221 protein-coding genes, 5 tRNA genes, 1 other RNA gene and 2 riboswitches (2 of these 229 running past the window's edge) are annotated in these 224,540 nt (G+C 69.9%); of the genes, 136 read left to right on the top strand and 91 right to left on the bottom strand.

Translation table 11 applies throughout. The annotated features are described in order from the left end of the window. Positions 1–713: the beginning of an MSCRAMM family protein gene (locus OG984_RS12970; RefSeq protein WP_328531968.1), read on the bottom strand. Its footprint begins 1,387 nt before the window's first position; 713 of the gene's 2,100 nt are visible here — the first part of the coding sequence; the start codon lies at positions 711–713; its stop codon lies beyond the left edge, outside the window. Positions 714–771: 58 nt separating this feature from the next. Then, a complete protein-coding gene (locus OG984_RS12965) occupies positions 772–2,070 on the bottom strand; it encodes an MFS transporter (protein WP_328531967.1) in 1,299 nt (432 codons plus the stop codon). Between the two features lie 82 nt (positions 2,071–2,152). Here OG984_RS12965 and OG984_RS12960 point away from each other — a divergent pair, with 82 nt between their 5' ends. From OG984_RS12960 to OG984_RS12950, 3 genes are all read left to right on the top strand, one after another. Then, positions 2,153–2,728, top strand: coding sequence for an ArsR/SmtB family transcription factor (locus OG984_RS12960; protein ID WP_328531966.1), 576 nt, complete (start codon positions 2,153–2,155; stop codon positions 2,726–2,728). A 129-nt stretch (positions 2,729–2,857) separates the two neighbouring features. Beyond that, positions 2,858–3,766 (top strand): HpcH/HpaI aldolase/citrate lyase family protein, encoded by a 909-nt coding sequence (locus OG984_RS12955; RefSeq protein WP_328531965.1) that lies wholly within the window; start codon positions 2,858–2,860, stop codon positions 3,764–3,766. A gap of 209 nt (positions 3,767–3,975) precedes the next feature. After that, positions 3,976–4,896, top strand: a complete 921-nt coding sequence (locus tag OG984_RS12950; protein WP_328531964.1) for a methylenetetrahydrofolate reductase — start codon at positions 3,976–3,978, stop codon at positions 4,894–4,896. Positions 4,897–4,998: 102 nt separating this feature from the next. Here OG984_RS12950 and kynA read toward each other — a convergent pair whose 3' ends face one another. From kynA to ku, 7 genes are all read right to left on the bottom strand, one after another. Next, positions 4,999–5,799, bottom strand: a complete 801-nt coding sequence (kynA, locus tag OG984_RS12945; RefSeq protein ID WP_328531963.1) for a tryptophan 2,3-dioxygenase — start codon at positions 5,797–5,799, stop codon at positions 4,999–5,001. Beyond that, a complete protein-coding gene (kynU, locus tag OG984_RS12940; RefSeq protein ID WP_328531962.1) occupies positions 5,796–7,052 on the bottom strand; it encodes a kynureninase in 1,257 nt (418 codons plus the stop codon). Before kynU ends, kynA begins: the two co-directional genes overlap by 4 nt. Next, complete coding sequence (gene kynB / locus OG984_RS12935) at positions 7,049–7,687, bottom strand: arylformamidase (RefSeq protein WP_328531961.1); 639 nt, start codon at positions 7,685–7,687, stop codon at positions 7,049–7,051. Before kynB ends, kynU begins: the two co-directional genes overlap by 4 nt. A gap of 159 nt (positions 7,688–7,846) precedes the next feature. Continuing rightward, positions 7,847–8,674 (bottom strand): alpha/beta fold hydrolase, encoded by an 828-nt coding sequence (locus OG984_RS12930; RefSeq protein WP_328531960.1) that lies wholly within the window; start codon positions 8,672–8,674, stop codon positions 7,847–7,849. An 8-nt stretch (positions 8,675–8,682) separates the two neighbouring features. Then, positions 8,683–9,999, bottom strand: coding sequence for an RNA polymerase sigma factor (locus OG984_RS12925; RefSeq protein WP_328531959.1), 1,317 nt, complete (start codon positions 9,997–9,999; stop codon positions 8,683–8,685). Next, positions 9,996–10,355 carry a YciI family protein gene (locus tag OG984_RS12920; RefSeq protein WP_328531958.1) on the bottom strand — a complete coding sequence of 120 codons (360 nt, stop codon included), beginning with the start codon at positions 10,353–10,355 and terminating at the stop codon, positions 9,996–9,998. Before OG984_RS12920 ends, OG984_RS12925 begins: the two co-directional genes overlap by 4 nt. 111 nt (positions 10,356–10,466) lie before the next feature. Beyond that, positions 10,467–11,309, bottom strand: a complete 843-nt coding sequence (gene ku, locus OG984_RS12915; protein WP_328531957.1) for a non-homologous end joining protein Ku — start codon at positions 11,307–11,309, stop codon at positions 10,467–10,469. 121 nt (positions 11,310–11,430) lie between these two features. On the opposite strand from ku, the gene OG984_RS12910 reads away from it, so the two are divergent. The 6 genes from OG984_RS12910 to OG984_RS12885 all read left to right on the top strand — a co-directional run bounded on the left by OG984_RS12910 (position 11,431) and on the right by OG984_RS12885 (position 17,229). Beyond that, a complete protein-coding gene (locus OG984_RS12910) occupies positions 11,431–12,411 on the top strand; it encodes an ATP-dependent DNA ligase (protein WP_328531956.1) in 981 nt (326 codons plus the stop codon). After that, positions 12,411–13,328 carry a non-homologous end-joining DNA ligase gene (gene ligD / locus OG984_RS12905; RefSeq protein WP_328531955.1) on the top strand — a complete coding sequence of 306 codons (918 nt, stop codon included), beginning with the start codon at positions 12,411–12,413 and terminating at the stop codon, positions 13,326–13,328. The genes OG984_RS12910 and ligD overlap by 1 nt, the downstream gene beginning before the upstream one ends. 14 nt (positions 13,329–13,342) lie before the next feature. Next, entirely contained in the window at positions 13,343–14,023 is a 681-nt protein-coding gene (locus OG984_RS12900) for a response regulator transcription factor (RefSeq protein WP_040755281.1), read from the top strand. A 253-nt stretch (positions 14,024–14,276) separates the two neighbouring features. Further along, positions 14,277–14,437: riboswitch (cyclic di-AMP (ydaO/yuaA leader) on the top strand. Positions 14,438–14,439: 2 nt separating this feature from the next. Further along, the gene (locus OG984_RS12895; protein WP_328531954.1) at positions 14,440–15,252 is read left to right on the top strand and encodes a C40 family peptidase; all 813 of its coding nucleotides are present in this window, start codon (positions 14,440–14,442) and stop codon (positions 15,250–15,252) included. Between the two features lie 152 nt (positions 15,253–15,404). After that, the gene (gene prfB, locus OG984_RS12890) at positions 15,405–16,523 is read left to right on the top strand and encodes a peptide chain release factor 2 (protein ID WP_328531953.1); all 1,119 of its coding nucleotides are present in this window, start codon (positions 15,405–15,407) and stop codon (positions 16,521–16,523) included. 4 nt (positions 16,524–16,527) lie between these two features. After that, the gene (locus OG984_RS12885) at positions 16,528–17,229 is read left to right on the top strand and encodes an alpha/beta fold hydrolase (RefSeq protein ID WP_328531952.1); all 702 of its coding nucleotides are present in this window, start codon (positions 16,528–16,530) and stop codon (positions 17,227–17,229) included. Positions 17,230–17,437: 208 nt separating this feature from the next. On the opposite strand, the gene OG984_RS12880 is transcribed toward OG984_RS12885, so the two are convergent. Further along, positions 17,438–18,055, bottom strand: coding sequence for a hypothetical protein (locus tag OG984_RS12880; protein ID WP_328531951.1), 618 nt, complete (start codon positions 18,053–18,055; stop codon positions 17,438–17,440). A gap of 74 nt (positions 18,056–18,129) precedes the next feature. Between OG984_RS12880 and ftsE the strand changes: the two genes are divergently transcribed. The 12 genes from ftsE to OG984_RS12820 all read left to right on the top strand — a co-directional run bounded on the left by ftsE (position 18,130) and on the right by OG984_RS12820 (position 28,939). Continuing rightward, positions 18,130–18,819 (top strand): cell division ATP-binding protein FtsE, encoded by a 690-nt coding sequence (gene ftsE / locus OG984_RS12875; protein WP_189118118.1) that lies wholly within the window; start codon positions 18,130–18,132, stop codon positions 18,817–18,819. A 71-nt stretch (positions 18,820–18,890) separates the two neighbouring features. Further along, entirely contained in the window at positions 18,891–19,799 is a 909-nt protein-coding gene (gene ftsX, locus OG984_RS12870; RefSeq protein ID WP_328531950.1) for a permease-like cell division protein FtsX, read from the top strand. Positions 19,800–19,853: 54 nt separating this feature from the next. After that, entirely contained in the window at positions 19,854–21,122 is a 1,269-nt protein-coding gene (locus OG984_RS12865) for a peptidoglycan DD-metalloendopeptidase family protein (protein ID WP_328531949.1), read from the top strand. Between the two features lie 48 nt (positions 21,123–21,170). Then, positions 21,171–21,650 (top strand): SsrA-binding protein SmpB, encoded by a 480-nt coding sequence (gene smpB / locus OG984_RS12860; protein ID WP_045549823.1) that lies wholly within the window; start codon positions 21,171–21,173, stop codon positions 21,648–21,650. Positions 21,651–21,723: 73 nt separating this feature from the next. Further along, positions 21,724–22,095: a transfer-messenger RNA gene (gene ssrA / locus OG984_RS12855) on the top strand. 440 nt (positions 22,096–22,535) lie between these two features. Beyond that, positions 22,536–23,417, top strand: a complete 882-nt coding sequence (locus OG984_RS12850; RefSeq protein WP_328531948.1) for a phenylalanine 4-monooxygenase — start codon at positions 22,536–22,538, stop codon at positions 23,415–23,417. Positions 23,418–23,454: 37 nt separating this feature from the next. Continuing rightward, positions 23,455–24,282, top strand: a complete 828-nt coding sequence (locus OG984_RS12845) for a hypothetical protein (RefSeq protein WP_328531947.1) — start codon at positions 23,455–23,457, stop codon at positions 24,280–24,282. Beyond that, positions 24,279–24,686, top strand: a complete 408-nt coding sequence (locus OG984_RS12840) for an HIT family protein (protein WP_328531946.1) — start codon at positions 24,279–24,281, stop codon at positions 24,684–24,686. The genes OG984_RS12845 and OG984_RS12840 overlap by 4 nt, the downstream gene beginning before the upstream one ends. 105 nt (positions 24,687–24,791) lie before the next feature. Then, positions 24,792–25,703, top strand: a complete 912-nt coding sequence (locus tag OG984_RS12835) for a glycerophosphodiester phosphodiesterase (RefSeq protein ID WP_328531945.1) — start codon at positions 24,792–24,794, stop codon at positions 25,701–25,703. An 80-nt stretch (positions 25,704–25,783) separates the two neighbouring features. Then, a complete protein-coding gene (locus OG984_RS12830; RefSeq protein WP_328531944.1) occupies positions 25,784–26,941 on the top strand; it encodes a glycerophosphodiester phosphodiesterase in 1,158 nt (385 codons plus the stop codon). Between the two features lie 90 nt (positions 26,942–27,031). Then, a complete protein-coding gene (locus tag OG984_RS12825) occupies positions 27,032–27,799 on the top strand; it encodes an SDR family NAD(P)-dependent oxidoreductase (protein ID WP_008358674.1) in 768 nt (255 codons plus the stop codon). Positions 27,800–27,898: 99 nt separating this feature from the next. After that, positions 27,899–28,939 carry a DUF3048 domain-containing protein gene (locus tag OG984_RS12820; RefSeq protein WP_328531943.1) on the top strand — a complete coding sequence of 347 codons (1,041 nt, stop codon included), beginning with the start codon at positions 27,899–27,901 and terminating at the stop codon, positions 28,937–28,939. Between the two features lie 12 nt (positions 28,940–28,951). Here OG984_RS12820 and OG984_RS12815 read toward each other — a convergent pair whose 3' ends face one another. Then, on the bottom strand, positions 28,952–29,641 hold the full coding sequence (locus OG984_RS12815; protein ID WP_328531942.1) for a TetR/AcrR family transcriptional regulator: 690 nt from the start codon (positions 29,639–29,641) through the stop codon (positions 28,952–28,954). A gap of 125 nt (positions 29,642–29,766) precedes the next feature. Here OG984_RS12815 and OG984_RS12810 point away from each other — a divergent pair, with 125 nt between their 5' ends. The 5 genes from OG984_RS12810 to OG984_RS12790 all read left to right on the top strand — a co-directional run bounded on the left by OG984_RS12810 (position 29,767) and on the right by OG984_RS12790 (position 33,930). Continuing rightward, entirely contained in the window at positions 29,767–30,297 is a 531-nt protein-coding gene (locus tag OG984_RS12810) for a hypothetical protein (RefSeq protein WP_328531941.1), read from the top strand. Between the two features lie 178 nt (positions 30,298–30,475). Then, positions 30,476–31,042, top strand: a complete 567-nt coding sequence (locus OG984_RS12805) for a YqgE/AlgH family protein (protein WP_008358666.1) — start codon at positions 30,476–30,478, stop codon at positions 31,040–31,042. Positions 31,043–31,063: 21 nt separating this feature from the next. Then, positions 31,064–31,342, top strand: a complete 279-nt coding sequence (locus OG984_RS12800) for a DUF3039 domain-containing protein (RefSeq protein WP_008358664.1) — start codon at positions 31,064–31,066, stop codon at positions 31,340–31,342. Continuing rightward, positions 31,339–33,120 carry a DEAD/DEAH box helicase gene (locus OG984_RS12795; protein WP_196875017.1) on the top strand — a complete coding sequence of 594 codons (1,782 nt, stop codon included), beginning with the start codon at positions 31,339–31,341 and terminating at the stop codon, positions 33,118–33,120. The genes OG984_RS12800 and OG984_RS12795 overlap by 4 nt, the downstream gene beginning before the upstream one ends. A gap of 78 nt (positions 33,121–33,198) precedes the next feature. Next, positions 33,199–33,930: a copper homeostasis protein CutC gene (locus OG984_RS12790; RefSeq protein ID WP_328531940.1), complete on the top strand. Its 732-nt coding sequence runs from the start codon at positions 33,199–33,201 to the stop codon at positions 33,928–33,930. Here the strand turns inward: OG984_RS12790 and OG984_RS12785 are convergent. After that, the gene (locus OG984_RS12785) at positions 33,927–34,400 is read right to left on the bottom strand and encodes a MarR family winged helix-turn-helix transcriptional regulator (RefSeq protein WP_328531939.1); all 474 of its coding nucleotides are present in this window, start codon (positions 34,398–34,400) and stop codon (positions 33,927–33,929) included. The two genes, OG984_RS12790 and OG984_RS12785, sit on opposite strands and share 4 nt — an antisense overlap. 57 nt (positions 34,401–34,457) lie before the next feature. Between OG984_RS12785 and OG984_RS12780 the strand changes: the two genes are divergently transcribed. Further along, positions 34,458–34,997 (top strand): DUF1697 domain-containing protein, encoded by a 540-nt coding sequence (locus tag OG984_RS12780; RefSeq protein WP_328531938.1) that lies wholly within the window; start codon positions 34,458–34,460, stop codon positions 34,995–34,997. A 37-nt stretch (positions 34,998–35,034) separates the two neighbouring features. Here the strand turns inward: OG984_RS12780 and OG984_RS12775 are convergent, their stop codons facing one another. From OG984_RS12775 to OG984_RS12755, 5 genes are all read right to left on the bottom strand, one after another. Further along, positions 35,035–35,778 (bottom strand): response regulator transcription factor, encoded by a 744-nt coding sequence (locus OG984_RS12775; RefSeq protein ID WP_328531937.1) that lies wholly within the window; start codon positions 35,776–35,778, stop codon positions 35,035–35,037. Continuing rightward, positions 35,775–36,002 carry a hypothetical protein gene (locus OG984_RS12770; RefSeq protein WP_328531936.1) on the bottom strand — a complete coding sequence of 76 codons (228 nt, stop codon included), beginning with the start codon at positions 36,000–36,002 and terminating at the stop codon, positions 35,775–35,777. The genes OG984_RS12775 and OG984_RS12770 overlap by 4 nt, the downstream gene beginning before the upstream one ends. Before the next feature lie 268 nt (positions 36,003–36,270). Then, positions 36,271–37,110, bottom strand: coding sequence for an SDR family oxidoreductase (locus tag OG984_RS12765; protein ID WP_328531935.1), 840 nt, complete (start codon positions 37,108–37,110; stop codon positions 36,271–36,273). Then, positions 37,107–38,585: a flavin-containing monooxygenase gene (locus tag OG984_RS12760; RefSeq protein WP_328531934.1), complete on the bottom strand. Its 1,479-nt coding sequence runs from the start codon at positions 38,583–38,585 to the stop codon at positions 37,107–37,109. The genes OG984_RS12765 and OG984_RS12760 overlap by 4 nt, the downstream gene beginning before the upstream one ends. Next, a complete protein-coding gene (locus OG984_RS12755) occupies positions 38,582–39,532 on the bottom strand; it encodes a patatin-like phospholipase family protein (protein WP_328531933.1) in 951 nt (316 codons plus the stop codon). Before OG984_RS12755 ends, OG984_RS12760 begins: the two co-directional genes overlap by 4 nt. Before the next feature lie 60 nt (positions 39,533–39,592). Between OG984_RS12755 and OG984_RS12750 the strand changes: the two genes are divergently transcribed. Next, positions 39,593–40,192, top strand: coding sequence for a TetR/AcrR family transcriptional regulator (locus tag OG984_RS12750; protein WP_328531932.1), 600 nt, complete (start codon positions 39,593–39,595; stop codon positions 40,190–40,192). 8 nt (positions 40,193–40,200) lie between these two features. Here the strand turns inward: OG984_RS12750 and OG984_RS12745 are convergent, their stop codons facing one another. The 3 genes from OG984_RS12745 to OG984_RS12735 form a co-directional block, all read right to left on the bottom strand. Beyond that, a complete protein-coding gene (locus OG984_RS12745) occupies positions 40,201–41,445 on the bottom strand; it encodes an MFS transporter (protein WP_328531931.1) in 1,245 nt (414 codons plus the stop codon). Positions 41,446–41,500: 55 nt separating this feature from the next. Further along, positions 41,501–42,085, bottom strand: a complete 585-nt coding sequence (locus OG984_RS12740; RefSeq protein WP_442941010.1) for an isochorismatase family protein — start codon at positions 42,083–42,085, stop codon at positions 41,501–41,503. A 121-nt stretch (positions 42,086–42,206) separates the two neighbouring features. Then, positions 42,207–43,499, bottom strand: a complete 1,293-nt coding sequence (locus OG984_RS12735; protein WP_328531929.1) for a nicotinate phosphoribosyltransferase — start codon at positions 43,497–43,499, stop codon at positions 42,207–42,209. Positions 43,500–43,525: 26 nt separating this feature from the next. Here OG984_RS12735 and clpS point away from each other — a divergent pair, with 26 nt between their 5' ends. The 4 genes from clpS (at position 43,526) to OG984_RS12715 (ending at position 45,250) form a co-directional block, all read left to right on the top strand. Continuing rightward, positions 43,526–43,819: an ATP-dependent Clp protease adapter ClpS gene (clpS, locus tag OG984_RS12730; protein WP_328531928.1), complete on the top strand. Its 294-nt coding sequence runs from the start codon at positions 43,526–43,528 to the stop codon at positions 43,817–43,819. Then, on the top strand, positions 43,819–44,409 hold the full coding sequence (locus OG984_RS12725; RefSeq protein WP_328531927.1) for a DUF2017 domain-containing protein: 591 nt from the start codon (positions 43,819–43,821) through the stop codon (positions 44,407–44,409). Before clpS ends, OG984_RS12725 begins: the two co-directional genes overlap by 1 nt. A 104-nt stretch (positions 44,410–44,513) precedes the next feature. Continuing rightward, positions 44,514–44,942, top strand: coding sequence for a M67 family metallopeptidase (locus OG984_RS12720; protein ID WP_328531926.1), 429 nt, complete (start codon positions 44,514–44,516; stop codon positions 44,940–44,942). A 32-nt stretch (positions 44,943–44,974) separates the two neighbouring features. Then, positions 44,975–45,250, top strand: coding sequence for a MoaD family protein (locus tag OG984_RS12715; RefSeq protein WP_008358635.1), 276 nt, complete (start codon positions 44,975–44,977; stop codon positions 45,248–45,250). A 4-nt stretch (positions 45,251–45,254) separates the two neighbouring features. Here the strand turns inward: OG984_RS12715 and OG984_RS12710 are convergent, their stop codons facing one another. The 5 genes from OG984_RS12710 to OG984_RS12690 form a co-directional block, all read right to left on the bottom strand. Next, complete coding sequence (locus OG984_RS12710) at positions 45,255–45,884, bottom strand: response regulator transcription factor (RefSeq protein ID WP_328531925.1); 630 nt, start codon at positions 45,882–45,884, stop codon at positions 45,255–45,257. Then, positions 45,881–47,095 (bottom strand): sensor histidine kinase, encoded by a 1,215-nt coding sequence (locus OG984_RS12705; protein ID WP_328531924.1) that lies wholly within the window; start codon positions 47,093–47,095, stop codon positions 45,881–45,883. Before OG984_RS12705 ends, OG984_RS12710 begins: the two co-directional genes overlap by 4 nt. A 12-nt stretch (positions 47,096–47,107) precedes the next feature. Next, complete coding sequence (locus OG984_RS12700; RefSeq protein ID WP_328531923.1) at positions 47,108–47,851, bottom strand: ABC transporter permease; 744 nt, start codon at positions 47,849–47,851, stop codon at positions 47,108–47,110. Beyond that, a complete protein-coding gene (locus OG984_RS12695; RefSeq protein ID WP_328531922.1) occupies positions 47,848–48,777 on the bottom strand; it encodes an ABC transporter ATP-binding protein in 930 nt (309 codons plus the stop codon). The genes OG984_RS12700 and OG984_RS12695 overlap by 4 nt, the downstream gene beginning before the upstream one ends. A 166-nt stretch (positions 48,778–48,943) precedes the next feature. Then, positions 48,944–50,116: a MalY/PatB family protein gene (locus tag OG984_RS12690; protein ID WP_328531921.1), complete on the bottom strand. Its 1,173-nt coding sequence runs from the start codon at positions 50,114–50,116 to the stop codon at positions 48,944–48,946. 117 nt (positions 50,117–50,233) lie between these two features. On the opposite strand from OG984_RS12690, the gene OG984_RS12685 reads away from it, so the two are divergent. Beyond that, positions 50,234–51,181 (top strand): PLP-dependent cysteine synthase family protein, encoded by a 948-nt coding sequence (locus tag OG984_RS12685; protein WP_328531920.1) that lies wholly within the window; start codon positions 50,234–50,236, stop codon positions 51,179–51,181. Positions 51,182–51,290: 109 nt separating this feature from the next. Here OG984_RS12685 and OG984_RS12680 read toward each other — a convergent pair whose 3' ends face one another. The 4 genes from OG984_RS12680 to OG984_RS12665 form a co-directional block, all read right to left on the bottom strand. Beyond that, the gene (locus tag OG984_RS12680; RefSeq protein ID WP_328531919.1) at positions 51,291–51,635 is read right to left on the bottom strand and encodes a hypothetical protein; all 345 of its coding nucleotides are present in this window, start codon (positions 51,633–51,635) and stop codon (positions 51,291–51,293) included. A 30-nt stretch (positions 51,636–51,665) separates the two neighbouring features. Beyond that, complete coding sequence (locus OG984_RS12675) at positions 51,666–52,901, bottom strand: FAD-dependent monooxygenase (RefSeq protein ID WP_328531918.1); 1,236 nt, start codon at positions 52,899–52,901, stop codon at positions 51,666–51,668. A 74-nt stretch (positions 52,902–52,975) separates the two neighbouring features. Further along, positions 52,976–53,995 carry an alkaline phosphatase family protein gene (locus tag OG984_RS12670; protein ID WP_328531917.1) on the bottom strand — a complete coding sequence of 340 codons (1,020 nt, stop codon included), beginning with the start codon at positions 53,993–53,995 and terminating at the stop codon, positions 52,976–52,978. A gap of 42 nt (positions 53,996–54,037) precedes the next feature. Next, positions 54,038–55,036: an alkaline phosphatase family protein gene (locus OG984_RS12665; RefSeq protein ID WP_328531916.1), complete on the bottom strand. Its 999-nt coding sequence runs from the start codon at positions 55,034–55,036 to the stop codon at positions 54,038–54,040. 118 nt (positions 55,037–55,154) lie between these two features. Here OG984_RS12665 and murI point away from each other — a divergent pair, with 118 nt between their 5' ends. After that, positions 55,155–56,012, top strand: a complete 858-nt coding sequence (murI, locus tag OG984_RS12660; RefSeq protein WP_328531915.1) for a glutamate racemase — start codon at positions 55,155–55,157, stop codon at positions 56,010–56,012. After that, positions 56,009–56,779, top strand: coding sequence for an MBL fold metallo-hydrolase (locus tag OG984_RS12655; protein WP_328531914.1), 771 nt, complete (start codon positions 56,009–56,011; stop codon positions 56,777–56,779). The genes murI and OG984_RS12655 overlap by 4 nt, the downstream gene beginning before the upstream one ends. A gap of 119 nt (positions 56,780–56,898) precedes the next feature. Here OG984_RS12655 and OG984_RS12650 read toward each other — a convergent pair whose 3' ends face one another. Continuing rightward, complete coding sequence (locus tag OG984_RS12650) at positions 56,899–57,585, bottom strand: response regulator transcription factor (RefSeq protein WP_328531913.1); 687 nt, start codon at positions 57,583–57,585, stop codon at positions 56,899–56,901. Further along, positions 57,582–58,742, bottom strand: coding sequence for a sensor histidine kinase (locus OG984_RS12645; RefSeq protein ID WP_328531912.1), 1,161 nt, complete (start codon positions 58,740–58,742; stop codon positions 57,582–57,584). The genes OG984_RS12650 and OG984_RS12645 overlap by 4 nt, the downstream gene beginning before the upstream one ends. A 133-nt stretch (positions 58,743–58,875) precedes the next feature. Here OG984_RS12645 and OG984_RS12640 point away from each other — a divergent pair, with 133 nt between their 5' ends. The 6 genes from OG984_RS12640 to OG984_RS12615 all read left to right on the top strand — a co-directional run bounded on the left by OG984_RS12640 (position 58,876) and on the right by OG984_RS12615 (position 63,796). Next, on the top strand, positions 58,876–59,805 hold the full coding sequence (locus OG984_RS12640) for an ABC transporter ATP-binding protein (RefSeq protein ID WP_008358607.1): 930 nt from the start codon (positions 58,876–58,878) through the stop codon (positions 59,803–59,805). Next, entirely contained in the window at positions 59,802–60,641 is an 840-nt protein-coding gene (locus tag OG984_RS12635; protein WP_328531911.1) for a hypothetical protein, read from the top strand. The genes OG984_RS12640 and OG984_RS12635 overlap by 4 nt, the downstream gene beginning before the upstream one ends. A gap of 73 nt (positions 60,642–60,714) precedes the next feature. Continuing rightward, complete coding sequence (locus OG984_RS12630; protein WP_328531910.1) at positions 60,715–61,494, top strand: SGNH/GDSL hydrolase family protein; 780 nt, start codon at positions 60,715–60,717, stop codon at positions 61,492–61,494. A gap of 9 nt (positions 61,495–61,503) precedes the next feature. Further along, complete coding sequence (gene rph, locus OG984_RS12625; protein WP_328531909.1) at positions 61,504–62,211, top strand: ribonuclease PH; 708 nt, start codon at positions 61,504–61,506, stop codon at positions 62,209–62,211. After that, positions 62,201–62,839 (top strand): RdgB/HAM1 family non-canonical purine NTP pyrophosphatase, encoded by a 639-nt coding sequence (gene rdgB / locus OG984_RS12620; protein WP_328531908.1) that lies wholly within the window; start codon positions 62,201–62,203, stop codon positions 62,837–62,839. Before rph ends, rdgB begins: the two co-directional genes overlap by 11 nt. Positions 62,840–63,040: 201 nt before the next feature. Beyond that, on the top strand, positions 63,041–63,796 hold the full coding sequence (locus OG984_RS12615; protein ID WP_328531907.1) for a 2-phosphosulfolactate phosphatase: 756 nt from the start codon (positions 63,041–63,043) through the stop codon (positions 63,794–63,796). Here the strand turns inward: OG984_RS12615 and OG984_RS12610 are convergent. Genes OG984_RS12610 through cls form a run of 3 tightly spaced genes read right to left on the bottom strand, consistent with a single transcriptional unit; the run spans position 63,780 to position 66,465 of the window. Then, positions 63,780–64,496 carry a cytochrome c biogenesis CcdA family protein gene (locus OG984_RS12610; RefSeq protein WP_328531906.1) on the bottom strand — a complete coding sequence of 239 codons (717 nt, stop codon included), beginning with the start codon at positions 64,494–64,496 and terminating at the stop codon, positions 63,780–63,782. The genes OG984_RS12615 and OG984_RS12610 overlap by 17 nt on opposite strands. Further along, positions 64,493–64,972, bottom strand: a complete 480-nt coding sequence (locus tag OG984_RS12605) for a thioredoxin (protein ID WP_328531905.1) — start codon at positions 64,970–64,972, stop codon at positions 64,493–64,495. The genes OG984_RS12610 and OG984_RS12605 overlap by 4 nt, the downstream gene beginning before the upstream one ends. 44 nt (positions 64,973–65,016) lie before the next feature. After that, positions 65,017–66,465 carry a cardiolipin synthase gene (cls, locus tag OG984_RS12600; RefSeq protein WP_328531904.1) on the bottom strand — a complete coding sequence of 483 codons (1,449 nt, stop codon included), beginning with the start codon at positions 66,463–66,465 and terminating at the stop codon, positions 65,017–65,019. A gap of 45 nt (positions 66,466–66,510) precedes the next feature. On the opposite strand from cls, the gene OG984_RS12595 reads away from it, so the two are divergent. The 3 genes from OG984_RS12595 to OG984_RS12585 are packed head-to-tail and all read left to right on the top strand — an operon-like array spanning position 66,511 to position 68,648. Then, the gene (locus OG984_RS12595) at positions 66,511–67,404 is read left to right on the top strand and encodes an alpha/beta hydrolase (RefSeq protein ID WP_328531903.1); all 894 of its coding nucleotides are present in this window, start codon (positions 66,511–66,513) and stop codon (positions 67,402–67,404) included. Further along, complete coding sequence (locus OG984_RS12590) at positions 67,401–68,045, top strand: class I SAM-dependent methyltransferase (protein ID WP_328531902.1); 645 nt, start codon at positions 67,401–67,403, stop codon at positions 68,043–68,045. The genes OG984_RS12595 and OG984_RS12590 overlap by 4 nt, the downstream gene beginning before the upstream one ends. Positions 68,046–68,075: 30 nt before the next feature. Continuing rightward, positions 68,076–68,648 carry a hypothetical protein gene (locus tag OG984_RS12585; RefSeq protein WP_328531901.1) on the top strand — a complete coding sequence of 191 codons (573 nt, stop codon included), beginning with the start codon at positions 68,076–68,078 and terminating at the stop codon, positions 68,646–68,648. 10 nt (positions 68,649–68,658) lie between these two features. On the opposite strand, the gene OG984_RS12580 is transcribed toward OG984_RS12585, so the two are convergent. Next, positions 68,659–69,882, bottom strand: a complete 1,224-nt coding sequence (locus tag OG984_RS12580) for an inositol monophosphatase family protein (protein ID WP_328531900.1) — start codon at positions 69,880–69,882, stop codon at positions 68,659–68,661. Positions 69,883–69,962: 80 nt separating this feature from the next. Here OG984_RS12580 and OG984_RS12575 point away from each other — a divergent pair, with 80 nt between their 5' ends. From OG984_RS12575 to tig, 6 genes are all read left to right on the top strand, one after another. Continuing rightward, positions 69,963–70,481: a ribose-5-phosphate isomerase gene (locus OG984_RS12575; protein WP_328531899.1), complete on the top strand. Its 519-nt coding sequence runs from the start codon at positions 69,963–69,965 to the stop codon at positions 70,479–70,481. 7 nt (positions 70,482–70,488) lie between these two features. After that, positions 70,489–71,349 carry an Fpg/Nei family DNA glycosylase gene (locus OG984_RS12570; RefSeq protein WP_328531898.1) on the top strand — a complete coding sequence of 287 codons (861 nt, stop codon included), beginning with the start codon at positions 70,489–70,491 and terminating at the stop codon, positions 71,347–71,349. A 66-nt stretch (positions 71,350–71,415) separates the two neighbouring features. Continuing rightward, positions 71,416–72,492: a PP2C family protein-serine/threonine phosphatase gene (locus OG984_RS12565; protein WP_328531897.1), complete on the top strand. Its 1,077-nt coding sequence runs from the start codon at positions 71,416–71,418 to the stop codon at positions 72,490–72,492. A 93-nt stretch (positions 72,493–72,585) separates the two neighbouring features. Further along, a tRNA-Gly gene (locus OG984_RS12560) sits at positions 72,586–72,659 on the top strand. A gap of 35 nt (positions 72,660–72,694) precedes the next feature. After that, a tRNA-Pro gene (locus OG984_RS12555) sits at positions 72,695–72,767 on the top strand. A gap of 69 nt (positions 72,768–72,836) precedes the next feature. After that, on the top strand, positions 72,837–74,231 hold the full coding sequence (tig, locus tag OG984_RS12550; RefSeq protein ID WP_328531896.1) for a trigger factor: 1,395 nt from the start codon (positions 72,837–72,839) through the stop codon (positions 74,229–74,231). A gap of 59 nt (positions 74,232–74,290) precedes the next feature. Here the strand turns inward: tig and OG984_RS12545 are convergent, their stop codons facing one another. Beyond that, the gene (locus OG984_RS12545; RefSeq protein ID WP_328531895.1) at positions 74,291–75,058 is read right to left on the bottom strand and encodes a zinc ribbon domain-containing protein; all 768 of its coding nucleotides are present in this window, start codon (positions 75,056–75,058) and stop codon (positions 74,291–74,293) included. Positions 75,059–75,267: 209 nt separating this feature from the next. On the opposite strand from OG984_RS12545, the gene OG984_RS12540 reads away from it, so the two are divergent. The 5 genes from OG984_RS12540 (at position 75,268) to OG984_RS12520 (ending at position 80,040) form a co-directional block, all read left to right on the top strand. Next, positions 75,268–76,254: a hypothetical protein gene (locus OG984_RS12540; RefSeq protein ID WP_328531894.1), complete on the top strand. Its 987-nt coding sequence runs from the start codon at positions 75,268–75,270 to the stop codon at positions 76,252–76,254. An 89-nt stretch (positions 76,255–76,343) separates the two neighbouring features. Then, a complete protein-coding gene (locus OG984_RS12535) occupies positions 76,344–77,006 on the top strand; it encodes an ATP-dependent Clp protease proteolytic subunit (RefSeq protein ID WP_143055042.1) in 663 nt (220 codons plus the stop codon). A gap of 4 nt (positions 77,007–77,010) precedes the next feature. Next, a complete protein-coding gene (locus OG984_RS12530) occupies positions 77,011–77,616 on the top strand; it encodes an ATP-dependent Clp protease proteolytic subunit (RefSeq protein ID WP_008358568.1) in 606 nt (201 codons plus the stop codon). 100 nt (positions 77,617–77,716) lie between these two features. Continuing rightward, complete coding sequence (gene clpX / locus OG984_RS12525) at positions 77,717–79,009, top strand: ATP-dependent Clp protease ATP-binding subunit ClpX (RefSeq protein ID WP_328531893.1); 1,293 nt, start codon at positions 77,717–77,719, stop codon at positions 79,007–79,009. Positions 79,010–79,125: 116 nt separating this feature from the next. Beyond that, positions 79,126–80,040, top strand: coding sequence for a hypothetical protein (locus OG984_RS12520; protein WP_328531892.1), 915 nt, complete (start codon positions 79,126–79,128; stop codon positions 80,038–80,040). 147 nt (positions 80,041–80,187) lie between these two features. Here the strand turns inward: OG984_RS12520 and valS are convergent, their stop codons facing one another. Continuing rightward, positions 80,188–82,818 (bottom strand): valine--tRNA ligase, encoded by a 2,631-nt coding sequence (gene valS / locus OG984_RS12515; protein WP_328531891.1) that lies wholly within the window; start codon positions 82,816–82,818, stop codon positions 80,188–80,190. 80 nt (positions 82,819–82,898) lie between these two features. On the opposite strand from valS, the gene OG984_RS12510 reads away from it, so the two are divergent. Next, complete coding sequence (locus OG984_RS12510) at positions 82,899–83,786, top strand: GNAT family N-acetyltransferase (RefSeq protein ID WP_328531890.1); 888 nt, start codon at positions 82,899–82,901, stop codon at positions 83,784–83,786. A gap of 18 nt (positions 83,787–83,804) precedes the next feature. Here the strand turns inward: OG984_RS12510 and OG984_RS12505 are convergent, their stop codons facing one another. Next, a complete protein-coding gene (locus tag OG984_RS12505; RefSeq protein WP_328531889.1) occupies positions 83,805–85,664 on the bottom strand; it encodes a M48 family metallopeptidase in 1,860 nt (619 codons plus the stop codon). Between the two features lie 103 nt (positions 85,665–85,767). Here OG984_RS12505 and OG984_RS12500 point away from each other — a divergent pair, with 103 nt between their 5' ends. From OG984_RS12500 to OG984_RS12490, 3 genes are read left to right on the top strand one after another with little or no spacing between them, the layout of a single operon-like run. Further along, a complete protein-coding gene (locus OG984_RS12500) occupies positions 85,768–87,210 on the top strand; it encodes a bifunctional folylpolyglutamate synthase/dihydrofolate synthase (protein ID WP_328531888.1) in 1,443 nt (480 codons plus the stop codon). Continuing rightward, entirely contained in the window at positions 87,200–87,598 is a 399-nt protein-coding gene (locus tag OG984_RS12495; RefSeq protein ID WP_328531887.1) for a DUF4233 domain-containing protein, read from the top strand. Before OG984_RS12500 ends, OG984_RS12495 begins: the two co-directional genes overlap by 11 nt. 11 nt (positions 87,599–87,609) lie before the next feature. Continuing rightward, on the top strand, positions 87,610–87,876 hold the full coding sequence (locus OG984_RS12490) for a competence protein CoiA family protein (protein ID WP_328531886.1): 267 nt from the start codon (positions 87,610–87,612) through the stop codon (positions 87,874–87,876). A 7-nt stretch (positions 87,877–87,883) separates the two neighbouring features. On the opposite strand, the gene pdxR is transcribed toward OG984_RS12490, so the two are convergent. Beyond that, a complete protein-coding gene (pdxR, locus tag OG984_RS12485; RefSeq protein WP_328531885.1) occupies positions 87,884–89,245 on the bottom strand; it encodes a MocR-like pyridoxine biosynthesis transcription factor PdxR in 1,362 nt (453 codons plus the stop codon). Between the two features lie 73 nt (positions 89,246–89,318). Here pdxR and OG984_RS12480 point away from each other — a divergent pair, with 73 nt between their 5' ends. Then, positions 89,319–90,023 carry a pyridoxamine 5'-phosphate oxidase family protein gene (locus OG984_RS12480; RefSeq protein ID WP_328531884.1) on the top strand — a complete coding sequence of 235 codons (705 nt, stop codon included), beginning with the start codon at positions 89,319–89,321 and terminating at the stop codon, positions 90,021–90,023. Positions 90,024–90,152: 129 nt separating this feature from the next. On the opposite strand, the gene OG984_RS12475 is transcribed toward OG984_RS12480, so the two are convergent. Further along, positions 90,153–92,570: a Tex family protein gene (locus tag OG984_RS12475; protein ID WP_328531883.1), complete on the bottom strand. Its 2,418-nt coding sequence runs from the start codon at positions 92,568–92,570 to the stop codon at positions 90,153–90,155. Positions 92,571–92,682: 112 nt separating this feature from the next. Here OG984_RS12475 and ndk point away from each other — a divergent pair, with 112 nt between their 5' ends. The 10 genes from ndk (at position 92,683) to OG984_RS12425 (ending at position 102,938) form a co-directional block, all read left to right on the top strand. Continuing rightward, positions 92,683–93,087 (top strand): nucleoside-diphosphate kinase, encoded by a 405-nt coding sequence (gene ndk, locus OG984_RS12470; RefSeq protein WP_008358543.1) that lies wholly within the window; start codon positions 92,683–92,685, stop codon positions 93,085–93,087. Between the two features lie 58 nt (positions 93,088–93,145). Continuing rightward, complete coding sequence (locus OG984_RS12465; RefSeq protein WP_328531882.1) at positions 93,146–93,289, top strand: hypothetical protein; 144 nt, start codon at positions 93,146–93,148, stop codon at positions 93,287–93,289. A 9-nt stretch (positions 93,290–93,298) separates the two neighbouring features. Next, positions 93,299–93,484 carry a hypothetical protein gene (locus tag OG984_RS12460; protein WP_328531881.1) on the top strand — a complete coding sequence of 62 codons (186 nt, stop codon included), beginning with the start codon at positions 93,299–93,301 and terminating at the stop codon, positions 93,482–93,484. A 239-nt stretch (positions 93,485–93,723) separates the two neighbouring features. Beyond that, the gene (locus OG984_RS12455) at positions 93,724–94,749 is read left to right on the top strand and encodes a rod shape-determining protein (RefSeq protein ID WP_328531880.1); all 1,026 of its coding nucleotides are present in this window, start codon (positions 93,724–93,726) and stop codon (positions 94,747–94,749) included. A gap of 73 nt (positions 94,750–94,822) precedes the next feature. Continuing rightward, positions 94,823–95,776 carry a rod shape-determining protein MreC gene (gene mreC / locus OG984_RS12450; protein ID WP_328531879.1) on the top strand — a complete coding sequence of 318 codons (954 nt, stop codon included), beginning with the start codon at positions 94,823–94,825 and terminating at the stop codon, positions 95,774–95,776. Further along, positions 95,773–96,312 carry a rod shape-determining protein MreD gene (gene mreD / locus OG984_RS12445; protein ID WP_328531878.1) on the top strand — a complete coding sequence of 180 codons (540 nt, stop codon included), beginning with the start codon at positions 95,773–95,775 and terminating at the stop codon, positions 96,310–96,312. Before mreC ends, mreD begins: the two co-directional genes overlap by 4 nt. A 1-nt stretch (position 96,313) precedes the next feature. Continuing rightward, positions 96,314–98,416 carry a penicillin-binding protein 2 gene (mrdA, locus tag OG984_RS12440; RefSeq protein ID WP_328531877.1) on the top strand — a complete coding sequence of 701 codons (2,103 nt, stop codon included), beginning with the start codon at positions 96,314–96,316 and terminating at the stop codon, positions 98,414–98,416. Positions 98,417–98,431: 15 nt separating this feature from the next. Then, positions 98,432–99,655 (top strand): rod shape-determining protein RodA, encoded by a 1,224-nt coding sequence (gene rodA, locus OG984_RS12435; protein WP_328531876.1) that lies wholly within the window; start codon positions 98,432–98,434, stop codon positions 99,653–99,655. 93 nt (positions 99,656–99,748) lie between these two features. Beyond that, complete coding sequence (locus OG984_RS12430) at positions 99,749–101,440, top strand: S8 family peptidase (RefSeq protein WP_328531875.1); 1,692 nt, start codon at positions 99,749–99,751, stop codon at positions 101,438–101,440. 280 nt (positions 101,441–101,720) lie between these two features. Then, positions 101,721–102,938: a S8 family peptidase gene (locus tag OG984_RS12425; RefSeq protein ID WP_328531874.1), complete on the top strand. Its 1,218-nt coding sequence runs from the start codon at positions 101,721–101,723 to the stop codon at positions 102,936–102,938. Between the two features lie 59 nt (positions 102,939–102,997). Here OG984_RS12425 and OG984_RS12420 read toward each other — a convergent pair whose 3' ends face one another. Continuing rightward, entirely contained in the window at positions 102,998–103,171 is a 174-nt protein-coding gene (locus OG984_RS12420) for a hypothetical protein (protein WP_328531873.1), read from the bottom strand. Positions 103,172–103,259: 88 nt separating this feature from the next. Between OG984_RS12420 and OG984_RS12415 the strand changes: the two genes are divergently transcribed. Both OG984_RS12415 and OG984_RS12410 read left to right on the top strand, forming a co-directional pair. Next, positions 103,260–105,230 (top strand): TIGR03960 family B12-binding radical SAM protein, encoded by a 1,971-nt coding sequence (locus tag OG984_RS12415; protein ID WP_008358531.1) that lies wholly within the window; start codon positions 103,260–103,262, stop codon positions 105,228–105,230. Between the two features lie 144 nt (positions 105,231–105,374). Beyond that, on the top strand, positions 105,375–105,548 hold the full coding sequence (locus OG984_RS12410) for a hypothetical protein (RefSeq protein ID WP_328531872.1): 174 nt from the start codon (positions 105,375–105,377) through the stop codon (positions 105,546–105,548). A gap of 102 nt (positions 105,549–105,650) precedes the next feature. Here OG984_RS12410 and OG984_RS12405 read toward each other — a convergent pair whose 3' ends face one another. Further along, a complete protein-coding gene (locus OG984_RS12405) occupies positions 105,651–106,265 on the bottom strand; it encodes a histidine phosphatase family protein (protein WP_328531871.1) in 615 nt (204 codons plus the stop codon). Between the two features lie 131 nt (positions 106,266–106,396). On the opposite strand from OG984_RS12405, the gene OG984_RS12400 reads away from it, so the two are divergent. Continuing rightward, on the top strand, positions 106,397–106,771 hold the full coding sequence (locus OG984_RS12400) for a hypothetical protein (RefSeq protein WP_328531870.1): 375 nt from the start codon (positions 106,397–106,399) through the stop codon (positions 106,769–106,771). Positions 106,772–106,893: 122 nt separating this feature from the next. Here OG984_RS12400 and OG984_RS12395 read toward each other — a convergent pair whose 3' ends face one another. The 4 genes from OG984_RS12395 to OG984_RS12380 form a co-directional block, all read right to left on the bottom strand. Continuing rightward, positions 106,894–107,367 (bottom strand): GNAT family N-acetyltransferase, encoded by a 474-nt coding sequence (locus OG984_RS12395; protein ID WP_328531869.1) that lies wholly within the window; start codon positions 107,365–107,367, stop codon positions 106,894–106,896. 118 nt (positions 107,368–107,485) lie between these two features. Next, a complete protein-coding gene (locus OG984_RS12390; RefSeq protein WP_328531868.1) occupies positions 107,486–107,869 on the bottom strand; it encodes a RidA family protein in 384 nt (127 codons plus the stop codon). Between the two features lie 46 nt (positions 107,870–107,915). Then, a complete protein-coding gene (locus tag OG984_RS12385) occupies positions 107,916–108,338 on the bottom strand; it encodes a GNAT family N-acetyltransferase (protein WP_328531867.1) in 423 nt (140 codons plus the stop codon). 103 nt (positions 108,339–108,441) lie between these two features. Further along, entirely contained in the window at positions 108,442–109,440 is a 999-nt protein-coding gene (locus tag OG984_RS12380; RefSeq protein WP_328531866.1) for an endonuclease/exonuclease/phosphatase family protein, read from the bottom strand. 88 nt (positions 109,441–109,528) lie between these two features. Between OG984_RS12380 and OG984_RS12375 the strand changes: the two genes are divergently transcribed. From OG984_RS12375 to OG984_RS12365, 3 genes are all read left to right on the top strand, one after another. Continuing rightward, complete coding sequence (locus OG984_RS12375) at positions 109,529–110,269, top strand: TIGR03936 family radical SAM-associated protein (protein WP_442941009.1); 741 nt, start codon at positions 109,529–109,531, stop codon at positions 110,267–110,269. 24 nt (positions 110,270–110,293) lie between these two features. Beyond that, entirely contained in the window at positions 110,294–111,490 is a 1,197-nt protein-coding gene (locus tag OG984_RS12370) for a winged helix DNA-binding domain-containing protein (protein WP_328531864.1), read from the top strand. Positions 111,491–111,899: 409 nt separating this feature from the next. Beyond that, entirely contained in the window at positions 111,900–115,457 is a 3,558-nt protein-coding gene (locus OG984_RS12365; RefSeq protein ID WP_328531863.1) for an Rne/Rng family ribonuclease, read from the top strand. Between the two features lie 66 nt (positions 115,458–115,523). Here OG984_RS12365 and OG984_RS12360 read toward each other — a convergent pair whose 3' ends face one another. The 5 genes from OG984_RS12360 to OG984_RS12340 all read right to left on the bottom strand — a co-directional run bounded on the left by OG984_RS12360 (position 115,524) and on the right by OG984_RS12340 (position 121,186). Beyond that, positions 115,524–116,999 (bottom strand): mannitol dehydrogenase family protein, encoded by a 1,476-nt coding sequence (locus tag OG984_RS12360; RefSeq protein WP_328531862.1) that lies wholly within the window; start codon positions 116,997–116,999, stop codon positions 115,524–115,526. A 79-nt stretch (positions 117,000–117,078) separates the two neighbouring features. Further along, entirely contained in the window at positions 117,079–117,915 is an 837-nt protein-coding gene (locus OG984_RS12355) for a carbohydrate ABC transporter permease (protein ID WP_328531861.1), read from the bottom strand. Further along, complete coding sequence (locus OG984_RS12350; protein ID WP_328531860.1) at positions 117,912–118,871, bottom strand: carbohydrate ABC transporter permease; 960 nt, start codon at positions 118,869–118,871, stop codon at positions 117,912–117,914. Before OG984_RS12350 ends, OG984_RS12355 begins: the two co-directional genes overlap by 4 nt. Next, positions 118,871–120,190 carry an ABC transporter substrate-binding protein gene (locus OG984_RS12345; RefSeq protein ID WP_328531859.1) on the bottom strand — a complete coding sequence of 440 codons (1,320 nt, stop codon included), beginning with the start codon at positions 120,188–120,190 and terminating at the stop codon, positions 118,871–118,873. Before OG984_RS12345 ends, OG984_RS12350 begins: the two co-directional genes overlap by 1 nt. 213 nt (positions 120,191–120,403) lie before the next feature. Next, the gene (locus OG984_RS12340) at positions 120,404–121,186 is read right to left on the bottom strand and encodes a DeoR/GlpR family DNA-binding transcription regulator (RefSeq protein ID WP_328531858.1); all 783 of its coding nucleotides are present in this window, start codon (positions 121,184–121,186) and stop codon (positions 120,404–120,406) included. A gap of 319 nt (positions 121,187–121,505) precedes the next feature. On the opposite strand from OG984_RS12340, the gene rplU reads away from it, so the two are divergent. Both rplU and rpmA read left to right on the top strand, forming a co-directional pair. Further along, positions 121,506–121,808, top strand: coding sequence for a 50S ribosomal protein L21 (rplU, locus tag OG984_RS12335; RefSeq protein ID WP_008358499.1), 303 nt, complete (start codon positions 121,506–121,508; stop codon positions 121,806–121,808). Between the two features lie 36 nt (positions 121,809–121,844). Continuing rightward, positions 121,845–122,102: a 50S ribosomal protein L27 gene (gene rpmA, locus OG984_RS12330; RefSeq protein WP_008358497.1), complete on the top strand. Its 258-nt coding sequence runs from the start codon at positions 121,845–121,847 to the stop codon at positions 122,100–122,102. A 178-nt stretch (positions 122,103–122,280) separates the two neighbouring features. On the opposite strand, the gene OG984_RS12325 is transcribed toward rpmA, so the two are convergent. Beyond that, positions 122,281–123,135, bottom strand: a complete 855-nt coding sequence (locus tag OG984_RS12325) for an LLM class flavin-dependent oxidoreductase (RefSeq protein WP_442940985.1) — start codon at positions 123,133–123,135, stop codon at positions 122,281–122,283. A 131-nt stretch (positions 123,136–123,266) separates the two neighbouring features. Between OG984_RS12325 and obgE the strand changes: the two genes are divergently transcribed. The 3 genes from obgE to OG984_RS12310 all read left to right on the top strand — a co-directional run bounded on the left by obgE (position 123,267) and on the right by OG984_RS12310 (position 127,068). After that, entirely contained in the window at positions 123,267–124,829 is a 1,563-nt protein-coding gene (obgE, locus tag OG984_RS12320) for a GTPase ObgE (protein WP_328531856.1), read from the top strand. Positions 124,830–124,901: 72 nt separating this feature from the next. Beyond that, positions 124,902–126,014 carry a glutamate 5-kinase gene (proB, locus tag OG984_RS12315; protein WP_328531855.1) on the top strand — a complete coding sequence of 371 codons (1,113 nt, stop codon included), beginning with the start codon at positions 124,902–124,904 and terminating at the stop codon, positions 126,012–126,014. Between the two features lie 79 nt (positions 126,015–126,093). Beyond that, complete coding sequence (locus OG984_RS12310; protein ID WP_328531854.1) at positions 126,094–127,068, top strand: endonuclease/exonuclease/phosphatase family protein; 975 nt, start codon at positions 126,094–126,096, stop codon at positions 127,066–127,068. Between the two features lie 13 nt (positions 127,069–127,081). Here OG984_RS12310 and OG984_RS12305 read toward each other — a convergent pair whose 3' ends face one another. After that, on the bottom strand, positions 127,082–127,621 hold the full coding sequence (locus OG984_RS12305; RefSeq protein WP_328531853.1) for a GNAT family N-acetyltransferase: 540 nt from the start codon (positions 127,619–127,621) through the stop codon (positions 127,082–127,084). Between the two features lie 564 nt (positions 127,622–128,185). Between OG984_RS12305 and OG984_RS12300 the strand changes: the two genes are divergently transcribed. After that, on the top strand, positions 128,186–129,448 hold the full coding sequence (locus tag OG984_RS12300) for an HNH endonuclease signature motif containing protein (RefSeq protein ID WP_328531852.1): 1,263 nt from the start codon (positions 128,186–128,188) through the stop codon (positions 129,446–129,448). A gap of 112 nt (positions 129,449–129,560) precedes the next feature. Beyond that, entirely contained in the window at positions 129,561–130,379 is an 819-nt protein-coding gene (locus OG984_RS12295; RefSeq protein WP_328531851.1) for a phosphotransferase enzyme family protein, read from the top strand. 4 nt (positions 130,380–130,383) lie between these two features. Here OG984_RS12295 and ppk2 read toward each other — a convergent pair whose 3' ends face one another. Further along, positions 130,384–131,274 (bottom strand): polyphosphate kinase 2, encoded by an 891-nt coding sequence (gene ppk2 / locus OG984_RS12290; RefSeq protein WP_328531850.1) that lies wholly within the window; start codon positions 131,272–131,274, stop codon positions 130,384–130,386. A gap of 80 nt (positions 131,275–131,354) precedes the next feature. Between ppk2 and OG984_RS12285 the strand changes: the two genes are divergently transcribed. The 4 genes from OG984_RS12285 to OG984_RS12270 are packed head-to-tail and all read left to right on the top strand — an operon-like array spanning position 131,355 to position 135,774. Further along, positions 131,355–132,548: a cysteine desulfurase family protein gene (locus OG984_RS12285; protein ID WP_328531849.1), complete on the top strand. Its 1,194-nt coding sequence runs from the start codon at positions 131,355–131,357 to the stop codon at positions 132,546–132,548. 5 nt (positions 132,549–132,553) lie between these two features. Continuing rightward, a complete protein-coding gene (gene mnmA, locus OG984_RS12280; RefSeq protein ID WP_328532353.1) occupies positions 132,554–133,672 on the top strand; it encodes a tRNA 2-thiouridine(34) synthase MnmA in 1,119 nt (372 codons plus the stop codon). Continuing rightward, complete coding sequence (locus tag OG984_RS12275; RefSeq protein ID WP_328531848.1) at positions 133,669–134,667, top strand: methionine synthase; 999 nt, start codon at positions 133,669–133,671, stop codon at positions 134,665–134,667. The genes mnmA and OG984_RS12275 overlap by 4 nt, the downstream gene beginning before the upstream one ends. Before the next feature lie 9 nt (positions 134,668–134,676). Beyond that, positions 134,677–135,774 carry a hypothetical protein gene (locus OG984_RS12270; RefSeq protein ID WP_328531847.1) on the top strand — a complete coding sequence of 366 codons (1,098 nt, stop codon included), beginning with the start codon at positions 134,677–134,679 and terminating at the stop codon, positions 135,772–135,774. A gap of 6 nt (positions 135,775–135,780) precedes the next feature. Here OG984_RS12270 and OG984_RS12265 read toward each other — a convergent pair whose 3' ends face one another. After that, positions 135,781–137,256 carry a hypothetical protein gene (locus OG984_RS12265; RefSeq protein WP_328531846.1) on the bottom strand — a complete coding sequence of 492 codons (1,476 nt, stop codon included), beginning with the start codon at positions 137,254–137,256 and terminating at the stop codon, positions 135,781–135,783. A gap of 250 nt (positions 137,257–137,506) precedes the next feature. Here OG984_RS12265 and ligA point away from each other — a divergent pair, with 250 nt between their 5' ends. Both ligA and OG984_RS12255 read left to right on the top strand, forming a co-directional pair. Continuing rightward, positions 137,507–139,615 (top strand): NAD-dependent DNA ligase LigA, encoded by a 2,109-nt coding sequence (gene ligA, locus OG984_RS12260; protein WP_328531845.1) that lies wholly within the window; start codon positions 137,507–137,509, stop codon positions 139,613–139,615. Positions 139,616–139,640: 25 nt separating this feature from the next. Continuing rightward, the gene (locus OG984_RS12255) at positions 139,641–141,917 is read left to right on the top strand and encodes a glycosyltransferase (RefSeq protein WP_328531844.1); all 2,277 of its coding nucleotides are present in this window, start codon (positions 139,641–139,643) and stop codon (positions 141,915–141,917) included. A gap of 11 nt (positions 141,918–141,928) precedes the next feature. Here OG984_RS12255 and OG984_RS12250 read toward each other — a convergent pair whose 3' ends face one another. After that, a complete protein-coding gene (locus OG984_RS12250) occupies positions 141,929–143,047 on the bottom strand; it encodes a hypothetical protein (RefSeq protein WP_328531843.1) in 1,119 nt (372 codons plus the stop codon). Continuing rightward, entirely contained in the window at positions 143,044–143,553 is a 510-nt protein-coding gene (locus OG984_RS12245; RefSeq protein WP_328531842.1) for a SigE family RNA polymerase sigma factor, read from the bottom strand. The genes OG984_RS12250 and OG984_RS12245 overlap by 4 nt, the downstream gene beginning before the upstream one ends. A gap of 142 nt (positions 143,554–143,695) precedes the next feature. Between OG984_RS12245 and gatC the strand changes: the two genes are divergently transcribed. From gatC to OG984_RS12225, 4 genes are all read left to right on the top strand, one after another. Beyond that, entirely contained in the window at positions 143,696–143,995 is a 300-nt protein-coding gene (gene gatC, locus OG984_RS12240; RefSeq protein WP_008358461.1) for an Asp-tRNA(Asn)/Glu-tRNA(Gln) amidotransferase subunit GatC, read from the top strand. Further along, complete coding sequence (gene gatA / locus OG984_RS12235; RefSeq protein ID WP_328531841.1) at positions 143,992–145,485, top strand: Asp-tRNA(Asn)/Glu-tRNA(Gln) amidotransferase subunit GatA; 1,494 nt, start codon at positions 143,992–143,994, stop codon at positions 145,483–145,485. The genes gatC and gatA overlap by 4 nt, the downstream gene beginning before the upstream one ends. Further along, complete coding sequence (gatB, locus tag OG984_RS12230; RefSeq protein ID WP_328531840.1) at positions 145,482–146,975, top strand: Asp-tRNA(Asn)/Glu-tRNA(Gln) amidotransferase subunit GatB; 1,494 nt, start codon at positions 145,482–145,484, stop codon at positions 146,973–146,975. The genes gatA and gatB overlap by 4 nt, the downstream gene beginning before the upstream one ends. Before the next feature lie 130 nt (positions 146,976–147,105). Next, entirely contained in the window at positions 147,106–147,867 is a 762-nt protein-coding gene (locus OG984_RS12225) for an NYN domain-containing protein (RefSeq protein ID WP_328531839.1), read from the top strand. A 10-nt stretch (positions 147,868–147,877) separates the two neighbouring features. Here OG984_RS12225 and OG984_RS12220 read toward each other — a convergent pair whose 3' ends face one another. Further along, on the bottom strand, positions 147,878–148,543 hold the full coding sequence (locus tag OG984_RS12220) for a glycoside hydrolase family 19 protein (RefSeq protein WP_328531838.1): 666 nt from the start codon (positions 148,541–148,543) through the stop codon (positions 147,878–147,880). Between the two features lie 80 nt (positions 148,544–148,623). Further along, positions 148,624–148,745, top strand: a riboswitch (cobalamin riboswitch). A gap of 66 nt (positions 148,746–148,811) precedes the next feature. Here OG984_RS12220 and OG984_RS12215 point away from each other — a divergent pair. Genes OG984_RS12215 through OG984_RS12195 form a run of 5 tightly spaced genes read left to right on the top strand, consistent with a single transcriptional unit; the run spans position 148,812 to position 153,970 of the window. Then, the gene (locus tag OG984_RS12215; RefSeq protein ID WP_328531837.1) at positions 148,812–149,885 is read left to right on the top strand and encodes a prenyltransferase/squalene oxidase repeat-containing protein; all 1,074 of its coding nucleotides are present in this window, start codon (positions 148,812–148,814) and stop codon (positions 149,883–149,885) included. Next, positions 149,879–150,484: a hypothetical protein gene (locus OG984_RS12210; RefSeq protein WP_328531836.1), complete on the top strand. Its 606-nt coding sequence runs from the start codon at positions 149,879–149,881 to the stop codon at positions 150,482–150,484. Before OG984_RS12215 ends, OG984_RS12210 begins: the two co-directional genes overlap by 7 nt. Next, positions 150,481–151,593, top strand: a complete 1,113-nt coding sequence (locus tag OG984_RS12205; protein ID WP_328531835.1) for an energy-coupling factor transporter transmembrane component T — start codon at positions 150,481–150,483, stop codon at positions 151,591–151,593. Before OG984_RS12210 ends, OG984_RS12205 begins: the two co-directional genes overlap by 4 nt. Further along, the gene (locus OG984_RS12200) at positions 151,590–153,179 is read left to right on the top strand and encodes an ABC transporter ATP-binding protein (protein ID WP_328531834.1); all 1,590 of its coding nucleotides are present in this window, start codon (positions 151,590–151,592) and stop codon (positions 153,177–153,179) included. The genes OG984_RS12205 and OG984_RS12200 overlap by 4 nt, the downstream gene beginning before the upstream one ends. Beyond that, positions 153,176–153,970, top strand: a complete 795-nt coding sequence (locus tag OG984_RS12195; protein ID WP_328531833.1) for an ECF transporter S component — start codon at positions 153,176–153,178, stop codon at positions 153,968–153,970. Before OG984_RS12200 ends, OG984_RS12195 begins: the two co-directional genes overlap by 4 nt. A 167-nt stretch (positions 153,971–154,137) precedes the next feature. On the opposite strand, the gene OG984_RS12190 is transcribed toward OG984_RS12195, so the two are convergent. The 5 genes from OG984_RS12190 to OG984_RS12170 form a co-directional block, all read right to left on the bottom strand. Beyond that, positions 154,138–155,061 carry an alpha/beta fold hydrolase gene (locus OG984_RS12190; protein ID WP_328531832.1) on the bottom strand — a complete coding sequence of 308 codons (924 nt, stop codon included), beginning with the start codon at positions 155,059–155,061 and terminating at the stop codon, positions 154,138–154,140. Beyond that, entirely contained in the window at positions 155,058–155,315 is a 258-nt protein-coding gene (locus OG984_RS12185) for a hypothetical protein (protein WP_328531831.1), read from the bottom strand. The genes OG984_RS12190 and OG984_RS12185 overlap by 4 nt, the downstream gene beginning before the upstream one ends. Before the next feature lie 145 nt (positions 155,316–155,460). Beyond that, positions 155,461–156,342 carry an EamA family transporter gene (locus OG984_RS12180; protein WP_328531830.1) on the bottom strand — a complete coding sequence of 294 codons (882 nt, stop codon included), beginning with the start codon at positions 156,340–156,342 and terminating at the stop codon, positions 155,461–155,463. Between the two features lie 33 nt (positions 156,343–156,375). Beyond that, positions 156,376–158,994: a glycoside hydrolase family 65 protein gene (locus OG984_RS12175; protein WP_442941008.1), complete on the bottom strand. Its 2,619-nt coding sequence runs from the start codon at positions 158,992–158,994 to the stop codon at positions 156,376–156,378. 23 nt (positions 158,995–159,017) lie between these two features. Next, on the bottom strand, positions 159,018–159,764 hold the full coding sequence (locus tag OG984_RS12170) for an HAD family hydrolase (RefSeq protein ID WP_328531828.1): 747 nt from the start codon (positions 159,762–159,764) through the stop codon (positions 159,018–159,020). A 137-nt stretch (positions 159,765–159,901) separates the two neighbouring features. Here OG984_RS12170 and OG984_RS12165 point away from each other — a divergent pair, with 137 nt between their 5' ends. Then, on the top strand, positions 159,902–160,969 hold the full coding sequence (locus OG984_RS12165) for a WD40/YVTN/BNR-like repeat-containing protein (protein WP_328531827.1): 1,068 nt from the start codon (positions 159,902–159,904) through the stop codon (positions 160,967–160,969). Here the strand turns inward: OG984_RS12165 and OG984_RS12160 are convergent, their stop codons facing one another. Together OG984_RS12160 and OG984_RS12155 are read right to left on the bottom strand one after the other, a co-directional pair. After that, a complete protein-coding gene (locus OG984_RS12160; protein WP_328531826.1) occupies positions 160,970–161,383 on the bottom strand; it encodes a type II toxin-antitoxin system VapC family toxin in 414 nt (137 codons plus the stop codon). Further along, on the bottom strand, positions 161,367–161,651 hold the full coding sequence (locus OG984_RS12155; RefSeq protein ID WP_328531825.1) for a type II toxin-antitoxin system Phd/YefM family antitoxin: 285 nt from the start codon (positions 161,649–161,651) through the stop codon (positions 161,367–161,369). The genes OG984_RS12160 and OG984_RS12155 overlap by 17 nt, the downstream gene beginning before the upstream one ends. A gap of 82 nt (positions 161,652–161,733) precedes the next feature. On the opposite strand from OG984_RS12155, the gene OG984_RS12150 reads away from it, so the two are divergent. The 7 genes from OG984_RS12150 (at position 161,734) to OG984_RS12120 (ending at position 168,240) form a co-directional block, all read left to right on the top strand. Continuing rightward, positions 161,734–162,789, top strand: coding sequence for a hypothetical protein (locus OG984_RS12150; RefSeq protein ID WP_328531824.1), 1,056 nt, complete (start codon positions 161,734–161,736; stop codon positions 162,787–162,789). 89 nt (positions 162,790–162,878) lie between these two features. Beyond that, a complete protein-coding gene (ilvD, locus tag OG984_RS12145; protein WP_328531823.1) occupies positions 162,879–164,726 on the top strand; it encodes a dihydroxy-acid dehydratase in 1,848 nt (615 codons plus the stop codon). 6 nt (positions 164,727–164,732) lie between these two features. Further along, positions 164,733–165,296, top strand: coding sequence for a pyridoxamine 5'-phosphate oxidase family protein (locus OG984_RS12140; RefSeq protein WP_328531822.1), 564 nt, complete (start codon positions 164,733–164,735; stop codon positions 165,294–165,296). Between the two features lie 91 nt (positions 165,297–165,387). Further along, a complete protein-coding gene (locus tag OG984_RS12135; RefSeq protein ID WP_328531821.1) occupies positions 165,388–166,626 on the top strand; it encodes an MFS transporter in 1,239 nt (412 codons plus the stop codon). Positions 166,627–166,660: 34 nt separating this feature from the next. Continuing rightward, positions 166,661–167,368 carry a GNAT family N-acetyltransferase gene (locus tag OG984_RS12130; protein WP_328531820.1) on the top strand — a complete coding sequence of 236 codons (708 nt, stop codon included), beginning with the start codon at positions 166,661–166,663 and terminating at the stop codon, positions 167,366–167,368. A 113-nt stretch (positions 167,369–167,481) separates the two neighbouring features. Continuing rightward, entirely contained in the window at positions 167,482–167,796 is a 315-nt protein-coding gene (locus tag OG984_RS12125) for an SHOCT domain-containing protein (RefSeq protein ID WP_328531819.1), read from the top strand. Between the two features lie 33 nt (positions 167,797–167,829). Further along, positions 167,830–168,240: a VOC family protein gene (locus OG984_RS12120; RefSeq protein ID WP_328531818.1), complete on the top strand. Its 411-nt coding sequence runs from the start codon at positions 167,830–167,832 to the stop codon at positions 168,238–168,240. A gap of 4 nt (positions 168,241–168,244) precedes the next feature. On the opposite strand, the gene OG984_RS12115 is transcribed toward OG984_RS12120, so the two are convergent. After that, entirely contained in the window at positions 168,245–169,582 is a 1,338-nt protein-coding gene (locus tag OG984_RS12115; RefSeq protein WP_328531817.1) for an ABC1 kinase family protein, read from the bottom strand. A gap of 54 nt (positions 169,583–169,636) precedes the next feature. On the opposite strand from OG984_RS12115, the gene OG984_RS12110 reads away from it, so the two are divergent. Next, positions 169,637–171,757: a prolyl oligopeptidase family serine peptidase gene (locus OG984_RS12110; RefSeq protein ID WP_328531816.1), complete on the top strand. Its 2,121-nt coding sequence runs from the start codon at positions 169,637–169,639 to the stop codon at positions 171,755–171,757. A gap of 4 nt (positions 171,758–171,761) precedes the next feature. On the opposite strand, the gene OG984_RS12105 is transcribed toward OG984_RS12110, so the two are convergent. Then, positions 171,762–172,244 (bottom strand): nitroreductase/quinone reductase family protein, encoded by a 483-nt coding sequence (locus tag OG984_RS12105; protein ID WP_328531815.1) that lies wholly within the window; start codon positions 172,242–172,244, stop codon positions 171,762–171,764. A 389-nt stretch (positions 172,245–172,633) separates the two neighbouring features. Between OG984_RS12105 and OG984_RS12100 the strand changes: the two genes are divergently transcribed. From OG984_RS12100 to ilvC, 3 genes are read left to right on the top strand one after another with little or no spacing between them, the layout of a single operon-like run. Continuing rightward, positions 172,634–174,385 (top strand): acetolactate synthase large subunit, encoded by a 1,752-nt coding sequence (locus OG984_RS12100; protein WP_442940983.1) that lies wholly within the window; start codon positions 172,634–172,636, stop codon positions 174,383–174,385. After that, positions 174,385–174,948, top strand: a complete 564-nt coding sequence (gene ilvN / locus OG984_RS12095) for an acetolactate synthase small subunit (protein ID WP_008358415.1) — start codon at positions 174,385–174,387, stop codon at positions 174,946–174,948. Before OG984_RS12100 ends, ilvN begins: the two co-directional genes overlap by 1 nt. A 34-nt stretch (positions 174,949–174,982) precedes the next feature. Beyond that, a complete protein-coding gene (ilvC, locus tag OG984_RS12090; protein WP_008358413.1) occupies positions 174,983–176,008 on the top strand; it encodes a ketol-acid reductoisomerase in 1,026 nt (341 codons plus the stop codon). A 179-nt stretch (positions 176,009–176,187) separates the two neighbouring features. Here ilvC and OG984_RS12085 read toward each other — a convergent pair whose 3' ends face one another. Then, the gene (locus OG984_RS12085) at positions 176,188–177,006 is read right to left on the bottom strand and encodes an ABC transporter permease (RefSeq protein ID WP_328531814.1); all 819 of its coding nucleotides are present in this window, start codon (positions 177,004–177,006) and stop codon (positions 176,188–176,190) included. Then, positions 177,003–177,920, bottom strand: coding sequence for an ABC transporter ATP-binding protein (locus tag OG984_RS12080; RefSeq protein ID WP_328531813.1), 918 nt, complete (start codon positions 177,918–177,920; stop codon positions 177,003–177,005). The genes OG984_RS12085 and OG984_RS12080 overlap by 4 nt, the downstream gene beginning before the upstream one ends. A gap of 159 nt (positions 177,921–178,079) precedes the next feature. Here OG984_RS12080 and OG984_RS12075 point away from each other — a divergent pair, with 159 nt between their 5' ends. Beyond that, on the top strand, positions 178,080–178,775 hold the full coding sequence (locus OG984_RS12075; RefSeq protein ID WP_328531812.1) for a DsbA family oxidoreductase: 696 nt from the start codon (positions 178,080–178,082) through the stop codon (positions 178,773–178,775). A 117-nt stretch (positions 178,776–178,892) separates the two neighbouring features. Here OG984_RS12075 and OG984_RS12070 read toward each other — a convergent pair whose 3' ends face one another. Beyond that, a complete protein-coding gene (locus OG984_RS12070; RefSeq protein WP_328531811.1) occupies positions 178,893–179,462 on the bottom strand; it encodes an O-methyltransferase in 570 nt (189 codons plus the stop codon). A 267-nt stretch (positions 179,463–179,729) separates the two neighbouring features. Here OG984_RS12070 and OG984_RS12065 point away from each other — a divergent pair, with 267 nt between their 5' ends. The 8 genes from OG984_RS12065 (at position 179,730) to OG984_RS12030 (ending at position 188,688) form a co-directional block, all read left to right on the top strand. Continuing rightward, positions 179,730–179,900: a hypothetical protein gene (locus OG984_RS12065; RefSeq protein WP_328531810.1), complete on the top strand. Its 171-nt coding sequence runs from the start codon at positions 179,730–179,732 to the stop codon at positions 179,898–179,900. 9 nt (positions 179,901–179,909) lie between these two features. Continuing rightward, positions 179,910–180,965: a 3-isopropylmalate dehydrogenase gene (locus tag OG984_RS12060; protein WP_328531809.1), complete on the top strand. Its 1,056-nt coding sequence runs from the start codon at positions 179,910–179,912 to the stop codon at positions 180,963–180,965. Between the two features lie 118 nt (positions 180,966–181,083). Then, positions 181,084–182,163 carry a branched-chain amino acid aminotransferase gene (locus OG984_RS12055; protein ID WP_442940982.1) on the top strand — a complete coding sequence of 360 codons (1,080 nt, stop codon included), beginning with the start codon at positions 181,084–181,086 and terminating at the stop codon, positions 182,161–182,163. A gap of 156 nt (positions 182,164–182,319) precedes the next feature. Then, the gene (locus OG984_RS12050; RefSeq protein ID WP_328531807.1) at positions 182,320–183,819 is read left to right on the top strand and encodes a serine/threonine-protein kinase; all 1,500 of its coding nucleotides are present in this window, start codon (positions 182,320–182,322) and stop codon (positions 183,817–183,819) included. Between the two features lie 178 nt (positions 183,820–183,997). Then, entirely contained in the window at positions 183,998–185,608 is a 1,611-nt protein-coding gene (gene cimA, locus OG984_RS12045) for a citramalate synthase (protein WP_328532352.1), read from the top strand. Positions 185,609–185,672: 64 nt separating this feature from the next. Further along, positions 185,673–186,212: an NAD(P)H-dependent oxidoreductase gene (locus tag OG984_RS12040; protein ID WP_328531806.1), complete on the top strand. Its 540-nt coding sequence runs from the start codon at positions 185,673–185,675 to the stop codon at positions 186,210–186,212. Positions 186,213–186,315: 103 nt separating this feature from the next. Continuing rightward, positions 186,316–187,272, top strand: coding sequence for a GNAT family N-acetyltransferase (locus OG984_RS12035; protein WP_328531805.1), 957 nt, complete (start codon positions 186,316–186,318; stop codon positions 187,270–187,272). Positions 187,273–187,281: 9 nt separating this feature from the next. After that, a complete protein-coding gene (locus OG984_RS12030; RefSeq protein WP_328531804.1) occupies positions 187,282–188,688 on the top strand; it encodes an amidase in 1,407 nt (468 codons plus the stop codon). Between the two features lie 120 nt (positions 188,689–188,808). On the opposite strand, the gene OG984_RS12025 is transcribed toward OG984_RS12030, so the two are convergent. The 3 genes from OG984_RS12025 to OG984_RS12015 are packed head-to-tail and all read right to left on the bottom strand — an operon-like array spanning position 188,809 to position 190,716. Further along, positions 188,809–189,414 carry a CbiQ family ECF transporter T component gene (locus OG984_RS12025; RefSeq protein ID WP_328531803.1) on the bottom strand — a complete coding sequence of 202 codons (606 nt, stop codon included), beginning with the start codon at positions 189,412–189,414 and terminating at the stop codon, positions 188,809–188,811. After that, positions 189,411–190,115: an energy-coupling factor ABC transporter ATP-binding protein gene (locus OG984_RS12020; RefSeq protein WP_328531802.1), complete on the bottom strand. Its 705-nt coding sequence runs from the start codon at positions 190,113–190,115 to the stop codon at positions 189,411–189,413. Before OG984_RS12020 ends, OG984_RS12025 begins: the two co-directional genes overlap by 4 nt. After that, on the bottom strand, positions 190,108–190,716 hold the full coding sequence (locus tag OG984_RS12015) for a biotin transporter BioY (RefSeq protein ID WP_328531801.1): 609 nt from the start codon (positions 190,714–190,716) through the stop codon (positions 190,108–190,110). Before OG984_RS12015 ends, OG984_RS12020 begins: the two co-directional genes overlap by 8 nt. Positions 190,717–190,828: 112 nt before the next feature. Between OG984_RS12015 and OG984_RS12010 the strand changes: the two genes are divergently transcribed. Next, a complete protein-coding gene (locus OG984_RS12010) occupies positions 190,829–191,398 on the top strand; it encodes a TetR/AcrR family transcriptional regulator C-terminal domain-containing protein (protein ID WP_328531800.1) in 570 nt (189 codons plus the stop codon). 17 nt (positions 191,399–191,415) lie between these two features. Here OG984_RS12010 and OG984_RS12005 read toward each other — a convergent pair whose 3' ends face one another. Next, positions 191,416–192,024, bottom strand: a complete 609-nt coding sequence (locus tag OG984_RS12005; protein ID WP_328531799.1) for a pentapeptide repeat-containing protein — start codon at positions 192,022–192,024, stop codon at positions 191,416–191,418. Positions 192,025–192,059: 35 nt separating this feature from the next. After that, the gene (locus OG984_RS12000) at positions 192,060–193,148 is read right to left on the bottom strand and encodes an alpha/beta fold hydrolase (protein ID WP_328531798.1); all 1,089 of its coding nucleotides are present in this window, start codon (positions 193,146–193,148) and stop codon (positions 192,060–192,062) included. A gap of 183 nt (positions 193,149–193,331) precedes the next feature. Here OG984_RS12000 and OG984_RS11995 point away from each other — a divergent pair, with 183 nt between their 5' ends. Further along, positions 193,332–193,976 (top strand): DUF305 domain-containing protein, encoded by a 645-nt coding sequence (locus OG984_RS11995; protein WP_328531797.1) that lies wholly within the window; start codon positions 193,332–193,334, stop codon positions 193,974–193,976. A gap of 2 nt (positions 193,977–193,978) precedes the next feature. Here OG984_RS11995 and OG984_RS11990 read toward each other — a convergent pair whose 3' ends face one another. The 3 genes from OG984_RS11990 to OG984_RS11980 form a co-directional block, all read right to left on the bottom strand. After that, entirely contained in the window at positions 193,979–194,134 is a 156-nt protein-coding gene (locus OG984_RS11990; protein ID WP_328531796.1) for a hypothetical protein, read from the bottom strand. Between the two features lie 31 nt (positions 194,135–194,165). Beyond that, complete coding sequence (locus tag OG984_RS11985; protein WP_328531795.1) at positions 194,166–194,612, bottom strand: DUF3592 domain-containing protein; 447 nt, start codon at positions 194,610–194,612, stop codon at positions 194,166–194,168. Positions 194,613–194,807: 195 nt separating this feature from the next. After that, positions 194,808–195,674 carry a 3-methyladenine DNA glycosylase gene (locus OG984_RS11980; protein ID WP_328531794.1) on the bottom strand — a complete coding sequence of 289 codons (867 nt, stop codon included), beginning with the start codon at positions 195,672–195,674 and terminating at the stop codon, positions 194,808–194,810. A gap of 131 nt (positions 195,675–195,805) precedes the next feature. Here OG984_RS11980 and OG984_RS11975 point away from each other — a divergent pair, with 131 nt between their 5' ends. From OG984_RS11975 to OG984_RS11950, 6 genes are all read left to right on the top strand, one after another. Continuing rightward, a complete protein-coding gene (locus OG984_RS11975) occupies positions 195,806–196,618 on the top strand; it encodes a fumarylacetoacetate hydrolase family protein (protein ID WP_328531793.1) in 813 nt (270 codons plus the stop codon). Positions 196,619–196,668: 50 nt separating this feature from the next. Next, complete coding sequence (gene gltX, locus OG984_RS11970; protein WP_328532351.1) at positions 196,669–198,159, top strand: glutamate--tRNA ligase; 1,491 nt, start codon at positions 196,669–196,671, stop codon at positions 198,157–198,159. Between the two features lie 19 nt (positions 198,160–198,178). Next, a complete protein-coding gene (locus tag OG984_RS11965; RefSeq protein ID WP_328531792.1) occupies positions 198,179–199,117 on the top strand; it encodes a CPBP family intramembrane glutamic endopeptidase in 939 nt (312 codons plus the stop codon). A 110-nt stretch (positions 199,118–199,227) separates the two neighbouring features. After that, a tRNA-Gln gene (locus OG984_RS11960) sits at positions 199,228–199,299 on the top strand. A 63-nt stretch (positions 199,300–199,362) separates the two neighbouring features. Then, positions 199,363–199,438: transfer RNA gene (locus OG984_RS11955), tRNA-Glu, on the top strand. Between the two features lie 173 nt (positions 199,439–199,611). After that, positions 199,612–199,684 (top strand) — tRNA-Glu (locus OG984_RS11950). Positions 199,685–199,773: 89 nt separating this feature from the next. On the opposite strand, the gene OG984_RS11945 is transcribed toward OG984_RS11950, so the two are convergent. The 8 genes from OG984_RS11945 to OG984_RS11910 form a co-directional block, all read right to left on the bottom strand. Next, positions 199,774–200,307: an arsinothricin resistance N-acetyltransferase ArsN1 family B gene (locus tag OG984_RS11945; RefSeq protein WP_328531791.1), complete on the bottom strand. Its 534-nt coding sequence runs from the start codon at positions 200,305–200,307 to the stop codon at positions 199,774–199,776. After that, a complete protein-coding gene (locus OG984_RS11940; RefSeq protein ID WP_328531790.1) occupies positions 200,304–201,218 on the bottom strand; it encodes a fructosamine kinase family protein in 915 nt (304 codons plus the stop codon). Before OG984_RS11940 ends, OG984_RS11945 begins: the two co-directional genes overlap by 4 nt. Beyond that, on the bottom strand, positions 201,215–202,384 hold the full coding sequence (gene hutI, locus OG984_RS11935; protein ID WP_328531789.1) for an imidazolonepropionase: 1,170 nt from the start codon (positions 202,382–202,384) through the stop codon (positions 201,215–201,217). The genes OG984_RS11940 and hutI overlap by 4 nt, the downstream gene beginning before the upstream one ends. Beyond that, a complete protein-coding gene (locus tag OG984_RS11930) occupies positions 202,381–203,691 on the bottom strand; it encodes a formimidoylglutamate deiminase (protein WP_328531788.1) in 1,311 nt (436 codons plus the stop codon). The genes hutI and OG984_RS11930 overlap by 4 nt, the downstream gene beginning before the upstream one ends. Then, a complete protein-coding gene (locus OG984_RS11925) occupies positions 203,688–204,905 on the bottom strand; it encodes an allantoate amidohydrolase (RefSeq protein ID WP_328531787.1) in 1,218 nt (405 codons plus the stop codon). The genes OG984_RS11930 and OG984_RS11925 overlap by 4 nt, the downstream gene beginning before the upstream one ends. Positions 204,906–204,999: 94 nt before the next feature. Next, on the bottom strand, positions 205,000–206,655 hold the full coding sequence (gene hutU / locus OG984_RS11920) for a urocanate hydratase (protein ID WP_328531786.1): 1,656 nt from the start codon (positions 206,653–206,655) through the stop codon (positions 205,000–205,002). A 172-nt stretch (positions 206,656–206,827) separates the two neighbouring features. After that, positions 206,828–208,369: a histidine ammonia-lyase gene (gene hutH / locus OG984_RS11915; RefSeq protein WP_328531785.1), complete on the bottom strand. Its 1,542-nt coding sequence runs from the start codon at positions 208,367–208,369 to the stop codon at positions 206,828–206,830. Between the two features lie 23 nt (positions 208,370–208,392). Further along, positions 208,393–209,559, bottom strand: coding sequence for an LCP family protein (locus tag OG984_RS11910; protein ID WP_328531784.1), 1,167 nt, complete (start codon positions 209,557–209,559; stop codon positions 208,393–208,395). A 175-nt stretch (positions 209,560–209,734) separates the two neighbouring features. Between OG984_RS11910 and OG984_RS11905 the strand changes: the two genes are divergently transcribed. The 3 genes from OG984_RS11905 to OG984_RS11895 are packed head-to-tail and all read left to right on the top strand — an operon-like array spanning position 209,735 to position 212,168. Continuing rightward, positions 209,735–211,222 (top strand): Ada metal-binding domain-containing protein, encoded by a 1,488-nt coding sequence (locus tag OG984_RS11905; RefSeq protein WP_328531783.1) that lies wholly within the window; start codon positions 209,735–209,737, stop codon positions 211,220–211,222. Continuing rightward, positions 211,222–211,701 (top strand): methylated-DNA--[protein]-cysteine S-methyltransferase, encoded by a 480-nt coding sequence (locus OG984_RS11900; RefSeq protein WP_328531782.1) that lies wholly within the window; start codon positions 211,222–211,224, stop codon positions 211,699–211,701. Before OG984_RS11905 ends, OG984_RS11900 begins: the two co-directional genes overlap by 1 nt. Continuing rightward, complete coding sequence (locus OG984_RS11895; RefSeq protein WP_328531781.1) at positions 211,701–212,168, top strand: hypothetical protein; 468 nt, start codon at positions 211,701–211,703, stop codon at positions 212,166–212,168. The genes OG984_RS11900 and OG984_RS11895 overlap by 1 nt, the downstream gene beginning before the upstream one ends. A gap of 115 nt (positions 212,169–212,283) precedes the next feature. Here the strand turns inward: OG984_RS11895 and OG984_RS11890 are convergent, their stop codons facing one another. After that, the gene (locus OG984_RS11890; protein ID WP_008358359.1) at positions 212,284–213,006 is read right to left on the bottom strand and encodes an IclR family transcriptional regulator; all 723 of its coding nucleotides are present in this window, start codon (positions 213,004–213,006) and stop codon (positions 212,284–212,286) included. 146 nt (positions 213,007–213,152) lie between these two features. Between OG984_RS11890 and leuC the strand changes: the two genes are divergently transcribed. Further along, the gene (leuC, locus tag OG984_RS11885; RefSeq protein WP_328531780.1) at positions 213,153–214,565 is read left to right on the top strand and encodes a 3-isopropylmalate dehydratase large subunit; all 1,413 of its coding nucleotides are present in this window, start codon (positions 213,153–213,155) and stop codon (positions 214,563–214,565) included. 5 nt (positions 214,566–214,570) lie between these two features. Further along, a complete protein-coding gene (gene leuD, locus OG984_RS11880) occupies positions 214,571–215,173 on the top strand; it encodes a 3-isopropylmalate dehydratase small subunit (RefSeq protein ID WP_328531779.1) in 603 nt (200 codons plus the stop codon). A gap of 129 nt (positions 215,174–215,302) precedes the next feature. Here leuD and OG984_RS11875 read toward each other — a convergent pair whose 3' ends face one another. After that, the gene (locus tag OG984_RS11875) at positions 215,303–216,508 is read right to left on the bottom strand and encodes a hypothetical protein (RefSeq protein WP_328531778.1); all 1,206 of its coding nucleotides are present in this window, start codon (positions 216,506–216,508) and stop codon (positions 215,303–215,305) included. A 251-nt stretch (positions 216,509–216,759) separates the two neighbouring features. On the opposite strand from OG984_RS11875, the gene OG984_RS11870 reads away from it, so the two are divergent. After that, the gene (locus OG984_RS11870) at positions 216,760–217,461 is read left to right on the top strand and encodes a hypothetical protein (RefSeq protein ID WP_328531777.1); all 702 of its coding nucleotides are present in this window, start codon (positions 216,760–216,762) and stop codon (positions 217,459–217,461) included. On the opposite strand, the gene cofC is transcribed toward OG984_RS11870, so the two are convergent. Then, complete coding sequence (gene cofC, locus OG984_RS11865; RefSeq protein ID WP_328531776.1) at positions 217,458–218,099, bottom strand: 2-phospho-L-lactate guanylyltransferase; 642 nt, start codon at positions 218,097–218,099, stop codon at positions 217,458–217,460. The two genes, OG984_RS11870 and cofC, sit on opposite strands and share 4 nt — an antisense overlap. Positions 218,100–218,158: 59 nt before the next feature. Here cofC and OG984_RS11860 point away from each other — a divergent pair, with 59 nt between their 5' ends. Both OG984_RS11860 and OG984_RS11855 read left to right on the top strand, forming a co-directional pair. Further along, on the top strand, positions 218,159–218,917 hold the full coding sequence (locus tag OG984_RS11860) for a lysophospholipid acyltransferase family protein (RefSeq protein ID WP_328531775.1): 759 nt from the start codon (positions 218,159–218,161) through the stop codon (positions 218,915–218,917). Continuing rightward, positions 218,914–219,930: an NAD(P)H-dependent glycerol-3-phosphate dehydrogenase gene (locus OG984_RS11855; RefSeq protein ID WP_328531774.1), complete on the top strand. Its 1,017-nt coding sequence runs from the start codon at positions 218,914–218,916 to the stop codon at positions 219,928–219,930. The genes OG984_RS11860 and OG984_RS11855 overlap by 4 nt, the downstream gene beginning before the upstream one ends. 60 nt (positions 219,931–219,990) lie before the next feature. On the opposite strand, the gene OG984_RS11850 is transcribed toward OG984_RS11855, so the two are convergent. Then, on the bottom strand, positions 219,991–221,631 hold the full coding sequence (locus OG984_RS11850; RefSeq protein ID WP_328531773.1) for a glycosyl hydrolase family 18 protein: 1,641 nt from the start codon (positions 221,629–221,631) through the stop codon (positions 219,991–219,993). A 173-nt stretch (positions 221,632–221,804) separates the two neighbouring features. Between OG984_RS11850 and ggt the strand changes: the two genes are divergently transcribed. Beyond that, on the top strand, positions 221,805–223,622 hold the full coding sequence (gene ggt / locus OG984_RS11845) for a gamma-glutamyltransferase (protein WP_328531772.1): 1,818 nt from the start codon (positions 221,805–221,807) through the stop codon (positions 223,620–223,622). Here ggt and OG984_RS11840 read toward each other — a convergent pair. Next, positions 223,619–224,540: the 3' portion of a trans-sulfuration enzyme family protein gene (locus OG984_RS11840; protein WP_328531771.1), read on the bottom strand. Its footprint extends 146 nt past the window's final position; the window shows 922 of its 1,068 coding nt (coding positions 147–1,068); its start codon lies off the right edge, out of view; it ends in the stop codon at positions 223,619–223,621. The two genes, ggt and OG984_RS11840, sit on opposite strands and share 4 nt — an antisense overlap.

The raw sequence follows: 224,540 nt of genomic DNA, 5'->3' as shown, positions 1-224,540 counted from the left end.
GACACGTCGGTGACCGCGCCGCCGATCGGGCGGGCCCGGCTCACGAACCAGGTCTGATAGACCGGGAACCCGGCACGACGGGTGAAGACGAAGGACAGGCTGGTCAGACGGATGTCGGGCTCGTACCAGCCGCTGGCGCCGTTGGTGTCGGTGGCGGTCGGGTTTCCGGTCAGGGTCGAGGTGGCCGGGTTCCAGGTCGGCTGGTCGGCGCCACCGGCGTAGTTGAACGAACCCTGGAACCACCCGGAGATCGCCGCGGCCGGAACACCCTCGCCGTTCTCGTCGGTCGCCCGGACCTGGACCTGGTCGGAGTCGATGTCGCCGAGCACGAACGCCCAGCCGGTGTCGGGCGTGGGGTTGGCGAAGGTGTACGTCGTGGTCGAGGCGCCGCTCGAGGTGTCGGCCTTCGGGCGCAGGTTGATGTAGGCCGAGCCGCGGCTCGAGCCGTACTTCGCCCCCGGAGGCGTGCCTGCGTCGAGGAAGGTGGACGCGCCGCTGGGGAGGGCGACGTTCGCGCGGGAGTCGCTCGCCATCTGCGCCGCCGGGAAGCCGGCCGACCGCTGGGTCATCGTCGTGGAGTAGTCGTTCGACGTCCCGGAGCTCGGCGCCCACTCGGCCCACGAGTCGGTCATCGCGTGAGCCGGTGCCGGCGACAGCACCGTGACGAACACTCCGGCCAATAGCGCCAACGCCAGGCAGGCCCGGTTGAACATGGGAGGGGATCCTTTGCTTCCGAGGAGCAAGAACGTTGCGTTGGGGGACTTAGGAAGGCTATCCGAGCGGGACCTGAGATTTGCGCTCTGAATCACGCGTGTGGCGGAGGTTGACATCGTTCGGCGTCGCGGACTGCCACTCTGTGGGGCGCGGGATCGACCGGACGGACCGCGCCAGGGTCGGGATCAGGGCCGCTGCGGCGGTCAGCGCGGTGACCGCCAGGACGGCCACGGTGCCGTCGACGCCGGCGAGCAGCGCCCCGGCCAGCGCCGGCGCGAGCGGGATCGAGAGCATCGACACGAACTGTGCGGCGGCCTGCACCCTCCCGATCAGCTCCTGCGGAGTGGTCGCCATCCGGTAGGCGGCGATGCCGGCGTTGCCCGCCGGGTTCAGGAAGAGGCCGACCGAGGCGGCCAGCGCCATGACCGCGGGGTGCGTCCAGTACGCCAGCGGGATCGAGAGCGGCACGAAGCTCCAGGCGACGAGGATCGTCAGCCATCCCGTCGGCAGCCGGTCGATCAGCCACGGTGCGGCCAGGGCTCCGAGGATCCCGCAGGCGCCGATCGCCGCCTCCGCCAGCCCGATCTGCCACGCCGGGAAGCCCGCTTCGACCAGCCGCAGCAGCGCGAGGAAGAAGAGCGCGTTGACGGCGAGGTTGATGGCGGGGCTGAACAGGAGCAGCGTACGCAGGAACGGCTGCCGCCAGCTGTAGTCCAGTCCGGCGAGCAGATCGGCCATGGGCTTCCGGGCCTCCCGCGTCGCCGCCGGCGGCGCCGAGAGGTCGGCGCGGACGCGTGCCAGCAGCAGCCAGCCCGCTGCGTACGCGATGGCGTTGCCGGCGAAGGGCGCCCATCGGGAGATCCCGAGAAGTGCGCCGCCCAGCGGTCCGCCGAGCAGGCCGGCGATGTGCTGACGGGCCTGCTGCTGGGAGAGCGCGGTGGGCAGCTGATCGGCTGCGACCACCGACCTGATCGCCGAGTTCTCCGCTGGCAGGAAGAGTCCGTTGAGCGCTCCGGTGAGGAGGGCGACGAGAAGCAGATGGGGGAGGGTGAGCGATCCGAGGACCCCGGCGACCGCGAGGGAGGCGTACAGCACTGCCCCTGATCCGTGCGCGAGCCGCATGATCCGCAGTCGGTGACGCCGGTCGGCGATCACCCCGGCGGGCAGCAGCATGCCGACCATGCCGACGAGGTGGGCCGCCTCGGCCGTGGCCGCCCAGAAGGCCGATCCGGTCATGGCATAGGCGACGAGCGGCATCGCGAAGATGCTCACCCGGGTCCCGAGCTCGGCGACGGTGGCGCCGACCCACAGCGCGGTGAAGTCATGGTTGCGGGCGAGCGCTCGATAGGAGGACATACCCGCACCATAAGTTGCGCAAGAACTATTGCGCAATAGTTCTTGCGCACTGAATGGTGCGAGATTCGGCTAGGGTGGCGCCATGGCCACCTACGACGACCCGCGGATCCTGCGCGCGATCGCCCATCCGACGCGCAACCGGGTGCTGCACGAGCTGTCCGCAGCGGGCTCCCTCCGCGCGGCCGACATCGCGAAGCGCACCGGCATCCCGGCCAACCAGGCCAGCTTCCACCTGCGTCAGCTCGCGAAGTACGGCCTGGTCGAGGTCGCCCCCGACGCCGGCCGCGACAAGCGTGACCGCGTCTGGCGACTCGTCGACGAGGACATCACCATCAGTCCCCGGGAGATCGTCGAGCAGCCCGGAGGCGAGGCCGCCTACACGGTGTTCCAGCGCAACTCCGTGGCCCGGGGCCATCACCTGGTCGACCTGGCTTTCCAGATCTCGCGGGAGGACGACCCGGCCAAGCGCATCGTGTCCGAGACCTCCCTGCGGCTCTCCGAGGATGATGCCGTGCGGCTCCAGGGGGAGTTGAACGAGGTTGTCGCCCGCTATCGCGAGGCCGGTCGCCGATCCGACGACGAGCTGGAGCTCTACTCCGTCTATCAGCTCATCCAGCCGATGCCTGACCTCGCCGGCGAGGACGAACCCCCGGCCTGACGTGCGCGCCGATGTGGGTTACGTCTCAACCACGTCGGCCCGCAGGCTTCCTACTCGCGAGTCACCGGCGCGTTGGTTTACCGTCCAAATGCGCCCAGCCCAGGACGCCAGTAGGGAGATACGCGAACGATGAGCACAACCCAGATCGCCGAGAAGCGCGAGGTGCGCGAAGCCAATCGAGTCGAAGGTCACAACGCCAGGTCCTGGCTGCTGGTCTCCGCGATGCGTACCGAGATCTTCGACGACGCACAGCTGAGCCGCGCGGACCAGATCATCCTCGACATGGAGGACGCGATCGACACCTCGCTCAAGGCGCAGGCCCGCGAGAACGTGACCAGCTGGCTGAAGGGCGGCGGCCGCGCCTGGGTACGCATCAACGACTGGACCACCGAGGACTGGAGCGAGGACCTCGCGGCCCTGGCCGGGATCGAGACGCTCGCCGGGGTGATGCTCGCGAAGACCGAGTCGCCCGACCAGGTGACCGACACGTTCCAGCGGCTCGGCGGGTCGACCCCGGTGATCCCGCTGCTCGAGTCGGCGCTGGGCATCGAGGACGCCGCGACGATCGCGCGCGCCCGTGGTGCCTACCGGCTCGCGTTCGGCTCGGGTGACTACCGCCGCGACACCGGTGCGGAGAACGACCCGCTCGCGATGGCCTACCCGCGGACGAAGCTCGTCCTCGCCTCGCGGATCGGTAACCTCCCGGGCCCGATCGACGGCCCGACGGTCGGCAGCAGCCACCCGCTGCTCCGCGAGCAGGGTGCCGACGGCGTCGCGATGGGTATGACCGGCAAGCTCTGCCTCGACCTCGAGCAGCCCGCCGTGATCAACGAGTCGTTCAGCCCGTCCCCGTCGGACGTCACCTGGGCCTACGAGTTCCTCCACAAGTTCGAGGAGGGCGGCCGCGTGATCCGCGACGGCAGCGACAAGCCCCGCCTGGCTCGTGCCGAGACGATCAAGCGCCGTGCCGAGCTGTTCAAGATCAAGCCGGACACCGAGACCTACGACGCCCCGACCTCCGGCCCGAGCGTCTACTGATCTGACGCCGAGTCGGCGCTGATGTCCCACAAAACCATGCCGAGTCGGCGCATCTGTCCCATGCGGCTGGGGCAGATGCGCCGGCTCGGCGTTGGGATACGGGACAGACGCGCCGAGTGGGCATGTATCTGCGGGGCAGTTGCGCCGACTCGGCACGCTGGGGTGGGACAGAACCGCCGGGTCCCGCACCCTCGGCTAGCGTTGATGCCGTGGATCTGCAGCAGCGCATCAATGACCGGGCCGGCGAGATTCTCCTTTTCGCCGTCACTCCGCCGAGGGTGACGACAGACCCCGAGAGAGTGCAGCAGATCGCGGAGGTCACGCTCGAGCGGATCCGGCCGCTCGATGTCGACGGGCTGATCCTCTACGACATCGACGACGAGTCCGACCGCAATCCCGAGGAGCGGCCGTTCCCGTTCGTACGCACCCTCGACCCCGCCGAGTTCCTCGAGCGCAACCTGACCGGTCTCGACGTACCGGCCGTCGTCTACCGGGCCACCGGGAAGTACGACGAGCCGACGCTGCGCGACTGGGTCAAGACCCAGGACCCGGCCAGGGCGCTGTCGGTCTTCGTCGGCGCCTCCTCGGGCGAGAAGCGCGTCGCCACCAGTCTTCGCCGAGCCCAGGAGATCCGCAGGGAGATCAACCCCGACCTGCTTCTCGGCGCCGTCGCGATCCCCGAGCGACACACGGCCAAGGGAAACGAGCACCTGCGTCTGATCGCGAAGCAGGAGGCGGGCTGCTCCTACTTCGTGAGCCAGGTCGTCTACGACGTCAACGCCGCCAAGAACCTCGTCTCCGACTACCGCTACGAGTGTGAGACCCGCGGCCTGCAGCCGGTGCCGATCGTGTTCACCTTCTCCGTGTGCGGCTCGATGAAGACCCTGGAGTTCCTCCGCTGGCTCGGCGTCGACGTCCCGCGCTGGATCGAGAACGAGCTGCGCCACGCCACCGACACCCTCGACGCCTCGCTCGAGCAGGCCGAGGCCACCGCGATCGAGCTGATGTCCTTCTGCCGCCAGCTCGGCGTACCGTTCGGCATCAACATCGAGTCCGTCTCGATCCGCAAGGTCGAGATCGAGGCCTCCGTACGTCTCGCCGAACGGCTCCGGGGCAAGCTCGAGCGCTGAGTCGACCGGGATGTTCGTCTAGGTATGCAGCCGAACCGTCACTTCCCGTGCGGAGTTCCGCCAGGGATGTGACGGTTGCCCTGCATACCTAGACGAACAGACTCACAGCCCAGTACGCATCGCCCACAACTCGGGGAACAGGATGATGTCGAGCTGCTTGCGCAGGTAGGAGACCCCGGAGGTCCCGCCGGTGCCGGGCTTGAAGCCGATGATCCGCTCGACGGTGGTCACGTGCCGGAACCGCCAGACCCGGAACGCGGTCTCCAGGTCGGTGAGCTCCTCGCCGAGCTCGTAGAGGTCCCAGTGCTTCTCGGGGTCGCGGTAGACCTCGCCCCAGGCCGCCTCGACGGCGTCGGAGGCGGCGTACTCCTGCTTCCAGTCCCGGTCGAGATGGTCGGCCGGGATGTGGAAGCCGCGTCTGGCCAGCAGCCGCAGCGACTCGTCGTAGAGCGAGGGCCGTCCGTACGCAGCCAGCACATCCTTCTCGTGTGGCCGTCCCTCGTGGACACGGAGCGTGTAGGCCGCCTTGTTGCCGAGCGCGAACTCGATGCAGCGGTACTGCCACGACTGGAAGCCCGAACCGGTGGCCAGGTAGGGGCGGAACTTGTCGTACTCGGTCGGGGTCAGCGTCGAGAGCACGTCCCAGGCGTGCACGAGCTGCTCCATGATCCGTGAGACCCGAGCCAGCCCCTTGAACGCCGGGCGCACGGCGTCCTCGGCGAGCAGCCGCTGCGCCTCGGTGAGCTCGTGCAGCGCGAGCCGCATCCACAGCTCCATCGCCTGGTGCTGCACGATGAAGAGCATCTCGTTGTGGTCGCCCGAGAGCGGGTGCTGCGCGCCGAGCACCTCCGGCAGGTGGAGGTAGTCGGAGTAGTCCATCGGAAGGTCTTGCGTGCTGCTCATGTCACTGCTCCTCGGGTCCAGAAGCGCTCGTCGCGCCATTCGTCGTTGTCCATCACCGAGACCAGGTGGTCGACGGCATCCCAGACGTCGACGTAGCGGGTGTAGAGCGGGGTGACGCCGAAGCGCAGGATGTCCGGCGTTCCTGCTCGGAAGTCGCCGACGACGCCGCGTTCGATGAGCGCCTGCACGATCGCGTACGCCCCGTCGTCGCCGATGCTCAGCGACAGCTGGCTGCCGCGGTGCACATCATCCAGCGGTGACTCGATCGTGAACCCGGGCAGCCGGGACGCGACGAGGTCGGCGAAGAGCCGGGTCAGCGCGAGCGACTTCTCCCGCAGCGCCTCGAGACCGCCGTGTGGCTCGGCGGCGAGCAGCGTGTCGACGCCGCACTCCAGGGCGGAGATGCCGATCACGGCCGGGGTGCCGGACAGATAGCGTGAGACCCCTTCGGCCGGCCGGTAGCCCGGCGACATCTCGAAGGGCGCCGCATGGCCCATCCAGCCCGACAGCGGCTGCTCGAAGCGGTCGACGTGGCGCGGGTTGACCCACAGGAACGCGGGCGAGCCGGGTCCGCCGTTGAGGAACTTGTAGCCGCAGCCGATCGCGAAGTCGGCGTCGGCTCCGCGAAGGTCGACCGGCACGGCACCGGCCGAGTGGCACAGGTCCCAGACCGCGAGCACGCCGTGCTCGTGCGCCAGCGCGGTGACCGACGCCATCGAGTGCAGGTAGCCGGTGCGGTAGTTGACCTCGGTCAGCATCAGCACCGCGGTCCGGTCCAGCAACGCCTCGATCTCGGACGGGGAATCGACCAGCACCAGCTCGTAGCCGCGGTCGCGGCACAGCGAGGAGGCGATGTAGAGGTCGGTCGGGAAGTTGCTGCGCTCGCTCACCACGATCCGGCGATCGGGGGAGTCGGCAGCGGCGATCGAGAGCGCCGCGGCGAGCACCTTGTAGACGTTGAGCGAGGTCGAGTCGGCGACCACGACCTCGCCCTGACCTGCGCCGACGATCCGGGCGATCTTGTCGCCGACGCGCTGCGGCAGGGTGATCCAGGAGGCGGTGTTCCACGACTCGATCAGCCCCTGCCCCCACTCCTGGGTGACCACCTCGGCCACTCGGCCGGCGGTGGCGCGGGGGAGCGCCCCGAGCGAGTTGCCGTCGAGGTAGATGGTCCCCTCAGGCAGGTCGAAGAGGTCCCGCAGCGGGGCCAGCGGGTCGGCCTGGTCGAGAGCGACAGCGTCGTCGCGGTTCATTCGGCACCTTCCTGGGTGGTGATCGCGCGGAGCACGGCCCGCACGGGCGCGGCATCGGCGGTGGTGAGCTTGAGGGGGAGTGCGATCAGCTCGTAGTCGCCCGCGGGCACCTCGTCGAGCAGCAGGTTCTCCAGGATGCGTACGTCGTGACGGTGGGTCGCGAAATGGGCCGGCAGGTCCTTGGAGGTGGACGGGTCCAGGCTGGCCGCGTCGGTGCCGACCAGCCGGACCCCGTTCGCGGCCAGCAGCTCGATCAACGCCGGGTCCAACGCGCAGAAGTCGTCGTCCCAGGTCGTCGGCTGGGTGGCGTACGTCCGGAACAGCACGCGCGGCGGCAGGTCGGTGACGTCGACGTGATCGACGGTGACCAGCGGGCGCACGCCGGACACGTCGATCACCCGGCACGGGCCGAGGAACGGCTCCAGCGCCATCTCACCGGCCGGGGTGCCGCCGTCGGTGAAGTGCAGCGGCGCGTCCGCGTGCGCCCCGACGTGCGCCGACACCGAGATTTCGGCGACGTTGACCGGGCAACCGGGACCGATCCGGAACGTCCAGCCGACCTCGGTCGCGTGATCGCCGGGGAAGACCGGCGAGTCGACGTGAACGGGTGGTGAGATGTCCCACAGTTGCGCCATGTTCCGCAGCCTAGACGACCCGATTTTCCGTCGACTCGGCGCGTCGTGACAGGACATCCCGTCGAGTCGGCGCATCGTGACCGATAATCCCGCCTAGTCGGCGCGTCATGACGAGCCAACTCGGCGCTGGATCGGGTCAGGATGCGCCGACTCGGCGTCTCAGACGGTGAAGAACTCCGTCGCCACCGGAGCCAGCGCCGACGCCTTGACCATGTGGTCCTGCCCGTCGAGGACGACGTAGCGGCCGTCCGGAACGGCCTTGGCGATGGCCTGCTGGGCGTTGGTCATGTAGGCCGGGCTCTTGCTGCCGGCCGCCGACAGCACGGGCACGGACACGTTCTTGAAGTAGCCACCCGGCAGTGGGACGCCCTGCTGAAACGGCACGCACATGCCCAGGTCGTAGACCAGCGTGTGCGCGACCGGGGTGAGCTTCTTGAAGGCCGGGGTCAGCCGCATGATCTTGACCGCGACCAGTGGCATGCCGACCACACGCATGAAGAGCTCGACCGCAGCGGCCCGCTTGCCCTTCTCGACCAGCTTCTCGACCTGCTGCGCCAGGTCGGCGTCGTTGGGACGGTGGGTGTCGTCGAGGATGAGGGGAGCCTCGTAGGCGACGATCTTGTCGATCGGCAGTCCGGCCCGCGCGCCCTCGAGCGCGAGGAAGGCGCCGGAGCTCAGGCCCAGCAGGTGGGCGTGGCCGCCGGCGGCCTCGATCACCGCGCCGAGGTCGGCGACCTCCTGCTCGACCGCCTCCATGGTGCCGGCGGCAGCGGGCTTGGCGATGTTGCTCTCACCGCGGCCGCGGCGGTCGTAGCGGTAGACGGTGAACCGGTCGGAGAGCGCATCGGCCAGCTCCTTGGAGGGCCCGAAGTCGCGGTAGCACATCGCTCCGTCGACCAGGACGAGCGCCGGGCCGGTGCCGACGACGTCATAGGCGATCGTGGTGCCGTCGGCGGAGGTGGTGGTCTGGGTGGTGATCGTGGTCATGGCGTCTCCTAGTCCAGCGGTGGTCGAGCCTGTCGAGACCCGGTTGATACTGACGCGTCGGACGAGACCTCGTCGCTTCGACACGCGACCGCACGATTTTCGAGAAGTTCCCGTTCGCCGGCGTTGGTGGTCAGCGAGGCCGCCTCGTCGAACGCCGCCGCGGCCTCGCGATGGCGCCCTGCACGGTGCAGCAGATCCCCACGTACGCCGGCGGGCAGATGCGACCCCGCGAGGGCGCCCTCGGGAAGGGCCGCCAGGATCGCGAGTCCGGCGTCGGGACCGAAGGCACGCCCGTGTGCCACCGCCCGGTTGACCTCGATGACCGCCCCTGGGGCACCGGAGGCGAGGAGATCGTAGAGCCGGGCGATCTCGGCCCAGTCGGTGTCCTCGGCTCGCCGGGCGCGGCCGTGACAGGCGGCGATCATCGCCTGCACCAGATAGCTCCCGCCCGGGGTGCCGGAGGAGGCCAGCGCGGTGGCACGGTCGACCGCTGCCAGACCGCGGCGCAGCAGCAGCTGGTCCCAGCGGGTCCGGTCCTGGTCCTCCAGCAGCACCGGATGACCTTCCGCGTCGGCCCGGGCGGCGAGCCGCGAGCCCTGGATCTCCAGCAGCCCCTGCAGCGCCTGCGCCTCGGGATCGCCCGGAACGAGCGCGGCCAGCATCCGGGCCAGCCGCATTCCTTCCAGGCACAGCTCGGGGCGGGTCCACGACGGCCCCGACGTCGCCGCGTAGCCCTCGTTGAAGACCAGGTAGATCGTCTGCATGACGTCGCGCAGGCGTCCCGCCCGCTCCTCGCCCACCGGGAGCTCGAACGACGCTCCGACCTCGGTCAGGGTGCGCTTCGCCCGCGAGATCCGCTGCCCGACGGCTGACTCCTTGGCGAAGTAGGCCCGGGCGATCTCGGCCGTTGTCAGCCCGCCGACGAGCCGCAGCGTCAGCACCGTGCGCGAGTCGGGCGCCAGCACGGGGTGGCAGGAGAGGAACATCAGTCGCAGCACATCGTCCTCGATGTAATCGACCGCGGCGGCCAGGTCCGGCATCTCACCCTCCTCCAGTTCGTGTCCGAGCAGCGCGACCTTGCGGCGCAGCACCTCGTCGCGGCGGAACCCGTCGATCGCACGTCGCTTCGCGATCGACATCAACCAGGCGCCGGGGTTGCGAGGGATGCCCTCGTGCGGCCACTGCTCCAGGGCCGCGACGAGGGCATCCTGGGCGAGGTCCTCGGCCAGGTCGAGGTCGTGCGTCATCCGCGCCAGACCGGCGAGGAGGCGTACGGACTCGTTGCGCCAGACCGCGACGATCGCGTCCTCGGTGGTCGAGCTCATTCAGCCGGAGTCGGCGGACCGAACAGCGGCCGCATCTCCACGGCCACGTCCTGTCCTGGCCAGAGCTCCTCGTGGAGCTGGATCATCCGGCGCCCGAGCTCGATCGCCTCATCCTGCGAGCGGACCTCGAAGAGCGAGAACCCGCCCGCGACCTCCTTCGCCTCGGCGAAGGGCCCGTCGACGTGGGTCACCTCGCCGGCGGTCAGCCGGATCTCCACCGCGGGACCGAGCCCGTCGGCGTCGAGCAGGACGCCGTCGGCGTACTGCTGCTTGATCTCGGCCTCCACCGCCTCGATCAGCGCGGCCGGGGGCGGTCCCGCGTTCGGGTCCATCTTCACGAACATCATGTAGCGCATCTGCTTCTCCTTGCGGGTCGGCGACGCGTCCGTTGCGCGTCGTCGCCTACGCGTCGAGGAGAGCCTGCCGCTTTCGACACGCCCGCACCAGAGATTTCCGGACGTGTTGCCTCAGGACGCCTTCGACTTCTTCGTCTTCTTCTCCTCGGCCTCCTCGGGGACCTCCTCGCCACGCGACTTCTTCGCGGCCGCGACAGAGCGCTGCAGGGCGGCGAGCAGGTCGACGACCTCGCCGGAGGTCTTGGTGGAGGTGGGCGTGCGCTCGACCTCGCCGCCCTCGATCTTGGCCTTGACCATCTCCTCGACGGCGCTGGCGTAGTCGTCGGAGAACTCCTCGGGATGGAAGTCGCCCGCGAGCGTCTCGACGAGCATGTTGGCCATCTTGATCTCGGAGTCCTTGACCTCGCCGGCCTCGACCTTGAAGTCGGGCACCCGGATCTCGTCGGGCCACATCATGGTCTGCAGCACGATCACGTCGCCGTTGTCGGTCGGCCGCACCCGCAGCGCCGCGACCGTGGTGCGCTGGCGCAGGGCGACGGTCACCAGGGCGACCCGGTCGGCCTCGAGGAGCGCCTGCCGCAGCAGCGCGTAGGGCTTGATCCCGGTGTTCTCCGGCTCCAGGTAGTAGCTCTTCTCGAAGAGCATCGGGTCGATCTGGTCGCTCGGCACGAACTTCTCCACCGCGATCTCGCGCGAGGACGTCGTCGGCAGGTTGGCGAAGTCGTCGTCGGTGAGCACGACCATCTCGCCGTCCTCGGTCTCATAGCCCTTGGCGATCTCGGAGTAGGGCACCTCTTCGCCGTCGATGGAGCAGATCCGCTGGTAGCGGATCCGGCCGCCGTCGGCCTTGTGCACCTGACGGAACGAGACGTCGTGGGACTCCGTCGCCGAATAGAGCTTCACAGGCACGCTGACCAGCCCGAACGAGACAGCGCCCTTCCAGATCGCACGCATGCGGACCCCTCGTCAGTCGGTAGGAACTCACCAAGTATCTGTCGGATCTGCCAATACCGGTACCCCATTCACCCACGTCAGAGCCGTCACGCACGTCCGGAAGATGAAGCAAGATGGGTCCATGCACTCGATGCTGCGTCCGATGCTGGCCACGCCCGGCAGCCACGTGCCTCCGGGGGAGGAGTGGGTCCACGAGGTCAAGTGGGACGGCATCCGGCTCATCGGAGAGTCCGAGCAAGGACGTACGCAGACCCGGCTGACCACGCGCAACGACAACGACGCCACCCCCGCCTGGCCCGAGATCGCGATGGGGCCCGAGCGCGACATCGTCGTCGACGGCGAGGTGATCGCGCTCAACGAGGCCGGGCTCCCCGACTTCCGGGTGCTGATGGACCGGATGCACAACCGTGACGTCCGCCGGGCGGCGCGGTTCGCGGAGCGGATCCCGGCGACGTACATGGTCTTCGATCTTCTCCGTCTCGACGGACGGCTGCTCATCGACGAGCCGTGGACCGAGCGCCGCAAGGTGCTCGAGGCGGTCCACGCCGAGGGAGACCTGGGCTCGTGGCAGGTGCCGGCGACCTACGACGACGGCCACATGCTCCACGAGGTGACGAAGGCGCAGGGGCTGGAGGGGATCGTGTCCAAGCGGCGCGGGAGCCGCTACCGGCCCGGCGAGCGGAGCAAGGACTGGGTGAAGCTGGCCCATCGCTACCGGGCCTCGCTCGTCGTCGGCGGCTGGCGACCCGAGGTCGGCACCGAGGGCGGCACCGAGCGTCTCGGCGCCCTGCTCGTCGGACAGCCGACGCCGGACGGGCTGATCTACCGCGGGCGGGTCGGCAGCGGCATCACCGGCAAGCGGGCGCAGCGACTCGGGCAGCTGCTCCGCCAGAGCGACCGGAACCCCTTCGCCGGGCCCGACGTCGACCCCGACGGGGGAGTGCCGTCCGTGGATGCGCGCGGTACGCACTGGGTCGAGCCGCTCCTCGTCGTCGAGGTGGAGACCCACGGCACCGCGGTGGCGGCAGCCAGCTACAAGGGCCGGCTGCGGCAGCCGAGCTTCATCGGCATCCGCGAGGACATCGAGCCGGAGGATCTGTGATGGTCGAACGAGAAGAGGTACGCGTCGAGGTCGACGGCCGCGTCCTGACCCTGGCCAGCCTGAGCAAGGTGCTCTACCCGCGCACCGGCATGACGAAGGGGGAGGTGCTCAACTACTACGCCCAGATCGCGCCGGTGCTCCTGCCCCAGCTCGAGGATCGCGCGGTGACGAGGATCCGCTGGCCGCACGGCGTCGGGGACATGTCGTTCTTCGAGAAGAACGCCCCGGCCGGCACTCCGAGCTGGGTCCGCACGGTCACCGTCCCGACCACCGGCTCCCGCGCGGCCGACCACAAGGAAGGCACGCTGACCTTCCCGATCCTCGACAGCCTCGCAGCGCTGACCTGGGCCGCCAACCTCTCCGCGCTGGAGCTGCACGTCCACCAGTGGACCGTCGGTGCCGACGGCACCCCGGCCGGCGCCAACCGGATCGTGATCGACCTCGATCCCGGCGAGCCGGCCGGTCTCCAGGAGTGCTGCGAGGTTGCCCTGCTGGTGCGCGAGGCGCTCGGCGCCCGTGACCTCGCCGCGACGCCGGTGCTCAGCGGGAGCAAGGGCGTGCACCTCTACGCTGCGCTGCCCGAGCCCGTGGAGCCGGACGTCGCGACGGCCCTGGCCAAGGAGATCGCCGAGGACCTGCAGAAGACCCACCCGCGCAAGGTGACCGCGACGATGACTAAAAGCCGCAGGTCAGGGAAGGTTTTCCTGGACTGGTCACAGAACTCGGGATCGAAGACGACGATCTGCCCCTACTCGCTGCGGGGCAAGCAGATTCCCACGGTGGCGGCCCCGATCACGTGGGACGAAGTCGCCGAAGGGGCGGAGGATCCGCTCGGTATCGATCAGCTCGGACCTAACGATGTGATCACGCGCTTATCTGAAAGGGGGGATCTCTTCACAAGCCCTACGGGGCTGTAACTATTGTTCTCTCCATGTCTAACTCCGTGCTCGTCGTAGAAGACCAAGAGGACATCGCCGCTCCGCTGGTGCGCACGCTCCAGCGAGAGGGTTACGACGTCACCTGGGTCGACTCCGGCAAGAAGGCGCTGGAGCTGCTCGCGCCCCCGTACGAGGCCGAGCTCGTGCTGCTCGACCTGGGCCTTCCCGACATGGACGGCCTCGAGGTCTGCAAGGCCGCACGTGACAACGGCTACGAGGGCGGGATCATGATCCTCACCGCCCGTGACGCCGAGATCGACCTGGTGGTCGGTCTCGACGCCGGCGCCGACGACTACCTGGCCAAGCCGTTCGCGCTGGCCGTCCTGCAGGCCCGGGTCCGCGCGCTCCTGCGCCGCTCGGGCCCGGTCGAGCCCGGTGCCGACGACGACGCCCTGCGCATCGACGTCGCCGCTCACCGGGTCTACGCCGGCGAGCGCGAGGTGACGCTGACCGGCAAGGAGTTCGCGCTCCTGGCCGTGCTGGCCGCCTCCCGCGACAAGGTGGTCTCCCGCGACCGGCTGATGGCCGAGGTGTGGGACGAGAACTGGTACGGCTCGACCAAGACCCTCGACGTCACCGTCGGACGCCTGCGCCAGAAGCTCGAGGCGGCGGGTGTGCAGGAGAAGGTCGTCGCGGTCCGCGGAGTCGGGTTCCGGCTGGAGGCCGGAGAGTAGGCACAGCCGACTCGAAGCACGGGCAACCGCAAGTTCGACACGGCGTCAAACCGTTGTTCAGCGCGTGAGATGACTCACAAACGACGGCAAAAACACGCGTAACCACGCGGAATGTGCTCACGATCCGGGCATTCCGGATTGGATCAGGTCCAGATCGCATGTCACCTTGGTTGGGCCGTGCAGAACGCACGACCGGCCCCGGTACACGCCGAATCCTGTCCCTCCGGAAGCCGGCCCCTACTACTGAACCCCCTTTACCCTCACACTCAGCAGTACGTATGGGACAGGAGCGGGGGACCCAAGTTCCACGCGACTAACTCGGACGGTCGCTTGGGGTGAAGTCATCCACGGATGGCCGGGCACCTTTCAGCCCGAACCCGACAGCTCACCTCGCAGGCGTGGGAAGGAACTCACGCATGTCCAAGTCCGTATCTCGTCCTGCCCATCGAGGCACCGCGCGCCCGTTCCGGTCGCCGAACAGCTCGATCGCCCGGACGATCGCAGGATCTCTAAGCGGCCACGGCAAGCTCGCCGGCCGCATCACCCTCGCCAGCGGCATCGCCGCCGGTGCCCTGGTGGCGGTCCCCGCTGCCAACGCCGCCCCGGTCTCCTCCCCGACGACCCTCGAGTCGACCGTCGAGACGGCCCCCGTGGTGGAGGCTCCGACCCTGGAGGCCTCGGCCACCCCCGCGGCGATGCTCACCGACATCCAGCAGCTCGAGAGGGCTGTGGAGGTGCAGCAGCGCAAGGCCGAGGCTGCCCGCAAGGCGGCAGAGGCGAAGCGCAAGGCAGCGATCGCGGCCAAGGAGGCCGCGGAGGCGAAGAAGAAGGCCGAGGCGGAGGCCAAGGCCTTCGCCGCGAGCCAGCAGGGCAAGATCGAGCGGGCGATCAGCGTCGCCTCGGAGCAGATCGGCGACCCGTACGTCTGGGGTGCCACCGGTCCGAGCGCGTTCGACTGCTCCGGCCTGACGCAGTACGCCTTCAGCGCCGCCGGCATCGAGCTGCCCCGGGTCTCCCGGGACCAGGCCGCTGCCCTGCCGACGATCCCGAACGACCAGATCCAGCGCGGTGACCTGATGTTCTGGGGCAGCCCGGTCTACCACGTCGGCATCTTCCTGCGCTGGGAGAACGGCCAGGCGATCATGCTGCACGCCCCCAAGCCGGGCACGTCTGTTCGTGAAGAGGCTGCCTGGGACGGCTGGTTCGCCGGCTCGATCCACCAGGCCTGAACCTTCGCGGCTCGGTCTCGGGGCCCGTTCCGACGGGTTCACCCCCACACATCCCCCTGGCGCTCGCCCTCCGGTTCCCCTTGCCGGAGGGCGAGCGCATATGTGGGCCGGCGAATCGGGTGCTGCACCACGCGTCAAGTAACCTGTAAGACGTGGCAGGCCCCGAATTCGACACCGAGATCAAGCAGCTCCAGGCAACGATGCAGACCATCGGCCAGGTGCTGGACCTGGACGCGATGCGCAAGGAGATCGCCGACCTCGGCGAGCAGGTCGCCGCGCCCGACCTCTGGGACGATCAGGACAACGCCACCCGGGTCACCGGACGTCTCTCCCTGCTGCAGGGCGAGCTCAACAAGTTCACCGAGCTCCACACCCGCATCGAGGACCTCGGCCTGATGGTCGAGATGGCCCAGGAGGAGGGCGACGCCGACTCGCTCGCCGAGTCCGAGGCCGAGCTGGGCCGGGTCAAGAAGGCCGTCGAGAGCCTGGAGATCCGCACCCTGCTCTCGGGGGAGTACGACTCCCGCGAGGCCCTGGTGACGATCCGCTCCGGCGCCGGTGGCGTCGACGCCGCCGACTTCGCCGAGATGCTGATGCGGATGTACGTCCGCTGGGCCGAGCGCAACAAGTACCCGGTCGAGGTCTTCGACACCTCTTACGCCGAGGAGGCCGGGCTGAAGTCCGCCACCTTCGCGATCCACGCCCCCTACGCCTACGGCACCCTCTCCGTCGAGGCCGGCACCCACCGCCTGGTGCGGATCAGCCCCTTCGACAACCAGGGCCGCCGCCAGACCTCCTTCGCCGCGGTCGAGGTCGTGCCCGTGCTCGAGCAGACCGACGAGATCGAGATCGACGAGAACGACATCAAGGTCGACGTCTACCGTTCCTCGGGCCCCGGCGGCCAGTCGGTCAACACCACCGACTCGGCGGTCCGGCTGACGCACATCCCCACCGGCACGGTGGTCTCCTGCCAGAACGAGAAGTCGCAGCTGCAGAACAAGGCCGCCGCGATGATCGTCCTCAAGGCCAAGCTGCTCGCGCTGAAGAAGGCCGAGGAGGAGGCGCAGCTCAAGGAGCTGAAGGGTGATGTCGCCGCGTCCTGGGGCGACCAGATGCGCAACTACGTCCTCAACCCCTACCAGATCGTCAAGGATCTCCGTACGACCTACGAGGTCGGCAACCCGCAGGCCGTCTTCGACGGGGACATCGACGGGTTCCTCGAGGCCGGCATCCGCTGGCGCCGGGGTGCCGAGAAGGCCGAACAGAACTGAGCTGATGGCTGCGCAGACGCGCACCAGGCTTCCCCTCCCGGGCCGCGGCGCGGCGTACGTCTATGACGTCTACGGTCCCGAGGACGGGGTGCCGATGGTGCTCTTGCACGAGCTCGGAGGAAGTGCGAAGCGGTGGCAGGAGGTCGTGCCGTCGTTCGCGGCCGAGCACCGGGTCCACGCCTTCGACATGCGTGGGCACGGGGACTCGGACTGGGCCTCCGACTACTCCCACCGGCTCATCGCCGACGACGTGATCGTGGCGATGGACTCGCTCGGCATCTCCGGTGCCGTGGTGGTCGGGCACTCGACCGGCGGCAACGTCGCCCTCCTGGTCGCCATGCACCGGCCCGACCTGGTCTCCCGGCTGGTCATCGAGGACGTGGTGCCGCCTGCCCCGCGCAGGCGGAGGCTGCCCGGTCGCGCCACCCGGCCGATGCCTCACGACTGGGAGTGCATCGCGTCCCTGCTGGTCGAGGCGACGACGTACGACGCGTGGATGTGGGAGCAGCTCGAGCTGCTGCCGATGCCGACCCTGATCGTGGCCGGCGGTGGCAACAGCCACATCCCGCCGGCCGACCTGGAGAAGACCGCCAGCCGGATCCCGGAGGCGGACCTGGTCCACTTCGACGTCGGCCACTTCGTGCACCGCAACCAGCCGCAGGAGTTCGCCGACACCGTCCTGGCCTGGCTCGCGTCGCTGCGCTGAATGCGACGCGTCCCGCGTCGCGGGTGGGATCCCCATCCCTAAGGACCCCACCCGCTATCGCCAGCCGGCTCTGCTCTGACTCAGTGCCCGCGGCGGCGCACGCCGCCCGGTGAGGTGCCTACCCGACCCGAGCGACTAAGTCGATTAAAGCACTCGACTTTGGGTCGACGCAAACGACGCTCCGGTCGAGGCCTGGCGAGTCCTGCTCTCAGGCGGCGGCCGCGGTGGCGGTCACCAGGCACCAGCGGGACGCACGTTTCTGCAGCGCGGCGGTCGGCTCGCCGACCTTGCCGGTGAGCTCGCAGGAGAGCCAGGCGTCACCGAAGAGCCCGCGGTAGACGACCTTCGGCTGCTTCTTCGCGTCGGTGCAGGTGAGGGCGACCGACGGCTTGCCGTACGCCGGGCTCGACGCGGCCTTGCAGCCCTTGGGCACGCTCTTGGTCATCTGAGTCGCCCAGTCCAGGGTGACCGGCGGGGCGAAGACCCAGGCGCGGGCCGAGGTGGCCGCGTCCTCCGGGCCGGTCCAGATGCAGCCGTACTCCTGGGCGACGTCGTTGACCTGGCCCGAGATGGCGGTCTGGTCGCCGTCGCCGTAGGCCTTCTTCTCGGTGGCGGCGCCGCCGAGGGCCTCGGTCGCGTCCTCGGTCGGGACGCGGTCGCAGAACGCGCCGCGACGTACGTGCATCGTGGTGGTGTCGGCGGTGCTCAGGTCGCCCTTCACCTCGGGTGCTTCCGGCTCGTCGTCTTTCAGGGTGAGTACGCCGACCCCGACCGCGATCGCGGTGAGGACTACGGCACCGATGAGGATCCGGACTGCAGAGCGCACGCCGTCAGAGTACAGGGGCAGGTATGTCAGAGCCGAAGTGCTGAGCCCACCACCATTGCACTACCCTCGGTGCGGTGATCCGCTTCGAGAAGGTCAGCAAGGCCTATCCAGGGCAGGCCCGACCCGCCCTCAACAGCCTTTCGATCGACATCCAGAAGGGGGAGTTCGTCTTCCTTGTGGGGCAGTCGGGCTCGGGCAAGTCGACGGCGCTCAAGCTCATGCTGCGCGAGCAGCGGCCGACCACCGGCCGGGTCTATGTCGCCGGCAAGGAGATCAACCGTCTCGCCGGCTGGAAGGTGCCGCGACTGCGCCGCCAGGTCGGCACCATCTTCCAGGACTTCCGCCTCCTCGCGAACAAGAACGTCGCCGAGAACGTCGCCTTCGCGATGCAGGTGACCGGCCACTCCAACCGCGAGATCCGCCAGCGCGTCCCGGAGACGCTCGAGCTGGTCGGTCTCGACGGCAAGGGCGACCGGATGCCCGACGAGCTCTCCGGTGGTGAGCAGCAGCGCGTCGCCGTCGCCCGCGCGTTCATCAACCGACCGATGATCCTGATCGCCGACGAGCCGACCGGAAACCTCGACCCCGGCAACACCGTCGGCATCATGCGCCTGCTCGACCGCATCAACCGGTCGGGCACCACCATCGTGATGGCGACCCACGACGTCCAGATGGTCGACCAGATGCGCAAGCGCGTCATCGAGCTCGAGCACGGCCACCTCGTACGCGACCAGGTCCAGGGCGGCTACGGGGCTCAGTTCTGAGGCTTCAGTCCTCGGCCCGCCCCGCTCACCCTGACCAGGCTCTCGACTAGAGAAAGTTTCCTCTACCCGCCATGCAGCTGCGTTATGTATTCACCGAGCTCCGCCAGGGGCTACGCCGCAACCTGTCCATGCACGTCGCGGTGGCCCTGACCCTGCTCGTCTCGCTCACCCTGGCCGGCGTCGGCCTGCTGCTGCGTGAGCAGGCCCAGCTGACCGAGGAGGTCTGGGGCGACGAGCTGCAGATCACCTTCTACATGTGCAACGGCGCCAACGACCGCAACCCGCAGTGCGCGGGCGCCGTCGACGACAGCCAGAAGAAGGTCATCACCGACGCCCTCGACGACAACAAGTACGTCGACAAGGTCGAGGAGGAGAGCCAGGAGCAGGCCTACGAGCGGCTGCAGGCTCTCGACGTCGAGGGCGTCAGCGGTCCCGACCCGGTGGTCAAGGCCGACGACATGTGGGAGTCCTACTGGGTCACGATGACCGACCCGCACCACTCCGCCGAGATCATCGAGGCGGTCGCCGGCCTGGACGGCATCGACCACGTCGGTGACGTCCACGAGGTCACCGGGCCGATCCTCGCCGCCGTCGACGGGCTGCAGAGCGCGGCGCTGGTCGGCGCGATCGTGCTGGTCATCGCGGCGCTGCTGCTGGTCGCCAACACCATCCGGCTGGCCGCCTTCGCCCGCCGCCGCGAGATCGGGATCATGCGGCTGGTCGGTGCCTCGACCCTCTACATCGCGCTCCCGTTCCTTCTCGAGTCGCTCGTGGTGGCCCTGGTCGGCATCGCACTGTCCGGTGTCGCGCTGGCCTCGGTGATGTACTTCGGCGTCGAGCAGCGGCTCTCGTCCACCGCGGTGACGCAGTGGGTCGGCTGGGAGGAGTTCTTCAGCTCCTTCGCCATCGTCGCGGTCCTCGGCATCCTGCTCACGCTCGTTCCGACACTCTTGCTCACGAGGAAATACATCAAGGTCTGATCCGGATCGCCTACGGTCTGTCGGTAACACTTCCCCACAGACCGAGGTTGATCCGTGCGCGCCTTCCCCCGTGCCGGTCGGCTTGCCGCTGCGCTGAGCTGTGCAGTGGTGGCTACCGTCCTGCTCTCGCCCTCCCTGCCGTCCTCCGCGGACGAGCGGGACCGGCTCGAGCAGGAGCAGCGGGAGATCCAGCGTGACCAGAAGGCCGCGGCCGAGGACCTCGAGCACTCCAGTGCCGGGCTGCGGGAGGCATCGGCGACGTACGCCGCGGCGCGGGAGAAGCTGGACCGGGCCCAGACCCGGCTGAACGAGCTCAACGCCCAGCTCGTCGAGGTGCAGGCCGCGCACACCCAGGTGAAGGCGGAGCTCGCCGAGCAGAAGGTGCTCCTCGCGGCGGCGAAGAAGGAGCTCGCCGAGGGCCAGGCCGAGGTGAAGGCGCAGCGCGAGGAGATGCGCGACGAGATCCTGTCCCGGTTCACCGGGGGAGACCCGCGCCTGGCGCAGGCCGCGGCCCTGCTCTCCGGCGGCTCGCTCGAGGACCTGATGCGGCAGCAGACGTACGTCGACGCGGCCAATGCGGGCCAGGACGCCACCCTCCAGCGGATGGAGGCGACCGAGACGATGCTCGTCGTCCGTGAGGCCGAGGTGCAGGAGGCGACCGACGCGGTCGCGGCCAAGGAGAAGAGGGCCCGCGAGCTGGTCGCCGAGGTCGACTCGGTCCGGGACCAGGCCGCTGCGGCCCACGACGAGATGTCGGCCCTGGCCGAGCGGGCAGCCACCGCGAAGCGCTCGGCCGAGGCGGCCCGGGCGGCGGACGCCGCCGAGCTGCGCAAGCTGGAGGCGGAGGAGTCGGCGCTGCGTACGAAGATCCGGTCGCTGGCGTCGGCCGGCTCCGGCACCGACCGCAACGTCGGCTCGGTCGGCGGACTCTTCGGGGCGCCGGTGACCGACACCTACATCACCTCGCCCTACGGGATCCGCAAGCACCCGATCTACGGCTACGTCGCTCTGCACAACGGCACCGACTACCACGCGCCGTGCGGGCGCCCGCTGCTCGCCATCGAGTCCGGGCAGATCATCTCGACCTCCTACTCGAGCGTGTGGGGCAACCGCCTGCACCTCTACCTCGGCAAGGTCAACGGGCACTCCTACACCGCCGTCTACAACCACATCTCGAGCTATGCGAGGCGCTCGGGGAGCGTCGGGCGTGGTGAGACCGTGGCGTACGCGGGGACCACGGGCTGGTCCACGGGCTGCCACCTGCACTTCACCGTCCTGCGCGACGGGACCCCGGTCGACCCGGTACCTCTGATCGGCGGCTGAGGCCTAAACGTTTCGCGGTCATGACCGTGCGCCTGAGAGAATGGTGGAATGGCGAAGGAGCAGGGGCGCAAGATGATCGCGCAGAACAAGAAGGCGCGACACGACTATCACATCGAGGACACCTACGAGGCCGGCATGGTCCTGCAGGGCACCGAGGTGAAGTCGCTGCGTGAGGGTCGCGCGTCCCTGGTCGATGGCTTCGTCGACATCGACCGCGGCGAGGCCTGGATCCACGGGATCCACATCCCCGAATACCTCAACGGCACCTGGACCAACCACTCCGCCCGCCGCAAGCGCAAGCTGCTCCTCCACCGCGCCGAGATCGACAAGATCGAGCGCAAGGTCGCCGAGAAGGGCCTCACCGTCGTCCCCCTCGCCCTCTACTTCCTCAACGGCCGCGCCAAGGTCGAGATCGGCGTCGCCAAGGGCAAGAAGTCGTGGGACAAGCGCAACACCATCGCCGAGCGTACGGCCAAGCGGGAGGCCGAGGTCGAGGTCGGGCGCAAGCTCAAGGGGATGAAGGGATAACCGAGTGGGGAATGTCTGCAGGGGACTGTAGTGTTGTCCTGTTGCCAGCATCGCTGGCATTGAAAACTCAAAAGGGGCTGATCGGTTTCGACTTGGGACGTTGCTCCCAGGGGAAGCGGGTCGAGGAGCCAGCGTCATCTCGTAAACGATCGCTGGAAACCAATAACTGCCAACGCTAAGCGCAGTTCCTTCGCTCTCGCCGCCTGACGCGGTGATCGAAGCGTCTGACCGAGTATCCGTCTCCGGCTCGGATCCAGGCGTCATCTAGGAGACTCCACCTCATGCACATGCCGACGGGGCATGAGGGACATCTAGTCGGCTGAGCCTGTCGGGGACGTGTCTGCGTCGAGCCCCGGGGATGAGAGAACGCCACCCACAGACTGCACCCGGAGAAGACCTGGCACGGCGCTCGAGGACCGGGGTTCGATTCCCCGCAGCTCCACGAACCTCTGGCCGACGTGTGCCCGCGCTTCGCGCGGGCCACGTCGGTTCGTCATTTCAGGCGACGCTCCGCGTCGCGGCGGGGGATATCCCCCGCACCCCCTTAGTTGCGCGTGGTTGGTGTCGTAGGTGGTGAAGGGGCCACGAGCGGCTCTTAAATGTGCCCCGACGCATGCCGCCCCAACTCGGGCCCTCCGGCCTCGAAATATGCGCTTGACGAGATGCTCGGGCCCGTACGGGTGGGTACGAAACCCTGCACGCAATGATCGGCCCGCAGATCCCCGCTATGGCGGAAAAATGCCGGGGAGGCAGGTGATGGTGACGACATAGCGGAGCACGGATGCGACTGCAGGCGGAAGACTTCCTGTTGTTCACCTCCCTGGCGGGATGACTTCTGTTGCGTGCGCGATAGGGTTGTGAGGCGTACGTCACATGGAGGTAAGGATGTTCGAGGAAGGACAGCTCTACTCGCCCGTCACCGTGGGCGAGGACGGGCAGGTCGAGGTGCATCTGGGGGACAACCACCCCGGGTTCGCAGACCAGGACTACCGGGCTCGACGCAGCGAGATCGCTGGCGCGGCGCTCGGTTGGAAGCCGGGGCAGCCAGTGCCCCGGATCGACTACACCGAGACGGAGAACGAGATCTGGCGGACGGTGTGCCGGGAGATCGCACCGCTGCACGCGAAGTACGCCTGCCGCAACTACATCGCGGCGGTCGAGGCCCTGAACCTCCCCCAGGACCGGGTGCCACAGCTCGACGAGGTCTCGGCGGGTCTGAAGCCGCTGACCGGGTTCGAGTACGTCCCGGCCGCGGGGATCGTCCCACTGGAGGAGTTCTACGGGAGCCTGGCCGACGGTCAGTTCCACTCGACCCAGTATCTGCGTCACCACGCGGTGCCGCTCTACACCCCGGAGCCCGACATCATCCACGAGGTGATCGGCCACGGGAACCTCCTCGCCGACCCGCAGGTCGCCGAGGTCAAGCGGCTCGCCGGCGCGGCCGCGCGGCGCGTGGAGACCAGGGAGGCGCTCCAGGTCGTCGCCGACGTCTTCTGGTTCACGATCGAGTTCGGCGTGCTCCACGAGGAGGGCGAGATCAAGGCGTACGGAGCCGGGCTGCTCTCCTCCTACGGCGAGATCGAGGAGATGCGGGAGGTGGAGGTGCGTCCGATCGACTTCGCCCAGATGGCGACGATCGACTACGACATCACCCATTACCAACCGGTGCTCTTCGCGGCGGAGTCGTTCAGCCACATGGTCGACGAGGTGGGCAACTTCTTCGCGACCTGCGACGACGACACGCCACAGCGGCTCGGCGCCGCCTAGACCGATCCGACCACGTCCGAGGGGTTAGCCTCGGACGATGATCGACGGCTACCGAAACCGCGCGCTGGAGGTGGCGCTCGCCGCCACCGACGCCGACGCGGTCGGTACCGCGCTGCGTACGGGGCAGGTTGTCGTTCCCCAGCTCGACGAGGCCCGGATCAGGGTCTTTCCTGGGGACCGCGGCAACCGGCCACCGTACGAGGCGATGCTCTTCTCCTCCCAGGAGGCGCTGGAGACGTTCCTCGCCGAGGACACCCGCCGGCGCGCGCAGCTGCGCAACGCCGACGGCCTGCGTGACTTCCTGACCGCCAACATCGAGGAGATCGCGTACGTCACCTTCGACCCGGCCGGGCCGAACCGGTTCCGGCTGGGCATCAAGGACGTGCTCAAGACGCTCGGTCCCAAGCCCCACGTCGACCTGCGGCTGCCGAAGGCGCAGGAGTGGTACGTCGTGGACATGTCCGACGAGGACGTACGCGACTACCAGCTCGCCGACCTCGCCGACAAGGTCCTCCCGAAGGTGCAGCGGTCCAGGATCGAGCAGCCCGACTGGGCCCGGTGGATGAGCGCGGCCAAGGAGGCGGCGGCCCAGCAGGGCGCTGCGTTCCTGGCCTTCTGGCTGCAGCGTGTCGGGCGGCGCCCGGCCGGGCTGGCGGTCGCGCTCAGCCGGCCGGCTCCGTTCGGGATGGTGCGGCATCCGCTGCAGGCCGAGACCACGACAGTGGGGGAGCGGTGGGTGGCCTCGCCCGACCGGCTCTACGAGTCGCGGCTGATCTACTCCTTCCCGCACCCCGATCTCGCCGACCTGGTCCTGCCGACGGTCGACCTCGTGGTGGCGACGCTGTCGTGGGGAGACGAGACATGAGCTGTGTCTTCTGTGATGTCGTCTCCGGCGACCTGGCGGCCGAGATCGTCTTCGAGGACGAGGGCTTCCTGGCCTTCCTCGACCACCGGCCGGTGCAGAAGGGCCACATGCTGATGGTCCCCAGGCAGCATCTCGCGACGCTCCTCGATCTCCCGCCCGACCTGCACGGACGTTTCGTCGCGAATGCCCAGCGGCTGGCGGCAGCGGTCGTCGAGGGTCTCGGCGCCCAGGGCAGTTTCGTGGCGGTCAACAACGTGGTCAGCCAGTCGGTGCCCCACCTGCATCTCCACGTCGTCCCGCGCAGTCGCGGGGACGGGCTCAAGGGCTTCTTCTGGCCCCGCCACAAGTACGCCGCCGGTGAGCAGCAGGACTACGCCGACCGGCTCCGCGCCGTGCTGGGCTGAGTTCACCGAGGCGTACGGCTTCGGCCACCAATCCGTCGGGGCGCCGTCGGCGGCGACCGATTCACTCGAGATCAGTCGTCATCCACTGATCTCGGGGAGTGCGCCATGTCGCTGTCGTCCGTCGCGTCCAAGACCTTCACCTCAACGCTCGCCGGCGTGGCTTTGGCCGCAGGCACGATGATCGTTCCGGTGGCGGTCAACGCCGTCGAGGCCCACCGGGCCGAGGACATCACCGTCACCGCCCACCGCGGCGCGAGCGCGTACGCCCCCGAGAACACCCTCGCCGCCTTCGCGGTCGGCATCGAGCAGGGCGCCGACTGGATCGAGTCGGACGTGCAGGCGACCAAGGACGGCGAGCTCGTGCTGATGCACGACACCACGTTGTCGCGCACCACCGACGTCGAGCAGCGCTTCCCCGGCCGCTCGCCGTGGAACGTCAAGGACTTCACCCTGGCCGAGATCAAGACCCTCGACGCCGGCTCCTGGTTCGGCGAGAGGTACGCCGGAGAGCCGGTGCCCACGCTGAAGGAGATGGTCGAGCAGGTGCGGCCGTCGCGGTCCGGGATCCTGATGGAGCTCAAGTCGCCGGGGCTCTACCCGGGCATCGAGAAGAAGGTGGCCGCCGAGTTCGACTCCTTCCCGGGCTACGTCGTCTCCGCGGTCGCCGCCGGCCGGCTCGCCGTGCAGAGCTTCGACTTCGGGTCGATGAAGACCTACAAGAGCATCCAGCCCGAGGTGCCGGTCGGCCTGCTCGGCACTCCGGCCTACGCCGACCTGGACAGCTACACCTGGGCCGACCAGATCAACCCGCACCACGGCTCCTTCGACGCCGGCTACGTCGCCCGGGTCCACAGGCTCGGGATGGACATCCACTCCTGGACGGTCAACGACGCCGCGACGATGAGCTCGGTCCTCGACCGAGGTGTCGACGGCATCATCACCAACAACCCCGACGTGCTCCAGGACGTGATCGCGGAGCGGCGTACGCCTGAGCTGGACACTCCCGACGCCGCCTGAGCCGCCGACAGATCGTCACGCGGCGTTCACCGCACACCGGCCCCAGCGACTCCCAGGGCCGGTGTGATCGGATCATGAACATGCTGAACCCCACTCGCATGCGTACTCTCGCGCTTGCTGCCGCCGCGGCGCTCGCCGCCGGGACCGTCCTGGTCTCGCACCCCGCCTCTGCGGCGGCCACCACCACGACCGCCGCCCAGACGGCCAAGGCGGCCAAGCACCACCACGCCGAGCCGATCGTCTTCGGTCACCGCGGTGCCTCCGGCTACCGGCCCGAGCACACCCTGGCGGCGTACGACCTGGCCATCCAGCAGGGTGCCGACTTCATCGAACCCGATGTGGTCTCGACCAAGGACGGCGTGCTCGTCGCCCGCCACGAGAACGAGATCTCGGGCACCACCGACGTCGCCGACCACCCCGAGTTCGCCGGTCGGAAGACGACCAAGACCATCGACGGCAAGGCGCTGACCGGCTGGTTCACCGAGGACTTCACCCTCGCCGAGCTGAAGACGCTGCGGGCCAAGGAGCGCATCCCGGGCGACCGCCCGGCCAACACCGCGTACGACGGCCTCTACGAGGTGCCGACCCTCGACGAGGTGCTCGACCTGATCGACGCGAAGGAGGCCGAGACCGGCCGCACCATCGGCGTCGCCCCGGAGACCAAGCACCCGACCTACTTCGACTCCATCGGTCTCTCGCTCGAGGAGCCGCTCGCGAAGAGCCTCAAGAGCCACCGTCTCGGCGGCAAGCGCGCCGCGGCGGTGATCCAGTCCTTCGAGATCAGCAACCTCAAGGACCTCAACCGCATGGTCGACACGCCGCTGGTGCAGCTGATCGACTTCGGCGGGGCGCCCTACGACCAGGTCGTCGCCGGGACCGGCGTGACCAACGACTTCCTGGTCACCGACAAGGGTCTGCGCAGCATCAAGAAGTACGCCGACCAGGTGGCGCCGTACAAGTTCTACTTCATCCCGCGCAACGCGGACGGCACCCTGGGTGAGGCCACCGACCTCGCCGACCGCGCCCACCGCATCGGGCTGCCGACCGTCATCTGGACCATGCGCGCCGAGAACAAGAACCTCCCCACCGAGTGCCGCATCGGCACCGACCCGATCGCGATCGGTGACCTCGGCTGCGAGGTCGGCCCCTACCTCGACGCCGGTGTCGACGCGTTCTTCACCGACCACCCCGACCTGGGTGTGGCCGCGCGCGACGCCTGGGTTGCTACCAATCAGTAGACACCTCGCGACATCACGTACGGCCCTCGCTACAGTCGGCGGGGGCCGCACGTGTTCGTGGGGCCGGTCACAACCAAAGGAGCTTGAGTCATGGGTCGTTTCGACGGACGCGTCGCAGTCATCACCGGTGCGGCGCGAGGGATCGGTTTCGGAGTCGCCACGCGTTTCGCCGAGGAGGGTGCCTCCGTCGCGATCATCGACCTCGACGAGGCCGCCGCTGCTGAGGCCGCCGCCAAGCTCCCGCTGGCCGAGGGTGCGAAGTCGGTCGGCATCGGCGCCAACGTCGCCAAGGCCGAGGACGCCGAGGCCGCGATCGCGCGCGTCGTCGAGGAGCTCGGTGGCCTGCACATCCTGATGAACAACGCCGGTATCACCCGCGACAACCTGCTCTTCAAGATGACCGAGGACGACTGGGACCTGGTCATGAACGTCCACCTCAAGGGCCACTTCCTGATGAGCAAGGCCGCGCAGGCGGTCTTCGTGAAGCAGAAGTACGGCAAGATCATCAACGTCTCCTCCACCTCGGCCCTCGGCAACCGCGGCCAGGCCAACTACTCGGCGGCCAAGATGGGCGTGCAGGGCTTCACCCGCACCCTCGCCATCGAGCTGGGCCCCTACGGTGTCAACGTGAACGCCATCGCGCCGGGCTTCATCGCGACCGAGATGACCGACCAGACCGCGGCCCGCCTCGGGCTCGACGTCGACGAGTTCCGCAAGCTCTCGGCCGAGGCCAACCCGGTCAAGCGCGTCGGCGAGCCCGGCGACATCGCCGCTGCTGCCGCCTTCCTGGCCAGCGACGAGGCCTCCTACATCACCGGCCAGACGCTGTACGTCGACGGCGGCGCCACGGTGGCCTGATCTGGTCAAGGACCGAACCCCGGGCGCGCCTCGCTCGGATGCAACGATTACCGTCTGTCACTCGTCTTGGTACTGAGCCGATGCAGATGGAGATTGATGATGCGTACGTCCCGCCCGGGGTTCCTCCTGCGATCAGTGGCAACGCTGGCCGCCGCGGGTCTGGTCCTGACCGGCTGTGGCTCCTCGGAGGAGCCCAAGGAGACGAAGCCGTCGCCGTCCGCGCCGGCTGAGCCCGACCACGAGCCGCTGACCGGCGTCGAGCTCCCCGAGGGGCAGAGCGCTGCGCGCAAGCACCCCGCCTACATCGTCAAGATCGACAACACCGCGGCCAGCGACCCGCAGTACGGTGTGGCCAAGGCGGACATCGTCGTCCAGGAGCTGGTCGAGGGTGGCGTGACCCGGCTGGCGGTCGCCTACTACTCCCAGCTTCCGAAGGAGGCCGGTCCGGTCCGCTCGATGCGGGCCACCGACGCGGGGATCGCCGCGCCGATCGGTGCCAAGATCCTGACCAGCGGCGCGGCTCCCTACACCTTCGCGCAGCTGAAGAAGCACGACATCTCCTGGATCGACATGTCCACCCCCTACGTCGTACGCGACACCAGCAAGCCCCACGACTTCCTGCACAGCGTGGTCGGCAAGGTCGCCAAGGTCGGGAAGGCCGCGGAGAAGAAGGGCAAGGCCAAGCGGCCCGGCGACTTCATGCCCTGGGGCGACGCGACCACCAAGCTGGCCGGTGGAAAGCCGGCCAGGGCCGTGGACGTGAAGTTCTCCCAGGCGCGGACGGACAACTGGATCTTCAAGGGCGGCAAGTACCGCCTGCAGAACAACTACATGGCCAAGAACGGCCAGTTCCTCGCCGACACCGTCGTGGTCGCACAGACCAAGACCACCATCGCCCCCTACAAGGACCCGGGCGGCGCGATCGTGCCCGTCTCCCACTTCACCGGCCGGGGCAAGGCGTGGATCCTGCGCGAGGGCCAGATCGTCGAGGCGACCTGGGTGAAGAAGGGTGAGAAGGGTGCGGTCACCTTCACCGACGCGCAGGGCGCCGCGATCGAGATCCCGCCGGGCAAGGTCTGGCTGGACCTGATCCCGAAGGGCAACGGCCAGGTCGAGGCCGGGGGCGTGACCGTCAGGTAGCGCCGCGATCTCTCAGCGCATGTCCTCGACCTTGACGCCCTGCTGCGCCAGGGTCTGGACGCCGGTCAGCAGGTAGGTCACGGCCAGCTCGATGCGCTCGGCGGCGTCCTCGGGGTTGCTGGCCTCGGTCACGGACTCGCCGGCGGCCGACATCGCCCCGAAGAAGAGCCGGGCGAAGGTGGCCACCATCTCGTCGTCGACGGTCCGGTCGCCGGCGCGCAGGACGGCGGCGACGATGTCCTCGACCACGGTGAACGTGGAGCGCTCCTCCTGCTCGCGGTAGCGCTGGTAGCCGAGGACGGCGGGCCCTTCCTGCACGACGATGCGGCGGTAGGTCGGCTGCTGGACGGCCTCCAGGAACGTACGCAGCCCGGCCCGGGCCTGCTCCCACGGGTCCTTCGACTCGCGCATGGCGGCGTCGATGCTCTGCGCGGTCGCGGCCTCGACCTTCTCGAAGACGACCTCGAAGAGCGCCTGCTTCCCGCTGAAGTGGTGGTAGAGCGCGCCCTTGGTGACCTCGGCGCCGGCGACGATGGCGTCCAGCGACGTGCTCGCGTAGCCGTGCTCGGTGAAGAGCTCCTCGGCGACCTCGACGAGCGTCTTCTTGGTCGATGCGGAGAACTGCTGCCTCCGTGACATCCCCGGCACCGACGGAAGCGGGGGAACCTTGGGGACGAGCTTGCTCACGGACGACTTTGCCACCCACCCACTCTAACGGCCGTGTCAGGAATCACCGTCCCGGCTATTGGCCATACCGACGGTATGTCTAATACTATGGGTACGTACTCGCGGTATGTGAGTGCCTACCTTCCGCAAGGAGCCGACAAATGAGCTGGACCAGCCATCACAAGCGCGGGGAGATCCTCCGCGGCGTGGTCGCCGCCGTCGACGAGCGTCGAGACGGCCTGCTGCCCATGGATCTTCCCGGCGTCACCGAAACCTTCACCGACGAGCTCGACCTGCTCGCCGCCCTGCAGCTGCGCTGGCACACCCGCCTGTCCGGCCGCATCGAGACCGAGCTCGCCAACCAGCCGATGGACCTCGAGGACGCCGTCGTCCGGGCCTGGCACGGCGCCGCCGACGACCTTCCCGGCATCCGGACGGTCCTCGACCGCTACCACGCGCTTCCGGTCGACGACGCGATGGCCACCGCGCTGGCCAAGTCGCAGACCAAGGAGCACCTGACCCTGGCCGTCATGGCGGGCAAGGGTGCGTTCGCCGACGCCGAGTGCGTCCGCCTCGGCTCGATGATCGAGGCGCGGGCTCGTGCCGAGTACGAGCCGGCCGTCGAGGTCGTCGAGCGAGGCCCCTTCTCCGGTCTTGTCGACATGTTCCGGGCGGTCCGCTCGGCAGCCTGAGGCTTGTCCTGAGCTTGTCGAAGGGCTGCGTACGGACCTATCGAGCCAGGCTCCGGGCGCCGGCGCGCTCCCTCCCGCGGATCTCCCTCCGCAACTCCCTTGCGCCGGCCCCGGAGCCTTCGGATTTGTTGGTTTCCTGTTGCGGCTGACGTGCCCGAGGTGATGCGATCATGGCGTCATGACGGAGCAGAAGGACGTACGCGCCGGGCGGCTGCTGGTAGCCACCCCGGAGCTTCGCGATCCGAACTTCGTCGACACCGTCGTACTCCTGATCGAGGTCAACGACGACGGTGCGCTGGGCGTGGTGCTGAACCGGCCCTCGCCGGTCCCGGTCGCGGAGGTGCTGCATCCGTGGGCGACGTCCGTGGCCGTTCCCGACGTCCTCTTCCAGGGTGGCCCGGTGAGCAAGGACTCCGCGATCGCGGTCGCGCTCCTGGTCGACTCCGACGACCCGCCACTGGGTTTTCGGCCGGTGGTGGGGCGCCTCGGGCTGCTCGACCTCGACACCCCCGTCGAGCTCGTCGACGGCACCCTGTCGCGGTTGCGCATCTTCGCCGGCTACGCCGGCTGGGGTGCCGCTCAGCTCGAGGGCGAGGTCGAGGAAGGGTCCTGGTATGTCGTCGACAGCGAGCCCTACGACTCGTTCCTCGACGACGTGAGCTCGATGTGGTCCGCGGTGCTCCGTCGCCAGCCCGGTGAGCTGGCCTTCCACGCCACGCGCCCGCCCGATCCGGAACTCAACTAGAGGACCAGTAGACTGGCGGTCATGGGCATCCTGGGATTCGGCACGAAAGAAGCCGTCAAGGAACGGGAGGACGTTCGTCATCAAGACGTCCCCACCGAGGAGGGTGACCACGACCGCTACTCCCACTATGTGGAGAAGGACAAGCTGACCGAGGCGATGGTCATGGGCACTCCCGTGGTCGCGCTGTGCGGCAAGGTGTGGGTGCCGAGCCGTGACGGGTCCAAGTTCCCGGTCTGCCCCGACTGCAAGGAGATCTTCGAGGGGATGCCGCCGGGCGGTGGCGAGGGCGACGACGAGTGAGTAGTGCCGATCTTCCCGGCGCTCTCACACCCGCGTGGCCGAACAAGGCCGCCTGGGGCACTGCGCCCAAGCTTCGTGCTTGGCAGCAGGAGGCGCTGAACGCCTACCTCACCGACCATCCCCGTGACTTCCTCGCCGTGGCGACGCCCGGCGCCGGCAAGACGACCTTCGCGCTGACGGTCGCCGCCGAGCTCCTCGGGCGCCGCTTGGTCGACCGGGTGACGATCGTCGCCCCCACCGAGCACCTCAAGGTCCAGTGGGCCGAGGCGGCCGCGCGGGCGGGCATCCCGATCGACCCGACGTACTCCGCAGGCCAGGGCAAGACCTCGGCCGACTACGTCGGGATCGCGGTGACGTACGCCGGGGTGGCGGTCAACCCGCTCGCGATGCGGATCCGCACGGAGCGGTTCAAGACGCTGGTGATCCTCGACGAGGTCCACCACGCCGGCGACGCGCTCTCGTGGGGTGACGGTGTCCGGGAGGCCTTCGAGCCGGCCGCGCGGCGGCTGGCGCTGACCGGGACGCCGTTCCGCTCCGACACCAACCCGATCCCGTTCGTCACCTACGCGCCCGGCGAGGACGGCATCCCGCGCTCGGCGGCCGACTACACCTACGGCTACGCCGAGGCGCTGCGCGACCACGTCGTCCGGCCGGTGCTCTTCATGGCCTACTCGGGACAGATGCAGTGGCGCACCCGCGCCGGTGACGAGATCGCCGCCCACCTCGGTGAGCCATTGACCAAGGACCTGACCTCGCAGGCGCTGCGCACCGCGCTCGACCCGGCCGGATCCTGGATCCCGTCGGTGCTGGCGGCGGCCGACAAGCGGCTGACCGAGGTGCGGCGCCACGTCCCCGACGCGGGTGGGCTCGTCATCGCCACCGATCAGGACTCGGCGCGCTCCTACGCCAAGACGATCAAGTCGATCACGGGGGAGTCGGCCACCGTCGTCCTCTCCGACGAGAAGGCCGGATCGAAGAAGATCGCCAAGTTCGCCGAGTCCGACGACCGCTGGATGGTCGCGGTCCGGATGGTCTCCGAGGGCGTCGACGTGCCCCGGCTCGCCGTCGGCGTCTACGCGACGACCACTTCGACGCCGCTCTTCTTCGCGCAGGCGGTCGGGCGCTTCGTACGTGCTCGTACGCGGGGTGAGACCGCCTCCGTCTTCCTGCCGTCGGTGCCGAACCTGCTCGGCTTCGCCTCCGAGCTGGAGCTGCAGCGCGATCACGTGCTCGGCAAGAAGGTCACCAGCGAGGACGACATTTTCGCAGCCGAGGACGCGCTGATGGCCGCGGCCAACGCCGAGGAGGGCGCCTCCGAGGAGGAGCTCGGAGCCTGGGAGGCCATGGGTTCCGAGGCGCGCTTCGACCGGGTGCTGTTCGACGGCGGCGAGTTCGGCCACTCCGGCGAGGTGCACGTCGGTTCGGAGGAGGAGATGGACTTCCTCGGCATCCCCGGGCTTCTCGACGCCGACCAGATGAAGACGCTGCTCCAGCAGCGGCAGAGCGACCGAGCCCGCAAGCAGAAGTCGGCCTCGGGTCCGGTCGCCGCCGACGAGCCTGTTGCCGCGGTGGCCGCCCACGAGCAGCTCGCCGTGCTCCGGCGCGAGCTCAACGGCCTGGTCGCCGCCTGGCACCACCGCACCAAGACGCCGCACGGCGTCACCCACAACCGGCTCCGGAAGGAGTGCGGCGGCCCGCCCGCCGCGGTCGCCAACGCCGACCAGCTCAAGGCCCGGATCGACACCCTGCGTGACTGGGCCGCGCGCGGCTCGGCGTGATCGCGGCGAGCCGGTCCGGACGAGCCGAATCGGCGGGAGGGTCGAGGAGTCAGGCACACTGTCTGCCATGAGGACGCGATGACAGCACTCGAGATCGCGGTGACGTCGGTGGACGGCGCGCTCGCCGCGCGTGCGGCCGGGGCGACCCGGGTCGAGCTCTGCACGGCCCTCGAGGTCGGTGGTGTCAGCCCGTCGCAGGGGCTGGTCGAGAGCGTCCTCGACGCGGTCGGTGGCACCGACGCCGACGACGGCTGGGAGGGCGTCCACGTGCTCGTCCGGCCGCGGCCGGGAGGGTTCGGCTACTCCGCCGAGGAGCGGCACGTCCTGGAGCGCGAGGCCGAGATGATCCTGGCGGCCGGGGCCGACGGGATCGTGATCGGCGCGCTCACTCCGCACGGGGAGCCCGACGTCGAGATGGTCCGTGGCCTGGCGGATGCTGCCGCTGCGTACGAGGCGACGGTGACGTTCCACCGGGCCATCGACCTCACCGCCGACCCGGTCGCGGCGATCCGGTCGCTGGACGGTGTGGTCGACCGGGTCCTCACCTCGGGCGGTGCGCCGGCCGCCGCCGCGGGGGCCGCGACGATCGCCGAGATGGTCGCGGCAGGCGGACCGGACGTACTGGCCGGAGGAGGGGTGACCGTCGACGCGATCGCGGCACTGGCCGCGCTCGGGGTCGAGGGCGTGCATCTGTCCGCCAAGCGCCGGGTCGCGACCGCCGGTCGGGTGGCGCTGGGCGTCGCCGACGACGGTGGTCACTGGGTGACCGATCCGGATGTCGTCGCGGCCGCGGCCGCCGCGCTCGCCTAGGCGATCGTGTCGCCCTCGACCAGGTCGCGCAGGACCGAGACGGCGGCCTCGAGGTCGGCCTCGGTGCGGTGACGCGACTCCAGCCGCTCGGCGATGAGATGCGAGATGCGCTCGCGCACCTCGGCCAGATCGGCCCGGCCGGCGTCGGTGAGCGTCACCAGGCTCGCCCGCGCATCGGCGGGGTTGGGCTCCTTGCTGACCAGGCCGGTCTCCACCAGCTGGGCGATCTGCGCCGACATGGTCGGCTGCGAGCAGCCGTCGGCGCGGGCCAGGTCGGTGATGCCGAGCGGCCCGATGGCGTCGAGGATCGTGAGGACGCGGACGCTGGCCGGAAGGTCGAGCGCGCGGCGCACGAGGCGCATGAGGCGCGCCGCGTAGACCACCAGGTCGCTGGAGAGGTCCAGGGTCTTCGCCGAAGCGGAGCCCGAGGTGGTCGGGGCCGCTGTGGGAAGCAGCTGCTGTGAAGGCATCGGTTGGATTCCAGGGTTGGGGTTGCGGCGCGGTGAACGGGTGGAGACTATCTGAGAATGACAACGGAGCGGCACACCTGGATCGCGTTCCTGCGCGCCATCAACCTGGGCGCGACGCGAAAGTTCCCCAAGCAGGCGATCATCGCCGCGGTCGTCAGGGCCGGCGGAACCGACGTGGAGACCTACATCAACACGGGCAACGTACGCTTCGACCACCCCGTCGGCGACCGGGCCGAGATGGAGGCGATCCTGGAGGAGGCCTTCGCCGCCGACCGCTTCTTCGAGGTGCCGACGATCTGTGTCACGCCTGCCGAGCTGAAGGTGATCGCCAACGACGCCGCGGCGGTCGGGATGGGCCACGAGGGCAGGCAGTTCGTGTTCCTCTGCAAGGAGCACAGCGACCCCAGCTCCCGCGAGGCGCTGGTCGCCCGGGCGGGCGAGGGCGAGCGGGTCTATGTCATCGGCCGTGCCGTGCACCTGCTTACCGAGAGCTTCCAGCAGACGAAGATCACCAACGCCGTCGTCGAGCGTCACATCGCCATCAGCACCAACCGCAACCTCAACGTGATCCGCACGCTCGCCGACCGCTGGGGCTGAGCCTCGGCCAACCGGTCGTCAGAGCAGGGGCGACCCCTCACCCGGCTTCCGGCAGCCGACGAGCCTGATGGTCGCGAGTCCTGGGCGGCTTCCAGCCCAGGCGATGGGCGGCGCCCACCGCGGCGATCTGCGAGGAGACCTCGAGCTTGGCCAGGATGGACTTGACCTGGGTGCGGACCGTGGCCGGCGAGACCACGTTGAGAGCGGCGATCTGGGACACGGTGCGCCCGTTCCTGAGGTGCTCCAGGACCTCTTCCTCGCGGTGGGAGAGACGTTCGAAACGCTCGCGGAGTCCGGCCAGCTCGACATCGCGACGCACGGCGTGCCCGATGAGCTGTTCGCGCTCCTGTACGTCGAGAACGCGAAGCCCGTCCGTCAGGCGCCGCACGATCGAGATGAGATCGTTGAGCGGCCGCGACTTGGACACCACCACCCGCGCGCCCCGGCGCAGCGCCTGACCCCAACAGGCTGGGTCGGTGGTCGACGTCAGGACGACCACGTCGATCCCGGCACGCGTCAGCGGGGCGATCGTCGCCATCAACGGATCACCTGCGTCCAGCGTCGTGCCGAGGATCACGATGCTCGCACGAGTGCGCACGATCTGTGCCGTGAGTGCCGTCGCGCTCGCGTGATCGGCGAGCGGAGGCAGGAGGCGAGCGTCGAAGCGATGCCTTGAGAGCGCCAGCTCGAGGGATTCGCCGACCACCGGGTGCGGCTCCACGATGGCCACCCGGTGGCTCACCTTCGTTCGCTGCGGACGAGAGGTCGCTGTGATCGTCATGGCTCGACCCGCTCCTTCCGGGCGCCCGCGTTGGTTGCTTCGTAGTGGCTGATGGCCAGGTTCAACGTGGCCAGCGCACGCAGCTCGGCCAGCGAGGCCCGCTCGATGCTGGCCAGGCGCAGGCGGGCCCGCGCTTCCCGCAGGGCCCGGACATCTCCCACCTGGTTCGCCACGCGTACGGCCGAGGACAGCGGCGTCCACGACGGCGTTCGTACCTCGCGCATCACCGTGAGGAGAGCCCATTGCGGGGAGCCGGCCGGAAGCAGTCGGGCGACCCTGCGCTGACTCAGGTTCCGTGTCGACGTGCCGGTCTGCACAGCCTTCGCATGCTGCCTCGTCAGCTGCAGCCGATCGGACCCATCGATGGGTCGGGCTCTGACTGGGCTGTCGATCGTGGGGGTGGTTGTCATGGAGACAATCCTGTTGTCGCCGAGCGCCTGTGGGACCGTTCGCAAGGCCCGATCTCCGGGACCAAAGGCCCGGCTCGGTCTCCTACTGCGCCTCGATGCGATCGAGATAGGCGCGGCGTACGTCGTCGTCGACGCGGGTGATCGCGGCGTCGTCGCGGACGGCGCGGCGGATCAGGCGCATCACCCGCTCGGGGACGAGCGGAGAGCCGTTGGCGGCGAAGCCGACGTAGGACGGGACCGCGATCTCGGCCGCCCGACTGCGGACCGACCTCACCACCGCGGCCGCGATGTCCTCGGGGTCGACCGCCGGGAGGACGCCGAGGTCGATGCCCGAGGAGAGCTCGGTGCGTACGGCGCTCGGCAGCACGGTGGTGAGCGAGACCCCGGTGCCGTCGATCTCGAGCCGGGTGGCGGCGCTGAGGCCGACGACGGCGTACTTGCTGGCGTTGTAGACCGCCAGGCCCTTGAGCGGGAACTTGCCCGCCAGCGAGGCGACGTTGACGACGTGGCCGCGGCCGCGCGCGATCATCCCCGGCAGCACCAGCCGCACGCCGTGGATCACTCCGTAGACGTTGACGTCCATGGTCAGCCGGTCGATCCGGTCCTCCTGCTCGAGGAAGGAGCCGTTGGGCATGACTCCGGCGTTGTTGACCAGGATGTCGACCGGCCTGCCGTGCGCCTCCTCCGCGGCGGCGAGGAAATCGGTGTAGGACTGTTTGTCGGCGACGTCGAGCCGGTGACCGCTCGCGCCCTCGCCGAGCTCTGCCGCCGCATCCCGTGCCAGCGCGTCGTCGAGGTCGCCGAGGGCGACCCGTGCCCCGGCCGCGGCGAACTCCTTCGCCGTGGCGAGGCCGATGCCCCGAGCGGCGCCGGTGACGACGACCAAGGCGCCGTGGAGGTCGATCCTGGGGAAGCGTGTCATGCGGAAACCTCCGCGGTCTTGATCGTGATTTCGAAGTCGGACGGCTCGAAGCGGCTGATCCGGCGGACCAGCTCTCCGGTGGACCAGGGCCAGGAGAAGCTGTTGCGGCCGTTGGCGTCGATGAAGTAGCTATGGCAGGAGGCGCCGCTGTAGGCGGTGCCGGCGAGCGCGGCCTGCACGTCCGCGACGTACGCGGCCTGTGCCTGTGGGGTCACGTCGAGCTGCGTCCAGCCCTGCGCGCGGGCGGTGGTGATGGCGTCGGTGATCATCGCGACCTGCGACTCCGCGACGGCGAAGGCCGAGCCGTGCCCGGTGCCGAGGCTCGGGCCGAGCACCACGAAGGCGTTGGGGAACCCGGCGACCGAGGTGCCCTGGTAGGCCTCGGGGGAGCCGGACCAGTGCTCGGCGAGCGTGCGGCCGTCGGCTCCACGGACCAGGTCGGCGACCGGCATGTCGAGGATGTGGAAGCCGGTGCCGAGGATGATCGCGTCGACCTCGGCCGTGCTGCCGTCGGAGCCGATCACGCTCGCGCCCTCGACCCGGTCGACGCCGGTCGCGTGCACCTCGACGTTCGGCTTCGTCAGCGACTGGAGGTAGTTGTTGGAGAAGAGGATCCGCTTGCAGCCGAGCAGGTAGTCGGGCGTCAGCTTGGCCCGCAGCTCCTTGTCCCGGACGGCGGCTCGCAGGTAGGCCTCACCGATCTTCTGCAGCCCGTGCATCAGCGGCTTGGGATGGTGGAAGGCGACGCCGACGGTCTCCATCGCGGCGTACTCGACGGCGCCGAGAGCCTTCTCGAAGAAGGGTACGTTGCGCTTGACCCACTTCTCCGCCTCCGGCACCGGGTGGTCGACCTTGGGCAGGACCCAGTGGGCGGTGCGCTGGAAGAGGTGCAGATCGGCGACCTGCTTCTGGATCTGGGGCACGAACTGGACGGCCGACGCACCGGTGCCGATGACGGCGACCCGCTTGCCGTCGAGGTCGAAGCCGTGGTTCCACCGCGCCGAGTGCCAGACCTCGCCGGGGAAGCCGGCCAGACCGGGCAGGTCCGGGATCTTCGGCTCGTTCCACGGCCCGGCGGCCGCGACCAGGAAGCGTGCGCTGAGCTCACCGGCGCTCGTCTCCAGGTGCCACTCGGCCGTCTCGGCGCTCCAGGCCGCCCCGCGGACCTCCACGCCGAACCGGGTGACGTCCTCGAGGCCGCGGTCGCGGGCGACACGGTCGATGTAGGCGAGGATCTCCGGCTGGTTGCCGTAGACCCGCGACCAGTCGCTGTTGGGGGCGAAGGAGAACGAGTAGAGGTTGGACGGTACGTCGCAGGCGCATCCCGGGTAGGTGTTGGCCCGCCAGGTGCCACCGTAGGTGTCGGCCTTCTCGAGGATGACGACGTCCTCGACCCCTGCCTCCCGCAGCTTGATCGCGGCGGCGATGCCGGAGATGCCCGCGCCGATGACGACGACCTGGTGATGCGTGCTCATGCTCGTTCTCCTGTGAGTGTGGCCGCGAGGCGGCCGGGAACGTGTCGGCGGGCCGCGGCGAGGGTGGCCTCGCGGCGGCCGATGTCCATGAAGTTGGGTCCCATGGCGGCCAGCTCCGCAGGCCCGGGCTCGACCCGGATCACCCGCACGCCGGCCGCCCGGAGCCGGGCGACCTCGCGGTCGAGCACGGCGGTCATCTGTGAGCGCAGCAGGCGCTCGACCCGGTCGAGACCGCGAGCGGGGACGCCGCCCTCGGTGGTCATCGGGGCGACCACCACGACCTCGTCGACCGCTGGACCGACGGCCGGGTCGAGGAGAAGGTCGGCCGAGACGGAGGAGACCGCGCCTCCGTCGACGTGGCTCCGGCCGGCGATCTCGACCGGCGGGAACCAGCCGGGGATCGCCCACGACGCCGCGACGGCCGCGCCGAGGGAGGCCGTGGGGGCACCAGGAGCCCCGAACGCCACCCGCTCACCGGTCGCCGCGTCGGCCGCGATCAGCCAGGTCGCGGGATGGTCGACCCAGCCGCCGGGGCCGGCCAGCGCGTCGCCGTACTCCCTCAGCCAGCCGGCATCTCCACGCCCGCGGGGGAGCAGCCCGGCCAGCGCGCTGTAGGCCGAGCGGCGGGAGAGTCCGGGGCGGACCAGACCGAGTGCGGGCAGCGCGGGAGCGGGGATGGGCGGCACCTTGCCGGGGTGGACGGCGATGTGGTCGGCCAGGACGGGGTCGGCGCCCGGGATTCCGTCGAGAGCGTCGAGCAGGTCCTGCGGCGTACGGCCGGATCCGAGGGCGGCGACGATCTCCGAGCCTGCGGAGGTGCCGATCAGGACATCGGCCGTGCGGGCGTCCCAGTCGAGGGCCTTCTCGAGGGCGCGGAGGGCGACGGCCGTCCAGGCGAACCCGAGGGTGCCGCCACAGCCGATGGCGAGTGCGCGTCGGTGCGTCATGTTTCGGATACTAATGGTATTCGAATACCATTGGTAGGTCGGACTGGTAAGATTTGCCTCGTGGGCCGGATAACGCGCAAGGAGTCGCACGCGCAGACGCGGGTGCGACTCGTCCAGACCGCACACCGTCTGTTCCTCTCGGACGGCTACAACGCCACCTCGCTCGACAAGGTCGCCACCGAGGCGGGCTACTCGAAGGGTGCCGTCTACTCGAACTTCGCGACCAAGCACGATCTGGGCCTCGCCGTGCTCGACGTGATCCACCAGGAGCGGGCGCTGTCCCTGGCGAGCGCCGTCAATGGGATCGAGACCGTCGAAGGCCGGATCGACGCCTTCGCCGGGTGGGCCGAGGCCAACATCGGTGACGTCGGCTGGACCGCGCTCGAGGTCGAGTTCGCGACCAGCACCCGTCGCGTACCCGGGGTGAGCCAGCAGCTCGCCAACAGGCGCCGTGAGCTGACCGCGGCGGTCGCCGGCCTCATCGAGCAGCAGGCCGACGAGCTCGGCCTCACGCTGCCCTCGCCGGCCGAGGACGCCGCCGTCCAGCTGCTCTCGCTCGGCATCGGGCTCGGCGTGCAGCGTGCGTTCGACCCCGACCTGTCCGTCGCCAGCCTGGTCGACCTGCTGCGGTCGCTGTTGGAGGGCGCGAAGCCCTCCTAGCGCGTCACCTAGTGGGCCGGGGCGCCGTTGCGCTCGGCTGAGGGGAAGGACACCCGGTTCAGGCCGCGTACGGCAGGGCTCAGCAGCGTCGCCAGCGAGATCACGACGTAGGCGATGCCGGCGATCGCGAGCACGTTCTCGATCCCGTACGCAGCCGCCAGCGGTCCCATCGCCAGCTGTCCGACGGGGATGGCGATATAGGTGCCGAGCTGGTCGTAGGAGGACGCGCGGGAGAGCAGCTCGCTGGGGACGTTCTCCTGCATCGACAGCTGCCAGCCGAGACTGAAGACCTGGATGCCCGCGCCGGAGAGGGCGGCCGCGGGCAGCAGCACGCCGAGGTCGGTGGAGAACCCGAGGGCAGCGATCGGCAGCCCGAACAGGGCCATGCCGATCATGCCGTAGAACAGCGGCCGCTCGAGCCGGATCTTCATCAGCACGAGCGTCGCGGCGAGCACACCGATGCCCTGGAAGGTGAGGAGCAGACCCCACCCGCCTGCGCCCAGCGACGATCCCTCGGCACGCTGCGGACCGAGGGTGAGGAGCCCGCCCTCGTAGAGCGCGTTGAGCATGGTCGCGGCGCCGACACAGAGCCACAGCCAGCTCGTGGCGCGGAAGTAGTCCCAGCCCAGGCGCAGGTCGCCGATCACCGAGGCCTTGGTGACCGTGCCGCTGAGCTTGACCGGCAGCAGCAGCAGGGCCGCGATGATCCAGGTGGCGGCATCGAGGGCGAGCGCCCAGCCCGCGCCGACGCTGAGGACGAGCAGGCCGGCGGTGCCCGGACCTGCGACCGCGACGACCGCCTTGGTCAGCGACATCAGCACGTTGGCCTCCTGCAGCATGGTGCGCGGCACCACGAGCGGGATGATCCCCTGCTGGGCGGGCAGGCCGGCGGCCGAGACGATGCCGTTGAGCGCTGAGAGCGCGATCAGGTGCCACAGCTCGGCGACGCCGGCGATGACCAGGACGGCGACCGCCGCCTGGCTCAGGCCGGAGACCAGGTTGGAGGCGAACAGGATCCGAGCGCGGCCGATCCGATCGGCGAGCACGCCACCGATGAGCATGAAGACGATCATCGGGATGGTGCGGGCGGCGAGGACCGCGCCGATCGCGATCGGCGCGTCGCTCACCTCCAGGACGGCGAAGGCCAGGGCGACGGGGGCCATGAAGTTGCCCGCGAGGTTGATCGAGCGGGACGCGAAGAACCAGCGGAAGTGGGGTTCGCGAAGTGGGGCTGTCGCCGAGATCCGAGCCATTCGAGAGACAATAGACCGTCAGGGGATTTCTATCTGCGGAAAATTCCCAATTCTGTCACGAGACCGTTACCCCCGCCGCTCGCATCTCCTCGATGGCGGCCGTGGTGGAGGACGCCGCCACTCCTGCGGCCAGGTCGGAGAGCAACCTGGTGTGGAATCCGGCCGCCTGTGCGTCGAGCGCGGTGGCACGTACGCAGTAGTCGGTCGCCAGCCCGCACACGTCGACCTCCTCGACTCCCTGGGCGCGGAGCCAGTCGGTCAGGGTGGAGCCGCCGGTGGCCGCGCCCTCGAAGCCGGAGTAGGCCGCTGCGTACTCGCCCTTCCGGAAGATCTCGTCGAAGGTGACCGGGTCGAGGTTGGGGTGGAAGGCCTCGCCGTCGGTGCCGACCACGCAGTGCGCCGGCCAGGAGTTGACGTAGTCCGGCGGGTTGCCGAAGTGGTCGCCCGGGTCGATGTGGTGGTCCTTGGTGGCCACGACCAGCCCGTAGGTCTGCTCCGGCGCCTTGCTCGCCGCCCGCTCGCGCAGCAGCTGACCGATGTCGTAGGCCACCCGAGCCCCGCCGTCGACCGGCAGGGAGCCGCCCTCGCAGAAGTCGTTCTGTACGTCGACCACGATCAGTGCACGCGTCATGCTCGCCAGGGTAGACGGTGACGGTTCGTCTAGGTATGCAGCCGAACCGTCACATCCCTAGCGGAGTTCCACCTGGGCTGTGACGGTTGGTCTGCGTACCTAGACGAACATCCGGCCGGGCGGCGCGCGATCAGATGAACTGGGTGGGGATCGCGGGATCGCCCTTGAGGAGCGAGTGGGCGATGACGGGGAGCTCGGCGACGGAGGCCTGGTGGCGGTCGCGGGCCGCGTCGAGGGGCTCACGACCGACGATCTCGCCCTTTCTGACCAGCTGGGTGAGCAGGGGGCGGTCGTTGTTGTCGCCCTCGGGCGCGGTGCCGATGCCGATCACCTCGGCGTCGGCGACATCCTTGCGGTTGCGGCGGCGCAGGGCGTACTTCCGGCCGCCGATCGAGGTCTTCGCGGCGCTCTTCTTGGCGACCGGCTCCAGCTCGCCGGAGGCACCCTCGCGGGAGACCAGCTTGTAGACGAAGCCGGCGGTGGGGTGGCCGGAGCCGGTGACCAGCTGGGTGCCGACGCCGTAGCCGTCGACCGGGGCGGCCGCGAGGCCGGCGATGGCGTACTCGTCCAGGTCGCTGGTGACGATGATCTTCGTCTCGGTCGCGCCGAGGTCGTCGAGCTGGCGGCGTACGTCATGGGCGAGGAGCCCCAGGTCGCCGGAGTCGATCCGCACCGCGCCGAGCTCGGGCCCGGCGATCTCGACCGCCTTCGCCACCGCCTCGGCGATGTCGTAGGTGTCCACCAGGAGCGTGGTGCCCTTGCCGAGCGAGGCGACCTGGGCCCGGAAGGCCTGCTCCTCGGTGTCGTGCAGGAGCGTGAAGGCGTGCGCGGAGGTCCCGGTCGTCGGCACCCCGAAGCGGGCCCGGGCGGCCAGGTTGGAGGTGGCGGTGAAGCCGGCCACGTAGGCCGCGCGGGCGGCGGCGATCGCGGCCGCCTCATGGGTACGCCGGGAGCCCATCTCGATGCACGGGCGCTCACCGGCCGCGAGCGTCATCCGGGACGCGGCGGTGGCGATGGCCGAGTCGTGGTTGTAGATCGAGAGCAGCACCGTCTCCAGGACGACCGCCTCGGCGAAGCTGGCCTCGACCACGAGCAGCGGCGACTGCGGGAAGAAGGTCTCGCCCTCGGCGTACCCCCAGACGTCGCCGGTGAAGCGGTAGCCGGCCAGCCACTCCAGGGTCGGGCCGTCGACGACGCCCTCGAGCACCGCCAGCTGCTCGGAGTCGAAGCGGAACGCCTCGATGGCGTCGAGCGCCCGGCCGACCCCGGCCACCACGCCGTAGCGCCGCCCGCCGGCCAGGCGCCGTGGGAACAGCTCGAAGACGGCACGGCGTTCCGCGGTGCCCGCCTTCAGGGCGGCCTGGAGCATGGTCAGCTCGTAGTGATCTGTCAGGAGCGCGGTCGAGTCCGCTGTCGAGTCCACGGGCACATCGTGGCACGATGGGTTGTATGAGCGCGCCAAGCCCTGTGGAGCTCGACGAGCCCGAGGTCGACGACCTCGTCGCGCCCGCGACCCCGTGGGTGACCATCGTCTGGAACGACCCGGTCAACCTGATGTCCTACGTCACCTTCGTCTTCCAGAAGTACTTCGGCTACTCCAAGAAGAAGTCGGAGAAGCTGATGATGGAGGTGCACAACGACGGCAAGTCGGCCGTCTCCACCGGCTCGCGCGAGGAGATGGAGCGCGACGTGCAGGCGATGCACGAATACGGACTGTGGGCGACGCTGGAGAAGCAGGATTGATGGGCGGGTTCAGCTACCACCGCCGCAGCAAGCAGATCATCGCGACCTTCTCCGGGTTCGAGGCCGACCTGCTCCGGTCGCTGGCCTCCCAGCTCGTGGAGCTGCTGCGCAACGAGGTCGCCGCACCGGCCGAGAGCGATGATCCGCTGGAGGCTCTGCTCGACTTCTCGGGACCGACCACTGAGCCCGAGGACCCGGTGCTGAAGCGGCTCTTCCCCTCGGCCTACGGCGACGACGCCGAGGCAGCCGGGGAGTTCCGGCGGTTCACCGAGGGCGGGCTGCGCGACGGCAAGGCGCGGGCCGCCTCCACGATCATCGACTCGCTCGAGGAGGCCGGGCTCCCGCCCGAGCTCGACGAGAACGGGCTGGTCATCGACGTCGAGCTCTCCATCGGCGACGCCGAGGCGTGGATGCGGTCCTTCACCGACATCCGGCTGGCGCTCGCGACCCGGCTCGGGGTCGAGGAGGGCGACGAGGACTTCTGGGACTCGCTGCCCGAGGACGACCCCGCCGGCCAGGTCTACGGGATCTACCAGTGGGTCGGGATCCTCCAGGAGACCATCGTCGAGGCGCTGGTCACCGCGAGCTGAGCGGTTTCCGGCCCGGGCCCATACCAACGCGGAGTGGTTCCGCCAACCATGTCCGCACCCTGGGCAAAGGACGTTTCCCGGCTCGTGCCGCCTAGGCTGATCCTGTGCTGACCATCGACCAGGCGACGTACGACGCGATCGTCGCCCACGCGAAGCGCGACCATCCCGACGAGGCGTGCGGGATCGTCGCGGGCCCTGAGGGGTCCGACCGGCCCGAGCGGTTCATCGAGATGATCAACGCCGCGGGCTCGCCGACCTTCTACGAGTTCGACTCGACGGACCTGCTCCAGCTCTACAAGGAGATGGACGCGAACGACGAGGAGCCGGTGGTCGTCTACCACTCCCACACGGCCACCGAGGCCTACCCGTCCCGCACCGACATCGGGCTGGCGATGGAGCCGAACGCGCACTACGTCCTGGTCAGCACCCGAGAGCACGGAAATGACGAGGGTCCGGTCGAGTTCCGGTCCTATCGAATCGTCGACGGCAACGTCACCGAGGAAGAAATCAGCATCGTCCCGACGTTGTCGTGACGCGCAACACCTACATCTAGGAGAACGAACCCATGGCCATCGAGGTCAAGATCCCGACCATCCTCCGCACCTACACCGCCGGTGAGAAGGCAGTCAGCGCCGAGGGCAAGACCCTGAGCGCGCTCATCGACGACCTCGAGGCGAACCACTCCGGCATCAAGGAGCGCCTCATCGACAACGGCGACCTGCGCCGCTTCGTCAACGTCTACATCAACGACGAGGACGTACGCTTCATCGGCGGTCTCGACGCCGAGCTCAAGGACGGCGACCAGGTCGTCGTGCTGCCTGCGGTCGCCGGCGGCTGCTGACCTCTTAGCCCAGAATGCCGCGGTCGTACGCTCGTGCGACCGCGGCTGCTCTGTCTGTGACCCCGAGCTTGTCGAAGATGTGACCCAGGTGGGTCTTGACCGTCGCCTCGCTGACGAAGAGCGTGGCGGCGATCGCGCGGTTGGTGGTGCCGCGGGCGACCAGGGTGAGCACCTCGCGCTCGCGCGGGCTCAGCTGCGCCGACGGGCCGGGTGATCGGAGCCGGGAGGCGAGCCGGGTCGCGACCGCGGGGGAGAGGACGGTCTCACCGGCCGCGGTCCTGCGCACGGCGTCGACCAGGTCCGGCGTCGGAGCGTCCTTGAGCAGGTATCCGGTCGCGCCCACCTCGATCGCGGCGACCACGTCGGAGTCGGTGTCGAACGTCGTCAGGACCAGTACGCCGGCCCGTGACTCCCACGCCCGGAGCCGCTCGATCACCTCGACCCCGGCGGTGCCCGGCATCCGCAGGTCGAGGACGAGCACGTCGGGGTCGAGCTCCTCGACGAGAGCCAGCGCCTGCGCGCCGTCCCCGGCCTGGCCGACCACCTCGAAGCCCTGCGCTCGGAGCACCCCGACCACCCCGTCGCGGACGACGGGGTGGTCGTCGGCGACGACGATCCGGATCGGTTCACTCATGCTGGTCCTCGGGAGAGAGCGGGGATGCTGGCGGAGACGGCGGTGCCGGAGCCCGGGGCGGACTCCAGGGTGAAGGTGCCGGTCAGGCGCCGGGCGCGGTCGCGCATCACGCCGAGCCCGAACGCGGACGAACGGCGCGGGGCGGCGGGATCGAAGCCGACGCCGTCGTCGCGCACGTCGAGGATGACCTCGGACCCGTCGAACGTGAGCGTGACCCCGACCCGTTGCGCGCGGGCGTGCTTGGCGACGTTGGCGAGGGCCTCCTGGGCGATCCGCAGCAGCGTGGCCTCGACCTCGGGGTGCAGCGCGGTGGCGTCGCCGACGACGACGAAGGAGGCCTCGACGCCGTGGTCGTCACGCCAGCTCTCGACCAGCGCCGAGAGCGCGTCGGCGAGGCCGGTGCCGGCCAGCTCCGCCGGGGTGAGGTCCTGCACGGACCGGCGGGCCTCGACCAGCGCGGTGCGGGCCATCTCGGTGGCTCGGGCCACCCGGCGGCGTACGTCCTCGGCGTCGGCGGAGCCCTGGGCGGCCTGGAGCTGGGCGACGACGCCGGCCAGGGACTGGGCGATGGTGTCGTGGATCTCCCGGGCGAGGCGCTCACGCTCGTCGCGTACGCCGGTCTGGCGGGACTGGGCGAGAAGCTGCTGCTGGAGGCGGGCGTTCTCGGCGAGGGCGTTCTCCAGCCGGACGATCGTGTCGGCCCGCTCCTGGCTGACGGCGTCGAGGTGCATGCTGTAGCGGCCCATCAGCGTCGCCAGCCCGAAGTTGACCACGAAGAGCAGTGGCAGCAACATCGCCTGCCAGGGGTTGTCGTAGGGCGGCGGTCCGCCGGTCTGACCGACGGCCATGATCACGGCCGTCACACCCATCGCCGCCCAGCGCAGGCGGCCGCGGAACGAGTCGAAGGCATCCAGGTAGCCGACCCACGCGACGATGCAGAACAGCGGGTGCAGCAGGGTGAGGACGGCGATCAGCAGCGTGCGCCCGATATAGCCGACCGGGTGCGGGCCGCCGTGGACGAAGGTCCACCACCAGGACCACGCGGCGACCGCCACCACCAGCCCGCCGAACGCCATTCGGGCCTCGAGACCGCTGGGTCCCAGCACCGGCAGCGTCGCGATGCAGATGGCCGTGGCGAGCACGATCAGCGCCAGGGGCAGCACCTTGAGGTTGCGCGCCCAGCGCTGATCGTGCCCCAGGGCCGAGTCCATGCCCAGACCCTCTCACTCCCACGTGAAGGCGCGCACGGCAATCACGTAGAGCATGATCGCCCAGCCGCCCATCACCGCGAGGTCCATCAGCTGCGGGAAGGCCCCCGCGCCGGCGTCGTTGAGCGCGTTCGAGGCCGCGCCGTAGGGAGTGAGCGAGATGACGTCACGGACGGTGCCGCCGAAGACCTCGACGGGGAAGTAGACCCCTGCGGTGAACATGCTCGGGATGAAGGCGACCATCGCCACCACCTGTCCGGTCCTGGCGTTGGGGGAGACCGCCGTGATCGCGGTCCCGATCCCGAGCGAGACGGCCAGAGCGAGCACGTAGGCCGCCGCGTACCCGAGGAGTGATCCCGGCAGCGGCGTCCCGAACACCAGCCGGCCGACCACGAGCACGATCACCGACGAGGCGGCGACCGCGACCGCGTGCACCAGCACCTGGCCGAGCAGGATCGAGGCCGGCCGGGCCGGCGTGGTGCCGAGCCGCCGCAGGACGCCGCTCTCGCGATATCCGGTCAGCGTCGGCGGCATCGTCATGATCGCCGCCATGATCATCGAGAGCAGCACCGTGGTCGGCACGTAGAGGTCGATCAGCCGCCGGTTGCCGAAGTCCTCGTTGTACTCGCGGAAGGCGGGCACGACCCCGAGCACGACGAGCAGCAACGTCGGGAATGCGAGGATCCAGAAGAGCGAGAGTCGCTCGCGGGTGAAGAGCCGGGTCTCGGTACGGACCATGGCGACGGTCGGGCTGGTCATCGCAGTGCCCCCATGTCGGTGAGAGTCTCGGTGAGGTCGAGGTAGGCGGCGTCGAGGGTGCCCGCAGCGACCCGGAGCCGAAGCGGCGTCACCCCCTGCGTACGCAGCGCCTCGATGACCGCGAGGGCGACCCCTTCGGCGCCCTCGACGGTGACGGTGCCGTTCTCGCTGTGCGCGGCGGTGACGCCGTCGAGCTCGCGCAGGGCGGTCAGGTCGATCGCGACCGAGGTCTCGAAGGTCGTGATGGTCGCGGCGGAGGCGGAGTCGATGAGTCCCGCCGGGGTGTCCAGCGCCCGGATCCGGCCGGCGTCGACGATGGCGATCCGGTCGCAGAGGGTCTGGGCCTCCTCCATCGAGTGGGTCACGAGCAGGACGGTCACCCCCCGGTCGCGTACGTCCCGAACCAGGTCCCACACCTCACGGCGGGCCCGCGGGTCCAAGCCGGTGGTGAGCTCGTCGAGCACGACGACCCGCGGCCGGCCGATCAGCGCCAGCGCGATCGAGAGTCGCTGCTGCTGGCCGCCGGAGAGGTTCTCGAACCGCTGCCGCAGATGGGCCCCGAGCCCGAGCCGCTCGGCCAGCGGCGCCCACGGCTCCGGGTCGGCGTAGAACGCGCTCCACAGCTCCAGCGCCTCCTGGATCGTGATCTTCGGCTGCAGCTTCGCCTCCTGCAGCTGTACGCCGAGGACCTTGGTGATCTCCTCGCGCTGGTTCCCCGGGTCGATCCCGTGGACGCTGATCGTCCCCTTGTCGATCGTCCGGAGGCCCGCGATCGACTCGACGGTCGTGGACTTCCCGGCGCCGTTGGGGCCGAGGATGCCGAAGATCTCGCCCTCGTACACCGTGAGACTGATGTCGTCGACGGCGACCGTGGTGCCGTAGACCTTGCGCAGGCCGTCGACCTCGACGGCGGGTTCTGGTGCCATGTCTCAAGCCTGGCGACATCGACAGGTCGGTGACATCGGGCGATCGGGTCGAGCGGGGGTCAACCGATCGGATGATGCCGTTCTCGGCTGTTGGTCGAGACCAACACGTCGTTCCGTCGTGGCTGACGTGCTGGGTTGTGGCGTCGTCGACCCTGAACGCCGCCGGTCAGGCAGCCGCGCGGGCGAGGCGCGTGACGGCTTCGGTGATCGTCTCGGGGGCGCAGGCGATGTTCATCCGGGCATGTCCGGCGCCGGGGGCGCCGAAGGCGGGGCCGTGGTGGAGGGCGACCCTGGCACTCTCCAGGGCGACCGCGGCGGGGTCGTCGCCCCAGCCCAGTTCGGAGAGGTCGAGCCAGGCGAGATAGCTGGCCTTCGGGCGGCGCAGCCGAGCCGCAGGAAGGTGCTCGGCAAGCGTTGACTCCAGGACGGACAGGTTGTGCTCGATCGCGGCGATCGTGCCGGCCAGCCACGCACGACTCTCGGTGAAGCCGGTGCGGGCGGCGATGATGCCGAGGTGGCCGGTGCGGGAGGAGACCTCGTCCGGCAGCCCGGCGACCAGGCGTGACATCACGTCCCCGGCGGTCACGAACAGCGCACTCTTCAACCCCGCCAGGTTGAACGCCTTGCTCGCAGACTCCGCCGCGATCCCATGCGCGCGGGCCTCCTCCGACACCGTCAGATACGGCGTGAACTCCACGCCCGCGTGGACAAGCGGCGCGTGGATCTCGTCGCTGAGGGTGAACCCGCCATGCTTGGCCACGATCCGCGACAGCTCGGTGAGCGCCTCGCGCGAGGGCACCAGGCCGACGGGATTGTGCGGGTTGCAGAGCAGCACCCCGCGCGCACCGCCGCGCAGCGCCGTGTCGATCCCCGCCAGATCCAGCGAGAACGACTCACCGTCGTCGAGCAGCGGCACCTCTTCGACTACTCCGCCGGCCTCCTCGACCAGGTCGTAGAACGGTGGGTAGACCGGCGGGTTGACGATCACCCGCTCGCCTGGGCGCACCAGCCGCCGCAGCGACTCCACGATCACCACGCTCACGTCCGTGGTCGTCCGCATGAGCGATGGGTCCGCGGCCCAGCCCCAGACCTCCGTGGCGTACGCACCGAAGGCGTCCGGTAGACCGGACGAAAGCGCGTTGGCGTAGCCGGTGTCGCTGCGTGAGATCGTCTCGGCCAGAGCCGCCCGGATCTCCGGCGCGAGCGGAAAGTCCATCTCGGCCACGAACATAGGCAGAACGTCTGCTGGGTAGAGGCTCCACTTGACGCTGGTGCGCGTGCGGAGGACGTCGAGCGGGTCGGCGACGGTGCGCTGTGCCGGCTTGGGCGAGGTCGTCATCGCGGCCATCCAACCATCCGCTACCACGTGTCCGGCCGACGGCCCGGACGGCGTCCCAGGGACTGGGCGATCCTCGCGGACGGGAATGAATCCGGGGCGAAGTGCGATGCTTGACCCATGCGCTACGACAACCTGCTGGCGTCGGTCGGTGGCACTCCACTGGTGGGCCTGCCCCGCCTCTCGCCCTCGCCCGACGTACGTCTGTGGGCCAAGCTCGAGGACCGGAACCCCACCGGCTCGATCAAGGACCGCCCGGCTCTTCGCATGGTCGAGGAGGCCGAGAAGGACGGCAGGCTCCGCCCGGGCTGCACGATCCTCGAGCCGACCTCCGGCAACACCGGGATCTCGCTGGCCATGGCGGCCAAGCTCAAGGGCTACCGGATCGTGTGCGTGATGCCCGAGAACACGAGTGAGGAGCGGCGGCAGCTGCTGCGGATGTGGGGCGCCGAGATCGTCTCCTCACCTGCCGCCGGCGGTTCCAACGAGGCCGTCCGGGTCGCCAAGCGGCTGGCCGCCGAGCACCCCGACTGGGAGATGCTCTACCAGTACGGCAACACCGCCAACGCGCTCGCGCACGAGGAGGGCACCGGCCCCGAGCTGCTCGCTGACCTCCCCTCGATCACCCACTTCGTCGCCGGACTCGGCACCACCGGCACGCTCATGGGTGTCGGCCGCTACTTCCGCGCCGCCAAGCCGGAGGTACGCATCGTCGCGGCCGAGCCTCGCTACGGCGAGCTCGTCTACGGCCTGCGCAACCTCGACGAGGGCTTCGTCCCCGAGCTCTACGACGCCTCGCTGATCGACGCCCGCTTCTCGGTGGGTCCGCGCGACGCCGTCCGGCGCGTGCGTGAGCTGTTGGAGCTCGAGGGCATCTTCGCCGGCATCTCCACCGGCGCCATCCTCCACGCCGCCCTCGCCCAGGCCGCGAAGTCCCTCAAGGCCGGCGAGAAGGCCGACATCGCCTTCGTCGTCGCCGACGGCGGCTGGAAGTACCTCTCCACCGGGGCGTACGAGGGCACCATCGACGAGGCCGAGGAGGGTCTCGAGGGCCAGCTCTGGGCCTGACGTCGGTCCTGCCGGGGTAGTCCAGGGAGTTTCCGTCGCTTTACTGGTCAGTAACGGACGGAAACTCCCTGGACTACCCCACCTTCTCCCACAGTCGCCTAGGGGCAGGTCAGCGGCAGAAGGCGTAGACGACGAGGCCGTGGTCCTCGCCGCTGAAGACCTGGTCGAGGGCCTTGCCGGTGAGGTGGGCGTCGACGTAGCGCGGGGCGGGGCCGGTGGCGACGATGGCGTGGCCGGGGAGTCTGCCGGTCATGTCGCGCGGGGCGTCGGCGCTCCAGCAGTCGTGCTCCTGGATGAGAGCCGCGGGGCTGCCGGGAGCGAGCGGCCGGCCGGAGCCGAGCCCGCCGGAGTCCGAGGCGGAGCCGAGCTGCACCAGCGCTACGGCGACGGCCGATGCGTACATCGCCCAGATGCCGAGCGCCATGAAGCCCTTGCGTCCAAGGATGGCTCTCACTCCTGGGCAACGCGGCAGCGGGCTGCGGAGTTACGGGCCGCCGGGTCCCGGGGCCGGATCGGCCGCGTCGTGCTCGTGGATCCAGGCGAGATGGCGCTCGTACGCATCGGGCGACCCGAGCCGCTTGTTGCGGGCCTGGGCGCGCGGACCGTCGGGGAGGTGGAGGACGTCGGCGGCAGCCACCGAGGCTGCCTGGATCCGGCGGGTGCGGTCGCGGCGGCGTAGCTCGTAGGTCGTGCGGGCGCGGTCCCAGTCCTCGTCGGAGGCGAGGCAGTCGGCGAGGACGATGGCGTCCTCGATCGCCTGGGCCGCCCCCTGGGCGTGGTGGGGGAGGATCAGGTGGGCGGCGTCGCCGAGCAGCGTGACCCGGCCGCGCGACCAGGTGGTCAGGGGCGGCCGGTGGAAGAGGCCCCAGCGCTCGGAGGCCGTCGCCGCGGAGATCATCTGGACGACGGCCGGATGCCAGCCGGCATAGGCGTGAACGTGCTCGTCCGGGTCGGCCGGCCACGACCACGAGTCCGGCGCCCAGGGTCCCAGCTGGCGCTTGACCAGCAGGAACGCGTGATCGCCGTCGCCCACCGGATGATGCATGAGGTGGCCGTCGGCTCCCGTCCACAGCTGCAGGCGGCCGGGGTCGGGGATCAGCGTGAGCTGCGAGCGCGGGACGATGCCGCGCCAGGCCATGCATCCGGAGAACTGGGCGTCGTCGTAGCCGACGACGTGCTCGCGCAGGATCGATCCGGCGCCGTCGGCGCCGATGACGAGGTCGGCCTCGACCGGCTCGCCTCCGGCGAGCTCCAGCGTCGCGGGTCCGTCGCCGTCGTCGGTGATGCCGACCAGACGGTGGCCGAGCCGGAGCCCTTCGGTGCCGAGCGCCTCGCTCAGGAGAGCCTGCAGGTCCGCGTGGCGGATGCCGTAGCAGGGCGCGCCGCAGCGGGCGGCGTACTCCGCGGCCGAGAGCACCCGGCCGATCGCGGCACCGGTGTGGCCGTCGCGCCAGACCAGGCCGTCGACGCTCGCCGATGCCTCCCCGAGGCGGGGCTCGAGGCCGAGGCGCTCCAGCAGCCTGGTCGCGTTGGCGGTGAGCAGGACGGCGTCGCCGGTCGGGTGCGGGTCGGTCGCGGCCTCGTACACCTCGACCTCGATGTCCCGGCGTCGCAGCTCGAGGGCGAGGGTCAGGCCCCCGATGCCGGCGCCGACGACGGTGACCCGCCGGGCCCGACGGTCCCGGCGTAAAGCTGCCCGAGCGATCCGGCTGACTGACATCGCACGCTCCTTCGGGAGATTACGTTCGAAACGTACCTCAGGGCCCGGTGTGCGCGTGGATGGTTACGAGAACGTCATTTGACGTCGAGCGTCTGGTCCTTGCCGATGTCGCTGGTCTCGATGGGGCCGAGGCCGAGAAGATCCAGGGCCAGGTTGCCGAGATCGGCGTTGCGTACGGGCTGCGGGCCCTCGTAGCCGGGGCGGTCCTTGCCCGGATCGCGGTAGTCGTCGGCGTTGAGGTCGTAGAGATCCGCGCCGGCGCCGGCGTCGGGACCCCACACGATGAACGGGATCCGGTAGTTCTCGTAGACCTTCTCGGAGTGGTTCGTGATGCCGGGCTTGAAGCCGTGGTCAGCGGTGAGGATGACGTCGAGGTCCTGCTTCAGACCGGGGTCGGCGTCGATGACGTCGAGGAGCTCGCCGACCTGCGCGTCGGACTCCTCCACGGCGTCCAGGTACTCCGGCGACATCCCGCCCGACTTGTGGCCGACGACGTCGGGAAGCGAGAGATGTACGAAGGTGAGGTCCCGCTGCTCCTCGGCCAGGTCCTCGGCCGCCTCCGGGACGAGCTTGTCGTGGTCGTCGATCGGCACGTACAGATCGATGTCGTCCTCCCAGGCCCGCTGCCACAGCTCGAACTTCTGCTTGGTCACGAAGACGCCGGTGCTGAGCCCGGCCTCATGGGCCACGGTGAACACCGACTCTTCGACCGGCGCGATCGACCTCGACGGGTCGCCGACGTTCCAGGTGACGCCGTGGCCGCCGTCGTCGGCTGCGATCGGGTCGCCGGTGACCATGCCGGTGTGGTTGGGCAGGGTGATGTTCTTCTCGTAGGCCGTGCGGGCGTTGAGGGTCGAGGCACCCTCGTCGATCAGCCGGTGGATGTTCGGCGTCTTCGCCGGGCCGAGCTTCGCCAGCGCATCCGGGTTCAGCCCGTCGATCGAGATCGCGAGCACCTTCCGGTCGGCCTGGGCGGGCTCCCGCTCCGCTCGGTCGCCGCCGTCGCCGTCACGGCCGGGCAGCGCGGTGAACGCGACGACGAGCACGACGACGACGAAGATGCCGACGGAGACGAGAGGGAAGAGGCGACGCACCGGCACACCCTAAGTGAACCCGATGACACCCCGGGCGAACGCTCAGCGAATGTCTAGTGACTGAGTTGAGTTCAGCGTGCTGCCGGGGATCGGGCCCAGGCCGAGCAGGTCGAGGGCCAGGTTGCCGAGGTCTCCGTTGCGGATCGGCTGCTCGCCGGCGTACGTCGGCCGCGTCGTTCCCGGCGCGCGGTAGTCGGGGTTGAGCCGGTAGAGGGAGGCGCCGCGGGCGACGCCGGGACCCCACACGACGAACGGGATCCGGTAGTTGGCGTAGCGGTGGACGCTGTGATCGGTGGCGGTCGCCCTGAAGCCGTGGTCGGCGGTGAGGACGACGTACGTCGAGCCCTTCAGCGCGCTCGAGGAGTCGATGGCCCTCAGCAGCCTGCCGATGCGGGCATCGGTGCGGATCACCGAGGCGCGGTAGGCCGCGCTCATCCCGCCGTCGCGGTGGCCGTAGTGGTCGGGGGAGCCGAGGTGGACGAAGGTGAAGGCGCGCTTGTTCTTCACCAGGTCGGCCGCCGCCCGCTCGACCAGGTCGGCGTCGCCGTCGACGACGAACCGGTCGATCGAGGTCCACGACCGGTCGAAGAGGCCGAACTTCGACTTCGAGGCGAACAGGGCGCTGCTCCGGCCGGCCGACCCGACCTGGCTGAAGACCGACGAGACCTGATGCCCGGCGGCCTCCTGCACCGTCATCCAGGGGCGGTCGTCGTTCCAGGTGACACCGTGGCCGTGCGCGGACCGGGTGATCCGGCGGCCGGTGACCATGGAGGTGTGGTTGGGCAGAGTGACGTTCTGCTCGTACTCGCTGCGCGCCTCACGGGTCGAGGCGCCGCCACGCATCAGCCGGTAGAGGTTGGGCAGGTGGCCCGGGCCGAGCCTCTCGATCGCGGTCACGCTGAGCCCGTCGACGGAGATCGCCAGCACGCGCTTCGTGGTGGCCGCTTCCGCGGGCCGCCCGGGCAGCTCGACGACCGCGAAGGTGACGCTCAGCAACGCGAACAGGACCGTCAGCACCAGCGAGCGCCGCGAAATCGTCATATCCGGACGTTAACCGCTCTGATTCACCCCGATCATGAACGTGAGATGTATCTCGGGTATGTCTCGAGTGACCCCCAGCACTGCGAATACGCGGCGTTTGGGCCTAGCCTTGACGATCGTGCAGTCCGTCTCGTCCGTGGGTTCGCCCTCGCCCCTGGGTTCAGCCCAGCCCGACCGCGACGCCCCGATCGGGATCTTCGACTCGGGCTTCGGCGGTCTCACCGTGGCCCGGTCGGTGATCGACCAGCTCGCCCACGAGTCGATCCTGTACGTCGGCGACACCGCCCGCGCCCCCTACGGTCCCAAGCCGATCGCCGAGGTGCGCGAGTACGCCCTGGAGTGCCTCGACCATCTCGTCGAGCAGGGGGTGAAGGCCCTGGTGATCGCGTGCAACTCCGCCTCGGCGGCGATGCTGCGCGACGCCCGCGAGCGCTACAAGCCGCTGCCGGTCGTCGAGGTGATCCTGCCGGCGACGCGTCGCGCCGTCGCGGCCTCCCGCACCGGTCGCATCGGGGTCATCTGCACCCACGCGACCGCCGAGTCGATGGCCTACGACGACGCCTTCGCCGCGGCGCCCCACGTCTCGCTGCACACCCGGGCGTGCCCCCAGTTCGTGCCGTTCGTCGAGGCCGGCGTCACCGGCGGCGAGGAGCTCCTGGCCGCCGCGCACGAGTATCTGGACCCGCTGACCAGCGCCGGGGTCGACACGCTGATCCTCGGGTGCACCCACTATCCCCTCCTGACTGGTGTGATCTCCTATGTGATGGGCGACAACGTGACGCTGGTCAGCAGCGCCGAGGAGTCGGCGAAGGACGTCTACCGCGTCCTGGCCGAGAACGACCTCATGCGCGAGGGCGGCGAGCCGACCTACACGTTCCTCACCACCGGCAACCCCGCCGAGTTCAAGGCGATCGGCGCCCGCTTCCTGGGCCCGGAGCTCGCGGCGGCCCAGCAGTTCGCCGGAGGGATGGGATGACCTCCGGGATGCGGCTGACGATCATCGGGTGCTCGGGCTCCTATCCCGGGCCCGACAGCCCCGCCTCGTGCTATCTCGTCGAGGCCGACGACTCCGAGGGACGCACCTGGCGGATCGTGCTCGACATGGGCAACGGCGCGCTCGGGGTGCTGCAGCGCTACGTCGACCCGCTCTTGATCGACGCGGTCCTGCTCTCCCACCTGCACGCCGACCACTGCGTCGACATGACCTCCTACTACGTGCTCCGCAAGTGGCACCCGACCGGCCCGCAGCCGCCCATCCCGGTCTACGGTCCCAAGGGCACCGGGCGGCGGCTGGCGAAGGCCTACGACCTGCCCAAGCGCCCCGGGATGCGCGAGGAGTTCGCGTTCTCGACCTACACCGGGCCGATCCATCTCGGTCCGTTCACGATCGTCCCGACGGCCGTGGAGCATCCGGTCGATGCGTACGGGCTGCGGATCGAGGCGAACGGCAAGATCCTCGCCTACAGCGGCGACACCGCCGAGACCGAGGCGCTCCTCGACATCGCCACCGACGCCGACCTGTTCCTGTGCGAGGCGGCCTTCCGCGACGGCGTCGAGAACCCTCCCGGGGTGCACATCACCGGCGTCCATGCGGGGGAGTACGCCACCAAGGCGCATGTGAAGAAGCTGGTCGTCACTCACGTCCCGCCCTGGCACGACTCCGCCGACGCGCTCCGCGAGGCGCGGTCTGCGTACGAGGGGCCGACGGAGCTGGCGGCGACGGGGGCCGTCTATGAGGTTTGAGGTCGGGGTCGGGATACCCGGTCAACCGGGTATCCCTGCACTTCTCAGGCGTTGCAACACCCGAGAAGTGCAAGAACAACCCGAGCGGTGTGACCCGTGTGGCCGATGAGGTGAGCGACTCAGACCAGGCCGGCGTCGTGCACGGTGATCGCGATCTGGACGCGGTTGGTGGCGCCTAGCTTGTCGAAGAGGCGCGAGACGTGCGCCTTGACGGTCGGGATCGAGAGGTAGAGCTCCTTGGCGATCTCGGCGTTGCTCAGCCCGCGTCCGACGGCGAGCGCGACCTCGTGCTCACGCTCGGTGAGCGCCTCGAGGCGCCGGCCGGCGGCAGCGGCGCGGTCGCCCGTGGGCTCGGCGCGGAGCCTGGTGATCAGGGTGCGGGTGGCCTTGGGGGAGAGGATCGGCTCACCCGCCGCGACCGCGCGGATCGCCGCGACGATCTCGGGCGGCGGGGTGTCCTTGAGGAGGAACCCCTCGGCGCCCGCGGCGAGCGCGTCCACGACGTACTCGTCGGCGCCGAACGTGGTCAGCACGATCACCCGCGGTGGCTTCGCCTCGGTCAGCACCCGGCGGGTCGCGTCCAGCCCGTTGATCCGGGGCATCCGGATGTCCATCAGCACCACGTCAGGGGCGGACGTACGCACCAGGGCGAGTGCCTCCTGGCCGTCGGTCGCCTCGCCGACGACCTCGATGTCGGCCTGGCCGCCTAGCATCAGCCCGAGGGCCGAGCGCACGAGCGGGTCGTCGTCGACGATCCCGACCTTGATCTTGACCGGAGTCTCTGGGCTGGTCCCTGGGCTGCTCACTGGCCCCACGGTAGCCATGCTTCGAGGATGAAGACATCCTTTTCCGTACGGTGCGTGAGGCGTCCGCCCGCGAGGTCCACGCGTTCGGTGAGCCCGACCAGACCGAGGCCGGCACCCGGAGTGTTCGAGTCGAAGCCGAGCCGGTTGCGCAGGCGCACGTCGATGCCGTGCTCCTCGGACCCGCTCAGCGCGACCTCCAGCAGGGCTCCCGGGGCATGCTTGCGGGCGTTGGTGATGCCCTCCTGCACGACCCGGTAGATCGACCGCCCGACCGCCTCCGGCGGCGAGCCCTCGACGTCGTCCTCGAAGGTGATGTTCATGCCGCCCGTGCGGGCCTCCTCGACGAGGCGGCCGAGATCTGCGTACGTCGGCTGGGGCGCGGTCTCGGGGTCCTCGCCGTTGCCGCGGAGCACGCCGAGCACGGTCCGGAGGTCCTCGAGGGCCCGATGGGCGCCGTCGCGGATGGTGCCGACCTCGCCCCGGATCTGGTCGGCCGAGAGGTCCTCGCGGTAGGCGAGCGCCCCGGCCTGCATGGAGATGTGGGAGATGCGGTGGGCGAGCACGTCGTGCATCTCGCGGGCGATCCGCCGGCGCTCGGTCTCGCGGGCCTGGGAGACGCGCAGCGACTGCTCGGCCTCGGCCGTCTCGGCGCGCAGCCGGAGGGTGGCGATGAGCTCGCGCCGCGAGCCGATGTACATGCCCCAGGCAACCATCGCGGCGATGATCACCACGTTGGCGCCGAGGTTGAAGCCCCACAACGGGATGCCGGGGATCTCCTCGGTGGGGGTGGTCTCCATCACCGCGAACCAGAACATGCCTGCGGCGACGTTGAGCAGGGAGATCGGGATGATCTCGCGCCAGCGGCGCCGGGTCGCCAACGAGACCAGAGCGAGGCTCGACGCTCCGGCGGAGAGGATCGAGAACCCTCCGGCGACGATGGTGAACGTGGCGATCGCCACCGGCCAACGGCGGCGCCAGAAGACCAGGACCATGCAGAGGACACCGAGGCCGAGGTCGAGCAGGAAGCGCCACTCCGGCCAGCCGTCGGTGCTGGATATCAAGGCGATGGCGCTGATCCCCAGCGCAAGGAGATACCGCCACACGTGCCCCCACAGGCTCAGGCGTGGCTGATAGACCTCGGGTGACGGTTGCTGCACGGCGTACACGCTAGTCAACCGAGGGCGGGGAGACAGGATCCCGTGGTCGGGACCGGCCCCATACTTTTGTCGGGTTGCAGGTCATCCGTATGTCCGATGCAGTCCGCGCCGGAAGCACGGCAGGATGTGGGCCATGATCAAAGTCGAAGGACTGACGAGGGTCTATGGGACCTTCACCGCGGTCGACGACGTGTCGTTCACCGCCGAGGCCGGCAAAGTCACCGGCTTCCTCGGCCCGAACGGCGCGGGCAAGTCGACCACCATGCGCATCATGGTCGGCCTGACCAATCCCACCAAGGGTCGGGCAACGATCGACGGCAGCCTCTATGCCGATCTCCCCAACCCGGGCCGCCACGTCGGTGTGCTGCTCGACGCCAGCGCCCAGCACGACGGCCGCACCGGCCGTGAGGTGCTCACGCTCGCCGCGATGACGATGGGCCTGCCCAAGTCGCGCGTCGACGAGATGCTCGAGCTGGTCTCGCTGACGCCGTCGGAGGCCAAGCGCCGGATCAAGAACTACTCCCTGGGTATGAAGCAGCGCCTCGGCATCGCGCACGCGCTGATCGGTGACCCCAAGGTGCTGATCCTGGACGAGCCCGCCAACGGTCTCGACCCGGCAGGCATCCGGTGGATGCGTGGACTGCTGAAGGAGTACGCCGACCGCGGCGGCACCGTTCTGCTCTCCTCGCACCTGCTGCACGAGGTCGAGCAGATCGCCGACGAGCTGATCCTCATCGGCAACGGCCGCATCGTGGCCGAGGGCACCAAGGACACCATCCTCGCCAGCCAGGGCACCGCCGGCCAGTCGCTGGTCACCTCCCTGGACAACGAGGCGCTCACCGTCGCGCTCAAGGCCAAGGGCTACAGCGTCGAGCCGCTCGGCACCGGCATGCGCGTCTCGGCCGCACCGGCCGAGGTGGGCAAGGCCGCGCTGGAGTCCAACGTCGTGCTCACCGACCTGCGTGACGGCGGCGCCGGCCTCGAGGACATCTTCCTGCAGCTCACCGCCGAGACCCAGCGCGAGAGCACCACCCAGATCCACGCCGAAGGAGTCTCCGCATGAGCGCCGTATCCGTAGCGCCTTCCACCCCGCTCCCGGCGGTGACCAAGGTGCCCTTCGGCCGGCTCCTGCTGGTCGAGTGGCGCAAGATGACCGACACCCGGGCCGGTCGTGCCCTGCTGATCATCTCGGCGGGCATGCTGCTCCTGGCCATGGGCATCGTGGTCCTGGTGGCCGCGCTCAACGACAACTTCTCGCTCGGGCTCTCGGCCTGGTCCTCGATCCTGACGATCCCGCTCTCGCTGCTCACCCCGGTGCTGGCGATCATCATCGTCACCCAGGAGTGGGGCCAGCGCACCAACATGGTGACCTTCAGCCTGGAGCCGAGCCGGCTTCGGGTGATGGCGGCCAAGCTGGTCGCGGTCGTCGCGTTCGCCCTCGCGCTGATCGCGGTCGCGCTGCTGTGCGGCATCGTCGGCAACGCCCTTGCCGCGGCCGTCGGCGGCTACGACGCGAGCTGGTCCATCGACGGCCAGGTCCTGGGCTGGTCCATCGCGCAGCAGCTGCTCTACTTCGTGAGCGCCTTCGGCATCGCGATGTGCCTGCTCAGCACGCCGTTCTCGATCGTGGTCGTCTACGTCGACCAGCTGCTCCTGCCGCTGATGGTCTGGTCCACGCTCTACTTCATCTTCGACTGGGCCGCCGACCTGATCCCGTTCGTCGACATGGGCTACGCGATGGCCCCGTTCATGGGCGCCGGCGGCATGATGCCGGACGGGACGCAGCTTCCCGACCCGGGCACGCAGGAGGTGCTCGCGCTCATCTGCAGCATCTTCCTGTGGGTGGTCGTCCCGGTCGTGCTGGGTGCCTACCGGGTGCTCAAGTCCGAGGTGAAGTAGTTCACCGGACTGTTCGCGACACGACACGCGGGGGTGGGTGCTTCGGCACCCACCCCCGTCACCGTTGTCGGACGTGGGCACCTACCTGCGTTATGCGGCGCTGGGCGACAGCGCCACCGTTGGGCTCGGCGACCCGACTGTCGAGGGTTGGCGAGGATGGGCCCGGCTGCTCGCCGAGGCTCTGGGACAGACGTACGACATCTCCTTCTGCAACACTGCGGTGATCGGCTCGACCTCGACCGTGGTGGTCGAGCAGCAGCTCGCCGACGCGGTGGCGCACCGGCCGGACGTGGCCTCGCTGATCGTCGGGGTCAACGACGTGATGCGCTCGACGTGGGACACGACGAGACTCCGGAACGACCTGATGACCTGCGCCGACGCGCTCACGAGCCAGGGTGCGCTGCTGATGACGGCGCGCTTCCACGACCACTCGGTGATGTGGCCGATGCCGGGCTGGATGAAGCGGTCGATCCAGCGGCGTACGGCCGATCTCAACGCCATCTGGGACGAGGTCCATGCCACCTACGGTGGCCTGCGGCTCGACCTGGGAGCGGTCCCCGACCTGCACGAGCGGCGCTTCTGGGCCGCCGACCGGCTGCATCCCTCCGAGCTCGGCCACCGGCGGATGGCCCGTGCGTTCGGGGAGCAGCTGGTGGCGTACGGCTTCTCCTTCGAGCCGCCCTCGCTGGAGCCGGGCGGTGGGCTGCCGACCAGCTGGCGCCAGGATCTGGCCTGGATGGCCGGTGAGGGCGTGCCGTGGATGGGGCGGCGGGCGCGGGATCTGGGGCCGTGGGTCGTGCGCCGGGCCTGGGCGCGACCCAGCGGTGAACCCGAGCGGGAGACCGTTGCATAGGGTGGGCTCGTGACCACACGAGCTGACGGGCGCGCCGACGACGAGCTGCGCCCCATCAAGATCACCCGCAACTGGCTCGACCACGCAGCCGGTTCCGTCCTCATCGAGTTCGGCAAGACCCGCGTCCTGTGCGCCGCCTCGGCCTCCGAGGGTGTGCCGCGCTGGCGCAAGGGCTCCGGGCTGGGCTGGGTGACGGCGGAGTACGCGATGCTGCCGGCCTCCACCCACGAGCGCTCCTCGCGCGAGTCGGTGAAGGGCAAGATCGGCGGACGTACGCACGAGATCTCCCGCCTGGTCGGGCGCTCGCTGCGCGCCGTCATCGACTACAAGGCGCTGGGCGAGAACACCATCAACATCGACTGCGACGTGCTGCAGGCCGACGGTGGCACGCGCACGGCGGCGATCACCGGCGCCTATGTCGCGCTCGCCGACGCGGTGGCCTCGCTGGGCGTCTCGAAGGCGCTGACCGGCTCCGTCGCCGCGATCTCGGTCGGGATCATCGATGGTGTTCCGCGCCTCGACCTGCCCTACGAGGAGGACGTCCGCGCCGAGACCGACATGAACATCGTGATGACCGGCGAGGGCAAGTTCGTCGAGGTGCAGGGCACCGCCGAGGGCATCGCCTTCGACCGCACCGAGCTCGACGCGCTGCTGGCGCTGGGCGAGAAGGGCTGCGCCGACCTGACCAAGCTGCAGGAGGCCGCACTTGCCGGCTGAGCCCAAGAACGAGCCCAAGAACGAGCCCAGCATCCACGTCGCCTCGCGCAACGCCAAGAAGCTGGGGGAGATGTTCCGGATCCTCTCGCCGCTGGTGCCCGGGGTCTCGGTCGTCGGCCTCGACGACGTCACCCACTACGACGAGCCGGTGGAGGACGCGCCCGACTTCGAGGGCAACGCGTTGATCAAGGCCAGGGCCGGGTTCAAGGCGACCGGGCTGCCGACGGTCGCCGACGACTCGGGTCTCTGCGTCGACGCGCTCAACGGGATGCCCGGCGTGCTCTCGGCCCGCTGGGGCGGTCCCCCGAAGTCGGACGAGCGCAACAACGAGCTGCTGCTCGCTCAGCTCTCCGACGTCCCCGACGAGCGCCGCGGCGCCCACTTCGCGTGCGCGATCGCCTTCGTATCGGACGCCGGCGAGATCGTCGTCGAGGGACGCATGGACGGCCGGATCATCCGCGAGGTCCGCGGTGAGGGCGGTTTCGGCTACGACGTCCTGTTCGTCGCGGTCGACACCGAGGACGGACGTACGTCGGCCGAGCTGTCGATCGAGGAGAAGGACGCCATCTCCCACCGTGGCCGTGCGCTGCGCGAGATCGCCCCGCAGATCGCCTCCGTGCTCGATTGATCGTGGACGCTTGACCGAGGTAACTCGGGCAGGTGGGTGGATGCTCACCGAGGTAACTCGGTCGGGGATCACTGCCTTCGTGGAACTCCATGAAGGGAGCAGTTGCTCGCCGAGGTAACTCGGTCAGCATCCACCGCCGTCGCGCTGGCCCCGAAGCCCATACGTCGATCCGCGAGCGCCACAGTTCACTAGCCTCTGCCCGTGGCCACCTTCGACGAACAGCACCGCCAGCGCGATCACCAGGTCCGGCTGGACTGGGGACCGGTGGGCGCCGAGGCGATCGGGCCCGCTGACATCGCCGTCGTGGTGGATGTGTTGTCGTTCACCACGACGCTGACCGTCGCCGTCGAGCAAGGGATCGAGGTCTTCCCGTTCAGATGGCTGGACGACCGGGCGGAGGCGTACGCCCGTGAGAACGACGCGGTCCTCGCGGTCCAGCGGCAGGACGCCGGGCCTGGACAGCCATCGCTGTCGCCCGCGTCGCTGCGGCACGCCGAGAACGTCCAACGCCTCGTGCTGCCTTCACCGAACGGCTCGACGATCAGCACCCTGCTCGCAGAGAGCGGCGCCACGGTCGTCGGCGCCTCGCTCCGCAACCGCGCCGCCGTCGCCGAGTGGCTGGCTCCCCGCCGCGCCGCCGGGGCCACCATCGGGTTCGTCGCGTCGGGGGAGCGCTGGCCGGACGGCACGCTCCGGCCGGCGGTCGAGGACCTCTGGGGCGCCGGGGCCGTCCTCGACGCCCTCGACCCGGACGACCTCTCGCCCGAGGCCGCTGCGGCGCGCGACGCGTTCCGCGCCGCCGACCTTCCCGCCGCGCTCCATGCCTGCGCGAGCGGCCGGGAGCTGAGCGCGAAGGGCTACGGCGACGACGTGGACGTCGCGGCCCAGTTGGACACCGCGTCCGTCGTACCGCTTCTCGACACCGGGTCGTTCCGAGCGGTCACCGATCCGTGCTGAGGCGGCCCTCCAGCCCGATCTGCCAGTCGAAGAGCCCCTGCTCGACCAGCATTGTGAGCAGGGCCTTGTCGAGGCCGGTCGCGATCGCGACGCCGATGAGGACCAGGACGACGCCGAGCACCTTGTGGAACGGGCCCTCGGGGTCGATCGCCCACCGGAGCCGGGCGAGCAGCGCCCGGCCGCCCACCATGACCGCGGCCAGCAGCAGCGTCAGGCCGGCGACGTACGCGATCAGGTAGCCGAGTCCGCGCAACGGCTCGGCAGGCAGGATCGCCGCCACGATCAGCGCGTACGTCGGGCTGCAGGCGCTGAAGACCGGCCCCATGCTCGCACCGAGGAGGACGTCACCGCCGATCCCGCCGCGAGTGCTCGCCCGGGCCAGGCGCTCCTGGGCGCGAGAGCCGAAGCCGAGGCGGTACGCCACCGCGTCCCACAGCCGGGGCCAGATCATCACCACGCCGAAGAGCGCCACGATCACGCCGGAGACGACGCTCCAGAACCGGGGCGGCACGTCGATCAGCAGGGTCGTCGACTTCAGCACGACGCTGAACACGATGACCGAGACGCCGAGCGCGGCCACCGCGACCCATGGCCGCCGCTCGCCGGTCCCGCGGGAAAGGATCACTGGCACGAACGCCACCACGCACGGCGCGAGCACCGAGAGCGCTCCGGCGAGGAACGACGCGAGCAGGAGCGTCACTGGGTGTTCTCGAGGATGGCGTCGACCGACTTGTCCTGGCCGTAGCCCGACCAGAGCTTGACCCGGGCACCCGAGGCGTCGACGCGCACGAAGGTCGACTGGATCGTCACCCCGTACTTCTTGCGGAGGTCGGTCGCGGAGTCGTAGTCGACCTTGAGGATCTGTGCGCCCTCAGGCACCTCGCCACTCTTGATCGCCTCCTCGAACCCGCGGCACTCCGGGCACCACGGCGCATGGAAGAAGAGGATCGTGTCGGTGTAGCACTCCTCGGCGACGGCCGCCTCGGAGTAGTCGGCGTAGCGTCCCGTTGCCTCGCACGAAGGGGATGAGCCGTCCCCGACGGCGGGCGAGGTGGGCGGCGTGCTTGCGCTGATGGTGGGCGATGCGGAGTCATCGGCGGTCTCCGCTGAGCCGCAGCCGACGGTCACCGCGCAGAGGATGGTCAACAGGGCCAGGATTCGGGTGCTCACAGGCATGGGTTCGGAGCGTACGTCTTTCCGGACTGGTGTGTGCATCGACCTCATTGAAGAGCGGCGGTGAGGCGCAGCACGTTGTCGACGTACGCCGCGACCCTCGGCCGCGCGAGCCACTCCTCGAGCAGCAGCTCGCGGGAGATGGCCCGGTAGCTGTCCTCGACCTTCCGCAGCTGCGCCACCGGGTCGCCGTCGAAGAGCATCAGCGAGACCTCGTAGTTGAGGGCGAAGGAACGCATGTCCATGTTGCTCGAGCCGAGCACGGCGACTTCGTCGTCGATGCTGAAGTGCTTGGAGTGCAGCACGGCCGGCTTGGGGTAGAGATAGATGCGCACCCCGGCCTCCAGCAGCGCCTCGTAGTAGGAGCGCTGCGCGTGGTAGACCATGAACTGCTCCTTGCCCTCGCTGACGAACAGCTCGACCTCGACGCCACGGCGGGCGGCCGTGGTCACGGCGTACAACAGCGACTCGTCCGGCACGAAGTAGGGGCTGGTGATCGAGATCCGCTTCTTGGCGGCGTACATGAGATGGGTGAAGGCGCGCAGGTTGTTCTCGGCGTCGACACCCGGTCCGCTGGGCACGATCTGTCCGGTCACGTCACCGGCGCGCGGGGCGGGGGCGGCCAGCTCGGACCGCAGCAGCTCCCCGGTCTCGGTGTCCCAGTCGCTGGCGAACACGACGTTCAGCGCGGTCACCAGCGGACCCTCGATCCGGGCGTTCAGCTCGACCCACTCCCGGCCGGCCCGATGGTTCTTGGGCTTGTTGTAGCCGGGCTCGATGAGGTTCTGCGAGCCGGTGAAGGCGACGCGGCCGTCGACGACCAGGAGCTTGCGGTGGTTGCGCAGGTCGGGACGGCGGATCTGGCCACGCAGGGGGTTGATGGGGAGCAGCGGGTGCCAGTCGATGTCGGAGGCGTCGAGCCGCTTCTTGAGCGCGCGCCAGACCGGGATGCCGCGCGAGCCCAGGTGGTCGAGGAGCAGCCGCACCCGCACCCCACGGGCCGCGGCCCGGTCGAGAGCGTCGAAGAACGGCTCGGTGACGTGGTCGCAGGCAGTGATGTAGAACTGCGCGTGCACGTAGCTCTCGGCCTGGTCCACCGCCACCGTCATCGCCTCGACGGAGGCGGTGTAGTCGTCGATCAGATCGACCCGGTTCCCCGGCCTGGCAGGCAGTGAGCCGAGCCGCTCGTTCAGCTGGATCGTCGCCGCGTCGACCTCGGAGATCGTCTTCGGGTGCGGCGCCCTGGGCAGGCCGCGCACGTACTCGGTCACCTCGTCGTTGAGGGCCCGCTGACGGGCATGCCGCCGTCGGTCCAGCCGGGTCTGACCGAGCAGCAGGTAGCCGATCAGGCCGACTCCCGGGATGAAGAAGATGGCCAGCAGCCACGCCATCGCGCTGCTCGGGCGTCGGTTCTTCGGCACCACCCCGAGCGCGACCACCTTCACCAGCACGTCGATGACGTAGATCGACGTGCTCGTCACTTCCCCCGCATTCATGCGGCTCAGCATGCACCACCGCCACTCGTGTGGGAATCTTCTGACATGGTCCGACTCTTCCCCGCCGCCCGCCGTGCCATCGCCGCCGAGCAGGCCTCGCCGCCGGTCTGGGAGGTCGACGTCGCTGCCCAGCGCACCGAGGCCCGCAAGCTGGCCGCGGCCGAGGCGAAGGAGGAGGTCGCAGAGGTCACCGGGATCGACGCCGACGGGGTTCCGTGCCGGCTCTACACCCCCGAGGACGTACGCGAGGGGCTGATCGTCCACCTCCACGGCGGTGGCTTCGTCTTCAACGACGTCGAGGTCCACGACGCCGCGTGCCGGCGGCTGGCCAACCGGAGCGGGCTGCGGGTGCTGTCGGTCGACTACCGTAGGCCTCCCGAGGACCCCTATCCCGCGGCCCCCGACGACGTCGACACGGTCGTCAAGTGGCTGGCCAACGACCCGCTGCTGAGCACCCTGCCGGCCTACGTCCACGGCGACAGCGCCGGCGGCAACCTCGCCCTGGTCGCGGCGCTGCGCAACCCCGGCGTCTTCGGCGCGATGGTGCTCGTCTACCCGTTCCTCGACCCGTCGATGAGCACCCCGGGCTACTCGATGGAGGACGGCTGGAACGAGGAGGCGGCCTGGTACTGGAAGCAGTACGCCGCGACCGAGGCCGACCTCCGCAACCCCGACCTCGGCCCCTACCTCGCCTCCGACGAGGAGCTCCGCGGCCTGCCGCGGACCCTGATCGTCAGCGCCGAGGGCGACATCCTCACCGACGAGAACGAGGACTTCGCGCTGCGGCTCGCCGACCTCGGCGTCGAGGTGGTCGCCTTCCGTGCGGTCGGGCAGATCCACGGCTTCTGGCGCCACGGCAAGACGTTCCCCGCCGCGGAGTCGGTGATGGCGATGACCGCCGCCTTCCTGAACCAGCACAGCGTGAGGGGACGCCCGTGACCGAGCCCTACGACGTCACCGAGACCAGGGCCGCCTACGACACCGTCTCCAAGGCCTACGCCGAGATCGTGGACCCGTCCGTCACCGAGACCTCCTTCGACGCCGGCGTGCTCGACACCTTCGCCACCTACGTACGCAACGACGGTGGCGGCCTGGTCGGCGACATCGGCTGCGGACCCGGGCGGATCACCGCCTACCTGGCCGAGCGTGGGCTGGACGTCTTCGGGGTCGACCTGTCGACCGGGATGATCGCCCAGGCCATGGAGCGGCATCCGGCGCTCAGGTTCGAGGTCGGCGACATGGCGCGCCTGCCGCTCCGCGACGGTGAGCTCGCCGGTGTGCTGGCGTGGTACTCGCTCATCCACACCCCGCCCTCGCGCCGTCCCGACGTCATCGCCGAGCTCGCCCGGGTCACCCGGCGCGGCGGCCGGTTCGTCACCGCGTTCCAGGTCGGCGACGAGCACGTACGCCACATCGGCGCTTACGGCCACGACGTCACCTTCGACGGCTACCGCCTCCCCGTCGAGGCGACCAGCGCGCTGCTCGAGGAGGCGGGTTTCGAGGTCACCGCGACCGTGGTCCGCTCCGCCGAGGACTGGGAGCGGACCCCGCAGGCCTATCTCGTCGCGCGCCGGCGCTGACCGGATCCACTGACCGGATAGGTTGCGCCCATGACGCCGCAGCCCTACCACGTACCCCGCTTCTTCCTTCGCCAGAAGGTCACGCCCTTCGCCAACAAGTACGTCGCCCAGGCCGCCAACCCCGACGGCTCCGAGGGGCAGGTGCTCGCCTTCGCGCAGCAGAAGCGGCTGGCGTTCAAGGAGCAGGTCACGTTCTACGCCGACGAGTCGAAGTCGCAGGCCGTCTTCGCGTTCAAGGCGCGCGCGGTGATGGACCTCAACGCGGGCTACGACGTCACCGACGCGAGCGGTGCCGCGCTGGGCTTCTTCCGCAAGGACTTCGGCAAGAGCCTGCTGCGCTCGACCTTCCACGTCGAGGGCCCGGGCTACTCCGGCACCGGTCAGGAGCGCAACCAGCTGGTGGCCATCCTGCGTCGCTTCACCGAGCTCGACTTCCTGCCGATCCACTTCGACTACGTGTCCTCCGAGGGTCAGCCGCTGATCTCCATCGAGCGCCGCTTCGCCTTCCGCGACAAGTACACGGTCACCGTCCACGACCCTCGCGTCGACTTCCGCGTCGCCGCCGCCGTCGCGGTCGCGATGGACGCGTTGATGCAGCGCTGATCTCGTCGGCTCAGGGCCGGTCCGCCGGGTCCAGATGTCGGCGGACCAGGCCGAGCAGCTTCCGGTGGGTGTCGGCGTCGGCTGCCGCGATCATCCCGCGGCCGGTGTGGATCGGGTCGCCGTTGAGGTCGGTGACGACGCAGCCCGCTGCCTGGCACAGCGCGATCCCCGCGGTGAAGTGGACGCTGCCCTCGAGGTGGCCGTCGGTGACGTACGCCGCCCGCCGGCCGGCCGCGACCCAGGCCACCGCGAGCGTCGAGGACATCACCCGCGGCCCGAACTCGGCGCGCAGGCGTGGGTCGGCGACGAGCTGCCCGCCGACGAACGGCCGGTCGAGCGGGCCGTCGCACTGGATGTCGACGAGCCTGGTGCGCGGCGTCGGGGTGAGGACGGTGTCGCCGCCGCCCTTGCGGATGCGGGCCGAGACCCCGTCGGTCCAGAAGATCTCCTCGCTGATCGGGTCGGCCGAGACCGCCGCCGTGACGCCGTCGGGCGTCACCAGCGCGACGTTCACCGCGGCCAGCGGGGTCTGGGCGGCATAGTTGAGGGTCCCGCAGAGCGGGTCCACCAGCCACCTCCGCTCGCTGTCGCCGGTGCGACCGGTCTCCTCGCCCTCGAAGGCGTCCTCGGGCCGGTAGGTCGCGATCGTCTCCCGGATCGCCTTCTCCGAGGCGATGTCCGCCTCGGTCGCGAAGTCGGTCGGCGACTTGTCGAAATGGCTCAGGTCGGTGCCGTACATCTCCCGGACGACCGCCGCCCCCGCCGTGGCCGCGGCGATCGCGACCGCCTCGTCCGGGAACGCCGCCCGGAAGGCGTCGATCGCCGGGTCCGGGGCCTCCTCCGGCTCGTCGCCGATGAAGACCGCGACCACCTCGGCCTCGGGGTCCTCGGTCAGCGCGGGCAGGATCCGGTCGCGCCAGCTCCACAGGTTGGGGTGATCGTAGTCGACGTACGCCTCCGCCGGGGAGATCAGCTCGATCGCCCTCTCGAGCTGCTCCCTCGTCAGCCGGTACGCCGCTGTCCCGCTCGTGTGCCCGACCACCGTTGCGATCACCACCGCCGGGAGGCGGTGGCCATAGGCGTTGACCAGCGGGAAGTGCTCCGGCTCGTGGCCGGTCGCCGTCGACGGGCGCAGACCCACGCCGTGGGCGTTCGGGGGAGCCCAGCCATCGATGGCCGTCTCGAACCTGGTTCGTGCCGCGAGGATCTCGTCCATCGTCTTCCACTGGTCCACGGTGGGGGAATCTATCGGTGGGCTCGGCTTTCGGGGACTGTATTTCGTGGTGGGAGCAACGGGTGAGAGAGGATGGGCGCATGCGCGTCCACATCGGCTGTGACCACGCCGGTCTCGAACTGAAGTCCCACCTGATCAACCGTCTGACGGAGCTCGGCTACGAGCCTGTCGACCACGGCCCGTTCGTCTACGACGCACTCGACGACTACCCGGTCTTCTGCATCCGGGCGGCCGAGGGTGTGGCTCGTGACCGGGAGAAGGGGCTCGACAGCCTCGGGGTCGTGATCGGGGGCTCGGGCAACGGTGAGCAGATGGCGGCCAACAAGGTGACCGGTATCCGCTGCGCGCTCGCCTGGAGCGAGGAGACCGCCAAGCTCGCCCGCGACCACAACGACGCCCAGGTCGTCGCGGTCGGTGGCCGGATGCACAGCCTGGAGGACATGACGAAGTTCGTCGAGATCTTCCTGGCGGAGCCGTTCAGCGAGGACGAGCGGCACGTACGCCGCATCGACCAGCTCCACGCCTACGACGCCGACGGCGTGCGCCCGCCGCTTCCGGACTCGGCCAAGGGCCTGGGGCCGGCCGAGGACCAGGACTGATCCGGGGATGCCCGAGGGGCACACGCTCCACCGCCTCGCGCTCGACCTGAGCGACGCCTTCGCCGGTGAGCAGGTCCGGGTCAGCAGCCCGCAGGGCCGGTTCGCCGACTCCGCCGCGCTCCTCGACGGTCAGGTCGTCACCGGCGCGGAGGCGTGGGGCAAGCAGCTGTTCCTCGAGTTCCCGGGAGAGCAGTACGTCCACATCCACCTCGGCCTCTACGGCAAGCTCGACCTCAAGCCGCACACGGGCGAGCCGCCGCTCCCGGTCGGCCAGGTTCGCCTGAGGGTGGTCTCGACAAGCCCGACCCGCGAGGGCGGGACCTACGCCGACCTGCGCGGCGCCACCACCTGCAACCTGGTCACCGCGGCCCAGCGCGATGCGGTGGTCGCGAGGCTCGGGCCCGACCCGCTGCGCGACGACGCCGACCCGAGCCGGGCATGGCTGCGGATCAGCCGGAGCCGTACGACCATCGGGGCGCTGCTGATGGACCAGTCGGTCCTGGCCGGGGTCGGCAACGTCTACCGGGCCGAGGTGCTCTTCCGGCACCGGATCGACCCGATGCGACCCGGCAACACCCTGCGCAGGCAGCAGTGGGACGCGATCTGGGACGACCTGGTCGAGCTGATGAAGGACGGCGTCGAGAAAAACCGGATCGACACCGTACGCGACGAGCACACGCCCGAGGCGATGGGCCGTCCGCCGCGCAAGGACGACCACGGCGGCGAGGTCTACGTCTACCGCCGCAACGGCCAGCCCTGCCTGGTGTGCGGCACGAGCGTACGCACCACCGAGCTGCAGCAGCGCAACCTGTTCTGGTGCCCGAAGTGCCAGCGCGCCTACCGGCCCCGGACGACTGTGAAGAAGTAGCCCGCACTACGCTCCGGCCTGCGAGAACGACCACGCAGCCCCCACCTCGAGACCTAGAGTGAGGCCATGTCGAGCCATGCCTTCGCAGACCGCTTGCGGAGCAGTGCGATCCGCCGCAGGTTCCGTGACCCGGAACTGCGCGCGGTGCTGTGGCTCGGGCTGCTCACCATCGTCCTGACGGTGCTCGCGGCGGCCCAGGTGGGCTGGCTGCAGGTGGTCCCGGTGGCGGTCCTCACGGTGCCGTTGCTGCTCGGCGCGGTGCTGCTCGGGCCGCGTACGTTGAGCTGGTTCGTCGTCTTCGTGATGGTGATGATCGTGGTCGCCGCCAGCCGGCTCACGCTCTCCGACCGGGACGCCGCCGCGATCGGGGTGCACTTCCTGCTCGGTGCGATCGTGCTGTTCGTCGCGATGCGCCGCACCTACCTCGGGGTGGGCGGACTGAGCGACGAGCTGATGCTGCTCGACCTGACCCACAAGCTCGACCAGGGTGCGATCCCGCCGATGCCCTCCGGATGGCTCGCCGACTCGGCGGTCCTGCCCGCGGGCGGCACCCGGTTCGCCGGTGACTTCGTGGTGGCCGCACGGGTGGGCGAAAGGCTCGAGGTCGTGGTCGTCGACGTCTCCGGCAAGGGGGAGCGGGCCGGCACCCGGGCGCTCCAGCTCTCCGGTGCGTTCGGCGGGCTCCTCGGCGCCGTCGCGCCGGCCGAGTTCCTCCCCGCCGCCAACCGCTACCTGCTGCGGCAGGACTGGCAGGAGGGCTTCGCCACCGCGGTCTACCTCTCGATCGACCTCGGCAACGGCGCCTACGAGATCCGCACTGCTGGTCACCCGCCCGCCCTCGTACGCCGCGCCTCCACCGGTCGCTGGGAGGAGGCCGAGAGCAACGGTCCCGTGCTCGGCCTCATCGACGACGTCGACTTCGACGCGTGCGAGGGTGTTCTCGGCGTGGGCGACATGGTCATGCTCTACACCGACGGCGTGGTGGAGGCGCGGGGCGTCGATCTCGAGCACGGCATCGGCAACCTGGTCGCCACCGCCGACCATCTGGCCGTCACCGGACGAGGCGGGGGAGCCCGTCGTCTGCTCGAGGGACTGAGCGCCAGCTCCGACGATCGGGCCCTGGTCGCGGTCGGAAGACGGTGACGTAAACCGGTCAGTAGGGGAGCCGGTTACAGGTGTGAGCCAGATCTATGGCAGGATTTCGCGGGTCGCACGAGGGCACTGGCTCTCGCGTGCGCGGATGTAGCTCAATGGTAGAGCCTCAGTCTTCCAAACTGATTACGCGGGTTCGATTCCCGTCATCCGCTCCAAGTGCCATTCCCGCTGATTGGGGAGGGGCCCTTGACGGGGCGTAGCGTAGTGGCTAGCGCGCCTGCTTTGGGAGCAGGAGACCGCAGGTTCGAGTCCTGTCGCCCCGACATCTCCCCTGAAGATCCATGCCCCTGCACGCGACATCATTCTCAGAAACAAACGACAGGAGACACCCTGTGAAGAGCGCCGTCGAGACGTTGAGCCCGACCCGGGCCAAGCTGACCGTCGAGGTGCCCTTCGAGGAGCTCAAGCCGAGCCTCGACGCGGCGTACAAGCAGATCGCCCAGCAGATCAACGTCCCCGGCTTCCGCCGTGGCAAGGTCCCGCCCCAGGTGATCGACAAGCAGGTCGGCCGCGGTGCGGTGCTCTCCGAGGCGGTCAACAACGTCCTCCCGCAGAAGTACTTCGACGCCCTCCAGGAGAACTCGCTCGAGCCGCTCGCGCAGCCCGAGATCGAGGTCACCAAGCTCGAGGACAACGAGGCGCTGGAGTTCACCGCCGAGGTCGACGTCAAGCCCGAGATCACGCTGCCCGACTACGAGGGCATCGAGGCCAAGGTCGAAGACATCGAGCTCACCGACGCTGACGTCGAGGAGCAGATCCAGGCGATGCGCGAGCGCTTCGGCACCCTCAAGGACGTCGAGCGCGCCGCCGCCGACGGCGACTTCGTGGTCATCGACCTGAAGGCCACCAAGGACGGCGAGGACGTCGACGGCGCCGAGGCCGTCGGGATGAGCTACCAGGTCGGCAAGGGCGGCATGCTCGACGGCCTCGACGAGGCCATCACCGGTCTCTCGGCCGGCGAGTCCAAGGACTTCAAGAGCACCCTCGTCGGCGGTGAGCTGATCGGCCAGGAGGTCGACGTCAACGTCACCGTCAACCAGGTCCAGGAGCAGGAGCTCCCGGCCTACGACGACGACTTCGCCCAGCTCGCCAGCGAGTTCGACACCGTCAAGGAGCTCGAGGAGGACGTCCGCGGCCGCCTCGGCAACGGCAAGCGCCTCGAGCAGGCCGCCGCCGCCCGTGACGCCGTGCTGGAGGCGCTCCTGGAGATGGTCGAGGTCCCGCTGCCGGAGACCATCGTGACCGAGGAGCTCAACGCCCGCCGCCAGGGTATCGAGCAGCAGCTCGGCTTCGCCGGCCTGACCTTCGACAAGTACCTCGAGGACGAGGGCCAGACGATCGAGGAGTTCGAGGCCGACCTCGAGCGCCGGGTCCGTGACGCCGTCGCCGCTCAGCTGATCCTCGACCAGATCGCCAAGGAGAAGGAGATCGGGGTCGAGCAGCAGGAGCTGACCGAGCACATGATGCGCCGTGCGCAGCAGTCCGGCCAGGACCCGCAGGAGTTCGTCAACCACATGCTCGAGCACAACCACGTGCCCGAGCTCGTCCAGGAGATCCTGCGCGGCAAGGCGCTGGCCCAGCTGGTCGAGGCCGCCACGGTCACCGACGAGTCCGGCAACCACGTCGAGCTGAAGAACCTCCGTCCCGACGGCACCATCGGCGAGGACGAGCCCGAGGCCGAGGCGACCGACGAGGTCTCCGAGGACGCCGAGAAGGCTGACGCCTGATCTGCTTCAGACGTACGCCGCCCCTGCCCGATCCGGGCAGGGGCGGTCTCGTTTTCGCGCTACTGCGCGTCGAAGTTGTCGGTCGGGTCGCCGGAGACCTCCAGGTGCTTGGCCGCACAGTCGGTCTTCGACAGGCCCTGCTCGACACACCACTCCAGTGCGGGCCCGGAGGTGTCGCTGGGCGAGGGCACGACGATGGCGTACATCCCCGGCTTCACGTACGAGCTCGGCCACTCGCCGGTGTCGAGGAGAAGTACGTCGGGGTGGTCGGTCTTGATCTGCTGGTAGCGGCTCAGCGCCCTGTGCCAGTCGGCATCACCGCCGTCGCCGGCGCCGACGGCCGCGAGCTGCGGGATCCAGGTGCCGATGAGCTTGCTGGCGGCCTCGGTGTCGAGCCGGGAGATGCGCAGCAGCTGGTGCTCCGGAGGCGCGTCCGGGTCCACCGAGGGCCCGCTCGAGGGCTCGCTCGACGGGTCGGCGCCGGTCGGGTTGGTGGACGGGTCCGCCTCGGACTGCGAAGTGCCCGGTCCGTCCTTGCCGAAGACGAAGCCGAGCACGCCGGCGACGATCACCAGGACGGCGATCATCACCAGGATCGGAGCGGTGCGGCCGCTGCCGCGCGGCGGAGCCGGTGGGGGTTCGTCACCGAAGAAGAACGTGCGCGTGCTGCGGGGCACGGCCGTCTCGTCGCCGATCTCGTCCACGAAGAGCGGCCGGTGCTGCTCCGGAGGAGCCAGCAGGGAGGCACCGCACGCGATGCAGTAGATGGCCCCGGGCAGCTGCGGATCGCCGCACGACGGGCAGCGTGGCTCCTTCTCGTCGCTCACGGACCGACACCCCCTTCCCCATCCGACGGTAACCCGTGAAGACCGCCATCGTCACGCAACACCAGTAACAACAGCATCACAGACACCATACGCGTGAGTGAACGCAAACGTACGGGATGCGGGTACGGGCATGTGATCTGAGACACAGAGAAGCCGTTCGGGTGGCACAGCTGGGCCTGTCGCCGGCGCGAAGGCCCTACGCTTCGAGGGTGACCTCCAGCCCCGAGACCGTCCGCGCCGTGGTCCTCAACGTCGAGGACGCCCCGGTCGACCCCGAAGCCGCGGAGCAGCTCGACCGCGGCCAGGGCAAGGTGGCCGGCCTGGTCGGCCTCGCCAAGCTCGCCTGGCGCATCACGGCCTTCGCACGGCGCCCGTTCGCGGCCCCCTTCGCGCTCGCGGCACCGATCGTCCGCGGTGTCGTCAACACCGACTCGGGTCCCGCCGTCGCGGTCCGCCACGACGGCCGGATGGTCAGCCCGCGGGAGTGGGCGGCTGCTCAGCGGCAGACCGGGACGAGCCCCCGTGTCCTCGTCCTGGTCCCACCGGCGGGCAAGGACGAGAGCGTCTGGGTCGAGGGCTCGCAGGCCACCGGCGCGACGTACGCCGACCGGCTGGCCGACCTGCTCGGCTGGATGCCGCTGCACATGCACGTGACCGCCGGAAGCACGTCGGTGCCCGCCGCGGTGGCGCTCAGCAGCCGGATCCAGGAGTGCGTCGACGCCCTGCCCGGGACGCCGCGCATCGTCCTGGTCGGCTACGCGGGCGGTGGTCTGATCGCCCGCAACGCGCTCGGGGTGGCCACCTCCGGGACCCGGCCGTGGACGACGTACGTCTCCGAGCTGATCGCCCTCGGCACGACCCCCTACGCCGTCACCTCCGTGCCGATCTCCGGTGGTGTCGGCAAGCAGATCGACGAGCACCTCGCCGGGATCGCCGTGGTCGGAGCCGACGAGGCGATGCTGCCGCCGCGCCCGGACGTGGACTACCTGCTGGTCACCGACAACGCCACCTCGCGGCCCAACCGGGTCGGCCGTCTCTTCGGGGAGATGCTGTGGTGGCGGCACAAGACGCCGCTGCGGTCGCGCCGCGTGCGCGACCTGTTCCCGACGGCGGAGCGCTTCACGCTCTCGACCGCCGAGACACCGTTGTCCAACCACCCGGCGGTCCACGACGCCCTGCTGCGCTGGCTGGCCTGAGCCCAGGTCGAGCGAATACGCCGTCGGCGAACATTGGCACACCAGCCGTGGAACAACTGGCTGTGGCGGCTAGTGTCGATCCTGTGAACATCGACTCCAGCGCGGCTGACGCTCACGCCGGTGCCCCAGGGCTCTCCCCGAGCCTGGGCGGCAACGGCGGCGGTCTGAGCCTTCTCGACGACAACATCTACAACCGACTGCTGCGGGAGCGCATCGTCTTCCTCGGCTCCGAGGTCCGCGACCAGAACGCCAACGCGATCTGCGCGCAGCTCCTGCTGCTCTCCGCGGAGGACCCCGAGGCCGACATCTTCCTTCACATCAACTCGCCCGGTGGCTCGGTGGATGCCGGTATGGCCATCTACGACACCATGAACTACATCCCCAACGACGTGGCCACCGTCGGCATGGGCCTGGCCGCCTCGATGGGCCAGTTCCTGCTCTGCGCCGGCGCGAAGGGCAAGCGCTACGCGCTGCCCCACGCGCGGATCATGATGCACCAGCCCTCCTCGGGCATGGGTGGTTCGGCCTCGGACATCAAGATCCAGGCCCAGCAGTCCCTGCACATCAAGAAGGTGCTGCTGGAGCTGATCAGCGAGCACACCGGCCAGAGTGTCGAGCAGGTCACCGTCGACGCCGACCGTGACCGCTGGTTCACCGCTGCCGAGGCGCTCGACTACGGCCTGGTCGACCAGGTCATCAAGAGCGCGAAGGAAGCCTCCGACGAGGGCCGCCCCGCCCACAAGAAGGACTGAGGACATGAACTACTACATCCCGCAGTGGGAGGAGCGTACGTCCTACGGCGTCCGCCGGATCGACCCCTACGCCAAGCTCTTCGAGGACCGGATCATCTACCTGGGCACCCCGATCAGCGACGATGTCGCCAACGCGGTCATCGCCCAGCTGCTCTGCCTGCAGTCGATGAACCCGGACCAGGACATCTCGATCTACATCAACAGCCCGGGTGGCTCGTTCACGGCCTGCACCGCGATCTACGACACGATGCAGTTCATCAAGCCGGACGTGCAGACCGTCTGCATCGGCCAGGCCGCCTCGGCCGCCGCGATCCTGCTCGGCGCGGGCGCCAAGGGGAAGCGGATGGCACTGCCCAACAGCCGCATCCTGATCCACCAGCCCTACACCGAGGGCACCTTCGGCCAGACCTCCGACATCGAGATCCAGGCCAACGAGATCCTGCGGATGCGTGAGCTGCTCGAGAAGATGATCGCCGACCACAGCGGCAAGTCGATGGACGAGGTCAGCCACGACATCGAGCGCGACAAGATCCTCACCGCCGCGCAGGCGGTGGAGTACGGCCTGATCGACTCGGTGCTCGAGTCGCTCAAGACGCCGGCGCTCGTTTGACCCTCGGGCCCCGCGCCGCTCCCACATCGAAGGCGCGGCGCGGGGTACCGTCAGTAACTATTCGGACCTAGCAGCACAAGTCGGGGAAGGAAGGCCACTCGTGGCACGCATCGGCGACGGAGGTGACCTGCTGAAGTGCTCCTTCTGCGGGAAGAGCCAGAAGCAGGTCAAGAAGCTCATCGCGGGTCCCGGCGTCTACATCTGCGACGAGTGCATCGACCTCTGCAACGAGATCATCGAGGAGGAGCTCAACGAGGGCTCCGAGGTGGAGATCGCCGACCTCCCCAAGCCGAAGGAGATCTTCGACTTCCTCAACTCCTACGTCATCGGCCAGGAGCAGGCGAAGAAGTCGCTCGCGGTGGCGGTCTACAACCACTACAAGCGCGTCCAGGCCGGCCTGCAGCCCGGCGGTCCGCAGGGCCCCGGCAAGCACGCCAAGGAGGAGCAGGTCGAGGTCGCCAAGTCCAACATCTTGGTGATCGGCCCGACCGGCTGCGGCAAGACCTATCTGGCGCAGACGCTGGCCCGGATGCTCAACGTGCCGTTCGCGATCGCGGACGCCACCGCGCTGACGGAGGCGGGCTACGTCGGTGAGGACGTCGAGAACATCCTCCTCAAGCTGATCCAGGCCGCCGACTACGACGTCAAGAAGGCCGAGACCGGCATCATCTACATCGACGAGATCGACAAGGTGGCCCGCAAGGCGGAGAACCCCTCGATCACGCGCGACGTCTCCGGTGAGGGCGTGCAGCAGGCGCTGCTGAAGATCATCGAGGGCACCACCGCCTCGGTGCCGCCGCAGGGTGGCCGCAAGCACCCGCACCAGGAGTTCATCCAGATCGACACCACCAACATCCTCTTCGTGGTGGGTGGCGCCTTCGCCGGTCTGGAGCACATCATCGAGCAGCGGGTCGGCAAGAAGACCCTCGGCTTCACCGCCGAGGTGCGTGGCAAGGCCGAGAAGGAGGCCGAGGACCTCCTGAAGCTCGTCCGCCCCGAGGACCTCACCAAGTTCGGCCTGATCCCGGAGTTCATCGGCCGGCTGCCGCTGATCGCGAGCGTCGAGAAGCTCGACCAGGCCGCCCTGGTGAAGATCCTGACCGAGCCGCGCAACGCGCTGGTGAAGCAGTATCAGAAGCTCTTCGACCTCGACGGCGTCGACCTGGAGTTCACCGACGACGCGGTCACCGCGATCGCCGACAAGGCCCTCGAGCGTGGCACCGGTGCCCGAGGCCTGCGGGCGATCATCGAGGAGGTCCTCCTCTACGTGATGTACGACGTGCCCTCCCGTGGCGACATCGGCAAGGTGATCGTCACCCGCGAGGTGGTCGAGGACGGCGAGATGCCGACCCTCGTGCCGCGCGAGAAGGAGACCAAGAAGAAGTCGGCCTAGTCCGTTTGGGTCATTTTCCCCGTCCGGGTCGGTATCGGCCCGGACGGTCGGACACAATACGCACTGATGATCGTCTGTACCTTTCCAGCTCCGTCACTCGGTAGGGAAGTGGGCACGTGAGGTTCCAGAGGGGCCCGGTGATGGCCTACGCCGCCGTAGTGCTCATCGGCCTGCTCGTGGTCGTCCAGACCCTCAGCCCGGACGTGTCCGCGCTGCACCGGGTGCCGCGCACACTCTCGGGCCAGGCCGACTTCACCGTGATCCCGCCGGCGCCGGACCCCGGCGTCTCCGGGGTCTCGACCATTCCCAGCACGGCGGCGGATGCGGACCGGGGCCGCGACCAGGAGTCCACCGAGCCGGACCGGCAGGGTGACGAGAAGCCGGACGAGAAGCCCACTGCGCCCGCGGAGCAGCCGGACGCACCGTCCTCCGAGGGGCCGACGACTCCCGCCGACCCCGGCGAGGGCGAGAGTGACACGACACCGCCCACGGTGGTGCCGCCGGTGGGCCCGGTTCCGGGCATCATGGCTCCGCTGCTGTGGCCGTTCGTGGCCGAGGAGGACGCCAGGCCCGTCGACGAGGCGGTGCCGATGTTCCTGCGCCAGCTGATCGCGGCAGATGCCGGCGTCCCGGTGGAGGATCTCCCGCTGGAAGAGCCCAAGAAGGACCAGGAGCGCGACGAGGCGACCGAGGAGACGAAGGATCCCGCCGCGGAGTCGAAGACGCCCAAGTCAGAGGCCGAGCAGATCGCCGAGGACGCCTGCGAGCTCACCGCCGCGATTGCCGAGGACGTGAAGACGCTTCCGGGAGCGAGCGAGGACGGTTCGGAGCCGGAGGCCACGCCGGAGTGCGGTGAGGCGTGCGCTGAGCCGAAGAGCCCGGTAGGGTCGTCGCCCGCAGCCGACCCCGAGGTCACTGCCGACTCCACCGAGCCGTCCGACGCTTCGACGACGGAGGCGCCGGAGCCGGAGCAGGAGCCGAAGGAAGGCAGCAACGACGACAAGGCTTGCGCCGAGAAGTCGGTGCAGTAGGGATCACTCCGATGGCGACCCGCACCACGCCGGAGTGACCGGCCGAGCGAGTCCCCCCGGACGCTGGGCTGGAGTGAGGGACGAAGCAGGCCCCGGACCGCATCGCGGTCCGGGGCCTGCTCCGTCGTTCGGGCGTCGCGCTGAGGCTCAGGCCTCCTCGGAGACCTCGGCCAGCTCGGCGGTGACGGTGATCTCGGTGGCGTTCTCGTCGACGGTGAAGAAGAGGTCGCCGACGATGTTGCCGACGCGCTTGAGGTCCGCAGCGGCGGCCTCCGCGTCCTTGACCAGCTTGGCGGGGCCGGTGACCTCGGCCTTGGCCAGCGGGTGACGCATCTTGACCTTGGCGGTCGACTTGGCGCCACGGATCCCGGTCAGGGTCGCCGCGACGGCGTCGAGCGCCGCCGGGTCGGCTGCCGCGGCGGTGCCGAGCTCGAGCTCACGCGGCCACGAGGACGTGTGGATCGAACCGGTCTGCCACCACGACCAGACCTCCTCGGTGACGTACGGGAGGAACGGGGCGAGCAGGCGCAGCTGGACGTGCAGAGCCGTGGCCAGGGTCGCCCGGGCGGACTCGGTGGCGAGACCGCCGTCCTCGTCGTAGGCCCGCTCCTTGACCAGCTCGAGGTAGTCGTCGCAGAACTCCCAGAAGAACTTCTCCGAGGTCTCCAGGGCCGTGGAGTAGTCGTAGGCCGTGAACGCGTCGGTCGCCTTGGTGATCGTCTCCTTGAGGCGTGCCATCAGGGCGCAGTCGACCGGCTGGGTGATCGCGACCGGGTTGAGCGTGGACGCGCCGACGTTGCCGAGGACGAACTTGGAGGCGTTGAGGATCTTCATCGCCAGTCGGCGCCCGACCTTCATCTGGGTCTCGTCGAAGGGCGAGTCCATGCCCGGACGGGTCAGCGCGGCCCGCCAGCGGACGGCGTCGGCACCGAACTTGTCGAGGATCTCGGTCGGGACGACGACGTTGCCCTTCGACTTCGACATCTTCTTGCGGTCGGGGTCGAGGATCCAGCCGGCGATCATCGCGTGGCTCCACGGGACGGTGCCGTCCTCGAGGTGGGCGCGGACGATGCGGCCGAAGAGCCAGGTGCGGATGATCTCGTGGCTCTGGGTGCACAGGTCCATCGGGTAGACCCGGCTGAACAGGTCGGGGTCGGCCTCCCAGCCGCCGGCGATCTGCGGGGTCAGCGACGAGGTCGCCCAGGTGTCCATCACGTCGGGGTCGCCCTGGAAGCCGCCGGGCTTGCCGCGCTGCGCCTCCTCGTAGCCGGCCGGGACGTCCGTGGACGGGTCGATCGGCAGCTGGTCCTCGCTCGGCAGCAGCGGCTTGTCGTAGTCGGGGTTGCCCTCTGCGTCGAGCGCGTACCAGACCGGGAACGGGATGCCGAAGAAGCGCTGGCGGGAGATCAGCCAGTCGCCGTTGAGGCCGCCGACCCAGTTGTCGTAGCGGTGGCGCATGTGCTCGGGCAGCCAGGACAGCTCGCCGCCGCGGGCCAGCAGCTGCTCCCGCAGCTCGGGGTTGCGGCCACCGTTGGTGATGTACCACTGCCGGCTGGCGACGATCTCGAGGGGCTTGTCGCCGCGCTCGTAGAAGTTGGCCATCCGCTGGGTCTTCTTCGGCTCGCCGTCGAGATCACCGGACTCGCGGATCATCGCGACGACGGCCTCGCGGGCGGAGTGGACGGTCTTGCCCTTCAGGTCCTCGTACGCCGCGACGCCGGCCTCCGTGGTGATCCACTCCGGGGTCTCGCGGGAGAAGCGGCCGTCGCGGCCGATCAGCGCACGGGCGGGAAGGTTGAGCTCGCGCCACCACTGGACGTCGGTGAGGTCACCCCAGGTGCAGCACATCGCGATGCCGGCGCCCTTGTCCATCTCAGCGGCCTCGTGGGCCAGGACGGGGATCTCGACGCCGAAGATCGGGCTCGTGACGGTGCTGCCGAACAGGTCCTTGTAGCGGTCGTCGTCGGGGTGTGCGATCAGCGCGACGACGCTCGGGATCAGCTCGGGGCGAGTGGTCTCGATGTGGACCGGGGTGCCGTCAGCGCGGTGGAAGGCGACGCGGTGGAAGAAGCCGGGGTAGTCCTTGGCCTCCAGCTCGGCCTGGGCGACCGCGGTCTGGAAGGTGACGTCCCACAGGGTCGGCGCCTCCTGCAGGTAGGCCTCGCCGCGGGCCAGGTTGCGCAGGAACGCCTTCTGCGAGGCGGTCTGGGAGACCTTGCCGATGGTCGTGTACTGCTGGTCCCAGTCGAAGGAGAGACCCAGGGTGCGCCACAGGTCCTCGAAGACCTTCTCGTCCTCGACGACGAGCTGGTTGCACAGCTCGACGAAGTTGGGCCGGCTGATGGAGATCTGTCGCTTCGGGTCCGGCTTCTCCGGCGGGGTGAAGTCGGGGTCGTAGGGCAGGCTCGGGTCGCAGCGGACGCCGAAGTAGTTCTGGACCCTTCGCTCCGTGGGGAGGCCGTTGTCGTCCCAGCCGATCGGGTAGAAGACCGACTTGCCGTTCATCCGCTGGAAGCGGGCGATCAGGTCGGGGTGGGTGTAGGAGAAGACGTGGCCGACGTGCAGGCTGCCGGAGACGGTCGGCGGCGGGGTGTCGATCGAGTAGACGTTCTCCCGCGGCTGGGTGCGGTCGAAGGCGTAGGTCTTCTCGTTCTTCCACTGCTCGGCCCACTTGGCCTCCAGGCCCTCGAGGACCGGCTTGTCCGGTACGGCGACTACGCGCTGCTCAGCGGGCGTATTCGTCTCCGGTGCGGTCTGCGTGGGCGTGGTCTCAGTCATGGGACCAAATCCTATGGGCGCACGGTTCGTGGCGCGAAACCCGGTTGAGGCCGGTGTCGCGCACTCGCCATGCTTCGGTCATGAGCCAGGCCCTGCCACGTATCGACTTCTACGATGATCCAGTTGTCTTCCTGGACGCCGCGGGTGACTACCTGGCCGCCGACCCGGTGGTGGTGAGCGTGGTCGCGACCGTGGCCGAGCGAGCGGCGCGACGAGGTCCGGAGGGTCTGCCGTACGCGTGGTGGGCCACCGCGAGCATCGATGGTCGGGTCGTCGGGGTCGCGATGCGTACGGCACCGTTCGCGCCCTATCCGCTCTTCGTCTGCCCGATGCCGGAGGAGGCCGCGGTCGAGCTCGCTCGGGCGCTGCACGCCCGCAGTGAGCACCCGGGCGGTGCCAACGGCTCGCTGCCGGCGACCCGCATCGTCGCCGAGGAGTCGGCCAGGCTGTGGGGCGGCCGGGTCGAGGGCGCGCAGGAGACGAGGCTGTGGGAGCTCGCCGAGCTGGCGGCGCCGGCTGGTGTCCTGGGAAACCCGCGGAAGGCGACGTACGCCGACGTGGAGATCTGCCTGGAATGGTTCAACGACTTCGGGCGGGCTGCCCGTGAGCAGGCCGGCAACGCCGACCGGGCCCAGGGCGAGGAGCACCACGACGCCGACGACATCCGCACGCGGATCGACGAGGGCCGGATCCTGTTGTGGGAGCTCGACGGGGAGGTCGTGCACCTGACCGGCTTCAACGCTCCCGCGTTCGGCGTCGCCAGGATCGGTCCGGTCTACACCCCGAAGGCGCACCAGGGGCACGGCTATGCCGGCGCCGCGGTGGCGGAGGCGAGCCGGCAGCTGCTGGCCGCCGGCGCGCGGGTCGCGCTCTACACGGACAAGGACAACCCGGTCTCCAACCACCTCTACGCCAAGCTCGGCTTCCGCCCGCTCGTCGACTCGGCCAACCACACGCTCGTCCCCTGACCCGCCGACTCGGCGATCTCAGTCGACGGTGAAGCGCCGGCCGAGGTAGTGGTCGACGGCGGGCCAGACCTGGCCCTCCGCCTCCGCGGCGTCGGTCCAGCGCAGCGACCAGCCGGTGCCGCCGGCGACGGTGATGTCGGCCGAGCGGCGGCCGCTGCTGCTGTGCTTGAGGTGCAGCGCGCGGATCTGGTCCCAGGGCACGAACGAGGCGTTGGCGGTGGCGGCGAGCTCGGCGGGAGGCCGGTCCAGCGCGCGCTGGATCAGCTTCCTGCCGGGCGAGCCGGAGGTCACCGAGGCCAGGCCGGTGGCGAGGCGGTCGGAGCCCGAGGGTTTGAGCAGCATCAGGCCGGTGTCGGTCACCAGCAGCGTACGGAAGCCTTCACCGGAGACCGGTGCCAAGGCGCCGATCCAGCCGTCGGGCGCCGGCGCCTGGGCGGGGGAGTCGGCGGTGGGCGCCGGGGTCTCGGTATCGACGGTCGCGTCGAGCTGGTGCACCCAGGCGCGCAGCGCGGCCGCGTAGCCGGGGGAACCGAGGGCCTCGTAGGCGAGGTTCTCGGGATCGACCTCCTGGCCGGCGATGTCGACCAGCCGCCAGGGACCGGCCCAGCTGAGCTCGTAGCGGGCCTTGTCCTCGCCGACCAGCTCGTGCGCGATGGCGGCGCCGAGGAGACGGGCGATGACCTTCCGTTTCGCCTCGCCGGCCTTGTCGTCGGCCTCCTCGGTGCTCGTGGGCTCGACCTCGACCAGGTCCAGGAGCCGGTCGAGGTTGCCGGAGGCGATCAGGTCGAGGGCGCCGCGGACGGTGGCCGGCTCGATCTCGTTCTCCTGCATGGCGTCGAGGAGGGTCTCGGAGTCGTACGCAGCGGCGCGGGCGCCGGCGACGGCGACGATCTCGGCCATCGGGGCCGGGGTGAGGCCGGAGCCGGCGAACGTCTTGTCCTCGAGCGCGAGGAAGGACTGCTGCGGGTAGCGCAGGATGCTGGTGGCGTTGCCCGACTTGTCCGTGCCGTCGCCGGCAGCGGGGTCGGCCCCGTCCGCGGCGGCCATCGCCTCGAGCAGCCCGATCCGATGCGTCAGCGGCGGGTGGGAGTCGTAGGCCGAGAGCTTGGCCTCGGGCGGTGCGGCGCTGATCCGGGACAGCTCCTCGAGGCGCTCGGGGTCGCTCATCAGGTTGGTGAAGTTGTCGAAGAAGCGCGTCGGCCGCAGGCCGTAGTGGGTGCCGGCCTCGACGTACTGCTCCAGGTAGATGTGCCAGGCGGCATCCAGCGCGGGCAGCGTGCGCAGCGTGACGGCCGCGGTCCGCGGCCCGGCGACCTGCGCGCTGAGCCGGTCGGCGTCGATCTCATGGGCGTGCGCGAGCGGGCGGGTGAGGGCGAAGAAGAGCCGGGCGTACGTCCGGAAGGGCCGCTTCACCAGCGGGTTCGACAGACCGGCGGCGACCTCGGCGATCGCCAGGCGGCTGCGGTGGATGAGGGCGCCGAGCCGGGTGTGGGTGGTGCTGTGATGACCCAGCTCGTGGGCGAGCACCGCGTGGAGCTGGTTGCGGGAGAGCCCCTGGAGGAGGGGTACGCCGAGGAACATGCGCCGGGTCCCGGTCCTGAGCCCGAGGAGGCTGGTCTCCTCGCTGACCGCCGCGTTGACGTCCGGCACCAGGCGGATCTCGTCGGGCGCGCGGGTTCCGGCGGTCGCGGCCAGCTGGCGGACCTCCGCCCACAGCCCCGGCTGCTCGTGCTCGGTCAGGACGAGCCCGCCGGGATCGGTCGAGACCTTGGAGCGCGGCCGCCGCGGGGCCACCTGCCGGCCCACCAGGAAGAAGGCAGCCAGGACGTAGGCACCGGCCAGGAGCGAGAGCGCGAGAGCAGCCCGGAGCGTACGCATGAATGGTGGACCTTGTGGGGGGATGGGGTTCTGTCCGAGATCAAGGGGAGGGTAGCGGGTCCGCCGATTCGCTGGGAAGCGCCGGGCGCATAGACTCGACCCGATGAGTGAGACTCCCGCGCCGCGTCTGGCGGCCACGATCGAGGAGGTCTGGGAAGCGCTGCAGTCGCGCTGGCCCGAGACCCGGCTCGAGCCCTCCCTGGACCGGATCCGTGCCCTGCTCGAGATCCTCGGTGACCCGCAGGACGCGTTCCGGATCGTCCAGCTGACCGGCACCAACGGCAAGACCTCCACCTCCCGGATGATCGACACGCTGCTGCGCTCGCTGGACCTGCGGGTGGGCCGGTTCACCTCGCCGCACGTGGAGCGGATCAACGAGCGGATCTCGATCGACGGCGAGCCGCTCTCGGACGACGAGTTCGTGGCCGCGTTCAACGACGTCGCCCACTACCTCGGCATGGTCGACGACGACCAGCCGCACCCGCTGTCGTTCTTCGAGACGATGGTCGGGATGGCCTACGCCAAGTTCGCCGAGGCCCCCGTCGACGTGGCCGTCGTCGAGGTCGGGCTGGGTGGCAGCTGGGACGCGACGAACGTGGCTTCTGCTGATGTCGCTGTCGTGACGCCGATCGCGGTCGACCACGCGAAGTACCTCGGCGACACTCCGGTCGCGATCGCCCGCGAGAAGGCCGGCATCATCAAGCCGGGTGCCGTCGCCGTGATCGCCGAGCAGTCCGTCGAGGTCGCCGCGGTGCTGGACCAGCACGCGGCCGAGGTCGGAGCCCGGCTGCTGTGGGAGGGCACCGATTACGCGGTGGTGTCCCGCACCCCGGCCGTGGGCGGGCAGATCGTCACGCTCCGTGGGCTCCACGGGACCTACGAGGATCTCTTCCTGCCCCTCTACGGCGCCCACCAGGCGCAGAACGCGGCCGCGGCTCTGGCCGCGGTGGAGGCGTTCCTCGGGGAGACGGTGCTCTCCGACGAGGTCGTGCGCGACGCCTTCGCGAAGGTCGACTCTCCGGGACGGCTCGAGATCGTGCGCGCGTCGCCGACGATCCTGATCGACGCCGCCCACAATCCGGCCGGGGCCGAGGCGACGGTCGCCGCCCTCGAGGACTCGTTCTCGTTCTCCGCCGTCGTCGGTGTCATCGGCGTGATGGGGGACAAGGACGTCGAAGGCCTGCTCGCCGCGTTCGAGCCCGCGCTCGAGCATCTCGTCGTCACCCAGAACTCCACCGAGCGTGCCCTGCCCGCCGTCGAGCTCGCCAAGATCGCCGTCGACCTCTACGGCGAGGAGCGGGTCTCCGTGGTGCCGCGTCTCGCCGACGCGATCGACGCGGCGCTCGCCCTGTCCGAGTCCGCCGAGGGCGGCTCGATCTCCGAGGGCGCGGTGCTCGTGACCGGCTCGGTGGTGACGGCCGGAGAGGCGCGTACGCTGCTGGGCGGCCGGCGCCCCGCCGCCGGGTCGGCAGCGACCGCGCGGGTCGTGCCGACCGCCGACCCCGAGCTGGCGGCCTATCTGGAGGAGGACGCCGATGGCGACTGAGCGGGAGAAGTCTCCGCGGCGCGGGATGTGCGCCGCGATCGTGTCGATGGAGGGGCTCGCCGTCGCGTTGGCCGCGCCGGTGATGATCTCGATCGGCGGGGTCTCAGCCGGCCTCGCGCTCCCGCTGGGTCTCGGCTTCTTCGTGGCCTGCATCCTGGTCGCCGGACTGCTGCGTCGCCCGTGGGCCTACTGGCTCGGCTGGGCGCTGCAGGTGGTCGCGATCGGGATGGGCTTCCTGATCTCGATCATGTTCGTGGTCGGCGTGATCTTCGCGGTGCTGTGGGGCATGGCCGACCTCCTCGGCCGCAAGATCGAGCGCGAGCGGGCCGCCGCCTTCGAGGCGTTCGACCGGCTCGTCGCCGAGGAAGACGCCGAGGAAGAGGTCTAGCGTTGGCGTCCGTGGAGGAGCCTGACGAGCTGCAGATGGCGACGGACGAGGCGGCGACCGACTGGGCGCTGTGCCCGGCGTGCGGCAACGCGCTGGTGCTGCGCCGGCCGCGGACACGTACGGCGCACTACGCGCACAAGGCCGGGGAGTCGTGCCGGCTCGTGGGCGCGCAGCTGCGGCGTACCAGCTCCGGGTGGGCCGTCGGTGGAGGCGAGGACGACCCGGACGGTCTGGAGAACCTCTTCGACCTGATCGAGGACGACGAGCCGGGTCGCTAGCGGGTCACTAACGCGCGAGCGCGCCGGTGACGGCGGTGAGCGCCTGGTCGAGCTCGGCGTCGGTGACCCCGCCGAAGCCGATCACCAGGCCGGTCAGGCCGCTGCTGCGGGCGTAGGTCGAGAGCAGGTTGATCTCGAACCCGGCCACGCGGGCGGCGTCGCGGGCTCGGCGCGCCTCGCTCTCGGGCAGCAGCCAGGTGGAGTACATGCCGGCGAGCGGCCCGGCGAGCGTGGCGTAGGGGCTCATCGCCTCGGCCACCTTCGGGGCCCGCTCGGCGTAGACGCGGCGCGCTGAGCGCACCGCCCTGTCCAGCCAGCCATCGCGCAGCAGCGTGAGCAGCGCCCGCTGTGAGGGCCAGGCGGCGCCGGCGTGGGTGATGGTGCGGCGGCGCAGGATCAGCTCGTGCAGACCGGGCGGCGCGACCAACCAGCCCAGCCGCAGGGTCGGCACCACCGACTTCGCGGCGGTGCCGAGATAGACCACCCGGTCGCGGTCCAGCGTGGCCATCGCGGGTACCGGAGCGACGTCGTAGCGGAACTCCGAGTCGTAGTCGTCCTCGATCACGACCGCGTCCGCCCGCCGGGCGGCCTCCAGCAGGCTCAGCCGGTCGGCGGCCGGCATGACCCGGCCCAGGGGGTGCTGGTGCGCCGGAGTGACGTACGCAGCGACCGCATCTCCCAGGTCGTCGACCTGCCGCACGGCCGGCAGGTCGACCACCTCGCGCCCGTAGCTGAGCACCGTCTCGGCCGCGGCCCGGTAGCCCGGATCCTCCACCGCCACAGGTCCCGGCCGCAGCTCCGGAAGGAGCGCGCGGAGTCCGTCCGTCGTACCCGCGGTCACGATGACCTCGTCCGGGCCGACCTCGAGGCCGCGGGTGCGCCCGAGCCGCGTCGCCAGCGCCTCGCGCAGCTCCACCAGCCCCCGTGGGTCGTCGTAGCCGCGCGGGGGAGCGGCCACGGAGACTTCCCGCCACGCCCGCCGCCATCCCGGCTCCAGTCGCGGGTCGAAGAACGGCGTGCCGGTATCGAGCCGAGACGTCGGCCGCGTCGGCCGAGGCGTCACGCCCGTCGCCCGAGCCGAGCGAGGGAGTGACGGCGCGAAGTGCGGAGGCGTCACGCCTGGCGGCCGGGTCGTGGTGACGTACGTCCCGGATCCGCGGCGCGCCTCGAGCCAGCCCTCGGCGGTGAGCTGGTCGTAGGCCTGCTCGCTCACCGCGCGCGAGACGCCCAGGTCGGCTGCGAGTGCGCGGCTCGAGGGTAGTCGGTCGCCGCTCGCGAGAGTGCCGGACAGCACCAGGGAGCGGATCTGTCCGGCGAGCTGGGCCGGCAGCGGCTCGTCGGAGGTGCGATCGAGTGTCACGGGGAGCATCGTTCGAATGGCCTGTCAAAGTCGATCGGAATTGGCCCGTGCGAGTAGGCCACTTCGCTACCAGGATGGTGCCATGAGCACGACGTTGTCACCCACCCCACGCACCCGGATCAGCCGCGGCAAGAACCGCGCCCTCACCGACCGTGAGCGCCTCCACGCCTTTCTCGGCGATGCTCTCGTCGCCCACCTGGGCGTCACCGTCGGGTCGGGGGAGGACGCCCACCCGGTCGTCCTGCCCACGGCGTACGGCTTCGATCTGGACGGCCCGGACGAGGGCGGTTCGCTCTATCTGCACGGGTCGGTGGCCGCCGGCTGGCTCGGGCGGGCGCTGGAGCGCGACGTGTGCGTGACGATCACCGAGCTCGACGGCCTGGTCGCGGCGCGCAGCGGGTTCCATCACTCGATGAACTACCGCTCGGCCGTGGTCATCGGCCGCCCTCGCCTGGTGGAGGGTCCGGAGGAGCGTGAGCACGCGCTCGCGCTGGTCGTCGACCAGATGATCCCCGGCCGCTGGGCGACCCTGCGCCCGGCGACCCGTAAGGAGCTCGCCGCGACCGCCGTGCTCGCCCTCCCGCTCGCGGAGGCGTCGATGAAGGCGCGAGCCGAGGGCCCGATCGACGATCCTGAGGACATCGAGGCCGGGATCTGGGCCGGCGTGATCCCGATCCACCGCGTCGCCGGCGCCCCGGTCACCTCCGAGGATGCGACCGGGCCGGTGCCGGAGGATGTGGTGCGTCGGGCTGCCGGGCTCGGGGCCGCGGAATGGTCACCGAGGTAGCTCGGTCAGCGCACGCCTCCTTCGTGGAGTTCCACGAAGGAGGCGCGACTCCACCGAGGTAACTCGGTGAATGAAGGGGACTCAGCGGACCTCGGCGCGCCGGTGAGCCCTGACGAAGGAACCGTCAGCTCAGCTGAGCCCCGCGCGCCGCAGCGCGTCGGCCATGGCGCTGTTGGCCGGAGCCGACGAGCCGCGGCCGCCGCCCTGACCGCCGCGGTTGCCACCCGGACGCCCGCCGCCCTTGCCGCCGCCCTTGCCGCCGCCCTTGCCCTGGCCGCGCTGGCCACCGGGGCGACCCGAGCCGGACTCGCCCTTCGCGGGTGCGCCGGACGGCGCGTCGTCGCTGAGCCGGAGGGTGAGCGAGATCCGCTTGCGGGCCTCGTCGACCTCCAGGACCTTCACGCGCACCACGTCACCGGAGCGGACCACGTCGCGCGGGTCCTCGACGAACTTGTCCGACATCGCGGAGATGTGGACCAGGCCGTCCTGGTGGACGCCGATGTCGACGAAGGCGCCGAAGGCGGCCACGTTGGTGACGGTGCCCTCCAGGACCATGCCGGGACGCAGGTCGGCGATCACGTGCACCGAGTCGGAGAACGTGGCCGTGCGGAACTCCGGGCGCGGGTCGCGGCCGGGCTTCTCGAGCTCGGCGAGGATGTCGGTGACCGTCGGCAGACCGAACTTCTCGTCGACGAACTCCGACGGCTTCAACGACTTCAGCGCAGAGGTGTTGCCGATCAGGGACCCGATGTCCGCCGACGCCTTGTCCAGGATGCGGTTCACCACCGGATAGGCCTCCGGGTGCACGCCGGACATGTCGAGCGGGTCGTCGCCGCCGCGGATCCGGAGGAAGCCGGCCGCCTGCTCGAACGCCTTCGGACCGAGCCGTGCCACCTTGGTGAGCTCGCGACGGGTCCGGAACGGGCCGTTGGCATCGCGATGGGCGACGATCGCCGAGGCGAGCGACTCGGTGATCCCCGAGACCCGGCGCAGCAGGGGAGCCGACGCGGTGTTGAGGTCGACACCGACGCCGTTCACGCAGTCTTCGACGACGGCGTCGAGCGACTTGGACAGTCCGTATTCGGGCAGGTCGTGCTGGTATTGCCCAACGCCGATCGACTTCGGCTCGATCTTCACCAGCTCGGCGAGCGGGTCCTGCAGACGGCGGGCGATCGACACCGCTCCGCGCAGGGACACGTCGAGGTCCGGCAGCTCGGAGGAGGCGTAGGCCGAGGCGGAGTAGACCGAGGCGCCGGCCTCGGAGACCATCACCTTGGTCATCTTCAGGTCCGGGAGCAGCTTCAGCAGGTCGGCGGCGAGCTTGTCGGTCTCGCGCGAGGCGGTGCCGTTGCCGATCGCGATCAGGTCGACCGAGTGCTTCTTGGCCAGCTTCGCGAGCGTCGCCAGCGATCCGTCCCAGTCGCGTCGCGGCTCGTGCGGGTAGACCGTCGAGGTGTCGACCACCTTGCCGGTCGCGTCCACGACGGCCACCTTGACGCCCGTGCGGATGCCCGGGTCGAGCCCCATCGTCGCCCGCGTGCCGGCCGGCGCGGCCAGCAGCAGGTCGCGCAGGTTGTCGGCGAAGACCGCGATCGCGGCCTCCTCGGCGGCGGTGCGGATCCGGGTGCGCATGTCGAGCTCGAGACGGAAGAGGATCCGCGTACGCCACGCCCACCGCACCGTCTCGGCCAGCCACTTGTCGGCCGGACGGCCGGAGTCGACGATCCCGAAGCGCGCCGCGATCGAGCGCTCGTAGTCGGTCACCTCGCCCGGCTCCGGCTCCTCGGCGTAGGGCGACAGGGTGACGTCGAGCGCCTCCTCCTTCTCGGCGCGCAGCACGGCGAGGGTGCGGTGCGAAGGCAACGATGCGTAGGACTCCGAGAAGTCGAAGTAGTCGGAGAACTTCGCCGCGGCCGGATCGTTCTCGCGGCCCTCGCGGACGCGGGTGACCAGGCGGCCCTGCTTCCACATCCGCTCGCGGAGCGTGCCGATCAGGTCGGCGTCCTCGCCGAACCGCTCGACCAGGATCGCGCGAGCGCCGTCGAGCGCGGCCTTCGCGTCGGGGACGTTCTCGCCGAGGAAGCCCTCGGCCACCACGGTCGGGTCCTGCGACGGGTCGCCGAGCAGCCCGTCGGCGAGCGGCTCGAGCCCGTTCTCGCGGGCGATCATCGCCTTCGTACGCCGCTTCGGCTTGAACGGCAGGTAGATGTCCTCGAGCCGCGCCTTGGTGTCGGCGGCGAGGATCGAGGCCTGCAGCTCGGGGGTGAGCTTGTCCTGCTTCGCGATCTCGGCGAGCACGGCGGCACGCCGCTCCTCCAGGTCGCGCAGGTAGCCGAGGCGCTCCTGCAGCGTACGCAGCTGGGCGTCATCGAGGCCGCCGGTGACCTCCTTGCGGTAGCGCGCGATGAACGGCACCGTCGAGCCCTCGTCGAGCAGGGCGACCGCGGCGGTCACCTGCGCGGGGCGCACTCCGAGATCTTCGGCGATGCGGGCCGGGATGCTGGCCATCGAGTCTGCGAGGGTCGGTGCTGATGGAGTTGCTGTCACGGGGCGCCATCCTGCCGCATGCCACCGACATGGTTTCAGCCCAGGCCGAGAAGGCGCAGCCCCGACGGGCCCGAACGTGCCCGGACCGGCCCTCCCCGATACGCTCAGCCCCATGACGCAGCGCACGTTCGTGATCCTGAAGCCCGACGCCGTTCGCCGGGGCCTGGTGGGGGAGATCCTGTCCCGCTACGAGGCCAAGGGCCTCTCGATCGTGAAACTGGAGCACCGCACCATCGACGCGGGTATGGCCGACGAGCACTACGCCGAGCACGTCGAGCAGCCGTGGTACCCGCCGCTGCGCGACTTCGTCACCTCCGGCCCGCTCGTCGCCGCCGTTCTCGAGGGCGACGAGGCGATCGAGGTCGTCCGTGCGCTCAACGGTGCCACCGACGGCCGCAAGGCCGCGCCGGGCACCATCCGTGGCGACTTCTCCCTCTCCAACCGCGAGAACCTCGTCCACGGCTCCGACTCGCCCGAGTCGGCCGACCGCGAGATCAAGCTCTGGTTCGGCGCCTGAGACGACTGGAGCGAGGTCGACCGGCGAGCTTGCTCGTCCGGTCGCGCCGAGCGAGGGAGTGACCGCGCGAAGCGCGGAGCGCCTGACCCCGAAGATCGCGCCGGTGGCTTCTACCGGCGCGATCTCCCATTTCCGATCCGACGGCCAGTGCCGCCACGACATCAGCGAGGCGACCCCGTCGAGGATCCGCTCGATCCCGTAGCCGAGCGCGTTGTCCTGGTCTCCTGACTCCTCGGTCTCGGATAAGGCCGCCACGGTGTGCGGAAACCTGGAGGCGTACGTCTCCAGGATCGGCCTCATCGCGGCCGCGAGCGACGCCTCCGGATTCGCCGCGGCCGTGGCCTGGCGCACGCGTTCGCGACCGACGCCGGACTGCCCGACTACGGACGGCTGGTGACCTCCTGACGGTGACCCGGGGCCGGTGTCGAGACCAGCACTTCACCGGCCTCCGTGAGCCGTTCCGCAACACCCGGTGAACACAGGCATCCCCTGGTTCGGTCCCGCGGGAGCACCCCGTATCGTTGCGGTTTCGGCGAGCCTCTCCGGTTTGAGGCTCGGACCTTCGTAGCCTCGTCGGCAGGGCCCGCATCCTGTAGCACGGATCCCCGACGCGGTGCCCCGGGAACGCGAGGACGTATGGCGAGCATCATTGGACGTGACATGGCGGTGGACCTCGGCACCGCAAACACACTCGTCTACGTCCGCGGCAAGGGTGTCCTTGTCGATGAGCCGAGTGTGGTCGCGCTCAACAAGTTCTCCGGCGAGATGGTCGCCGTCGGCCACGAGGCCAAGAAGATGCTGGGACGTACGCCCGACGACATCGTCGCCCTGCGGCCGCTCAAGGACGGCGTGATCGCCGACTTCGAGGCGACCGAGCAGATGCTTCGCTACTTCATCCAGCAGGTCCACCGCCGCCGCTACTTCGCCAAGCCGCGCATGGTCATCTGTGTGCCGTCCGGGATCACCGCGGTCGAGATCCGCGCGGTGAAGGAGGCCGGCTACCAGTCCGGGGCTCGGATGGTGAACATCATCGAGGAGCCGATGGCGGCCGCGATCGGCGCCGGGCTGCCGGTGCACATGCCGACCGGCAACATGGTCGTCGACATCGGTGGCGGCACCACCGAGGTCGCGGTGATCAGCCTCGGTGGGATCGTGACGAGCCAGTCGATCCGGACGGCCGGCCACCAGCTCGACAACGCGATCATGACCTGGCTGAAGAAGGAGCACGCGCTGCTGCTGGGCGAGCGCACCGCCGAGGAGGTCAAGATGACCCTCGGCTCGGTCTGGCCGCTGCCCAACGAGCCCGAGGCCGAGATCCGCGGGAGGGATCTGGTCAGCGGTCTGCCGCGCACGGTGACGGTCTCGAGTGCGGAGGTGCGCAAGGCGATCGAGGAGCCGCTGCACGACATCTTCGACGCGGTCCGCTCCACGCTCGACCAGACGCCGCCCGAGCTGGCCGGCGACATCATGGACCGTGGCATCGTGCTCACCGGGGGTGGTGCGCTCCTCCGCGGCCTCGACGAGCGCCTGCGCCACGAGACCGGCATGCCCGTCCACGTCGCCGAGTCCCCGCTGACCTCGGTCGCGATGGGTGCCGGCCGCTGCGTCGAGGACTACGACGTGCTCCGCCCCGTCCTGGTGAACGAGAACAGGAGATGGTGACGTGTCGTTGCTGAGCCCCCGCCCCAGCGAACGTCTGCGCAAGGGGCTGGAACAGCGCAAAGGCTCCAAACCCATGGTTCGTACGCCGCGGGAGAGGCTCAACCGCCGCGGCAGCCTCGAGACGAGCGCCGGTGGCGGTGGCCCGAAGCGCTCCTGGCTGATCGCGCTGGTCCTGTGCTGCGCGACCCTGGCCACCCTCGACCAGACCCCCGTCCTGGAGCCGGCCCGCACCGCGGTCGGCGAGGTGCTCTCCCCGCTGGAGACCGGTGCCGCGATGGTGGCCCGCCCGTTCACCGGGATCCCGGAGTGGTTCGACAGCCGTGACGACTTCCGCAGCCGGATCGCGAAGCTGGAGGCGGAGAACGCCACCCTTCGCCGCCAGGTCGAGGTCACCGAGTACGGCCGCGCCAAGCTCGCCGAGTACGAGTCGATCACCCGTGCCGCCGAGGACCTCGGCTACGCCCTGGTGCCGGCACGGGTCACCGCCTACGGCCCCGCCCAGACCTTCAACCGCACCGTCACCATCGACGCCGGCAGCGCCGCCGGGATCAGGTCCGACATGTCGGTCGTGACCGGCGACGGCCTGGTCGGCCGGGTGCTGCGCGTGACCAAGACCAGCGCCACCGTCCTGCTGATCGTCGACGCCGCCTCGGTCGTCGGCGGCCGGGTCGGCGGCGCCGACCGCAGCGGCCAGAAATCGGGCCAGGTCGGCACGGTCCGGGGCTCCGGCGTGGTCGCCGGCGGCTCCGACTCCGGCCTGCTGACCCTCGAGCTCGTCGACCAGACCGCCGCCCCGCTCAAGGGCGAGACGGTGATCACCTGGGGTGACGGCCGGGCGGCTCCGTACGTCTCCGGGCTGCCGATCGGGGAGGTCACCGACACCTTCGCGAGCGTCCGCGACTCCTCGCGGACGGTCCGGATCAAGCCCTACGTCGACTTCGGCTCGCTCGACGTCGTCGGTGTGGTGGTGCCGGGCGACACCATGAGCGACCGCGCCGTGGTCACGCCGGAAGGAGAGCTGCGATGAGTGAGATGGAAGCCCGGGCCTCGGGCACCGGACCGGTGCTGCGCAACGTCCTGGTCGGCCTGCTGATCATCATCGCCATCGTCCTCCAGCTGAGCGTCGCGCCGGCCTTCGCGATCCGCGGCATCACCCCCGACCTGGCGCTGCTGGTCGTCCTCGCGGTCGCGCTCACCCGCGGCGGGCAGGCCGCGCTGGTGACCGGGTTCGCCGCCGGCGTACTCCTCGATCTGGCACCTCCCGCCGACCACACCGCCGGCCGGTGGGCGCTCGCGCTGCTCATCGTCGGCTACGTCGCCGGTCGCGTACGCGAGAGCAGCATCGAGAACGGCCAGGGCCGGCCCAACGTGCTGACGGTGATGGCCACGGTGGCCACCTGCGCGTTCATCGGCGTCAGCATCTTCGCGGTCAGCGGCCTGATCCTCGGTGAGGCGCCGCTGACGCTCCTGCCGACCGTGGCGATCAGCGTGGCCTACGACCTGCTGCTCGCACCGCTGGTGATCCCGGCGATGCTGTGGCTGCTGGGCAAGGGGGATCTCTGAGATGGCGTTGGGCAGGTCTTCGGGCGCGCGACCCTCCACCGCCCAGGTGAGCCGCCTGCGGCTGATCGTGATCCAGGCGCTCGTCTTCTCGCTCCTGGCCACGCTCGGGGTCAGGCTCTTCTACCTGCAGGTTCGCCACGGCGACGCCTATCAGGCGGCCGCGGCCTCGCAGTCCAAGCGGGAGATCGTGCGCCAGCCGGTGCGCGGGATCATCGTCGACGCCCAGGGCCGGCCGATGGTGACCAACCGCTCGGCCTGGGTGGTCAGCCTCGACCAGAGCGTGCTCGACGGGCTCGAGGACGACGACCGCAAGACGCTGATGGAGCGCGTCGCCAAGGCGGTGGACGTGTCCCCGAAGAAGCAGAACGAGGCGATCGGCAGCTGGTCCGGCACCCGCTACCAGCCGGTGCCGATCGCCACCGATGTCTCCGAGTCGACCGCGCTGCGCATCCTCGAGCAGCCCGAGGACTTCCCCGGGGTGGTCGCCGAGAAGCAGACGTTGCGCTCCTACCCGAGCCCCTACGGCATCAACGCCGCCGGCGTGCTCGGCTATCTGTCCCCGATCACCGAGGACGAGAACGACAACGCCAGGGAGCGCGGCGACGAGTCGCTCAACAACACCTCGATGGTGGGGCGGTCCGGGGTCGAGAAGGAGTACGACCAGTGGCTGCGCGGGATGCCCGGCTACGACACCGTCACCGTCGACTCGCTCGGTCGTGAGATCGGCCGCGGCGACTCGGTCGCCTCCCAGCCCGGCGACACGCTGGTGACCAGCATCGACGCCAAGGTGCAAGGGCGCGCGGAGAAGCTGCTGGCCGAGTCGATCGAGACCGCGCGCGGCACCTTCGACAAGATCACCGGACGCAACTTCGAGGCCGACTCCGGCTCGGTCGTGGTCATGGAGGCGCAGACGGGCCGGCTGGTCGCGATGGCGAACCAGCCGACGTACGACCCCGAGGAGTGGGTCGGCGGGATCACCCAGAAGCAGCTCGACCGGCTCTACTCCGAGAAGGCGGGCTACCCGCTGCTGCCCCGGGCGACGCAGGGCCAGTTCGCGCCCGGGTCGACATGGAAGCCGTTCATGACGGTCGGCGCGCTCAACAACGGCTACAACCGCGACAGCCGCCTCGACTGCTCCAGCGGGCTCCAGGTGGGCAACCGCTGGTTCAAGAACTACGAGTCGGCACCCTACGGCTACATCGACTTCGCCCAGGCGCTCCAGGTCTCCTGCAACACGTTCTTCTACCGGGTCGCGGTCGACTACTGGAGGAAGTACGGCTCGAACCCGGCGAACGTCAACGCCAAGGACCCGCTGGTAGAGACCGCCAAGGCGTTCGGCTTCGGCAAGCGCACCGGCATCGACCTGCCAGGGGAGTCGGCGGGACGGATCGCGGACCGGAAGTGGAAGGCCGAGTACTACCAGGCCATGAAGGGCTACTACTGCCGGATGGACGAGAAGAAGAACGCGCCGTCCTCGTTCCTGCAGCTGTTCGCCCACGAGTTCTGCATCGAGGGCAACTACTACCGCACCGGCGACGCGGTGAACTTCTCGATCGGCCAGGGCGACACGATGGTCACCCCGATCCAGCTGGCCCGCGCCTACGCGTCCCTCGCCAACGGCGGCACCCTCTTCGAGCCGAGGATCGGGAAGGCGGTCGTCAGCGGCGACGGCACCGTCGTCGAGAAGATCGACCCGAAGGTCGCGGGCAAGGTCAAGATGTCGGCCAAGAGCATCGACTACGTCAACGAGGCGCTGCTCGGCACCACGCGCACCGGCACCCTGGCCTGGAAGTTCGGCGGGTTCCCGCTCGACGAGGTGAAGGTGCGCGGCAAGACCGGCACCGCCGAGGTCACCGGCAAGCAGACGACCGGCTGGGTGGCGACGTACAACAAGAAGTACGTCATCATCATGACCATCTCCCAAGGTGGCACCGGCTCCGGCGCGGTGGGTGATTCCGTACGCAAGCTGTGGGAGTCGCTCTACGGGATCGAGGAGGGTGGAGCCGTGGTCCGGCCCGACAAGGCCGCGATCAAGGGCATCGACCCGCCGAGGAATCTGCCGGCCTTCGGTGCTGACGGCTCGATCGTCGCTCCCAAGGACTGAGGGGAGGACCGAGTCATGAAGAACGACGTGATGGCCTTCGTACGCCGCATCGACCTCGTCCTCCTCGGCGCGGTGCTGGTCCTGGTGTCGCTGTCGGTGCTGCTGGTCTGGTCCGCGACCATCCACAGGGACGCGATCACCGGCGGCGACACCACCGCCTACCTGCGCAAACAGGCGATCAACGTGGCCGCAGGGCTGGTGCTGATGGTGGGTGTGGTGGCCACCAACCACCGCTGGGTCCGGCTGCTGACGCCGGTGGTCTACGTGGCCGCGGTGATCGGGCTGATCCTCGTCCTGGTGATGGGTTCGACGGTCAACGGGTCGAAGTCCTGGGTGAACCTCGGGCCGGTGCAGGTCCAGCCCTCCGAGCTGGCCAAGCTGGCCGTGGTCATCGCGATGGCGCTGGTGCTCGCCGAGCGCAGCGAGGGTCGCTGGCGGGCACGGGTCTCGCTGGGCGACGTGGTCGCGATGATCCTGGTCGCGGCGGTGCCGATCGTGCTCGTCCTGCTCCAGCCCGACCTCGGCACGACGCTGGTGCTCGGGGTGACGGTCTTCTGCGTGCTCGCCGCCGCGGGCACACCACGACGGTGGCTCTCCCTGCTGGCGCTGACCGGCGTGGCAGGTGCCACGACCGTGGTCGCGACCGGGGTGCTGAAGCAGTACCAGATCAACCGATTCATGGCGTTCACCGACCCCTCGCTGGACCCTCGCGGCGCCGGCTACAACGTGCAGCAGGCGCGGATCGCGATCGGTGACGGCGGCATCTTCGGCCAGGGTCTGTTCCAGGGCTCGCAGGCCCGCGCGGGCTTCGTCCCCGAGCAGCACACCGACTTCATCTTCACGGTGGTGGGGGAGGAGCTCGGGCTGGTCGGCTCGCTGCTGGTGATCGGGCTGATCGGTGTCGTGCTGTGGCGTGGGCTGCGGATCGCGGCCCGCACCGACGACCTCTTCGGGCGGGTCGCCGCCGCCGGGATCGTGTGCTGGCTGGGCATCCAGAGCTTCCAGAACATCGGCATGTGCCTGGGCATCATGCCGGTCACGGGAGTGCCGCTGCCGTTGATCTCCTACGGCGGATCCTCGATGATCGCGGCGCTGCTGGCGGTGGGCGTGCTGCTCGGTATCTCGGGCCGCTCGCGGCGCACCGGTCTGGACCGGTCCGGACCACTTCAGGACCTCCGCTCGCGTGATCGCCTGCAGGTTGCTGCAGTGCGAAAAGATGTCGCGTTTCATCGAAATTAAACTCGATTACGTTCCCTCCCGGTTGCCCTACAGGGCATCTGTGACCCCTTGCAGCCCTCATCCCGAGGCTGCTTGACGACGGGAGCAGTAATCGTGAACCGACCCCACAGAATCCAGCGCCTCGGCGCACTCGCGGCAGCGACGGTGACCGCCGTCGGCGCCGCCGGCACCATCCTGGCCATGTCCGGTCCCGCCGGCGCAGCCGACAACCCGGCACCGCTGATCGGTGCCGAGAAGTCGACGGCCATCGACAACTCCTACATCGTCGTGATGAAGGGCAGCGGCTCGGAGGCCAGGGCCAACGCAGCCGACGCCCGGGCGCTCGCCAAGGAGAAGGGCGGCTCGGTGAAGTACGCCTACGACAAGGCGATCACCGGATTCTCCGCCACGCTCGACGCCGACGCGCTCGAGGCTCTCCGCAACGACCCCGATGTCGACTACGTCGAGGCCAACCAGGTCGTGAAGGCCAGCGGCGACCAGGCCAACCCCACCTGGGGCCTGAACCGGATCGACCAGCGCAACCTGCCGCTGAACTCGAACTACCACTACGACTACACCGGCTCGGGGGTGAAGGCCTACATCATCGACACCGGCATCCGCTCCGCGCACACCGACTTCGGTGGCCGGGTGACCTCCGGCTACACCGCGATCGGGTCCAGCACCGAGGACGAGAACGGTCACGGCACACACGTGGCCGGCACCGTCGGCGGAACGACGTACGGCGTGGCCAAGAACGTCACGCTCGTGCCCGTCCGCGTGCTCGACGCCTCCGGCTCCGGCACGACCGCCGGCGTGATCGCCGGTGTGAACTGGGTGACCTCCAACCACACCTCCGGTCCCGCGGTCGCCAACATGTCGCTCGGTGGTGGGGTCTCATCGACCCTCGACTCGGCGGTCTCCAACTCGATCGCCGACGGCGTCACCTACGCCGTGGCGGCGGGCAACGACTCCGGTGCCAACGCGTGCAACGGCTCACCCGCCCGCGTCGCGGGTGCGCTGACCGTCGGCTCGACCACCAACACCGACGCCCGGTCGAGCTTCTCCAACATCGGATCCTGCCTCGACCTGTTCGCCCCGGGTTCCTCGATCACCTCGGCGTGGCACACCTCCAACACCGCGACCAACACCATCTCCGGTACGTCGATGGCGACCCCGCACGTCGCCGGTGTGGCCGCGCTCTACCTGCAGGCGAACCCGACGGCCTCTCCCTCCTCGGTCTCCTCGGCGATCGTGTCCAACGCGACCACCGGCGTGGTCACCTCGGCCGGAACCGGCTCGCCCAACCGCCTCCTCTACTCCCTGTGGAGCGGCGGCACCGACCCGACGGACCCGCCGACCACGCCGCCGGCGGGCAACCTGCTGGTCAACCCCGGCTTCGAGTCGGGCGCGACCGGTTGGAGCGCCTCCTCGGGTGTGATCGACAGCTCGAGCTCCGCCCCGGCGCGTACGGGCTCCTACAAGGCGTGGCTGAACGGCTACGGCTCGGCCCACACCGACACGCTCTCGCAGTCGGTCACCCTGCCCACGACCGGCAAGACGCTGTCGTTCTACCTGCGGGTGATCACCAACGAGACGACCACCTCGACGGCGTACGACAAGCTGACCGTCAAGGTCGGCTCGACGACCCTGGCGACCTACTCCAACCTGAACGCGAGCTCCTCGTACTCGTTGAAGTCGTTCTCCCTGGGTTCCTACGCCGGTAGCACCGTCACACTGGCGTTCACCGGCACCGAGGACTCCTCGCTCGGGACCAGCTTCCTGATCGACGACACCTCCATCGCCTGATCCGTCTGATCCATCTGCACCAAGACCACGCCGGGTCGCTCGCGCAACGCGAGCGGCCCGGCGGGCTCGTGTCGGGACTTTTTTCCCACCCTGTTTATGCCCTGTTTATAGGTGTTCACCTTCGGTATCTGCACGTTGCTGCAATGCGAAGAGTTGGGTCGTTACGGGTTCTACGTAACGTGATTACGTGGTTGGCCGAACGCTTCGGGCTGCGGCCACAGGGAGGGCGCAGGGCGTTCGTCTCGGTCCTACAGGGCCGTACGATGACGGGAGTCAGTTCGTGAACCGAACCAAGAAGAACCGGGCCTACAAGGCGCCGGCAGTCATCTCCGCCGTGGCTGTGGGAGCAGCAGCCTCGGCGATCGCATTCACCGTCCCGGCCGGTGCCGCGGACGGTCCGGCGCCGCTGCGCGGCGCGGACGCCTCGACCGCGATCGAGGGTCAGTACATCGTCGTGATGAAGAAGCAGGGCGGCAGCGACCTCGCGAAGTCCGAGGCCAAGTCGGTCCGCAGCGACGCTCGCGACGCCGGTGGCGACGTACGCGAGGTCTACAACACCGCGTTCAACGGCTTCTCCGCCTCGCTCGACAAGGACGCGCTCGCCGAGGTCCGGGACAACCCGGACGTCGCCTACGTGCAGGCCAACCACCGCTACACCACTCAGGGCGACCAGGCGGACCCGACCTGGGGCCTCGACCGCATCGACCAGGCCGCGCTGCCGCTCGACAAGAACTACCACTACGAGCAGACCGGTGCCGGCGTGACCGCCTACATCATCGACACCGGTGTCGCGGCCGACCACTCGGAGTTCAGCGGCCGGATCGGTGAGGGCTTCGACGCCGTCGACGGCGACAGCGACCCGAGCGACGGCAACGGCCACGGCACCCACGTCGCGGGCACCGTCGCCGGCACCACCTACGGGGTCGCCAAGGAGGCCACGATCGTTCCGGTCCGTGTCCTCGACGACCAGGGCTCCGGCACCACCGAGGGTGTCGTCGCCGGCATCGAGTGGGTCACCGAGAACCACACCGACGGCCCGGCCGTCGCCAACATGTCGCTGGGTGGCGGCAACGACGCCGCTCTCGACGCGGCCGTCCAGGCCTCGATCGCCGACGGCGTGACCTACGCCGTGGCCGCCGGCAACGAGAGCTCCGACGCCTGCGGCTCCTCGCCGGCTGCCGTCCCGGAGGCGATCACCGTCGGTGCCACCGACGACACCGACGCCGCCGCGGACTTCTCCAACACCGGTGAGTGCCTCGACCTGTTCGCTCCGGGCGTCGACATCACCTCGGCCTGGAACGACGGCTCGACCAACACCATCTCCGGTACGTCGATGGCGACCCCCCACGTCGCCGGTGCTGCCGCGCTCTTCCTCCAGGCGAACCCCTCGGCCACCCCGGCCGACGTCGCCACGGGTCTGACCGGCGCCGCCATCGCCGACGTGGTCACCAACCCGGGCACCGGTTCGCCGAACCTGCTGCTCACCACCGTGTTCTGAGCTGAAGCTCTGAACTGAGCTCGTTGGGGCCGTCCGGGAGGGGCGGCCCCAACGGCTGTTCACGCCCGCCACGCCCGCCACGCTCGGCGCCGCGGCGGCAGGTTCGCCAGGATCCAGCTGTGGAAGTGGTCGTTGTGGCTCCACGGGTGCCGGGCGTTGAGCTCGGCGATAGCCTTCGCCGCGGTCCCTCCGGCGAACTCTGCCGCCCACGTACGCAGTGCCGTGCCCGGCATTCTGCCCCGACGACGCGAGGTTTGGCCGGGGGGTCGCGGAGCGGCGTACCCTTGGGGTTGATCGTTCCCGAGCTTTGAGGTGCCCATCGTGACCGTCGCCCAGAGCGACCTCGTTCCTGAGTCCGTCTTCCCTCGGCTGGAGCCGCGCCTCGCGCTGGTGTCCAAGCCGATCCAGTACGTCGGTGGGGAGCTCAACTCGACCGTCAAGGAGTGGAACGACGTCGAGGTGCGGTGGGCGCTGATGTACCCCGACGCCTACGAGGTCGGCCTGCCCAACCAGGGTGTCCAGATCCTCTACGAGGTGCTCAACGAGCGCGACTGGATCGCGGCGGAGCGCACCTACGCGGTCTGGCCCGACCTGGAGAAGATCATGCGCGAGGGTGACGAGCAGGGTCCGATCCCGCAGTTCACCGTCGACGCCCACCGTCCGGTGAAGGCGTTCGACGTCTTCGGGCTCAGCTTCTCGACCGAGCTCGGCTACACCAACATGCTCAACGCGCTCTCGCTGGCCCAGATCCCGTTGCACGCGGTCGACCGTGGTGACGACGACCCGATCGTGCTCGCCGGCGGCCACGCCGCGTTCAACCCCGAGCCGATCGCCGACTTCCTCGACGCCGCCGTGCTCGGTGACGGCGAGGAGGTCGTGCTCAAGATCTCCGAGGTCGTGCGTGAGTGGAAGCAGGACGGTCGCCCCGGCGGCCGCGACGAGCTGCTGCGCCGCCTGGCCGTCTCCGGGGCCGTCTACGTCCCGAAGTTCTACGACGTCAACTACGCCGCCGACGGCCAGATCGAGGCCGTCGTCCCCAACCGCCCCGACATCCCGTGGCGGGTCCGCAAGCACACTCTGATGGACCTCGACGCGTGGCCCTACCCGCGCAATCCCTTGGTGCCGCTGGCCGAGACCGTCCACGAGCGGTTCTCGGTGGAGATCTTCCGCGGCTGCACCCGCGGCTGCCGCTTCTGCCAGGCCGGGATGATCACCCGCCCGGTCCGTGAGCGCTCCATCACCACCATCGGCGACATGGTCGAGAACGGGATCCGGAAGTCTGGGTTCGAGGAGGTCGGGCTCCTGTCCCTGTCCTCCGCCGACCACACCGAGATCGGTGACGTCGCGACCGGTCTGGCCGACCGCTACGAGGGCACCAACGTCTCTCTGAGCCTGCCGTCGACGCGCGTCGACGCCTTCAACATCACCCTCGCCAACGAGTTCTCCCGCAACGGTCGTCGCTCCGGTCTGACGTTCGCCCCCGAAGGCGGCTCCGAGCGGATGCGCAAGGTCATCAACAAGATGGTGACCGAGGAGGACCTGATCCGCACCGTCGGTGCCGCCTACTCCCACGGCTGGCGCCAGGTGAAGCTCTACTTCATGTGCGGCCTGCCGACCGAGACCGACGAGGACGTCCTGCAGATCGCCGAGCTGGCGAAGAAGGTGATCGCGAAGGGCCGCGAGGTCTCCGGTCGCAACGACATCCGCTGCACCGTCTCGATCGGTGGCTTCGTACCCAAGCCGCACACTCCCTTCCAATGGGCCTCCCAGCTCGACCACGAGACCACCGACGAGCGCCTGCAGAAGCTGCGCGACGTGGTCCGCTCGGACAAGAAGTTCGGCCGCGCGATCGGCTTCCGCTACCACGACGGCAAGCCCGGCATCGTCGAGGGCCTGCTGTCCCGCGGCGACCGCCGCGTCGGCGCGATCATCGAGCAGGTCTGGCGCGACGGCGGTCGCTTCGACGGTTGGTCGGAGCACTTCTCCTACGACCGCTGGGTCGCCGCAGCCGAGACCGGCCTCGCCGGCACCGGCGTCGACCTCGACTGGTACACCACCCGCGAGCGTGAGTACGACGAGATCCTCCCTTGGGACCACCTCGACTCAGGCCTCGACAAGGACTGGCTCTGGGCCGACTGGGAGGACGCCCTCGCCGCCGCCGACGGTGAGGACATCGAGGTCGAGGACTGCCGCTGGACGCCTTGCTACGACTGCGGGGTCTGCCCGGAGATGAACACCGAGATCCAGATCGGTCCCACGGGTCAGAAGCTGCTGCCGCTGTCCGTCGTCTGACCTGCGCAAACGCGTCGAAATACGTCTGCGGGCCGCGGTGCTTCCGCGGTTGTCGGGAATGTTCCATGGCGCTCGCGGTGAGACTGCACGCGTAGATCCGCGTACGGATCTGACAGTGCGGCGACACTCGAGCAACTAATGGGCATGGTCGAGCACAAGATCACCTGTGAAGTCGTCATCGTCGACGAGGATGGGCGCGAGTTCCCGTTCAGCCGTGAACTGCTGCTGCCGGTGGACGCCGGTGGGGCGTTTCGTCACGAAGGGGACTCCCGCGCTGCCCCCTCAGTTGAAGCTGGCGAGCATGGATCGTGCACGTGAGTGATCCATGCACTCCGCGGGCGCGCGGAAGTGCACGGATAGGTCATGTGCACGATCCGTGCATGCTGGCGGAGATGGCCAGGGGCGCTTGTGCGGCTGCGCTCACAAGTGGGCAGTGGTATCGACGGCGATGGGGCGGGAGCAGCAGCCAGTCGTCGGCTCGATTGCCACTACGACGTTGTTCGGTTGGCTGGTCGCGAGCGCGGCTGCGGGATCGAGACGAGCAAGCTGCCTGAGGAGCATCCGGCCGATCATCTCGTGCGAGACGAGGAGCGGGCGCCGCACGCCGGTCGCTGCGATGGCAGCGAGCGCCGAAGTCGCTCGGGCGTCGGCGTCGGCATAACTCTCCCCGCCGGGGAAGCGCCACAAAAATTTGTCACCATCTCGAATCGCCATCATTCCCGGGAACCGGGTATCGATCTCGTCGCCGGTCAGCCCGGCCACATCGCCGTGGTGCACTTCCGCAAGTTCGGTGAGCTCGGTCGGAGTGGCGTGAAGACGCGTGGCGATGATCTGTGCGGTCTGCGCGGCCCGGCCCAGCGGGCTGTGGAAGATCGCATCGACACGGCAGCCTTCGAGAACGCCTGCAACGGCGTCGGCCTGCGACTTGCCGCGGACGGTCAGGGGTGAGTCGAGTTGGCCCTGTCGGCGGCCTCGGCGGTTCCACTCAGTCTCGCCATGGCGGGCGAGGTACACGACCTCGAAGGGATCTTCCACGGCTCAGAGACTGCCACGGCGAAACAGCGATGGGCATTGGGTTATCCCCGCCACTGGGCTGCAGGTCTGAGGGTTTCATCTGACGGCGACCGGCGCGAAGTCGGACGACAGATCTCGTCGGAAGAAGCATCATGATCGTCGTGAGTTCGGATAGCAGCGATGACGAGCGTCAGGAGTCGGTGTGCCATCGGCTCGTTGACCCGATTGCTCAGCGAGTGCTTGAGGCCGTCGAACCGTGGGACGCCTACGAAGCTGCGATGGATGCGGGTGTCGCGGTCCTCGATGAGATCGAATCGCTGCCTGATGGCGGTGCCATCTACTGCCAATGGATGGAGCTTTCGGATCTGTTCGACCACCCTCGATCGCTTTTCAGTGCCGAGGCGGCTCAAGCAGCAGCGCGACGAGCGGCGCACGACTGGCTCAACTCCCCGATCGAGGTTGGAGCATTCAAACGGTGGGCTGAGAAGGACGATTACTTCACCGGTGCCTACCCAAGCCGAGGTTGATACGGGACGGCCGTTAGCTCGCGTCGAGTGTCGGGTTGTTGCCATCTGCCCGGAGATGAACACCGAGATCCAGATCGGTCCCACGGGTCAGAAGCTGCTGCCGCTGTCCGTCGTCTGATCGGTCAGGGCTCGATCCGCTTCTCGAAGAAGACGCGACCGAATCCGCGATCGTCGCGCCGGGACGTCTCGACATAGCCGATGCGCTCGTAGAGACGCTGGTTCTCCACCATCGTCTCGTGGGTGTAGAGGCGGATGACCTTGGCGCCCACGGCGATCGCTCGCTTCTCGGCGAGCGCGAGCAGGTGTCGGCCATATCCCTGACCATGGTTCTCGGGCCGGACCGCGACGTTGTCCAGCACGAAGTCGTCAGGCGACGGCAGCAGCACGACGAATCCCTTGATGTCGGCAGTTCCGTCGGTCACGACCCACACCTCGGCGGATGTCACAAGCTCGTCGTAGTCGGCATCCATCGGCCCCGGCCGTTGATCCCGCATCCTCGGGAGATAGCCCTCGTACGCTTCGACGGCGATCGCGCGCAGAGTGGCGGCATCGGAATCCACCGCGCGACGAACCGCGAACGAAGGCAGAGGATCCACATCGGCGAGCGTAGCCGTCGTGCCGTTCTGTCAGCCCGCGAGTTTCGAACATGTGCGGGAAAGTGACCTGCGATTGCGAGGTGGGTCTTCGGCAGCTTCCTCCCAGCCGAGTAGCCGATCAGCGGATCGCTGCGGTCGCCTCGATCTCGATGAGTACGTCAGGGCGGAAGAGGCCGGCGACCTGCACCAGCGAACTGGCGGGCGGGCGAGTGACGTCGACGAACTCGTCGCGCACGGACCGGATCAGCGGCAGCTCGTCGGTGGCCACGACGAAGTAGGTCAGCTTCACGACATCTGCCCAGGTCGCGCCCGAGGCAGTCAGGGCGATGCCGAGGTTGACGAAGGTCTGCCTGGTCTGCGCCTCCCAGCCGTCGGCCACGGCTCCGTCGGCGGTGATGCCGACCTGTCCCGAGGTCACGACGAGCCGGGCGCCGGGGCCGGTGATCACCGCATGGCTGTAGCCGGCGGGTGCGGGCAGGTCATCGGGAGTCACGAAATCCACACGCCGAAGGTAGACCGGGCCCGCGATCCGGGCGACCGATTACCGCTCAGCCGACGGGACGGACCCAGCGCCGCCACTCCGACTGCGACTCGTACCCCGAGCTCTTCCACAGCGACTGCCCCAGGTCGTTGCCCTCCAGCACCATCGCGTCGATCCGGCTCGCGCCCAGGGCCACGAGGCGGTCCTCGGCGTGGGCAAGGAGGCGGCGGGCGAGCCCCTGGCGGCGTACGTCGGGGTGGACCGCCAACCGGTAGAGGTGGGCACGCCAGCCGTCCCAGCCGGAGATCAGGGAGCCGACGATCCGGCCGTCCGGGGTGACCGCGACCGTGCAGGCCTCGGGGTCGCGCGCGATCAGGGCCTCGACCTTCGCCGGGGAGTCTGTCGGCCGAGAGTCGTTCTCCGCGGCCACCTCCCACAGCTGCAGCAGCGCAGGGATGTCAGAGACAGCGGCAGGCCGGAGTTCGATCACGGCCGGAGTCTCTCACGCGACCAATGGGGTACGACGGGGAGTTCTGCACCGATTATCGACCGGTAACCGATGCAGAACTCCCCGTCGTACCCGAACAGGAAGTTCAGCAGTCCTCGGCGCCGCGCATGGCGAAGTCGATGCTGACGGCGTGGTGGTCCGAGAGGCCGGTGGGGGTGACCCGGCCGGCGCCGGCCTCGAGCCAGGAGTTGGGGAGCAGGTAGTCGACGCGGCCGCCGCCGTCGTGGCTGGAACCCAACGAGGCACCGGCGTCGGTCAACGAGGCCAGGGCGGTGCCGAGGACGCCGGAGCCGGAGCCGGCGTTGAGGTCGCCGCCGAGGAGCTTGGCGCCGTCGTAGGCGTTCACCCTGGACATGACCGCACCGATCTGCGCCTGCCGCAGCGAGTCGGAGGTGTGGTCGAGATGGGTGTTGAAGACGACCAGGCGCTGGCCCTCGACGATGATGTTCGCCCGCAGCACCCCGCGCTGCTCCTTGCCGTCGCTGTTGGGCAGGTGGGTGTTGCCGGACTCCGCGATGGGGAAGCGCGACAGGATCGCGTTGCCGTAGCCGCCGCGGTCGGTGATGTAGTCGTTGGCACCGAAGACCGCCTGCATCCCCAGGTGGGAGGCGATGATCGCGGGTTGGTCGACGTTGCCCGAGCGGCGGCGGTTCCGGTCGACCTCCTGGAGGAGTACGACGTCGGCGCCCGAGGCGCGGATCACGGCGGCGATCCCGTCGAGCTCACCGGGGGAGACCCGGCCGCCCTTGATGTTGAAGGTCATCACGGTCAGCTTGCGCGGGACGGCGCAGGGGTCGATCTTCGGCTTCTTCGGGGCCTTCGCGATCGCCGGGGGCGCCTCCAGCGTCGTGAACTTCGGCAGCGGCTCCGACGAGGCCGAGGCCGATGTCGGGGCCGAGGGGGAGGCCTCGAGGGTCTCGGCGCTCGGCGACGAGGAGGCATCCGCGGAGGCCTGTCTCGCATCGCTCAACCGGGGAGCCAGCACGGTCAGGGCGGCGATGGCACCGACTGTGAGAACGACCGCGAGGATCGGCAACAGCTCCTTGAGGCGTACCGAGATCGTCCTTCTTCTGTGGTGGCTCACCGCGCGAGTCTCCCATTTTTCGTATGCAAACCGTTACATCGAGTTCGTCCCCCATTCGCCAGGTGGGTGATCGCCCCCGGGGACCTACATAATCGACTCCGTGCGTCAACAGCCCGAACAGCAGGCCCCGCCGGTCCAGCGCCTCCGCATCCGCTACGCCAAGCGCGGCAGGCTCCGGTTCACCAGCCACCGCGACTTCAGCCGCGCCTTCGAGCGCGCGGTCGCCCGCGCCCGGATCCCGGTGGCCTACTCCTCGGGCTTCAACCCGCATCCGCGGATCTCCTACGCCGGGGCGGCTCCGACGGGGGCGGCGAGCGAGGCCGAGTACGTGGAGCTCGCGCTGCGCGAGATCGTCGACCCGGCTGCCACCAAGGGTGCCCTGGACGAGGTCATGCCCGACGGCCTCGACCTGCTCGACGTCGTCGACACCGCCACCTCGCCCAAGGGTGCGCTGGCCGACCTGCTCACCGGCAGCGAGTGGATCATCGACCTCCCGACGTCGCCCGAGGAGGCGGCCGCGGCGGTCGAGGCGTTCCTCGGCGCCGAGGAGGTCATCGTGGAGCGGATGACCAAGAAGGGCATGCGCGAGTTCGACGCGCGAGGCGCGGTCGTACGCCTCTCCTCGGCGCCGCGCGAGGGCGGCTCGCGTCTGGAGCTGCTGCTCAAGCACGGCACCCCGTCCGTACGTCCCGACGACGTCGTCACCGGGCTGGAGCGCATCGGTGGGCTGAAGGTCGGTCCCGACCATGGCGGACTGCCGCTCCTGACCCGGCTCACCCAGGGCATCTTCGACGAGGAATCCGGCACGATCGGCGACCCGCTGCACTAGTGTTCGACCGGTGAGGCGCTGCCGATGAGAACAGTCACCGACCGTGAGCGCCGGGCGAGGCTGGCCAGGCGGCACGGGCTCGCCCCCGACCACAGGTACGCCGACGTGGCCGCCGCGACGGAGGCGATGACCGCCTGGCATGCGACCGAGGCGGCGACCGTCCACCTCGCGCTGCACGCGCGCGTCCGCGACCTCCACGTCGAGGACGTCGAGCGTGCGCTCTACGAGGAGCGGTCGCTGGTCAAGCAGCTGGCGATGCGGCGCACCCTCTTCGCCTTCCCGCGCGACCTGGTCGCCGCGGCCTGGGGGAGTGCCTCGGCCCGGGTCGCCGCCCAGGAGGAGAAGAACCTCCACAAGTGGCTGACGGCGGGCGGCATCGACGAGGACCAGGACGGCTGGATCGAGAAGGCGTTCGCGGCCACGCTCGCAGCGCTGGCCGACGGCGAGCCGCGGACCACGACGCAGCTGCGCGAGCTGGTTCCCGAGCTCGACGTCCGCTTCCGGATGGGCGCTCCCGGCAAGAAGTGGGGCGGCGAGTTCGCCATCGGGCGGTGGGTGATCGGCACCCTCGCCGCGCAGGGGCGGCTGATGCGGGCGACCAACCTTGGACACTGGCGGCTGAACAAGCCGACGTGGACGCTCGCCGAGTCGTGGCTCGAGGCGATGCCGACCCCGCTCGCCCCGGCGGAGGGCTATGCCGAGCTCGTCCGTCGCTGGCTGTGGACCTTCGGGCCCGGCACCGAGGCCGACCTGGTCTGGTGGCTCGGGTCCACGAAGTCGGCGGTGCGGGCGGCGCTCGCCGCGGTGGAGGCGATCGCGGTCGGGCTCGAGGGCGGAGGCACCGGCTGGGTGCTGCCCGACGACCCGATCGCCGTCTCGCCGGAGCCCGAGGTCGAGCCGTGGGCAGCGCTGCTGCCGACCCTCGATCCCACCGTCATGGGCTGGAGGGAACGCGGGTTCTACCTGGACGCGGAGGACGTGGCGTACCTCTTCGACTCCAACGGCAACGCCGGCAACACCGCCTGGTGGGACGGCCGGATCGTCGGGGCCTGGGCGCAGGACGACGACGGCCGCGTGCACCCGATCGTGCGCCACGACATCGCGGAGGACGGCCGGGCGGCGCTGGCGACCGAGGCGGAGCGACTCACCGAGTGGCTCGACGGTGTGGTGATCGTGAACGTCTACAAGTCGCGCCAGATGAAAGAAGCGACCCTTCCCTGAGTTTCGTTGGCGTCCGGATATCGGTCTGTTGACAGGGTGTATGCGATACTCCGAGACGACTGCTCAAACAATCGGGCCCGACCCGAGGAATGGACAGTCCGACGACGCCTCGCCGGCGTGGGCCCTCCGGGGCGCACTCCGGCACACAGGAGGTAGGTCGTCACCAGACCGCGACGCAGGCCTAGCAGGTCAGTGAGAGCGACTCGCCCGGGAAGGTCCCGGACGGCCGAGCGACCGCGGCAGGTGACGAACCGCAGCCTGTGACGCACCGCTGCGGAGGATGCCGCCGCCCTGACAAGCTTTGCGCCGCGATGCGGCTGCTACGTGGAACAGTTCGATACTGCGCAGCGCCCGTTTCCCGGCACCTGACTATCCGGCACCTGTGAAGGTCCTGGATGAGGAGAACGGCATGGCCGACGAGACCACTGTCGAGAACACCGAGAACGGCGCTGAAACGCCGCAGACTCCGGTGACCGACACGAACGCCGCGGAAACCACCGCGGAATCCACTCCCGCGAAGAAGACCGCGGCGAAGAAGACCACGCGCAAGCGTACGACCAAGAAGGCTGCCGCGGCGCCGGCGGAGACCGTGGAGGCCGTGGAGGTCCCTGCCGAGGAGACCGCCGAGACGGGTGAGACCGCCGAGGCCCCCGCCAAGAAGACCGCGGCGAAGAAGACCACCCGGAAGCGTACGACCAAGAAGGCTGCCGCTCCGGCGCCGGCCGAGGTCGAGACCACCGACGTCGCCGAGACCACCGAGATTACCGAGACTCCGGCCGAGGCCCCCGCCGAGGCCGTCGAGGCTCCGGCCAAGAAGACGGCCGCGAAGAAGACCACCGCCAAGAAGACCACGGCGAGGAAGACGGCTGCCAAGAAGGCTGCCGCCCCGGTCGTCGAGACCCCCGCGCCCGTGGAGACCCCCGCGGAGGAGGTCGCCGACGAGACGGTCGAGGAGACCGAGGCCGAGCAGGCCGGTCCGGCGGCCCCGGCGGTCCTGTTCCAGGCGCCGACCAAGACCACCACCCGCCGGCGCACCCGCAAGACGGCCGAGCCGAAGCCGGTCGAGGAGCCGCTCGAGGCCGCCGCCGAGGCGCCCGCCGAGGACGCGCCGCAGGCCGCCGAGCCCGCCGCTGAGGCCACCAAGGAAGAGGCTCCGGCCCGGACCCGCAGGCGCAACGTACGCAACGCCGCCCCGGCCGAGGAGAAGGCTGACGAGGAGGAGTCGACCGAGGTCGAGGCCACCGACGTCGAGTCCGACACCGACACCGACACCAGCTCCGACACCGAGTCCGACGAGAGTTCGGCCGACGACGGTGAGGGCGGCGGCAACGGCCGTCGTCGTCGCCGCCGTGGCGGCCGCCGCCGTCGCAAGGGTGCCAACGGCGACGCCGAGGGCTCCGACTCGACCGAGACCGAAGACAAGTCCGAGGAGTCCGAGGGCGAGGGCGACGAGAAGGACGCCGACGCCGACCAGCAGGGCGAGGGCGGCAGCTCCTCGCGCCGTCGCCGTCGTCGCCGCCGCGCGGGCGAGGCCTCGGGTGAGGCCGGCGACGACCCGGAGAACACCGTCACCAAGGTCCGCCAGAGCCGCACCGGCGAGGACCAGATCACCGCGCTGTCGGGCTCGACCCGCCTGGAGGCGAAGAAGCAGCGCCGCCGCGAGGGCCGTGAGGCCGGCCGCCGTCGCGCCCCGATCGTGAGCGAGGCCGAGTTCCTGGCCCGCCGCGAGTCGGTCGAGCGCGTCATGGTGATCCGCGAGCGCGAGGACCTGACCCAGATCGCGGTGCTCGAGGACAAGGTCCTCGTGGAGCACTACGTCGCCCGCGAGAGCCAGACCAGCCTGATCGGCAACGTCTACCTCGGCCGCGTCCAGAACGTGCTCCCCTCGATGGAGGCCGCGTTCATCGACATCGGCAAGGGCCGCAACGCGGTCCTCTACGCCGGTGAGGTCAACTGGGCCTCGCTCGGCTGGAAGGAGGGCCAGCCCCGCAAGATCGAGTCGGTGCTGACCTCCGGCCAGAAGGTGCTCGTCCAGGTGACGAAGGACCCGATCGGCCACAAGGGCGCCCGCCTGACCTCGCAGATCTCGCTGGCCGGCCGATTCCTGGTCTACGTGCCCGACGGCACCACCTCCGGCATCTCCCGCAAGCTGCCCGACACCGAGCGCAACCGCCTCAAGACTCTCCTGAAGGAGATCGTCCCCGACACGGCCGGCGTGATCGTACGCACCGCCGCGGAGGGTGCCGCCGAGGAGGAGCTGACCCGCGACGTCGAGCGCCTCAAGGCCCGCTGGGAGGACATCGAGAAGCGTGCGGGCGGCAATGCCCCGCAGCTGCTCTACGGCGAGCCCGACCTCACCCTGAAGGTCGTCCGCGACCTGTTCACCGAGGACTTCGCCAAGCTGGTCATCTCCGGTGACTCGTCGTGGGAGACCGTCAAGGACTACGTCCAGTCGGTGGCCCCCGACCTCGAGGAGCGCGTGGAGAAGTACGACGGTGAGGCCGACGCCTTCGCCGCGTACCGCATCGACGAGCAGATCGCGAAGGGCCTGGACCGCAAGGTCTGGCTGCCCTCCGGCGGCTCGCTGATCATCGACCGCACCGAGGCGATGACTGTCGTCGACGTCAACACCGGCAAGTTCACCGGCTCCGGCGGCAACCTGGAGGAGACGGTCACCAAGAACAACCTCGAGGCTGCGGAGGAGATCGTTCGCCAGCTCCGGTTGCGCGACATCGGCGGCATCATCGTCGTCGACTTCATCGACATGGTCCTCGAGTCCAACCGTGACCTGGTGCTGCGTCGCCTGGTCGAGTGCCTGGGCCGCGACCGCACGCGTCACCAGGTCGCCGAGGTCACCTCGCTGGGTCTGGTGCAGATGACGCGTAAGCGGATCGGCACCGGCCTGCTCGAGGCGTTCTCGGAGAACTGCGACGCCTGCGGCGGCCGTGGCCTCGTGATCCACGAGCATCCGGTCGAGGCCGGCAAGTCCTCCGGCGTCGCCCCCGACGAGCCGCGCTCGCGCCGCCGTGGCGGTCGCGGTAGCCGTGGCAAGGGCCGCGACGAGGTCGGTGGCGAGCAGCGCACCGAGCCTGCCGAGGAGTCGGCCAAGACGCCGTCGCCCGCCGAGTTCGCCGCGATGGCCGGACAGGCGGAGAAGACCGAGGAGCCGGCGGCCGAGTCCGTCGAGACTCCCGCGGAGGCGGTGGCCCCGAGCGAGCCCGAGGCCGTCGAGACCCCGAAGGTCACGACCCGCACCCGCTCGCGCCGGTCGAGGGCTGCGAGCCCCGAGGAGACCTCGGTGGCCGAGTCCGCCGAGGTAGCCGAGCCCGCCGCAGCCGCGGAGTCCGCCGAGACCGCCCCTGAGCAGGTCGAGGCGCCGAAGGTGACGACGCGGACGCGTTCGCGCCGGTCCAAGGCGTCGACCCCGGCGCCTGAGCCGGTCGAGGCCGAGACCCCGGCCGAGGCGGTCGCCGAGGCTCCCGCGGTGGCACCCGCCGAGCCGGAGGCTCCGAAGGTCACCACGCGCACCCGCACCCGTCGGGCCGCGACGACCGGCCGCCCGGTCCTGGCCGCGGTCGTCGGCAGCTCGACCACCGAGCCGAAGCCGGCGGCGGAGAAGCCCGCTCCCGTGGCCCCGCCGGTCGAGCCCGAGGCGGCCGAGCCCGAGGCAGTCGAGCCGGAGGCGGCCGAGGTCGAGGCCACCGAGCCCGAGACGACCGAGCCCGCGGTCGCCGCTCCCGAGCCGGTCGCGGCCGAGCCGGTCGACTCCAAGCCGAAGGTGGTCACCCGGCAGCGCCGCGGCGCCCGCCGCGAGGTCGTGAGCACCGGCGAGGGCGCGGTGATGACCGCGACCAAGCCCGAGGCGCCGGTGACGAGCAACGGCACCGCGTCCACCCCGGCGCCGAAGGTCGTGACCCGCACCCGTGGTGGCGCCAGCCGCGACACCACGCCGTCCCAGGACAGCTGACCAGACCACGACGCCCCGGTGACCCCCCTCGTGGTCACCGGGGCGTTGTGCTGCCCACAGCCCTGCTCAGCCCTCCCAGACCTCGAGAGTCTTCCGCGCACCGACCGCGTGCAGGGACGCCAGCGCCTCGGCGTACGGCTCGGTGAACTCAGGTGAGTCGACGAGGTCGCCGAAGAGGTCGGGGTCGCGAAGGAAGGCGAGCGGGTCCGCGCGCTGGGCGATCGCCCGGGCCATCACGTCGGCCCGGCGCCGGTCGACGATGTCGATCGGCGCGCCCTGCTCGTCGACGCCCTCGGCGTAGCGGGCCCAGGAGGCGACGACGAGTGCCGAACGGCGAACCGACCCGCCACGCCCCAGCTGAGCGGTGATGACCGGCACCAGCCACTTCGGGATCCGGTCGGAGCTCTCCGCGCACAGCCGGGCCAGGGTGTCGCGGATGTGGGGGTTGGCGAAGCGGGAGATCAGCTCGCGCCGGTAGCCCTCCAGGTCCACGCCGGGCACCTGCGGCAGCGTCGGGGTGCCCTCCTGCGACATGTAGCCGAGCAGGAAGTCGACGAAGAGCGGGTCGGTGCAGACCTCATGGGCGTAGCGGTAACCCGAGAGGTAGCCGAGGTAGCACAGCGCCTGGTGGCTGGCGTTGAGGAGCCGCAGCTTCATCAGCTCGTACGGCTCGACATCGGGCACCATCTCGACCCCGGCCCGCTCGAACGGGGGCCGTCCCTGCGGGAAGTGGTCCTCGAGCACCCACTGGGAGAACGGCTCGCTGACCACTGGCCAGGCGTCTCCGATCCCGAACCGCCAGCCGACCTCCTCGACGTCGGCGTCCGTGGTCGCCGGGGTGATCCGGTCCACCATCGAGCTCGGGAAAGCCACCTCGGACGCGATCCAGTCGCCCAGCTCCGGGTCGCGCAGGGACGCGAACGCCGACATCATCGCGCGGGCGACCTCGCCGTTGCCGGCGATGTTGTCGCACGACATCACCGTGAACGGAGCCACGCCGGCGGCGCGGCGGCGAGCCAGCGCCTCCACGACATAGCCGAACGCCGTGGACGGCGCCGCCCCCGCCTCCAGGTCCGCCTGGATGGCCGGATCGGAGGCGTCGAAGCCGCCGGTCGCCTGATTGACGTGGTAGCCGCCCTCGGTGATGGTCAGCGAGACGATCCGGATCCGCGGGTCGGCGAGCAGGTCGAGCACGTCCGTAGGGGAGTCGGGGGCGAACAGGTAGTCGATGATCGAGCCGATCACCCGGCCGTGCACGCCGCCGTCCGGTGCCCGCTCCATGAGCGTGTAGAGGTGCTCCTGTGCGGCGAGAGCGTCCCGCATGCGTACGTCCTGGGGCATCAGCCCCACCCCGACGATGCCCCAGTCGGTGATGCCCGAGGCGAGCAGGTCGTCGACATACCGCGCCTGGTGGGCGCGGTGGAAGCCACCGACCCCGAGATGCACGATCCCGGGGGTGACGGCGGACCGGTCGTAGGCGGGGACGGCAACGGACGCAGACAGTTCGCCGAGCCTGGCTGTCGTGAGTCGCGGATAGGTCACGCCGCCACCTCCGTAGCGCAAGCGCCAGGGTACGGACGCGGCGCCGTGTTGTGCTCATGGTTCACTCGCTGGCGCTCGCTCACTTGACGGCCCCCAGGGAGAGACCTTGGACCAGCTTGTCCTGGGCGGCGAAGCCGGCGATGAGCACGGGCAGGGAGATCAGCGTCGCCCCGGCGGCCAGCTCGGCGAGGTAGGCGTGCTCGGTCTGGATCAGCGTGTTCACGAAGACCGGACCCGTCTGCGCGGCGACCGAGGTCAGCACCTTGGCGTAGAGCTGCTCGTTCCACGCGAAGATGAAGCAGATCAGCGACGTGGCCGCGACGCCGGGCATCGAGATCGGCGCGACGATGCGGGTCAGGATCCGGAACGTGCTCGCGCCGTCGATCGAGGCGGCCTCGATGATCGCGGGCGGCACCTCGGCCAGGAACGAGCGCATCATCCAGACGGCGATCGGCAGGTTCATCGCGGTGTAGAGCAGGATCAGGATGATCACGTTGTCGGGCATCTTGATCACCTGGGTCGTGAACAGGTAGATCGGCAGGATGCCCGCGACCATCGGCAGCATCTTCGTCGACAGGAAGAAGAACATCGCGTCCGACCACTTCTTCACGGGCCTGATCGAGAGCGAGTACGCCGCGGGGATCGCCAGGGCGAGCACGAGCAGCGTCGAGATCACGCTGGTGATCACCGAGTTGATCAGCGCCGGGGTGATCGGGTTCGCCGAGGTGAACAGGCCGCCGTAGTTGTCCAGCGTCAGCGGGGCACCCCAGCTCGGCGGGTAGGTCTGGGCGTCCTGCGGTGCGTGCAGCGAGGTCAGGACCATGTAGAGGATCGGGATCACGAAGATGATGCCGACCAGCCACGCTGCGATCGGGATGACGATCTTCGCCACCCGTTGCCGGTTCCAGGTTCTCATCGGCTTGCCTCCTCGTCGGTCAGCAGGGACGACACCACGCGGAGTGCGAAGGTCGCGATGATCAGTGAGCCGATGACCACGACGACGCCCAGCGCTGAGGCGACCCCGTAGTCCTTGGCGGAGTAGAACGTCTCGTAGACGGCGAACGGGATGTTGGTGGAGTTCAGCCCGCCGGTCATGCCCAGGACCGAGTCGAAGTTCTGGACGATGAAGATCGTGCCGAGCACGATCGAGAGCTCGAGATAGCGGCGTACGTGGGGGAGCGTCATGTGCACGAACGTCTGCCAGCCGTTGCAGCCGTCGATGCTGGCCGCCTCCAGGACCTCGGGGTCCTGCGACTGCAGTCCGGCGAGCAGGATCAGCATCATGAACGGCGTCCACTGCCAGATCAGCTCGATCTCGATGGCGAGCTTGGGATGGTCGGTCAGGAAGGCGATGTCCTGGGCGCCGGGAACCCCGAGCTGCCCGAGCACGCCGTCGACCAGGCCGAACCCGGTCATCAGGATGCCGTTGCCCCAGAAGACCGCCGCCGCGATCGGCACGATCAGGAACGGCGCGATCATCATCGTGCGCACCACGCCGCGCCCGATGAACGCGTGGTTGAGCAGCAGCGCGATCCCGAGGGCGAGCAGGGCGCTGACCCCGACGACGACCACCGTCATCTCGATCGTGTTGAGGACCGCCGTCCGGTAGGCCGGCGTCGTGAACACGGTCTTGAAGTTGTCGAAGCCGGCGAAGCTGCGTCCTTCCGCGTCTGGCTGCGCGCTCCAGTTCATGAACGACATCACCAGCGTCGCCACGAACGGCAGCTGAGTCACCACGATCAGGAAGACCAGCGCGGGCAGCAGCGGCGCGCGCAGCTTCCACGACTCCCGGCCCCATTTCTTGTACGCCGCGGGCGGCCGGGTCACCGTCGGCTCCGCTGTCGTGGGTAGAGGTGCGGTCACGGAGGCCATCACTGCTTCTCCTTCTGGACGTCGCCGTACTCCTGGGCGAGCGACTGACAGCGGTCGAGCGCCGCGTCGGTGGTCTTCGAGCCCGAGATGGCGCTGGAGAGCTGCTTGGCGCACTCGGTGCCGAAGTCGGTGAAGCTGGGGACCCCGACGAACTGGATGCCGTTGTAGGGCCGCTTCTGGACGCCGGGGTTGTCGGCCTGGGCGTTCTTGATCGCGTTCATGGTCGGGGTCGCGAAGGAGCCCGCCACCTCGAGGTACTCGGGGTTCTCATAGGTCGAGGCGCGCTTGCCCGCGGGGACGTTGGTCGGCCCGCCGGTGTCGTGCTCGGTGTCGGCCATCACCAGCTCCTCGTACTCCTTGCTGGAGGCCCAGGCGACGAACTCCTTGGCGTCCTCCTGGTGGCGCGAGGCCTTCTGGATCGCCCAGGCCCAGGTGTAGAGCCAGCCGGCGTTCTGGGTCTGGTCGTGCGGGGCGGCGACGTAGCCGACCTTGCCCTTGACCGGCGACTCGGCCGCTTCGAGCGACCCGGCGCCGGAGGTGGCGTCGTACCACATCGCGACCTTGCCCTGCTGCATGGCGTTGAGGCACTGCGGGAAGCTGAACGTCGCCGCGCCCGCCTCGCCGTGCTCGCGGACCAGATCGACGTAGAAGTTGGCCGCCTTCTTGAAGCCGCCCTTGTTGACCTGGGCGTTCCAGTCCTCGTCGAACCAGGTGCCGCCCATGGTGTTGACGACGGTCGTGATCGAGGCGAGGTTGTCACCCCAGCCGGCCAGGCCGCGCAGGCAGATTCCACGCATGTCCGGCTCGGCCTCGTTGATCTTCGCGGCGAAGCCGGCGACCTGCTCCCAGGTCGGTTCGGCCGGCATCTCGATGCCGTGCTTCGCGAACAGGTCCTTGCGGTACATCAGGAACGACGACTCGCCGTAGAACGGCTGGCCGTAGACCTTGCCGTTGGCCGAGAGCGCCTCTGTCATCGGCGGCAGGATGTCGTCCTGGTCGAACTCGGGGTCGTTCGCGATGCTCTCCATGTCCGAGATCCAGCCGGCTTCGGCGTAGTAGGGGATCTCGAAGTTGGACAGCGTCGCCACGTCATAGATGCCGGACTGGTTGGCGAACTCGGTGCTCGCGGTGTCGCGCATGTCCTGCTCGACCTTGACCACGAAGTTCACCTCGATCCCGGTCTTCTCGGTGAAGTGCTCCTCGGTGAGCTCCTGGAGCTCGAGCATCTGGGGGTTGTTGACCATCAGCACCGTGATGCTGTGCTCACCCGCGCTCGTCCCGCCGGCGCCCAGGCCGCCGGTGCCGCATGCCGTCAACATCACCGTCGCCAGTGATAGCGCTGTCAGCGCTGCGGAGGTCCGTCTCCGTACCCGCATTCGATCTGCCTCCTCGCAGTGTGACTGTCGTCACGACCACGATGGCGTAATTCGGGCTCGACCCCCTAGCCCGGTCGTGGCGCCCGAGTTGCCCGGTTGCTGCCCGTTCTCCGGGCACTGCTCACGCCGTGTCCGGGCCGCTTCTCTGGCCGCTGGTCAGGCTCGGACGACCCGGGGTCCGAGCGCAGCGAACCGACGGGCCTCGGAGGCCGGGAGCTCGATACCGGTGATGAGCAGCTCGAAGTCGCGTACGCCCGCGAAGCGGCACAGGCTGGAGGCCCCGAACTTGGTGTGGGCGCCGAAGAAGATCCGGCGCCGGGAGCGTTCGATCGCGGTGCGCTTGACCGCGGCGACCGACGGGTCCTGGGTGGTCAGGCCCTGCTCGCGGGAGATCCCGTTGGCGCCGATGTAGGCGAGGTCGATCACCAGGTCGTCCAGCATCCGGGTCGCCCACTGGTCCACGACGCCGCGCGTGATGGTGCGTACGCGCCCGCCGAGGACGATCACGGTGAGGTCGGGGTCGGCGGAGAGGCGGGTGGCCACCGGGAGCGAGGGGGTGATGACCGTCGCCGGCCCCTGGCCGAAGAGCTCCTCGGCGAGGAACTGCGGCATCGTGCCCTCGTCGATGTAGATCGTCTCCGCACCGTGCCGGTGCTGCAGGGCGGCGCGGGCGATCCGGTGCTTCTCGTCGACGTCGCGCCCGGCCCGGAACTCCAGCGAGGTCTCGAAGCTGCCGCTCTCCAGCGCGACCGCGCCGCCGTAGACGCGCTCCACGACGCCACGGTCGGCCAGGACCTTGAGGTCGCGCCGGATCGTCTCCACGCTCACCCCGAGGTCGGGCGCCAGGTCGGTGACCGAGACCCGTCCGGTCGTACGTGCGCGCGCCAGGATCTCCTCCTGCCGGGACTCGCTCGCGTGCGACGGTTCGGTCGACGTCATGGGCGTCATCATGCCCGGAATCGTGCCCGGTTTGCAGTGGACGCGGCCGAACCGGGCGCCCGGTCGCCCGAATCGACGTCCCGGGTGCACAATGTCCCGGCGGCTACCCGACAGTGTCCTGACAGCGTCCGGGCGGATGGTGTCGCGGCGTTTTGCGGCTACCTGGTCGCGTACGTAATATTGACCCTCGGCGTGCGCAGTGCGCCGTTCCTGCAGGCAACCGCTGGCACCTATCGCTTCGGGGTCCAGTGATCACTTATGTGCACAGCTGCCGCGGGTAGACACAAGACTTTGAGTTCGGAGCATGAAGGAGACCGCGGTGTACGCGATCGTGAAGGCTGGCAGCAAGCAGCAGAAGGTCGTTGTCGGCGACGTCATCGAGATCGACCGCCTCGACGGCGAGGCCGGTGCTGCGGTCACGCTGCCGGTCGTCATGCTCGTCGACGGTGAGAACGTCACCACGACCGGCCTCGACAAGGCTTCGGTTGCGGCTGAGATCGTCGGTGCCTCCAAGGGCCCGAAGATCATCATCCAGAAGTACAAGAACAAGACCGGCTACAAGAAGCGCCAGGGTCACCGTCAGAAGTACACCCAGGTCAAGGTCACCGCGATCAACGCCTGATTCCGGCGTTCTAGAGATACTTGAAGGACTGAGAAGATGGCACACAAGAAGGGTGCGGCAAGCACCAAGAACGGTCGCGACTCCAACGCCCAGCGCCTCGGCGTGAAGCGCTTCGGCGGCCAGCTCGTCAACGCCGGTGAGATCATCGTCCGCCAGCGCGGCACGCACTTCCACCCCGGCACCAACGTCGGTCGTGGCGGCGACGACACCCTGTTCGCCCTGCAGCCGGGCGCGGTCGAGTTCGGCAAGCGCCGCGGCCGCCGGGTGATCAACATCGTCCCGGGCGACGCCTGAGCAAGACTTTTCGAAGGGCCCTCTCCGCAAGGAGAGGGCCCTTTGGCGTCGTCGGGCGGGGTGGCGGTTCGTCTAGGTATGCAGCCGAACACTCACTTCCCAGGTGGAACTCCAACCGGGAAGTGGCGGTTGGGCTACATACCCTTCGACAGGCTCAGGACACCGCCTAGACAAACATTCAGACGTACGCCGCGCGACCCGCGATCGCCTCGAAGGTGTCCCACGAGACCTCCCAGCGGGTCCCGGCGCGCGGCCAGTGGAGCGCGATGTCGGTGATCCCGATCTCGGCGTAGGAGCCGGCCAGGTCCTCGAACGCGTCGGCCGACTCGGTCCACGGCTCGTCGGTGAAGCCGGACATGAACAGCTTCGGCATGCTGTCGTAGTCGCGGCCGTTCTTCTCGCACGCCTCGCGGAGCATCTCGAGCCGCTGGGCGACGAAGCTCTTCGGGTCGTCACCGTGCGGGTTGGCGATCCAGCCGTCGCCGACCTCGGCGGTGAGCCGGATCCCGCGGGGGCCGTTGCCGGCCAGCCACAGCGGCGTACGCGGCTGCTGCACCTGGCCGGGGGAGACGGTGACCTCGCGGGTCTGCCAGTGCTCGCCGTCGATCGTGACCGGGGACTCCCGCAGCAGCCGGTCGACGGCGCGCGTCCACTCGGCGAAGCGGTCGGCGCGCTCGCGGGGCGTGAACTCGCGCCCGAGCACGTCGCCGTCAGAGGTGTGGTCGTCGCCCCCCGCCCCGACACCGATCGTGATACGCCCGCCGGAGATGCGGTCGAGGCTGCGGATCGCTGCGGCGGTCGGGATCGGCGTACGGAAGTTGGGGGTGGTCACCAGCGTGCCGAGCCGGATCGTGGAGGTGAGGGCAGCCGCGGCTGCCATCGACGTGAACGCCTCCTCCCACGGGCTGTGGCCACGCCAGGCCAGGTGGTCATAGACCCACGCCGTCTCGAACCCGAGCTGCTCGGCCTGGGCCCAACGCTCGCCCATCGCCGGCCAGTCCTCGATCGGCCACATCACAGTTCCTACTCGCATGGGCTTCAACCTACCCATGCCGAGAATGCCGAGTCGGCGCATCCGACCCCTCTCGCTCGCTTCGCTTCGCGAGGCACGGGGTCAGATGCGCCGACTCGGCAGACACGTGGGGTCGGCCTTAAGGTGAGCGCATGGCTGTACCCACCTTCGTCGACCGCGTCACCCTCCACGTCGAGGCCGGTCGCGGCGGACACGGGGTGGCGTCGGTTCACCGCGAGAAGTTCAAGCCGCTGGGCGGCCCCGACGGCGGCAACGGCGGCCCGGGCGGATCGATCATCCTTCGTGTCGACCCCGACGTGACCACGCTGATCGACTACCACCACAGTCCCAAGCGCAAGGCCCCCAACGGCGGCCAGGGTGCCGGCGACCACAAGAACGGTGCCCACGGCGAGGACCTGGTGCTCCCTGTCCCCGACGGCACCGTGGTCACCGACATGCACGGCAACGTGCTCGCCGACCTGGTCGGCCCCGGCTCCGAGCTGGTCATCGCCGAGGGCGGCCGTGGCGGGCTCGGCAACGCGGCGCTGGCCTCCTCCAAGCGCAAGGCTCCCGGCTTCGCCCTCCTCGGCGAGCCGGGCGAGGCGCGCGAGATCGGCCTGGAGCTCAAGGTCGTCGCCGACATCGGCCTGGTCGGCTTCCCGAGCGCCGGCAAGTCGTCGCTGATCGCGGCCATCTCGCGAGCGCGGCCGAAGATCGCCGACTACCCGTTCACCACGCTGGTGCCCAACCTCGGCGTCGTCAAGGGTGGCGAGATCACCTTCACCGTCGCGGACGTGCCCGGCCTGATCGAGGGTGCGGCCGACGGTCGTGGCCTCGGCCACGAGTTCCTGCGTCACATCGAGCGCTGCGCCGCGCTCGTGCACGTCATCGACACCGCGAGCATCGAGCCGGGTCGCAACCCGATCGACGACCTCGACATCATCGAGAACGAGCTCTCCCGCCACGGCGGCCTCGAGGACCGGCCGCGGCTGGTCGCGCTGAACAAGGTCGACGTCCCCGACGGCCGCGAGATCGCCGAGATGACCATCGGCGAGTTCGAGAAGCGTGGCCTGAAGGTCTTCGAGATCTCCGCGGCCTCCGGCGAGGGCACCCAGCAGCTGATCTACGCGATGGCCGAGCTGGTGGCCGCCTCGCGCAAGGAGACGCCGGTCGTCGCCCCGACCCGGATCGTGCTGCGCCCGGCCGGTGCCGAGGGCAAGAACGGCTTCACCGTCAAGGTGTCGAAGCACGGCGAATACCTCGTCCGTGGCCCGCAGCCCGAGCGCTGGGTGCGACAGACCGACTTCGAGAACGAGGAGGCCGTCGGTTACCTCGCCGACCGCCTCAACCGGCTCGGTGTCGAGATGCGCCTGGTCGAGCTCGGGGCCCAGGAGGGCGACACCGTCATCATCGGCGACCCGGCCAACGCGGTCGTCTTCGACTTCCGCCCCTCGATCGAGACCGGTGCTGAGATGCTCGGCCGCCGGGGCGAGGACCAGCGGTTCTACGAGGAGCGGCCTGCCGCCGCCCGGCGGCGCGAGATCGACGCCGGGATGGAGACCAAGGAAGAGTACGAGGCCCGGGCCGACGTCGCCCGACGCCTGCGCGACGGGGCGGGCCCGGTGGCGTACGAGATCGGTGGCGAGGACGACCCGGACAGCGACTGGGCCGAGGACGACCCGAGCGGGTCGTCCCGCTCGACCAGCGGAAACTGACGGCTCGGCCGGCTCGGGCGCCGGTAGGATCCGGCGCAGCGAAGAGCACAGGCTGACGTACGAGGGGGATCGGTGCAGCGCGAGGTCGTGACCGGGGCACGCCGGGTCGTGGTCAAGGTCGGGTCGTCGTCGCTGACGACGGCCGCCGGTGGCATCGACCCGGCTCGGGTGAGCGGTCTGGTCGACGTGCTCGCCAAGACACGGGCCGCCGGACAAGAGGTCGTGCTGGTCTCCTCCGGGGCGATCGCGGCCGGGCTGTCCCCGTTGGGACTGGCCAAGCGTCCCCGGGCGCTGGCCAAGCAGCAGGCCGCCGCGAGCGTGGGCCAAGGACTGCTGGTTCACCGCTACACCGACGAGCTGGCCCGGCACGGCATCATCGCCGGGCAGGTGCTGCTCACGGTCGACGACCTGAACCGGCGAGCGCACTACCGCAACGCCGACGCGACGCTGTCGAAGCTGCTCGACCTGGGTGTGCTCCCGATCGTCAACGAGAACGACACCGTGGCCACCTCCGAGATCCGGTTCGGCGACAACGACCGGCTCGCGGCGCTGGTGGCCCACCTGGTCAAGGCCGACCTGCTGGTGCTGCTCAGCGACGTCGACGCGCTCTACGACGCACCGCCGTCGCAGCCGGGCTCGCGACGGATCGACGAGGTCACTTCGCTGGCCGATCTCGCCGGGGTGACGATCGGGAAGGCCGGCGCAGCGGGCGTGGGCACCGGAGGAATGGTGACCAAGCTGGAGGCCGCCAGGATCGCCGTCGAGGACGGCGTCCCGGTCGTGCTGACCTCGGCCGCCCAGGCTGAAGCCGCGCTCGCGGGTGAGGCGGTCGGCACCCTGTTCCACGCCGTCGGCAGGCGTCGCCCGGCGCGGCTGCTGTGGCTGCAGCACTCCACCGAGGCGGTCGGCTCGATCACGGTCGACGCCGGCGCTGTCGCCGCGATCAGCAAGCGCGGCGCCTCGCTGCTGGCGGCGGGGGTCACCGGCTCCTCCGGTTCGTTCCAGGCAGGGGACCCGGTCGATGTCCTCGACCCGTCGGGCGTCGCCGTCGCGCGTGGGCTGGTGAACTACGACGCCGACGAGATCCCGCGGCTGGCCGGACGCTCCTCCGGCTATCTCGAGGCCAACCTGGGGGCTGCGTACGCTCGGGAGGTCATCCACCGCGACGATCTGGTCGTCCTGTGAGCGGGCGCCAGCGAGCGAACCATGTGATCAGCACGGCGCCGCGTCCGTATTCTTTCGCTTGCGGTACGGAGGTGGCGGCGTGAGCCGGGCTCGGTGGGTGCCGCTGGCTCTGGCGTGGGGTGTGCTGGTCGTGTGTGGGTTGCCCGCCCTGGCGATCACGCTCTCCCGGGCGCTGGCGAGCACGGATCTGCGGGCGGTGCGGCTGGCCGCGTTCGCGCCGTTCGGCATCGGGCTCTACGCCCTGTGCCTGGTCGCGATCCTGGTGCTGGTGTGGCTGGCCTCCGGTCCCGGACGGATCCGGCTCGCGGTCGGCGCCGGAGTGGTCGCCATGCTGCTCGCGGTGCATCTCGCCTGGCAGGCGCCGCTCTACGCCGGGTCCCGCGAGACCAGCGCCGGCGAGCCGCTGACGGTGATGACCACCAACCTCTTCGAGGGCAAGGGCGACACCGACACCGTGGTCGAGGCGGTACGCGCCCACAAGGTCGACGTGCTCGCCGTCCAGGAGATCACCCCCGAGGCGTTCGCGAAGCTGTCGAGCACGCTGCGCGACCAGCTGCCCTACCGGATCGGCGAGGCCGCGCCCGGCACCGACGGGACGATGCTCTTCGCCGACGAGCCGATCACCAGGGCGCGTCGTCTCGACACGTCCATGGGATCGTGGGTGGCCGATGTGGGGGAGCGGCGGGTCGTCGTCGCGCATCCGGCCCCACCGACGCTCGCGTCCTGGCCGGCCGAGCAGGAGCTGATCATCAAGGAGGCGGCCGCCGAGAAGCCCGATCTCGTCCTGGGCGATCTCAACGCCTCCCTCGACCACCACACCGTCCGGCGCCTCCTCGATGACGCCGACCTGTCGGACGCCGCCCGCGCCAGCAACGCCGGATGGCAGCCGACCTGGCCGACCGAGGGGTTCGCCGGCGTACCTCTTCCGCCTTCGGCCGCCATCGATCACGTGCTTCTCGGCGATGCCCTGGTCGCGCTGGCTACCGAGACCGTCGAGGTGCCGGAGGCCGACCACCTGGCGCTGGTCGCCTATCTCGGCACTCCCGAGGAATGACCGCTCGGCTTCGCTAGCCGGTCTTGAGCACCCCGAACCACTGCTCGGCTCCATAGGCTGCGAACCGCTCGACCTCGACGAACCCGAGCTTCTGGGCCAGGCGCAGGGAACGCTCGTTGGCCACCTGGGTGGTGAGGACGACCGGCTCGCCGGGGAGCGTCCGCTCGACCCAGTCGAGCGCTGCCCGGGTGGCTTCGGTAGCGATGCCTCGCCCCCATGTGGTCGGCAGGAACTCGTAGCCGATCTCGACCTCGTCGCCCTCGTCGCGTACGTGGTGGGCCCAGGATCTGTCACGGCGCTGGACCGTGATCCTCCCGATGAACTCGCCGGCTTGCTCCACCGCGAAGATTCCGGGCCTGGTGTTCGGATCGCTTGGAATGAGCTCTTCCAGCTCCTCCCGGGTGTGCGTCGGACCGCCGAGGTAGGCCTGCGTGGTCTCGTCCGAAAGCAGGACCGCCAGGCCGCTCCTGTCCTCGGGCTTGGTGTGCCGGAGGATCAGGCGCTCGGTGACGATCGGTTCTGGCGGCCAGGGGACGTCGCCGAGGGGTTTCATGGTTGTGGACGGTAACTGGTTTTCGGGGGTGGTCTGGGGGCTTTGGTCGTTCGTGGGGTTGTGCTGTTGGTCGAGCTTGTCGAGACCACGCTGTCGCGGAACGGTGGGTGCCCCGGTGGTCGAGCTTGTCGAGACCACGTGCCGCGGACCAGCGATGCCCCGGTGGTCGAGCTTGTCGAGACCACCCTGTGCGTAACCGTTCTTCGTGGCGGATCTGGGCCGCCGACCCTTTCCTGAGGGTCTTCTCGATCTGGCCCGGCGTCAAGGACGCCCTTCGGGCGCCGGCTTCGCCGGCCGCTTCGCGGTCCTGGACTCCGGACCAGATCGAGAAAAGATTTGGCTGGCTATCGGGGCGGCGGCCCGGGTGTGGCGCAGCGAGATTCTTGTCTGCTTGGGTGGGAGTTGAGGGGTGGAGGGGTGGCCCTTCGGGCCACTTATCATCCACAGGGACGACGTCGTTCACTGACCGCGAAATAGCCTTTGACCTGGGAAAATAGATGGATCTGGCCGCCTGGAGAAGGTATAATCAGACTCATCACAGCACACCTCTGAAGGAGGATCGTGATGAGTCTCGGGCGCGAGATCGACCACTGGGGTACCAACCCCGGCGATGCGATCGACGCCGCGCTGAGCGCTATCGAATCCGCCCTCCACGACCTGCTCTCCGGCGATCCTGCCTATTGGCGGACCGGGCAGAAGAAGGACCTGCTCGAACGACTCGAGAAGCTCCAGGCTCAACAGGCCGCGTTGAAGCTGCGGGTCCTCGCCTCGGCCGGCGACATTGCCGAGGAGACCGGTGCGAAGGACGCCTCGGGGTGGATGCGGACCGAGCTGCTCGTCGACAAGGCGATCGCCCGCTCTCAGATCAAGTTGGCCGTCGGGGTGGCGAAGTACGACCACGTCGCAGCCGGTCTCGCGGCAGGTGTGGTGTCCCAGGACAAGGCGAGGGTGATCACCAAGGCCCTCGACGCCATCGCGACCGACCCCGCCGCCAGTGCCAAGGACCTCGTCCTGGCTGAGAAGCTGCTGGTCGACCACGCCACCCGGCTGACCGCGAACGAGCTCAAGATCGTCGGGAAACGCATCCTGGCCGAGATCGACCCGGGCCGATTCGAGGCCGCCGAAGCCAAGGCACTGCACCGCGAGGAAGAGCGGGCCGCAAGGCGCACGTTCTTCTCGTCCCGCGACAACGGCGACGGCACCATCGACATCCAGGCCCGGGTCTCCCGCGCGGTAGGTGTGCGGTTGCGCACGATCCTTGACTCCCTGGCCCAGCCCCGAAAGTGGTCGGCTCAGGACAAGGGCATCAAGATGCCCTACGACCGGCTCCTCGGCCAGGCGTTCGCCCGGGTGATCGAGACCTACGACCTCGACCAGCTCCCCAGGCATGGCGGTCATGCCACGACGGTGTTCATCACCATGACCCTCGACCAGGTGCGCGCCGACCTGGGTACCGCCGCCCTCGGGTTCGACGGCGACCAGATCACCGCCGCCGAAGCCCGCCGGTTGGCCTGCAACGCCGACCTCATCCCCGTCGTCCTCGGCACCGACTCCGAGATCCTCGACCTCGGCCGCACCGCCAGGTTGGCCCACCCCATCCAACACCGAGCACTCCGCCTACGCGACAAGAGTTGCCAAGCCGAAGACTGCGACGCACCCGCCGCCTGGACCGAAGCCCACCACCTCAAACCCTGGTCCCAAGGCGGCAAGACCGACATGGCCAACCTGGTCTTGTTGTGTGCCAGCGACCATCGCCGAATCCACGACCCGGGCTATGCCCATGAGCGGCGTCCGGATGGGCGGATCCGGTTCGCTCGGCGTACCTGAACCAGCGCCTCGGGCAGGCCGTCGGCACCTGGATGTGTTTTCACCATTGCTGCTCCGACTCGATCAGCACGCGACACTCCGAGATCACAGGCCACATGCTTGACTGCGCCCCGTGACCGCAGCCGAAGAGATGAGTACGTCGGTCAGCATGCTCTGGGAGTCTGCCGATCCAGGCGCGGCGCTGACCGAGCGGTTCGGGTTTGCATCAACCGCCGACGCCATCGGCTGGTTGGACGGCGTGCTGGACGAGCACTGGGGGCTGCGAGTGACCGCGTGTGAACGGCTGGTGATCAGCGACGCCAACTGTCTGGCGTGGATCACGGTCGACGGTTGCCGGATGATCGCGAAGTGGTCGATGCGGCCTCGCCTGTTCGCGCGGCTGGCGGCGATCGCACGGCTGACGGTCTGGCTGGAGGAGCGGGGGATACCTGTCTCGGCACCGCGGGCGGCTCGGGACGGCAGCCTCCAGGTCGAGGTCGACGGGTTCTCGCTCGGGCTTCAGGGTGTCGTCGAGGGCGAGCTGTTGGACGTCACCGACCCGGTCCAGGTTAGGGCTGCGGGCGAGATGCTCGCGCGGATGCACAGCGCGATGGCTGACTACCCGGAGACGATCCCCACCGACGAGCCACGGGCGCCGGGCACTCAGTTGGTCGGCAACGACTTCAGGTCGGCCAACATCCTCTGGGCGGACGGAAGGATCATGGCGGTCCTGGATCTGGAGGAGGCGACCTACCGTCACCGAATGGACGACCTCGCTCAGGCTGCCGTCCTCCTCGGGACGCGCTATCACGACTGGCGCCCGACACCGGTGGACGTGCGTGAGGCGTTCGTCGCTGCGTACGCGTCGGTTGTTCCGTCGGGGGAGGACGACGTCGGCACGCTCGAGGAGGCCATCGAGGCGTGCCTGAGGCGCATGCCCTGGCCGGGGTGATCCGTCAGTCGCCGACGGCGTCGATGCCGCGCTGGACGATGAGAGGGTCGGGGGTGCCGACTACATCGGGGTCCTTCTCGTCGTAGTCGTGGTTGGCGAGGAAGTGGCGCATGGCGTTGAGGCGGGCGCGCTTCTTGTCGTTGGAGCGGATCGTGGTCCAGGGCGCCCAGTCGGTGTCGGTGCGGCGGAACATCTCCTCCTTGGCGGCGGTGTAGGAGTCCCACTTGTCCAACGACTGGACGTCGATGGGGGAGAGCTTCCACTGTCGCACCGGGTCGATCTGGCGGATGATGAAGCGGGTGCGCTGCTCCGAGCGGCCCACCGAGAACCAGAACTTCGTGAGCGTGATCCCGGAGTCGACGAGCATCTGCTCGAAGAGCGGCACCTGGTGCATGAACTGCTCGTACTGGTCGTCGGTGGCGAAGCCCATGACCCGCTCGACGCCGGCGCGGTTGTACCAGGAGCGGTCGAACAGGACCATCTCGCCGGCGGTGGGCAGATGCTGGACGTAGCGCTGGAAGAACCACTGCTGGGACTCTCGGTCCGAGGGCTTGGACAGCGCGACCGTACGGGCGTAGCGCGGGTTGAGGTGCTCCATGAACCGCTTGATCGTGCCGCCCTTCCCAGCGGCGTCGCGGCCCTCGAAGAGCAGCACGTGCTTGCCGCCGACGCGGTCGTTCCACCGCTGGAACTTCAGCAGCTCGACCTGGAGGAGGTACTTCTGCTCGTCGTAGACCTCGCGGGCGATCCGCTCGGAGTAGGGATAGTTCTCCCGCCAGGTGTCGACGGCCCTGCCGGCAGGGTCCAGGAGCACCGGGTCGTCATCGTGATCCTCGCCGATCGTGTGACCTTCGGTGATCAGGTTGTCGATGTACTCGCGAAATCCCTGGGACATGCCACGACCCTAGGGAGATGAGGTGAACGGGCGGCGACGTTTCAGCAAGCATCGCCATCGGGCCGTAACCTTGGTAGACGATGAACCCCCGGACCGTCTATCTGGACCACGCCGCCACCACGCCCATGGCGCCGGCGGCGATCGAGGCGATGACCGCGGAGCTGGCTCTGGTCGGCAACGCGAGCTCGCTGCACGCATCGGGTCGCCGCGCCCGCAGAGTGCTGGAAGAGTCCCGAGAACGGATCGCCGCAGTGCTCGGCTCTCGCCCCGGAGAGGTCGTCTTCACCTCCGGCGGCACCGAGGCCGACAACCTGGCGCTCAAGGGTGCCTACTGGGCACGCCGAGGCCAGGACCCCGCACGCACACGGATCCTCACCACCACCGTCGAGCACCACGCGGTGCTCGACCCGCTGCAGTGGCTGGAGACGACCGAGGGTGCTCACGTCGAGCTCATCTCGTGCGACACGACCGGCCGGGTCGATCTCGACGCCATGAAGGCGGCCATCGAGCGTGACCCCGCCTCGGTCGCCCTCATCTCCGTGATGTGGGCCAACAACGAGGTCGGCACCCTGCAGCCCGTCGTGGAGATCGCCGAGATGGCGGCCGAGCACGGCATCCCGGTCCACACCGACGCCGTCCAGGCGGTCGGCGCGGTGCCGGTCGACTTCGCCACCAGCGGCGTCGACGCGCTCTCCCTGACCGGCCACAAGCTCGGTGGCCCGGTGGGCGCCGGCGCGCTCGTCGTGCGCCGCGAGCTCGAGCTGACCGCGCTGGTCCACGGCGGCGGCCAGGAGCGAGACGTACGCAGCGGGACCCACGCGACCGCGGCCATCGCCGGCTTCGCGGCGGCGGTCGAGCTCGCGGTCAAGGAGCAGGAGGCGTACGCGACCAGGGTCGGTGCGCTGCGCGACCGGCTCGTCGAGCAGGTGCTGGCGGTCGTGCCGGACTCGCACCTCAACGGCCCGCCGCTGGAGCCGTTGGGTCGTCACCGGCTGCCCAACAACGCCCAGATCGCGTTCCCGGGGTGCGAGGGCGACTCGCTGCTGATGCTGCTCGACGCCGCCGGGGTGGAGTGCTCGACCGGTGCGGCATGCTCTGCCGGCGTACCTCAGGCCTCTCACGTGCTCCTGGCCATGGGCCAGTCCGACGAGGAGGCGCGCTCCTCGCTGCGCTTCTCGCTCGGCCACACCACCACCGCCGAGGACGTGGACCGGCTCGTCGCGGCGATCGGTCCGGCCGTCGAGCGCGGCCGCGCGGCAGGACTGAACCGCTGATGGGCATGAGAGTCGTCGCCGCCATGTCCGGGGGAGTGGACTCCGCCGTCGCCGCCGCGCGCGCGAAGGAGGCGGGCCACGACGTCACCGGCGTCCACCTGGCGCTCTCCCGCAACCCGGCGTCCTATCGCACCGGCGCACGCGGGTGCTGCACGATCGAGGACGCCAACGACGCCCGCCGCGCCGCCGACGTGATCGGCATCCCGTTCTACGTCTGGGACCTGTCCGACCGCTTCCACGAGGACGTGGTCGAGGACTTCATGTCGGAGTACGCCGAGGGGCGCACCCCCAACCCGTGCCTGCGCTGCAACGAGAAGATCAAGTTCGCCGCCGTGCTGGACCGGGCGCTCGCGCTCGGCTTCGACGCGGTCGCGACCGGTCACTACGCCACGCTTCGCCAGGGTGCCGACGGGCTGGTCGAGCTGCACCGTGCCGTCGACGCCGGCAAGGACCAGTCCTACGTGCTGGGGGTCCTCGACCAGGCGCAGCTGGAGCACTCGCTGTTCCCGCTGGGGGACACCCCCAAGCCGTTGGTACGCGAGGAGGCCGCTCGCCGCGGCCTGCTCGTCGCCGACAAGCCCGACTCCCACGACATCTGCTTCGTCGCCGACGGCGACAACGCCGGCTGGCTGCGCGAGAAGCTGGGCGACCGGGCACCCAACGAGTCCGGGCCGATCGTCGACGAGACCGGTGAGGTCCTGGGCGAGCACCAAGGGACGTACGCCTACACGATCGGACAGCGCAAGGGGCTCCGCCTCGGCAAGCCCGCGCCCGACGGGAAGCCCCGGTTCGTGCTCGACATCGAGCCGGTCTCCGGCACCGTCACCGTCGGTCCCAGGGAGCACCTGGCCGTCGACGGACTCTCCGGGATCCGGCCGCGCTGGGCCGGGCGTGCGCCCGAGGGCGTCCTCGAGGGCACCGTCCAGCTGCGCGCGCACGGAGACGAGCACCGGGCGCGGGTGACCGTGATCCCGACCGGCTCGAGCACCGATGCGGAGGTCGAGATCGAGCTGCTCGACCCGGCCTACGGCATCGCGCCGGGCCAGGCCGCGGTCATCTACGACGGCACCCGCGTCGTCGGCTCGGCCACCATCTCCACGACCCGCCGGGCGGCGCTCGCGTGAGGGCGACCGGAGTCGGTTCGCTGCCGGGAGAGGACTACGCAGAGGCCTGCCGGATCGTGCTCGGCGAGCTGACCGACCTGCCGCACCTTCCCGAGCTTCCGGCGCGCGGCGCGATCGCGAACATGACCGGCCGGACGCTGGCCGTCCTCGACGGGCTCGACGCCGACCTGCAGCCCGCGGGCTGGCGGCTGACCGGCACCTCCGGCTCCGCCGGCGTCGACCACCGGCGCGCCCGGAGCCTGCTCGCGCAGGACCTCGACACCGTCGAGGAGCTGGTCCAGGACTCCCCGCTCACCTCCGGCGGCGGCGCCTTCAAGATCCAGGTCGCCGGCCCGTGGACCCTGGCCGCCACCGTCGAGCGGCCGCGCGGCGACAAGCTCCTCGCCGACCACGGTGCCCGGCGTGATCTGGCGCAGGCGCTCGCCGAGGGCGTACGCACCCACATCCGAGACGTACGCCGCCGCCTCCCCGGCGCGGACACGCTGGTCGTCCAGGTCGACGAGCCCGCGCTGAGCGCCGTGCTCAACGCCCAGGTGCCGACCGCCTCCGGCTTCGGCAAGCACCGCAGCATCGACCTCCCCGAGGCCTCCCAGTCGCTCGAGTGGGTGCTCGGCGCGATCGCCGAGGAGGGCGCGGTCCCGTGGGTGCACTCCTGCGCGCCCGGCACCCCGCTCGGCCTGCTCCGCAAGGCCGGGGCGAAGGGGATCGGCGTCGACCTGACCCAGCTCACCGCCGCCGACCACGACGACCTCGCCACCGTCCTGGAGGCCGGCGACACGGTCGCGCTCGGAGTGGTCCCCTCGATCGCGCCGGCCGGCACCACGCCCACCGACAAGACGGTCACCGAGACCGTGGAGCGCTGGCTCGACATGCTCGGGCTGGATGCTGCGTACGACATCGTGCTGACGCCCTCTTGCGGTCTCGCCGGTGCCGACTGGCGATGGGCCCGAACGGCGCTGCGAATCCTCACCGAAAGCGCGCGTCATCTGGCGTAGATTCTGCGCATGCGACGACGGGGGATGGCACTGCTGGCGGCGGCTCTTCTGCTCACCGGCTGCGGCAGCAGCGCGACCGAGGCGGACGACGAGCCCAGCGAGAAGCCCACGGTCGCACCGTCGGTGAGCATCGACCCGGCCGACCTGAAGCCCGGCAATCAGCCGGCGACTCCGGAGGCGCTCGCGGCGATCGCGCTCCAGCACGTACGCGTCGTGCCGGAGGCCTTCGACGGCGGTGACCTCTACTTCGAGCAGGACGAGGTCGGCACCGTGCTGCGATGGGGAGCCGACCACTCGCTGGAGGTCAAGGCGGGCCCGGTCGACGACGACCTGCTCTCGACCTGGTGTCACGACGGGATGTCGGGCTGTGCCGAGGTGAAGGGTGCGACCGGCACCGCCACCGTCGCCTGGGACCTGGCCACCGACGACGGCACCCCCGGCCAGCTGATGGTCTCCCACAAGGCCGGGAGAGAGGAGCGCCGGGCCGCCTACGTGGGCGAGAAGATCACCGAGGACCCGCGCGAGCTCGACCTCGAGGTGAGCGTGGACGCCCTGGTCGCCCTCGTCACCGACCCGCGCCTCGGCACCAGGACGACGGTGAAGATGACCAAGGCGCAGGTCGACGGCTTCCCGTCCGAAGGCGCCAACGGCGTCGGCGAGGTCGCGCTGACCGCCGGGGCGATCGCGGCCGGACTGCTCGAGACCAAGGCGTACGCCGACATCGACTCCTTCGAGAAGGCCGATGTCTCGACCTACGGCAAGGGCGCCTTCGGCGTCGTCGGCACCCGCCCCGACGGCAGCACCGTCACCGCGGTCCACGCCCCGAACCTGCCTGCCGGGCAACGCAAGTGCCCGAAGAGCCTCACCTGCTCGAAGGGCGACACCGACGGCTACGACGGTTGGACCGAAGGGTCCGCGGAGACCGTTCGCTGCCACGAGGCCGAGGGGAAGAGCCACGCCTTCTGCGCGGTCGTACGCCAGCAGGCACCGGCCCCGTTCCCGGGGGACGACCTCGACCCGGTTCTCACGGGTCTCGAGGCGGCCCTGGAGACGCTGTGGCCGACGGTTTCGGCCGACACCGCGCGCCGGGGTGAGTCGCTGCTCTGACCGCGGTCAGCGCCCGGCGATCCGCTGGCCCTGGTAGGCCTCGGCTCGCTGGCTCGGCGGAGCGAACGACTCCGGCGGGCGGGGCCGGCGCTCGGTGGCCTGCTGCGGAGCCGCGTGCTGCGGCTCCCGGTGCTGGGGTTCCAAGCGCTGGGGTTCCCGGTGTGGCTGCAGGTGCTGGGGAGCCGGTTGGCGGTGGCTCGGCTGCCGCGGGCCCGGCTGACGACGGATCTGCTGCTGATCCGCCGGGAGCCTGCGCGGGAGCGGAGCCTCGTAGCGGGGCTGCTGGTGGGGAGAAGCCGGATAGGGGGCCGGCGCCTGTCGCGGGTCCGAGGGATAGCGCGGCGGTGCCTGGGCGTAGCTCGGCTCGTCCCACTCCTGATCGCGCCTGCGGCGTCCGGTGAGCATGGCGACGGCGGCACCCGCGAGGGCGAGGACGACCATCGTGGCGACGATGATCAAGGTCAGCGGGCCGACCCCGCCGTCCTCGGCCGATGCGGCCTTCTTGACGGTGCCGGACGTCGGGGCGCAGCCGCTCTGGACGCACTCGCCGTCGCTGGGAGTGCCGGTCACGACGAACCTGATGCCGCGGTTCACCGACCCCTGGAAGGTGAGGGTGTGCTTGCCGAGGCCGATGTCCTTGGGAAGCCGCCCGGACCACTTCGCGACGCCGCGACCGTTGGCCTTGACGCTGGTCGAGAGGACCAGCGGGGTCGAGTAGACGACGACCCGGATGCCGGTCTCGTGGGGCTTGAAGCCGGAGGCCTGGGCGTGGATCACGTCGTCGGCGTCGACCGAGACGTCGTCGAGACCGGTGAGGGTCAGGCCCTTGGCCGTCGGCGGCTCCTCGGGCGCGGTCCACGGCTTCTTGGAGGCCTTGCCCTTCCGCTTCTCGCCCGAGCCGGTGCCTGCGCCCTCGTCGGAGTCGCCGGCTGCGGGCCGACCGGAGGGCGTGCCACCGCCGGAGCCCGTGCCTGTGCCCGTACCTGACCCCGAGCCCGAGCCGTCCGAGGATCCGGTGTCGTCGGAGGGCTCGTCGGGGGTCGGCGAGCTGCTGGGCTCGGCGAGCGCGTCGAAGTCGAAGGGAACGCCCACCGCCCGCGAATCGGCGGAGTCGTAGAGGTCTCGGCCACCGGCCCGCATCGTCATGATCTGGTAGTCGGTGCCGGGGTCGAGCCGGGCGACCTGAGCGGCGTCGAGGGTGAAGGTGTAGGTCCAGTCCTCGGGGTCGTCGGGGTTGATCACGACCGACTTGACGAAGGTGCTCCGCGTGCCCGACCCGCGGTAGCCGACCGGATTGAGCGCGATCTCGATGCCCGGGTCCTTGCCGCTGTAGTCGGTGCCGTGGACACTGAGGACCACGCCGTCCCTGGACTGCTCGACGATGGACACCTCGACCTCGGCGTCGGAGAAGACGCTGCCCAGGCCGAGCGCGTACGTCGCGCCGAGCGGGGCCAGGGTGAGCGCGAGTGCTGTCATCAGCATCACCACGAGCCGAGAAACCACTGCAGACCTCACAAGGCGGTCGTATGGGGGATTGGTGTCGGCCCGCCTTTCCCGACGCGGGAGGAAGTTAGCCCGATTTACCCTCTTCTGGTGACCCCCGTCACCCAGGTGTTGATCGGTTGCGTCGATATTGAGGGCGTTGAGTGTCGTTTGGGCCGATGAAACGCCGAAAACGCCCGGGTGGGTATGTGGTCAGAAATTGTCGGCGGGACCGGGCAAGATGGTGCCCGTGAACGATGACCTGACCGCCGAGGCGAACCCTGAGCAGAAGTCCGAGCACCAGGAGCTCGCCGAGCAGATCGAGGACGCTCGCTACCGCTACTACGTGCTCGACGACCCGACGCTCTCCGACGCCGAGTTCGACCAGAAGTGGCGCCGGATCAACGAGCTCGAGGAGCAGTTCCCCGAGCTGCGCACGCCCGACTCGCCGACCCAGAAGGTCGGCGGCACGTTCTCGACGGAGTTCACCGCGGTCGACCACCTGCAGCGGATGGAGTCGCTCGACAACGTCTTCTCCTTCGAGGAGCTGGCGGGCTGGCACGCCCGGATCGCCAAGGACGGCGCCGGCCAGGCCGAGCTGCTCTGCGAGCTCAAGGTCGACGGCCTGGCGATCAACCTGCTCTACGAGAAGGGTCGCCTGGTGCGGGCACTGACCCGGGGCGACGGCCGCACGGGTGAGGACGTCACCCCGAACGTACGCACCATCAAGTCGATCCCGCACCGGCTCAGCGGCACCGACGAGTTCCCGGTGCCCGACCTGGTCGAGGTGCGCGGCGAGGTGTTCCTGTCCATCGAGGCCTTCGACAAGCTCAACGCCTCCCTGGTCGACGCGGGCAAGCCGATGTTCGCCAACCCGCGCAACTCCGCCGCCGGGTCGCTGCGCCAGAAGGACCCGCGGGTGACCGCGACCCGCGAGCTCGGGATGGTCTGCCACGGCATCGGGGCCCGGGAGGGCTTCCAGCCGGTGGCGCAGTCGCATGCGTACGACGCCCTGAAGGCCTGGGGCCTGCCGACCTCCAACCGCGTCAAGGTGCTCAAGACCCTCGAGGAGGTCGAGGAGTTCATCGCCTACTTCGGCGAGCACCGCCACGACGTCACCGAGCACGAGATCGACGGTGTGGTGATCAAGGTCGACGACATCTCGCTGCAGCGCCGGCTCGGCTCCACGAGCCGTGCGCCGCGATGGGCGATCGCCTACAAGTACCCGCCGGAGGAGGTCAACGCCAAGCTGCTCGCGATCGACGTCGGCGTCGGCCGCACCGGCCGGGTCACGCCCTTCGGTGTCATGGAGCCCACCAAGGTCGCCGGGTCGACCGTCGAGCGCGCGACGCTGCACAACGCCCACGAGGTGAAGCGGAAGGACGTACGCCCCGGCGACACCGTCATCCTGCGCAAGGCCGGCGACGTCATCCCCGAGATCCTCGGTCCGGTGCTGCCGTTGCGTCCCGAAGGGCTGCCCGAGTGGGTGATGCCCACCGAGTGCCCCGCGTGCGGCACCACGCTCGCCGAGCAGAAGGAGGGCGACAAGGACCTGCGCTGCCCCAACCACCGCGGCTGCCCGGCGCAGGTGCGGGAGCGGGTCTTCTTCGCCTCCGGCCGGGGCGCCTTCGACATCGAGGGGATGGGCTACGAGGCGGCCGACGCGCTGCTGGCCGCCGAGGTGATCACCAACGAGGGCGACATCTTCGGGCTCGACGAGGCCGGCCTCGCCACCACGGCCTTCTTCACCCGTGCGGCGAAGAAGGCCGAGAAGGAGGCCGGCGCCGGAGACCGGGTCATCAACGCCAACGCCGTGGGCCTGCTGCGCAACCTGGAGGAGCGCAAGCAGGTCCCGCTGTGGCGGGTGCTGGTGGCGCTGTCCATCCGCCACGTCGGTCCGTCCGCGGCTCGTGCGCTGGCCACCGAGTTCGGCTCGCTCGACGCCATCTGGGCGGCCTCCCAGGAGGAGCTCGCCGCCACCGAGGGCGTCGGCGGGATCATCGCCGAGGCCATCGTCGAGTGGCGCCAGGTCGATTGGCACCAGGAGATCGTGGACAAGTGGCGCGCGGCCGGAGTCTCCCTCGCCGACGAGCGCGACGAGTCCGTCGCGCGCACCCTCGAGGGCCTGACCGTCGTGGTCACCGGCTCGCTCGAGGACTTCTCGCGTGACGGTGCCAAGGAGGCGATCATCAGCCGCGGCGGCAAGGCGGCGGGCTCGGTCTCCAAGAAGACCGACTACGTCGTGGTCGGCGACAACGCCGGGTCCAAGGCGGCCAAGGCCGAGGAGCTGGGTCTGCCGATCCTGGACGAGGCGGGGTTCAAGGTCCTGCTGGAGGCCGGGCCGACTGGACTCGGCTAGTAAATACCCCCCATAGTGTGGGGCCGTGCTCGACGCCCTTCCCCCACTCCTCACGGTCGCCGCGGTCCTGCTGGTCCCGGCGACCGTGCTGTTGTTCCTGATCCGTACGCCGCGTGCCGGCTCGCTCACCGCGGGCACGACGATCCTCGCGGCGGGCCTCACCGCGGTGGCCGCGCTGGCGGTCGGCCTGCTGCTCGGCCAGGACGCCGTCCGTGCGGCGATCGGGGGCATCGTCCTCGGTGTCTCGCTGCTGGCCTGGCTGCCCGCGGCGCGGGACTGGGACGTACGTGGTCTGGTGGCCTGGGCGCTCACCATCGACGTCGGTCTGCTCTACCTGACCTACGTGGGCCTGTGGACGGTCACCGTCCACCCCGGAGCGTGGACGACGACCCTGTCGGGCCTGCTGTGGCTGCTCGAGGTCTTCGTCTTCGTGATCGGCGTGGGCTACCTGTGGGAGATGGTCGACGTGCTCGCCCGGCGACGCTGGCGCGGGTGGCCGACACGCGGTGAGTACCACCCGGGCTGGCGCCGGCCGTTCGTGAGCCTGCACGTGCCCACCCACAACGAGCCGCCCGAGATGGTCATCGAGACGCTCGAGCGGATGCTGAAGCTGGACTACGACGCGTACGAGATCCTGGTCATCGACAACAACACCGACGATCCCGCGTTGTGGCGGCCGGTGCAGGACTTCTGCGAGCAGTACGACGGGCTCACCTTCATCCATCTGACCAACTGGCCGGGGTTCAAGTCCGGGGCCCTCAATTACGCGCTGACCAGGATGCATCCGCTCACCGAGGTCGTCGGTGTCGTCGATGCCGACTACCACGTCGCCCCCGACTTCCTGGCCCACAACGCCCCGCTGTTCACCGACGAGTCGGTCGCCTTCGTGCAGACGCCGCAGGACTACCGGGACTGGGACGTCTCGCCCTACTTCCGCCGCCTCTACCACTCCTACGGCTACTTCTTCGACGTCAGCCAGGTCTCGCGCAACGAGCGCAACGGCGCCATCTTCGGCGGCACCATGGGCCTGATCCGGGCCTCCGCGCTGATCCGGTCCGGCGGCTGGGACGAGTGGTGCATCACCGAGGACGCCGAGCTGTCGCTGCGGCTGCTGAAGATGGGCTACAACGGCATGCACGTCGACCGCTCCTACGGCCGCGGCGTGATGCCGCTGACCTTCGAGACGCTCAAGAAGCAGCGGTTCCGGTGGTGCTTCGGCGGCGTCCAGATCCTCCGGATGCACTGGCGCTCGCTGTTGCCCGGACGTCCCACCGAGGACAACCAGATGACCCTGGCGCAGCGCTGGGCCTACCTCGTCGGCGGGCTGCAGTGGTTCGGCGACCTCGCCGGCGCGCTGTTCACCTTCTTCCTCATCTCGGGCGCGCTCGACCTGATGCTGGGTGGCGGACTGGTCGTACGCCGCCTCTCCGGCCTCCTGCTGATCGCCACCGTCGCGCTGGTGCTCTTCGGCGCGGCCCGCTCGATCGCGCTCGTCCGCCTCCGGGGCGGGGCGTCCTGGCGCGATGCGCTCGGCGCCTTCGGGCTCTGGCTGGCGCTCGGGGTGACCGTCGCCCGGGCCTCCTGGCTCGGACTGGTCTCGCGCGAGGGCACGTTCCTGCGTACGCCGAAGATCAAGGGGAAGCCGCGGGTGCGTGACGTGGTGCGGGGCAACCTGGTCGAGAGTCTTGCGGCCGCCGTCTGCGTGGTCCTGGCGCTCGTGGTCGGGGTGAGGGGTGGGGCGACCGGGATCGCGCTCGCGGCGCTGCTCGCCTTCCAGGGATTCGGCTACGCGCTGGCCCCGATCAACAGCTGGGCGGCGATCCGCAGCGACCTGCCCGCCGACCTGCGCCGCCGTAGGGAGCGGCTCTGGGCGTGGAGCGCGGCCGCCGCGCCCGCTGCTCGGCGCGGGGGACTGGTGCTGGCCTTCAGCTCGGTGATGCTCGCCGGGCTGGTCGCCATCGCGGCGCCGGTGGGCAGCCCGGACGTACCCGAGGTCGGCGACGTCCACGGGGCGCTCGAGAAGAAGTCCCAGGGTGAGGACACGGAGCCGTCGGGCGAACGGAGTCCGGCTCCGGAGGCGGAGGAGGAGCCGACGGCCGGTCCCACCCAGGCTCCGAAAGCGGCGCCCAGCCAGGCCGGAGCGACCGCCAGCACCCGGCCCACCCAGGCCACCGACCCCACGCCCTCCACCGCCCCGACCCGCGGGGCCGACCCGACCCCGGCGGCGCCCACCCAGCCCGGCTCGGGCGGCAGGCCCACCGACAAGCCCTCCAACGGCGGTGGCCCGAACAAGGCGCAGTAGGCCCGCGAGGGTCAGGACTGGTTCATCGTGCCGCTGATCGTGTCGGCGCGCTTGTTCAAGGTGACCGGCGTATCGGCGCACTCCTGGCCGACCTCATCGCATATCTCCACCTTCGTCCCGGACGCCCGGATCAGCTGCCCCTCTGGGGTCCAGCCGAGGTGGTCGCCGAGCTCGACGGCGGTCTCGGTGCCCTGGCCGAGGTCGTGGATCGGCGCGGTCGGCGTGTCATAGCGGCAGTTGTCGTTCTCGTCGCACATCGCGTAGGGAGCCGCAAGGGCGTGGTTGCTGTCGGGCGAGAGCTTGAGCCTGATCAGGTCGTCGGGGTAGTCGGTGGAGCGCGTGGTCAGGAGCACCTGGCCCGTGGCCACCTCGACCACTCTCTGGGTCTCCCCGGTCGCATCCTGGGTCACCGCGCGGCCATCGATCACCTCGGTGGTGTAGCTGCCCGGAAGCCCCTTCGAGGTGGAGACCTGCCCGGAACGCCAGGCGACGTCGAGGGTGCGGTCGTCGAGGGCGACGTAGGCGTGCTCGCCGTCGACGGCGACCGGCGGAGTCTTCCAGCCGGCCCAGGTGTACTTCCCGGAGATCGGGACGTCGGCGACCTTCTCGCCGGTGCCGAGGTCGACGACGCGCACCAGCCAGCCGTCACCGTCGTCGACGGTCCAGGAGACGTAGGGCGAGTCGGGGTCGGTGCCGATCAGCCGGTCGCTCACGTCACCGAGGTCGAGCGGTTGGACGCCGGCCGTCGTGATCAGCGAGAGACGCGCGTTCGACTGCGTGCTCCGGGCCAGCAGGCCGACCGAGGTGTAGCGCAGGTCGTTCACGCGGCCGCCGTACGTCACCACGCTCCCGTCGCCGAAGTGGACGCTGTTGCCCTCCGCGACCGCCCAGCCCCGGGGGTTCCCCTCGGCCGCGGCGATGTGGGGACCGTCGTCGCCGAGCGCCCCGCCCAGGACGTACGTCCCGAGCGCGCCGGCCATCGTCAGGGCCGCCGCACCGGCGACCCAGCGGGCGCGCCGGCGCCGGCGGACGGCGCGGGTGCGGAGGTGGAGCTCGTCGGTGGCCAGACGAGGCACGGCGACCTCGTCGGCGGCGTCGCGGAGCAGCGTACGCAGGTCGTTGTCGGTCACTGGGTCGCCTCCAGGGTGAGAGTCGGGTCGCCGAGGATGGTGCGGAGCTTGTCGAGCGCGAAGGAGGTCTGGCTCTTCACCGTGCCCTCCGAGCAGCCGAGGAGGTCTGCGGTGCGGCGTACGTCGAGATCCTCGTAGAAGCGGAGGACCACGACGGCGCGCTGGCGCGGAGGCAGCGCGGCGACCGCGTCGAGCAGCACCGAGCGGGTGGTCGGATCGTTCTCGTGAGCCAGGTCGGGAAGGACCTCGGTGGGCCGCTCGCGGTTCCACGATGCCTTCCGGAACCAGCTCATCGCGGTGTTGAACAGGACCTGCCGGGCATAGGCGGGGGCGGCCTCGAGCGTGCGTACCCGGCCCCAGTTGCCGTAGGTCTTCGCCAGCGCCGTCTGGACCAGGTCCTCCGCACTGGCATGGTCCCCGACGAGCAGGTAGGCGGAACGATAGAGCCGCGGCCAGGCGACCTGGGCGAACTCGTCGAACTGCTCCTGGGTTGGGGGTCTCGCCATCGATCCATCCGATCTCTCGAGCCGATTGTCAGGGTTGAGGACGCGGTGAGGCCACCGATCGGTTGTATGTGTGTCGAGCTCCGGTCCGGCGTGGGCCTTACCGAGGTGAGAGTTGGGGCTCCCGCCGCCTAGGATGTGCGGCATGCCAGAAATCACCCGCGACGAGGTCGCGCACCTGGCCGACCTCGCCCGCATCGACCTCAGCGACGCCGAGCTCGATCACCTTGCCCCGCAGCTGCAGGTGATCCTCGAGTCCGTCGCCTCGATCCAGGGGCTTGCCGGCGACGACGTGCCTGCCACCTCCCACCCGCTTCCGCTGACCAACGTCTTCCGTGAGGACGTCGTCGTGCCCGGTCTGACGCCGGAGCAGGCGCTCTCCGGTGCGCCGAGCGTCGAGGAGCAGCGCTTCGCCGTGCCGAGGATCCTGGGGGACGAGCAGTGACTCTCATCGAGAAGACCGCCGCCGAGCTGATCGACGCGCTCGCCGCCGGCGAGACCACCTCGGTCGAGCTGACCCAGGCCCACCTCGACCGCATCGCGGCGGTCGACGGCGACGTCCACGCCTTCCTGCACATCGACGCCGAGGGTGCGCTGTCCCAGGCTGCCGCCTCCGACGCGCGCCGGGCCAACGGCGACGCGCTGCACGCTCTCGACGGCGTACCGATCGCGGTCAAGGACGTGCTGACCACCACCGGCCTGCCGACGACCTGCGGCTCCAAGATCCTCGAGGGCTGGATCCCGCCCTACGACGCGACCGTGGTCAAGAAGATCAAGGCGGCCGGTCTGCCGATCCTGGGCAAGACCAACATGGACGAGTTCGCGATGGGCTCCTCGACCGAGCACTCGGCGTACGGTCCGACGAAGAACCCGTGGAAGCTCGACCGGATCCCCGGCGGCTCCGGTGGTGGCTCGGCCGCCGCCGTCGCCGCCTTCGAGGCGCCGCTCGCGCTCGGCACCGACACCGGTGGCTCGATCCGTCAGCCGGGTGCCGTCACCGGCACGGTCGGCGTGAAGCCGACCTACGGCTCCGTCTCCCGCTACGGCCTGGTCGCCCTGGCCAACTCGCTGGACCAGGTCGGTCCGGTGACCCGCACGGTCCTCGACAGCGCCCTGCTGCACGAGCTCATCGGCGGCCACGACCCGCTCGACTCCACCTCCACCACGACCCCGGTGACCGGGCTCGTCGACGCCGCCCGTGCGGGCGCGACCGGCGACCTGAAGGGCGTCAAGGTCGGCGTCATCAAGGAGCTGGCCGGCGAGGGCTGGGCGCCCGACGTGATGGCCAAGTTCAACGAGTCGGTCGACCTGCTCACCAAGCTGGGCGCCGACGTCGTCGAGGTCTCCACGCCGAGCTTCGAGCACGCGATGGCGGCCTACTACCTGATCCTGCCGGCGGAGTGCTCCTCCAACCTGGCCAAGTTCGACGCGATGCGCTACGGCCTGCGGGTCACCCCCGACGGCGACCCGAGCGCCGAGGACGTGATGAAGGCCTCGCGTGACGCAGGCTTCGGCGACGAGGTCAAGCGCCGCATCATCCTGGGCACCTACGCGCTGAGCAGCGGCTACTACGACGCCTACTACGGCCAGGCGCAGAAGATCCGCACGCTGATCATCGAGGACTTCAAGAAGGCCTTCGAGCAGGTCGACGTGCTGGTCTCGCCGACGTCCCCGTCGACGGCGTTCCCGCTGGGTGCGAAGCTCGACGACCCGCTCGCGATGTACATGCAGGACCTGGCCACCATTCCGGCCAACCTGGCCGGTACGCCCGGCATCTCCATCCCGGCCGGGGTCTCCGACGCGGACGGGTTGCCCGTCGGCGTACAGCTCCTGGCGCCGGTCCTGGAGGACGCCCGTCTCTACCGCGTCGGTGCCGCCCTCGAGGCCGCCATCGGTCCGGTGCTCTCGATCGACAAGCTGGAGGTGGCCCGATGAGCGAGACTCTTGTCGCGTTCGACGAGGTGCTGGAGCGCTACGACCCGGCGATGGGCCTGGAGGTCCACGTCGAGCTCAACACCAACACCAAGATGTTCTGCGGATGCCCGGCGACCTTCGGCGGCGAGCCCAACTCCCAGGTGTGCCCGACCTGCCTCGGCCTGCCCGGCTCGATGCCGGTCGTGAACGCCAAGGCGGTGGAGAGCGCGATCCGGATCGGGCTCGCGCTCAACGGCTCGATCGCGGAATGGTGCCGGTTCGCCCGGAAGAACTACTTCTACCCGGACATGCCGAAGAACTTCCAGACCTCGCAGTACGACGAGCCGATCGTCTACGACGGCTACCTCGACGTCGAGGTCGAGGGGGAGACCTTCCGCGTCGAGATCGAGCGCGCCCACATGGAGGAGGACACCGGCAAGACCACCCACATCGGTGGCTCGACCGGCCGTATCCACGGCGCCGACTACTCGCTGGTCGACTACAACCGCGCCGGCATCCCCCTGATCGAGATCGTCACCCGCCCGATCCTCGGCACCGGTGCCAAGGCGCCGCTGGTGGCCAAGGCCTACGTCGCGGCGCTGCGCGAGATCCTGCTGGGGCTGGGCGTCTCCGACGTACGCATGGACCAGGGCTCGATGCGCTGCGACGTCAACCTGTCGCTGTCCCCGAAGGGTTCGGACAAGCTGGGCACCCGCACGGAGACGAAGAACGTGAACTCGCTGCGCTCGGTCGAGCGGGCCGTACGTTTCGAGATGTCGCGCCACGCCGGGATCCTCGACGCGGGGGAGGCGATCTTCCAGGAGACCCGCCACTTCCACGAGGACACCGGCACCACCTCGGCCGGACGGCCGAAGTCCGACGCCGACGACTACCGCTACTTCCCCGAGCCGGATCTCGTCCCGGTCGCGCCGAGCCGCGAATGGGTCGAGGAGCTGCGTGGCACGCTGCCCGAGCCGCCGGCTGAGAAGCGGGCGCGGCTGCAGGCCGAGTGGGGCTACTCCGACCTGGAGATGCGTGACGTGTGGGCCGCCGGTGCGATGACGCTGATCGAGGCGACCGTCGCCGAGGGCGCCTCCGCCCAGGCCGCGCGCAAGTGGTGGATGGCGGAGCTCTCCCGGGCCGCCAACGACCGCGGCGTCGAGCTGGCCGAGGTCGGGGTCACCCCGGCCCAGGTCGCGGAGGTGCAGAAGCTGGTCGACGGCGGTTCGCTGACCGACAAGCTCGCTCGCCAGGTGTTCGAGGGGCTGCTCGCAGGTGAGGGCACGGTCTCCGAGATCATCGACGCCCGCGGCCTCGCCGTCGTCTCCGACGACGGCGCGCTCGGTGCGGCCGTCGATGAGGCGATCGACGCCCAGCCTGCTGTCGCGGAGAAGATCCGCGGCGGCAACCAGGCCGCGGCCGGTGCGCTCATCGGCGCCGTCATGAAGGCGACCGGCGGCAAGGCCGACGCCAAGCGCGTGCGCGAGCTGATCCTGGAGAAGCTCTCCTGATCCCACGCCGAGTCGGCTCGTCCTGACAACAGAATCCGCCGAGTCGGCGCGTCATGACGCGCCGACTCGGCGGTGGTTTTGGTCAGGATGAGCCGACTCGGCGGTGGGTGGCACTGGCAGACTGTCCGGCGTGACCGAGCCCTTCCGCATCGCCCTGCTCATCGACGCCGACAACGCCCCCGCGGCCAAGATCGACGCGATCCTGAACGACCTGGCCGAGTACGGCGAGGTGACCATCCGGCGGGCCTACGGGAACTGGACCAAGCCCGAGCTCAAGGGCTGGATCGAGGAGCTGCACGATGCGGCCATCCGGCCGATGCAGCAGTTCGACCTGACCGCCCACAAGAACGCCTCCGACATGGCGCTCGCCATCGACGCCGTGGAGCTGCTGCACGCGGCGATCCCGGACGCGTTTGCACTGGTCTCCTCCGACTCCGATTTCACCCCGCTGGTGCACTACCTGCGCGAGAAGGGCCGCGCGGTCTACGGCTACGGCCGGGAGAAGACCCCGGCGCCGTTCAAGAGCGCCTGCACCCGGTTCACCGTGGTCGAGAAGCTCGGCGGCTCCGAGGAGGAGACCGACGCCGACTCCGAGGCCGGTGCCACGCCCGCCCGCAAGCCGTCCTCCTCGGCGACCACGGGACAGGTGCTGAAGCGCAACGCCCGGCTGATCCAGCTGCTGCGCAACTCCATCGCCGCGGCCGCCGACGACGACGGCTGGGCCCTGGTCGGCACGGTCGTCTCCCGCATCCGCAACCAGTCCTCCGAGGACCCGCGCAACTACGGGTACGCCACCTGGACCAAGCTCATCAAGGCGATCGACCTCTTCGAGCTCAAGGACGAGGGCACCTCGGCGATCGCGGTCAGCGACAAGCGCAACAGCAAGAAGTGACGTACGCCTACTAGGACGCGTCCGCGGTGCGGTCCTGGTCCTCTGCCTTCTTCGGCTTCGGGCGGGCGCACTTGATCCCCTTGGGCACCGACCCGTTGAGGTGCCTCAGCGCGGCCTTGAAGTCGCGGCAGCGCTCGGCGTCCTCCTCCTTGTTGGGGGGATAGCCGATCGCCGCGTTGACCTTGCCCATCTCGAGGGCGTCGGCGAGCGGGTTGATGTCGCGGGCGACGGTCCAGTACCACCGCGAGATCGGCGCGCTGTGGTCCAGCGAGCGGGCCAGCTCGGGGCGACGACGCAGGTCGATCCCGAAGTAGGCGCCGGCGTCGGTGTAGTTGGCCTCGCCGGTCAGCTGGATGTAGCCGCGGCCGGCGTACTTCCGCTTGTCGTGGGGGCCCTTGGCGTCGTGGTGGAAGGAGCTCTCGTTGGCGAGCGTGGTGAGGTAGGCCGCCTGCCGGTAGGGGGTCGTGATCCGGGCGTCGGACATGGCGCGGTTGAGGGTCGGCAGCCCGGTCTCGACGGTCTTCTTGTTCCCGACCTTGTCGCCGAACATGGCAACCAGATCGGCGTACGTGACCGAGGCCCGAGCCGGGGCCGCGACTGCCGTCGTGGCCGGGCAGAGGGAGAGAAGGGTGGCCGAGATCAAGGTTGCGACAAGGCCGAGAATCCTGTGGCGCATGGGGACAGAGTGACTCCTCGACGGCGATCCCGCAAGCAGGGCCGACCCGGCATAAGATGACCCCCGAATCAAGCAGAGCCTCAATCAACACACGCCGTGGTGGGGGAAGCCGGTCGAATCCCGGCGCTGACCCGCAACCGTAGGCCCGGGACATCGAGGGTCCTGAGCGAGCCGGAGCACCTGCCGACGGACGCGTACTGACCTGACGCTGTCGTGGAAAGCAGCGGGTCGGCCCTTGGCCTTCCCGACGAACAGCGCGGAAGGAACCATGAAGAAGACCGTCCTCGGTGGCATCGCCGCCGCCCTCGCCCTCACCTCGCTCGCCGGCTGCGGCGAGAAGGCCGTCGAGGAGGGGGAGAAGCCCACCTACGACGCGAAGGTGTCGACCTCCGTGGCCGACTGGCTCGTCGCCCAGGCGCCGAAGGGTGTGGCCCGCAACGCGCAGTACGGCACCGACGACTTCGGGCTCAGCGCCGACATCGGGATCGCGCTGGCCGAGGTCGGTGGCTACGACGAGGAGATCGCCACGATCGCCGCGGCCGTGATGACGAACAAGAAGGCCTACACCTCGCCCGGGTTCGGCACCGTGACCTCGGCCGGGGCCACCGCGAAGGCGCTCGTCCTCCAGCAGAACATCGATGCCTCCGACCCCGGTCTGCTGAAGCAGCTCGAGGGCACCGTCGCCGAGAACGGCCGCATCGCCGACGAGCTCGACCCCAAGAACAAGGAGGCGGCCGACTACTCCAACACCATCGGGCAGTCGTACGCGGTCTGGGCGCTGAGCAACGCGGAGAGCAAGGAGGCCACGGCCGCCGCGGAGTTCCTGGCCGGGCAGCAGTGCGAGGAGGGCTGGTTCCGGGTCACCTTCACGGCTGACCCCGCGGCCGCCGACCAGACCTGCGACGGTGACCCGAAGGCGGCTCCGGACGCCGACGCCACCGCGTTCGCGCTGATCGCGCTGTCCTCGGTCGCCTCTCCCGAGGCCGAGAAGGCCGTCGAGGCGGGCGTCGAGTGGCTGAAGGAGACCCAGGCCGAGGACGGTTCGTTCAAGGCGGCGACCGGCAACGTCGCCAACTCCAACACCACCGGCCTGGCCGGGTGGGCGTTCGGCCGCGCCGGTGAGACCGATGCTGCCGAGAAGGCCGCGACCTGGGTCTCCGAGCACGTCGTGACCTGCGGTGACGACGTCGGCGCGGTGGCCTACGACGACGCCGCCCTGACCGAGGGCAACACCAAGGGGCTGGCCAAGGAGTCCGAGGGGATGTACCGCCTCGCGGCCGCGCAGGCGCTGCCGTCCCTCGTCTTCCTGCCCAAGGACGCGACCACGAAGAGCGCGTGCTGAGCCTACGGTCCGCGATGGTGGCCCTGGCGATCCTCGCCGGGGCCACCGCACCCGTCCTCACCCCGGCTCCAGCTTCTGCCGCGGAGGCGTGCGACGACGTCACCGTCGTCGTCGAGCCCAACGCCCTGGGCGGCGACCCCGAGATCGCCTGCGTCCGGCCCGAGGAGGGCGACACCGGTGCCGACCTCTTCGAGAAGGCGGGGCATCCGCTCACCTACGTGACCTCGATGCCCAGCGTCGTCTGCCGGGTCGACGGCCGGCCGAAGACCGCCGGCTGCGCCCAGATGCCGCCCGCCGACGCCTACTGGTCGCTGTGGGTCACCGACGAATCCGGGGCCTGGAGCTACGCCTCCAGAAATGTTACCGAAATCAGCGTGACCTCCGGGCAGGGTGTTGCGTTCACGTGGATAGACGACGATGTCGTTACCGCTCCGGCGACGGAACTTGGGGATGCTGTGGGGGCGCCCTCAAGCCCGTCGCCGGAGTTATCTCCGGAGGACTCGCCCTCCGAGCCCCGGCAGCTGCCCGGCTGGGTCGCTCCGGCCGGGATCCTCGCCCTCTTCTCCGTCGCCGGTGTCGTGTGGTGGCGTCGGCGATGAGCACTGTGCTTCGTGAGGCAGCGGTCGCGCGCCTGCCCCGTGATCTGCACCCCGTGGCCTGGTGGGTGTGGGCGATCGGCCTGGCTGCGTACGCCTCCTTCACCACCAACCCGCTGCTGCTCCTGCTGCTGGTGGGGGTGGTCTCGGTCGTGGTCGCGGCCCGCCGCGGGGAGCAGCCGTGGGCGAAGGCGTTCCGGCTCTACGTCGGCCTCGCCCTGTTCATCGTCGCCACCCGGGTGCTCTTCCGGGTGCTCCTGGGTGCCGTGCCGGGTCACGTGCTCATCGACCTGCCCGAGATCCCGCTTCCCGAATGGGTGCTGGGGATCCGGCTGCTCGGGCCGCTCACCCGCGAGGCGCTGCTGGCCGGCCTCTACGACGGCATGCGGCTCGGCGTGATCGTGATCTGCGTCGGTGCGGCCAACGCGCTGGCCAACCCGAAACGACTGCTGCGGTCGCTGCCGCCGGCGCTCTACGAGATCGGGACCGCGGTCGTCGTCGCGGTGACCGTGCTGCCGCAGCTGGCCGAGTCGGTGCAGCGGGTCCGCGCCGCACAGCGGCTACGGGCAGGGGCGACCGGGAGGGTCAAGCGGCTGCGCCGCTTCCTGGTCCCGGTGCTCGAGGACGCGCTGGAGCGGTCGATGGCGCTCGCGGCCGGCATGGACACGCGCGGCTACGGACGTACGGCCGGGGTCCCGGTCGCCACCAGGCGGGTCACCTCGGTGCTCATGCTGGTCTCGCTCGTCGGGCTCTGTGCCGGCGTCTACGCGGTGCTGGACGGGACCACGCCGGGCTGGCTGGCGACCAGCATGCTGGTGCTCGGCGTCGGGGCCGCGGCCATCGGGCTGAGGTTGGCCGGTCGCCGGGTCTCACGAACCGTCTACCGGCCGGACCGGTGGCGCTGGCCGGAGATCGTGGTGGCGCTGAGCGGTGTGCTGGTCGCGGTCGTGGGCTGGTGGGTCGCGCGGTCGCAGGTCCCGGTGGCCTTCCCCGGGGTGAGCACCGCGCCCGGGGTCACGCTGACGGCCATGTCAGGAGTGCTGGTCGGGCTGGTTCCAGCGGTCGCCGCGCCGATTCCGGCATCACTCGTCGAGGAGGAGACCGCCGCATGATCGAGCTGCGAGGGATCACGTTCACCCCGCCCGACTCCTCCGAGCACGTGCTCAAGGACGTCGATCTCACCATCGAGGAGGGCGAGCTGCTGCTCGTCTCCGGCCCGACCGGCTCCGGGAAGTCGACCCTGCTCGGCGTCATCGCCGGCCTGGTGCCCCGCTTCTCCGGCGGCACGCTGGAGGGTGACCTGCTGCTGGACGGCGCCTCGATCATCCGTACGCCGCCGCGCGAGCGCGCCGGGATCATCGGCTACGTCGGGCAGGACCCGGTGGCCGGCTTCGTCACCGACACCGTCGAGGAGGAGCTGGCCTACGGGATGGAGCAGCTCGGCCTCCCGCCGGCGACCATGCGGCGCCGGGTCGAGGAGACCCTCGACCTGCTCGGCATCGCCGAGCTGCGGCAGCGGTCGCTGCGTACGCTCTCGGGCGGGCAGCAGCAGCGCGTCGCGATCGGCTCGGTGCTCACCACCCACCCGCGGGTGGTCGTGCTCGACGAGCCCACCTCCGCCCTCGACCCCACCGCCGCCGAGGACGTGCTGGCCACCATCACCCGGCTCGTGCACGACCTCGGCACCTCCGTGGTCCTCGCCGAGCACCGCCTCGAGCGCGTCGTGCCCTTCGCCGACCGGATCGCGCTCCTCGTCGGTGACGGCTCCGTCGCCGTCGGCGACCCCGCCGACATCCTCGAGGACTCGCCCGTCGTGCCGCCGCTCGTCGAGCTCGGCCGCGAGCTCAGTTGGTCGCCGCTGCCGCTCACGGTGCGGGATGCGAGGCGGCGGGCGAGGGTTGTGGGATACCCGGTCGACCGGGGATCCCTCGGCTTGACGGGCACTGAAACACCCGACAAGTCCACGAAGTGCCTGTCCAGTTCCGGCCTCACCGTCACCCGAGGGCGTACGCCGGTCCTGCACGACGTCTCGATCGACCTGCCCCAGGGGAGGGTGACGGCGCTGATGGGACGCAACGGCTCGGGCAAGTCGACGCTGCTGTGGACGCTGCAGGGCACCCAGAAGCGCCTGACCGGGTCGGTGGAGGTCGCCGGCAAGGATCCGGCGACCCTCGACCCCGAATCGCGACGCACGCTGGTCGGGCTGCTGCCGCAGACCGCGGCGGATCTGCTCTACCTGGAGACCGTGGCCGAGGAGTGCGACGCCGGCGGGCCACGGACGCGGGAGATCCTGGACAGCCTCGTCCCGGGCATCCCCGACGACCAGCACCCGCGTGACCTCTCCGAGGGTCAGCGCCTCGCCCTGGCGCTGGCGCTGATCCTGAGCGCCGACCCGCCGGTCGTGCTCCTCGACGAGCCCACCCGCGGCATCGACTACGCCGCCAAGCACGCCCTGTCCGAGATCCTCCGCGACCTCACCGGCGCGGGCAAGGCGATCCTGGTCGCGACCCACGACGTCGAGTTCGTCGCCGAGGCCGCCGACGACGTCGTGGTGCTCGCCGACGGCGAGGTGGTCTCCGCCGGCGACGTACGCAGCGTCACCGCCGAGTCGCCCGCCTTCGCGCCCCAGGTGAGCAAGGTCTTCGGCCCGGGCTGGCTGAACGTGCGCGAGATCGTCGACGCGGTGGGGAAGCGATGATCAGGTTCTCGCCCCGCACGGCCCTCCTGCTCATGATCATCTCCGTCGCCGGGCTGATGATGTTCGCCTGGCCGCTGCTGCTCCACGGCTACGAGCGGGTGCAGCCGCCGTTCATCTTCCTCGCGCTGCTGCCGCTGATGCTCGTCGTGCTGCTCAGCGAGCTCGCCGCGGGCGGGATCGACACCCGGATGATCGCGATCCTCGGTGTGCTCAGTGCGATCGAGGCCGTCCTGCGTGCCGTCTCCTCCGGCACCGGCGGGGTCGAGCTGGTCTTCTTCATGCTCATCCTCGGTGGCCGCGTCTTCGGGCCCGCCTTCGGCTTCGTGCTCGGCTGCACGAGCCTGTTCGTCGCCGCGCTCGTCACCGCGGGCGTCGGGCCGTGGCTGCCCTACCAGATGCTCGGGGCCGCCTGGGTGGCGATGGGAGCCGGGCTCCTGCCACGCGCGATCGGTCGTCGCGAGATCGGGCTGCTGGCGGCGTACGGGATCGTCGCCTCCTACGCCTACGGGCTCCTCCTCAACCTGCAGGGGTGGCCGCTGCTGACCGGGGTCACGGTTCCCGGCGGGAGCGGCAACCTCTCCTACGAGCCCGGTGCCGCGCTCGCCGAGAACCTGGCGACGTTCCTGCGCTACACCCTGGTCACCTCGACCAGCAGTTGGGACACCGTGCGAGCCGTCACCACCGCCGTCGCGATCGCCCTCCTCGGCCCCGCCGTCCTCGCCACCCTCCGCCGAGCCGCTCGCCGGGCGATGATCGCCCCCGCCGAGGCGTCACCCCGGTCGGTCGAGTAGCCGCTCCCGTCGGCCGAGATCTGGCCGGCGCCGCACGTGTAACACGTCGTTCGTAGGACTATCCGGTCGTTCCGATAGGGCGAGTAGTCCTACGAACGACGTGTTACAGCTCGCCGCAGCCGCACAAACTGACGCCTCGGCCGACCGGAGTGACGTCTCGGCGCGGGTCAGACCCGCTGGTGCTCGGCGACGCGAGCGAGGAAGCCGAGCAGCAACTGGTGGACGCGGTCGGGCTGCTCCATCTGCACGAAGTGGGTGCCGTCGAGCTCGACGAAGGTGCCGTTCTTCAGCCCGGCGGCGACCCGGGACATGTGGCGCGCGCCGGCGACGAGATCCCGGGTGCCCGCGACCAGCACGACCGGCACCTTGATCCGGCGCGGCGATACCGAGCGGCGCTGGGAGGTGCGCAGGGCGAGGTGGAAGTACCACTCGACCGGCGTGGTCAGGAACTCGGCCAGCGCGGCCGCGGCGAGCTCGGGGTCGGGGACCTTGCCGATCAGGCCGGCTTTCGAGAACACCTCGATCGCCCGCGGGCCGAGCTCGAGCCGGGTGGCCACGGGAGTGATCAGGGAGCCGGTGCGGCGCAGCACCTTGGCGGCGGTGCGGGTCACGATCGCGGCCGCCGGTGCGGGCAGCGGCAACGGGCCCAGCATCGACTTGAAGGTGTCGCCGGGCACCCCGGCGACACCGAAGATGCCGGAGACCCGCTCGGGGTGGTCAGCGGCGAGCTCGAACGCGGTGTTGACGCCGATCGACCAGCCCATCACCACCGGTCGCGAGAGCGCGAAGGCGTCCATCACCGAGAGCGCGTCCTCGGCGAAGTGCCTCGATGTCGTCTGCTCCAGGTCCTTCGGCCTCGCCGAGCCGGAGGTGCCGCGGTGCTGCCAGGACACGACGCGTACGCCGCACGAGGTGTGCAGCAACGCCGGCCAGTTCCACGGGCTGGTGCCGAGACCGTTGCACAGCAGCACCGTCGGTCCGTCGATCACACCCTCGGGGTCGTTGGTCCAGGCCCGGATCAGGGTGCCGTCGTCGGAGAGCACGTCACGGAACGTGACCGTCGACTCGGCCATCGCCCGCGGGATTCTCATGCGGTCATTCTCTCCGATGCGAGCAGCTGGAGATAGTGCTGGACGTCTTCACGCTCCGCGCGCCGTAGCAGGAGCGCCTCCTCGGCCGCCTTGGCGTTGTGCCGGGCGACGATCTGAGAGGCCACCGGCCAAGCCAGCAGCAGCTGGATCGGTCGGAGGAACGGGCCCACCATTCGCCCCGCGGTGCGTGCGGCGAAGAGTGCGGCCATCTGGGCAACGGCGGTGGTGTGCGCTGGGGCGGTGATGGTCGACAACGGAGCAACTCCAGAGACAGGCGGGACCGGGCGGAGGGAGGGGGAGTTGTCACCAAACTGTAGTGACCTGAACATTCGGAGTCGGTGACGAACCGATGTCGCTTGTGTGAAACACCCCACTACAACGTGCGACGAGCTACGTACGTCACGCCGGCGTCGACTCCGCCGGCACGTGATGGTCGGGCTTGCCGGTGCGCGTCGCTCCGGCGGAGGCGACCACGACGCAGGCGATGGCCAGCCACTGCAGCACGGACAGACCCTCGTGGAGGACCAGGATCGCGGCCAGCGCACCGGCCGCCGGCTCCAGCGACATCAGGATCGCGTAGAGCCCCGGCTTGATCGAGCGCAGGGCGACGAGATCGAGGGAGTAGGGGATCACCGAGGACATCAGGCCCACCATCAGCCCTACCAGCCACACATGCGGAGACCCCAGCCCGTCGGCGTACGCCATCGCCGCAGGCGTCAGCGCCACCGCCGCGACGGTGGAGGCCAGAGCGAGCCCGTCGAGCCCCTCCCAGCGCGCGCCGGTCGCCTTCGACAGCACGATGTACGCAGCCCAGCAGGCGCCCGCGAGCAGCGCGAACAGCACGCCCACGATCGAGATCCGCCCGGGTTCGACACCGAGCAGGACGACCCCGGCCGCCGCCAGCGCCACCCAGACCAGGTCACGCGCCCGCCGCGAGGTGACCAGCGCGATCGTGAGCGGACCGATGAACTCGATGGTGACCGCGATCCCGATCGGGAGGCGGGCGAAGGACTGGTAGATCGCCCAGTTCATCATCCCGAGCGAGGCCCCGAAGGCGACCACGACCAGCCAGTCGCGCCGCGACAGGCCGCGGACCCGCGGGCGGGTGATCGCCAGCAGGATCAGCGCGGAGAGCGACAGCCGCAGCCACACCATGGCCGTCGGGGTGACCTCGTCGAAGAGCGACTTCGCGAACGTCGCGCCGACCTGCACCGACGCGATCCCGATCAGAACCAGAACGACCGGGTGGGCAAGCCTCGCCCGGAGAGAGGAAGCGTGCACCACCCGGTCAGTCTAGGGTCATGTGAAGATCGGCTACTGAGCCGAGTCCGTCTGCGAGATGTTGGACAGGTTGGCGGCCTTGTTGGCGGCCTCCGCGAGCCGTTCGGAGCCGCGCGGGGGATCGTGCGGGACCATCGGGTGCTCGATGTGGTCCTGCTCGTAGATCTCCGGCGGGATCGGCGTCGGCACGGTGGCGATGATCCGCGACCCGTCGGGCCGTACGCCGCCGTGCACCTCCTCGTCGAGGTGCTTCCCGATCCGCGGCCCCTGGTCGGCGAGCGGCACGACGACCGGCGATCCCTTCGAGACCACGAACTCCTCCCCGCGGACGCTGACCGGGATGTCGAACTCCTCGCCCGGGGTGTCCACGACGGTGAAGACGATCTGGTCGGTGGACACCGCGACCTGCATCCGGGTCGAGTGCCACTGGACCCGGAAGATCAACGAGCCCCACTCGGCCGGCAGCCGCGGGTCGAAGGAGAGCCTGCCGTCGTAGTCGCGCATCCCACCGAAGCCGAACGCGAGCCCGCCCCACACGCCGCCGGTGGAGGCGATGTGCATGCCGTCGACGGTGTTGCCGTGCATGTTGTGCAGGTCGACGTAGAGCGCGTCGTAGAAGTAGCGCAGCGCGTCGTCCTGGTAGCCCACCTCCGCGGCCACGATCGACTGCACGACCGCCGACAGCGTCGAGTCACCGGTGGTGATCGGGTCGTAGTACTCGAAGTCGGCCCGCTTCTCCTCAGGGGTGAACCGGTTGCCCTGCTGGAAGAGGGCGAGCACCACGTCGGTCTGCTTGAGCACCTGGAACCGGTAGATCACCAGCGGGTGGTAGTGCAGCAGCAGGGGACGTACCTCGTCGGGGGTGTTGGGCAGGTCCCACACCTCGCGGTCGAGGAAGTTGTCGTCCTGCGGGTGGATCCCCAGGCCCTCGTCGTAGGGGATGTGCATGGCGGCAGCGCAGCGACCCCACTCCTCGACCTCGTCGGGGGAGACGTCGAGCCGGCCCATGACCTGGGCGTACTCGCGCGGATACTCCGTCCGGAGCATCTCGATGGTCTCGACGGCCTTCTCCAGGTTGTAGCGGGCCATCACGTTGGTGAACAGGTTGTTGTTGACCACCGTGGTGTACTCGTCCGGCCCGGTCACGCCGTGGATGTGGAAGGACGGCTCGCCGTTGTGGCGCCAGAAGCCGAGGTCGGCCCACATCCGCGAGGTCTCGACCAGGATGTCGACGCCCTCGCGGATCAGGTAGCCGGTGTCACCGGTCGCGTAGACGTACTTCATCAGCGCGAAGGCGATGTCGGCGTCGATGTGCACCTGCGCGGTGCCGGCCGCGTAGTAGGCCGAGGCCTCCTGCCCGTTGATCGTGCGCCACGCGAACAGCGCACCCTTCGCGGCCATCTCCTGCGCCCGCTGCCGGGCCGCGGGAAGCATCACCGAGCGGGCGTGCATCACGTTGCGGGCGACCTCGGGCTGGGTGTAGCAGAGGAACGGGACGACGTAGCACTCCGTGTCCCAGAAGTAGTGTCCCTCGTAGCCGGAGCCGGTGACGCCCTTGGCGGGCACACCGAGCCCGTCGGTGCGGGCGGTCGCCTGGGCCAGCGAGAACAGGTTGAACCGGATCGCCTGCTGGGCCGCGGCGATGTCCTCGTCGTCGTCCGTGCTGGCGGCGGAGATCTCGACGTCCGCGGCCGACCAGAAGTCGTCGTACCAGTTGCGCTGGTCGCGCTCGAAGTGGCCGACACCCAGTCGGATCGCGCGGTCGAGCGTACGTCCGCAGCGGTCCGCGAGCTCGCGCACCGGGACCCCGCGGGAGGTGTGGTACGCCACGGTCTTCTGCATCCGCAGCGTGCTGCCCTCGGTGGCATCGACCCGGAAGACCGTCTTGGCCAGGTCGTCCTCGGCGCGGACGACGGTCTCGACCGGGTCCGGGGTATCGATCTGGTGTGCCGCGCTGACCGCGATCGTCATCCCCGAGTTGGCACACCGGTAGCCGAGGGTCATCTGCTCCTCGTCGGCGACCGACATCTGCGGCAGCAGGACGCGGGTGTCGAAGGCGGAGGCCTTGCGCGGGTCCATGCCCTCACCGAGCGCCGCCGCCGGCACGTGGTACTCGTCCTTGCCGTCCTGCCGGTTGAGCAGCTGGGAGGAGATCACGATCGGCGCCGAGCCGCTCAGCATCGTGATCTCCAGGGTCTGGATCGAGAGGTGACGCTGGGTCATCGACACCATCCGGGTCGACCTGATCGCGACCCGCTTGCCCGAGGGCGTACGCCACACCAGGTGCCGCCGCAGCACGCCCTCGCGGAAGTCGAGCACCCGCTCGTACTCCTCCAGGTCGGAGGTGCCGAAGGTCAGCGGCTCGTCGTCGACGTAGATCTTCATGATCTTCGCGTCGGGGGCGTTGACGATGGTCTGGCCGGTCTTGGCGAAGCCGTAGGCGTTCTCGGCGTGGCGGATCGGCCAGGTCTCGTGGAACCCGTTGATGAAGGTGCCGTGCGCATAGGTCGGACGGCCCTCCTCGGGAGTGCCGCGCATGCCGAGGTAGCCGTTGGCGACGCTGAACAGCGTCTCGGTCAGCCCGAGGTCGTCGGGGGAGTAGCTGGTCTCCACCAGCCGCCACGGGTCGATGGGGTAACGGGCCCGGTCCATGGGGTTCGGGCCGACGTTGGTCTTCACTGCTGTGCTCCTTGAGCAGGGGTGAGTTCATCGAGGTCGGATACGACAAGGTCGGCGCCTGCGGCCGTGAGGGTGTCGTGGCCTGCGCCGCGATCCACCCCGACGACGAGCGCGAAATCTCCTGCCTTGCCGGCGCGCACCCCGGAGACGGCGTCCTCGAGGACGACGGCTTCGCTCGGGGTGGCTCCGAGGACCTTACCGGCGTAGACAAACGTGTCCGGTGCAGGCTTGCCGGGCAGGCCCTGCTCATCTGCGACGGCGCCCGACACGACCGTCTCGAACCGGTCCAGCAGCCCCGCCGCCTTCAGCACGGTCGGCGCGTTCACCGACGACGACACCACCCCGAGCCGGACGTCGAGCGTGGCGAGATAGTCCAGGAACCGCACGGACCCCGGATAGGCCTCGACGCCGTCGCGCTCGAGCACCATGTTGAAGGCGTTGTTCTTCCGGTTGCCGAGGCCGCAGACGGTCTCCAGCTCCGGCGCGTCGTCCGGGGTGCCCTCGGGAAGCTCGATGTCACGGGAGGCGAGGAAGTCACGCACGCCGTCGTAGCGCGGCTTGCCGTCGACGTACGCGAAGTAGTCCTGGTCGGTGTAGGCCGGTGCCCCCGGGGTCTTCTCCTGGAGGTAGGCGTTGAACATCTCCTCCCACGCGCGCATGTGCACGACCGCGGTCGGCGTGATCACGCCGTCGAGGTCGAAGAGGATCGCGGTGAACGTCTCCCAGGCAACAGGTCTGGTCATGGGTTCAGGCTAGGGGCTGGGCCGCCCAGGCCGAAGAATCCGGACGGTCCGGTCTCCTCGCGGCGCGATGTTTTCCCGCGACGTTCTTTCGCCGAAATCTCCTGGCCACGAACGGCGACCGGGTGGATGCTGGAAACATGGGTACGCAGCTGCTTGTCGGGACCCGGAAGGGTCTGTGGATAGGGCGCTCTGACGACGCCCGGCAGGACTGGGACTTCACCGGTCCGCACCATGACATGGAGGAGATCTACTCCGCCATGATCGAGCCCGGGACCGGGCGCGTCCTTGCCGGGTGCTCCTCGCTGTGGCTGGGTGCGCTGGTGCGCACCTCCGCCGACGGCGGCGAGACCTGGACCGAGACCTCGATGTCGTTCCCCGAGGACGTCGACGCGAGCCTGGCCCGGGTCTGGCAGCTCCAGCCGGGGCTGCCGGAGGGCACGATCTGGGCCGGCGTCGAGCCCGGCGCGATCTTCCGGTCGCGAGACGGTGGCGCGTCCTTCGAGCTCGTCCGCGGCCTGTGGGACCACCCGCACCGCACCGAGTGGAACGAAGGATTCGGCGGGCAGGCGTTCCACACGATCCTGCCGCACCCCACCGATCCCGACTCGGTGACCGCGGCCATCTCGACCGGGGGCGTCTACCAGACCCGCGACGGCGGGGAGAGCTGGGAGGCCCGCAACAACGGCATCATCGCGGTCTTCCTGCCCGAGGGGCAGCAGTATCCCGAGTTCGGCCAGTGCGTCCACAAGGTCGCCCGCCACGCCTCCCGCCCCGAGCGGCTCTACCTGCAGAACCACGGCGGCGTCTACCGCTCCGACGACGAGGGCCTGTCGTGGAAGTCCATCGCCGACGGCCTGCCCACCGACTTCGGCTTCGCGATGGTCGTCCACCCGCAGGAGCCCGACACGATCTTCACCTTCCCGATCGGGGCCGGCGAGTCCCGCTACCCACCGGAGGCCAAGCCGATCGTGTGGCGCTCCCGCGACGCCGGGGACCACTGGGAGGCGCTCGACAAGGGCCTGCCCGACCACTTCTACGTCGGTGTCATGCGCGACGCGATGTGCGCCGACGACCACGACGTGGCCGGCGTCTACTTCGGCGCCCGCAACGGCTCCGTCTGGGCCTCCGCCGACGCCGGCGAGACCTGGCGCGAGATCCTCCGCGACATCCCGGACGTGATGGTGGTCAGGGCCGCCAAGGTGTGATCAGTCGGTCACGGGGTCATGGACCTCGAACCCGAGGAGCTCGGCGACCTTACGCATGTTGCTGTCGTGGGTGGCGACCGTGAGGTTCTCGGTCCCGACGCGCAGCGCCGACGCCAAGTGGATCGCGTTCAATGACTTGATGTGGGGTTGGATCGCTCTGGCCTCGTCGACGAGAACGTCGTCGACGGTCAACAGCGTGAGCTCGTCGACGAAGTCATCGACGATCGAGACAGGGAGTTGATCGCGGCGAAGCACTCGGGTCATCTCGAGGTGGAGCAGCCGCGAGGAGATGAAGACGTCGCCGTTGTCGCAGCGCTCGTCGTACCAGTCCGCGGCGGCTCGGCTGTGCCCGAGCAGGGCGCGGAGCGCGACAGACGAGTCCAGGTACCACGTCCGCTCAGAGGTCGACGTCACTGTTGACCTCATCGAGGATGTCGTCGAGGTCGCCGGAGAGCGCGACGGCGGCACGGCCCGAGAGGGGTCTGTGCGGTCGTTTCGGCGGAGTTGCCAGACCGGCGTTGACCAGCGCCTCCACCGGGTTGTCCGAGCCCTGGACCTCGGGTACGAGACGTAGCACCGCGCGACCCCTGTTGGTCACCCGGAAAGACTCACCGTCCTCGATGACGGCTCGAGTCACCGCGGAGATCCGCTGGTTCAGCTCGGTCATCGTGATCGTCTTCATGCACTAAATCTAGCATGTAGATGCTAGAAATTTCGCAGGTCTGACAACGCCGGGTCGCAGCGTGCCCGGATATGGTCACGGCATGACTGACGCGCTCCGTGTGGCGGCCGAGGTCCTCGGGGTGGACCGGGTCGAGCAGATGGCGGAGCTCGGCGGAAGCCGTCGCAGCGTCGTACGCCGGGTCCGGGCCGGCACCGGGACGGCCATCGTCAAGGAGTACCTCGAACCCGAGGAGAAGACCTGGTCGCGGGAGGCCGCGGGACTGAAGGCGGCGGACGGTGTGCGTGCGCCGCGGCTGCTCGGGGTCCGCGAGGACCCGGCCGTCGTCGTGATGTCGGACCTCGGTCCGGGACCCGATGTCGCCGATGCGCTGCTGGGCACCGATGCCGTTCTCGGCCGCGATCGGATCCTGGCCTGGGCGCGGGCGGTCGGCGAGCTGCAGGCGCACACGGCCGACCGGTTGGACGTCTTTCGAGAGGCGCTGGCGAGCGGCGTACGCACCGACCTCACCGTCAGCCAGATGGACGACCTCGGATCCGCTCTGGCGACGCTCTGCGCGACGAACGGACTTCCATGGGACGACGACGTGCCCGACGCGATCCAGGACGCACTCACGCCGCTGCGTAAGGGGCCGGATCTGGCGTTGACACCCAGCGACACCTGCCCCGACAACAATCTGCTCGGCCCGGACGGACTCATGCTGCTCGACTTCGAGCACGCGGAGATCCGGCACCGTGCCTGGGAGGCCGCCTATCTGCGCGTGCCGTGGCCGTCGTGCTGGTGCGCGTGGCAGGTGCCGGACGGTGTCTCGAGCCTCGCTCTCCAGGCCTATCTCGACGCGTCGTACGGCACCGCCGGGCCACCGTCGACCTTCGAGGCCGACCTGGATGCGGCCACCGTGCTGTGGTGCCTTCTCTCGGTGAGCTGGTTCCTTCCCGCATCCCTCGACACGGACGCCGCTCACAACGCCGACGACGACCGGATGCCCGGACGGCGCGCCTTGACCCTCGCTCGCCTCGGACGCGCCGTCGGCCTGTCCGGGCCTCAGCCCCTGGCGACCTGGGCAGAGGCGCTGCATCGCGAGCTCGTCGGTCGTTGGGGCGACCATCCGCTGCGCTTGGCGCCGGCATTCCGCTGACGCTCGCCGGCCGGTCCCGAGCGAGCGGCACGCGTCCACCGCGTGGCGCTGTGTTCGAAGACATACGTGAGCGGGTCTAGCCTTCTGGTATGCCCACTCTTCGCTCCGCAACCTCGACCTCGGGCCGCAACATGGCGGGTGCCCGAGCGCTCTGGCGCGCGACCGGCATGACCGATGACGACTTCGGCAAGCCGATCATCGCGATCGCCAACTCGTTCACCGAGTTCGTGCCCGGCCATGTCCACCTTCGTGACCTCGGCAAGATCGTCGCCGAGAAGATCCAGGAGGCCGGCGGAGTAGCCAAGGAGTTCAACACGATCGCCGTCGACGACGGCATCGCGATGGGCCACGCCGGCATGCTCTACTCCCTGCCGAGCCGCGAGCTGATCGCGGACGCGGTGGAATACATGGTCGAGGCGCACCGCGCCGACGCGATCGTGTGCATCTCCAACTGCGACAAGATCACCCCGGGCATGCTGCTGGCGAGCCTGCGGCTCAACATCCCGGTGGTGTTTGTCTCCGGTGGTCCGATGGAGGCCGGCAAGACGGTCGCGGTCGAGGGCCTGGTCCACGACAAGCTCGACCTGGTCGACGCGATGGTGCTCTCGGTCAACGAGGCCGTCAGCGACGAGCTGCTCGACACGGTCGAGCGCTCCGCCTGTCCGACGTGCGGCTCCTGCAGCGGCATGTTCACCGCCAACTCGATGAACTGCCTCACCGAGGCCATCGGCCTGAGCCTGCCGGGCAACGGGTCGACGCTGGCCACCCACGCCAAGCGCCGTGCGCTGTTCGAGGAGGCGGGACGGACCATCGTCGAGCTGTGCCGCCGCTACTACGAGGAGGGCGACGAGTCGGTCCTGCCGCGGAACATCGCCAACCGCAGCGCCTTCGAGAACGCGGTCGCGCTCGACGTCGCCATGGGCGGCTCGACCAACACCGTGCTGCACCTGCTCGCGGCCGCCCGTGAGGCCGAGCTCGACTTCAACGTGCACGACATCGACGCGATCTCGCGGCGGGTCCCGTGCCTGAGCAAGGTCGCCCCCAACAGCCCGAAGTACCACATGGAGGACGTCCACCGGGCCGGCGGCATCCCCGCGCTGCTCGGCGAGCTGCTCCGCGGTGGCGCCCTCAACACGGACGTCCACACCATCCACTCCGCGAACGTCGAGGAGTGGCTGGGCACATGGGACATCCGCGCCGAGAACCCCAGCCAGGAGGCACTCGACCTGTTCCTCGCGGCGCCGGGCGGGGTGCGTACGACCGAGGCGTTCTCCACCGAGAACCTCTGGGCCAGCCTCGACACCGACGCCGCCGAGGGCTGCATCCGCGACTTCGAGCACGCCTACTCCGCCGACGGCGGCCTGGCGATCCTGTCGGGCAACATCGCGCCCGACGGCTGCGTCGTGAAGACGGCCGGCGTGCCCGAGGAGTGCCTGACCTTCACCGGCACCGCGATCGTCTTCGAGTCCCAGGACGCCGCGGTCGAGGGCATCCTCGCCAAGAAGGTCGAGGCCGGCCACGTCGTGGTGATCCGCTACGAGGGTCCGAAGGGTGGGCCGGGCATGCAGGAGATGCTCTACCCGACCTCGTTCCTCAAGGGTCGCGGCCTGGGACAGAAGTGCGCGCTGATCACCGACGGTCGCTTCTCCGGTGGCACCTCGGGGCTCTCGATCGGCCATGTCTCCCCGGAGGCGGCCGGTGGCGGCCTGATCGCGCTCATCGAGGACGGCGACCAGATCTCCATCGACATCCCGAACCGCTCGATCTCGCTCGACGTCGACGACATCGTCCTCGACGAGCGTCGCGTGGCGCAGGAGAAGCGTGAGAAGCCCTACACGCCGGCCAACCGCGACCGCAAGGTCTCCGCGGCTCTGCGGGCCTACGCCTCGATGGCCACCTCGGCCTCCGACGGCGCCTACCGCAACATGCCCGAGTAACCGGCGATGGGAAAGGTTCACGCACGCGTCGAAGGACGCCTGCGGGAGTTCGTCGACCGGCAGGTCGTCTTCTTCGTGGCCACCGCGCCGCTCTCCGGTGAGGGTCACGTCAACCTGTCGCCCCGCGGCATCCCGGGCACCTTCGGGATGCTCGACGAGCTCACCTTCGCATGGGTCGACGGCACCGGGAGCGGCAGCGAGACGATCGCGCACCTGCGGGAGAACGGCCGGATCACGGTGATGTTCTGCGCCTTCGACGGGGCGCCCAACATCGTCCGCCTCCACGGTCGGGGCCGGGTGGTGACCCGCTACGAGGAGGAGTACGCCGATCTGGCCGGCCGCTTCACCGACCTGCCGGGCGCCCGAGCGGTCGTCGTCGTGGACATCGAGCGGGTCTCGGACTCCTGCGGCTTCGCGGTCCCGCTGATGTCGTACGTCGGCGAGCGCGACCTGCTCCCGGCATACTTCGAGCGCAAGGGGGTCGAGGGGTCGGCCGAGTATCGGCGCCGGAAGAACCTGGCCAGTCTCGACGGGCTTCCGGCGTTCGACTTCGACCCCGCATCCGGATAGCCGTCTCCGCGACTGTCGAAACGGACCCGGGTCGTTCGTGGCATGGGTGAAGGGCCGACACGGCGGCCCACCTGATGCGGGAGTGGTTGCGATGTCGGATCGATGGAAGCGGAATCTGCTGATCTTCCTCGGCGGCCAGACGGTGTCGTCGTTGGGCTCGATGATCGTCGCGTACGCGGTGATGTGGCACCTCACGGTCGAGACCGGGTCGGCCGCGGTGCTGACCCTGAGCGTGGCGGCCGGGATGCTCCCGCAGGCGGTCGTGTCGGTCTTCGGCGGCGTCTGGGCCGACCGGCACTCGCGCAAGCTGCTCATCATCGGGGCCGACTCGACGATCGCGGTGGCCACCCTGGTGCTCGCACTGCTGATGCTCAGCGGGGTCGGTGACCTGTGGATGATCTTCGTCGCGATGGCGGTCCGCTCGGCGCTGGCCGGGATCCAGGGACCGGCGGTCAACGCGATGCTCCCGCAGCTGGTGCCGGCCGAGCATCTGATGCGGGTCAACGGAGCCCAGCAGACGATCCAGTCGGGGATGATGCTGTTCGCCCCCGCGGTGGCCGCCGCGATCTACGCGACCACCGGCATCGTCGCGGTCTTCTTCATCGACGTCGTCACAGCCGCGGCCGGCGTACTCCTGCTTCTGCTGGTGCCGGTGGCGCGGACGGTTCGCCCGACGGGCGCCTCGGGGCCGGTGAGCTACTTCGGCGACCTCGCCGCCGGTCTCCGGTACGTCCGGGGCAACGCCTCGGTGCGGTGGGTGATGGGGCTCGTGGCGGTCGTCATGTTCATGGCCGGCGCGCCGGCGCACCTCACGCCGCTGATGATCACGCGCAGCTTCGGCGACGAGGTCTGGATGCTGAGCGTCAACGAGCTGTTCTGGAGCGTCGGGATGGTCGTCGGCGGGGCGATGATGGCCGTCTTCGGGCCCAAGGTGAAGCGCCGGGTGCGGCTGATGGTGGCTGCCTCCGTCGGCGTCGGGCTGCTCGTCGTCGGGCTGGGTGTCTCGACCGACTTCTGGGTGTTCTCGGTCGCCGGCCTGGTGATCTGCATCCTCTTCCAGACGCTGTTGGTGCCGGCCGCCACGGTCCTGCAGGAGCAGGTCGAGGACTCGATGCGCGGCCGGGTGTTCGGGTTCTACGGGATCGTGATGTCGGTGGCGATGCCGGTCTCGATGATCGTCTTCGGTCCGCTCGCCGACCGGTTCGCGGTGGAGTCGGTGATGGTCCTGGCCGGTGTGCTCCTGCTGGCTTGCCTGATCGGGATGCTCGCCCTGGGCAGCGCCCGGCGCTCGCTCGCCACGGTCGACGCGGTGGATGCGGCAGTCTCCTGAGCAGCGGTCACGGCGGTCGGCGACAATGACCGCCGTGACCGATTTCTCCCAATCATGTGGCCAGCCGGTGGGTGGCGTCGTCGAAGGCTGGGAAACTCGGCCGTGGCCGGACCCGGTGACCCTCGAGGGGCGCTACGTCCGGGTCGCACCGCTCTCCTCGGCGCAGTACTCCGACCTCTATGCCGCGGTCTGCGGGCCCGACGACGCCGACCTGTGGACCTACCGGCCGATCACCATGCCCACCTCGCTGCAGGACCTGTGGATGCACCTGGCGGGCCTGGTCGACGCCGAGGACGTGGTCCCGTTCGCCTTCGTCCCGTTGGAGGGGGAGCGGGCCGGCCGGGCGAGCGGCGTCGCGGGCTATCACGCGATCAACCCGAGGAACGGGAGCATCGAGGTCGGCGGCGTGCTCTTCGGGCCCGCCCTGGCCCGCACCAGAGCGGCGACCGAGGCGATCCACCTGCTCATGCGGCACGCCTTCGACACGCTGGGCTACCGGCGCTTCGAGTGGAAGCTCGACTCGCTCAACGAGCCCTCACGGCGGGCCGCGGAGCGCCTCGGGTTCAGCTACGAGGGCCGGTTCCGCAACCACATGGTCGTCAAGGGCCGCAACCGGGACACCGACTGGTTCTCGGTGACGGCGGAGGAATGGCCCAAGGTCCGGGACGCGCACGAGCGCTGGCTCGACCCCGCGAACTTCGACGAGCAGGGGCGCCAGCTCAGCCGGCTCCGGCCCGAGTAGGGGCTGCGTACGCACGATTGCGTACGCGGCCCCCGCTCCTGAGCCGATGTGCCGGCGGCTCGCGCGCAGCAGTCTGGAGGGCATAGGCAAGCCCGACAGACAGGACACGAACGATGAGCATCAACGAGACGGTGGCCACGGTGGTGGCCGACGATCACTGGGGTCCATGGCGCGAGGACGGACCATGGCAGGACGGGGGAGGACCGCCGGCGTTCTGGCCGATCTTCCCGATCCTGTGGTTCCTGGTGATCGCGGCGATCATCACCGCGGTCGTCCTCTACAACCGCAAGCGGGTGGCCGAGGGGCCGCGGCGCGCGGGCGAGGCACGACTGGCCGAGAGGTACGCCGCGGGCGAGATCGACGAGAACGAGTACCGCGCTCGCCGGGACGTCCTGCGTGAGAAGCCGGGCCGCGCCGACGAGGCCTGACACCCCTCGCTGGTCCATGGCAGTGTGGCTGCCATGGACCAGCGCATCAGCTTCATCACCGTGGCCGTCGCCGACGTGGCGGCGAGCCGCTCGTTCTACGTCGACGGCCTCGGCTGGACTCCTGAGATGGAGGCCGACGGCGTGCTCATGATCCGCGTCGGCGAGCACGTCATCCTCTCGCTGTGGGACCGGACCGAGTTCGAGGAGGAGGTCGGCAGGATCGCTGTCGCCGACGGCGTCGCGCCGTTCACCCTCGCCCACAACGTGGCCACCCGCGAGGAGGTCGACAGCGTGCTCGACCTGGCCCGGTCGCTCGGGTGCGAGGCGTCGGCCGCCGAGGAGCGGGTCTGGGGCGGCTACACCGGCTACTTCGCCGACCCCGACGGTGTCCGCTGGGAGATCGCCTACAACCCCGGCCCGGTGGGGCAGACCGTGCTGCCCTGAGCCGTCAGCCCGCGAAGCCTGGCAGATACTCCTCGAGGATCTCTCGGAACGGCGCCTCCGCGTTGAGCTGCGCCAGCACCCCGAGGCCGCCGAGCCAGACCCGGTGGATGAGCAGGTAGGACGGCGGCAGGTTGAGCTTCAGCCCGACCGTGTAGGCGGGGTCCTTGGGATCGTTGATCCGCTTGAACTCCTCCCGCATCCACTCCCGGGTGAACCGGAAGCGCTCCTCCAGCGCCGGCGTCACGAACGGCGCCAGGTAGTCGAGCACGTGCTGCGGCTCGACCTTGATGCCCTCGCGGATGAAGCCCTCGTGGCGCAGGCCCGCGACCAGCGCGTCGGCGTCGCCGGTCGAGGCGATCCGGATCAGCCGGCCCATCGCCTCCGGGAAACCCCGCTCCGGGAGCCGTGCGGCCAGCCCGAAGTCGAGCACGGCGAGCCGGCCGTCGGGCAGGACCCGGAAGTTGCCCGGGTGCGGGTCGGCGTGGAGCATCCCGGTCAGCCCCGGCGCGGAGAACCAGAACCGGGCCAGCAGCTCACCGTAGTGGTCGCGCTCCTCGGGGGTGCCCTCGGCGATCACCTTCGCGATCGATCCCTCCGACTCCACCCACTCGGTGACGAGCACGCTCGGCCCCACGGCGACGACGTCGGGGACGTCGATCAGGGGGTGGTCCGCGTACGCCTCGGCGAAGACGTGCTGGGCCTCGGCCTCCTTCGGGTAGTCGAGCTCCTCGACGACCCGCTCCTGCAGCTCGGCCACCAGCGCCTTGACGTCCATCCCCGGCACGACGGCGTTGCCGATCGCCGCGACCCGGCCGATCTGGCGCAGGTCGGCGCGCAGGGCCTCGTCGGCACCCGGATACTGCACCTTCACCGCCACCTCGCGGCCGTCGGCCCAGCGGCCACGATGAACCTGTCCGATCGAGGCCGAGGCGGCCGGCTCCTCGGACAGGTCGACCAGCTGCTCGGACCAGTCGGGTCCGAGATCGCGGGCCAGCAGGCCGCGTACGATCCCGGTCGGCATCGGGGGAGCGGAGTCCTGGAGCCGGGTGAGCTGGGCGCGGTAGTGGGCCGCCTGCGACTCCGGCAGCGCCGCCTCCATGATCGAGAGCATCTGCCCGAACTTCATCGCGCCGCCCTTGAGCTCGCCCAGGGTCCGGAACAGCTGGTCGGCCGTACGCTGGTGGACGTCGGCCAGCACCGCCTCGGCGGGTTTGCCGCCGATTCGCTTCCCGAGCCCGAGGGCCTTGCGCCCGGCGTAGCCCATCGGCAGCGCGGCCAGCTTGGCCGTCCGTGTCGCCGCTCGCCGCGGCAGACCCTTCGACGACTCCTCAGCCTCACTCATGACGCCAGTGTGCCTGTCGGCTGCAACTTGCGCACCGGGAAGTAGCCTTCCCGCATGACCTCTGAGCCCACGATCGTGACCCCGCTCGACCCTGACGGGGAGGACCCGTTCGGCTGGTTGGAGGAGGTCGACGGGGTCGAGGCGCTGGCGTGGGTGCGGGCCCGCAACGAGGAGGCACACGCGAGTGTCGGTGCCGATCCCGTCTTCGCCAAGATCGAGGCGCAGATCCTCGAGGTGCTCGACTCCGACGACCGGGTGCCCGAGGTCGCGCGCCTCGGCGAGCACCTCTACAACTTCTGGCGCGACGCCGACCACGAGCGCGGCATCTGGCGACGCACCACGCCGGAGTCCTACCGCACCGACGACCCCGAGTGGGAGATCCTGCTCGACCTCGACGCGCTCGCGGCCGAGGAGGACGAGAGCTGGGTCTGGCACGGCGCCTCGGTGCTCCGGCCCGAGCCCGGTGAGCCCTGGCGCAAGGTGCTCGTCGACCTCTCCCCGGGCGGCTCGGACGCCGACGTGACCCGGGAGTTCGACCTCGTCACCAAGACCTTCGTGAGCCCGGCCGACGGTGGTTTCACCCGTGCCGTCGAGCAGGGCGGCGCCAAGGGCGCGCTCTCCTGGTGCGGTCCCGACGCGGTCTACGTCTTCACCGACTTCGGCCCCGGCTCGCTGACCCCGAGCGGCTACCCGCGGATCGTGAAGTTGTGGCGCCGCGGCACCCCGTTCGAGGACGCGGCGGTGGTCTACGAGGGCACCGACGAGGACATGTACATCTCGGCCCGCCGCATCCACACCCCGGGCTTCGAGCGCGACCTGGTCAGCCGCTCGATCGCGTTCTACAAGTCCGAGACGTACGTCGCCACCGACCCCGGCACCCCCGAGCAGACCCTCACCAAGCTCGACATCCCCGACTCGGCCGAGGCCGGCTTCCACCGGGAGTGGCTGGTGATCGAGCTCCGCGAGGAGTGGACCGTCGCGGGCACGACGTACGCCGCCGGGTCGCTGCTCGCGATCGAGGCCGACCGGTTCCTGGCGGGTGAGCGCGACCTGACCGTCCTCTTCGAGCCCACCGCGAAGACATCGCTCGCCGGGGCGACCTGGACCCGCAACCACCTCGTCCTCAACATCTTCGAGGACGTCAAGAACCGGTTGCACGTGCTGACCCCGTCGGCGTCGGGGGAGTGGGCGCGCTCGGACTTCCCCGCGACCGACCCGGTCGCCGCGGTCGGCACCCGCGCGGTCGACGCGGTCGAGTCCGACGAGGTCTGGGTCGTGACCAGCGGCTACCTGACCCCCGCGACGTACGGCCTGACCACGATCGGCGCCGAGACCGTCGAGCCGCTCAAGTCGGCGCCGGCCTGGTTCGACGCCGACGGGCTCCGCGCCGAGCAGCGCTTCGCCACCTCCGCGGACGGCACTCGGATCCCCTACTTCATCGTCGGCTCCGAAGCCGCCCTCGACGGCAGCGCCGGCCCGGCCCCGGCGCTGCTCTACGGCTACGGCGGCTTCGAGATCCCGATGACCCCGGGCTACTCCGCCGGTGTCGGCCGCGCCTGGCTGAGCGAGGGCGGTGTCTACGTGGTGGCCAACATCCGCGGGGGAGGGGAGTACGGCCCGGCGTGGCACCAGGCCGCGCTGAAGGAGAACCGGCACCGGGCCTACGAGGACTTCGCCGCCGTCGCCCGCCACCTTGCCGAGACCGGTGTGACCGACGCGAGCCACCTCGGCATCCAGGGTGGTTCCAACGGTGGGCTGCTGACCGGCAACATGCTCACGCTCTACCCCGAGCTGTTCGGGGCCGTCGTGATCCAGGTGCCGCTGCTGGACATGAAGCGCTACTCCCACCTCCTCGCCGGGGCGTCGTGGATGGCGGAGTACGGCGACCCGGACGTGCCCGAGGAGTGGGAGTACATCCGGACCTTCTCGCCCTACCACCTGCTCGACGGGTCGCGGACCTACCCGCCCGTCCTGCTCACCACGTCCACCAAGGACGACCGGGTCCACCCCGGCCACGCCCGCAAGATGGCCGCGCTGCTGGCCGCGACCGGCAAGGACGTCACCTACTACGAGAACATCGAGGGTGGCCACGGCGGCGCGGCCAACAACGCGCAGTCGGCCCACCTGTCCGCCTTCGCCTGGACGTTCCTGCGCGAGCGCCTCGGCCTGGGCTGAGGGGTCACGAGGTCGGCTCGGCGACCTCCAGGACCACCACCGGAGTCCGGTGCGAGCGCCGGGCGGCGAAGTCGTCGAGCTCGCCCCACCCGTCGTCGGCGGCGGCGAGCAGCGACCACAGGCGCTCGCGCTCGGGCCCGAGGGCCTCGTGGGCGCGCACCCGGCGTGGGCCGTCGACGGTCTCGGCGAGGGCTTCGGGGGTGGCCTTCAGGTTCAGCCACCACGCGGGCGGCGGGTCGGCCCAACCGTTCATCGCCAGCGTGACGTAGGTCGAACCGTCGGGCACGTAGGACAGGATGACCGAGCGCTCCTGCCCGGTGCGGCGCCCGACCGTGGTCAGCCGGAGCATGCCGGCCCGGTCCGGGCGTGGGCGGCGCAGGAAGCGGGCTCCGCCCGCTGCGTACAGCCGGCGGTGGAACCACCACGCGGCGCGGATGAACCAGCGTGGCGGCAGCCACGCGGAGCGGTGCTTCTCGTCGGTCGACATCGTTGCCTCCACTGGGCGGACGGACCCGAGATCCACTGGTCCGTCCAGGCTAGCGATCCGCGCGGGCCCGCCGCCTCGGTGAGAACCCTGAGATCCGGACCGACGTTCCGCCCCGACGTTCTGCCCCGACCGAACGACTGACAGATACTGGGACGGTGATCTCAGATCATGGGACGCGCGATAGGGTGAGGTGACACGGCGCGACACATGGGGTTAACGTGTGGGCATGCTGCACAGCATTCTCGTACTTATCAGGCGCGTCGCCTAGGAGCCACTGGCCCCAGACGACGCGTCTCCCTCCGTTGCCCGCCGGGCCGGAGGGTTTTTTGTTGCACAAGCAACCCCACGAGATCCCATGAGTAGAAGCTCCGAGGAGTAGGACGGCGGACATGAGCGAGCAGATGACAGGCGCACAGAGCCTGATCAAGTCGCTGGAAGCAGCGGGGGCCGAGAACATCTTCGGCATTCCGGGAGGGGCGATCCTTCCGGCGTACGACCCGCTGATGGACTCGAAGATCCGCCACATCCTCGTACGCCACGAGCAGGGCGCGGGGCACGCCGCCCAGGGCTACGCCGCGGCGACCGGCAAGGTCGGGGTCTGCATGGCGACCTCCGGTCCGGGCGCGACCAACCTCGTCACCCCGCTTGCCGACGCCAACATGGACTCCGTGCCGATGGTGGCCATCACCGGCCAGGTCGGCGCGGCGATGATCGGCACGGACGCCTTCCAGGAGGCGGACATCCGTGGCATCACGATGCCGGTCACCAAGCACAGCTTCCTCATCACCGACCCGGCGGAGATCCCGCTCCGGGTCGCTGAGGCCTTCCACCTCGCCTCCTCCGGGAGGCCGGGTCCGGTCCTCGTCGACGTCACCAAGTCGGCGTTGCAGGCCACCACCACCTACCGGTGGCCGACCGAGCTCCACCTGCCGGGCTACCGCCCGGTGACCAGGCCGCACGCCAAGCAGATCCGCGAGGCGGCGCGCCTGATGCTGGAGGCCAAGAAGCCTGTCCTGTACGTCGGTGGCGGCACGATCCGCTCCGGCGCCCACCGCGAGCTCCTGCAGCTGGCCACGCTCACCGGCATCCCGGTGGTCACCACGCTGATGGCGCGGGGCGCCTTCCCCGACTCCCACCCGCAGCACCTCGGCATGCCGGGCATGCACGGCACCGTGGCCGCGGTCGCCGGCCTGCAGAAGTCCGACCTGATCATCAGCCTCGGCGCCCGCTTCGACGACCGCGTCACCGGCAACCTGGACTCCTTCGCCCCCAACGCCAAGGTGATCCACGCCGACATCGACCCGGCCGAGATCGGCAAGAACCGCTACGCCGACGTCCCGATCGTGGGCGACGTGCGCGAGGTCCTCACCGACCTGATCGCGGTGCTCACCACCGAGAAGGAGGCCGGCAAGGAGGGCGACTACGAGGGCTGGATCGCCTTCGTCGCCGGGATCAAGAAGCAGTACCCGCTCGGCTACGACCTCCCCGCCGAGGGCCTCTCGCCGCAGTACGTCATCGAGCGGCTCGGCAAGATCTCCGGCGAGGACACGATCTTCACCGCCGGTGTGGGCCAGCACCAGATGTGGGCCGCGCAGTTCATCGGCTACGAGCACCCCAACACCTGGATCAACTCCGGTGGCCTCGGCACGATGGGCTACTCCGTCCCGGCCGCCATGGGCGCCAAGGTCGGCTGCCCGGACTCCACGGTGTGGTCGATCGACGGCGACGGCTGCTTCCAGATGACCAACCAGGAGCTGGCCACCTGCGCGATCGAGGGCATCCCGATCAAGGTCGCGATCATCAACAACGACAACCTCGGCATGGTGCGCCAGTGGCAGACGCTCTTCTACGGCGAGCGCTACTCCAACACCAACCTGCAGTCCCACGGACAGCCCAAGCGCATCCCCGACTTCCCCAAGCTGGCCGAGGCCATGGGTTGCGTCGGCCTGGCCTGTGACTCCGCCGACGACGTCGACTCCACCATCGAGAAGGCCATGGAGATCAACGACATGCCCGTCGTCGTCGACTTCCGGGTCAACAAGGACGCCATGGTGTGGCCGATGGTCGCCGCCGGCTCCTCCAACGACGAGATCCAGTACGCGCGCGACCTAGCGCCCGAGTTCGACGAGGACGACCTCTGATGAGCATCCAGCCCGTGAAGACCGGCGGCAAGCACACGCTGAGCGTCCTGGTCGAGAACAAGCCCGGCGTCCTGGCCCGTGTGGCCGCGCTCTTCTCGCGCCGCGGCTTCAACATCGAATCCCTCGCGGTGGGACCGACCGAGCACGACGAGGTCTCCCGCATGACGGTCGTGGTCAATCTCGAGAACACCCCCCTCGAGCAGGTCACCAAGCAGCTCAACAAGCTGGTCGAGGTGATCAAGATCGTCGAGCTCGAGCCTGAGACGCGCGTCCAGCGTGCCCTCATGCTGGTCAAGATCACCGCCACCACGGAGACCCGCAGCCAGGTGCTCGACACCATCCAGCTCTTCCGGGCCAAGGTCGTCGACGTGTCCACCGACACCGTGATCGTCCAGCTGGCCGGCAACACCGGCAAGCTCAACGACTTCCTCCGGGTCATCGAGCCCTTCGGTATCCGTGAGCTCTCCCAGTCCGGCATGGTCGGCATGGGCCGCGGCTCCCGGTCGATCTCCGAGCGCAGTCTGCGATCCGTGGCTGTGCCCGCTCCGCCTTCCGCGGTCTGAACCCCTATCAAACACAACTAAAGGAGAAGCCCTCGTGGCTGAGATTTTCTACGACGACGACGCCGACCTCGCGCTGATCCAGGCGAAGAAGGTTGCCGTCATCGGCTACGGCAGCCAGGGCCACGCCCACGCGCTCAACCTGCGTGACTCCGGTGTGGACGTGCGCATCGGCCTGCAGCCCGGCTCGAAGTCGACCCCGAAGGCCGAGGAGGAGGGCTTCAAGGTCCTCAGCCCCGCCGACGCCGCCGCCGAGGCCGACGTGATCGTCATCCTCGCCCCCGACCAGCACCAGCGCGGTCTCTACAACGACCAGCTCGCGCCCCACGTGACCGCCGGCAAGACCCTCGTCTTCGGCCACGGCTTCAACGTGCGCTTCGGCTACATCAAGGCGCCCGAGGGCGTCGACGTGATCCTGGTGGCCCCGAAGGCTCCGGGCCACACCGTCCGTCGTGAGTACGTCGCCGGCCGCGGCATCCCGGACATCATCGCCGTCGAGCAGGACGCCTCCGGCTCCGCCTGGGACCTCGCGAAGTCCTACGCCAAGGGCATCGGCGGCACCCGTGCCGGCGTCATCAAGACGACCTTCACCGAGGAGACCGAGACCGACCTCTTCGGCGAGCAGGCCGTGCTCTGCGGCGGCGTGTCCCACCTGGTCCAGGCCGGGTTCGAGACGCTGACCGAGGCCGGTTACCAGCCCGAGATCGCCTACTTCGAGGTGCTCCACGAGCTCAAGCTCATCGTGGACCTGATGTGGGAGGGCGGCATCGCCAAGCAGCGCTGGTCGATCTCCGACACCGCTGAGTACGGCGACTACGTCTCCGGCCCGCGCGTCATCGGCCCGCAGGTCAAGGAGACCATGCAGCAGGTGCTCGCCGAGATCCAGGACGGCTCCTTCGCCGCCCGCTTCATCGCCGACCAGGACAACGGTGCGGTCGAGTTCCAGAAGCTGCGCGAGGAGGAGGCCGGTCACCCGATCGAGGCCACCGGCAAGGCCCTGCGCGCCCACTTCTCGTGGAGCCAGACCGACGACGACTACACCGAGGGGAGCGCAGCGAGGTAACGAGCTCGCGAGCGCCAGCGAGCGTTGGCTCGTTCGCCGAGCAAGCGACCCAGCGGCCCGAAGGGTCGCTCGGGCTCAGCCGCCCGCTGACCTTCGACATGCCGAGTCGGCGCCACTGTCCCAGGACCCGGCGCCGACTCGGGGGTTTTGGGTGGGACAGTTGCGCCGACTCGGCGGGGTTATTTGACCTCGGACTTGAGGACGAGGCGGAGGCCGACGAGCAGCGGCACCACGAGCCAGATCACGCTCGCGACGCCGAGCTGCGCCCACATCTTGTCGGTCATCTCGGAGTAGAGGTTCATCGTCGCCCAGTTGAGGTCGAACCAGGTGGCGTGCTCGGCCCACCAGGTGTTGGTGGAGGCGAGCGCCGAGGAGACGGTCGGAAGCACGAGGGCGTAGACGAAGTACGCCACGATGGCCGCGGGGGAGTTGCGGAAGAGCATCCCCAGCATGAAGCCCATGAACATCCCGATCTCGCTGGCCAGCGTGACCCGGGCGAGCTCGGCGAAGGAGAGGTTCCAGACGGGGTCGAGATCCATGACGGTTGCCACGCCGAGGTAGCCCAAGGCGCCGACGAGTGCTGCGACCGCGATGGCGGCGACTCCGACCAGGGCGGTGACCACGGCTTTCGCGCCGATCACGCGACCGCGTCCGGGGACCAGGGTGAAGGTCGTCAGCGCGCTGCGGGCGCTCCACTCACTCGTGACGGCGAGCACCGCGATCATCGGCAGGATCACGGACATCGGGATGCCCCAGGCACTGGCGAAGCCCTCGTAGTCGAGGTTGTCGGCGTCCACGAAGACGATCGTCGCCGCGGTCGCGGCCAGGGAGAGCACGACCAGGCTGGCCATCAGCCAGAACCCCGACCGGGTGTCGAACATCTTGCGCAGCTCGATGCCGGCGATCCGGCCGAACGGGATCGGTGCGGGCACGGCGCGCTCGCGGCGGTGGGCCGCAGCCGGGGTGGCCGGCTCCGGGGCGAGGGTCGTGGTGGTCATGCTGCTTCCCTTTCCGGGGTCTGGAGGTGGTCACGCTGGGTCTCGGCGGTGAGCTGGAGGAACATCTCCTCCAGGCCGGCGCCGTCGGCGGCGCGGAGCTCGGCCAGCACCAGCCCGGCGTCGAAGGCGATCTGCCCGACGGTGGTGAGGTCGGCGTCGCTGCGGACGGCGCCCACCGAGGTGATCTCGGCGGTGTGCCCGGCCCGCTGGAGCGCCCGGCCGAGCGAGGTGGGGTCACTGGAACGGGCGTACGTCTCGCCGCTGGCGAGCAGTTCCTGCTTGGTGCCCTGCGCCACGATCCGGCCGTTGCCGATGACCACGATGTCGTCGGCGATCACCTCGATCTCGTGCAGCAGGTGCGAGGAGAGCAGCACGGTGCCGCCGTCGTCGGCGAAGCCGCGCAGCAGGTCGCGCATCCAGCGGATGCCGGCCGGGTCCAGGCCGTTGGCGGGCTCATCGAGGATCAGCACCTCGGGGTCTCCGATCAGGGCCGTCGCGATCCCGAGTCGCTGCCGCATCCCGAGGGAGTAGTTGCGTACGCGGCGCCCGGCCTCCTCCTCGGTCAGGCTTACCCGCTCGAGGGTCTCGGCGACGCGGGACTTCGGCAGGCCCATGGTGCGGGCGGCCAGTGTGAGGATCTCCCGGCCGGTGCGGCCGCCGTGCTGGGCGGAGGCGTCGAGCAGCACGCCGACCTCGCGGCCCGGGTTGGGCAGCTGCGAGAAGTGGCGGCCGAGGAGGTGCGCGCTGCCGGATGACGGATCGGTGAGTCCGACCAGGATGCGCATGGTCGTGGACTTGCCGGCGCCGTTGGGGCCGAGGAAGCCGGTCACCCGGCCGGGCTCGGCTGTGAAGGTCACGTTGTCGACGGCCGTGAACCTGCCGTATCTCTTGGTGAGGGCATCGATCTGGATCATGCTCCGAGCCTCGCGCCTCGGGGTCCTCGCGCGCGTCGGGCAGATCCCTGGCACATCCCTGGACGGTTCCTGGGCCTTCCCCTGATCTCCCCTGAGACGGTCTCAGGGGAGATCGGTTCGCTGCGGAATGTTTCGTACCGAACCAAACGTTCCCGTCACATGCGTATTGATGTCTGGTCCGACGTCGTCTGTCCCTGGTGCTACATCGGCAAGCGCCATCTCGAGGAAGCCCTCGAGCGCTTCGAGCACAGCGACGACGTCGAGATCGTCTACCACTCCTTCGAGCTCGACCCGACCGCTCCCGAGGTCCCGGTCGAGACCACCGTCGAGGCCCTCGCGAAGAAGTTCGGCGCCTCCGTCGACCAGGCCCGCGAGCTGATGAAGCGGGCCAACGTCCCCGCCGCAGCGGCCGGCCTGGAGTTCCGCCACGAGGACACCCCGCACGCGCGGACCATCGACGCCCACAGGCTGCTGCACCTGGCCAAGGCCGAGGGCAAGCAGGCCGCGCTCAAGGAGGAGCTGCTCGCTGCGTACTTCACCCGCGGTGAGTCGATGGGCGACCACGCGGTCCTGAAGAAGGCCGCGGTGACCGTCGGGCTCGACGCCGGCCGGGTGGACGAGGTGCTCGCGAGCGAGGAGTTCGCCGGCGATGTCCAGGCCGACATCGACCAGGCCCGCGCCTACGGCGCCACCGGGGTGCCGTTCTATGTCGTCGAGGGGAAGTACGGCGTCTCCGGCGCCCAGCCGACCGACCTGTTCAGCCAGCTGCTGGAGAAGGTGCACGCCGAGACCAAGCCGGCGCTCACGCTCGTCGGTGAGGGCGACGCCTGCGGCCCCGACGGCTGCGCGATCTGACCGGCGCGGGGGTGTGTATGTTCGTCAAGGTATGCAGATCAACCGACAGATCCCTAGCGGAACTCCGCACGGGAAGTGATGGTTCGGCTGCATACCTTGACGAACCAACCGGCCCGCTCAGCGCTTCGTGGCGATCAGGACGCTGGTGTCGGGGGCGACCATGACCTCGACGGTGGTGAAACGCTCGTCGGTGAGCCAGGACTCGCGCAGGCTGTCGACGCGTCCGTAGACGATCGGCGGCCACAGGTCGGTGGGGATGAGGTCGTCGATGACGACGATGCCACCCTCCTCGACCAGGTCGGCGAGCTGGTCGGGGGAGACCCCGCCGGGGGTCTCGGCGTCCAGGAAGAGCAGCGCGAACGGGCCACGGTCGCGGAGGATCGCCCAGTCGGCCGCGATCACCTCGACCTGCGCGTCGTCGGCGAAGATCTCCGAGGCCTCCTTGGCGAGGTGCTCGTCGAGCTCGGCGGAGACGATCTGGGCTGCTGCACCGCGTACGCCGCTGCGCAGCCAGGCGGTGCCGACGCCGCACCCCGTGCCGAACTCCGCCATCGTGCCGCTTCGTGTGGCCGCCAGGGTCGCCAGCAACCGTCCGGTCTCGTTGCGGCAGAACGACACATAGCCCGCGCGACGGGAGACGTCGAAGGCGCGGGTCACGATGTCTGGCAGCTCTGGAGGTGCGCTCACGGGACCAGTCTTCCCGATATGGCGTGTGAGCGCGCGCGCGGGTGTCTCGGATAGCGGACCATTCGTCCAGATCGGCTCCCTGGAGGCGTCTGCCGGGTTAACGTCAGAACACCATGCGGAGCATTTTTCTCGTACTCGAGTGCCGCGACGGGGCCCGGCGGTAACGACCGCAGGAGAAGCCACCTCGTCGCGGTGGCTTCCGTCTTCCAAAAGACCCCGGCTTCTCTCCCACACCCCTCTGTTTCCCGATGTGTGAAGGAAGAAGCCATGTACGCGATGTACCCCGAAAGCCCCGCTGACTACAACGAGTGGAGCCGCGAGTGGGGCCCGGCGAGCCACAACCCGGAGAACCCGCACAGTGTCGAGAACACGATCGCCGCGGTCCAGCAGGCGCTCGACCTGCGGGACAACGGCGGCCAGCGGCCCGACGACAACTAGTCTCGCCGTATGTCTACGACCAACCTCGCAGTGATCCCCGGCGACGGCATCGGGCCGGAGGTGACCGCCGAGGCGCTGAAGGTGCTCGAGGTCGCTTCTCCGGTGAAGTTCGAGCAGACCCGATACGACCTGGGCGCCGAGCGCTATCTCGCCACCGGTGAGGTGCTTCCCGAGTCCGTTCTCGCCGAGATCAAGGAGCAGGACGCGATCCTGCTCGGCGCGGTCGGCGGCAAGCCCAACGACCCGAACCTGCCTCCCGGCATCCTCGAGCGCGGGCTGCTGCTCAAGCTCCGCTTCGAGCTCGACCACTACGTCAACCTCCGTCCGAGCCGGCTCTTCCCGGGGGCGACCTCCCCGCTGTCGACCGAGGTGCTGAACAAGGGCGAGATCGACTTCGTGGTTGTGCGTGAGGGCACCGAGGGCCTCTACACCGGCAACGGTGGCGCGATGCGGGTCGGAACCCCGCACGAGGTCGCCACCGAGACCTCGGTCAACACCGCCTACGGCGTGGAGCGGGTCGTACGCGACGCCTTCGCCCGCGCTCAGGCGCGTCCGCGCAAGAAGCTGACGCTGGTCCACAAGACCAACGTCCTCGTCAACGCCGGCTCGCTGTGGTGGCGGATCACCCAGCAGGTCGCCGAGGAGTTCCCCGACGTCACCGTGGACTACCTCCACATCGACGCGGTGATGATCTTCCTCGCCACCGACCCGTCGCGTTTCGACGTGATCGTCACCGACAACATCTTCGGCGACATCATCACCGACCTCGCCGCTGCCATCACCGGCGGCATCGGCCTGGCCGCCTCCGGAAACATCAACTCCTCCCGGGAGTTCCCCTCGATGTTCGAGCCGGTCCACGGCTCGGCCCCCGACATCGCCGGCCAGCAGAAGGCGGACCCCACCGCGGCCATCCTGTCCGGGGCCCTTCTGCTCGAGCACCTCGGCCACCCCGAGGCTGCCGCCACCATCGACGCCGCCGTGCTCGCCGACCTCTCCGAGCGCGGCTCCGAGCCGCGTACGACCTCCGAGGTCGGCGACGCGATCGCCGCGCGCGTAACCAGCTAGACGCTCAACCCTGACGGGGCCGGGCGCAGAGATTCTGCGCCCGGCCCTTCGTCTGTCCTCATCACTTACCCGGCCCGCATTAGCACAGCTCTCGCAGAACAGGACTAATCTCATGCCCATGGAGATCAGCACCACATTGTCGACCCAACCGGCCACCGACAAGCAGCTCGCGGAGGTCCTGGCGAACCCAGGCTTCGGCAACCATTTCACCGACCACATGCTGACCGTCGAGTGGACGCCCGAACAGGGCTGGCACAACGGTCGCATCGAGGCGTACGCGCCGATCAGCCTGGACCCGTCGGCAGCCGTGCTGCACTACGCCCAGGAGATCTTCGAGGGCATGAAGGCCTACCGGCATGCCGACGGCTCGATCTGGTCCTTCCGGCCCGAGGCGAACGCCGCCCGGATGGCCCGCTCGAGCGAGCGGCTGGCGCTGCCCGTCCTCGAGATCGAGGACTTCGTGCAGACCGTGTTCGACCTCGTCAAGGTCGATCAGCGGTGGGTGCCCGAGGCGTCCGAGACCGACGAGAAGAGCCTCTACCTGCGGCCGTTCATGTTCGCCTCGGAGGCGTTCCTCGGCGTTCGCCCGGCTCAGCACGTCACCTACATGGTCATCGCCTCGCCCGCCGGCTCCTACTTCAAGGGCGGCGTGAAGCCGGTGCGGATCTGGCTCACCGAGGACTACACCCGTGCCGGTCGCGGCGGCATGGGCGCGGCCAAGACCGGCGGCAACTACGCCTCCTCGCTGGTCGCCCAGGCCGAGGCCTCGGCCAACGGCTGCGACCAGGTCGTGTTCCTGGACGCGCAGGAGGGCAAGTACGTCGAGGAGCTCGGCGGCATGAACCTCTACTTCGTCCACGCAGACGGCCGGATCGTCACCCCCGAGACCGGCACCATCCTCGAGGGCATCACCCGCGCCTCCATCATCGAGCTCGCGGGCAAGCTCGGCTACACCGTCGAGGAGCGCAAGTTCGCCATCGACGAGTGGAAGTCCGGCGTCGAGTCCGGCGAGATCACTGAGGTCTTCGCCTGCGGCACCGCCGCGGTCGTCACCCCGGTCGGCGAGCTCGTCTACAACGGCGGCTCCATCGCCTCCGCCGGCGACGGCGAGGTCTGGAAGACCATCCGCAAGCAGCTCGTCGACATCCAGTTCGGCCGGGCCGAGGACACCTTCGGCTGGATGCGCAAGATCGTCTGACCCTCGACGGCCGAGGCGTCAGTCGCGTCAGCCGAGGCGTCAGGTACGCAGGTCGAAGCGTCACTCCGGTCGGCCGAGGTGGCACGACTGTGCCACCTCGGCCGACGCGGGTGACGCCTCGGCCGGATCTCGGCCGCGGCCGATAAGGTTTGTCAGGTGACGACAGCCCCACGCCGCCTGCCGGCGAACCAACGGGAGACCGTTGGTGACTACGACCTGATCTCGTTGCTGGGACAGGGCGGGATGGGGCGGGTCCACCTGGCCGGCCACCGCACGAGCGGTGAGCGAGTGGCGCTGAAGGTGCTGCGTACGCAGGTCGTGGGTGACGAGGAGGGCCGCCAGCGCCTCGCGCGCGAGGTCTCCTCGCTGCAGCGGGTGCGGAGCCGGTGGGTGGCGGGCGTCGTCGGCGCCGACCCGTGGGGCGAGGTGCCGTGGCTGGCGACGCGCTACGTCCCGGGCCCGACGCTGCACGACAGGATCATCAACGACGGGCCGCTCTCGCGGGAGGACGTCGAGCAGCTGGCCAGCGACCTGGCCGAGGGCATCGCCGACTGCCATGCCGTCGGCGTCCTCCACCGCGACATCAAGCCGGCCAACATCATCATGGAGGGCCGCACCCCGATCCTGATCGACTTCGGGCTCGCCCGCGTCGCCGACGACCCGAAGATCACCGTGACCGGCCTGCTGATCGGCACGCCCGGCTACCTGCCGCCGGAGATCGCGGTGGGCGACCCGGCGACCCCGGCCTCGGACGTGCACTCGTGGGCCTCCGTGGTGGCGTACGCAGCGACCGGCCGCCCACCCTTCGGCGAGGGCAACCCGATGAAGCTCATGGACCGGGCCCGGCGCGGCGAGCACGACCTGGAGGGGGTGCCGCAGCCGCTGCGCGGGCTGCTCGGCCAGGCGCTCTCACCCGACCCCGCCGACCGCCCGACGCTGGACGAGGTCCGCGAGTGGCTGCGTACGCCGCGCCGGCCGTTCGTGCACAAGCCGGTCGAGCAGCTCTCGCTGAGCGACCGGGCCGAGCGGGAGAAGGCCACCACGCCGGTCACTCCGGTCGCCCTGCCGGTGGGCCCGCGACACGACCCCCGGCTGGAGAAGGTGCGCCGAGCGGCCATCTGGCTCGGCCTGCTCGCCGTCACCGTCGGCGTGATCGCCGCGTTCCCGAGCGTCGGCTTCCTGACCGTGCTCGGTGGGGCTTGGCTGATCCGCGCCGCCACCCTGGCCGCCGGTGACCTGCGCCGCTGGCGCTGGTATCGCGGCCGCAAGTGGCACGACGCGCCCCGGCTGCTGGTCGGTGCGCCCTGGCGGCTGCTCCGCTCGCTCCCGAAGACGTTCGTCGTCGGGGTGTGGGGCTTCGGGTTCGTGTTGGCCGCGGTGCTGATCGGCTACGCCCTCCAGCTCTCCCTCGAGGCGGCCCTGGGTCTGGCCGGTCTGGCGTTCGTGACCGCGCTGTGGACCGGCTCCGGCCGCGACCGGCTGCGCGACCCGGTGACCGCCGCGGTCCACCGGATCTCGGCGCGGTGGCTGCCCTGGATCCTCGGGTTCGCCGTGGTCCTCACCCTGGCGCTCTTCCCGATCCAGACCCTCGCCGAGGAGGGCTCGCAGTTCTCCGGCGGCGACGAGCCGTGGTGGGTCGAGCTCCTCGGCTGGTGAGACGCCCGTCCCACGGAGAAAGATTTCGTGGCAGTATCAGGGCTATGACGAACCACGTCATCATCATTCGCTAGCGCGTCGAGCCTTGCCCGACGCGCCACCCTCTCGTTCCCGAGAGGGTTTTTTGTTGCCCAGCCCCAGCCCCCAGCCCCAGGTCGACCCCGAGGACACAGAAGCCATGGAATTCCACGTCTACGACACCACTCTGCGCGACGGTGCGCAGCAGGAGGGCCTCAATCTCAGCGTCGCCGACAAGCTCGCGATCGCCCGGCACCTCGACGGCCTGGGCGTCGGGTTCATCGAGGGTGGCTGGCCTGGCGCGAACCCGAAGGACACCGAGTTCTTCCGCCGAGCCGTCGATGAGCTCGACCTCAAGCACGCGCGGCTGGCGGCCTTCGGGTCGACCCGAAGGGCCGGGGTCAAGGCGGCCGATGACCCCCAGGTGGCGGCTCTCCGGGACTCCGGAGCGAGCGTCGTGACCCTGGTCGCGAAGTCGCACGACCGCCACGTCGAGCTGGCGCTGCGCACCACGCTCGAGGAGAACCTCGCGATGATCCGCGACACCGTCTCCCACCTGCGCGAGGAGGGCCAGCAGGTCTTCCTCGACGCCGAGCACTTCTTCGACGGCTACCGGGCCAACCGCGACTACGCGCTGGAGGTCCTCAAGACGGCCTACGAGGCGGGTGCCGAGGTGGTCGCACTGTGCGACACCAACGGCGGGATGCTTCCGTCCTGGGTCGCCGACGTCGTCCACGACGTCCGCGAGCACACCCATGGAGCGGTCGGGATCCACTGCCACAACGACACCGGGTGCGCCGTCGCCAACTCGCTGGCCGCCGTGGATGCCGGCGCGATGCACGTCCAGGGCTGCATCAACGGCTACGGGGAGCGTACGGGCAACGCCGACCTCGTCTCCGTCGTCGCCAACCTGCAGCTCAAGCTCGGCCGCGAGGTGCTGCCGACCGGGTTCCTGAGCGAGGCGACCCGGGTGGCCCACGCGGTCGCCGAGGTGACCAACGTGCCGCCCGCGGGCCGGCAGCCCTACGTGGGCGCCTCCGCCTTCACCCACAAGGCCGGGCTGCACGCCTCCGCGATCAAGGTCGACCCCGACCTCTACCAGCACATGGACCCGGCCGGGGTCGGCAACGACATGCGGCTGCTGGTCTCCGACATGGCCGGGCGGGCCTCGATCGAGCTCAAGGGCCGCGAGCTCGGCTACGACCTCTCCGACGACCGCGACCTGGTCACCCGGGTGACCGACCGGGTGAAGGCGCTGGAGGAGCAGGGCTACACCTTCGAGGCGGCCGACGCCTCCTTCGAGCTGCTCCTGATCGAGGAGGTCGACGGCGTACGTCCCTCGTTCTTCGACGTCGAGTCCTGGCGGGTCATCTCCGAGGCTCGTGGCGGCGGCCCGGAGACGGCCTCGACCACCGAGGCGATCGTGAAGATCCACGCCGACGGCGTACGTCACGTCTCCACGGGAGAGGGGAACGGTCCCGTCAACGCGCTCGACCAGGCACTGCGGGCCGCGATCACGCGTGCCTTCCCGGTCGTCGCCGACTTCGACCTGATCGACTTCAAGGTGCGGATCTTCGACCAGGGGCACGGCACCGACGCGAAGACGCGGGTACTGATCGAGACCTCCGACGGCGTGACCTCGTGGACGACGGTCGGCGTCGGGTCGAACGTGATCGAGGCGTCCTGGGAGGCGCTGGTCGACGGCCTGACCTTCGGCCTGCGCCGGCATGTGGGCGAGACCACACCCGCGGAGGCCGCTGTCACGGAATGAATCTCCGAGAGGACGACGTTGGACAGTTCAACATTGAACTTTCCGCGTTCTACGAGGAGAACCCGTGACCGACACCCGCATCGCCGTACTCGTTGGCAGCCTCCGCGCCGACTCCATCAACCGCAAGCTCGCCGAGAAGCTCGTCGCCGAGGCGCCTGAGGGTGTCGTGCTGGAGATCGTCGACGGGCTCGCGGAGCTGCCGTTCTTCAACGAGGACCTCGAGGCCGACCCGGGCGAGGCCGTGACCCAGTTCCGCAAGGTGATCGACGCGGCCGACCGCGTGCTCATCGTGACGCCGGAGTACAACGGCACCATGCCCGCCGTGATCAACAACGCGATCGACTGGCTCTCCCGTCCGTACGCCGCCGGCGTGCTCAAGGGCAAGGTCCTCTCCGTCGTCGGCGTCGCCCCGACGCCCTACGGCGCCAAGTGGTCCCACGCCGATGCCGCCCGCTCGGCCGCTATCGGTGGCGCCATCGTCGTCGAGGACGCCATCGTCTCCCAGCCCGTCCACGAGATCGACGTCTTCACCGACGCCGACGCCCAGGCCCGCTTCCGCGAGGCCGTCGAGAAGCTCGCGGGCTTCGAGCCCGCAGCCGCCTGAGCACCGTCCAGGCGGCACCACGAGGTCAGGTCTCTCCGGGGGGAGACCTGACCTTCGTCATTTATCGCGTGCACGATGGGCCGTTCGGCCGTACGTTGCGGGCATGAGTGGACCCGTGAAGCAGCTCCGTCTGGTGGTCGAGGCGAAGGACTATGACGAGGCGGTGGCGTTCTACCGCGACACCCTCGGTCTTCCCGAGCAGGCCGCGTACTCCGGCCCGGGTGAGGCCCATGTGACGATCCTCGACGCCGGCCGGGCGACGCTCGAGCTCGCCAACCCCGCCCAGCACGCCTACATCGACGAGGTCGAGGTCGGGCGCCCGGTGGCCGGGCACGTACGCGTGGCGTTCGAGGTCGAGGACTCCGCGGGCGTCACCTCCCGGCTGGTGGAGGGTGGCGCCGCGCTGGTTGCGCCGCCGACCCGCACCCCGTGGGAGTCGCTCAACGCACGCCTCGACGGGCCCGCCGACGTGCACCTGAGCGTCTTCCAGGAGCTGGGCGAGCCGGTGCTGGCGCCGGACTATCCGATCACCACCGAGCGGCTCCTGCTGCGACCGATCGACGTCGAGCGCGACCTCGACGACCTGCACGCCTATCTGTCTCGGGAGGATGTGTGCCGTTACATCCCGGCGGTGCCGAAGGACCGCGATGCGCTGCGCGAGTCCTATGCGGCGTGGAAGCGACCCTCGGTGCTGCGCCGGGAGGGTGAGGTGCTCTGCCTCGGCGTCGAAGACCGGGACAGCGGGCGGCTGATCGGCGACGTCGTGCTCTTCTGGCACAGCAAGGAGCAGCGGTCGGGAGAGATCGGCTACGCCTTCAACCCCGAGTTCCACGGGCAGGGGTTCGCCACCGAGACCGCCCGGGCGCTGCTGGGCCTGGCCTTCGACGGGCTCGGCCTGCACCGGGTGACCGCCCGGGTCGACGAGCGCAACGAGGCCTCCGCGCGGGTGATCGAGCGGCTCGGGATGCGCAAGGAGGCCGTCGAGCGGGAGGCCGAGTGGTTCAAGGGGGAGTGGACGACATTGGTGCACTACGCGATGCTCGAGGACGAGTGGCGTTAGTGTGCTGGAGTGGCCGAGCTTCATGATCTGACCGCCCTGGAACAGGGAGAGCTGCTACATCGGTGCGAGGTCTCCCCGGGGGAGCTCGCCGAGCACTATCTCGACAGGATCGCCCGGCTCGACGACGTGGGCGCCTTCGTCACCGTGGCCGAGGAGCGGATCTCGACGTGTGCCCGTGAGCTCGCGGTCAAGCCGGTCGGCGCCTCACCGCTCTGGGGCGTACCCACCGCGATCAAGGACCTCAACCTCACCCGCGGGGTGCGTACGACCTTCGGGTCGGCGGCCTTCGCCGACTTCGTCCCCGACGTCTCCGACAACGTGACGCTCTCGATCGAGGCGGCCGGGATGATCTCGCTCGGGAAGACCAACACCCCCGAGTTCGGCTCGCCCTGCTACACCGAACCGGACGTGGCGCCGCCCGCCGTCACCCCCTGGGACCGTACGCGGATCGCCGGTGGTTCCTCCGGAGGTGCCGCGGCGGCGGTGGCCGCCGGGCTCGTGCCGGTCGCGCAGGGCTCCGACGGTGGCGGCTCTATCCGGATCCCGGCCTCGTGCTGCGGCCTGGTCGGCCTGAAGCCGACCCGCGGGCGGATCTCGCCGTCTCCGATGTACGGCGACGCGGCCGGTCTCGCCACCGCCGGCCCGATCGCCCGGACGGTGCGGGACGCGGCGGCCTTCCTCGACGTGCTCGCGGGGCGGCGTACGGGTGACCCGTTCTGGGCCCCGGAGGAGCAGCTCCCGTTCCTGGACGCCTGCGATCGGCCGCCGGGGCGGCTGCGCATCGCCCGGTTCATCGAACCGCTGATCGCCCCGACCACGGTCGACCCCGAGTGCGTCACTGCCTGGGAGAACGCCTCCACGCTGCTGGAGTCGCTGGGCCACGAGATCATCGACATCCCGCGGCCACTGCCGGTCGAGGCGGTCGCGGTCTTCGAGACGGTCTGGTCCGTCGGGACCGCCATGTCGGTGGTCAATCTGACCCCTGACCAGCGGTCTCAGATCCGGCCCTTGACCCGATGGCTCACCGAGCGCGGCGAGGCGGTCAGCGGACCGGAGTTCGGCCTGGCGATCGCGGAGCTGCGCCGGTTCGCGGCGGTGGCGCTCGAGGCGCTGGCCCCCTACGACGCCGTGCTCACCCCGACGCTCGCCACCCCGCCGCCGAAGGTCGGCGCGATCCGGGACGACGCCGACCCGGCGCGCGACTTCCAGGCCCAGAAGGAGTTCACCCCCTGGACCTCGGCCTGGAACGTCACCGGCATGCCCGCCATCTCCCTACCCCTCCACTGGACCCCCTCCGGTCTCCCGGTCGGCGTCATGCTCGCCGCCCGCCCCGCCGAGGAGCCCCTCCTGCTCTCCCTCGCGGCCCAGATCGAGGACGCGGCACTCTGGGACCACCGCCTCCCGCCCGGCTGGTAACCCCTCGCCGAGACCGCCGAAATGGCAAGCCGAATCTGTAGTTGTGGGTGACGAGAGTCGACTTTCGTCACCCACAACTACAGATTCGGCCGCCAGAACTACCGATTCGGCCGGGGAGGGTCAGTCGCCGAGGCCGCGGGCCTTGAGGGCGTCGCCGGTCTCGTGGGCGCGGGCGACGACGCGGATGACGAAGGGGGTGAGGTAGGCCCTGGGGGAGCGGCCGAGGCCGCGGGCGCGGGCGGCGTCGCGGGTCTCCTGGGCGAGGGTGAGGGTGCCGGGCAGGGCCTGGATCGCCATCGAGATGGTGAGGGCGACGCGATCCGGGTCGATCCCGACGCCGCGCAGCGGGCGGATCCAACGGACCACGGCGTCGAGGATCTCGGTGGTCGGCGTGGTCACGGTCAGGGTGAGCGCGACCAGGGCGAGGGAGACCAGGTCGAGCAGGGACTCCACGGCCCGAGGCAAGGTGAACAGCCACCACTGCAGGAGCGCGACCAACACGGCGATGACGAGTACGGCGCGGAGCGCCCGTGCGGTGGCGGCCAGGTCGAGCCGGCCGACGAGGGCGAGGACGAGAGCGAGCGCGAGGAAGCCGACCGCGAGGAGTGGCCCGCGCAGCACCACGATCGAGACGCTGATGACGGCCAGGCCGAGCAGTTTGGCACCCACCGGCAGCCGGTGGAGCACGGTGTCGCCGGGGCGATAGAGCCCGACCGTCATGCTCATCCCTCGCTCACCGTCCTCACGTAGTGCTTGACCGCGGCGTCGGCGTCGCCGTCGTAGCAGACCCGGCCGTCCTCGACGACGAGGACGCGGTCGCAGCGGCGTACGAGGTCGAGGTCGTGGGTGACGAGGACCAGCTGCTGCGGCAGCGAGAAGAGCAGGTCGCCGACCATCCGGGTGTTGCGCAGGTCGAGCAGCGTGGTCGGCTCGTCGGTGACCAGCACGTCCGGCGAGGTGGCGAGCACCCCGGCCAGGGCGAGCAGCTGACGCTGGCCACCGGAGAGCGCATGCACGCTGACCTCGGCGCGTTCGGAGAGCCCGAAGCGGGCCAGGGTCTCGAGGGCGACCTGCTTGCGGCGTATGCGGTCCTTCACGGTCCGGCGCAGCGACAGCTCGACGTCCTCGACACAGGTCGGCATCACCAGCTGGGCGGCGGGATCGGTGAAGGTGAACCCGACGCGGCGGCGCACCGCAGCGCCCTGCCGGGCCACGTCGAGGCCGTCGACGGTGACGCTCCCGGCGCTCGGCAGCACCAGCCCGTTGATGAGACGGGCGAGGGTCGACTTGCCCGAGCCGTTGCTGCCGACGATCCCGATGCGCTGCTCGGTCAGGGACAGCGTGGTCGGCTGCAGGATGGTGCGTGAGCCGCCGAGATCCGGGGACTCGACCCGGATCTCGGCGGCCTCGAAGCGGATCTCAGGCACGTCGGGCGAGCAGCTTCGGGAAGGCGCGGTGGACCTGGGAGGCGACGACCGCGGCGACGGCGGCCTTGATGAAGTCGCCGATCCAGTAGGGAGCGTCGAACGCCGCGGCCTCGGGCAGACCGACGCGGAGCACGATGGCCATCCCGATGATGCCGCCGACGTGGTTGATCACGACGCCCACGACGCAGGCGGCGAAGACGAGGAGGGGGTTGGTGCGGCGGGCGCGCAGGACGTACTTCACGAGCAGGCCGACAGCCAGCACCATGATCGGGAACGACCACAGGTAGCCGCCCGTCACCCCGACGAAGACGCCGGGACCGGAGGCGTGGCCGGCGAAGACCGGGAGGCCGGCGACGCCGAGGACCAGGTAGAGCACCACCGCGGCCGTGCCGCGCAGCGGGCCCAGCAGGGCGCCGGTCAGCAGCAGCGCGAAACCCTGCAGCGTCAGCGGGACGCCGGCGCCGCCCATCGGGATGGCCGCGAGGTAGGAGCAGACCGCGATCAGGGCCGCGAACGCGGCGATCAGCGCGAGGTCGGTGGTGTCCAGACGCGACGCCTTGGCCGCGGGGGTCTTGTCCGTGCTGGTGGGGGACTCGGTCATACTCGCTCCTGCGTACTCAGACCTGAACCTTGGTCAGGTGAACGGTGTTCAGGTTAAGGTCGACGTACGTCTTCGTCCACTTCGTCCCACCACCCGGCCCCTGGGGAGCAACATGCGATACCGCCGTGAGGACGTCGTCGCCCGCGCGTTGGAGGTCCTCGACGACTACGGTCTCGCCGACCTGACCATGCGCCGCCTCGGCACCGAGCTCGGCGTACGTCCCAGCGCGCTCTACCACCACTTCGCCAACAAGCAGTCCCTGCTGGCCGCGGTGGCCGACGAGATCCTGCTCAGGGGGCGTCACGAGCAGACGGGAGCCTGGGACGTACGCGTCACCGGCGTCTGCACCGACCTGCGCGACTCGCTGCTGGCCTACCGTGACGGCGCCGAGGTCGTCGCCACCGTGTGGGCCTTCGGGCTCGGCGCGACCCAGCCCTACGACGACCTCGTCGCGGCGCTGACCGACGGTGGCCTCGGCGACCTCGCTCCGACCGCCGCCCGCACCCTGCTCCACTTCGTCTACGGCCACGCCGTGGATGAGCAGACCCACCTCCAGGCGGCCGCCGCGGGCGCCATCGAGGACGACGTACGCGACACCGACGACTTCGTCACCGGCCTCGGCCTCATCGCCGCCGGCATCTCGATGGCCAAGGCCGTCCGCGAGGCCTCGGCCGACCGCTGAGGTCTCGGCGCTCGCGGTCAGGCCGAGTCGACCTCCGCGCCGTGCAGCTCGGCGAGCATCACGGCGCCGGCGAGGTCGAGCTTCGTGCCGCGCAGCGATGCGGCGGTGAGGTCGACGCGGTCGAGATCGGCGCCGCGGAGATCGGCGCCGTGCAGCGTCGTCTCCTGGACCGTGGCCCCGCCGAGCTGCGCGTCTCGCAGCACGGCATCGGTGAGGTCGGCCAGCGACAGGTCGGCGTCGCGCAGGTCGAGCCCGGACAGATCGAGCCGGGCGAGGTTGGCCCCGCGCAGCGACACCCCTCGCCACACGCCGCCGGTCACTTTCAGCGGCCGCAGCGTGCAGCCGGAGAACTCGGTGCCACTGAGCTTGCAGCCGTCGAAGGTCGCGTCGAAGAAGTTCGTCCGTCGGAACTCACAGCCGACGAACGCCGAGCCGGCGTGGGTCGAGGCGTTGAACCGGCCCCCGTGGAAGACGCAGTTCTCGAAGAGCGCCGCCGATGTCGTCGCCTCGGTCAGGTCGACGTCGGTGAAGACGCAGTCGACGAACCGCGCGCCGGTGAGGTCGGCGGCGTACCAGTCCTCGTTGCGGAAGTGCTCGTCGGTCGCCTCGACGGGTGGGTTCGACATGCGCACAGCCTGCCATCGACCACCGACAGATCAGCTCAGTCGTGCTGAGCGAACCACTCATCCAGCAGCGGCCAGGTGGTCTCGCGGGCGGCGCGGCCGGTGAGCAGACCGAGATGGCCGCCGGGGACGATCTCGAAGCGGAGCTCGTCGGCCCCGGTGAGCAGGTCGACCAGCGGCCGCACGGAGGCGACCGGACCGATGCCGTCGTTGGCGCCCGCGACGACGAGGGTGGGCTGCTTGACGTCGCGCAGATAGACGGAGTGATCCTCACTGAGGTCGATCTGCCCGCTGAACAGCGCGTTGGTGCGGAAGAAGTGGTGGTAGAGCTGCCCGAACGTACGCCCCGGGTAGGCGATGATGTTGTCGGTGAACCGGTCGACCGCCTCGAGCTGGGCGAGGAACTCGCGGTCGGCCAGGTTGGACAGCTTCGCCACCGGCTTGGTGAACATCTTGTCGACCGAGGAGAGCTGGAACGCCCACCTGACCAGCGGCTTCGGGGCGCCCCCGAAGGCCTGGTAGGCGGTGGTGACCAGGTTGCCCGGAGGCAGGTTGAGCAGCGGCCGCAGGGGCGCGATCAACGGCACCTGACGTACGTCGCAGGGCGAGCCGAGCACTGCGAGCGAGGCGATCGGGAGGTCGGGGGAGTCGGCCGCGGCGAGCATGGTGAAGATCCCGCCCAGGGACCAGCCGACCACGTGCACCGGCCGCCCGCCGGCGTGCTCGGACACCGACCGGATCGCCTCGGGCACGACGTGGGAGATCCAGTGCTCGATGCCCAGGCTGCGGTCGGCGAAGTTCACCTCGCCGTACTCGACCAGGTAGGTCGGCCGGTTCGTCTCCACCAGGTGCTCGACGACCGAGCAGCCGCGCCGCAGGTCGTAGCAGATCGCGGGCGCGGCCAGCGGCGTCACCAGCAGCACCGGGTCGCCCTCGGGGATCTCACCGGCCACCGGACGGTAGTGGTAGAGCTCGCGCCGGGTGCCGTCGTCGATCAGCGTGCGCGGCATCGGTCGGATGTCGGCGAGCCCGCCGTAGAGGAAAGAGTGTGCGACGTTCCCCGCCGCGGCGCCGACCGTGGTGGCGATCGAGGCGGCAGTGTGTCGAGGGCGGGGAAGGATGGCCATTGTGGGATTAACGTATCCCGCTGATCGAGGTCACGCCGGGAGCAGCGCGCACCGCATGTGACGTCCGTTACCTCACGCGGTTGTACGTTGAGATCGAAGCTCTGGCGAGGAACGGGCCGACTGTCACCGGACGGTGGCGGGTACCGGGCCATGCACGGAACTCCGGTCGAGAGGACGAAATCGATGCCACGCTCCGACGAGAACAGCCGCCACGGATCGGCCCATGGTGGAGCGTCCGACCGACGGACGTACCTGCGGTTCGGGGCCATGATCGCGACCTCGACGGCCGTCATGTACGCCCTCACCTACACCAACCTCTTCTCCCTGACTCACGCCCGCTGGAGCGAGGAGCGGGCCTACATGGCCGTGCTGATGGGCTCGGCCATGGCGATCGTGATGCTCGGATTCATGTGGGGCCGGATGTACACGAACACCGTGCTCAACGTGGTGATCACGGCCGCCGCCCTCGTCGTCGGCGGGATGGCGTACGTCCTCTCCCAGACCCAGGTGCTGGTCGGCGACGAGGCCTACATGAGGGCGATGACGCCTCACCACTCCATCGCGATCCTGACCAGCGAACGCTCCGACATCGAGGACGCTCGCGTGCGGGAACTCGCCGACGGGATCAGCCAGACGCAGGTGGAGGAGATCAAGGAGATGGACTGGCTGCTCGACGACATCGCCGAGAACGGCAAGGCCACGACTCCGCAGGAGGCCGCCGAGCGACCGGTCCCCGACTTCGCCACCGAGGCCCAGGAGTGGCTGGACGCTCCTCGTCTGCTCCTACTGATGCCTTCTGCCGCTACCTACGCCGGACGGGGCAGATGACGTCAGCGCCAGAAGACGGTCGCACGCGTCGATGAACCGCTTTCTGGGGCGGCGCCGCGAACCTGGCCGAGCAGACGTACGCCAAGGCCGCACTCGGCCGCCGCATCGGTCGCTTCTTCCATCGCCGGCAGTCGGAAAATGGCGACCTGCATCGTCAACACGTCCACCCTCCGGGGTGGTCGGCCGTGCCTAGCGGCGCTGGCGAGATTTCCTCGTCTGTGAAGTTGCACCTAAGGCGCGAAGCCGGAAGAGAACGTACGAGCCTGCACCGATGCCGAGGGCAACGAACACCACGCCGAAGGCCCGTTCTTTCTCAGGGGCGGCGAGTCCGGCATTTTCGGGGTCGGCGAGGTCGTAGTAGACCGTCGCTTGTTGGCCAACTTCCATCGTGCACGCGGATAGAATCCCGGGACCTTTCGAGCCCGCTTGGTTCTGGGTGAACTCATGGCGTACGCCGTCTCGGTCACGGAACTCGACATGGCAGTCGACCCACTGTCCGCCCGCCGTCACCACGCCTGTCGCCGTCGTCTGCGACTCGCTGGCGTCGAAGGCGACCCACGCGCCTAGCACGGCGACGAGAACGGCGCAGCCAAGGTATGTCAGCCACTCGTCCCGTGTTGTCGCTCTCGGCAGCACCTGAACATCCTGCCAGTCGGGCCCGAGGTCGGCGGGTTGTAGGGCTTCCTTCGGACGTGCGGACGCAGACCGAGAATCGCCATGACGTTCGCGTCGGTTGTTCGATAAAGCGGTGAGGAGATGCGCGGCATCTCGCGGCCGCTGTGGTCGCGGCGCATTACGGCTTCACTGTGGAGGAAGCAATCCTGCAGAAGATCACCCATGACTCGGGGCGCGGCTGACTTCTCTGAGCAGCCGCTCGCACTCGGCGATCAGGCGCTCCCGGAGCGGGGCGGCGCGCTCGGCGAAGGCGCGCTGGGCCGCGGCGTACTCCTGCTTCCCGGCGGCCGTCTCGATCCGGATCGGGTCGAGGCCGAGCTCGGCGAGGTCGTAGGGAGCGGCCTTCATGTCCATGGTGCGGATCTCCCAGGCGAGCTCGAAGCAGTCGGCGACGAGATCGGAGGAGATCAGCGGTGAGAGCCGGAAGGCGTGCTTGTAGAGGTCCATGTTGCCGTGCAGGCACCCCGGCTGCTCGAAGTCCGCGCGGTCGTCCGATCGTGGGGAGAGAGTATTGAGCGGTGCGGCCGGGGGAGTGAAGAAGCGGTACGCGTCGAAGTGGCTGCACGCGATGCGGTGGGACTCGACCACACGGTCGGTGCCGGCAGCCCCCAACCGCAAGGACCAGTCGGCGTGGCGTACCTGCTCCGGGGTCAGCCGATAGACCATCGCCCACTCATGGAGGCCGAAGCAGCCGAAGTTGCCGTCGCGCGAAGCGGTCGCCCGAAGGAGCTTCAGCAGCGTCTCGACGAGCAGGCGCTTGTCGGCGAGGAAGTCCGCCGAGACCGTGCCGTTCGTATAGCCGCGCAGATCCGCGTACTCCGCGGCGTCCGACAGCGTCACCCCGAACCCCGGGTGCCAGCGCAGCAGCTGAGCGGGACGGTAGGAGTAGTAGGTGAAGAGGAAGTCGTTGACCGGGTGCTTGACCCGGGCGCCGCGCCGGGCGAGATGCGGCTCGACGTAGGGCGCCAGGCGCTCGCGGTGGGAGCGTGCCCGCTGGGTCCACTCGTCACGAGACAACAGCACATGTCCAGCGTAAGGGTGGTCTCGACAAGCTCGACCACCGGTGGAGTGCAGCACCGTCACGACGCCGTGGTCGACGGCGGCGGAGCGATAGTGAAATGAATCGTGGCGACGGGTCCGGATAGGCTCAGCCTGTGCGCATCGCCAGATTTACGACCAAGGGTGGCGAGCCCCAGTTCGGCGTCGTCATGGGGGACCTCGACGGCTACGGCCAGCTCAGCGAGGACGCGACCGTGGTCGCGCTCCAGGGCGACCCGCTGTTCTCGGGGATCAACCTCACCGATCAGGTCCACAAGTTCGACGACGTCAAGCTGCTCGCGCCGGTGATCCCGCGCAGCAAGGTGGTCGCGGTCGCCCGCAATTACGCCAAGCACGCCGCCGAGCTGGGCAACGAGGTGCCGGAGGAACCGCTCTTCTTCATCAAGCCCAACACCGCGGTCTGCGGCCCGGACGACGCGATCCAGCGGCCCGTGGGAGTCGAGGACCTGCACTTCGAGGGCGAGCTCGCGATCGTGATCGGTCGGATCTGCCGCGATGTCCCGGTGGAGAAGGTGAAGGACGTCATCTACGGGATGACGGTGGCCAACGACGTCACCGCCCGCGACGTCCAGCGCCGGCTGAAGCACTTCTCCCAGGCGAAGGGCTACGACACCTTCTGCCCGCTCGGTCCCTGGATCGAGACCGAGGTCGAGCCGGAGCAGCTGGCGGCCGGCGTACGCATCCAGACATTCCTCAACGGTGACGTCGTCCAGGACGGGACCACGAAGGACCTCGTCCACGACATCCCCAAGCTGATCGCCCACATCAGCAGCGTGATGACGCTGCTGCCGGGCGATGTGATCCTCACCGGCACCCCCGAGGGTGTCGGCCCCATGGAGCCCGGCGACGAGATCGAGATCTTCGTCGAGGGGCTCGGAGCTCTGACGAACAAGGTGGCACAGCGTTGACTGGCAATGAAGTGATCGGCACACTCGAGCCCAAGGACTACCGGGTCCGGATGGCGCCCTCGCCGACGGGTTCGCCCCACGTCGGCCTGGTCCGGACGGCACTGTTCAACTGGGCCTTCGCTCGTCACCACGGCGGCACGTTCGTCTTCCGCATCGAGGACACCGACAAGGCGCGCAACACCCAGGAGTCCTACGACGGGCTCATTGACCTGATGCGCTGGCTCGGCCTCGACTGGGACGAGGGCGTCGAGGTCGGCGGCCCCTACGGCCCCTACCGCCAGTCCGAGCGCTCGGAGATCTACGCCGACGCGCTCGGCCGGCTGCGCGCCTCCTCCCACGTCTACGAGTGCTACTGCACCGGCGAGGAGGTCACCGCCCGCTACGAGGAGCGGCTGGCCGCCTACAAGGCTGCCAAGGCCGCCGGTGAGAAGGGCGAGGCGCCCGCCCAGGGCTACGACAACCACTGCCGCAACCTGACCGAGGACCAGATCAAGGCGTACGAGGCGGAGGGCCGTTCCTCGGTCCCGCGGTTCCGCATGCCCGACGGCTCGATCACCTTCGACGACCTCGTCCGCGGCGAGGTGACCTTCGAGACCAAGCACGTCCCCGACTACGCGCTCGCGCGTGCCAACGGCGACCCGCTCTACACGCTCACCGCGCCGGTCGACGACGCGACCATGAACATCACCCACGTCTTCCGCGGCGAGGACCTGCTGTCCTCGACCCCGCGGCAGATCGCGCTCTTCGACGCCTTCGTCGACATCGGTCTGGCCGAGCGCGCGCCGGCCTACGGTCACCTGCCCTACGTCATGGGCCAGGGCAACAAGAAGCTGTCCAAGCGCGACCCCGAGGCGCACGCGCTGAAGTACCGCGAAGAGGGCTTCCTGCCCGAGGGGCTGCTCAACTACGTGGCGCTGCTCGGCTGGGCGATCGCGGCCGACCGCGACATCTTCACCATGGAGGAGATGGTCGAGGCCTTCGAGATCTCCGACGTGGTCAAGAACCCGGCTCGCTTCGACATCAAGAAGGCCGAGGCGATCAACGCCTCCCACATGCGGCTGCTGCCGGTCGAGGAGATCACCCACCGGGTGATTCCCTACCTCAAGGCCGACGGCGTCATCGGTGATCCCGTGCACGACGCCGACGCGCAGATGCTCGAGGCCGCGATGCCGCTGGTCGCCGAGCGGATCAACAAGCTCGGCGAGGCCTCCGACATGCTGCGGTTCCTCTTCGTCCCCGAGGCCGACTTCGCCCTCGACGAGGAGGACGCCGCCAAGCTGCTCGACGAGGAGGGTCTGGGCGTCGTCCGGGCGTCGCACGACGCCCTTGTCGGTCTCTCCACTTGGTCGACGGCCGCCATCCAGGACGCGCTGACCGCGGCCCTGATCGACGGTCTGGGGCTCAAGCCGCGCAAGGCGTACGGCCCGGTGCGGGTCGCGGTCACCGGCAAGCGGATCAGCCCGCCGCTGTTCGAATCCATGGAGCTGCTCGGCCGGGAGCGTACGCTGGGGCGCCTGAAGGCGGTTCTCGGGAGGAGCTGAACGTGGCAGGACGGGCAGGATGAGCACGGTCATGGAGCCGCCCTCGGGACTGGCGTACTACCAGGTGCAGCGCAGCGGGCGCAGCGGCTGGGGGCGACCGCTGGTCGGACTCATCCTGATCGGACTGTGTGTCTTCTTCGTCTCGCCGGCGGTGGTGCTGGTCGGCTTCGAGCTCTTCTTCGTGCTCACCGGCGACGACGTCGCCACCGGGATGGCCCGGGTCGCCGACGTGGAGAACGTCACCCCGGAGTCGCTGGCCTTCCTGCTGCTCTCGCTCGCCGGGGCGATCCCGGCCGCCATGCTGCTGTGCTGGGCCCTGCACGGGCTGCGGCCGGGGTGGCTCGCCTCGGTCGAGCGCCGGATCCGCTGGCCGTGGCTGCTGCAGTGTCTCGGGATCGCGGCGATCACGATGGTGGTCACCGTCATCATCGCCTCGCGGCTGCCGATCCCGGGCGACGATCTCGGGCCCAGCACGCTCAACCCCTACACGAGCACGATGCGCGACTTCGTGCTCGTGATCGTGCTGCTCACCCCGCTGCAGGCTGCGGGGGAGGAGTACCTGTTCCGCGGCTACATCTTCCAGACCTTCGGCTCGCTCTTCGGTGGGATGGCCTGGGCACGGACCGTCTCGGTGACGATCACCGCGCTGCTGTTCGCCTCCGCCCACGGGTCCCAGGACCTCCCTCTGTTCCTGGACCGGTTCGCCTTCGGGATCGTCGCCGGCATCTGCGTGATCGCGACCGGGGGCATCGAGGCGGGCATCGCGATGCACGTCCTCAACAACTTCGTCAGCCTCGGCATGGCGGTCGCCTTCGGCGACATCTCGGCGGTGCTCAACACCTCAGAGGGGTCGTGGTGGCGGATCCCGGTCACCCTGGTCCAGTCGGGGGTCTTCCTGGCGCTGACCGTGTGGGCGGCGCGGTCGGCAGGGCTCTCGACCACGACGAAGAGTCTCTAGGGCGTGCCGATTTCGTCGCCGGGGGACCTCGCCGGTAATGTTTCCTCTCGGTTCGAGGGAGAAATCCCCAGGGCCAGATCGTCCTTGTGAGGCTTAGTCCAGCAAGGCGATGGGCTATGGTGTAATTGGCAACACGACTGGTTCTGGTCCAGTTATTCTAGGTTCGAGTCCTAGTAGCCCAGCGGATCCTCTCCGGAGGATTTGGGAGTCACCGAAGCGGTTCGCTAAGGTTTCACCCGCTGCAAGCCCCCGTCGTCTAGCGGCCTAGGACGTCGCCCTCTCACGGCGGTAACGCCGGTTCAAATCCGGTCGGGGGTACCACGCAGGAAGAGCCCCGAGTCACTGACTCGGGGCTCTTCGCCATTTCTGCCGTAGGCCCGGCGGCGCCGACGTCCGGGCGGCGCGGAGGGGTGGTGCCGATGTGGGGGATCGGCAGGTCATCCGGTAATGTTTCTCCTGCCTGCGGGGCCGAAAGGCCGGTGCAGGCGGTGCAAGCCCCCGTCGTCTAGCGGCCTAGGACGTCGCCCTCTCACGGCGGTAACGCCGGTTCAAATCCGGTCGGGGGTACAAGTACCGAAGCGGTCCCTCTCAGCAAGCGCTGGGAGGGACCGCTTTCGCGTTGTGGGCTCGCTCCGGCCTGATCCTCGTCGATCCGGCTACCTCGGGGCCACGGGGGTCGTCGGCTGCTCCTCGGGATCAAGGTCCAGCTGCATCCAGGCGACGTCGTGCCAGGCGTCGAGCTTCCAGCCGATGCGGCGGTAGACGCCGACGTCGGCGAAGCCGAACGAGCGGTGGAGGCCGATGCTCGCCTCGTTGGGGAGCGCGATCCCGGCCAGTGCCCGGCGGTAGCCGCGCTCCCTCAGGATCGGGAGGAGGGCGGCGTAGAGGGCCTTGCCGGCGCCGTTGCCGCGACGGTCGCGGTCGAGGTAGATGCTGACGTCGCAGGCCCAGCGGTAGGCGGCTCGGGTGCGGTGCTCGGTGGCGTAGGCGTAGCCGGTCACCTCGCCGTCGGTCTCCAGGACCAGCCAGGCGTGGGCGCGGGTGGCGGCGTCGATGCGGCGGGCCATCTCCGCGGTCGTCGGCGGGTCGGTCTCGAAGGAGATCACGGTCTCCCGGACGTACGGCTCGTAGATCTTCGCGCACGCCTCGGCGTCGGCCGGGGTGGCGGGTCGGATGGTCCTGGGATTCATGGCTCCATGGTGACAGCGCTTGTCGGGGTGCCGCGGCGGAAGGGGGCGAGGGTGGCGCGGACGGTGTCGGCGGCTCCCCAGTCGTCGTCGAACTGGGCGATGACGGCCAGGTGCTGGCGGAGCTGGAGGATCGGCATCCGGTCGCGCCAGTCTCGGTCGAGCCCGACGAGCTCGGCGTAGAGGTCGAAGAAGTTCTGCGACTCGGGAGGCGGCGATGTGGTCCACAGGTGGGCGAGGTCGACCTCCGCCCACATGTAGGAGACGGCCGGGTCGATCAGTGCGGGTCGTCCGTCGGGGGTGGCCAGGATGTTCTGGGTCCACAGGTCACCGTGGGTCAGGCACGCCGGGCGGTCGGGCAGCAGGTCGGGCAGCCGGTCGCAGAGCCGTTCCAGCGCGGCGCGGTCGGCGGGGCCGAGGGCGGCGGCGACCGCGGGCTCCTCGAGCCAGCGCAGCAGTCGGTGTTCCGCGAAGAAGGTGTGGCCGTCGTCGTCCCAGGTGTTTCGCTGTCGTCGCCGGCCGAGCCAGTTGTCGCGGTGCCACCCGAACCGATGGTGCGTCGTCGTGGTGTGGAGGCGGGCGAGGTCGTGGGCCAGGTCGGTCCAGAAGGTCTCGGTGGAAGGTCTCGGCTCGAGCATCGCGAGGACGAGGAGGTGCGAGTCGGCGGTGAGCACGTCCGGGGTCGTCAGCCCGCCGAGGTCGCGGAGGGCCGCGAGTCCCTCCGCCTCCGCGGCGAAGGCGTCGGTGGCCATCGGCTGGGTGAACGTCTTCACGAACAACCGCGAGCCGTTGGCGCGGTGGGCGACGCCGGCGGTGGCCGCCAGGCCGCCCGTCGCCGGCTCGACGGTCCTGACGTCGCCTATCCCGGCCTGCCGGAGTCGCTGGGTCAGCAGGTCCGGGCCGGTCTGGGTCACCCGCCGAGATTACTGGGCGTGAACATGCTCGCGCCGCGTTTCCAGACCTTGTGGGTGAGGGGCACGCCGGGGCGGTAGGCCAGGTGCTTGGCCGAGGGGGCGTCGAGCGCGTGCAGGTCGGCACGGCCGCCCACCGTGATCCGGCCCGCCGAGTCGTCGAGGCCGAGCGCGGTGGCGCCGCCGACCGTGGCCGCCCACAGGGCCTCCTCGAAGGTCAGCCGCTGCTGGAGCACGGCGGTGGCGACGCAGAAGGCCATCGAGGTCGTGAAGGAGGAGCCGGGGTTGCAGTTGGAGGCGATCGCGATCGTGGCACCGGCGTCGACCAGGTCGCGCGCCGGGGCGAGCGGCTCGCGGGTGGAGAGGTCGCAGGCGGGAAGGATCGTGGCGACCGTCGTCGAACCGGCGAGCGCCTCGATGTCTTCGCGACTCAGGTGGTTGCAGTGGTCGACGCTCCGCGCGCCCAGCTCGACGGCGAGTTGGACGCCGCCGGACTCGCCGAGCTGGTTGCCGTGGACCTTGACCCCGAGGCCGGCGTCGCGACCGGCGAGGAGGATCTCGCGGGACTCCTCGACGTCGAACGCACCGGTCTCGCAGAAGACGTCGATGTGGGTCGCGTAGGGGGCGACGGCCGCCAGCATCGGGCCGGTCACCAGGTCGATGTAGGCACGACGGTCGGCGCCGGCGGGGACGACGTGAGCGCCGAGGTAGGTGACCGACTCGGCGTGCTCCGCGCTGATCCTGGCCAGCCGTTGCTCGGTCTCGACGTCGAGGCCGTAGCCGGTCTTGGCCTCGATCGTCGTGGTGCCGCCACGGTAGGCCTCCGTACGCAGCCACCGCGCCCGCGCCCGGAGGTCGTCGTCGGTGGCGGCGCGGGTGGCTTCGACCGTACGCATGATCCCGCCGGCCTCGTAGGGCCGGCCGGCCATCCGGTCGACGAACTCCTCGGCACGGTCGCCCATCGAGGCCAGGTGGGTGTGGGAGTCGACCCAGCCCGGGAGCACTGCGCGGCCCGCGAGACCTTCCCGGAAGTCGGCTGCTGGGGCCCGCTCGGCGGGGCCGATCCAGGCGATCCGGCCGTCCTCGACCACCAGGGCAGCGTCGTGGAGGGTGCCGTGCTCGTCGGTGTGGGTGGTCAGCTCGCCGATGTCGGTCAGCAGCAGGCTCATCGGAGCTCCTTCAGTGCGTCGGTCACCAGGATGGCCGGGTCGCGGCCGTCGGCCAGCCGACCGTTCTCGGCCACCACCTGTCCGCCGACGACGACCCTGGTCACGTCGGTGGCGGTCGCCACGAGGGCGAGCTGGTCGAGGGCGGCTCCGGCGGTGCGTACGGAATCGGGGTCGATCTCCACCAGGTCGGCGCTGGCACCGACCCGGAGGCCGCCGGTCAGGCCGCAGGCGGCGTAGCCGTCGGTCGTGCGGGCGGACTCGAGGTCGGTGAGGGAGAAGCGGCCGCGCTTCCGGGACCGCAGGCGTTCGCCGGCCTCCAGGCCGCGCACCTCGAGCCAGGGGTCGATGACAGCGTTCTGGTCGGAGCCGAGGGCGATCCGTACTCCGTGGTCGGCCAGCTCTCGGGCCGGGCCGATGCCGTCGCCGAGGTCGGCCTCGGTGGTCGGGCACATCAGCACCCCCGCGCCGCTCTCTGCGATGAGGGCCATGTCGTCCTCGGTCAGATGGGTGGCGTGGACCAGCCAGGTGCGCGGCGAGAGCGCACCGGCATCGGCGAGCACCTGCGTCGGCGTCCGTCCGTACGCGGCCAGCGACTGCTCGTTCTCCGCCGGCTGCTCGGAGAGGTGGACGTGCAGGGGCGCCTCAGGGGGTAGCCCCTCGGCGACCAGAGCGATGTCGTCGGGGGAGACCGCGCGTACGGAGTGGATGGCCGCGCCGACGGTGTGCTGCTGCTCGTGGAGGCGGCGCCAGCGGTCGAGCCAGGCGGCCGCGGTGCCGTCGCCGAAGCGGCGCTGCTCGGGGAGGAGCGGTCTGCCCGGGGCGCTGGTCAGGTAGAGCGTGTCGAGGAGGGCCAGGCGGATCCCGACGCTCGCGGCGGCGCGGATGAGCGCTGCGCCGAAGGCGTTGGGATCCTCGTAGGGCGAGCCGTCGGGCCGGTGATGGATGTAGTGGAACTCGGCGACCGACGTCCAGCCGGTCACCAGCATCTCGGCGAAGACGGCCTCGGCCAGCTGCTCGTAGGAGTCGGGGGTGAGGCGGTCGGCGACGGCGTACATCTGTTCGCGCCAGCGCCAGAAGTCGCCGCCCTGGTCGTGCGTCCGGCCGCGCAGCGCGCGGTGGAAGGCGTGGGAGTGGGCGTTGCCGGAGCCGGCGAGCACGGTGCCGAGGCGGAGGTCGGCGGTCTGCGCGCCGTCGCTCGGGGTGATAGCGGAGATCCGGCCGTCGGTCACCTCGATCACGACGTCGGTGACCTCGGCACCGTCGACCAGGGCCCGCTCGGCGTGGATCCGGATCGTGCCGGGGCTCATCGGGGCTCGCTCGCCAGCAGCCGGACGACCTCGGTCAGGGCTCGCGCCCCGGCCCGGCAGTCGTCGTCGGTGGCGGTCTCGTAGGGCGAGTGGGAGACGCCGGTGGGGTTGCGGGTGAAGAGCATCGCGGTCGGGACGTCGGAGGCCAGGATGCCGGCGTCGTGGCCGGCGCCTGTCGCGAGCACCGGCACCCCGCCGAGTGCTCCGACGAGCCGTTGTCGCAGGTCAGGGTCGAAGTGGACGGTGGAGACGTAGGACTCCTCGGTCACCTCCAGGCTGCAGCCGTGCTCCTTCGCGACCGCGTGGGAGGCCTCCAGGATCTCGTCGAGGAGGGCTCGGGTCTGCGGGTCGGTGTCGCCGCGTACGTCGAGCCAGGCATCCACCCGGGACGCGATCACGTTGGTGCCGCCCGGGATCGGGGTGAGACGCCCGATCGTGGCCCGCGCCGCGTCGGCCCCGTCGTGGGCCGACGCGATCCGCTGGGCGGCGAGCACCGCGGCCGCCATCGCGGCCACCGGGTCGCGCCGGTCGCGCATCCGGGTCGCGCCGGCGTGGTTGCCCTCCCCGGAGAAGACCAGCTTCCAGCGGCCGTGGGCCAGGATGCTCGAGGCCACCGCGACCGACGTATCGAGGTCGGCGAGCCCGATGCCCTGCTCCACGTGGAGCTCGACGAAGGCCGCCAGGCTCGCCAGCCGCTCCTCGTCGCGGCCGAGCCCGGCCGGGTCGATCCCGTCCGCCCGGCAGGCCTCGGCGTACGTCACACCGGTGCCGTCGGTGAGCGCCGCCACCGTGGTGCCGGGGATGGCACCGGTCATCAGCTTCGATCCCAGGCAGGCGATGCCGAACCGGGAGCCCTCCTCCTCGCCGAACGCCGCGACCGTCACCGGCCGGGCCGGGACGAAGCCCTCGTCCATGAGCGCCGCGACCGCGGCCAGCGAGGACGCGACGCCGAGCGGGCCGTCGTAGGCGCCCCCGCCCGGCACCGAGTCGAGATGCGACCCGATCGCGACCGTCCCCGTTTCCTTCGGGCCCCAGTGGGCCCAGATGTTGCCGTTGCGGTCGGTCTCGATCTCGAGGCCGAGCCCTGCCGACGTACGCCGGAACCACTCGCGCAGCTCCAGCTCTGCCGGTTCGTAGACGTGCCGGGAGTAGCCACCACGCACCGGGTCGCGGCCGATCTCGGCGATCTCGCCCAGCAGTTCGACGACGTCCAAACTCACAGTCTTCCTCTACTTCTTTGCCGAGTCGGCCCGTCTTGACGGGCCCGACTCGGCGAGCATTGTGGTCAAGATGAGCCGACTCGGCGGGTCAGGCGTCCAGCATCGGGATGTTGAGGCCGCGCTCGCGGGCGACGTCGCGGGCGTGCTCGTAGCCGGCGTCCACGTGACGCATGACGCCCGTGCCGGGGTCGTTGGTCAGGACCCGTTCGATCTTCTCCGCGGCCAGGGGAGTGCCGTCGGCGACACAGACCTGGCCGGCGTGGATGGAGCGACCGATGCCGACGCCGCCGCCGTGGTGGATGGAGACCCACGAGGCGCCGGAGGCGGTGTTGAGGAGAGCGTTGAGCAGCGGCCAGTCGGCGATCGCGTCGGACCCGTCCTTCATCGCCTCGGTCTCGCGGTAGGGCGAGGCCACCGAGCCGGAGTCGAGGTGGTCGCGGCCGATGACGACCGGCGCTGAGAGCTCCCCGGAGACGACCATCTCGTTGAACTTCAGCCCGGCGAGGTGGCGCTCCTTGTAGCCCAGCCAGCAGATCCGCGCCGGCAGGCCCTCGAAGTGCACCTTCTCGCCCGCCTGGGTGATCCAGCGCTTGAGGCCCTCGTTCTCGGGGAAGAGGTCGACGATCGCCCGGTCGGTCTTGGCGATGTCCTCGGGGTCACCCGAGAGCGCCGCCCAGCGGAAGGGGCCGAGACCCTCTTCGAAGAGCGGCCGGATGTAGGCGGGGACGAAGCCGGGGAAGGCGAACGCGTTCGCGAACCCGCCCAGGCGGGCGCCCTCGCGCAGCGAGTTGCCGTAGTCGAACACCTCGGCGCCGCGGTCCATGAAGCCGACCATCGCCTCGACGTGCTTGGCCATCGAGGCCTGCGCCTTCTCGGTGAAGTCGTCGGGGTCCTCCTGGGCCCGCGCGGCCCACTCCTCGACGGTGTATTCCAGCGGGAGGTAGGAGAGCGGGTCGTGCGCCGATGTCTGGTCGGTGACGATGTCGACCTCGACCCCACGCGCCAGGACCTCCGGGAAGACCGCGGCGCAGTTGCCGACGAGGCCGATGGAGCGCGGCGTACGCGACTTCTTGGCCTCCTCGGCCTGGGCGAGTGCGTCATCGAGCGACGACGCGACGGTGTCCATGTAACCGTGGTCGACCCGGCGCCGGAGACGCGATTCGTCGACGTCGACGACGATCACGACGCCTTCGTTGAGCGTGACCGCGAGCGGCTGGGCGCCACCCATGCCGCCGGCGCCGCCGGTCAGGGTGAGCGTGCCGGCCAGGGTGCCGCCGAACCTCTTGCGCGCGATGGCGGCGAAGCACTCGTAGGTGCCCTGGAGGATGCCCTGGGTGCCGATGTAGATCCACGAGCCGGCGGTCATCTGGCCGTACATGGTCAGGCCGAGCGACTCCAGCCGCCGGAACTCCGGCCAGGTGGCCCAGTCGCCGACGAGGTTGGAGTTGGCGATCAGGACGCGCGGCGCCCACTCGTGGGTGCGGAAGACGCCGACCGGCTTGCCGGACTGCACCAGCAGGGTCTCGTCGGCCTCGAGATCGTCGAGGGTGCGGACGATGGCGTCGTAGGCCTCCCACGACCGCGCGGCGCGGCCGGTGCCGCCGTAGACGACCAGGTCGTCGGGGCGCTCGGCCACCTCCGGGTCGAGGTTGTTCATCAGCATGCGCTTGGCGGCCTCGGTCTGCCAGTTCTTGGCGGTGATCTCGGGGCCGCGGGCTGCGCGGACAGTGCGTGGTTCGCTCATGTGGTCCATCTCACCTCATCCGGGGATCGGGCGTCAGCCCGCCCCGGCGAAAAGTTCGTCCTGGAGGGCTGGTATCGGCGCATTTTCCCGCCATGGCGGGATTCTGCCGCGGGATCTGCGGACCGATTGCGCCGCTTTCCCACCATGGCGGGAAAGCGGCGCGCGGTGGCGGTCAGCGGATCTCGGCGAGGGTGCGCGCCTTGTCGAGCAGCGCACCGGTGGCGACGAGGTCCACGACGGCCTTGATGTCGGGGGCCAGGAAGCGGTCGGGCCCGGGGGCCGGGACCAGCGTGCGGATCTGCTCGACCAGTGCGGCACCGACGGCGCCGGGGCGCTCCGGGGCGCGCATGTCGATCGCGCGCGCGGCGGTGAGGATCTCGATCGCGACGACCTGACGTGCGCCGGAGATGGCGCGACGGAGCTTGCGGGCGGCGTTCCAGCCCATCGAGACGTGGTCCTCCTGCATCGCGGAGGTGGGGATGGAGTCGACGCTCGCCGGGACGGCCAGGCGCTTGAGGTCGGAGACGATCCCGGCCTGGGTGTACTGCGCGATCATGTGCCCCGAGTCGACCCCGGGGTCGTGGGCGAGGAACGGCGGCAGCCCGTGGTTGCGGGCCTTGTCGAGGAACCGGTCGGTGCGGCGCTCGGAGATCGAGGCGAGGTCGGCGGTGGCGATGGCCAGGAAGTCGAGTACGTAGCCGATCGGTGCGCCGTGGAAGTTGCCGTTGGACTCGACCCGGCCGTCGAGCGTGACGACCGGATTGTCGACCGCGCTGGCGAGCTCGGTCTCCGCCACCCGGGCGGCGTGGGCCATGGTGTCGCGCACCGCGCCGTGGACCTGGGGCGCACAGCGCAGCGAGTAGGCGTCCTGCACCCGGGTGAACCCGGTCCCGCGGTGGTCGGCGACGATGCCGCTGTCCGCGAGGACGGCGCGGATGTTGGCGGCCGAGGTCGCCTGGCCGGCGTGCGGACGCAGCGCCTGGAGGTCCTCGGCGAAGACGCTGTCGGTGCCCTGGAGCCCCTCGATGCTGAGCGCTCCGGCGATGTCCGCGGTGGCCACCAGGTCATCGAGGTCGGCGAGCGCCAGGACGAGCATCGCCAGCATCCCGTCGGTGCCGTTGATCAGCGCCAGCCCCTCCTTCTCGCGCAGCGCGACCGGGGTGATCCCGGCGGCCGCGAGCGCGTCGGCCGCGGGCACCAGCTCGCCGTCGGCGTTGCGTACGTCGCCCTCGCCCATCGCCGCGAGCGCGCAGTGGGCGAGCGGGGCCAGGTCGCCGGAGCAGCCCAGCGAGCCGTACTCGCCGATGACCGGGGTGATCTGGGCGTTCAGGAGCGCGGCGTAGGTCTGGGCGACCTCGGGGCGCACTCCGGTCCGCCCCGTGGCGAGGGTCGAGAGGCGGAGCAGCATGAGGCCGCGTACGACCTCCTTCTCGATCTCGGCGCCCGAGGAGGCCGCGTGCGAGCGGACCAGCGAGGCCTGCAGCTGGGCGCGGTGCTCGGGCGGGATCGAGGTGTTGGCCAGCGCGCCGAAGCCGGTCGAGATGCCGTAGTGGGGCCGGGTGTCGTGGGCGAGGTCCTCGATGAGCGCGCGGCTCGTGGCCATCGCCTTCAGGGACTCGTCGGTGAGGGTGATGGGGGCGTCATGACGGGCGACGGCGACTACCTGGTCGAAGGTGAGGGCGCCGACCCCGACGGGAACCGTGGTGTTGGTCATGAGGTGAGTGGATCACATCACACTCACGCGGGTGCGCACAGGCCGTTGTCGGCGGCGTCCTTCTCCTGCTGCTCGGGGGTCACGGACTCGGCCGGGACCTCGTTGGGGGAGGCGCTGACCTCGGGGTTCGCGGGTGTGGTGGCGCTCGTCGGAGAGCTGGTCGGTGAGCTCGCCGGGGCGCTCGCCGGGTCGTGCAGGGGACGGTCCTCGAGCATCCGCTGCCACAGGTCGTCGGCCTTCGGGAGGATCTGGAGCCGGCCCCAGTTGGGATCGCCCTCGGGATAGGCCTGGTTGGGCACCGTCTCGAACTCGATGCTGTCCGGGTCGACGTCGCGCATCTGGGCGGCCAGCTCGGCCAGCCCGGCGACGGAGCCGATGTCGGTGGTGATCGACTTCGACAGCTCGGTGGCGAACGTGGCCAGCCGGCGTGGGCGGGTCAGGGTGCCGGCGGAGAGGACCTTGGTGGCGAGAGCGGTGAGGAAGTACTGCTGACGCCGCATCCTGCCGAGGTCGGCGTTGGGGGTGGAGGAGCGGTTGCGTACGTAGTCGAGCGCCTGCTTCCCGCGCAGGTTGTGGGTCCCGGCGGGGAGGAAGATGTTGTGCTCCTCGTCGTCGATCTCCTCGGGGATGCAGATCGTGACGCCGCCGACGGCGTCGACCATGCCGCGGAACCCGGCGAAGTCGAGAGCGAGGTAGTGGTCGACCGGGATGCCGGTGAGCAGCTCGGTCTGGCGAGCGGTGCAGATCGGGCCGCCGAGGGCGTAGGCCTGGTTCCACATCACGCCGCTGGCCTCGGGGATCGTGGTGCCGTCGGGGGCGGTGCACTCGGGCCGGTCGACGAGCGCGTCGCGGGGGATCGAGACCCCGTAGGCCGACTTCCGGTCGGCGGCGACGTGGAGCAGGATCGTGCTGTCGGAGCCGCCCGAGCCGCCCTCACCGTCGATCGAGCAACCCGCACAGTCACGTCCGTCGGTGCCGAGGATCAGGATGTTGAGCGGCTGCTTGGGGCCCTCGTCCTGGTTCTCCGGCTCCTCGACGAGGTGGTGGATGTCGCCGCCGGAGCCGAGGTTGCGGTTGAGATGGCCGTAGAACGCCCAGGTGCCGATCCCGGTGCCGACCGCCAGGAACAGCATGGTGATCACGACGGTGAGCACGACCGTACGCGTGCCTGATCTCGTCTCCGACCTCATCACCCTCCCTCGCCCATCCGCGTGAGCAGACCGTCTGCGTGTGCAGCCCACACAGGTTGTACGCGCCAGTGAGCCGAGAGGTTGCTTCTTCAGGTAACGGCAATGTGAAACCATGAGGAAGGCACTGTCCGAAAACCGCGCGTAATTTCGTTCCTAACGCGGCAACATGGGGGACATGGATGGGACGACGAGCGTGAACGGACTCGACTTCGAGTCGTGCTACCGCGCCGTTCGGTCGCGCGACCGGCGCTTCGACGGGGTCTTCTACACGGCAGTGGCCTCGACCGGGATCTACTGCCGCCCCTCGTGCCCGGCGCGCACCCCGGCTCTGACCAATGTGTCGTTCCACCGGACCGCCGCGGCGGCCCAGGCGGCCGGCTACCGCGCGTGCAAGCGCTGCCGCCCCGACGCCACCCCGGGCAGCCCGGAGTGGGACGTGGCTGCGACGCTGGCCGGACGCGCGATGCGGCTGATCGCCGACGGAGTCGTCGACCGGGAGGGTGTCGAGGGGCTGGCCCGCCGGGTCGGCTACTCGCCGCGCCACCTGACCCGGCTGCTGACCACCGAGCTCGGCGCCGGCCCCTTGGCCTTGGCGCGGGCGCGGCGCGCGCAGACCGCACGGACGCTGGTCGAGACCACCGAGCTCGGTTTCGCGGACATCGCGTTCGCGGCGGGCTTCTCGAGCGTACGCCAGTTCAACGACACCGTCCGCGAGGTCTACGCGGCCTCGCCGACCGAGCTCCGCGGGCGCCGTGGCTCGCGGCGCCGGGCCGACGGGACGATCGCGCTGCGGCTCGCCGTCCGTACCCCGTTCGCCGGCCGTGCCCTGCACGCCTTCCTGCGCGACCACGTGGTGCCGGGCGTGGAGGTCGCAGGGGTCGAGGACGGACGGCTGTGGTTCGCCCGCAGCCTCGATCTGCCCAACGGACCGGGCACGCTGCGCCTCGAGCTCGCCGACATCCCCGAGGGTGAGACCGGCTTCGTCCACGCGACCTTCAAGCTCACCGACCTGCGGGACACCACCGCGGCGGTCGAGCGCGCCCGGAGGCTGCTCGACGCCGACTGCGACCCGCGCGCTGTCGGCGACGTCTTCTCCGGCGACCCGGTCATCGGTCCGCTGGCCCTGGCGCTGCCGGGGCTGCGGGTGCCCGGCACCGTCGACGGCGGCGAGCTGGCGCTGCGTACGATCGTGGGGCAGCAGGTCTCGGTCGCCGGCGCGCGTACGGTGCTGGCGGGGATCGTCGCCGAGCACGGCCGCCCGATCGCGACCGAGATCGACGGTCTCACCCATCTGTTCCCGTCCGCGGAGACCCTCGCCGCCGCCGACCCGGCCGGCATGCCCATGCCGCGCTCGCGCGGGCGGGCGGTCACCGGCCTGGCCGCGGCCCTCGCCTCCGGCGAGCTCCAGCTCGACCGCGGCACCGATCGCGACGTCGTGCACGAGCAGCTGCTCGGCCTGCCCGGCGTCGGCCCCTGGACCGCCGACTACGTCGCGCTGCGTTCCCTCGGCCACCCCGATGTCTTCCTGCCGACCGACGTCGGCATCCGACGAGCGCTGGAAGTGCTCGGCGCGCACGCGGCGGATCCCGCCGCGTGGCGGCCGTGGCGCTCGTACGCCCTGCTCTACCTGTGGACTTCACTGACTGCTCTGGAGGAACTCTGATGTGGACCATCATCGACTCGCCCGTCGGCGAGCTCCGGCTGGTCGCGCACGACGGCGCGATCACCGCGATCGACTTCATGCCCGCGCTCTACGCCGAGGGCCGGCCGCGCGGGGAAAGGTCCGACTCGGACCCGCTGCTGACGGAGTGCGCCCGGCAGCTCGGCGAGTACTTCGCCGGTGACCGGACCACCTTCGACCTGCCGCTCGCGCCCTCCGGGACCGCGTTCCAGGAGAGGGTATGGGAGCAGCTGTTGAAGATCGAGTACGGCACGACCTGCTCCTACGGGCAGATCGCCGGCCGCCTCGAGCTGACCGGCCACGGCGCCCGCGCGGTCGGGCTCGCCAACGGCAAGAACCCGATCCCGATCGTGATCCCCTGTCACCGCGTCGTCGGCGCGAACGGCTCGCTGACCGGCTACGCCGGTGGGCTGGACCGCAAGACGACGCTGCTGGGACTGGAGAGCGGCGCCCTCTTCTGATGGCGAGACTGCAGTTGTGGCGGGCGAGACCGCAGTTGTGGCGTACGCCGCTGGTGATCTGTGCGCTCGTGGCCGCGCTCGCCGGGCTTGCCGGGCTCGCCGGGTGCGGAGAGGGGACCGCGGAACCCGCCGAACCCGTGACCGGTGAGAGCACGAGGTCGGGAGAGGCGGGGGAGCGCGAGCTGCTCGTCAACGGCCAGCTGACGTGCGACCAGGACGTGTCGAGCGACGAGGCGAAGGACACCATCGAACGCGTCGGCGGACTCCAGCAGCCCACCTGGTCGGTGAGGTTCGCGGAGAGCACCGCGGCCGGTGTCGTCGTGCTGGTCGCAGGCGACCTCGAGGACGCCCAGCCTCGGCTCTTCGAGGACTACGGCGTCGCCGCGATCGTCGGGCTGGCCGAGGACCAGACTCGGGCCGAGGACTTCAAGGCTGTTCGTGAGGCGGTTCGGGAGATCTGCGGTTGAGGTTGCGGGGATACCCGGTTGACCGGTGAAACCTGGACTTGGCGGGCACTGAAACACCCGTCAAGCGCAGGGATACCCGGTCAACCGGGTATCCCTGGGGCAGGAGTGACAGGAGTTACTCCGCAGCCGCGCGCCGCAGCGACTCCGAGAGCCGGTCGGCAGCAGCCAGGACCGCGGGAGCGTGCATCTTGCCGGGCTGGCGGGTGAGACGCTCGAGGGGGCCGGAGACGGAGACGGCGGCGATGACCTTGCCGCCGGGGGAGCGGACCGGAGCGGAGACGGACGCGACGCCGGCCTCGCGCTCGCCGATCGACTGCGCCCAGCCGCGCCGGCGGATGCCGGACAGGGCGGCCGCGGAGAAGGCGGCGTTCTGCAGGCCGCGGTGGAGGCGCTCGGGGTCCTCCCATGCGATCAGTATCTGAGCGGCCGACCCGGCACGCATCGTCAGCTGCGAGCCGACGGGAATCGTGTCGCGCAGACCGGAGGGGCGCTCGGCGGCGGCGACGCAGACGCGGAAGTCGCCCTGGCGCCGCCACAGCTGCGCCGACTCGCCGGTGATGTCGCGCAGACGCGCCAGGACGGGCCCGGCGGTGGCCAGCAGCCGGTCCTCGCCGGCAGCGGCGGAGAGCTCGGCCAGGCGCGGACCGAGGACGAAGCGGCCCTGCATGTCGCGGGCGACCAGACGGTGGTGCTCCAGAGCGACCGCCAGACGGTGCGCGGTCGGACGGGCGAGACCCGTCCCGGCCACCAGACCCGCCAGGGTCGCCGGGCCGGATTCGAGAGCTGTGAGCACAAGGGCGGCCTTGTCGAGCACACCCACACCGCTGGAACTGTCCATATCGCAAGACTAACTTCTCAGAACCTGAGATGCAACGTTACGCTCGTAGAAGCAGACTGGAAGTGGCGGATCTGACATCGCGATCCAACGCTCGAGCAGCCGCCACCGGCCACTACAGACCAAAAATGCCAGATGGAGAACGTGTCATGGGCAGGACCTTGTCGGAGAAGGTGTGGGACGAGCATGTCGTCCGGTCGACCGCGGGAGAGCCCGACCTCCTCTACATCGACCTTCACCTCATCCACGAGGTGACCAGCCCGCAGGCCTTCGACGGCCTGCGGCTGTCCAACCGGAAGGTGCGCCGTCCGGACCTCACCATCGCGACCGAGGACCACAACGTCCCGACCGTCGACTGGGACAAGCCGATCGCCGACCCGGTCAGCCGCACCCAGGTCGAGACGCTGCGCAGGAACGCCGAGGAGTTCGGCGTACGTCTCCACCCCCTCGGCGACGCCGAGCAGGGGATCGTCCACGTGGTAGGCCCGCAGCTGGGCCTGACCCAGCCGGGCATGACGATCGTGTGCGGTGACTCCCACACGAGCACGCACGGCGCGTTCGGCGCGATCGCGTTCGGCATCGGCACCTCCGAGGTCGAGCACGTGCTGGCGACCCAGACGCTGATGCAGGACAAGCCCAAGACCATGGCGGTCACCGTCAACGGCACCCTGCCCGAGGGTGTGAGCGCCAAGGACCTGATCCTCACCCTGATCTCCAAGACCGGCACCGGCGGTGGCCAGGGCTACATCGTGGAGTATCGCGGCGAGGCCATCCGCGAGCTCTCCATGGAGGCCCGGATGACGATCTGCAACATGTCGATCGAGTGGGGCGCCAAGGCCGGCATGATCGCCCCCGACGAGACCACCTTCGCCTACATCAAGGACAAGCCCGAGGCTCCGAAGGGCGCCGAGTGGGACCAGGCCGTCGCGCACTGGAAGTCCCTGGTCACCGACGAGGACGCGGTCTTCGACAAGGAGATCGTCCTCGACGCCGCCGAGGTCACCCCGTTCGTCACCTGGGGCACCAACCCGGGCCAGGGCGTCCCGCTGGGTGCTGCCGTCCCGAGCCCCGACGACTTCGAGGACGCCGACGAGAAGATCGCGGCCGAGAAGGCCCTGGCCTACATGGGCCTCGAGGCCGGCACTCCGATGCGCGAGGTGCACATCGACACCGTCTTCCTGGGCTCCTGCACCAACGGCCGCATGGAGGACCTGCGTACGGCCGCCGACATCATCCAGGGCCACCGCGTCGCCGAGGGCACGCGATTCCTGGTGGTGCCGGGCTCGGCCAAGGTGCGCCTCCAGGCCGAGGAGGAGGGTCTGCACAAGATCTTCCTCGACGCCGGCGCCGAGTGGCGCGGCGCGGGCTGCTCGATGTGCCTGGGCATGAACCCCGACACCCTCGCCCCCGGCGAGCGCAGCGCGTCGACCTCCAACCGCAACTTCGAGGGTCGCCAGGGCAAGGGCGGACGCACCCACCTGGTCTCGCCGGAGGTGGCCGCCGCCACCGCCGTACGCGGCACCCTCTCCTCGCCCGCCGACCTGACTCTCGTGGAGGCCTGAGAACCATGGACAAGTTCACCACCCACACCGGCACCGGCGTGCCGCTGCGCCGCAGCAACGTCGACACCGACCAGATCATCCCGGCGGTCTACCTCAAGCGCGTCACCCGCACTGGCTTCGAGGACGGCCTCTTCGCCGCGTGGCGCAACGACCCGACCTTCGTGCTCAACAACGAGGCGTACGCCGGGGCCTCCGTGCTCGTCGCCGGTCCCGACTTCGGCACCGGCTCCTCGCGCGAGCACGCCGTCTGGGCGCTGATGGACTACGGCTTCCGCGTCGTCATCTCCAGCCGCTTCGGCGACATCTTCCGCGGGAACTCCGGCAAGGCCGGCCTGCTCGCGGCGAAGGTCGACGAGAAGGTCGTCCAGAAGCTGTGGGACTACCTCGACAACCCCGGCGCCCAGATCACGGTCGACCTCGAGTCGCGCACCGTCCGGGCCGGCGAGGGTGTCGACGCCATCGAGGACTCCTTCGACATCGACGACTACACCCGCTGGCGCCTCCTCGAGGGCCTCGACGACATCGGCATCACGCTGTCCCACGCCGACGACATCGCGGCGTACGAGGCCACCCGGCCCTCTTTCAAGCCGGTCACCCAGCACGCCTGATCGCCGAGAAGGCGCTCGCGTCGGTCGAGACGTCAGTTACGTAGATCGAATTGTCAGTTGTGGGCGACGAGAGTGCACTCTCGTCGCCCACAACTGCATTCTCGGCCGACGCAACTGACGTCTCGGCTGTCAGGGGTGGCCGGGGAGGCGGATCTGGCGGCCGTCGGCACCACGCTGGGAGCCGGTGACGCGGTCGCAGGAGCCGGTGTCGACCCAGCAGCGGAGGTACCAGGACTCGGTGGCGGTCGCGGTGTAGAGGACGACGCTGCGGTCGGACTCGAAGCCGGCGACGTAGACCTTCTCGACGGCGTCGGGAACGCGCAGGTCGATGTGCTCGGAGGTGCTCATGTTGACCGCGATGCCGCGTTCGGCGCCATAGCTGATCATCCCGGGGTCGCTGGGGTTGCGGGCGATGGCGACGATCGAGCCGTCGGGGGAGTCCGCGACCGAGCCGGGCAGCGGTGCGTGCACGCCGGGCTGGGTGAGGCTGCCGTCGGCCTCGATGGCGGCGAAGCGGGCCTCCCACTCGCCGGGGTTGTGAAGGAGTACGCCGCGGCGGAGCGGGATCAGTTGCTGGTAGCCGAGCGGCAGCGAGATCCGCTGGGTCGCATGGCCGGGATCCCATGCCGTCACCGGCGGGCGAGAGACGGTCAGCTCGCCGTAGTTGCCGGGTACGGCCGGAGGGGTCGGGACGATGCCGGTGCGGAAGTAGGCGCGGGTGCGGTCGGTGCCGAGGATCGCCGTGGCGACCGGGGCGCCCTCGAGGTCGAGCCGGTCGGTCTCCTCGCCGGTGGCGGTGTCCACGGCGACCAGGGCGGAGGTCTCGTCGCCGGTCTGCTGCAGGGCGAAGAGCTGGTTGCCGTCCTTGCTCAGGACCGGCTGGATCCACAGGCCGGGGACCTGGATGGTCTTGCCGCGTCGCGCGATCCACACCGGACCGGGCTTGTCGGCGCGCTCGTACATCAGCACCGTCCACCCGGCCACGCTCATCTGCGAGCCGTAGACCTTCTGCGGCTTCGCGCCGAGCTGGAGCCGGCCGGCCTGGTCGACGAACGGCAGCGTCGTCGCCGGACCGACGGGCAGAGCGGCGTACGTCGCCGGGACGGCGGGCGCGCTGTTACGGACCGTCGGCGCGGGCGGCGCGGGGGTGGGCGCGTTGGCCTCGGCCCCGGTGCGCCCTTCGGCGAGACGGGTCGTGTGGACCGCGAGCCAGGCCACGGAAGCGATCAGGGCGAGGATGATGCAGGCCGAGAAGAGGATTCCGGCACGGCTGTGCCTCACCGTGGGCGGCTGCTCCTCGAGCACCACGGGCGGCTGCTTTTCGTCGATGTGCACGTCGGTGATGGTCGTACCTTCCTCGTCCTGTCACCCGAAGGCCTGCGATGTCTAAGCTGAGCTACGGACGTGCCCCGAGTCTCTCCACGGTAACCACGCCGAGGCGTCGGGATCAGGAGAGTTCAGGTGAACAATCCGTTTTCACATGCCGTCGGTATGTCCGCAGGGGCCGGGCATGGCCTAAGGTCGGACGGGTGGTGAGAAAACGAGTAGCTGATGCAAGCAAACAGGCCGGAAAAGTCGTCGGCGCGGTGAAGGACACGGCCGGCAGGCTGGTCGCCGATGTGGTCTCCGGCAAGGTCAAGCTCCCCTCCGTCCCGAAGGTCAAGGTGCCGCGGCCCGGACGCAAGGCGCCGGTCAAGGCTGCCGAGCCCGTCGTGAAGCCGGCTGGCAAGCCGGTTGCCGAGCCGGCCGTCATGCCTGAGACCGCGGTCGCGCCGGTCGCGGACCCGCAGGTCGAGCCCGCCCCGGTCACCCCCGAGAAGGCAGCCGCGCCGGCCGAGAAGCCCGTCCCGGCGAAGAAGACCGCCGCCAAGAAGACCACGGCCACGAAGAGCGCTGCGAAGAAGACGACGGCGGCGAAGAAGACGACGGCCACGAAGGCGCCCGCCGCGAAGAAGGCCCCGGCGGCCAAGAAGACCACCGCGAAGAAGACGCCGGCGGCCAAGAAGACCGCGACCCCGGCGACCCCGTCGACTCCGGAGACCCCCGCGACCTCGTCGGCCCCGGCGAAGACGACGGCCGCGAAGACGACGGCCGCGAAGAAGACCGCAGCGAAGAAGACGACGGCCAAGAAGACGGCAGCCAAGAAGACGGCAGCCAAGAAGGCTCCGGCGAAGACGACGGCGGCGACGAAGGCTCCGGCGAAGAAGACCCCTGCGAAGAAGTCGACGGAGAGCGGCGCCTCGGCGACCCCGGAGACCGGCGCAGAGACGCCTTCGGTCGACTCCTAGCCGAGACTCGCGACCCGCACCGAAGCCAGGGCCGTACGCGGCCCGAGCCCCAGCCTGCGTACGGCCTCGAGGTCCTCGAGGGTGTCGACGTCGTGGCGCAGCGAGTGCAGGTCGCCCTCCAGCGGATGGGCCCCGCCGTCTCGATGGGCGGCGGCGGACCCGGGCCCGAAGGCGGGCTGGAAGCGGTCGTGGGGTGCGGTGTAGAGCGTGGTCCCCCCGCCCGCCGCGTCCTCGACGTACGCAGCCGTGAACCCGCTCGCGGCGGTCAGCGCCGCGTCCAGGTCGGCGGAGCGGAGTGCGGGCAGGTCGCCGCACAGGGCCGCGGGGCGAAGCTCCGGCCAGCGGCGCCTGGCTTCACGTGCGCCCTGCACAAGGGTCTCGTTGAGGTCTCCGCTGACCCCGTCGGGGATGACGGCGGCACCGAGGCGAGCGACGTCGGCTGCGAAGTAGGAGTCGTCGGTGATCACCAGGACGGCACCGACGCCGGAGGCGGCCAGGCACGACTCGGCGGTGTCGAGGGCGAACGAGCGAGCCAGATCGGCGCGTTCGTGCGACTCGATGCCGACCAGCCGGGACTTGCCGCGCGCCGGAGGCTTGACGGGCAGCAGGACGACGTAACCGGGTGCAGGTGCAGGCACAGGGTAGATCCTGACAGGTATCTCACAACCCCGAGGTGACGGCCCGGTAGCCTGCGTTCGTGGGAAAGTACCGGAAGTTCCAGGAGGGCAGGATCGGCTGGCCGTGGGTCGTGGCCGTCGGCATCGTGAAGCCCGTCCTTCTTGCCACCACCAAGCACCAGTGGGACGGCGGCGAGAAGATCCCGGAGAGCGGGGGAGCGGTGTTCGCGCTCAACCATGTCTCCGAGATCGACCCGTTCACCGCCGCACACATCGTGTGGGACTACGGTCGTAGGCCCAGCTACCTGGCCAAGGCCGCGCTGTTCAAGGGTCCGTTGGGCAGGTTCCTGCGGGCGGCCCGCCAGATCCCGGTGGACCGGACGGCCGGTGCGTCGGCGTTCGACGCGGCCGTGAAAGCGGTGAACGAGGGCAGCATCGTGGTCGTCTACGTGGAGGGCTCGATCACCAAGGACCCGACCGGCTGGCCGATGCGCGGCAAGTCCGGCGCGGCCCGGATCGCGCTCGCGACCGGTGCCCCGGTCTACCCGGTGGGACAGTGGGGAGCCCAGGAGCTGCTTCCGGCGTACTCTCTCAAGCCGCACCTGATCGGCCGCAAGATGATTCAGATGAAGATCGGTGACCCGGTCGACCTGAAGGATCTCGAGGTCCAGGAGCACACTGCCGCGGTCGTGAACCAGGCGACCGACCGGATCATGAAGGCGATCGTCGGCCTGGTGGCCGACATCCGGCAGGAGGAGCCGCCCAGCGAGCTCTTCGACCCGAAGAAGGCCGGTGTGAACGCGACCGGCAACCCCGACAAGAAGAGGAACACCAAGTGAGCGAGCGTCAGGGTGGCAAGGTAGCGGTCTTCGGAGCGGGCTCGTGGGGCACCGCGTTCTCGGTGATCCTCGCTGACGCGGGCAACGACGTGACGATGTGGGCGCGCCGCGAGGAGGTCGCGGCGGCGATCAACGACACCCACGAGAACCCCGACTACCACCCGGGCACCGAGCTGCCCCGCAACATCAGCGCGACCCACGACATCGAGAAGGCGGCGTACGGAGCCGACCTGGTCGTCCTGGCCGCGCCGTCGCAGACGCTGCGCGCCAACCTCACCGACTGGGCGCCGTTCCTGCCCAAGGACGTGCCCCTGGTCTCTCTGATGAAGGGCGTCGAGCTCGGCACCCTGGAGCGGATGAGCGAGGTCATCGCCCATGTCACCGGCGCCGGGCCGGAGCGGATCGCGGTGGTCAGCGGTCCCAACCTGTCCAAGGAGATCATCCGTCGTGAGCCTGCCGCCGGGGTCGTGGCGTGCGCCGACGAGGAGGTCGCCAAGGCGATCCAGGCCCGCGTGCACTCGCCCGCGTTCCGCCCCTACACCTCGACCGACGTCGTCGGGTGCGAGATCGGCGGCGCCTACAAGAACGTGGTCGCCATCTCCACCGGGATGGCCGCGGGCATGGGGTTCGGCGACAACACCCAGGCCTCGCTGATCACCCGCGGCCTCGCCGAGACCGCGCGACTGGCGATGAAGCTGGGCGCCAACCCGATGACCCTGATGGGTCTGGCCGGACTGGGTGACCTGGCCGCGACCTGCTCCTCGCCGCTCTCGCGCAACCGTACGTTCGGGGAGAAGCTCGGCAAGGGCATGACCACCGCCGACATCCTCGCCTCCAGCCATCAGGTCGCCGAGGGCGCCAAGTCGTCGCACTCGCTGCGCGAGCTGGCGGCGAAGGTCGGCGTGGACGTGCCGCTGGCGCAGTACGTCGACGACGTCGTCTCCGGCGCCAAGACGGTCAGCGAGATCATGGACGAGATGCTCGAGCGGCCGACGAAGGCGGAGACCGAGTAGGACATCGAGGCGGAACGGCCCCGGAGCGAGTGCTCCGGGGCCGTCGCTGTCGGTGAGGCCTCAGGCGGTCCCGAGGTCCTTCCACGGGCCCCACTCCTCGGTGCCGGGAGTGTTGCCCTGGGTCCACCACTTGGCCTCCCACAGGTGGCCGCCGTAGGTGACGCGGTCACCCGCCACGTACACCGTCGTGGCCGACCACGCGGCCGCGCCGCCCGGCGGGTCGGTCGGCGGGTCGGTCGGCTCCTCGGTCGGCGGGTCGGTCGGGTCCGGCTCCTCGACCGGACCACCGGTGCCGTTGCGCATGGCGTCGGCGAAGGTGCCGATCAGCTCGCCCTGGCGGTCCCCGGACAGCTCCCACCACATGCCTCCGCCGAGGCGCTGGGAGATCGCGTAGGCCGCCTTCTGCCTGATGGTGGACACGTTGTCGTAGGTCCACCACTGGTTGCCGTCGTAGCGCCAGGCGGCGCCGGTGGCGGCGTCGTAGTGGTCGGTGCCGCGGGTCTTGAGCTTGTCGTAGTCCTCGTTGCCCGCCTCGTACGTCCCGGGTGCCGCGGCCGTCGCCGGCCCCCACGGCTGGGCCGAGGTCGCGCCCTGCCAGCCGCGACCGTAGGCCGCCATGCCCAGGCCGAGCTGGGACGGCGAGATCCCGGCGTCGAGGTACTCCCGGACCGACTCGTCTACGCTGAACCGCTTGCCGTCGGGGCGCGGGTCGGCGGGGTCGGCGTAGAGGTTGCCCTGGTGGCCGGTGAGCTTCGGGTCCCAGGCGCCCCACAGGTCGTAGCCCTGGATGTTGCCGAAGTCGAGCGAGCGGAAGATCGCCGGGTCGTTCCAGCCGCCGGCCTCGATGTCCTGCGGGTTGGCCGGGAGGAAGGCCGAGAGCTGGTAGTCCTTGCCCGTGGTCGCGCCCAGGGCGTCCAGCTGGGAGCGGAACTCGGCCAGCAGCGCCTTGAAGTTGGCGCGGTCGTTGACCGGGTCGACGTGGTTGCCGGCGTTGCCGTTGGGCGAGCCCGGCCACTCCCAGTCGATGTCGAAGCCGTCGAAGACACCGGCGGCCGAACCGGCGCCACCGCGGCCGTCGATCACCGGCAGGTTGCCCTTGATGTAGAGGTCGATGCACGAGGAGACGAGCTTGCGGCGCGACTCCGGGGTCGCCGCGGCCAGGGAGAAGTTCTTCGACCAGGTCCAGCCGCCCAGCGAGAGCAGGACCTTCAGGCCCGGGTGCTTCGCCTTGAGCTGCTTGAGCTGGTTGAAGGAGCCGGCCAGGGGCTGGTCCCAGGTGTCGGCCGTGCCGGAGACGGATGCGTCGGCTGCGTACGACATCCCGTAGTCGGCGTAGGCGTCACCGGCCCCGTCGGAGCCGTTGGGCCCTTCGCCCTGGGCCTTGTTGGCCTCGAAGCAGGTCAGGGTCTGGTGGTGGATGTTGCCGAAGGCGTAGTTGAGGTGGGTCAGGTCGTCGGCGACGCCGGACGTCTCGAGCTGCTTGACCTTGAAGCCGCGGCCGTAGACGCCCCACTGCACGAAGTAGCCGACGTTGCGGTAGCCGTTGATGGCGGTCGGCTCCGCGGCGGCCGCCTTCAGCGATGCGCTGGACGGGCTGCTGGTGAGGGCGAGCGTGCCGGTGAGGGCGAGTGCTCCGGCGAGTGCGCCGATGAGAAGGCCGGCGATCCGGCGTGATCTTCGTGGGGGCAAGGCGACATGCATGGTGACACCTCCGAGGTGATGGCTTGCTCGGGCACCAGGCGCCCGATCGCCTTTCGATGGTGGCAGTCTCCGTATTTGTAAGCAACCCTTACTAATTAAGGAATTTCAGAACGTAATTCGAGGTCGGCGCGGAAGTAGTACGTTCGATTGGCCGCCAATCCTGGGAGATCGCCATGCTCGGACGCCGCTCTGCAGTTGTTGCCACGTTGACCGGAGGCGCGCTCGCCCTGGCCACCCTGGTCCCGTACGCAGGGGCCACCGCCGCCCCCGACGACCGGCTCGTGCCGCCACCGAAGGTGCCCACCGCGGTGGGCTACGGCGGCGCGGTGGCGAGCGTCGACGCCGATGCGAGCCGGATCGGGCTCGAGGTGCTGCGCAAGGGCGGCAACGCGACCGACGCGGCGATCGCGACGGCCGCAGCGCTCGGGGTCACCGAGCCCTACTCGGCCGGTATCGGCGGTGGTGGCTTCTTCGTGCACTATTCCGCGCGCACCGGTGAGGTCGAGACGATCGACGGACGGGAGAAGGCGCCGGCAGCGATGCCGCACGACGCGTTCATCGATCCGGAGACCGGCAAGGAGTATCCGTTCTTCCCGGACATGGTCACCAGCGGCGCCTCGGTCGGCGTCCCCGGCACCCCGCTGACCTGGGACAAGGCGCTGAGGAAGTGGGGCACCCGCTCGCTCGCCCAGTCGCTCGAACCGGCCGCGCGGCTGGCTCGCCGAGGCTTCGTCGTCGACCAGACCTTCCGCCAGCAGACCGTCGACAACGCGGAACGTTTCGCGGCGATCGATTCCACCGCGGAGCTGTTCCTTCCCGGAGGGTCCGCGCCCGAGGTCGGCAGCCGGTTCCGCAACCCCGACATCGCCGCGACCTACGACCTGATCGGACGCAAGGGCGTGAAGGCCTTCTACCGCGGCCCGCTGGCGGCCGAGATCGCTGCGACCGTGGCCGAGCCGCCGAAGACCGACGACACCGACCTGCCGGTCCCGCCGGGCTGGGTCACCGCCGAGGACCTCGCCGCCTACACCGCCCCCGACCGAGAGCCGACCCACTCGACCTACCGGGACCTGGACGTCTACGGGATGGCGCCGCCGTCCTCCGGTGGCACGACGGTGGGGGAGGCGCTCAACATCCTGGAGCGCTACGAGCTGGCCGGGATGAGCGCTACTGAGGCCTACCACCACCTGATCGAGTCGAGCGCGATCGCCTTCGCCGACCGTGGCGCCTACCTGGGCGACCCCGACCACGTCGACGTGCCCGTCGACGCCCTCCTCGACGACACCTTCGCGGCCGAGCGGGCCTGCGGGATCGATCCAGCGGCCGCTAGGCCGAAGCCGGTGGCCGCCGGGAACGCCGACGACTACGACGGCGTCTGCGACGATCCGGCCGGCGCCGGGGTGACCGCCAGGGACACCGAGAACCTGGAGACCACCAACCTGACCGTGGTCGACCGGTGGGGCAATGTCGTCGAGTACACCCTGACCATCGAGCAGACCGGAGGGTCCGGCATCACCGTGCCCGGTCGCGGCTTCATCCTCAACAACGAGCTGACCGACTTCTCGACCACCTACCGGCCCGACGATCCCAACCGGATCGAGCCCGGCAAGCGACCCCGCAGCTCGATGTCGCCGACGATCGTCCTCTCCGACGGGCGCCCCCTGCTCGCGGTCGGCTCGCCCGGAGGCTCGACGATCATCACCACCGTGCTCCAGATCCTCGTCGAGCGGTTCGCCCGCGGCCGGACCCTGCCCGAGGCGATGGCGGCGCCGCGGGTCTCCCAGCGCAACGCCGCGAACACCGGGGCCGAGCCGGCGTTCATCGAGGCGTACGGAGGGCCGTTGACGTCGCTGGGACACCGGTTCGCCTCCACGGCAGAGATCGGCGCGGCCACCGCGATCGAGATCGGCCCGGACGGGCTGCTGACCTCGACGGCGGAACCCTGGCGTCGAGGGGGTGGGTCGGCGCTGGTGGTCAGCCCGGCGCCCTAGCCTCCGAGGCGCTCCAGCGCCTGGGCGAGGTCGTCCCAGAGGTCGTCGACGTCCTCGATCCCGACCGACATCCGCACCAGCCCCTCGGGCACCGTCGACGACTCGGTCTTCCAGCGTCGACGGCGCTCGAACGTGGACTCGACGCCGCCGAGCGAGGTCGCGTGGACCCACAGCGAGGTGGAGTGGGTGAGGAGGTCGGCCTGCTCCGCGGTCGGGAGGACGGCCGCCAGCATCCCACCGAACCCCGGATAGCGGACCTCCGCGACGGCCGGGTGCGCCCCCAGCCGCTCGGCCAGGGTCGCCGCGTTGGCGGCGGAGCGCTCGACGCGCAGGTGCAGCGTACGAAGGCCGCGAAGCGCCAGCCAGGCCTCGAACGGGCCGGGGATCGCGCCGAGGAGGTCGCGACGGGCCTTGAGTACGTCCCACAGCGCGTCGTCGGAGACCACGACCGCGCCCATCACGACATCGGAGTGACCGGCGATGAACTTGGTGGCCGAGTGGATGACGATGTCCGCGCCGAGGGCGAGCGGCTGCTGGATCAGGGGAGTGGCGAAGGTGTTGTCGACCACCACGCGGGCTCCGGCCTTGTGCGCGGCGGCGATGACGGCCGGCAGGTCGGCGAGCTGCATCCCCGGGTTGGTCGGCGTCTCGACCCAGACCAGCGCGACCTCGCCGTCGAGCCGCTCGAGCAGCTTCACGACCCTCGCGGTGTCGGAGAAGTCGGTGAGACGAGCGGTCAGCCGGCCGCGGGCCTCAAGGTCGGCCAGCTGGCCGATCGTCCCCAGATAGCTCTGCTCGGTGGCCACCACGACCGAGTCGTTGACCAGGTCCAGCAGCGTCGCGACCGCCGCGAGCCCGGATGCGAACGACAGCGCTCGCCCGCCCTCGAGCCTCCCGAGCGCTTCCTCGAAGGCCACC

It is taken from the genome of Nocardioides sp. NBC_00368, from assembly GCF_036090055.1.
Classification (GTDB): Bacteria; Actinomycetota; Actinomycetes; order Propionibacteriales; family Nocardioidaceae; genus Nocardioides.
The sequence above is the reverse complement of the archived record's forward strand: the minus strand, read 5'-3'. Positions and strand labels throughout refer to the sequence as shown.

What these genes read in the sequence shown, in the direction of transcription:
- clpS (WP_328531928.1), top strand. Translation starts at nt 43,526, where the DNA reads ATGAGCGCGCCAAGCCCTGTGGAGCTCGACGAGCCCGAGGTCGACGAC.
- kynU (WP_328531962.1), bottom strand. Translation starts at nt 7,052, where the DNA reads ATGAACCGCGACGACGCTGTCGCTCTCGACCAGGCCGACCCGCTGGCC.
- ilvD (WP_328531823.1), top strand. Translation starts at nt 162,879, where the DNA reads ATGCCCACTCTTCGCTCCGCAACCTCGACCTCGGGCCGCAACATGGCG.
- OG984_RS12285 (WP_328531849.1), top strand. Translation starts at nt 131,355, where the DNA reads ATGAACCCCCGGACCGTCTATCTGGACCACGCCGCCACCACGCCCATG.
- pdxR (WP_328531885.1), bottom strand. Translation starts at nt 89,245, where the DNA reads ATGCTCCCCGTGACACTCGATCGCACCTCCGACGAGCCGCTGCCGGCC.
- ilvN (WP_008358415.1), top strand. Translation starts at nt 174,385, where the DNA reads ATGAGCATCCAGCCCGTGAAGACCGGCGGCAAGCACACGCTGAGCGTC.
- OG984_RS12810 (WP_328531941.1), top strand. Translation starts at nt 29,767, where the DNA reads ATGAGCTGGACCAGCCATCACAAGCGCGGGGAGATCCTCCGCGGCGTG.
- OG984_RS12005 (WP_328531799.1), bottom strand. Translation starts at nt 192,024, where the DNA reads ATGTCGAACCCACCCGTCGAGGCGACCGACGAGCACTTCCGCAACGAG.
- OG984_RS12840 (WP_328531946.1), top strand. Translation starts at nt 24,279, where the DNA reads ATGAGCTGTGTCTTCTGTGATGTCGTCTCCGGCGACCTGGCGGCCGAG.
- OG984_RS12340 (WP_328531858.1), bottom strand. Translation starts at nt 121,186, where the DNA reads ATGACGTCGACCGAACCGTCGCACGCGAGCGAGTCCCGGCAGGAGGAG.
- OG984_RS12345 (WP_328531859.1), bottom strand. Translation starts at nt 120,190, where the DNA reads ATGTTGACGGCATGCGGCACCGGCGGCCTGGGCGCCGGCGGGACGAGC.
- OG984_RS12965 (WP_328531967.1), bottom strand. Translation starts at nt 2,070, where the DNA reads ATGTCCTCCTATCGAGCGCTCGCCCGCAACCATGACTTCACCGCGCTG.
- mrdA (WP_328531877.1), top strand. Translation starts at nt 96,314, where the DNA reads ATGGCGTTGGGCAGGTCTTCGGGCGCGCGACCCTCCACCGCCCAGGTG.
- OG984_RS12150 (WP_328531824.1), top strand. Translation starts at nt 161,734, where the DNA reads ATGACTGACGCGCTCCGTGTGGCGGCCGAGGTCCTCGGGGTGGACCGG.
- kynB (WP_328531961.1), bottom strand. Translation starts at nt 7,687, where the DNA reads ATGGCGCAACTGTGGGACATCTCACCACCCGTTCACGTCGACTCGCCG.
- OG984_RS12325 (WP_442940985.1), bottom strand. Translation starts at nt 123,135, where the DNA reads ATGCGAGTAGGAACTGTGATGTGGCCGATCGAGGACTGGCCGGCGATG.
- OG984_RS12245 (WP_328531842.1), bottom strand. Translation starts at nt 143,553, where the DNA reads ATGGCGAGACCCCCAACCCAGGAGCAGTTCGACGAGTTCGCCCAGGTC.
- OG984_RS12690 (WP_328531921.1), bottom strand. Translation starts at nt 50,116, where the DNA reads ATGACGACCTCGCCCAAGCCGGCACAGCGCACCGTCGCCGACCCGCTC.
- OG984_RS12205 (WP_328531835.1), top strand. Translation starts at nt 150,481, where the DNA reads ATGAGCACTGTGCTTCGTGAGGCAGCGGTCGCGCGCCTGCCCCGTGAT.
- OG984_RS12925 (WP_328531959.1), bottom strand. Translation starts at nt 9,999, where the DNA reads ATGAGCTCGACCACCGAGGACGCGATCGTCGCGGTCTGGCGCAACGAG.
- OG984_RS12455 (WP_328531880.1), top strand. Translation starts at nt 93,724, where the DNA reads ATGGCGAGCATCATTGGACGTGACATGGCGGTGGACCTCGGCACCGCA.
- ku (WP_328531957.1), bottom strand. Translation starts at nt 11,309, where the DNA reads ATGCGTGCGATCTGGAAGGGCGCTGTCTCGTTCGGGCTGGTCAGCGTG.
- OG984_RS12055 (WP_442940982.1), top strand. Translation starts at nt 181,084, where the DNA reads ATGGAGATCAGCACCACATTGTCGACCCAACCGGCCACCGACAAGCAG.
- OG984_RS12885 (WP_328531952.1), top strand. Translation starts at nt 16,528, where the DNA reads ATGGCTGCGCAGACGCGCACCAGGCTTCCCCTCCCGGGCCGCGGCGCG.
- OG984_RS12100 (WP_442940983.1), top strand. Translation starts at nt 172,634, where the DNA reads ATGAGCGAGCAGATGACAGGCGCACAGAGCCTGATCAAGTCGCTGGAA.
- OG984_RS12355 (WP_328531861.1), bottom strand. Translation starts at nt 117,915, where the DNA reads ATGAGAACCTGGAACCGGCAACGGGTGGCGAAGATCGTCATCCCGATC.
- OG984_RS12495 (WP_328531887.1), top strand. Translation starts at nt 87,200, where the DNA reads ATGGCGACTGAGCGGGAGAAGTCTCCGCGGCGCGGGATGTGCGCCGCG.
- rpmA (WP_008358497.1), top strand. Translation starts at nt 121,845, where the DNA reads ATGGCACACAAGAAGGGTGCGGCAAGCACCAAGAACGGTCGCGACTCC.
- OG984_RS12135 (WP_328531821.1), top strand. Translation starts at nt 165,388, where the DNA reads ATGTCGGATCGATGGAAGCGGAATCTGCTGATCTTCCTCGGCGGCCAG.
- OG984_RS12105 (WP_328531815.1), bottom strand. Translation starts at nt 172,244, where the DNA reads ATGTCGACCGACGAGAAGCACCGCTCCGCGTGGCTGCCGCCACGCTGG.
- OG984_RS11895 (WP_328531781.1), top strand. Translation starts at nt 211,701, where the DNA reads ATGGCGAGACTGCAGTTGTGGCGGGCGAGACCGCAGTTGTGGCGTACG.
- OG984_RS12085 (WP_328531814.1), bottom strand. Translation starts at nt 177,006, where the DNA reads ATGACCACCACGACCCTCGCCCCGGAGCCGGCCACCCCGGCTGCGGCC.
- OG984_RS12835 (WP_328531945.1), top strand. Translation starts at nt 24,792, where the DNA reads ATGTCGCTGTCGTCCGTCGCGTCCAAGACCTTCACCTCAACGCTCGCC.
- OG984_RS12770 (WP_328531936.1), bottom strand. Translation starts at nt 36,002, where the DNA reads ATGCGCGAGGTACGAACGCCGTCGTGGACGCCGCTGTCCTCGGCCGTA.
- OG984_RS12505 (WP_328531889.1), bottom strand. Translation starts at nt 85,664, where the DNA reads ATGCGTACGCTCCGGGCTGCTCTCGCGCTCTCGCTCCTGGCCGGTGCC.
- OG984_RS12715 (WP_008358635.1), top strand. Translation starts at nt 44,975, where the DNA reads ATGGCCATCGAGGTCAAGATCCCGACCATCCTCCGCACCTACACCGCC.
- OG984_RS12755 (WP_328531933.1), bottom strand. Translation starts at nt 39,532, where the DNA reads ATGACGCACCGACGCGCACTCGCCATCGGCTGTGGCGGCACCCTCGGG.
- OG984_RS12140 (WP_328531822.1), top strand. Translation starts at nt 164,733, where the DNA reads ATGGGAAAGGTTCACGCACGCGTCGAAGGACGCCTGCGGGAGTTCGTC.
- OG984_RS12575 (WP_328531899.1), top strand. Translation starts at nt 69,963, where the DNA reads ATGCGCGTCCACATCGGCTGTGACCACGCCGGTCTCGAACTGAAGTCC.
- OG984_RS12665 (WP_328531916.1), bottom strand. Translation starts at nt 55,036, where the DNA reads ATGACGATTTCGCGGCGCTCGCTGGTGCTGACGGTCCTGTTCGCGTTG.
- OG984_RS12015 (WP_328531801.1), bottom strand. Translation starts at nt 190,716, where the DNA reads ATGACCGAGTCCCCCACCAGCACGGACAAGACCCCCGCGGCCAAGGCG.
- OG984_RS12850 (WP_328531948.1), top strand. Translation starts at nt 22,536, where the DNA reads ATGTTCGAGGAAGGACAGCTCTACTCGCCCGTCACCGTGGGCGAGGAC.
- OG984_RS12195 (WP_328531833.1), top strand. Translation starts at nt 153,176, where the DNA reads ATGATCAGGTTCTCGCCCCGCACGGCCCTCCTGCTCATGATCATCTCC.
- valS (WP_328531891.1), bottom strand. Translation starts at nt 82,818, where the DNA reads ATGACTGAGACCACGCCCACGCAGACCGCACCGGAGACGAATACGCCC.
- rodA (WP_328531876.1), top strand. Translation starts at nt 98,432, where the DNA reads ATGAAGAACGACGTGATGGCCTTCGTACGCCGCATCGACCTCGTCCTC.
- OG984_RS12165 (WP_328531827.1), top strand. Translation starts at nt 159,902, where the DNA reads ATGGGTACGCAGCTGCTTGTCGGGACCCGGAAGGGTCTGTGGATAGGG.
- OG984_RS12025 (WP_328531803.1), bottom strand. Translation starts at nt 189,414, where the DNA reads ATGAGCATGACGGTCGGGCTCTATCGCCCCGGCGACACCGTGCTCCAC.
- OG984_RS12480 (WP_328531884.1), top strand. Translation starts at nt 89,319, where the DNA reads ATGAGCACGACGTTGTCACCCACCCCACGCACCCGGATCAGCCGCGGC.
- OG984_RS12785 (WP_328531939.1), bottom strand. Translation starts at nt 34,400, where the DNA reads ATGCCTTCACAGCAGCTGCTTCCCACAGCGGCCCCGACCACCTCGGGC.
- mnmA (WP_328532353.1), top strand. Translation starts at nt 132,554, where the DNA reads ATGAGAGTCGTCGCCGCCATGTCCGGGGGAGTGGACTCCGCCGTCGCC.
- OG984_RS12500 (WP_328531888.1), top strand. Translation starts at nt 85,768, where the DNA reads ATGAGTGAGACTCCCGCGCCGCGTCTGGCGGCCACGATCGAGGAGGTC.
- OG984_RS12695 (WP_328531922.1), bottom strand. Translation starts at nt 48,777, where the DNA reads ATGGCACCAGAACCCGCCGTCGAGGTCGACGGCCTGCGCAAGGTCTAC.
- OG984_RS12780 (WP_328531938.1), top strand. Translation starts at nt 34,458, where the DNA reads ATGACAACGGAGCGGCACACCTGGATCGCGTTCCTGCGCGCCATCAAC.
- OG984_RS12125 (WP_328531819.1), top strand. Translation starts at nt 167,482, where the DNA reads ATGAGCATCAACGAGACGGTGGCCACGGTGGTGGCCGACGATCACTGG.
- OG984_RS11995 (WP_328531797.1), top strand. Translation starts at nt 193,332, where the DNA reads ATGCCACGCTCCGACGAGAACAGCCGCCACGGATCGGCCCATGGTGGA.
- OG984_RS12565 (WP_328531897.1), top strand. Translation starts at nt 71,416, where the DNA reads ATGTCGAGCCATGCCTTCGCAGACCGCTTGCGGAGCAGTGCGATCCGC.
- OG984_RS12065 (WP_328531810.1), top strand. Translation starts at nt 179,730, where the DNA reads ATGTACGCGATGTACCCCGAAAGCCCCGCTGACTACAACGAGTGGAGC.
- ftsX (WP_328531950.1), top strand. Translation starts at nt 18,891, where the DNA reads ATGCAGCTGCGTTATGTATTCACCGAGCTCCGCCAGGGGCTACGCCGC.
- OG984_RS12700 (WP_328531923.1), bottom strand. Translation starts at nt 47,851, where the DNA reads ATGACCAGCCCGACCGTCGCCATGGTCCGTACCGAGACCCGGCTCTTC.
- OG984_RS12060 (WP_328531809.1), top strand. Translation starts at nt 179,910, where the DNA reads ATGTCTACGACCAACCTCGCAGTGATCCCCGGCGACGGCATCGGGCCG.
- OG984_RS12655 (WP_328531914.1), top strand. Translation starts at nt 56,009, where the DNA reads ATGACCTCCGGGATGCGGCTGACGATCATCGGGTGCTCGGGCTCCTAT.
- OG984_RS12215 (WP_328531837.1), top strand. Translation starts at nt 148,812, where the DNA reads ATGAAGAAGACCGTCCTCGGTGGCATCGCCGCCGCCCTCGCCCTCACC.
- OG984_RS12760 (WP_328531934.1), bottom strand. Translation starts at nt 38,585, where the DNA reads ATGAGCACGCATCACCAGGTCGTCGTCATCGGCGCGGGCATCTCCGGC.
- OG984_RS12110 (WP_328531816.1), top strand. Translation starts at nt 169,637, where the DNA reads ATGACCTCTGAGCCCACGATCGTGACCCCGCTCGACCCTGACGGGGAG.
- OG984_RS12155 (WP_328531825.1), bottom strand. Translation starts at nt 161,651, where the DNA reads ATGAAGACGATCACGATGACCGAGCTGAACCAGCGGATCTCCGCGGTG.
- OG984_RS12305 (WP_328531853.1), bottom strand. Translation starts at nt 127,621, where the DNA reads ATGAAACCCCTCGGCGACGTCCCCTGGCCGCCAGAACCGATCGTCACC.
- OG984_RS12170 (WP_328531828.1), bottom strand. Translation starts at nt 159,764, where the DNA reads ATGACCAGACCTGTTGCCTGGGAGACGTTCACCGCGATCCTCTTCGAC.
- OG984_RS11965 (WP_328531792.1), top strand. Translation starts at nt 198,179, where the DNA reads ATGAGCACGGTCATGGAGCCGCCCTCGGGACTGGCGTACTACCAGGTG.
- OG984_RS12200 (WP_328531834.1), top strand. Translation starts at nt 151,590, where the DNA reads ATGATCGAGCTGCGAGGGATCACGTTCACCCCGCCCGACTCCTCCGAG.
- OG984_RS12350 (WP_328531860.1), bottom strand. Translation starts at nt 118,871, where the DNA reads ATGGCCTCCGTGACCGCACCTCTACCCACGACAGCGGAGCCGACGGTG.
- cimA (WP_328532352.1), top strand. Translation starts at nt 183,998, where the DNA reads ATGGAATTCCACGTCTACGACACCACTCTGCGCGACGGTGCGCAGCAG.
- OG984_RS12510 (WP_328531890.1), top strand. Translation starts at nt 82,899, where the DNA reads ATGAGCCAGGCCCTGCCACGTATCGACTTCTACGATGATCCAGTTGTC.
- gatB (WP_328531840.1), top strand. Translation starts at nt 145,482, where the DNA reads ATGAGCGAGACTCTTGTCGCGTTCGACGAGGTGCTGGAGCGCTACGAC.
- gltX (WP_328532351.1), top strand. Translation starts at nt 196,669, where the DNA reads ATGGCGCCCTCGCCGACGGGTTCGCCCCACGTCGGCCTGGTCCGGACG.
- OG984_RS12115 (WP_328531817.1), bottom strand. Translation starts at nt 169,582, where the DNA reads ATGAGTGAGGCTGAGGAGTCGTCGAAGGGTCTGCCGCGGCGAGCGGCG.
- ndk (WP_008358543.1), top strand. Translation starts at nt 92,683, where the DNA reads ATGACGCAGCGCACGTTCGTGATCCTGAAGCCCGACGCCGTTCGCCGG.
- smpB (WP_045549823.1), top strand. Translation starts at nt 21,171, where the DNA reads ATGGCGAAGGAGCAGGGGCGCAAGATGATCGCGCAGAACAAGAAGGCG.
- OG984_RS12370 (WP_328531864.1), top strand. Translation starts at nt 110,294, where the DNA reads ATGAGAACAGTCACCGACCGTGAGCGCCGGGCGAGGCTGGCCAGGCGG.
- mreD (WP_328531878.1), top strand. Translation starts at nt 95,773, where the DNA reads ATGAGTGAGATGGAAGCCCGGGCCTCGGGCACCGGACCGGTGCTGCGC.
- OG984_RS12705 (WP_328531924.1), bottom strand. Translation starts at nt 47,095, where the DNA reads ATGGACTCGGCCCTGGGGCACGATCAGCGCTGGGCGCGCAACCTCAAG.
- OG984_RS12175 (WP_442941008.1), bottom strand. Translation starts at nt 158,994, where the DNA reads ATGGACCGGGCCCGTTACCCCATCGACCCGTGGCGGCTGGTGGAGACC.
- OG984_RS12800 (WP_008358664.1), top strand. Translation starts at nt 31,064, where the DNA reads ATGGGCATCCTGGGATTCGGCACGAAAGAAGCCGTCAAGGAACGGGAG.
- OG984_RS12410 (WP_328531872.1), top strand. Translation starts at nt 105,375, where the DNA reads ATGGTCGAGCACAAGATCACCTGTGAAGTCGTCATCGTCGACGAGGAT.
- OG984_RS12710 (WP_328531925.1), bottom strand. Translation starts at nt 45,884, where the DNA reads ATGAGTGAACCGATCCGGATCGTCGTCGCCGACGACCACCCCGTCGTC.
- OG984_RS12745 (WP_328531931.1), bottom strand. Translation starts at nt 41,445, where the DNA reads ATGGCTCGGATCTCGGCGACAGCCCCACTTCGCGAACCCCACTTCCGC.
- OG984_RS12955 (WP_328531965.1), top strand. Translation starts at nt 2,858, where the DNA reads ATGAGCACAACCCAGATCGCCGAGAAGCGCGAGGTGCGCGAAGCCAAT.
- gatC (WP_008358461.1), top strand. Translation starts at nt 143,696, where the DNA reads ATGCCAGAAATCACCCGCGACGAGGTCGCGCACCTGGCCGACCTCGCC.
- OG984_RS12530 (WP_008358568.1), top strand. Translation starts at nt 77,011, where the DNA reads ATGAACTACTACATCCCGCAGTGGGAGGAGCGTACGTCCTACGGCGTC.
- OG984_RS11850 (WP_328531773.1), bottom strand. Translation starts at nt 221,631, where the DNA reads ATGCATGTCGCCTTGCCCCCACGAAGATCACGCCGGATCGCCGGCCTT.
- OG984_RS12685 (WP_328531920.1), top strand. Translation starts at nt 50,234, where the DNA reads ATGCGCTACGACAACCTGCTGGCGTCGGTCGGTGGCACTCCACTGGTG.
- OG984_RS11930 (WP_328531788.1), bottom strand. Translation starts at nt 203,691, where the DNA reads ATGAGCCCCGGCACGATCCGGATCCACGCCGAGCGGGCCCTGGTCGAC.
- OG984_RS11910 (WP_328531784.1), bottom strand. Translation starts at nt 209,559, where the DNA reads ATGAGGTCGGAGACGAGATCAGGCACGCGTACGGTCGTGCTCACCGTC.
- OG984_RS12365 (WP_328531863.1), top strand. Translation starts at nt 111,900, where the DNA reads ATGGCCGACGAGACCACTGTCGAGAACACCGAGAACGGCGCTGAAACG.
- OG984_RS12570 (WP_328531898.1), top strand. Translation starts at nt 70,489, where the DNA reads ATGCCCGAGGGGCACACGCTCCACCGCCTCGCGCTCGACCTGAGCGAC.
- ligD (WP_328531955.1), top strand. Translation starts at nt 12,411, where the DNA reads ATGGTCGAACGAGAAGAGGTACGCGTCGAGGTCGACGGCCGCGTCCTG.
- OG984_RS12845 (WP_328531947.1), top strand. Translation starts at nt 23,455, where the DNA reads ATGATCGACGGCTACCGAAACCGCGCGCTGGAGGTGGCGCTCGCCGCC.
- OG984_RS12270 (WP_328531847.1), top strand. Translation starts at nt 134,677, where the DNA reads ATGCGACGACGGGGGATGGCACTGCTGGCGGCGGCTCTTCTGCTCACC.
- OG984_RS12120 (WP_328531818.1), top strand. Translation starts at nt 167,830, where the DNA reads ATGGACCAGCGCATCAGCTTCATCACCGTGGCCGTCGCCGACGTGGCG.
- ggt (WP_328531772.1), top strand. Translation starts at nt 221,805, where the DNA reads ATGCTCGGACGCCGCTCTGCAGTTGTTGCCACGTTGACCGGAGGCGCG.
- OG984_RS12010 (WP_328531800.1), top strand. Translation starts at nt 190,829, where the DNA reads ATGCGATACCGCCGTGAGGACGTCGTCGCCCGCGCGTTGGAGGTCCTC.
- OG984_RS12265 (WP_328531846.1), bottom strand. Translation starts at nt 137,256, where the DNA reads ATGCTGATGACAGCACTCGCGCTCACCCTGGCCCCGCTCGGCGCGACG.
- OG984_RS12900 (WP_040755281.1), top strand. Translation starts at nt 13,343, where the DNA reads ATGTCTAACTCCGTGCTCGTCGTAGAAGACCAAGAGGACATCGCCGCT.
- OG984_RS12765 (WP_328531935.1), bottom strand. Translation starts at nt 37,110, where the DNA reads ATGACACGCTTCCCCAGGATCGACCTCCACGGCGCCTTGGTCGTCGTC.
- OG984_RS12930 (WP_328531960.1), bottom strand. Translation starts at nt 8,674, where the DNA reads ATGACCACGATCACCACCCAGACCACCACCTCCGCCGACGGCACCACG.
- OG984_RS12725 (WP_328531927.1), top strand. Translation starts at nt 43,819, where the DNA reads ATGGGCGGGTTCAGCTACCACCGCCGCAGCAAGCAGATCATCGCGACC.
- hutI (WP_328531789.1), bottom strand. Translation starts at nt 202,384, where the DNA reads ATGAGCCTGCTGCTGACCGACATCGGCGAGCTGACCACCCACACCGAC.
- kynA (WP_328531963.1), bottom strand. Translation starts at nt 5,799, where the DNA reads ATGAGCAGCACGCAAGACCTTCCGATGGACTACTCCGACTACCTCCAC.
- ppk2 (WP_328531850.1), bottom strand. Translation starts at nt 131,274, where the DNA reads ATGTCCCAGGGATTTCGCGAGTACATCGACAACCTGATCACCGAAGGT.
- OG984_RS11905 (WP_328531783.1), top strand. Translation starts at nt 209,735, where the DNA reads ATGGATGGGACGACGAGCGTGAACGGACTCGACTTCGAGTCGTGCTAC.
- OG984_RS12825 (WP_008358674.1), top strand. Translation starts at nt 27,032, where the DNA reads ATGGGTCGTTTCGACGGACGCGTCGCAGTCATCACCGGTGCGGCGCGA.
- OG984_RS11900 (WP_328531782.1), top strand. Translation starts at nt 211,222, where the DNA reads ATGTGGACCATCATCGACTCGCCCGTCGGCGAGCTCCGGCTGGTCGCG.
- OG984_RS11945 (WP_328531791.1), bottom strand. Translation starts at nt 200,307, where the DNA reads ATGAATCCCAGGACCATCCGACCCGCCACCCCGGCCGACGCCGAGGCG.
- OG984_RS12640 (WP_008358607.1), top strand. Translation starts at nt 58,876, where the DNA reads ATGATCAAAGTCGAAGGACTGACGAGGGTCTATGGGACCTTCACCGCG.
- OG984_RS12075 (WP_328531812.1), top strand. Translation starts at nt 178,080, where the DNA reads ATGCGTATTGATGTCTGGTCCGACGTCGTCTGTCCCTGGTGCTACATC.
- OG984_RS12830 (WP_328531944.1), top strand. Translation starts at nt 25,784, where the DNA reads ATGCTGAACCCCACTCGCATGCGTACTCTCGCGCTTGCTGCCGCCGCG.
- OG984_RS12585 (WP_328531901.1), top strand. Translation starts at nt 68,076, where the DNA reads ATGACGCCGCAGCCCTACCACGTACCCCGCTTCTTCCTTCGCCAGAAG.
- obgE (WP_328531856.1), top strand. Translation starts at nt 123,267, where the DNA reads ATGGCTGTACCCACCTTCGTCGACCGCGTCACCCTCCACGTCGAGGCC.
- OG984_RS12895 (WP_328531954.1), top strand. Translation starts at nt 14,440, where the DNA reads ATGTCCAAGTCCGTATCTCGTCCTGCCCATCGAGGCACCGCGCGCCCG.
- OG984_RS12920 (WP_328531958.1), bottom strand. Translation starts at nt 10,355, where the DNA reads ATGCGCTACATGATGTTCGTGAAGATGGACCCGAACGCGGGACCGCCC.
- OG984_RS12910 (WP_328531956.1), top strand. Translation starts at nt 11,431, where the DNA reads ATGCACTCGATGCTGCGTCCGATGCTGGCCACGCCCGGCAGCCACGTG.
- leuD (WP_328531779.1), top strand. Translation starts at nt 214,571, where the DNA reads ATGGACAAGTTCACCACCCACACCGGCACCGGCGTGCCGCTGCGCCGC.
- OG984_RS12420 (WP_328531873.1), bottom strand. Translation starts at nt 103,171, where the DNA reads ATGCCGGGCACGGCACTGCGTACGTGGGCGGCAGAGTTCGCCGGAGGG.
- OG984_RS12000 (WP_328531798.1), bottom strand. Translation starts at nt 193,148, where the DNA reads ATGGCCATCCTTCCCCGCCCTCGACACACTGCCGCCTCGATCGCCACC.
- OG984_RS12300 (WP_328531852.1), top strand. Translation starts at nt 128,186, where the DNA reads ATGAGTCTCGGGCGCGAGATCGACCACTGGGGTACCAACCCCGGCGAT.
- OG984_RS12675 (WP_328531918.1), bottom strand. Translation starts at nt 52,901, where the DNA reads ATGTCAGTCAGCCGGATCGCTCGGGCAGCTTTACGCCGGGACCGTCGG.
- OG984_RS12190 (WP_328531832.1), bottom strand. Translation starts at nt 155,061, where the DNA reads ATGAGAATCCCGCGGGCGATGGCCGAGTCGACGGTCACGTTCCGTGAC.
- OG984_RS12080 (WP_328531813.1), bottom strand. Translation starts at nt 177,920, where the DNA reads ATGATCCAGATCGATGCCCTCACCAAGAGATACGGCAGGTTCACGGCC.
- OG984_RS11890 (WP_008358359.1), bottom strand. Translation starts at nt 213,006, where the DNA reads ATGGACAGTTCCAGCGGTGTGGGTGTGCTCGACAAGGCCGCCCTTGTG.
- OG984_RS12220 (WP_328531838.1), bottom strand. Translation starts at nt 148,543, where the DNA reads ATGCGCCACAGGATTCTCGGCCTTGTCGCAACCTTGATCTCGGCCACC.
- OG984_RS12805 (WP_008358666.1), top strand. Translation starts at nt 30,476, where the DNA reads ATGACGGAGCAGAAGGACGTACGCGCCGGGCGGCTGCTGGTAGCCACC.
- cls (WP_328531904.1), bottom strand. Translation starts at nt 66,465, where the DNA reads ATGAATGCGGGGGAAGTGACGAGCACGTCGATCTACGTCATCGACGTG.
- OG984_RS12775 (WP_328531937.1), bottom strand. Translation starts at nt 35,778, where the DNA reads ATGACGATCACAGCGACCTCTCGTCCGCAGCGAACGAAGGTGAGCCAC.
- OG984_RS12035 (WP_328531805.1), top strand. Translation starts at nt 186,316, where the DNA reads ATGAGTGGACCCGTGAAGCAGCTCCGTCTGGTGGTCGAGGCGAAGGAC.
- OG984_RS12605 (WP_328531905.1), bottom strand. Translation starts at nt 64,972, where the DNA reads ATGCCTGTGAGCACCCGAATCCTGGCCCTGTTGACCATCCTCTGCGCG.
- mreC (WP_328531879.1), top strand. Translation starts at nt 94,823, where the DNA reads ATGGTTCGTACGCCGCGGGAGAGGCTCAACCGCCGCGGCAGCCTCGAG.
- leuC (WP_328531780.1), top strand. Translation starts at nt 213,153, where the DNA reads ATGGGCAGGACCTTGTCGGAGAAGGTGTGGGACGAGCATGTCGTCCGG.
- OG984_RS12960 (WP_328531966.1), top strand. Translation starts at nt 2,153, where the DNA reads ATGGCCACCTACGACGACCCGCGGATCCTGCGCGCGATCGCCCATCCG.
- hutU (WP_328531786.1), bottom strand. Translation starts at nt 206,655, where the DNA reads ATGAGCGAACCACGCACTGTCCGCGCAGCCCGCGGCCCCGAGATCACC.
- OG984_RS12820 (WP_328531943.1), top strand. Translation starts at nt 27,899, where the DNA reads ATGCGTACGTCCCGCCCGGGGTTCCTCCTGCGATCAGTGGCAACGCTG.
- OG984_RS12635 (WP_328531911.1), top strand. Translation starts at nt 59,802, where the DNA reads ATGAGCGCCGTATCCGTAGCGCCTTCCACCCCGCTCCCGGCGGTGACC.
- hutH (WP_328531785.1), bottom strand. Translation starts at nt 208,369, where the DNA reads ATGACCAACACCACGGTTCCCGTCGGGGTCGGCGCCCTCACCTTCGAC.
- OG984_RS12400 (WP_328531870.1), top strand. Translation starts at nt 106,397, where the DNA reads ATGATCGTCGTGAGTTCGGATAGCAGCGATGACGAGCGTCAGGAGTCG.
- OG984_RS12595 (WP_328531903.1), top strand. Translation starts at nt 66,511, where the DNA reads ATGGTCCGACTCTTCCCCGCCGCCCGCCGTGCCATCGCCGCCGAGCAG.
- OG984_RS12790 (WP_328531940.1), top strand. Translation starts at nt 33,199, where the DNA reads ATGACAGCACTCGAGATCGCGGTGACGTCGGTGGACGGCGCGCTCGCC.